Origin of the sequence: Streptomyces achromogenes, from assembly GCF_030816715.1 — a bacterium.
Taxonomy (GTDB): domain Bacteria; phylum Actinomycetota; class Actinomycetes; order Streptomycetales; family Streptomycetaceae; genus Streptomyces; species Streptomyces achromogenes_A.
In genome coordinates this window covers 5,949,147-6,179,832 of record NZ_JAUSYH010000001.1, presented here as the reverse complement: position 1 = coordinate 6,179,832, position 230,686 = coordinate 5,949,147, and the positions used below count along the sequence as shown (strand labels likewise).

193 protein-coding genes, 5 tRNA genes, 3 pseudogenes and 2 riboswitches (2 of these 203 only partly in view) are annotated in these 230,686 nt (G+C 71.7%); of the genes and pseudogenes, 63 read left to right on the top strand and 138 right to left on the bottom strand.

Features of this window, described 5'->3' with window-relative positions; all coding sequences use genetic code 11:
- The 19 genes and pseudogenes from QF032_RS27870 to proS form a co-directional block, all read right to left on the bottom strand.
- A protein-coding gene (locus tag QF032_RS27870; protein WP_307057893.1) for a hypothetical protein crosses the window boundary here: on the bottom strand, positions 1–2,112 show its 5' portion. The gene continues 414 nt to the left of window position 1, outside the view; the window shows 2,112 of its 2,526 coding nt (coding positions 1–2,112); the start codon lies at positions 2,110–2,112; its stop codon lies off the left edge, out of view.
- Positions 2,113–2,673: 561 nt separating this feature from the next.
- Positions 2,674–3,243 carry a DUF6262 family protein gene (locus QF032_RS27865; protein WP_307057892.1) on the bottom strand — a complete coding sequence of 190 codons (570 nt, stop codon included), beginning with the start codon at positions 3,241–3,243 and terminating at the stop codon, positions 2,674–2,676.
- Positions 3,240–5,858 carry a tyrosine-type recombinase/integrase gene (locus tag QF032_RS27860; protein WP_307057889.1) on the bottom strand — a complete coding sequence of 873 codons (2,619 nt, stop codon included), beginning with the start codon at positions 5,856–5,858 and terminating at the stop codon, positions 3,240–3,242. The genes QF032_RS27865 and QF032_RS27860 overlap by 4 nt, the downstream gene beginning before the upstream one ends.
- Entirely contained in the window at positions 5,855–7,048 is a 1,194-nt protein-coding gene (locus QF032_RS27855) for a tyrosine-type recombinase/integrase (RefSeq protein WP_307057887.1), read from the bottom strand. The genes QF032_RS27860 and QF032_RS27855 overlap by 4 nt, the downstream gene beginning before the upstream one ends.
- A gap of 124 nt (positions 7,049–7,172) precedes the next feature.
- Positions 7,173–8,150 (bottom strand): annotated as a pseudogene (locus QF032_RS27850) (YifB family Mg chelatase-like AAA ATPase); the annotation flags it as partial.
- Position 8,151: 1 nt separating this feature from the next.
- On the bottom strand, positions 8,152–8,523 hold the full coding sequence (locus QF032_RS27845; protein ID WP_307046228.1) for a YraN family protein: 372 nt from the start codon (positions 8,521–8,523) through the stop codon (positions 8,152–8,154).
- A 209-nt stretch (positions 8,524–8,732) separates the two neighbouring features.
- Positions 8,733–9,041: a DUF2469 domain-containing protein gene (locus QF032_RS27840; RefSeq protein WP_005311352.1), complete on the bottom strand. Its 309-nt coding sequence runs from the start codon at positions 9,039–9,041 to the stop codon at positions 8,733–8,735.
- 56 nt (positions 9,042–9,097) lie between these two features.
- Positions 9,098–9,634, bottom strand: coding sequence for an NUDIX hydrolase (locus QF032_RS27835; protein ID WP_307057885.1), 537 nt, complete (start codon positions 9,632–9,634; stop codon positions 9,098–9,100).
- Complete coding sequence (gene lepB, locus QF032_RS27830) at positions 9,624–10,400, bottom strand: signal peptidase I (RefSeq protein ID WP_306949081.1); 777 nt, start codon at positions 10,398–10,400, stop codon at positions 9,624–9,626. Before lepB (QF032_RS27830) ends, QF032_RS27835 begins: the two co-directional genes overlap by 11 nt.
- A gap of 151 nt (positions 10,401–10,551) precedes the next feature.
- Positions 10,552–11,532: a signal peptidase I gene (gene lepB, locus QF032_RS27825; protein ID WP_307046224.1), complete on the bottom strand. Its 981-nt coding sequence runs from the start codon at positions 11,530–11,532 to the stop codon at positions 10,552–10,554.
- Complete coding sequence (gene lepB / locus QF032_RS27820; protein WP_307057883.1) at positions 11,420–12,517, bottom strand: signal peptidase I; 1,098 nt, start codon at positions 12,515–12,517, stop codon at positions 11,420–11,422. The genes lepB (QF032_RS27825) and lepB (QF032_RS27820) overlap by 113 nt, the downstream gene beginning before the upstream one ends.
- Positions 12,510–13,241 carry a signal peptidase I gene (gene lepB / locus QF032_RS27815; RefSeq protein ID WP_307057880.1) on the bottom strand — a complete coding sequence of 244 codons (732 nt, stop codon included), beginning with the start codon at positions 13,239–13,241 and terminating at the stop codon, positions 12,510–12,512. Before lepB (QF032_RS27815) ends, lepB (QF032_RS27820) begins: the two co-directional genes overlap by 8 nt.
- 45 nt (positions 13,242–13,286) lie before the next feature.
- Positions 13,287–13,637: a 50S ribosomal protein L19 gene (gene rplS / locus QF032_RS27810; protein ID WP_020128707.1), complete on the bottom strand. Its 351-nt coding sequence runs from the start codon at positions 13,635–13,637 to the stop codon at positions 13,287–13,289.
- Between the two features lie 137 nt (positions 13,638–13,774).
- Positions 13,775–14,608 (bottom strand): tRNA (guanosine(37)-N1)-methyltransferase TrmD, encoded by an 834-nt coding sequence (gene trmD, locus QF032_RS27805; RefSeq protein ID WP_307046218.1) that lies wholly within the window; start codon positions 14,606–14,608, stop codon positions 13,775–13,777.
- Positions 14,608–15,162: a ribosome maturation factor RimM gene (rimM, locus tag QF032_RS27800; RefSeq protein WP_307057879.1), complete on the bottom strand. Its 555-nt coding sequence runs from the start codon at positions 15,160–15,162 to the stop codon at positions 14,608–14,610. The genes trmD and rimM overlap by 1 nt, the downstream gene beginning before the upstream one ends.
- 106 nt (positions 15,163–15,268) lie before the next feature.
- Entirely contained in the window at positions 15,269–15,508 is a 240-nt protein-coding gene (locus tag QF032_RS27795) for an RNA-binding protein (RefSeq protein WP_003973401.1), read from the bottom strand.
- A gap of 5 nt (positions 15,509–15,513) precedes the next feature.
- The gene (gene rpsP / locus QF032_RS27790; RefSeq protein WP_306949087.1) at positions 15,514–15,936 is read right to left on the bottom strand and encodes a 30S ribosomal protein S16; all 423 of its coding nucleotides are present in this window, start codon (positions 15,934–15,936) and stop codon (positions 15,514–15,516) included.
- A 394-nt stretch (positions 15,937–16,330) separates the two neighbouring features.
- Positions 16,331–16,927: a hypothetical protein gene (locus tag QF032_RS27785; RefSeq protein ID WP_307046216.1), complete on the bottom strand. Its 597-nt coding sequence runs from the start codon at positions 16,925–16,927 to the stop codon at positions 16,331–16,333.
- Positions 16,928–17,188: 261 nt separating this feature from the next.
- A pseudogene (gene proS / locus QF032_RS27780) lies at positions 17,189–18,603 on the bottom strand (proline--tRNA ligase).
- 201 nt (positions 18,604–18,804) lie between these two features.
- On the opposite strand from proS, the gene QF032_RS27775 reads away from it, so the two are divergent.
- The gene (locus QF032_RS27775) at positions 18,805–19,665 is read left to right on the top strand and encodes an SAM-dependent methyltransferase (protein ID WP_307057877.1); all 861 of its coding nucleotides are present in this window, start codon (positions 18,805–18,807) and stop codon (positions 19,663–19,665) included.
- A 171-nt stretch (positions 19,666–19,836) separates the two neighbouring features.
- On the opposite strand, the gene ftsH is transcribed toward QF032_RS27775, so the two are convergent.
- The 6 genes from ftsH to nsdA form a co-directional block, all read right to left on the bottom strand.
- A complete protein-coding gene (gene ftsH / locus QF032_RS27770) occupies positions 19,837–21,774 on the bottom strand; it encodes an ATP-dependent zinc metalloprotease FtsH (protein ID WP_307046212.1) in 1,938 nt (645 codons plus the stop codon).
- Between the two features lie 108 nt (positions 21,775–21,882).
- Complete coding sequence (ffh, locus tag QF032_RS27765) at positions 21,883–23,433, bottom strand: signal recognition particle protein (protein ID WP_057580515.1); 1,551 nt, start codon at positions 23,431–23,433, stop codon at positions 21,883–21,885.
- A 120-nt stretch (positions 23,434–23,553) separates the two neighbouring features.
- Complete coding sequence (locus QF032_RS27760; protein WP_307046209.1) at positions 23,554–26,010, bottom strand: [protein-PII] uridylyltransferase; 2,457 nt, start codon at positions 26,008–26,010, stop codon at positions 23,554–23,556.
- A 26-nt stretch (positions 26,011–26,036) separates the two neighbouring features.
- Positions 26,037–26,375 carry a P-II family nitrogen regulator gene (locus QF032_RS27755; RefSeq protein WP_003997576.1) on the bottom strand — a complete coding sequence of 113 codons (339 nt, stop codon included), beginning with the start codon at positions 26,373–26,375 and terminating at the stop codon, positions 26,037–26,039.
- Complete coding sequence (locus tag QF032_RS27750) at positions 26,372–27,715, bottom strand: ammonium transporter (protein WP_307057876.1); 1,344 nt, start codon at positions 27,713–27,715, stop codon at positions 26,372–26,374. The genes QF032_RS27755 and QF032_RS27750 overlap by 4 nt, the downstream gene beginning before the upstream one ends.
- A gap of 359 nt (positions 27,716–28,074) precedes the next feature.
- Positions 28,075–29,559 carry a transcriptional repressor NsdA gene (gene nsdA / locus QF032_RS27745; protein ID WP_307046207.1) on the bottom strand — a complete coding sequence of 495 codons (1,485 nt, stop codon included), beginning with the start codon at positions 29,557–29,559 and terminating at the stop codon, positions 28,075–28,077.
- Positions 29,560–30,006: 447 nt separating this feature from the next.
- On the opposite strand from nsdA, the gene QF032_RS27740 reads away from it, so the two are divergent.
- Positions 30,007–30,696 (top strand): bifunctional DNA primase/polymerase, encoded by a 690-nt coding sequence (locus QF032_RS27740; protein ID WP_307046205.1) that lies wholly within the window; start codon positions 30,007–30,009, stop codon positions 30,694–30,696.
- A 221-nt stretch (positions 30,697–30,917) separates the two neighbouring features.
- Here QF032_RS27740 and ftsY read toward each other — a convergent pair whose 3' ends face one another.
- Positions 30,918–32,132, bottom strand: a complete 1,215-nt coding sequence (gene ftsY, locus QF032_RS27735) for a signal recognition particle-docking protein FtsY (RefSeq protein ID WP_306955920.1) — start codon at positions 32,130–32,132, stop codon at positions 30,918–30,920.
- A gap of 209 nt (positions 32,133–32,341) precedes the next feature.
- Between ftsY and QF032_RS27730 the strand changes: the two genes are divergently transcribed.
- Positions 32,342–33,313, top strand: coding sequence for an LLM class flavin-dependent oxidoreductase (locus QF032_RS27730; protein WP_307046202.1), 972 nt, complete (start codon positions 32,342–32,344; stop codon positions 33,311–33,313).
- Positions 33,314–33,419: 106 nt separating this feature from the next.
- Here QF032_RS27730 and QF032_RS27725 read toward each other — a convergent pair whose 3' ends face one another.
- The 4 genes from QF032_RS27725 to QF032_RS27710 form a co-directional block, all read right to left on the bottom strand.
- A complete protein-coding gene (locus QF032_RS27725) occupies positions 33,420–34,838 on the bottom strand; it encodes a sugar porter family MFS transporter (protein ID WP_307046201.1) in 1,419 nt (472 codons plus the stop codon).
- Between the two features lie 218 nt (positions 34,839–35,056).
- The gene (locus tag QF032_RS27720) at positions 35,057–38,737 is read right to left on the bottom strand and encodes an AAA family ATPase (RefSeq protein ID WP_307057875.1); all 3,681 of its coding nucleotides are present in this window, start codon (positions 38,735–38,737) and stop codon (positions 35,057–35,059) included.
- A 275-nt stretch (positions 38,738–39,012) separates the two neighbouring features.
- Entirely contained in the window at positions 39,013–39,216 is a 204-nt protein-coding gene (locus QF032_RS27715) for a hypothetical protein (RefSeq protein ID WP_020128723.1), read from the bottom strand.
- A 379-nt stretch (positions 39,217–39,595) separates the two neighbouring features.
- Positions 39,596–39,877 carry an acylphosphatase gene (locus tag QF032_RS27710; RefSeq protein ID WP_306949099.1) on the bottom strand — a complete coding sequence of 94 codons (282 nt, stop codon included), beginning with the start codon at positions 39,875–39,877 and terminating at the stop codon, positions 39,596–39,598.
- Between the two features lie 199 nt (positions 39,878–40,076).
- On the opposite strand from QF032_RS27710, the gene QF032_RS27705 reads away from it, so the two are divergent.
- On the top strand, positions 40,077–41,234 hold the full coding sequence (locus QF032_RS27705) for a CAP domain-containing protein (RefSeq protein ID WP_307046197.1): 1,158 nt from the start codon (positions 40,077–40,079) through the stop codon (positions 41,232–41,234).
- 51 nt (positions 41,235–41,285) lie between these two features.
- Here QF032_RS27705 and QF032_RS27700 read toward each other — a convergent pair whose 3' ends face one another.
- Positions 41,286–41,873, bottom strand: coding sequence for a flavodoxin family protein (locus QF032_RS27700; RefSeq protein ID WP_307046195.1), 588 nt, complete (start codon positions 41,871–41,873; stop codon positions 41,286–41,288).
- Positions 41,874–41,979: 106 nt separating this feature from the next.
- Between QF032_RS27700 and QF032_RS27695 the strand changes: the two genes are divergently transcribed.
- The gene (locus tag QF032_RS27695; protein WP_306949102.1) at positions 41,980–42,381 is read left to right on the top strand and encodes a winged helix-turn-helix transcriptional regulator; all 402 of its coding nucleotides are present in this window, start codon (positions 41,980–41,982) and stop codon (positions 42,379–42,381) included.
- On the opposite strand, the gene mutM is transcribed toward QF032_RS27695, so the two are convergent.
- From mutM to QF032_RS27655, 8 genes are all read right to left on the bottom strand, one after another.
- Entirely contained in the window at positions 42,354–43,214 is an 861-nt protein-coding gene (mutM, locus tag QF032_RS27690) for a bifunctional DNA-formamidopyrimidine glycosylase/DNA-(apurinic or apyrimidinic site) lyase (protein ID WP_307057873.1), read from the bottom strand. The two genes, QF032_RS27695 and mutM, sit on opposite strands and share 28 nt — an antisense overlap.
- An 81-nt stretch (positions 43,215–43,295) precedes the next feature.
- A complete protein-coding gene (rnc, locus tag QF032_RS27685; protein WP_306949104.1) occupies positions 43,296–44,108 on the bottom strand; it encodes a ribonuclease III in 813 nt (270 codons plus the stop codon).
- Between the two features lie 19 nt (positions 44,109–44,127).
- Complete coding sequence (gene rpmF / locus QF032_RS27680) at positions 44,128–44,301, bottom strand: 50S ribosomal protein L32 (RefSeq protein WP_007493396.1); 174 nt, start codon at positions 44,299–44,301, stop codon at positions 44,128–44,130.
- A 2-nt stretch (positions 44,302–44,303) separates the two neighbouring features.
- Entirely contained in the window at positions 44,304–44,957 is a 654-nt protein-coding gene (locus QF032_RS27675) for a YceD family protein (protein WP_307057871.1), read from the bottom strand.
- 161 nt (positions 44,958–45,118) lie between these two features.
- Positions 45,119–46,219: a cell division initiation protein gene (locus QF032_RS27670; protein ID WP_307057869.1), complete on the bottom strand. Its 1,101-nt coding sequence runs from the start codon at positions 46,217–46,219 to the stop codon at positions 45,119–45,121.
- Positions 46,220–46,330: 111 nt separating this feature from the next.
- Complete coding sequence (coaD, locus tag QF032_RS27665; protein ID WP_216825681.1) at positions 46,331–46,810, bottom strand: pantetheine-phosphate adenylyltransferase; 480 nt, start codon at positions 46,808–46,810, stop codon at positions 46,331–46,333.
- Positions 46,811–46,836: 26 nt separating this feature from the next.
- A complete protein-coding gene (gene rsmD, locus QF032_RS27660; protein WP_307060395.1) occupies positions 46,837–47,478 on the bottom strand; it encodes a 16S rRNA (guanine(966)-N(2))-methyltransferase RsmD in 642 nt (213 codons plus the stop codon).
- A gap of 21 nt (positions 47,479–47,499) precedes the next feature.
- Positions 47,500–50,625, bottom strand: coding sequence for a helicase-related protein (locus QF032_RS27655; RefSeq protein WP_307057868.1), 3,126 nt, complete (start codon positions 50,623–50,625; stop codon positions 47,500–47,502).
- Positions 50,626–50,791: 166 nt separating this feature from the next.
- Here QF032_RS27655 and QF032_RS27650 point away from each other — a divergent pair, with 166 nt between their 5' ends.
- Positions 50,792–52,654, top strand: coding sequence for an HSP90 family protein (locus QF032_RS27650; protein ID WP_307057866.1), 1,863 nt, complete (start codon positions 50,792–50,794; stop codon positions 52,652–52,654).
- Positions 52,647–55,635 (top strand): annotated as a pseudogene (locus QF032_RS27645) (tetratricopeptide repeat protein). The gene QF032_RS27650 and the pseudogene QF032_RS27645 overlap by 8 nt, the downstream one beginning before the upstream one ends.
- Positions 55,636–55,769: 134 nt before the next feature.
- Here the strand turns inward: QF032_RS27645 and QF032_RS27640 are convergent.
- Positions 55,770–57,476, bottom strand: a complete 1,707-nt coding sequence (locus QF032_RS27640) for a DAK2 domain-containing protein (protein ID WP_307057864.1) — start codon at positions 57,474–57,476, stop codon at positions 55,770–55,772.
- A gap of 296 nt (positions 57,477–57,772) precedes the next feature.
- On the opposite strand from QF032_RS27640, the gene rpmB reads away from it, so the two are divergent.
- Positions 57,773–57,958 (top strand): 50S ribosomal protein L28, encoded by a 186-nt coding sequence (gene rpmB, locus QF032_RS27635; RefSeq protein WP_079041368.1) that lies wholly within the window; start codon positions 57,773–57,775, stop codon positions 57,956–57,958.
- A gap of 208 nt (positions 57,959–58,166) precedes the next feature.
- On the opposite strand, the gene thiD is transcribed toward rpmB, so the two are convergent.
- Positions 58,167–58,985, bottom strand: coding sequence for a bifunctional hydroxymethylpyrimidine kinase/phosphomethylpyrimidine kinase (gene thiD, locus QF032_RS27630; RefSeq protein ID WP_307057862.1), 819 nt, complete (start codon positions 58,983–58,985; stop codon positions 58,167–58,169).
- On the bottom strand, positions 58,982–59,950 hold the full coding sequence (locus tag QF032_RS27625; protein WP_057580490.1) for a thiamine-phosphate kinase: 969 nt from the start codon (positions 59,948–59,950) through the stop codon (positions 58,982–58,984). Before QF032_RS27625 ends, thiD begins: the two co-directional genes overlap by 4 nt.
- A gap of 206 nt (positions 59,951–60,156) precedes the next feature.
- Here QF032_RS27625 and QF032_RS27620 point away from each other — a divergent pair, with 206 nt between their 5' ends.
- Together QF032_RS27620 and QF032_RS27615 are read left to right on the top strand one after the other, a co-directional pair.
- Positions 60,157–60,390, top strand: a complete 234-nt coding sequence (locus QF032_RS27620; RefSeq protein ID WP_020128743.1) for an Lrp/AsnC family transcriptional regulator — start codon at positions 60,157–60,159, stop codon at positions 60,388–60,390.
- A 20-nt stretch (positions 60,391–60,410) separates the two neighbouring features.
- Positions 60,411–60,911, top strand: a complete 501-nt coding sequence (locus tag QF032_RS27615) for a DUF3515 domain-containing protein (protein ID WP_306949112.1) — start codon at positions 60,411–60,413, stop codon at positions 60,909–60,911.
- Positions 60,912–60,960: 49 nt separating this feature from the next.
- Here QF032_RS27615 and QF032_RS27610 read toward each other — a convergent pair whose 3' ends face one another.
- From QF032_RS27610 to QF032_RS27600, 3 genes are read right to left on the bottom strand one after another with little or no spacing between them, the layout of a single operon-like run.
- Entirely contained in the window at positions 60,961–62,118 is a 1,158-nt protein-coding gene (locus QF032_RS27610) for a D-alanine--D-alanine ligase family protein (RefSeq protein WP_307057859.1), read from the bottom strand.
- 59 nt (positions 62,119–62,177) lie between these two features.
- Positions 62,178–63,188: an NAD(P)H-dependent glycerol-3-phosphate dehydrogenase gene (locus tag QF032_RS27605; RefSeq protein WP_306949114.1), complete on the bottom strand. Its 1,011-nt coding sequence runs from the start codon at positions 63,186–63,188 to the stop codon at positions 62,178–62,180.
- Positions 63,185–64,108, bottom strand: a complete 924-nt coding sequence (locus QF032_RS27600; RefSeq protein WP_307057857.1) for a lysophospholipid acyltransferase family protein — start codon at positions 64,106–64,108, stop codon at positions 63,185–63,187. The genes QF032_RS27605 and QF032_RS27600 overlap by 4 nt, the downstream gene beginning before the upstream one ends.
- Before the next feature lie 163 nt (positions 64,109–64,271).
- Here QF032_RS27600 and cofC point away from each other — a divergent pair, with 163 nt between their 5' ends.
- Both cofC and QF032_RS27590 read left to right on the top strand, forming a co-directional pair.
- The gene (gene cofC / locus QF032_RS27595; protein ID WP_307046173.1) at positions 64,272–64,910 is read left to right on the top strand and encodes a 2-phospho-L-lactate guanylyltransferase; all 639 of its coding nucleotides are present in this window, start codon (positions 64,272–64,274) and stop codon (positions 64,908–64,910) included.
- A 9-nt stretch (positions 64,911–64,919) separates the two neighbouring features.
- Complete coding sequence (locus QF032_RS27590; RefSeq protein WP_107441747.1) at positions 64,920–65,123, top strand: hypothetical protein; 204 nt, start codon at positions 64,920–64,922, stop codon at positions 65,121–65,123.
- Between the two features lie 88 nt (positions 65,124–65,211).
- On the opposite strand, the gene QF032_RS27585 is transcribed toward QF032_RS27590, so the two are convergent.
- The 4 genes from QF032_RS27585 to leuC all read right to left on the bottom strand — a co-directional run bounded on the left by QF032_RS27585 (position 65,212) and on the right by leuC (position 68,564).
- Entirely contained in the window at positions 65,212–65,880 is a 669-nt protein-coding gene (locus QF032_RS27585; protein ID WP_307046171.1) for an HU family DNA-binding protein, read from the bottom strand.
- Positions 65,881–66,018: 138 nt separating this feature from the next.
- A complete protein-coding gene (locus QF032_RS27580) occupies positions 66,019–66,249 on the bottom strand; it encodes a hypothetical protein (RefSeq protein WP_307046169.1) in 231 nt (76 codons plus the stop codon).
- A 284-nt stretch (positions 66,250–66,533) separates the two neighbouring features.
- Positions 66,534–67,127, bottom strand: coding sequence for a 3-isopropylmalate dehydratase small subunit (gene leuD / locus QF032_RS27575; protein ID WP_306949118.1), 594 nt, complete (start codon positions 67,125–67,127; stop codon positions 66,534–66,536).
- A 6-nt stretch (positions 67,128–67,133) separates the two neighbouring features.
- Positions 67,134–68,564, bottom strand: coding sequence for a 3-isopropylmalate dehydratase large subunit (gene leuC, locus QF032_RS27570; protein WP_306949119.1), 1,431 nt, complete (start codon positions 68,562–68,564; stop codon positions 67,134–67,136).
- A 194-nt stretch (positions 68,565–68,758) separates the two neighbouring features.
- Here leuC and ndgR point away from each other — a divergent pair, with 194 nt between their 5' ends.
- On the top strand, positions 68,759–69,475 hold the full coding sequence (ndgR, locus tag QF032_RS27565) for an IclR family transcriptional regulator NdgR (RefSeq protein ID WP_007384919.1): 717 nt from the start codon (positions 68,759–68,761) through the stop codon (positions 69,473–69,475).
- A gap of 125 nt (positions 69,476–69,600) precedes the next feature.
- On the opposite strand, the gene QF032_RS27560 is transcribed toward ndgR, so the two are convergent.
- Positions 69,601–70,092 (bottom strand): DUF4188 domain-containing protein, encoded by a 492-nt coding sequence (locus QF032_RS27560; RefSeq protein WP_307057856.1) that lies wholly within the window; start codon positions 70,090–70,092, stop codon positions 69,601–69,603.
- A gap of 38 nt (positions 70,093–70,130) precedes the next feature.
- Between QF032_RS27560 and QF032_RS27555 the strand changes: the two genes are divergently transcribed.
- Entirely contained in the window at positions 70,131–70,775 is a 645-nt protein-coding gene (locus QF032_RS27555; protein WP_307057854.1) for a MerR family transcriptional regulator, read from the top strand.
- 58 nt (positions 70,776–70,833) lie between these two features.
- Here QF032_RS27555 and QF032_RS27550 read toward each other — a convergent pair.
- The 6 genes from QF032_RS27550 to QF032_RS27525 form a co-directional block, all read right to left on the bottom strand.
- Positions 70,834–70,909, bottom strand: a tRNA-Glu gene (locus QF032_RS27550).
- A gap of 28 nt (positions 70,910–70,937) precedes the next feature.
- Positions 70,938–71,009, bottom strand: a tRNA-Gln gene (locus tag QF032_RS27545).
- Positions 71,010–71,029: 20 nt separating this feature from the next.
- A tRNA-Glu gene (locus QF032_RS27540) sits at positions 71,030–71,102 on the bottom strand.
- A gap of 62 nt (positions 71,103–71,164) precedes the next feature.
- Positions 71,165–71,237 (bottom strand) — tRNA-Glu (locus tag QF032_RS27535).
- 21 nt (positions 71,238–71,258) lie between these two features.
- Positions 71,259–71,330, bottom strand: a tRNA-Gln gene (locus QF032_RS27530).
- A gap of 92 nt (positions 71,331–71,422) precedes the next feature.
- Positions 71,423–72,157, bottom strand: coding sequence for an HAD family hydrolase (locus tag QF032_RS27525; protein ID WP_307046163.1), 735 nt, complete (start codon positions 72,155–72,157; stop codon positions 71,423–71,425).
- Positions 72,158–72,193: 36 nt separating this feature from the next.
- Here QF032_RS27525 and QF032_RS27520 point away from each other — a divergent pair, with 36 nt between their 5' ends.
- Positions 72,194–72,478: a hypothetical protein gene (locus tag QF032_RS27520; protein ID WP_307046161.1), complete on the top strand. Its 285-nt coding sequence runs from the start codon at positions 72,194–72,196 to the stop codon at positions 72,476–72,478.
- 62 nt (positions 72,479–72,540) lie between these two features.
- On the opposite strand, the gene gltX is transcribed toward QF032_RS27520, so the two are convergent.
- The 3 genes from gltX to QF032_RS27505 all read right to left on the bottom strand — a co-directional run bounded on the left by gltX (position 72,541) and on the right by QF032_RS27505 (position 75,167).
- The gene (gene gltX, locus QF032_RS27515; RefSeq protein WP_307057852.1) at positions 72,541–74,025 is read right to left on the bottom strand and encodes a glutamate--tRNA ligase; all 1,485 of its coding nucleotides are present in this window, start codon (positions 74,023–74,025) and stop codon (positions 72,541–72,543) included.
- The gene (locus tag QF032_RS27510; protein ID WP_307046157.1) at positions 74,018–74,803 is read right to left on the bottom strand and encodes a fumarylacetoacetate hydrolase family protein; all 786 of its coding nucleotides are present in this window, start codon (positions 74,801–74,803) and stop codon (positions 74,018–74,020) included. Before QF032_RS27510 ends, gltX begins: the two co-directional genes overlap by 8 nt.
- A gap of 175 nt (positions 74,804–74,978) precedes the next feature.
- Positions 74,979–75,167, bottom strand: coding sequence for a hypothetical protein (locus QF032_RS27505; RefSeq protein ID WP_057580474.1), 189 nt, complete (start codon positions 75,165–75,167; stop codon positions 74,979–74,981).
- 601 nt (positions 75,168–75,768) lie between these two features.
- Here QF032_RS27505 and QF032_RS27500 point away from each other — a divergent pair.
- The 8 genes from QF032_RS27500 (at position 75,769) to QF032_RS27465 (ending at position 86,411) form a co-directional block, all read left to right on the top strand.
- Positions 75,769–79,512 carry a sensor histidine kinase gene (locus QF032_RS27500; RefSeq protein ID WP_307046155.1) on the top strand — a complete coding sequence of 1,248 codons (3,744 nt, stop codon included), beginning with the start codon at positions 75,769–75,771 and terminating at the stop codon, positions 79,510–79,512.
- A gap of 9 nt (positions 79,513–79,521) precedes the next feature.
- Positions 79,522–79,935: a roadblock/LC7 domain-containing protein gene (locus QF032_RS27495; RefSeq protein WP_003973453.1), complete on the top strand. Its 414-nt coding sequence runs from the start codon at positions 79,522–79,524 to the stop codon at positions 79,933–79,935.
- Positions 79,936–80,047: 112 nt separating this feature from the next.
- Positions 80,048–80,446 carry a DUF742 domain-containing protein gene (locus QF032_RS27490; protein WP_009190816.1) on the top strand — a complete coding sequence of 133 codons (399 nt, stop codon included), beginning with the start codon at positions 80,048–80,050 and terminating at the stop codon, positions 80,444–80,446.
- The gene (locus QF032_RS27485) at positions 80,427–81,002 is read left to right on the top strand and encodes a GTP-binding protein (RefSeq protein WP_030793795.1); all 576 of its coding nucleotides are present in this window, start codon (positions 80,427–80,429) and stop codon (positions 81,000–81,002) included. The genes QF032_RS27490 and QF032_RS27485 overlap by 20 nt, the downstream gene beginning before the upstream one ends.
- A gap of 376 nt (positions 81,003–81,378) precedes the next feature.
- Positions 81,379–84,741: a sensor histidine kinase gene (locus QF032_RS27480; protein ID WP_307046153.1), complete on the top strand. Its 3,363-nt coding sequence runs from the start codon at positions 81,379–81,381 to the stop codon at positions 84,739–84,741.
- A gap of 10 nt (positions 84,742–84,751) precedes the next feature.
- The gene (locus tag QF032_RS27475) at positions 84,752–85,165 is read left to right on the top strand and encodes a roadblock/LC7 domain-containing protein (protein WP_037781109.1); all 414 of its coding nucleotides are present in this window, start codon (positions 84,752–84,754) and stop codon (positions 85,163–85,165) included.
- A 96-nt stretch (positions 85,166–85,261) separates the two neighbouring features.
- Positions 85,262–85,849 carry a DUF742 domain-containing protein gene (locus tag QF032_RS27470; RefSeq protein WP_266725879.1) on the top strand — a complete coding sequence of 196 codons (588 nt, stop codon included), beginning with the start codon at positions 85,262–85,264 and terminating at the stop codon, positions 85,847–85,849.
- Positions 85,830–86,411 carry a GTP-binding protein gene (locus tag QF032_RS27465; protein WP_026248371.1) on the top strand — a complete coding sequence of 194 codons (582 nt, stop codon included), beginning with the start codon at positions 85,830–85,832 and terminating at the stop codon, positions 86,409–86,411. The genes QF032_RS27470 and QF032_RS27465 overlap by 20 nt, the downstream gene beginning before the upstream one ends.
- 163 nt (positions 86,412–86,574) lie before the next feature.
- On the opposite strand, the gene QF032_RS27460 is transcribed toward QF032_RS27465, so the two are convergent.
- On the bottom strand, positions 86,575–86,769 hold the full coding sequence (locus tag QF032_RS27460) for an acyl-CoA carboxylase subunit epsilon (protein ID WP_306949127.1): 195 nt from the start codon (positions 86,767–86,769) through the stop codon (positions 86,575–86,577).
- Between the two features lie 57 nt (positions 86,770–86,826).
- Entirely contained in the window at positions 86,827–88,431 is a 1,605-nt protein-coding gene (locus QF032_RS27455; protein ID WP_307046150.1) for an acyl-CoA carboxylase subunit beta, read from the bottom strand.
- 323 nt (positions 88,432–88,754) lie between these two features.
- Here QF032_RS27455 and QF032_RS27450 point away from each other — a divergent pair, with 323 nt between their 5' ends.
- Entirely contained in the window at positions 88,755–89,363 is a 609-nt protein-coding gene (locus QF032_RS27450) for a YceI family protein (protein ID WP_307057849.1), read from the top strand.
- Positions 89,364–89,456: 93 nt separating this feature from the next.
- Positions 89,457–90,095 carry a hypothetical protein gene (locus QF032_RS27445; RefSeq protein WP_306949130.1) on the top strand — a complete coding sequence of 213 codons (639 nt, stop codon included), beginning with the start codon at positions 89,457–89,459 and terminating at the stop codon, positions 90,093–90,095.
- Positions 90,096–90,197: 102 nt separating this feature from the next.
- On the opposite strand, the gene QF032_RS27440 is transcribed toward QF032_RS27445, so the two are convergent.
- From QF032_RS27440 to QF032_RS27405, 8 genes are all read right to left on the bottom strand, one after another.
- Complete coding sequence (locus QF032_RS27440; RefSeq protein ID WP_307057847.1) at positions 90,198–91,571, bottom strand: hypothetical protein; 1,374 nt, start codon at positions 91,569–91,571, stop codon at positions 90,198–90,200.
- Between the two features lie 202 nt (positions 91,572–91,773).
- The gene (gene cimA / locus QF032_RS27435) at positions 91,774–93,378 is read right to left on the bottom strand and encodes a citramalate synthase (RefSeq protein ID WP_307057845.1); all 1,605 of its coding nucleotides are present in this window, start codon (positions 93,376–93,378) and stop codon (positions 91,774–91,776) included.
- Between the two features lie 410 nt (positions 93,379–93,788).
- Positions 93,789–94,877 (bottom strand): branched-chain amino acid aminotransferase, encoded by a 1,089-nt coding sequence (locus tag QF032_RS27430; RefSeq protein WP_307046144.1) that lies wholly within the window; start codon positions 94,875–94,877, stop codon positions 93,789–93,791.
- 249 nt (positions 94,878–95,126) lie between these two features.
- Positions 95,127–96,170, bottom strand: coding sequence for a 3-isopropylmalate dehydrogenase (locus tag QF032_RS27425; protein WP_306949134.1), 1,044 nt, complete (start codon positions 96,168–96,170; stop codon positions 95,127–95,129).
- Between the two features lie 195 nt (positions 96,171–96,365).
- Positions 96,366–96,497 (bottom strand): hypothetical protein, encoded by a 132-nt coding sequence (locus QF032_RS27420; protein WP_103811235.1) that lies wholly within the window; start codon positions 96,495–96,497, stop codon positions 96,366–96,368.
- A gap of 198 nt (positions 96,498–96,695) precedes the next feature.
- Positions 96,696–97,541, bottom strand: coding sequence for an alpha/beta fold hydrolase (locus QF032_RS27415; protein ID WP_307057842.1), 846 nt, complete (start codon positions 97,539–97,541; stop codon positions 96,696–96,698).
- 81 nt (positions 97,542–97,622) lie between these two features.
- Positions 97,623–99,263, bottom strand: coding sequence for an L-glutamate gamma-semialdehyde dehydrogenase (pruA, locus tag QF032_RS27410; protein WP_307057840.1), 1,641 nt, complete (start codon positions 99,261–99,263; stop codon positions 97,623–97,625).
- Positions 99,264–99,308: 45 nt separating this feature from the next.
- Positions 99,309–100,235 carry a proline dehydrogenase family protein gene (locus QF032_RS27405; RefSeq protein ID WP_307046141.1) on the bottom strand — a complete coding sequence of 309 codons (927 nt, stop codon included), beginning with the start codon at positions 100,233–100,235 and terminating at the stop codon, positions 99,309–99,311.
- Positions 100,236–100,363: 128 nt separating this feature from the next.
- Between QF032_RS27405 and QF032_RS27400 the strand changes: the two genes are divergently transcribed.
- Entirely contained in the window at positions 100,364–101,557 is a 1,194-nt protein-coding gene (locus QF032_RS27400; RefSeq protein WP_307057838.1) for a PucR family transcriptional regulator, read from the top strand.
- 27 nt (positions 101,558–101,584) lie between these two features.
- Here QF032_RS27400 and QF032_RS27395 read toward each other — a convergent pair whose 3' ends face one another.
- The gene (locus QF032_RS27395; protein WP_307046136.1) at positions 101,585–102,175 is read right to left on the bottom strand and encodes a TetR/AcrR family transcriptional regulator; all 591 of its coding nucleotides are present in this window, start codon (positions 102,173–102,175) and stop codon (positions 101,585–101,587) included.
- Positions 102,176–102,271: 96 nt separating this feature from the next.
- Here QF032_RS27395 and QF032_RS27390 point away from each other — a divergent pair, with 96 nt between their 5' ends.
- On the top strand, positions 102,272–103,789 hold the full coding sequence (locus QF032_RS27390) for an MFS transporter (protein WP_307046135.1): 1,518 nt from the start codon (positions 102,272–102,274) through the stop codon (positions 103,787–103,789).
- Positions 103,790–103,952: 163 nt separating this feature from the next.
- On the opposite strand, the gene serA is transcribed toward QF032_RS27390, so the two are convergent.
- The 6 genes from serA to QF032_RS27360 all read right to left on the bottom strand — a co-directional run bounded on the left by serA (position 103,953) and on the right by QF032_RS27360 (position 113,862).
- Positions 103,953–105,542 carry a phosphoglycerate dehydrogenase gene (gene serA, locus QF032_RS27385; protein ID WP_307046133.1) on the bottom strand — a complete coding sequence of 530 codons (1,590 nt, stop codon included), beginning with the start codon at positions 105,540–105,542 and terminating at the stop codon, positions 103,953–103,955.
- Positions 105,543–105,775: 233 nt separating this feature from the next.
- Positions 105,776–106,774, bottom strand: a complete 999-nt coding sequence (ilvC, locus tag QF032_RS27380) for a ketol-acid reductoisomerase (protein ID WP_306949142.1) — start codon at positions 106,772–106,774, stop codon at positions 105,776–105,778.
- 117 nt (positions 106,775–106,891) lie between these two features.
- Positions 106,892–107,416: an acetolactate synthase small subunit gene (gene ilvN / locus QF032_RS27375; RefSeq protein WP_057584948.1), complete on the bottom strand. Its 525-nt coding sequence runs from the start codon at positions 107,414–107,416 to the stop codon at positions 106,892–106,894.
- A 22-nt stretch (positions 107,417–107,438) separates the two neighbouring features.
- On the bottom strand, positions 107,439–109,286 hold the full coding sequence (locus QF032_RS27370) for an acetolactate synthase large subunit (RefSeq protein ID WP_306949143.1): 1,848 nt from the start codon (positions 109,284–109,286) through the stop codon (positions 107,439–107,441).
- A gap of 256 nt (positions 109,287–109,542) precedes the next feature.
- Entirely contained in the window at positions 109,543–112,680 is a 3,138-nt protein-coding gene (locus tag QF032_RS27365) for a putative bifunctional diguanylate cyclase/phosphodiesterase (RefSeq protein ID WP_373430388.1), read from the bottom strand.
- 228 nt (positions 112,681–112,908) lie between these two features.
- A complete protein-coding gene (locus QF032_RS27360; RefSeq protein WP_306949144.1) occupies positions 112,909–113,862 on the bottom strand; it encodes a 2-hydroxyacid dehydrogenase in 954 nt (317 codons plus the stop codon).
- A 75-nt stretch (positions 113,863–113,937) separates the two neighbouring features.
- Here QF032_RS27360 and QF032_RS27355 point away from each other — a divergent pair, with 75 nt between their 5' ends.
- Positions 113,938–114,936 (top strand): aldo/keto reductase, encoded by a 999-nt coding sequence (locus QF032_RS27355; protein WP_307050339.1) that lies wholly within the window; start codon positions 113,938–113,940, stop codon positions 114,934–114,936.
- A gap of 137 nt (positions 114,937–115,073) precedes the next feature.
- Positions 115,074–116,234, top strand: a complete 1,161-nt coding sequence (locus tag QF032_RS27350) for a PQQ-dependent sugar dehydrogenase (protein WP_307057836.1) — start codon at positions 115,074–115,076, stop codon at positions 116,232–116,234.
- Between the two features lie 9 nt (positions 116,235–116,243).
- On the opposite strand, the gene QF032_RS27345 is transcribed toward QF032_RS27350, so the two are convergent.
- The 16 genes from QF032_RS27345 to QF032_RS27270 form a co-directional block, all read right to left on the bottom strand.
- Entirely contained in the window at positions 116,244–116,504 is a 261-nt protein-coding gene (locus QF032_RS27345; RefSeq protein ID WP_306949146.1) for a DUF6191 domain-containing protein, read from the bottom strand.
- A 36-nt stretch (positions 116,505–116,540) separates the two neighbouring features.
- Positions 116,541–119,666, bottom strand: a complete 3,126-nt coding sequence (locus QF032_RS27340) for a helix-turn-helix transcriptional regulator (RefSeq protein ID WP_307046127.1) — start codon at positions 119,664–119,666, stop codon at positions 116,541–116,543.
- 155 nt (positions 119,667–119,821) lie between these two features.
- A complete protein-coding gene (locus tag QF032_RS27335) occupies positions 119,822–120,016 on the bottom strand; it encodes a hypothetical protein (protein WP_307046125.1) in 195 nt (64 codons plus the stop codon).
- Positions 120,017–120,231: 215 nt separating this feature from the next.
- Positions 120,232–120,861: a hypothetical protein gene (locus tag QF032_RS27330; protein ID WP_307046123.1), complete on the bottom strand. Its 630-nt coding sequence runs from the start codon at positions 120,859–120,861 to the stop codon at positions 120,232–120,234.
- Positions 120,862–120,896: 35 nt separating this feature from the next.
- Positions 120,897–121,469, bottom strand: coding sequence for a GNAT family N-acetyltransferase (locus tag QF032_RS27325; protein WP_307046121.1), 573 nt, complete (start codon positions 121,467–121,469; stop codon positions 120,897–120,899).
- A complete protein-coding gene (locus tag QF032_RS27320; RefSeq protein WP_307057834.1) occupies positions 121,447–123,711 on the bottom strand; it encodes an MMPL family transporter in 2,265 nt (754 codons plus the stop codon). The genes QF032_RS27325 and QF032_RS27320 overlap by 23 nt, the downstream gene beginning before the upstream one ends.
- Positions 123,712–123,935: 224 nt before the next feature.
- Positions 123,936–124,247 (bottom strand): hypothetical protein, encoded by a 312-nt coding sequence (locus tag QF032_RS27315; RefSeq protein ID WP_307046116.1) that lies wholly within the window; start codon positions 124,245–124,247, stop codon positions 123,936–123,938.
- Positions 124,248–124,332: 85 nt separating this feature from the next.
- Complete coding sequence (gene gatB / locus QF032_RS27310) at positions 124,333–125,847, bottom strand: Asp-tRNA(Asn)/Glu-tRNA(Gln) amidotransferase subunit GatB (protein WP_307057832.1); 1,515 nt, start codon at positions 125,845–125,847, stop codon at positions 124,333–124,335.
- A 15-nt stretch (positions 125,848–125,862) separates the two neighbouring features.
- Positions 125,863–126,102, bottom strand: coding sequence for a hypothetical protein (locus QF032_RS27305; RefSeq protein ID WP_069770484.1), 240 nt, complete (start codon positions 126,100–126,102; stop codon positions 125,863–125,865).
- Positions 126,099–127,601: an Asp-tRNA(Asn)/Glu-tRNA(Gln) amidotransferase subunit GatA gene (gatA, locus tag QF032_RS27300; protein ID WP_306949154.1), complete on the bottom strand. Its 1,503-nt coding sequence runs from the start codon at positions 127,599–127,601 to the stop codon at positions 126,099–126,101. The genes QF032_RS27305 and gatA overlap by 4 nt, the downstream gene beginning before the upstream one ends.
- Positions 127,602–127,606: 5 nt before the next feature.
- The gene (gene gatC / locus QF032_RS27295; protein ID WP_007384860.1) at positions 127,607–127,903 is read right to left on the bottom strand and encodes an Asp-tRNA(Asn)/Glu-tRNA(Gln) amidotransferase subunit GatC; all 297 of its coding nucleotides are present in this window, start codon (positions 127,901–127,903) and stop codon (positions 127,607–127,609) included.
- 146 nt (positions 127,904–128,049) lie between these two features.
- Positions 128,050–130,290: a putative bifunctional diguanylate cyclase/phosphodiesterase gene (locus QF032_RS27290; RefSeq protein ID WP_307057829.1), complete on the bottom strand. Its 2,241-nt coding sequence runs from the start codon at positions 130,288–130,290 to the stop codon at positions 128,050–128,052.
- Positions 130,291–130,486: 196 nt separating this feature from the next.
- Positions 130,487–132,679, bottom strand: a complete 2,193-nt coding sequence (ligA, locus tag QF032_RS27285) for an NAD-dependent DNA ligase LigA (protein WP_307057827.1) — start codon at positions 132,677–132,679, stop codon at positions 130,487–130,489.
- Positions 132,680–132,693: 14 nt separating this feature from the next.
- Positions 132,694–133,695, bottom strand: a complete 1,002-nt coding sequence (locus QF032_RS27280) for a methionine synthase (RefSeq protein WP_306949157.1) — start codon at positions 133,693–133,695, stop codon at positions 132,694–132,696.
- Between the two features lie 29 nt (positions 133,696–133,724).
- Positions 133,725–134,423 carry an SDR family oxidoreductase gene (locus QF032_RS27275; protein ID WP_307046108.1) on the bottom strand — a complete coding sequence of 233 codons (699 nt, stop codon included), beginning with the start codon at positions 134,421–134,423 and terminating at the stop codon, positions 133,725–133,727.
- 18 nt (positions 134,424–134,441) lie between these two features.
- A complete protein-coding gene (locus tag QF032_RS27270; RefSeq protein WP_306949159.1) occupies positions 134,442–134,981 on the bottom strand; it encodes an LOG family protein in 540 nt (179 codons plus the stop codon).
- Positions 134,982–135,031: 50 nt separating this feature from the next.
- Between QF032_RS27270 and QF032_RS27265 the strand changes: the two genes are divergently transcribed.
- Positions 135,032–135,355 (top strand): DUF427 domain-containing protein, encoded by a 324-nt coding sequence (locus QF032_RS27265; RefSeq protein WP_307046106.1) that lies wholly within the window; start codon positions 135,032–135,034, stop codon positions 135,353–135,355.
- Positions 135,356–135,393: 38 nt separating this feature from the next.
- Complete coding sequence (locus QF032_RS27260; RefSeq protein WP_307046104.1) at positions 135,394–136,179, top strand: alpha/beta fold hydrolase; 786 nt, start codon at positions 135,394–135,396, stop codon at positions 136,177–136,179.
- Between the two features lie 63 nt (positions 136,180–136,242).
- Here QF032_RS27260 and mnmA read toward each other — a convergent pair whose 3' ends face one another.
- Complete coding sequence (gene mnmA, locus QF032_RS27255; RefSeq protein WP_307046102.1) at positions 136,243–137,373, bottom strand: tRNA 2-thiouridine(34) synthase MnmA; 1,131 nt, start codon at positions 137,371–137,373, stop codon at positions 136,243–136,245.
- Positions 137,374–137,480: 107 nt separating this feature from the next.
- Between mnmA and QF032_RS27250 the strand changes: the two genes are divergently transcribed.
- On the top strand, positions 137,481–138,140 hold the full coding sequence (locus tag QF032_RS27250) for an N-acetylmuramoyl-L-alanine amidase (RefSeq protein ID WP_307046100.1): 660 nt from the start codon (positions 137,481–137,483) through the stop codon (positions 138,138–138,140).
- Between the two features lie 219 nt (positions 138,141–138,359).
- On the opposite strand, the gene QF032_RS27245 is transcribed toward QF032_RS27250, so the two are convergent.
- The 3 genes from QF032_RS27245 to QF032_RS27235 form a co-directional block, all read right to left on the bottom strand.
- Positions 138,360–139,523 carry a cysteine desulfurase family protein gene (locus QF032_RS27245; RefSeq protein ID WP_306949163.1) on the bottom strand — a complete coding sequence of 388 codons (1,164 nt, stop codon included), beginning with the start codon at positions 139,521–139,523 and terminating at the stop codon, positions 138,360–138,362.
- A 60-nt stretch (positions 139,524–139,583) separates the two neighbouring features.
- Positions 139,584–139,850 carry a DUF4190 domain-containing protein gene (locus QF032_RS27240; RefSeq protein ID WP_266725844.1) on the bottom strand — a complete coding sequence of 89 codons (267 nt, stop codon included), beginning with the start codon at positions 139,848–139,850 and terminating at the stop codon, positions 139,584–139,586.
- A 120-nt stretch (positions 139,851–139,970) separates the two neighbouring features.
- Positions 139,971–140,135, bottom strand: a complete 165-nt coding sequence (locus QF032_RS27235; RefSeq protein ID WP_199864011.1) for a hypothetical protein — start codon at positions 140,133–140,135, stop codon at positions 139,971–139,973.
- A gap of 142 nt (positions 140,136–140,277) precedes the next feature.
- Between QF032_RS27235 and QF032_RS27230 the strand changes: the two genes are divergently transcribed.
- Both QF032_RS27230 and QF032_RS27225 read left to right on the top strand, forming a co-directional pair.
- A complete protein-coding gene (locus QF032_RS27230; RefSeq protein ID WP_307057825.1) occupies positions 140,278–140,904 on the top strand; it encodes a TetR family transcriptional regulator in 627 nt (208 codons plus the stop codon).
- A gap of 203 nt (positions 140,905–141,107) precedes the next feature.
- Positions 141,108–141,416 carry a hypothetical protein gene (locus tag QF032_RS27225; protein ID WP_307046096.1) on the top strand — a complete coding sequence of 103 codons (309 nt, stop codon included), beginning with the start codon at positions 141,108–141,110 and terminating at the stop codon, positions 141,414–141,416.
- 243 nt (positions 141,417–141,659) lie between these two features.
- On the opposite strand, the gene QF032_RS27220 is transcribed toward QF032_RS27225, so the two are convergent.
- On the bottom strand, positions 141,660–142,541 hold the full coding sequence (locus QF032_RS27220; protein WP_307057823.1) for a thioesterase family protein: 882 nt from the start codon (positions 142,539–142,541) through the stop codon (positions 141,660–141,662).
- Positions 142,542–142,683: 142 nt separating this feature from the next.
- Here QF032_RS27220 and QF032_RS27215 point away from each other — a divergent pair, with 142 nt between their 5' ends.
- Positions 142,684–143,922 (top strand): alpha/beta hydrolase, encoded by a 1,239-nt coding sequence (locus QF032_RS27215; protein WP_307057821.1) that lies wholly within the window; start codon positions 142,684–142,686, stop codon positions 143,920–143,922.
- On the opposite strand, the gene QF032_RS27210 is transcribed toward QF032_RS27215, so the two are convergent.
- From QF032_RS27210 to QF032_RS27170, 9 genes are all read right to left on the bottom strand, one after another.
- Positions 143,831–144,487 (bottom strand): trimeric intracellular cation channel family protein, encoded by a 657-nt coding sequence (locus QF032_RS27210; RefSeq protein WP_307057820.1) that lies wholly within the window; start codon positions 144,485–144,487, stop codon positions 143,831–143,833. The genes QF032_RS27215 and QF032_RS27210 overlap by 92 nt on opposite strands.
- Positions 144,488–144,556: 69 nt before the next feature.
- Entirely contained in the window at positions 144,557–145,957 is a 1,401-nt protein-coding gene (locus tag QF032_RS27205; RefSeq protein ID WP_307057818.1) for an ABC transporter ATP-binding protein, read from the bottom strand.
- A complete protein-coding gene (locus tag QF032_RS27200) occupies positions 145,954–147,051 on the bottom strand; it encodes an ABC transporter ATP-binding protein (protein WP_307057816.1) in 1,098 nt (365 codons plus the stop codon). The genes QF032_RS27205 and QF032_RS27200 overlap by 4 nt, the downstream gene beginning before the upstream one ends.
- Positions 147,048–148,055 carry an ABC transporter permease gene (locus tag QF032_RS27195; protein ID WP_306949171.1) on the bottom strand — a complete coding sequence of 336 codons (1,008 nt, stop codon included), beginning with the start codon at positions 148,053–148,055 and terminating at the stop codon, positions 147,048–147,050. The genes QF032_RS27200 and QF032_RS27195 overlap by 4 nt, the downstream gene beginning before the upstream one ends.
- 68 nt (positions 148,056–148,123) lie before the next feature.
- Positions 148,124–149,869, bottom strand: a complete 1,746-nt coding sequence (locus QF032_RS27190) for an ABC transporter substrate-binding protein (protein WP_306949172.1) — start codon at positions 149,867–149,869, stop codon at positions 148,124–148,126.
- A 58-nt stretch (positions 149,870–149,927) separates the two neighbouring features.
- Positions 149,928–150,926, bottom strand: a complete 999-nt coding sequence (locus QF032_RS27185) for an ABC transporter permease (protein ID WP_307057815.1) — start codon at positions 150,924–150,926, stop codon at positions 149,928–149,930.
- A gap of 527 nt (positions 150,927–151,453) precedes the next feature.
- On the bottom strand, positions 151,454–152,209 hold the full coding sequence (locus QF032_RS27180) for an enhanced serine sensitivity protein SseB C-terminal domain-containing protein (RefSeq protein WP_307060391.1): 756 nt from the start codon (positions 152,207–152,209) through the stop codon (positions 151,454–151,456).
- A gap of 172 nt (positions 152,210–152,381) precedes the next feature.
- Positions 152,382–153,176, bottom strand: a complete 795-nt coding sequence (locus QF032_RS27175) for an enhanced serine sensitivity protein SseB (RefSeq protein ID WP_307057814.1) — start codon at positions 153,174–153,176, stop codon at positions 152,382–152,384.
- Positions 153,177–153,270: 94 nt separating this feature from the next.
- The gene (locus QF032_RS27170; protein ID WP_307046080.1) at positions 153,271–153,990 is read right to left on the bottom strand and encodes an AAA family ATPase; all 720 of its coding nucleotides are present in this window, start codon (positions 153,988–153,990) and stop codon (positions 153,271–153,273) included.
- Between the two features lie 141 nt (positions 153,991–154,131).
- A riboswitch (glycine riboswitch) is annotated at positions 154,132–154,231 on the top strand.
- Positions 154,232–154,353, top strand: a riboswitch (glycine riboswitch).
- A 78-nt stretch (positions 154,354–154,431) separates the two neighbouring features.
- On the opposite strand from QF032_RS27170, the gene gcvT reads away from it, so the two are divergent.
- The 4 genes from gcvT (at position 154,432) to QF032_RS27150 (ending at position 158,740) form a co-directional block, all read left to right on the top strand.
- The gene (gene gcvT, locus QF032_RS27165) at positions 154,432–155,550 is read left to right on the top strand and encodes a glycine cleavage system aminomethyltransferase GcvT (protein WP_307046079.1); all 1,119 of its coding nucleotides are present in this window, start codon (positions 154,432–154,434) and stop codon (positions 155,548–155,550) included.
- Positions 155,551–155,661: 111 nt separating this feature from the next.
- A complete protein-coding gene (gene gcvH, locus QF032_RS27160) occupies positions 155,662–156,039 on the top strand; it encodes a glycine cleavage system protein GcvH (RefSeq protein ID WP_306949176.1) in 378 nt (125 codons plus the stop codon).
- 14 nt (positions 156,040–156,053) lie between these two features.
- Positions 156,054–157,316 (top strand): serine hydroxymethyltransferase, encoded by a 1,263-nt coding sequence (gene glyA, locus QF032_RS27155; protein WP_307057813.1) that lies wholly within the window; start codon positions 156,054–156,056, stop codon positions 157,314–157,316.
- Between the two features lie 56 nt (positions 157,317–157,372).
- A complete protein-coding gene (locus QF032_RS27150; RefSeq protein ID WP_307057811.1) occupies positions 157,373–158,740 on the top strand; it encodes an L-serine ammonia-lyase in 1,368 nt (455 codons plus the stop codon).
- A 198-nt stretch (positions 158,741–158,938) separates the two neighbouring features.
- On the opposite strand, the gene QF032_RS27145 is transcribed toward QF032_RS27150, so the two are convergent.
- From QF032_RS27145 to QF032_RS27110, 8 genes are all read right to left on the bottom strand, one after another.
- A complete protein-coding gene (locus QF032_RS27145) occupies positions 158,939–159,601 on the bottom strand; it encodes an NADPH-dependent F420 reductase (RefSeq protein ID WP_307057809.1) in 663 nt (220 codons plus the stop codon).
- A 197-nt stretch (positions 159,602–159,798) separates the two neighbouring features.
- Positions 159,799–160,011 (bottom strand): EF-hand domain-containing protein, encoded by a 213-nt coding sequence (locus tag QF032_RS27140; RefSeq protein ID WP_107448719.1) that lies wholly within the window; start codon positions 160,009–160,011, stop codon positions 159,799–159,801.
- 107 nt (positions 160,012–160,118) lie between these two features.
- Entirely contained in the window at positions 160,119–161,309 is a 1,191-nt protein-coding gene (locus QF032_RS27135; protein ID WP_307057807.1) for a YncE family protein, read from the bottom strand.
- The gene (locus QF032_RS27130) at positions 161,309–162,142 is read right to left on the bottom strand and encodes a polysaccharide deacetylase family protein (protein ID WP_307057806.1); all 834 of its coding nucleotides are present in this window, start codon (positions 162,140–162,142) and stop codon (positions 161,309–161,311) included. Before QF032_RS27130 ends, QF032_RS27135 begins: the two co-directional genes overlap by 1 nt.
- Before the next feature lie 74 nt (positions 162,143–162,216).
- A complete protein-coding gene (locus tag QF032_RS27125; RefSeq protein ID WP_307046067.1) occupies positions 162,217–162,720 on the bottom strand; it encodes an ATP-binding protein in 504 nt (167 codons plus the stop codon).
- 288 nt (positions 162,721–163,008) lie between these two features.
- A complete protein-coding gene (locus QF032_RS27120; protein ID WP_307046065.1) occupies positions 163,009–163,776 on the bottom strand; it encodes an enoyl-CoA hydratase/isomerase family protein in 768 nt (255 codons plus the stop codon).
- Between the two features lie 89 nt (positions 163,777–163,865).
- Entirely contained in the window at positions 163,866–165,116 is a 1,251-nt protein-coding gene (locus QF032_RS27115; protein ID WP_307046063.1) for a L,D-transpeptidase, read from the bottom strand.
- Between the two features lie 167 nt (positions 165,117–165,283).
- On the bottom strand, positions 165,284–166,546 hold the full coding sequence (locus QF032_RS27110) for a L,D-transpeptidase (RefSeq protein WP_307057805.1): 1,263 nt from the start codon (positions 166,544–166,546) through the stop codon (positions 165,284–165,286).
- 154 nt (positions 166,547–166,700) lie between these two features.
- Between QF032_RS27110 and glgX the strand changes: the two genes are divergently transcribed.
- A complete protein-coding gene (glgX, locus tag QF032_RS27105; protein ID WP_307046059.1) occupies positions 166,701–168,935 on the top strand; it encodes a glycogen debranching protein GlgX in 2,235 nt (744 codons plus the stop codon).
- Positions 168,936–169,059: 124 nt separating this feature from the next.
- Here glgX and QF032_RS27100 read toward each other — a convergent pair whose 3' ends face one another.
- Positions 169,060–169,704, bottom strand: a complete 645-nt coding sequence (locus tag QF032_RS27100) for a response regulator (protein ID WP_307057803.1) — start codon at positions 169,702–169,704, stop codon at positions 169,060–169,062.
- A 283-nt stretch (positions 169,705–169,987) separates the two neighbouring features.
- Here QF032_RS27100 and QF032_RS27095 point away from each other — a divergent pair, with 283 nt between their 5' ends.
- The 7 genes from QF032_RS27095 (at position 169,988) to QF032_RS27065 (ending at position 182,336) form a co-directional block, all read left to right on the top strand.
- Entirely contained in the window at positions 169,988–171,793 is a 1,806-nt protein-coding gene (locus tag QF032_RS27095; protein ID WP_307057801.1) for an ABC transporter ATP-binding protein, read from the top strand.
- A complete protein-coding gene (locus QF032_RS27090) occupies positions 171,790–173,652 on the top strand; it encodes an ABC transporter ATP-binding protein (protein WP_307046053.1) in 1,863 nt (620 codons plus the stop codon). The genes QF032_RS27095 and QF032_RS27090 overlap by 4 nt, the downstream gene beginning before the upstream one ends.
- Positions 173,653–173,752: 100 nt before the next feature.
- Positions 173,753–175,468 carry an ABC transporter ATP-binding protein gene (locus QF032_RS27085; protein ID WP_307057799.1) on the top strand — a complete coding sequence of 572 codons (1,716 nt, stop codon included), beginning with the start codon at positions 173,753–173,755 and terminating at the stop codon, positions 175,466–175,468.
- A 171-nt stretch (positions 175,469–175,639) separates the two neighbouring features.
- Positions 175,640–177,418, top strand: a complete 1,779-nt coding sequence (locus QF032_RS27080) for an ABC transporter ATP-binding protein (RefSeq protein ID WP_307057797.1) — start codon at positions 175,640–175,642, stop codon at positions 177,416–177,418.
- Between the two features lie 294 nt (positions 177,419–177,712).
- Positions 177,713–179,767, top strand: a complete 2,055-nt coding sequence (locus QF032_RS27075) for a M4 family metallopeptidase (protein WP_373430387.1) — start codon at positions 177,713–177,715, stop codon at positions 179,765–179,767.
- Positions 179,768–180,085: 318 nt separating this feature from the next.
- A complete protein-coding gene (locus tag QF032_RS27070) occupies positions 180,086–181,744 on the top strand; it encodes a M4 family metallopeptidase (RefSeq protein WP_307057794.1) in 1,659 nt (552 codons plus the stop codon).
- 70 nt (positions 181,745–181,814) lie between these two features.
- Positions 181,815–182,336: a DUF1990 domain-containing protein gene (locus QF032_RS27065; protein ID WP_307046043.1), complete on the top strand. Its 522-nt coding sequence runs from the start codon at positions 181,815–181,817 to the stop codon at positions 182,334–182,336.
- A 166-nt stretch (positions 182,337–182,502) separates the two neighbouring features.
- Here QF032_RS27065 and QF032_RS27060 read toward each other — a convergent pair whose 3' ends face one another.
- The 4 genes from QF032_RS27060 to QF032_RS27045 form a co-directional block, all read right to left on the bottom strand.
- On the bottom strand, positions 182,503–183,726 hold the full coding sequence (locus QF032_RS27060) for a vWA domain-containing protein (RefSeq protein ID WP_307060389.1): 1,224 nt from the start codon (positions 183,724–183,726) through the stop codon (positions 182,503–182,505).
- Between the two features lie 302 nt (positions 183,727–184,028).
- The gene (locus QF032_RS27055; protein WP_307057792.1) at positions 184,029–185,354 is read right to left on the bottom strand and encodes an AAA family ATPase; all 1,326 of its coding nucleotides are present in this window, start codon (positions 185,352–185,354) and stop codon (positions 184,029–184,031) included.
- 223 nt (positions 185,355–185,577) lie between these two features.
- Positions 185,578–187,017 (bottom strand): hypothetical protein, encoded by a 1,440-nt coding sequence (locus QF032_RS27050; protein ID WP_307057790.1) that lies wholly within the window; start codon positions 187,015–187,017, stop codon positions 185,578–185,580.
- A gap of 302 nt (positions 187,018–187,319) precedes the next feature.
- Positions 187,320–189,944: a glycosyltransferase family 1 protein gene (locus QF032_RS27045; protein ID WP_307046037.1), complete on the bottom strand. Its 2,625-nt coding sequence runs from the start codon at positions 189,942–189,944 to the stop codon at positions 187,320–187,322.
- A gap of 360 nt (positions 189,945–190,304) precedes the next feature.
- Here QF032_RS27045 and QF032_RS27040 point away from each other — a divergent pair, with 360 nt between their 5' ends.
- The 4 genes from QF032_RS27040 to glgB all read left to right on the top strand — a co-directional run bounded on the left by QF032_RS27040 (position 190,305) and on the right by glgB (position 198,262).
- Positions 190,305–192,602 carry an alpha-1,4-glucan--maltose-1-phosphate maltosyltransferase gene (locus QF032_RS27040; protein ID WP_307057788.1) on the top strand — a complete coding sequence of 766 codons (2,298 nt, stop codon included), beginning with the start codon at positions 190,305–190,307 and terminating at the stop codon, positions 192,600–192,602.
- Positions 192,599–194,299 carry a maltose alpha-D-glucosyltransferase gene (treS, locus tag QF032_RS27035; RefSeq protein WP_306949202.1) on the top strand — a complete coding sequence of 567 codons (1,701 nt, stop codon included), beginning with the start codon at positions 192,599–192,601 and terminating at the stop codon, positions 194,297–194,299. Before QF032_RS27040 ends, treS begins: the two co-directional genes overlap by 4 nt.
- Positions 194,300–194,385: 86 nt before the next feature.
- Complete coding sequence (locus QF032_RS27030; RefSeq protein WP_306949203.1) at positions 194,386–195,774, top strand: maltokinase N-terminal cap-like domain-containing protein; 1,389 nt, start codon at positions 194,386–194,388, stop codon at positions 195,772–195,774.
- A gap of 295 nt (positions 195,775–196,069) precedes the next feature.
- Positions 196,070–198,262 carry a 1,4-alpha-glucan branching enzyme gene (gene glgB, locus QF032_RS27025; RefSeq protein ID WP_307060387.1) on the top strand — a complete coding sequence of 731 codons (2,193 nt, stop codon included), beginning with the start codon at positions 196,070–196,072 and terminating at the stop codon, positions 198,260–198,262.
- A gap of 127 nt (positions 198,263–198,389) precedes the next feature.
- Here the strand turns inward: glgB and QF032_RS27020 are convergent, their stop codons facing one another.
- The 4 genes from QF032_RS27020 to QF032_RS27005 all read right to left on the bottom strand — a co-directional run bounded on the left by QF032_RS27020 (position 198,390) and on the right by QF032_RS27005 (position 203,236).
- Positions 198,390–200,633 (bottom strand): HelD family protein, encoded by a 2,244-nt coding sequence (locus tag QF032_RS27020; protein WP_307050331.1) that lies wholly within the window; start codon positions 200,631–200,633, stop codon positions 198,390–198,392.
- A 185-nt stretch (positions 200,634–200,818) separates the two neighbouring features.
- A complete protein-coding gene (locus QF032_RS27015) occupies positions 200,819–201,151 on the bottom strand; it encodes a thioredoxin family protein (protein WP_307057786.1) in 333 nt (110 codons plus the stop codon).
- The gene (locus QF032_RS27010) at positions 201,148–201,576 is read right to left on the bottom strand and encodes a MerR family transcriptional regulator (protein ID WP_306955929.1); all 429 of its coding nucleotides are present in this window, start codon (positions 201,574–201,576) and stop codon (positions 201,148–201,150) included. Before QF032_RS27010 ends, QF032_RS27015 begins: the two co-directional genes overlap by 4 nt.
- Positions 201,577–201,805: 229 nt before the next feature.
- On the bottom strand, positions 201,806–203,236 hold the full coding sequence (locus tag QF032_RS27005; RefSeq protein ID WP_307050329.1) for a cation:dicarboxylate symporter family transporter: 1,431 nt from the start codon (positions 203,234–203,236) through the stop codon (positions 201,806–201,808).
- Between the two features lie 123 nt (positions 203,237–203,359).
- Between QF032_RS27005 and QF032_RS27000 the strand changes: the two genes are divergently transcribed.
- Both QF032_RS27000 and QF032_RS26995 read left to right on the top strand, forming a co-directional pair.
- On the top strand, positions 203,360–205,009 hold the full coding sequence (locus QF032_RS27000) for an ATP-binding protein (protein WP_307046033.1): 1,650 nt from the start codon (positions 203,360–203,362) through the stop codon (positions 205,007–205,009).
- Positions 205,006–205,701, top strand: coding sequence for a response regulator (locus QF032_RS26995; RefSeq protein ID WP_306949206.1), 696 nt, complete (start codon positions 205,006–205,008; stop codon positions 205,699–205,701). The genes QF032_RS27000 and QF032_RS26995 overlap by 4 nt, the downstream gene beginning before the upstream one ends.
- 207 nt (positions 205,702–205,908) lie before the next feature.
- On the opposite strand, the gene QF032_RS26990 is transcribed toward QF032_RS26995, so the two are convergent.
- On the bottom strand, positions 205,909–206,934 hold the full coding sequence (locus QF032_RS26990; RefSeq protein ID WP_306949208.1) for an ATP-dependent 6-phosphofructokinase: 1,026 nt from the start codon (positions 206,932–206,934) through the stop codon (positions 205,909–205,911).
- Between the two features lie 174 nt (positions 206,935–207,108).
- Between QF032_RS26990 and pta the strand changes: the two genes are divergently transcribed.
- The 3 genes from pta to pyk all read left to right on the top strand — a co-directional run bounded on the left by pta (position 207,109) and on the right by pyk (position 211,960).
- Positions 207,109–209,232 carry a phosphate acetyltransferase gene (pta, locus tag QF032_RS26985; protein ID WP_307057784.1) on the top strand — a complete coding sequence of 708 codons (2,124 nt, stop codon included), beginning with the start codon at positions 207,109–207,111 and terminating at the stop codon, positions 209,230–209,232.
- Positions 209,229–210,440, top strand: a complete 1,212-nt coding sequence (locus tag QF032_RS26980) for an acetate kinase (protein ID WP_307046031.1) — start codon at positions 209,229–209,231, stop codon at positions 210,438–210,440. The genes pta and QF032_RS26980 overlap by 4 nt, the downstream gene beginning before the upstream one ends.
- Before the next feature lie 89 nt (positions 210,441–210,529).
- A complete protein-coding gene (pyk, locus tag QF032_RS26975) occupies positions 210,530–211,960 on the top strand; it encodes a pyruvate kinase (RefSeq protein ID WP_306949211.1) in 1,431 nt (476 codons plus the stop codon).
- Between the two features lie 105 nt (positions 211,961–212,065).
- On the opposite strand, the gene QF032_RS26970 is transcribed toward pyk, so the two are convergent.
- From QF032_RS26970 to QF032_RS26955, 4 genes are all read right to left on the bottom strand, one after another.
- Entirely contained in the window at positions 212,066–213,484 is a 1,419-nt protein-coding gene (locus tag QF032_RS26970) for a hypothetical protein (RefSeq protein WP_307046027.1), read from the bottom strand.
- Positions 213,474–214,118, bottom strand: coding sequence for a DUF6114 domain-containing protein (locus QF032_RS26965; protein ID WP_307046025.1), 645 nt, complete (start codon positions 214,116–214,118; stop codon positions 213,474–213,476). The genes QF032_RS26970 and QF032_RS26965 overlap by 11 nt, the downstream gene beginning before the upstream one ends.
- Positions 214,119–214,236: 118 nt before the next feature.
- Positions 214,237–214,866, bottom strand: a complete 630-nt coding sequence (locus QF032_RS26960) for a DUF6230 family protein (protein WP_107441853.1) — start codon at positions 214,864–214,866, stop codon at positions 214,237–214,239.
- Positions 214,867–215,511: 645 nt separating this feature from the next.
- Complete coding sequence (locus QF032_RS26955; protein ID WP_307046023.1) at positions 215,512–216,489, bottom strand: tetratricopeptide repeat protein; 978 nt, start codon at positions 216,487–216,489, stop codon at positions 215,512–215,514.
- 232 nt (positions 216,490–216,721) lie between these two features.
- Here QF032_RS26955 and QF032_RS26950 point away from each other — a divergent pair, with 232 nt between their 5' ends.
- Positions 216,722–217,354, top strand: coding sequence for a TetR/AcrR family transcriptional regulator (locus QF032_RS26950; protein WP_306949215.1), 633 nt, complete (start codon positions 216,722–216,724; stop codon positions 217,352–217,354).
- A 120-nt stretch (positions 217,355–217,474) separates the two neighbouring features.
- Here the strand turns inward: QF032_RS26950 and QF032_RS26945 are convergent, their stop codons facing one another.
- The 4 genes from QF032_RS26945 to QF032_RS26930 form a co-directional block, all read right to left on the bottom strand.
- On the bottom strand, positions 217,475–219,175 hold the full coding sequence (locus QF032_RS26945) for an acyl-CoA mutase large subunit family protein (protein ID WP_307057782.1): 1,701 nt from the start codon (positions 219,173–219,175) through the stop codon (positions 217,475–217,477).
- A gap of 176 nt (positions 219,176–219,351) precedes the next feature.
- Positions 219,352–219,690 carry a DUF3817 domain-containing protein gene (locus QF032_RS26940; RefSeq protein WP_307046019.1) on the bottom strand — a complete coding sequence of 113 codons (339 nt, stop codon included), beginning with the start codon at positions 219,688–219,690 and terminating at the stop codon, positions 219,352–219,354.
- A gap of 100 nt (positions 219,691–219,790) precedes the next feature.
- Entirely contained in the window at positions 219,791–220,300 is a 510-nt protein-coding gene (locus QF032_RS26935) for a MarR family winged helix-turn-helix transcriptional regulator (protein ID WP_306949218.1), read from the bottom strand.
- An 11-nt stretch (positions 220,301–220,311) separates the two neighbouring features.
- Positions 220,312–221,568: an MFS transporter gene (locus QF032_RS26930; RefSeq protein ID WP_307057778.1), complete on the bottom strand. Its 1,257-nt coding sequence runs from the start codon at positions 221,566–221,568 to the stop codon at positions 220,312–220,314.
- An 86-nt stretch (positions 221,569–221,654) separates the two neighbouring features.
- Here QF032_RS26930 and QF032_RS26925 point away from each other — a divergent pair, with 86 nt between their 5' ends.
- Positions 221,655–222,650: an ArsR/SmtB family transcription factor gene (locus tag QF032_RS26925; protein ID WP_306949220.1), complete on the top strand. Its 996-nt coding sequence runs from the start codon at positions 221,655–221,657 to the stop codon at positions 222,648–222,650.
- Here QF032_RS26925 and QF032_RS26920 read toward each other — a convergent pair.
- From QF032_RS26920 to QF032_RS26910, 3 genes are all read right to left on the bottom strand, one after another.
- Positions 222,644–223,618, bottom strand: coding sequence for a matrixin family metalloprotease (locus tag QF032_RS26920; RefSeq protein WP_307057777.1), 975 nt, complete (start codon positions 223,616–223,618; stop codon positions 222,644–222,646). The two genes, QF032_RS26925 and QF032_RS26920, sit on opposite strands and share 7 nt — an antisense overlap.
- Positions 223,619–223,751: 133 nt before the next feature.
- Positions 223,752–224,045 carry an MTH1187 family thiamine-binding protein gene (locus tag QF032_RS26915; protein ID WP_306949222.1) on the bottom strand — a complete coding sequence of 98 codons (294 nt, stop codon included), beginning with the start codon at positions 224,043–224,045 and terminating at the stop codon, positions 223,752–223,754.
- Complete coding sequence (locus QF032_RS26910; protein WP_307046015.1) at positions 224,042–224,386, bottom strand: DUF3817 domain-containing protein; 345 nt, start codon at positions 224,384–224,386, stop codon at positions 224,042–224,044. Before QF032_RS26910 ends, QF032_RS26915 begins: the two co-directional genes overlap by 4 nt.
- A 166-nt stretch (positions 224,387–224,552) precedes the next feature.
- Between QF032_RS26910 and QF032_RS26905 the strand changes: the two genes are divergently transcribed.
- From QF032_RS26905 to QF032_RS26890, 4 genes are all read left to right on the top strand, one after another.
- Positions 224,553–225,185 (top strand): AIM24 family protein, encoded by a 633-nt coding sequence (locus tag QF032_RS26905; RefSeq protein WP_057584720.1) that lies wholly within the window; start codon positions 224,553–224,555, stop codon positions 225,183–225,185.
- 1 nt (position 225,186) lies between these two features.
- Positions 225,187–225,837, top strand: a complete 651-nt coding sequence (locus QF032_RS26900; protein WP_307057775.1) for an AIM24 family protein — start codon at positions 225,187–225,189, stop codon at positions 225,835–225,837.
- A 2-nt stretch (positions 225,838–225,839) separates the two neighbouring features.
- A complete protein-coding gene (locus QF032_RS26895) occupies positions 225,840–226,646 on the top strand; it encodes an AIM24 family protein (protein ID WP_307060385.1) in 807 nt (268 codons plus the stop codon).
- A 92-nt stretch (positions 226,647–226,738) separates the two neighbouring features.
- Positions 226,739–227,215 (top strand): MarR family winged helix-turn-helix transcriptional regulator, encoded by a 477-nt coding sequence (locus QF032_RS26890; protein ID WP_307046012.1) that lies wholly within the window; start codon positions 226,739–226,741, stop codon positions 227,213–227,215.
- A gap of 6 nt (positions 227,216–227,221) precedes the next feature.
- On the opposite strand, the gene QF032_RS26885 is transcribed toward QF032_RS26890, so the two are convergent.
- Positions 227,222–228,607, bottom strand: coding sequence for a sensor histidine kinase (locus QF032_RS26885; protein ID WP_307046010.1), 1,386 nt, complete (start codon positions 228,605–228,607; stop codon positions 227,222–227,224).
- Positions 228,604–229,338 (bottom strand): response regulator transcription factor, encoded by a 735-nt coding sequence (locus tag QF032_RS26880; RefSeq protein ID WP_307046008.1) that lies wholly within the window; start codon positions 229,336–229,338, stop codon positions 228,604–228,606. Before QF032_RS26880 ends, QF032_RS26885 begins: the two co-directional genes overlap by 4 nt.
- Positions 229,339–229,459: 121 nt before the next feature.
- Here QF032_RS26880 and QF032_RS26875 point away from each other — a divergent pair, with 121 nt between their 5' ends.
- Positions 229,460–230,059, top strand: coding sequence for a PepSY domain-containing protein (locus tag QF032_RS26875; RefSeq protein ID WP_307046006.1), 600 nt, complete (start codon positions 229,460–229,462; stop codon positions 230,057–230,059).
- A 30-nt stretch (positions 230,060–230,089) separates the two neighbouring features.
- Here the strand turns inward: QF032_RS26875 and QF032_RS26870 are convergent, their stop codons facing one another.
- On the bottom strand, positions 230,090–230,686 hold the final stretch of the coding sequence (locus QF032_RS26870) for an MFS transporter (protein WP_307046005.1). It continues 747 nt past the right edge of the window; the window shows 597 of its 1,344 coding nt (coding positions 748–1,344); its start codon lies beyond the right edge, outside the window; its stop codon occupies positions 230,090–230,092.

Sequence of the window (230,686 nt, the reverse complement as noted above, 5' to 3'; positions counted from 1 at the left end):
GTCAGCGACGTACGCGGTCGGCCGGCCTCCGGTGTCCGGGACGATCACCATCCCGGCGGTGATCGCGGTCTGCTCCTCTTCGTCCCGGTGGCGCTCGCCGTAACAGGCCAGACGGCCGCCATCTTCTGCGACGGGGGGCTGTGTGGCGTCCGGGTGCTCCAAGACGGACTTTGCGAATGTGAGGAGGAGGGCCCGGCTGATAGCCGGGCTCTTCGAGCTGTACGCCAGCGTCAGGGAAGCCAGGGAGCTGCTGGGGGTCCGGCGTACCCCCTTGCGGCTCTCACCGGCTTCGCTTCCCTGGCCGGGCGTGATGAAAGGCTCCGGGGCGTGCATGAGCGCCGGCGCCATCCGCTGGACCAGAGCGGCCCATGCTGTCGTATCGCCGGCCTCCGCTCCCAGGAGCAGTTCCTTGAGAGACCTGGGGTCCTGTCCGGATCCCTCCTTGGTCTCCGCAACACCGAACAGGCCCAGCGCGGAAAGGATGTTGCCGCGGTGCAGGAACAGCTGGGCGACCGCTGCCGACCACAGACGCGTGCGGGCACCGGCAGTCTTCGCGGTGACCTGGCTCCACGCCGACTCCTGGAGCGTTCCCTTCACGACCGGCCAGAACCGCCCCGTGTCGCGAATGGTGCGCTTGCCCGTCCCTTGCCCGGCATCCGGGGGAATCTCCGGGAACACGAGCGCGGTGATGGCCCGCACGGCGATATCGCGCAGGACGACCGGAGAAGCCTCGTCACCCGCGGGGACGAGCGGCTCCAGCGGGTCGAGTGGGCCGTTGGCGGTCAGAGCATCGCGCACTCCCAGCAGATCAAGGAGATCCGCCCCCCGCGCACTGGGGAACGCCTCAGCGAGTGCGGCCGTGAGGAGTGACTGCTTGGCGTAGGAGTCGACAAGCGTCGCGAACAGGGCGACCAGGCGGGCATCCTCGTCGTAGGGCTGGATGCCGCGCAGGTGATCGTTGACGTTCAGCGCCCGCAGGACATGTTCCAGCTCCGCGGGCTTGTTGCAGCCGATGACGATCTCCGTGGACACCGTGGCGATCTTCCCTGCCCGGACCGAGGAGTCCTCCGGACTCGTCTCCGGCTTGGCGCCGGCCTCGTTGAGCCGGGTGGAGATCCGGTTCAGGACCTCCCGCAGACTGAGCAGCCGCAGCGCGGGGTCACTCTTCTCCTTCGGCAGAGACAGGAGGGACTGAGGCACCCCCGTGACCAGGTGCTCCGGGCGTACACCGAAGATGTCGAGGCGCGCGAGTGCCCTGTTGTTGCCGGTCACAGCGGCCATGCGCCAAATCCGGGACACCGTCCCGTCAGGATTGATGATCTGCCACTGCTGAAGGACGTTCATGCCCTTGGAGAGCTGGCCGGCATCCACGAGGGACTCGACCAGGTCGTAGCCGCGGGTCTTCCCGGCGCGCTGCAGGCTGTCGGCGGCGTACCGCTGCACGTGAACGGCCACCTCGTACGGCTGCTCGGCGAGCGTGAGCGCCGCCTTCGGCTCACCGCCCTCTTCCGCCGAACGGACCACCGGCCGCGGCCGCCGGTTGCCCAGAGCGGCAAGAAGGGCCTGCCGCTCCTTTGCGAGATCCTTGACGCGCCGGACGGCGTCCAGCTGCTTCTGCGTGGCTGCCGCGAGAGCTTCAGCAGAGTACGTCTCATCGCCGGGCGCGCGCCGACGGGCCTCCCGCTCCTTCTCGGCGCTCTTCGCAGCCTTCTCAGCTTCCCGCAGCGTGATCTCGGCGGCGACGAGTTCCTTGACGCGCTGAGTGGCCTCCGGGCTCGGCGGCGTCCAGCAGCCGACGGTACGGTCATTGAGATCCCACGGGGCCACCGCGGCGCCATGCACGTCGCACATCAGCAGGAGAACCTTGTCGGTGCCGGCCTGCACTACCCGGTAGGCGGTGGGCTTGAGCACCTTCCTGCCGCGCGGCGACGCCACGAGGTTCTTGATCTCGGTGTCCGGGAGAGCAGAGGCGAGACCCTCGACGATCGCCTGACGGGGAGGCGGTACGACGTCCTGGTCCTCGCACGTGTTCTCGATAGCGTCCGCCAGACGCTGAGCCCAGGTGTCGGTGCCGATGTACGGGTAGATGCCGTCAGGTCGTTTGGCGACCATGGTGTCTTCCTTCCACCCGGGCGTGCCGGGCGAATGCACACGTTCCCGCACCTCGGGAGCGTGACACGCGCCCGAGCGCCGAAGCCTCGTGCCAGCGAGGTGTAGGCCGACACCCGTGATGGGTCTCGGCGGTCCCCGCCCCGTACGGTCCAACTGCCAACGTCCGAAGAGGATCAGCCCGAACAGTGCTTCGTGTGGCACCCGGGCGTCTCGCGGCTTGCTCCTACTCCGCCGTCGGCGGCATGAGGCGGACGCCGGTGATGGGCCACCGACGTGCGCCACAGAATCTGCCACGGACGTTGATGCAGGAGCGATCCATCGCGACGGATTACGTCCAATCGGGTGGAGAACTCTCGAACAGGGCCGAAGAGCAGGGAAGTTGAGGTAAAGACCTCAGGCTGTCTGGAGCGCGACGGCCGCCGACACCGTCCCGCGATCCACACCCTGACCAATGCACCCGGGCGTCTCGCGTCTTGCTCCGGCGTCGGCGGCATGAAGCGGACGCCGGTGATGGGCCACCGATATGAGCTGACGCCTGGATGCTCTTGTGAATGCTGGTGTTCATGGCTGCTTCCTCTCGAGAAGTTGGGCTTCGAGAGCGGCGATGCGCTTGTCCGAGAATCGAAGGTTGGAGCGTGCTCCTTCGAGTCGTTCCTGGAGTTTGCGATGCTCTTGGGTCAGCTTCTGCACTAGGTGCTTGAGGGTCGTATTCTCGCTGATTAGGTGCTGGACTGACTCGCCGGGGACCATCCGGTCGAAGCCGCGGATCTGTCCCATGAGCTCGCCGATCCGTTGCCGCTGGACCAGGACTTCTTTCTGGGTTCTGGTGAGTTCGGCTTCAGCGTTCATGGCCCGCTCGCGCCACGTTGCTTCAATACGGTCGTGTTCGGCCTGGCCGGCGGCGTCGCGGCGGCTGCGGCTGTCGGTGACAGCGTTCTGGACGAGTGCGCGAGCGTCCGCGTTCTCGTAGAGGAACGTGGCGGACACGTCGGCGCGTTGAGCGATGCCGCGGACGGTCAGCCGACTGCGGTCGCGGCGGAGCTGGCCGATGGCCGTGGCGACACGGTCCAGCTTGTCCTTGGTCTGCGTGCGGCGAGCTGCGATGGCGGCCGCGGTGTTAGAGGGCCTCATGCAGCCTCTCCTCCGTCTTCATCAGCGTCTTCGTGGCGGGCGAGTTCCTGCGCACGGAACGCGGTGGCCCAGACTCGGCCGAAGTAGTCCTGGGGCCGTCGGAGGTCGAGTTCGAGAGCCTCGTCGAGAAGACCGACGGCGGCCAGGGCCTTCTCCAAACCATCGATCGCGCGGGCAGTTGGCTCGAAGAGCTCGTGGAAGTAGTCCGCGGTGGCCGGGGTGGGGGCCCGCTCGGCCAACATGCGCCACTGCTCGCGTTTTCGGTGCCAATAGACGAGGTCGGCTCCGGAGAGGACGAACTTGTCGCAGTTGTGACAGTCCATGTTCCACGGGCAGGCATTGCCGTCGACCACGGGCTGGAAGGTGCAGAAGCCGCCTTCGGCCGGGGTGGAGCGTCGGGTGAGGTCGATGGCCAGCGCTTGGGCCTGCTCGCGGGACATGGGTTCGCCGGACGAGAGGACGACACCAGGTTCTGCGGCGCCGGGCCCGGTCACCCAGAGTGTGTTGAGGGCCTCGTTCAGCTTGGGGTCAGTGTTGGCGATGTGGGCATAGTGCTCGGCCATGGCCTCGGAGACCTGGCCGAGGTAGCGCTTGACGTGGGAAAGGTTCGCGCCGGCCTTAAGCAGTTTGGTGGCCAGGGTGTGACGAGCTTGGTGGGGGACGCCTTTGATGTCGAGTTCGTTGACCCAGGTGGAGAAGCCCGTCTGGAAGAAGCCGTAGCTGACGCTCTGCAGGGCGGCCCGGTTGGTCGAGCGACGGGGGAAGAGGGCGATGAGGGTGCGTTCTTCCGGCGTGGGCTTGCGGCCGTGCCGCTCGACGAACCGGTCGATTGTTTTGGCTTGACGGACCGTGATCCGGTCGACGAGCCGTTCGGGGATGCGGATTCCCTCGTCGAGATTCCCGACTTTGGTCTGGTCGTGCCAGAGCACGGGCAGATTGTTGATCCGCCCGACGCACTCGAGCCGGAGTTTGATCACCTCGTTCGCGCGGCGTCCGGTGAAGACCAGGGTCTCCCAGATGTCCCGTAGGCCGCGGTCTTCGACGTCGTGCTGATCGAGAAGTTGGAGGTTGTCATCGGCGCCGAGTGCGCGAGCGACCTCATCGGAGAATGGCTGGCGCCTGCCGCCGCGCGAAGGCCCGCCGCCCGGGACCGCGATGACGAAGCGGCGGTCGACGCCGGCCGCGGTGGTGAGGCCCTCGTCCATGCCGAACCTGAGCAGCCGCCGGACACCCACGAAGGTCCGGGCGACCGCTTCCGGGGTCGCCCGGGCCTGCTTGCGGCCTCGGCCTCCGGGATCTCTGTGCAGCCCAAGGGGCGGCAGCCCGTTGCGGCCTCGGTGACGCTGGTCGGCGACGAAGTCCAGCATGTGTTGCTCCGTCAGCCGGTGCGGGTCGTTGCCGCCGGCCGGTGCCTGGGCAAGCAGGTAGGCGCTGAGCTCGGTGCAGGCTCGACGAACGGCCTTGAATGTGGTCTGAGAGCGAGGCGGCTTGTTCCGCAGCAGATCGTCGAAGAAGTCCCAGAGGATATCCCTGAGCCAGGTCTGAGAGATGCAGGTCAGGTCGAAATGGCTGCTGCAGTTGGGGAAGCGGATTCCGTAGTGGTCGGTTTCGAGGAATCCGGACTGTTTGGTGTCCTGGCGGGTGAAGTAGACGAGCCGCAGTTCGCAGAGCATCGCCTTGACGATCTTCTGGCAGTGATCCGTGAGGCCGGCGAGTTCGAGGTCGATGAGCGAACTCACATCGTGGTCGCGACAGTGCTGGGCGATGGTCTGAACGAACCGCAATGGCCAGTAGGCGCCTTCAAGCACGGTTTTGGAGTGGTGGGACAAGATCCACTGGAGCTCGGCCTTCACCAGCGGTCGCAGGCCGAGCAGTGAGAGAGTGCCCGTCATCCGCACGATGGCCGGAGCGGTGCGGCACCACTGTTTGAACGCTGCCTCGTCGCCGTAAATGACCTTCCCGTGGCCGTCTGGCCCGGCATGCGGGGACCCCTGCCGGCGGTCGGGGACCTGCGCGTCGCCCGGCCGACCCTGGCGGCCGTAGAGGGTGCGGTGGCGGGAACACAGGCGGAGCGGATGCGGGTCGGCCAGTTCGCTGCAGGCGAGTACCAGACAGCTGCCCATGCCCGGCAGCGGACCCTGCTGTGGCAGCCAATCCTCTAGGTGCGGGACCAGGTCCTTCTTGCGCATCCAGCGTTCCCAGCCGGTCCACCGCTTCGCGTGGACGATGCAAAGCCCCATGTGGCCGACGGCCGGCAGTTCCGGGCAGATCAGGCAGATCCTGGGGTCGGACCAGCTCCGCGTCTGGAGCGGTTCCGCGATGTCCAGGAACGAGGTGTAGGTGGCGCCGTCCGCGCGCAGGGCCGTCCACTGGTTCTGGTGGCGGTGGCAGAGGTCCCAGTTGCCCTCCTTACTCCTCTGGCAGTCCTCGACCTTGCACCGCCATCCGTAAGCGGGGTGCTCGGCGGGGATGCGGAGCACGTCACCCCGGAAGATCGGGTCGAAGGTGGGACCGTCGATGAGCGCCTGGAGGACCTCCAGGCGGTCGATGACCGTGCGGGAGACCGCGTGGCGGTTGACCAATAGCGAGAGGGCTGAGTGGGTGGTAGTCCTCACTTCGAGTCCCCCCAGACCTCGGTCAGGGCCGCGGAGAACTCCGGGGAGTGCAGGTCCGGGTGCCCGTACACCTCATCGACCATCGCGGCGGACGCCCAGTTTCCCGCAGCCTTGGCCACGAGCGGGTCGCCGTTCGCGGCGTCCAGGATTTTCGACGTGGTCGTGTGTCGGAACGCGTGCGGCTTGATACGGCCGGGCAGTTTGGCCCGTCGCCCTGCCCGCCGCAGCATTCCGCGGGCCGCGTCCGCGGTCCACGGCTCGCCGGTGGTCGGACCGGACAGTTGGATCAGGAACATGCCGTGCCCTGTGGCGTGCTTCGTGTACTCGGTCGTCATGTACTTGAAGTAGGAGCTGACCATTGCCGGGCTCACTCGGTAGATCTCTCCGCCGCAGATCACACCGTCCGTCAGGCTCCAGTCCTCCTTCTTCTTCGCCCTGGCCCGGTTCGGGTTGTTCTGCCGGTGGCAGACGTGGACGTGCGGACTCTTGCACTCGCCGCAGTCCGCGTTCTCCCGCATGTGCAGATCGACCAGGTGCAAGCCGGTCAGGCCGCCGATCCTCAACGTCGAGTCGGAGAGCCAAGTCACGACCATCTCGTCACGGGCGGTGTTCACCGAGCTCAGCAGTTCCGGCCGGGCCCCGTCCGGCAGCATTTTCGGGTGCCGTCGCCGCGGGCTATTCGGAGGAGCCAGCGGGTTGGACGGCATCGAGGTCTTCACATGCCCCAGGAAGGCCCTCCTGCGGTCCGCCGTGGTGGGAAGGCGGGACACGCCCAGCGCCTCGCGTAGTTCGTTGTTGATGCCGCGTTTGACGCACTGGTGCAGGTAGAAGCCCTTCAGGACGGTCGCCGAGATCGACAGGGCTGCCGTGCCGTACGGACGCTTCGGCGGCACCCGCCACGGCTGCCCGTACGGCATCGGCACCTGTGCCCCCACCGCCCCCTGGTAGCGCTTCAGATCCTGGAGTGTGGTCGTCTGCGTGGTCAGGCCCTCGCGGATGCGCCACCGAAGGTGATCGACGAGGTAGTAGGCGTACGGCTCCTGGGAGCCCGAACCCTCGTACTGGCGCAGATAGCTTTCGGCTTCTTCGTCGGCCGTGCAGTCCGGCCAGACGATCGAGAATGCCCAGCTTCCGTCGGAGTATCTGATCTTCTGGACGCGCAAATCTTCCAGCACCAACGTGCTTCTCACTAGGGTTCCTTCCGATCCGTCACATACGTGATGAACAGAAACAAACCGTTAGCTAAAGACCCACGCGACGCGCCCAAAGTCCACCTCGACGAGTGACACGGGCACGCAGTCGGTGGTCGCTAAAGTCGAGGAAGAGCACGCCCCGGTGGGCCAGGGAGACCGCGCCGGGGCGGGCGACGCCGGCGCCGCCGCCGACCAGGGACTGCATCGTGGCCGAGTGGTGCGGGGCGCAGTACGGGGGCACGTCGATCAGGGGCTTGCCCGGGGGCAGCAGGCCGGCCACCGAGTGCACCGCCGTGACCTCCAGCGACTCCTCCCTGCACAGCCTGGGCAGCACCGCCGGCAGGCGCTCCGCGAGCATCGTCTTGCCGGCGCCGGGCGGGCCTTCCAGGAACAGGTGGTGTCCGCCCGCGGCGGCCACCTCCACCGCGGTGCGCGCCGAACGCTGGCCGACCACGTCCGCCAGGTCGTGTTCCTGGTCCGGGTGGGCGGTGCCCATGCCGGTGGCCTCGCCCGTGCCCGGCATCCGCAGGCCGGCCAGCAGCGGATCCGGGCGGCCCGCCTCGTCCGGATCCTCCTCCGGCACGGGCTCGTCCGCGAGGACGGCGATCAGCTGCCGCAGGCTGCGCACTCCGAGCACGGAGACGCCCGGCACCAGCGCGGCCTCGGCGGCGGCGCTCTCGGGCACGACCACCTGTTCGTATCCGGCGGTGGCGGCGGCCAGCACCGCGGGGAGGACGCCCCGCACCGGCCGCACGCGTCCGTCCAGGCCCAGCTCGCCGATCATCACGATGTCGGCGAGCACCCTCGGGTCGATCCGTTCGGCCGCGCCGAGCACCGCACAAGCGACAGCGAGATCGAACCCCGATCCGCCTTTGGGCACGGAGGCCGGACTGAGGCCCACCGTGAGCTTCTTCTGCGGCCACTCGCCGCCCGAGTTCACCACCGCCGCCCTCACCCGGTCCCGGCTCTCGCTCAGGCTCTTGTCCGGCAGCCCCACCAGGGTGAACGCCGCCACTCCGGGTTCGAGGTCGGCCTGGACCTCGACGACGACGCCCTCGACGCCCACCAGCGCCACCGCACACGTACGCGCGAAGCCCATCTCAGGCCACCCCCCGCGCGTGCTGCACGACGGCGGCTCCGCGGCGCGGCAGAACCACGCCGACCAGGTCGATCCGGACGCCTCCCGGCGGGGCTCCGCCGTGTGCCTGGATCCAGCGCTCGGCCAGTCCGCGCAGGCGCTGCGCCTTCTCCGGCGTCACCGCCGCCATCGGATGCTGGAAGCCGCCGTCCCTGCGGGTCTTCACCTCGCAGACCACCAGCACCTCGCCGTCCCTCGCGACGATGTCGATCTCACCGGTCCTGCCGCAGCGCCAGTTGCGCTGCAGGACCGTCATCCCGGTCTCGGCCAGCCGCCGGGCGGCCAGCTCCTCGCCGTACCTGCCGAGTGCACCACGTGCCAGCTGTGCGTTCATGTCGGCACCACCTCCGGTGCCAACGCTCACGCATCCGCCTCCAACGAAAGGATCTTGGTGGACAGGCCGGCGACTGTGGAGAACTCCGTCACCTGTGCGAGGGAATCCGGCTCAGCCGGCCCGACCGGGGCACTCAGCGCGCACGCGGCGGCCACTCAGCAGACACACGACAGGCACTCGGCGGGCACTCGGCAAAAGCGCAGCGGGGCTCAGCTTCCCGGAAGCTCCAGGTCGCTCTTGTTCAGCTCCTCGATGTTCACGTCCTTGAACGTGAGGACCCGCACCTGCTTCACGAAGCGGGCCGGCCTGTACATGTCCCACACCCAGGCATCAGCCATCGATACCTCGAAGAACACCTCGCCCTGGACCGAGTGCACCTGCATCTCGTAGTCGTTGGTCAGATAGAAACGACGCTCGGTCTCGATCACGTATTTGAACAGACCGACGACATCGCGGTACTCCCGGTAGAGCTTCAGCTCCATCTCGGTCTCGTACTTCTCGAGGTCCTCGGCGCTCATGGCATGTTCCCCTTCAGCCGTGCGATCCCCCCATTGTGCGCCAGTCCCGAGCGCCCCTAGACGATTTCCGTGTCAAGGGTCACCGGTCCGGCCGGAGGACCTTCGTCGAGCAGCCTGCGCAGCAGCTCGGCGAGTCTGGTCGGATACACCGTCTCATGTGCCTGGGTCAGTTCCTGACACGTCCACCAGCGCGCTCCGGCGACACTGCGCCGTTCCAGCTCGGTCAGGGCCGTCGCCCGGGTCGCCGTCACCGTCGTCCGGGCGAGGTAGTACCACTCGTCCTGGTCCCAGCGGCGGCCCGCGAAGGGGAAGGAGCACATCCGCCGCCACAGCACGGGACCGAGGTCCACCTCGGTGATGCCGGTCTCCTCGACGAGTTCCCGCAGAGCGGCCTCCTCACGGGTCTCGTCGCCCTCCACACCACCGCCGGGCGTGAACCACCAGCGGTCGGCGGGGTCGTCCGGTTCATGACCGTGCAGCAGCAGGATGCGGTCCTGCGGGTCGAGCAGGACGACCCGCGCCACCTTGCGCAGGCCGCCCTCGTAGGAGTCGACGCCCCCGCCGGTCGGCTCCTCCGCCGGCTCAGCGGGCACCGGCGGACTCCGGCCGGGTGCGGCGGCGGCCCGTCCGCTTGGCGATCGGGCCGTACGCGCCGCCGCCGAGCACCAGCACGGCGCCGCCGACGATCAGCCAGCCGATCGTGCCCAGCGGGCCCGGCTCGGAGAGGGCGCCGAGGTCCGTGAAGCCCGTGGGCCGCTTCAGCATGCCTTTCATGGGCCAGACGACGGCGTCGACGCGGGCCTTGACGGCGCTGCGCGCCACCGTGCCCTGGGCCGCGTCGGTGAGGTGGGCGGTGGAGTCCAGGGAGCCCTGACGCTCGTCGCCGAGGAGGAAGAGCCTGCCGTCGGGGACCTTCACGGTCGGGAAGTTCTTGATCTCGGCCAGGGTGCCCGGCGGCAGATACGGTTCCTCGATCTGCTTGCCGTTGACGGTCAGCTTGCCGTCGGTGCAGCAGGAGACCGTGTCGCCGCCGACCGCGACGACGCGCTTGACCACGGGCGCGTTGCTCGCCCAGGTCTTGTCGGTGAAGACGACCACGTCCCCGCGGCGCACCTCGGCGCCGTCGACGCGCTGGGCGAGCACGCGGTCGCCGGCGGCGATCGTCGGGCTCATGGAGCTGGTGGGCACGGTGTAGGGCCGGTAGAGCAGGGCTCCCCAGGCGAACCCGCCGAGGAACAGCACGAGGCCCAGTGCGACGGCCAGCCCGGACAGTCGCTGTCCGGTCCGGCTGCCCACCGGGCCGCTGCTGGTGCCACCGCCGCTGCGCGGGGCCGTTCGTGTAGTGCTCTCGCCACCCATGGACCCGCACCCTACCCGGCGGTACCGAAACCGGGCAGCCCCTCTCTCCCGGCCTCGCCCGGTTCGGCCCGGTCTTCGCAGGCCGAGGTCACACGCTTGGGAAAGGGTTTGCCGAACGAGGGCCCGGGGGCCGGGGCACGGGCCCCCGCGGTCACCGGGTCCCGGAGTCCCCGCTCCGCCGGCGCCGCCACAGGACCACCGGTACGACGCCGGCGAGGGCGAGACCCTGCGGCGCGACGGTGAGGGCCGCGGACGCCGCGGACTGATCGCCCAGACCGGTCTGCTCGAAGGTGTCCGGCACCGGCAGCGTGCCCCAGTGGGTGAGCGGCCAGGCCTTGACGATGGCACGGCCGACGACCTGGTCGACGGGCACCATGCCGTGGTTCTTGTCCGACTGGTTGTAACGCGAGTCCCGCGAGTTCTGGCGGTGGTCGCCCATGACCCAGACGTAGCCCTTGGGGACCTTCACCGAGAACTGGCCGCCCTGGTCGTCCTGGCTGCACGGGGTGTTGCCGGGGTACACGTACGGCTCGTTCAGCGCCTTGCCGTTGACCGTGAGCGGGCCGGTGCCCTTGCAGGCGACGGTGTCGCCGCCGACGCCGATGACCCGCTTGATCAGGTCCTTCTCCTCCGCCGACGGCATCAGGCCGATCCAGCTGAGGACGGTCTGGAAGGCGTTCGGCTCGACGGTGTTCTCACCCGCGAGCCAGTTGTCGGGATCGTGGAAGACGATGACCTCGCCGCGTTCCGGCTCGGAGCCGAACCACGGGGTCAGTTTGTCGACGAGAACCCGGTCGCCGATCTTGAGGGTGTTCTCCATCGAGGCCGACGGGATGGAGAAGGCCTGCACCAGGAATGTCTTGATCAGCAGCGCGAGAACCAGCGCGATGCCGATCAGGATCGGCAGCTCCTTCCAGAAGGAGCGGGGTTTCTTCGCCTTCGGCGCCGGGCCGTCGGGACCGTCGCCGCCGGTGCGGGGCGGTTCGTCCGTCGGCGGACCGTCGCCGCCCGCCAAGGGTTCACTCCCGGAGGTCACGGCGCTGTCCGCGACCGGGTCGGCAGCGCCCACGGGGTGTCCGCGGTGCTCCTCGCCGTCGTGCCCGGACCGTGCGCCAACCGCCACATCCCCCACGCCAACTCCTCACCTTGTGCCGCTGCCTGCCCCACATTCGGCGCAGGCCCACCACTCCCATAACGAGCGGGAGTTCCGCAGGGGTCGGGAGTCTTCCGATCGATCCGTTCGGACCGTCGGAAGCAACCCTATGCGACGGCTGGGCGGAGGCGGTCGCCCCGACGGCCGAGCCGGTCACCGAGGAGAAAGTTTGCGGTTCCTTGAGACGGATCCAGTGCCCGAGGGGCCAGGCGATCACCATGGCCCGGCCGACCACCTCGTCCTCCGAGACGGTGCCGCCGTAGTCGGTGTGGCGATGCGCCCTGGAATCGGCGGAGTTGGCCCGGTGGTCGCCCATCACCCACAGCCGCCCCCGGGGGACGGTGATGTCGAACGGGTCGTCCGAGGGGGTGTTGCCGGGGTAGAGATAGCTTCCCTCTTCCAGGGGAACGCCGTTGACGGTGACCCGCCCCTGCGTGTCACAGCACTTGACGTGGTCGCCGCCCACCCCGACGACGCGCTTGATGAGGTCCTTCTCGTTGTCGGACGGCAGCAGGCCGATGAAGGTGAGTCCTTCCTTGACCTGCTTGACGACGACCGGATCCGCCTTCTTGGCGGTGGTCTGCTCGTCGTCGAGCCAGCCGCCGGGGTCCTTGAAGACGACGACGTCCCCGCGCTCCGGCTTGGATCCGAACCACGGGGTGAACTTGTCGACCAGGACGCGGTCGCCGATCCGGATGGTCTGCTCCATGGAGCCGGACGGGATCACGAAGGCCTGCACCAGGAAGGTCTTCAGCACCAGGGCTATCAGGACGGCGACGCCGACCAGCAGCGGTATCTCCCGCACGGCCGAGCGCCTGCGCTTGCGCTTGACCTTGCGCTGCAGCTTGCGCCGCTCCGCGCGGGAGCGGCCGGGGCCCGGGCCCGAGGTGCGCCGGACGCCGGTGGGCAGGAGGTTGTCCGCGGCGCTGTCCGGGAGGCCGCGCGGCTTGCCGCGGTTACCCACGGGCGCCCTCCGAGCCGGGCACGCGCGCGTAGGCGCTCGGACGCGAGAGGCGGGTGAGGTGGGCGAAGGGCCAGACGATCCAGTCGGCGCGGCCGATCACATGGTCGATCGGGATCATGCCGCCGCCCGGGGAGCCCAGGTGGTCCCGGGAGTCGCTGGAGCGGCTGCGGTGGTCGCCCAGGACGAACAGGGCGTCGTCGGGCACGACCACGTCGAAGGCGGCCGTGGACGGGCCGTCGCCGGGATACAGGAATGTCGACTCGTCGACCGACCGGCCGTTCACCTGGATCCTCCCCTCCTTGTCGCAGCAGACCACGTGATCTCCCCCCACACCCACGACGCGCTTGATGTAGTCGGAGTTCCCGAAGTACTCGGTGCCGTCGAACACGACGACGTCGCCGTGCCGCGGCTCGGCACCGAAACGGTACGCCAACTTATTTACGAGAACGCGGTCACCGATCCTCAACGCGTTTTCCATGGATCCGCTGGGAATCTGGAACGGTTGCACCACGAACGCGTTGAGGACGAGCAAAAACAGCAGGCAGACCAGCGCGGTCAGGCTGTAGCGGCCCCCGGGGACCCACGACGTGATCCGCTCCGCCCACGCAAAACGCGACCGTCCCTCCGGTCCCTCCGGGCCGCCGGTCTCCTGGGAGACGTCGGCGGCCACGGAAGGGCGGGAGGAGCGATCGCGCTCCGAGGTCGGCTGAGCTTCGGTGTCCATCGGGGCCAGATGTTATCCGGCCTGCCCATGAACTCCGGAAGGCGCTCAGTTGTCGCGCTTCTCCTTGATCTTCGCGGCCTTGCCGCGCAGCTCACGGAGGTAGTACAGCTTGGCGCGACGCACGTCACCGCGGGTGACGAGCTCGATCTTCTCGACGATCGGGGTGTGCACCGGGAAGGTGCGCTCGACGCCGACGGAGAAGGAGACCTTGCGGACCGTGAAGGTCTCGCGGACGCCGGCGCCCTGGCGGCGGATGACCACGCCCTTGAACTGCTGGACACGGGAGCGGTTGCCCTCGATGACGCGCACGTGGACGTTGACGGTGTCGCCCGGGCGGAAGGCCGGAACGTCGCTGCGCAGCGACGCGGCGTCGACGGAGTCGAGCAGGTGAGACATTTCGTCTGCTTTCTTCGCTGATGCCACAGGTCATCAACGGAACTAGAAGTTCGGGGATTGAGTGCCGTGTGCCCGTCGAGGCGGGCGTCGTGTCCCCCTGCGGCAGGGGCGCACACCGGACGGCGCACAACAGCGACCTATTCTTCCACGCCGTCGGTCCTGCGCCAAAATCGGCCGTAGGGGGCGCCCTCCGGGTCGGGCGTCCAGCCCAGGATGGAGAGCATCTCGCGGTCCTTCTTGTCGAAGGACCCGGGTGCGCAGCGCTCGATGAGGTCGGGCCGGTTGGCCGTCGTGCGTCGCAGGGCCTCGTCACGGCGCCATCGGGCGATCTTCCCGTGGTGGCCGCTGAGCAGCACCTCGGGGATCTCCCGGCCGCGCCAGGCGGGAGGCTTGGTGTAGACGGGGCCTTCGAGGAGGTTGGCCATGGGGCCGGGGGCGAAGGAGTCGTCGCGGTGGGACTCGGCATTGCCGAGCACGCCGGGCAGCAGCCGTGCCACGGCCTCGGTGACGACGAGGACGGCCGCCTCGCCGCCGGCCAGCACGTAGTCGCCGATGGAGACCTCGTAGACGGGGATCCGGGCGGCGTACTCGTCGACGACCCGCCGGTCGATGCCCTCGTAGCGGGCCGGCGTGAAGATCAGCCAGGGGCGCCCGGACAGCTCGACCGCCAGTTCCTGGGTGAAGGGCCGGCCGCTGGGGGTCGGGACGACGATCGCGGGGGCCTGCGAGCCCTTTTCGTAGCCGTCGGCGAGGACGGTGTCCAGGGCGTCGCCCCAGGGGTCGGTCTTCATGACCATGCCGGGGCCGCCGCCGTAGGGGGTGTCGTCGACCGTGTTGTGCCGGTCGTACGTCCACTCCCGCAGGTCGTGCACGTGCACGTCGAGCTGCCCGCGCGCGCGTGCCTTGCCGACGAGGGAGACGTTCAGCGGCTCCAGGTACTCGGGGAAGATCGTGACGACGTCGAGGCGCATCAGGACTCTTCCCCGGCCGGGTCCCGGGTGCCGGCGACCTCGGCGCGGTCGTCGATGAGACCGGGCGGCGGGTCGATGACCGCCCGCTGCTCCTCGAGGTCGATCTCGGTGACGATCGCCTCGACGAACGGGATCATCACCTCGCTGCCGTCGGGCCGCTCGACGATGAAGAGGTCCTGGGAGGGCAGGTGCGAGATCTCGGTGATCCGGCCGACCTCGGCGCCGTCGACGGTGACCACGTCCAGGTCCATCAGCTGGTGGTCGTAGTACTCGCCTTTCTCCTCGGGCAGCTCCTCGGGATCGACCTCGGCGATCAGGAGGGTGTTGCGCAGGGCTTCGGCGGCGGTACGGTCGCGCACCCCCTCGAAGCGCAGAAGGAGACGGCCGCTGTGGACGCGGCCGGTCTCGATGGTCAGCGGGCCGGTCGGGGCCGGGTCCGTGAACAGGACGGCGCCGGGTGCGAGCCGCAGCTCCGGCTCGTCGGTGCGTACCTCGACGGTGACCTCGCCCTTGATGCCGTGGGCGCGGCCGATCCGTGCGACTACGAGCTGCACTTCTGAAGATCTCCTGTCGTGCCTGTCGTCACGAGTGCCGTAACGACTGCGGGCCGGGGACGGCCCAGTGGCCTTCCCCGGCCCGAGCCGGTGGTGCGAAAACGCGTCAGCGAACGTGATCCACGTCGACGAGGTCGACGCGGACGCCCCGGCCGCCGATGGCGCCCACGACGGTGCGCAGAGCGCGTGCGGTGCGGCCGTTGCGACCGATCACCTTGCCGAGGTCGTCCGGGTGGACACGGACCTCGAGCACCCGCCCGCGGCGCAGGTTGCGCGAGGCGACCTGCACGTCGTCGGGGTTGTCGACAATGCCCTTCACGAGGTGCTCAAGCGCCTCTTCGAGCATGGTGCTCAGGCCTCGGTCGACTCAGAGGACTCGGCGGCAGCCTCGTCCTTCTTCTCGGCCTTCTTCTTCTGGGTGATGGCCTCACCCTTGCCCGAGTCCTCGCCGCCGAGGGCTTCGAACGTCGGGCGGGCCTTCTTCGGCTCGGCGACGAGCAGCGGCGCCGGGGCGGGCTCGCCCTTGAACTTCTGCCAGTCGCCGGTCTTCTTCAGGATGGCGAGGACGGGCTCGGTCGGCTGCGCGCCGACACCCAGCCAGTAGGCGACGCGGTCGGCGTCCACCTCCATGACGGACGGGTGGTACGTCGGCTGGTACTTGCCGATCTCCTCGATCGCACGGCCGTCACGACGGGTGCGGGAGTCGGCGACGACGATGCGGTAGTGAGGCGAACGGATCTTGCCCAGACGCTTCAGCTTGATCTTGACTGCCACGGAAGTGGTGTCTCCTGGTCTTGACGTGGTTGGGCACGGCGAGATGGCCGCGTGGGGTTGCGGTACCCGAGTGCCCGATGGACGCGTCAGCCGGAGGAGAGAGGGGTCCTGTGCGACTGTCGAGTACAGCTGACCATTGTGCCATACCCGGCGGGTCGCCTCGGCCGAGGGGCGGCGGCGCCCGGGCACGCCTGAGCGGCCGCCGGCGCCCCGTGCCGGCGGGCCTGATACGCGGCGCGCGCCGCGGGGTGGCCGCACCCGCGCCCGGCAGCGCCCCTGAAGACCCCCCGGGCCCGTGGGGCGCCGGGGGAGGCACTGCTGGACGCGGCGGGCGGACCCCCCGCCCTCGCCGTGGACCGGCAGCCACGAGATGCCGGTACGGACGGTCCTCGGGCTAGGCCGCGCCGGCGATCTCCGGGATCCGGAACGGCTTGCCGCAGCCGCCGCACACGATCGGCGCCTGCGCCAGGACCGACGGCACGACCCGGACGTTGCGTCCGCAGTCGCACACGGCCTTGACGCGGACGCCTCCGCCGGAGGAGCCGTGCCGGGCCGCCGGGCCGCGGAAGGTGCGGGCGGTGTCGGCGGAGGTGGCCGCCGTGTGGGCCTTGAGGGCCCGCTGCAGGCGCTCGATCGTCGTGCGGTAGCGGCGCTTGGCCTCGGGGTTGAGCGTGACCAGGGAGAAACCACTGCTGGGGTGCGGTTCCTCGGGGTGGTCCAGCCCCATCTCCTCGGCGATCGCGAGGAATCTGCGGTTGTGGTAGCGGCCGGCGCGGGAGGTGTCGCGGACGCCACGGGCGGCGGCGATGCCATGGACTGCCTCGTGAAGCAGTCGCTCGAAGGAGAGCTCGTGACCGCAGGCGGACGACGACTCCCCGATCAGGGACTCTGGCGCGGCGAGATCCGGCAGCTCGGGGTGGTACCGCTGAATGTCGGCCCACGCCTCTGCCAGCTCTGCGGCGAGAACTGGTGGTGTCTGTGTCGTGCTCACGTAATGACAACGAGCGGGGGTGCCCCGGTGTTCCTATTCCGGGGCATCCCAAATAATTTGCACGTACCCGTCAGTCGGCACTCATGCGTCCGGACGAGGGCGGGTGCGCTGATCTGCGGAGAAGCCTCACAGCTCGTATCAAGCTGGTGCGTAGTCCCCGGTACGACCCGGCGCGTAGACCATCTCCGCGCGCCGGGGTGCGGAGGTCTCCCGGGGGCGCAAGGGGCGTTTCGGCCGCTCTCACGTACGCGGGGCGCTGTCTCAGCAGGCGCGTGCGACGACCGCGACGTTACCGGGGGCGTCCTCGTCGTCCGGCACCGCCCCGTCCTCGGCGACGAGACACCGTACGGTCAGCGACTGCTCGGCCAGTGCGGCCTCGCCTTCTTCACCGAGGGCCGCCCACGGGACGCGCGCCCAGCCGTCGGCGCCGACCGCCTCGACGGCTTCCCCGACCGTCGACACGTCCGCCGTCCGCGACTCGCGGCGCTCGCGCGACTGCCGCAGCAGCAGCGCCTGGTCCTCCTCGAGGACGACGGGCAGCAGCCCCGCGAGCGCGTCGACCGCCACCGCCTCCTTGTATCCCGGGATGCGGCGGACCAGCATCGCCGTGCCGTCGGCCAGGTTGCGGGGCCCGATCTCGACGCGCACCGGCACGCCCTTGAGCTCCCAGTCGACCGCACGCCGGCCGAGCGGCACGTCGGTGCGGTCGTCGACCCGGACGCGCAGGCCCGCCGCCGCCAGCCGGCCGCCGAGCTCGCGGACCTTGGCCAGAACCGCCTCGTCGTCCGCGACCGCCAGGACGACGACCTGGATCTGCGCCAGCCGGGGCGGCACCCGCAGCCCGTCGTCGTCGCCGTGGGTCATCACCAGCGCGCCGATCATGCGGGTCGTCGAGCCCCGGGAGGTCTGCCAGACCAGTTCCCGGGTGCCGTCCTTGGACAGGTACCGGGTGTCGAAGGCCTTGGCGAAGTTCTGGCCCAGCTCATGGCTGGTGACCATCTGGAGGGCCTTGCCGTCGCCCGTCATGCTTTCCAGGGTGAGGGTGTTGACGGCGCCCGCGAAGCGCTCCCTGACCGTCTTGCGGCCGGCGACGAAGTCGATCGCGAAAACGTTCTCGAGGAAGTCGCCGTAGACCTCGCGCTGGACGCGGGCGGCGAAGTCGCGGGCCTCCTCGTAGGTGGCGTGCGCGGTGTGGCCCTCCTGCCAGAGGATTCGGACGTCCGCAGGAAGAGGCGGGGCCGCAGCTCCCAACGGACCACGTTCGCCCACTGGTTGATCAGCAGGGGCAGGTCGCGGTAGCTCTGCACCCACCTGGAGAAGTACTCGTTGACGATGGTCTCGGAGGTGGGCCGCACGACCGCCGGCTCCTCGAGCTCCTTGCCGCCGCCGTGCGTGACCACCGCCAACTCGGGCGCGAAGCACTCGACATGGTCCGCCTCGCGGGTGAGGTAGGACTGCGGGATCAGCAGCGGGAAGTACGCGTTCTCGGCGCCCGTCCGCTTGATCCGGGCGTCCGTCTCCGCCTGCATCCGCTCCCACAGCCCGTACCCGTACGGCCGGATCACCATCGTGCCCCGCACCGGACCGTTGTCGGCCAGTTCCGCCTTGCCGATCAGATCCTGGTACCAGCGAGGGAAGTCCTGGGCCCGCGGGGTGAGAACGGGCGCCTCTGCCATGGCGCGACGGTACGGGCCCACATTGCCGGAACGTGAATTCTCGCCACCGGCACATGCCGTCCTCAAGCAGGGCTCCGCAACCCCTGGACGCGGCCGCGGACGGGGAGTTACCTGGCATACGGGGGCGGTGCCGGAGCACTGCACGGGGGCCCACCTGATCGGGTACGGCAGCAGACTCTCGGCGGATTGGGGCGCTTTTCCATGACACCTGTGCTCGTGCGACAGCACCTGCCTCACGCGGGGCAGACGCCCCGCGCGGATCTGGGTGCACGCGCGCGTGACTGGTCCGAGATCCAGGAACGGATGCTGGTTCCGCTCTACGAGGCCGTCTACGAGCGGCTGGGCGTGGGGCCGGGCACCCGGCTCCTCTCCCTCGGCTCCGGCTCCGGGCTCGCCCTGGTGATGGCGGCCTCCAGAGGCGCGGCCCTCACCGGCGTCGAGTCCTCCTCCCCGGCACGGCTGGCCCTCGCGCGCGAGCGGCTGCCGCTGCGGGAGGACCGGGGGGCACACGCGCGTGCGGACATCCGGCTCACCGACCGGCTGCCCACGGACCGGCCGGGGGCGCGGACGCCCCCGTACACCCTGGTGACGGCCTTCGAGCCGATCGGACGCGTGGCGGGCGACACGGAGGAACTGGCCGCGCTGCTGGCGGCGGCGACGCCGCTCGCCCGGCGTGGCGCCCCCGTGGTGCTCGTCGGCTGGGGTCCGCCCGAGCGCTGTGCCACCACGGCGGTGCTGCGGGTCGCGGCCAAGGCGGCGGACCAGGACCGCGGCACGATCCGGCTGCGCCCCGCGCTCCGCGACGACCTCGAGGACGTCGCCCGACGGGCCGGGCTGCGGCCGGACGGATCGGGCCGGGTGGCCTGTCCGTTCGGGTACGCCGACGTGGACAGCGCCCTCAAGGGGCTGCTCTCCACGGGCCTGCTCGACACGGCGGTCGCGGCGACCGACCAGGCACAGGTCGAGAAGGAGACGGCGGAGGCGCTCCACCCGTACCTGCGGCCGGACGGCACGGTCTGGATGCCGAACGTGTTCCGGTACCTGATCGCCCGGATCCCGTGAGCGCACGCCCCCTTCACCGGAGGCCGTGCGGTTCCCGGTCCGGGTCCGCCGCCCGGTCCGGATCCACGTCCGGGCGCGGGGCCGTGGTCCGGGACCGTGGCCGGGGCCGTGGTCCGGGACTGACCGTGACCGGGGCCGTGGTCCGGGACCCGGCCCGTGCCGGGTCCGGGCCTACGCGTCCTCCTTGGTCAGCCGGGTGACGCCGGCGATGCGGTACGCGTCCGCCTCCTCCAGCGTCTCGTGCTCCAGCAGCGCCAGGGCGAGGGCGTCCAACTGCCCGCGGTGGTCACGGAGTTTGCGGCAGGCCTCCTCGTAGCACTCGTCGACGATGCGACGCATCTCGTGGTCGATGGCGTCGAGGGTCGCTGGGGCGGCGGCGAGGCCGTAGGCCTGCTGGGCGTCGTTGGGGAGGGCGGAGAGGCGGCCCACCCGCTCGCTCATGCCCCACCGCGCGACCATCCCGCGCGCGATGTTGGTGACCTGCTCCAGGTCGTTCTCGGCGCCGGTCGTGACGACGCCGTAGACGATCTGTTCGGCCGCCATGCCGCCGAGGGCGCCGATGATCCGACCGCGCAGATACTCCTCGGAGAGCGCGTACCGCTCCACCTCCGGGGTCGACAGGGTCACGCCGAGAGCGCGGCCGCGCGGCACGATGGTGACCTTGCGGACCGGGTCGGCGCCGGGCTGCAGCATGCCGAGGAGGGCGTGGCCGCTCTCGTGGAACGCGGTGCGCCTACGGTCCTCCTCAGGCATGATCAGCGTGCGCTCGGCCCCGAGCTGCACCTTCTCCAGCGCCTCGGACAGGTCGGCCTGCGTCACCTGTTCCTGGTCGCGCTTCACGGCGAGCAGCGCGGCCTCGTTGGCCAGATTGGCGAGATCCGCGCCCGTCATGCCCGGGGTGGTCCGCGCCATCCATGCCAGGTCCACGTCCGGTGCGAGGGGGATCTCGCGGGTGTGGATGGCGAGGATCGCCTCGCGTCCGGCGCGGTCCGGCGGGGAGACGCTGACCACCCGGTCGAAGCGGCCGGGCCGGGTCAGCGCCGGGTCCAGGATGTCGGCGCGGTTGGTCGCCGCGATGACGATGACGCCCTCGGCCCCCGAGAAGCCGTCCATCTCGGTGAGGATCTGGTTCAGGGTCTGCTCGCGCTCGTCGTGCCCGCCCACCGAGGCGCCGCCGCTGCGGATCCGCCCGATGGTGTCGATCTCGTCGATGAAGATGATCGACGGCGCCACCTTGCGGGCCTCGGCGAACAGTTCACGCACGCGCGACGCGCCGACGCCCACGATCATCTCGATGAACTCCGAGGCCGAGGCGGAGAAGAACGGCACGCCGGCCTCGCCCGCCACCGCGCGCGCCAGCAGGGTCTTGCCGGTGCCGGGCGACCCGGCGAGCAGCACGCCGCGGGGCATCTTCGCGCCCATCCGGCGGTAGACCTCGGGGTGCTCGAGGAAGTCGACGACGTCGTCCAGCTCGCCCTTGACCTCGTCGATGCCGGCCACGTCGGCGAACGTCGTGCGCCGGCCGTCGGGTCGCAGGCCCACCGGCCTGGGCGGCGTCTTGCGCCCGAGCATGCCGCCCGCGCCGCCCGGACCGCCGCCGAAACGCCGGGCGAAGAAGATCCACACGGCGACCAGGAGCACGATCGGCACCAGCGAGAGAAGCAGGTTGGCGAGCGGACTGCGCTGCTGCACGACCGGCCGGGCCGTCACCGTGACGTCCTGGCGGTCCAGGTTCTGCCAGAGGTCGTCGTCCGCGAAGGCCGGGCGCTGGGTCGTGAACTTGGTGTACTGGCCGCCGCCGTCGGGGTCGTCGCGGGCCTTCTTGAGCTGGCCCTGGATGGCGTCGCCCTTGGAGTAGATCTTGTCGACGTTGCCCGCGTCGACCTGTCTGCTGAACTCCGTGTAGGAGATCGTCGGCTCGTCGCCGCCGCCGAGGTAGTTCAGTCCGACGTACACCAGCAGGAAGACGATCACCGCGGTGACGGCCAGGCCCCACCAGCGGCCGCGCGCCCTCCTGCCGTCCGGGGGACGCCGTCCGTCGTCGTCCGGGGTCCCCTCGGTGCGCCAGGGCTGGTCGGGGGCCTTGCGCTCCGGAGCGGCATTGCTCATATCTGGACGCTACGACAGAGCGCCGGGCACGGCATGCGCTGCGGGGTGCGCCGGAACGCGCCGAGGGCGCCCTCCGGTACGGGAGGACGCCCTCGGCGGCTGACGGACTCAGCCCATGAACTTCTTGAACTCGTCCGGCAGCTCGAAGTCCTGGGCGCCCTGCTGCGGCAGCCCGAGCGCGTTGCCGCCCTGGGCCTGGGCCTCGCGGCGCTGGGCCGCCTCCAGCTCCTGCTGCTTGCGCTTCATCGGGTTGCCGGAGCGCTGCTTGCCCTTGGCCTGCTTGGGCTGCTTCTTCTGTCGGCCGGCGCCGCCGCCCATGCCCGGCATCCCCGGCATCCCCGGCATGCCGCCGCCCTGGGCCATCCGGGACATCATCTTGCGGGCCTCGAAGAACCGCTCGACCAGCCCCTTCACGGCACTGACCTCGACGCCGGAACCCTTGGCGATACGGGCGCGGCGCGAGCCGTTGATGATCGTCGGGTCCTGGCGCTCGCCCGGGGTCATGGACTTGATGATCGCGGCGGTGCGGTCGACGTCGCGTTCGTCGAGGTTGGCGATCTGGTCCTTGATCTGGCCCATGCCGGGCAGCATGCCGAGCAGCTTGGAGATGCTGCCCATCTTCCTGACCTGTTCCATCTGGGCCAGGAAGTCGTCCAGGGTGAAGTCCTGGCCCTTCTTGGACGCCAGCTTGGAGGCCATTTTCTCGGCCTCTTCCTGACTGAACGTCTTCTCCGCCTGCTCGATCAGGGTGAGCAGGTCACCCATGTCGAGGATGCGGGAGGCCATCCGGTCGGGGTGGAAGGCGTCGAACTCGTCGAGCTTCTCGCCGTTCGAGGCGAACATGATCGGCTTGCCGGTCACCGAGGCGATCGACAGGGCCGCGCCGCCGCGGGCGTCGCCGTCGAGCTTGGACAGCACGACGCCGTCGAAGCCGACGCCGTCGCGGAAGGCCTCGGCGGTGTTGACGGCGTCCTGGCCGATCATCGCGTCGACGACGAAGAGGATCTCGTCGGGCGAGACGGCGTCGCGGATGTCCGCGGCCTGCTGCATCAGCTCGGCGTCGATGCCGAGACGGCCGGCGGTGTCGACGACCACGATGTCGTGGACCTTGGCCTTCGCGAACTCGATGGAGTCCTTGGCGACCTGGACCGGGTCGCCCACCCCGTTGCCGGGCTGCGGGGCGTAGACGGCCACGCCGGCGCGCTCGGCGACGACGCTGAGCTGGTTGACGGCGTTGGGGCGCTGGAGATCGCAGGCGACGAGCAGCGGCGAGTGGCCCTGCTCCTTCAGCCAGCGGCCGAGCTTGCCCGCGAGGGTGGTCTTACCGGCGCCCTGGAGGCCGGCCAGCATGATCACCGTGGGCGGCTGCTTGGCGAAGCGCAGGCGGCGGGTCTCCCCGCCGAGGATCGTGACGAGTTCGTCGTTGACGATCTTCAGGACCTGCTGGGCGGGGTTGAGGGCCTTGGAGACCTCGGCGCCGAGGGCGCGCTCCTTGACGTTCTTGATGAACGTGCGGACGACCGGCAGGGCCACGTCCGCTTCGAGGAGGGCGATGCGGATCTCGCGCGCCGTGGCGTCGATGTCCGCTTCGCTCAGGCGCCCCTTGCCGCGCAAGTTCTTGAAGGTCGCTGAGAGGCGATCGGAGAGAGTATCGAACACGGCGGCGTCGGTCCTCGGTGTCGGGGGCGGTCTGAGCGTCTTCCAGGGTATCCGGCTGCGCAAGACATTCGTCCCCGCCTGCTGTATTCAGCGGACGGGGACGGGCCGCGCGGCGCTCGATCACGCCCGCAGCGTCTCCTCCAGCTTCCGGGCGACGGCGACGGCCTCGTCGCCCGGCAGGGGCGCGCCGTCCGTTCCGGTGACGTAGAAGGCGTCCACGGCGTTCGCGCCGAGGGTGGAGACGTGCATGCTGCGCACCCGCAGGCCCTCGTCCTCCAGCGCCCGGCCGATGCGGAACAGCAGCCCCGGCGCGTCCTGGGCGCGCACCTCGATGACGGTGGCGTGCCGGGAGGCCGCGGAGGCCACCGCCACGCGCGGCGGCGGGGCGACCACGCCCCGCCTGCGCGGGTAGGCGGCGTCGCGTTCCGCGAGCCGTCCGGCGATGTCCAGCGAGCCGTCGAGGGCCCGTACGAGGTCGGCGCGCAGCCGGGCCGCCTGGGGCAGCGAGCCGTACTCGGCGGCGACCCGCCAGTTCAGCAGCAGGACCGAGCCGTCGACGCCGTCCGGGAGGTCCTGGGAGCGCAGTTCGGCGGTGCGTACGGTCAGCCGGTGCACGGCGAGGACGCCGGCCACCGCGGGCAGCACGCCCGCCTGGTCGGGCACGGCGATGAGCAGCTCCACGCCGAGCGGCTCGGGGTCGCCGGCCGGCTGCTCCCCCGCGGTATCTGCGGGCGTCTCGGTCTGGGCCCGCAGGGAGAGCACCGGGCTGCCCGTGGCGATCGCCTCGATGGCGAGGCGTTCCTGCTCGGCGGTGGGCGCGGTGTCGTCGGGCTCCTCCGGTTCGTTGCCGGCGAGGACCGCCGCGACCCGTTTGACCAGGTCCGCCACGAGCGAACCCCGCCAGGACGACCAGGCGGCGGGCCCGGTGGCCAGCGCGTCCGCCTCGGTGAGGGCGTGCAGCAGTTCCAGCGTGCCCTGCGAGCCGACCGCGTCGGCGACCGCGCGCACGGTGGCCGGGTCCTCCAGGTCGCGCCGGGTGGCCGTGTCGACGAGCAGCAGATGGTGGCGGACGAGGGCGGCCAGCACGTTGACGTCGGCGCGGTCGAAGCCGATGCGGGCGGCCACGTCCTTGGCGATGATCTCGCCGGCCACCGAGTGGTCGCCGGGCCAGCCCTTGCCGATGTCGTGCAGCAGCGCGGCGACCAGCAGAAGGTCGGGCCGGTGGACGCGGCGGGTGAACTCGGAGGCGCGCACGGCGGTCTCGATGAGGTGCCGGTCGACGGTCCAGATGTGCACGGCGTTGCGCTGCGGCCGGCAGCGGACCCGCTCCCAGTCGGGCAGCAGCTGCGTGATCAGCCCCTCGGCCTCCAGCGCCTCCCAGACCTCGACGGTCGGCTGACCGGAGCCGAGCAGGGTCACCAGCTGCTCGCGGGCCTCGGCGGGCCACGGCGTGGGCAGCGGGCGCACGGTGGCGGCGAGGCGCCGCACGGCGTGCAGGGACAGCGGCAGGCCGGCCTGTGCGGCGGCGGCCGCGGCGCGCAGCGGGAGCACGGGGTCGCGTTCGGGGCGGGCGGCGCGGGCGAGCACCACCTCGCCGTCCTGCTCGACGACCCCTTCGGCCAGCGGAGACCGCTCGGGCGCGGGCTTCCCGCCCCCGAGCATGGCGCGCAGCCGGGGCCGCACGGCGCGCGAGCGCAGGACGCGTCCGACCTCGCGCCAGGTGACGTCGCTCGCGTACGAGATGACGCGCGCGGCCTCGTACACCTGCCGCAGGAGGGTGTCGGCGTCCAGCAGGTCCAGCTCGACGGCCACCTGGTCCTGCTCCTGGAGCGCGAGGCGGTCGGTGGCGCGGCCGGTGGCCAGGTGCAGGGCGTCGCGTACGTCGAGGAGCCGGCGGCGGGCGTCGGCGAGCCCCTCACGGGGCGCGTCGGCCAGCCAGGAGGCGGCGACGGCGCGCAGCGCGGTGGCGTCCCGCAGTCCGCCGCGCGCCTCCTTCAGGTCGGGTTCCAGGAGGTACTGCAGCTCGCCCTGGCGCTCGGCGCGCTCGGCGCACAGTTCCTGGAGTTCGGGCAGGCGCCTGGGCGCCTGGTTGCGCCAGTCGGCGAGGACGGACGTCCGCAGTCCCGCGGTGAGGCCGAGGTCGCCGGCGAGGTGGCGGGCGTCCAGCAGGCCGAGCTGGACCTTGAGGTCCTCGCCGGCGGTCTTGCGGGCCTCCGCCGGGGTGCGGACGGAGTGGTCGAGGGCGAGACCCAGGTCCCAGACGGGGTACCAGAGGCGGTCGGCGAGGGCGGCGACGGTCTTGGTGTCGGCGCCGTCGTGCAGCAGCAGCAGGTCGAGGTCGCTGCGCGGGGAGAGCTCGCCGCGGCCGTAGCCGCCGACGGCGACCAGGGAGACGCCCCTCAGTTCCTCGGCGCCGGCGGTGAAGAGTCCGGCCAGCCAGTCGTCGGTCAGTTCGGCGAGGGCCGCACGGCGCGGCGGCCCGGACTGCGCCTCCTCGGTGAGGAGGCGCAGCCGGGCCGCCGCGTAGCCGCTGGGTCCCGAGTCCTCTGCATCCTTGCGCACGTCCGTACTCGTCACCCAGCGACTCCTGTTCTCTTCTGCCGTCAGAGCGCGTCCGGGCCGCGCTCGCCGGTGCGGACCCGTACGGCGGTCTCGACCGGGAGGGACCAGACCTTGCCGTCACCGATCTTGCCGGTGCGGGCCGCCTTGACGATGACGTCGATCAGCTGCTCGGCGTCGTCGTCCTCGGCCAGCACCTCGATGCGGATCTTGGGGACCAGGTCGACCGTGTACTCGGCGCCGCGGTAGACCTCGGTGTGTCCCCGCTGACGACCGTAGCCGCTTGCCTCGGTGACCGTCAGTCCGTGCACGCCGAAGGCCTGCAGGGCTTCCTTGATCTCGTCGAGCCGGTGGGGCTTGACGACGGCGGTGATGAGCTTCATGCGTCCACCTTCTTGCTCGCCCCGGCGACGGCGGTCGGGAGGGCGGTCGTGCGGGCGGCGCCACCGCCGGCCCCGCTGAAGTCGTATGCGGTCTCGGCGTGCTCGGCCTGGTCGATGCCGGCGATCTCGTCGTCCTCGGAGACCCGCATGCCGATGGTCTTGTCGAGGAGGAAGGCGAGGACCGCGGAGACCACCAGCGAGTAGGCGAGCACCGCGAAGACACCGGCGCACTGCTTCCACAGCTGGTCCCACGAGTGGTCGCCGTAGAAGACGCCGGTCGCGGTGGACTGGCCCTTGCCGGTGGCGAAGAAGCCGATCAGGAGGGAGCCGATGACACCGCCGACGAGGTGGACGCCGACGACGTCGAGCGAGTCGTCGTAACCGAACTTGTACTTCAGGCCGACGGCCATGGCGCAGAGCAGACCGGCGATGGCGCCGACGGCGATCGCGCCGAGCGGGGAGACCGCTCCGCCCGAGGGGGTGATGGCGACCAGACCGGCGACCGCGCCGGAGGCGGCGCCCAGCGTGGTGAACGCGCCGTGGCGGATCTTCTCGTAGATGAGCCAGGCCAGCATGGCGGCGGCGGTGGCGACCTGCGTGTTGACGAACATCAGCGCGCCGACGCCGTCGTCGTTGCCGAGCCACGAGCCGGCGTTGAAGCCGAACCAGCCGAACCACAGCAGACCGGCGCCGAGCATGACCAGCGGCAGGCTGTGCGGGCGCATCGGGTCCTTCTTGAACCCGACGCGCTTGCCGATGACGAGGATCACGCCGAGGGCCGCGGCACCGGCGTTGATGTGCACGGCCGTACCGCCGGCGAAGTCGATGACGCCGAGCTCGAAGGCCCAGCCGCCGGCGCCCCAGACCCAGTGCGCGACCGGGAAGTAGACGACCGTGGCCCACAGGGCGACGAACAGCGCCCAGGCGGAGAACTTGACGCGGTCGGCGAGCGCACCGCTGATCAGGGCGGGCGTGATGATCGCGAACATCATCTGGAAGACCATGAACACGAAGATCGGGATGGTGTAACCGTCCCACAGCTCCGTCAGGCCGATGTTGCTGAGACCGAGCCAGTCGGAGTTCCAGCCGATGAGGCTTCCGGAGTCGGTCCCGAAGGCGAGCGAGAAGCCGTACAACACCCACAGGATGGTGACGATCCCGATGCTGATGAAGCTCATCATCAGCATGTTCAGCGTGCTTTTGACCCGGACCATGCCTCCGTAGAAGAAGGCGAGGCCCGGGGTCATGATCAGCACCAGGGCGGAACAGATGAGCATGAAGCCTGTGTTCGCGGAGGACAGCTTGGGTGCCTCCGCGGCAAGCGTGATGGCTGCTGCCATCGGCGTCTCCTCGTCGTAGGTACGGCCCCGTGCGGGCGAAACCAGATCGGGTTCGTGAGGGGTGGGCCGGTTATGCGCCATGAGATTCGCGCAGCGCCGTTTCGGTGGACGCCCCTCGTTGTTTCGCCGCCGTGACGAAGGTGCCGCGTGCGTTACGCCTCGGTGAACTGGCTGATGTTCGACGAGCGGATCGTTATGGTGGCGCAACCTTCACTGAAGGAAGGAAACCGGCCGCGGTCGGCCTTCCGATGACCTGGCATGGGGGAGCCGAGTCGGGCGGTTCGGGAGGACCGGCCGCGGCCGGGGTTCTGGGGTTTCGCCCGGTGGACCGCTGCCGGCGGCCGGTCGGGCGGGGTGGATCAGACCGCTTCGGCCGTCTCCGGCAGCTCGACGGTGAGCCGCTCGGTCAGGTCCACGACCTCGGAGAGATCCCCGAAATCGCGTACGGCGCTGTCGACCGTCTTTCGGATACGAGTGTTGACGCGCTCGGAGCGCACCTTCTTGGCCTCCTTCATGGCCTGCGTGGCGAGAACGGTGCTCTGCTCGGGCTCGCGCTGCAGCAGGTGCACCGTGGCCATGCCGATCAGGTTCAGCACAAACGAGCGCTGGTGGTCGCCGTCGCCGGCGAACAGTTCGACGGCCCGCCGCATCAGGGGCTCGGCCAGTGAGGCGTAGGCGGGGCTTCGGCCGGCGACGTAGGCGAGGTCGCGGAAGGAGTGGCTGTTCTCCCCGTACAGCTCTGCCTCGGAGAAGAAGCGGATCCAGTCCGGGTCCGGCTCGTCCCACTCGTCGGTCTCGGCGAAGGTGTCCTCGGCCATCCGGACGGCGCGCTTGCACCGGCCGGGCTGGCCCATGTTGGCGTAGGCGCGGGCCTCCATCGCATACAGCATGGACTGGGTGCGCGGGCCGGCGCAGTCCCGGCTGCCGTACTGGGCGAGGTGGATCAGCTCCAGCGCGTCCTCCGGCCGGCCGAGGTGGATCATCTGGCGGCTCATGCTCGACAGCACGTAGCTGCCGAGCGGCCGGTCGCCGGCCTCCTTGGCCGCGTGCAGGGCCAGGACGAAGTACTTCTGCGCGGTCGGCTGGAGCCCCACGTCGTAGCTCATCCAGCCGGCGAGCTCGGCCAGCTCGGCGGCGACCTTGAAGAGCCGGCGCGAGGTGGACTCGGGCTGGGGCTCCTGGAGCAGGTCGGTCACCTCGTGCAGCTGCCCGACGACCGCCTTGCGGCGCAGGCCGCCGCCGCACTGGGCGTCCCACTGCCGGAACATCACGGTGGTGGACTCCAGCAGGTCCAGCTCGGGCCGGGAGAGCCGGCCGCGGGCCCGGCTGGTCGGCACCGACTCCGGCTCCTCGATCGGGGCGGGCGGCGAGGGGACCAGCCAACGCTGCATCGGCTCGATGAGGGACGGCCCCGCGCACAGGGCCAGCGACGTCCCGAGGAAGCCGCGGCGCGCCAGCATCAGGTCGCTGCGCGAGAACTCGCTGAGCTGGGCCACCGTCTGCGGGGCCGTCCACGGCAGGTCGACGCCGGTCGCGGAGGGCACCTGCCGGGCCGCGCGCAGTCCGAGGTCCTCGACCGAGACGACGCAGCCGAACCGCTCGGAGAACAGCTCGGAGAGGATCCTGGGGATGGGCTCGCGGGGGTTCTCGCCGTCCAGCCAGCGGCGCACGCGCGAGGTGTCGGTGGAGATGTGGTTGGCACCCAACTGGCGTGCCCGGCGGTTGACTTGACGTGCGAGTTCGCCCTTCGACCAGCCGCTCCGCACGAACCACGAGGTGAGCAGCTCGTTCGGGCGCCTGTCCGCGCCCGCAGCGTTGTTCCCGCTTCCGCCGTTGCCGCTCACTGGAACGCCCCCATCCCTGAGACCACTTGTCACTGAGTGCGCCAAGCCTTATCAGAATGCCGGTAAATAGGGCCCGCCGTACGGCACTTGTCACCCTTCGAACGGAAACCCGACTTGCCCCCGGCATACCCACGAGCGCAAGCACCCACAGGACCCGCCTACTCAAAGTAATCCTACGATCACGGTCCCAGCCACGGCGATCCCGGAAACGCCACCATTCGCCACCCCTTCGGATGAACTCCCGGTGACCCGTACGCGATTCACTTGACAGAGAACAGCCAGGGGTGAGCGGAGCGAAGCACTCAGGGGCGCGCGGAGCCGAGCCCACCACCCGCGGCGCTCCCGGGAGCTGCCTGGATCGGGCGGTACCGGGGAAGCGGAAGCACACAGAGTCACGGTGCTCGACCGCTGCGTAACCAGCGGCGCGTAGGACCCGTTGGAGGGGGCATGGGCTTCACGATCGGCGGCATCCGCGAGATCCGCTCCGGCGCGCGCAGGCGCGGTCGCTCGTCCGAGTGCACCGCCGTCGCCGAGTTCACGGGACTGTGGGGCTGGGACGCGGTGCCCGGCGCGCGGGCCGCGGCCGGCGTCTGCTCCTGCGGGCGCTCCGGGTGCCGCGAACCGGGGGCGCACCCCCTGGAGTTCGCCCCGCGCGTGCCGGCCGGCGCCACGCTCGACGACGTGGGCCGGACGTGGGGCGGGTTCCCGGGCGCCGCGGTGATGCTGCCCGTCGGACGCGCGTTCGACGTGCTGGACGTCCCCGAGCCCGCCGGGCGGCGCGCCCTGGTCCGCCTCGAGCGCATGGGCCTGCCTCTCGGCCCGGTCATCGCCACACCCGAGGGCCGCACCCAGTTCTTCGTCGCTCCCGGCGCCGCCGCCGAGCTGACGGACCTGCTCTACCGGATGGGCTGGGACGATCCGGCCGCCCTCGACCTGCGCGGCCTCGGCCCCGGCGCGTTCATCACGGCCCCGCCCTCCGACCGCGGCGGCCTCGGCCCGGTGCGCTGGCTGCGCCCGCCCGCGCTGGACTCGGCGACCCGCCCGCCGGAGGCCCGGCTGCTGCTGGGGACACTGGCGTACCTGGCCCACCGGTCACGCGCCCAGGACCCGCGGGAGACGCTCGGGCGCACCGCCTGACGCCGCCCCTCCTGACGCCGCTTGACGGCCCCTGCCGAGGGGCCGCTCAGCACCTCGCGGGACCGCCGGGCGCCACGGGAGCGGCCCTCCCCGCACGGGTTCGGTGACGTACACGGCGAAGCGCCCGCTCCGACTGCACCTCGGAGCGGGCGCTTCTCCCGTGCCCCGGCGCGCCGTGCGGCACACCGTCTGCGGTACGCGACCCCTGCGGTACGGGCCGGTCAGTCCCCGATAAGGGCATCGACGAAGGCCTCCGGCTCAAACGGCGCGAGGTCGTCCGCCCCCTCGCCGAGTCCGACCAGCTTGACGGGGACGCCCAGCTCGCGCTGGACCGCGACCACGATGCCGCCCTTCGCCGTGCCGTCCAGCTTGGTCAGCACGATGCCGGTGATGTCGACGACCTCGGCGAAGACCCTGGCCTGGACGAGCCCGTTCTGCCCGGTGGTGGCGTCGAGCACGAGCAGCACCTCGTCCAGCGGGGCGTGCTTCTCGACGACCCGCTTGACCTTGCCGAGCTCGTCCATCAGGCCCGTCTTGGTGTGGAGGCGGCCGGCGGTGTCGATGAGGACGACGTCGACCCCCATCTCCTTGCCCTCCTTCACCGCGTCGAACGCGACGGAGGCGGGGTCGCCGGCCTCGGGACCGCGCACCGTGTGCGCGCCGACCCGCTCGCCCCAGGTCTGGAGCTGGTCGGCGGCGGCGGCGCGGAACGTGTCGGCGGCGCCCAGCACGACGGTGCGCCCGTCGGCCACGAGCACGCGCGCGAGCTTGCCGGTGGTGGTGGTCTTGCCGGTGCCGTTGACGCCGACGACCATCACGATGCCCGGCTTGCGGTCGTCGGGCTCGGTCTTCACGGTGCGGTCGACCTCGGTGCCGACCAGCTTGAGCAGCTCCTCGCGCAGCAGCGCGCGCAGCTCCTCGGGGGTGCGGGTGCCGAGCACCCTCACGCGCTCGCGCAGCCGCTCGACCAGTTCCTGGGTGGGAGCCACGCCGACGTCGGCGGTGAGCAGCGTGTCCTCGATCTCCTCCCAGGTGTCGTCGTCGAGGTGCTCACGCGAGAGCAGCGTGAGGAGCCCCTTGCCCAGGGCGTTCTGGGAGCGGGAGAGGCGGGCGCGCAGACGCACCAGCCGCCCCTCGGTGGGCTCCGGGACCTCGAGTTCGGGAACCTCGAGAGGGGGGACGACGGGGGGTTCCTCGACGGCGGTGCCGGTCGAGCCGCCGTCGGGAAGATCCACCTCCTCGATCGTGCGGCGCGGTTCGTCGCGCGGCGTCTCGGCCTCGTCGCCGACGTGCGGTTCGGCCGGAGGGGCGGTGATGTCGGGCGCTGCGGGGGGCGGCGGGGGCAGCGGCTTCTTCCGCCGGCTGCCGACGACCAGCCCGCCGAGCACTGCGAGCACGACCACGGCGATGACTACAGCAAGGATGACGGTTTCCATAACCATGCCAGTATGCGTGACCCCTCCCGACCGGGGCGGGCGGCGGCCCGGCCGCGCGTCGGGCCGCCCTCCTCCGGCCTCTCCCTGTGGGCCGATGGGCACGAGGGGGCGGCACCCGACCGGTGCTCGTGGGTCGGGCCGTCCCGGCCCATGGCCATCTGACACCCCGTCAGCTACGGTCCCTCACATCCGCCGAAGGGGGTCCCTCCATGCCCGTCACCGTCGTCCGATTCAACCTCGTCGCCCCCGGTGCGACCCCGGCCGAGCTGGGCGTCCGCTACCGGGCGGCGCTGGAGATGGCCGCGTACGCGGACCGGCACGGGGTCACCCTCGTACAGACCGAGGAGCATCACGGCGTCGAGAACAACTGGCTGCCGTCGCCCTTCGTCTTCGCGGGCGCGGTGCTCGGGGCGACGCGACGGCTGACGGTGACCGTCTCGGCCGTCATCGGGCCGCTGCACGACCCGCTGCGGCTGGCCGAGGACATCGCGGTGCTGGACCTGCTGAGCGGCGGCCGGCTGGTCACGGTCGCCGGCATCGGCTACCGGCCGGAGGAGTACGTCCGGGCCGGAGTGGACTGGAAGCGGCGGGGGCGGCTCCAGGACGAGCTGCTGGAGACCGTGCTGAAGGCCTGGACCGGCGAGGAGTTCGAGTACCGGGGCCGTACGGTACGGGTCACCCCCCGCCCGGCGACCGATCCGCACCCCCTGTTGCTGGTGGGCGGATCGTCGAAGGCCGCCGCCCGCCGGGCCGCGCGGCTCGGGCTGCCGTTCTTCCCCAGCGCCCATCTGCCGGAGCTGGAGGCGTACTACAAGGAGCGGCTGAACGAGTACGGGACCGAAGGCTGGACGATGATGCCGGGGGCCGAGACGCCTCTGCTGCATGTCGCCGAGGATCCGGACCGGGCGTGGGCCGAGTACGGCGAGCGGTTCCTGCACGAGGCGCGGATCTACGCCTCCTGGCAGTCGGGGGAGATCCGTTCGGCGGTGAAGTCGGGGGCGAAGACGGTGGCGGAGCTGCGGGAGGAGGGCGTGTACCGGATCCTCACGCCCGACGCGTGCGTGGCGCAGGGGCTCGACAACCTCGTCCTGCATCCGCTGGCGGGCGGGATGCCGGTGGAGGAGGGGTGGCGCAGCCTGCGGCTGTTCTGCGAAGGCGTACTGCCCCGGCTCGGCGGGTGAGCCGGGGCAGCACGTCCTACGGGTGTCGAGGAGCCGGCAGCGGGGACTCGGCCCGGCTCCTCGAGATCGGGGGGCCACTTGCGCAGCGGCCGCCTGTCAGCAAGCGTCAGCCCATCTCCTCCAGCGCCTTGCCCTTCGTCTCCTTGACGTACTTCAGGACGAACGGGATGGAGAGCGCGGCGAAGACCGTGTAGATCACGTAGGTGGCGGAGAGGTTCCAGTCGGCCAGCGACGGGAAGCTCGCCGTGATGGCCCAGTTGGCGATCCACTGCGCGGAGGCGGCTACGCCGAGGGCCGCGGCGCGGATGCGGTTGGGGAACATCTCGCCGAGGAAGACCCAGACGACGACGCCCCAGGACAGGGCGAAGAAGAGGACGAACACGTGGGCGGCGATCAGGGCGATCCAGCCCTGGGTGGCCGGCAGCTTGCCGTCGACGAGGTCGAAGGAGAACGCCCAGGCCTCCAGCGCGAGGCCGACGACCATGCCGACGGAGCCGATCAGGGCCAGCGGCCTGCGGCCGACGCGGTCCACGAAGATCATCGCGATGACGGTGCCGAGGATGTTGATGATCGACGTCGTGAACGAGTAGAAGAACGAGTCGGTCGGGTCGACGCCGACCGACTGCCACAGCGTCGAGGAGTAGTAGAACGCGACGTTGATGCCGACGAACTGCTGGAAGACGGACAGGCCGATGCCGATCCAGACGATCGGCTTGAAGAAGAAGGAACCGCCGAGCAGGTCCTTGAACGTCGACTTGTGCTCGCTCTTCATCGCGTGCTCGATCTCGGCGACGCGGGCGTCCAGGTCGACGCCCTCGCCCTCGACCTCCTCGAGGATCTCGCGGGCCCGCTCGCGCCTGCCGACGGAGATCAGGAAGCGGGGGGACTCGGGGATGGCGAAGGAGAGCAGGCCGTACAGGACGGCCGGGACCACCATGACGCCGAGCATGATCTGCCAGGCCTCCAGGCCCATGAGCTCGCCGCGCTGGTCGCCGCCGGCGGAGTTGAGCAGTCCCCAGTTGACCAGCTGCGAGATCGCGATGCCGATGACGATGGCGGCCTGTTGGAAGGAGCCGAGCCGGCCGCGGTAGGCGGGCGGGGCGACCTCCGCGATGTAGGCGGGGCCGATGACGGAGGCCATGCCGATGGCGAAGCCGCCGACGACCCGCCACAGGGCGAAGTCCCACAGGGAGAAGGGCAGCGCCGAGCCGACAGCGCTGACCGTGAACAGCACGGCGGCGATCTGCATGACCCGGATGCGCCCGATGCGGTCGGCGATGCGGCCGGCGGTCGCGGCTCCGACGGCGCAGCCGATCAGGGCGATCGCGATGACCTGGGCGAGGGCCGCGGAGCCGACGTCGTAGCGGTCCCGGATGGCCTCCACGGCGCCGTTGATCACGGAGCTGTCGTAGCCGAAGAGGAATCCGCCCATCGCGGCCGCCGCCGCGATGAAGACGACGTGCCCGAGATGATCGGGATGAGCCCTGCCGGCTCCTGACTTCTGTGCCTGCGTCGTGCTGGTCACGTTCAACTCCTCGAGCCGTCGGCAGCGCTGCCGACGGGATCAGCACCTCCAGATAGGTGGTACCTGAAGGTAAAAGCAACGGAGCCGAGACTATGTCTTCAAGTTTCGAAGTCAAGAGGGCCCGGCTGTAACTTTTCAGCACCCACGTGCAGGAGTTGCGTTCAACTCTTGAAGCGGAAGCGGTGGGAGCTGGATCACGGGTTACCCGCTCCGGCCGCTCAACGCAGGCGCTGGCTGATGACCTTCGACACACCGTCGCCCTGCATGGACACGCCGTACAGCGCGTCGGCGACCTCCATCGTGCGCTTCTGGTGCGTGATCACGATCAGCTGCGAGGACTCCTGCAGCTCCTGCATGATGCGGATGAGCCGCTGCAGGTTGGTGTCGTCGAGAGCGGCCTCGACCTCGTCCATGACGTAGAACGGGCTGGGCCGCGCCTTGAAGATCGACACCAGCATGGCGACCGCGGTCAGCGACCGCTCGCCGCCCGAGAGCAGGCTGAGCCGCTTGACCTTCTTGCCCGGGGGCCGGGCCTCCACGTCCACGCCCGTGGTGAGCATGTTGTCGGGGTCGGTCAGGATCAGCCGCCCCTCCCCGCCCGGGAACAGCCGGCTGAACACGCCCTCGAACTGCCGCGCGGTGTCCCGGAACGCCTCGGTGAAGACCTGCTCGACGCGCTCGTCGACCTCCTTCACTACCTGAAGCAGGTCGGTGCGGGTCTTCTTGAGGTCCTCCAGCTGCTCGCTGAGGAACTTGTGCCGCTCCTCCAGAGCGGAGAACTCCTCCAGCGCCAGCGGGTTCACCTTGCCGAGCTGCTGGTAGGCGCGCTCGGCCGACTTCAGCCGCTTCTCCTGCTCCGCGCGCCGGAAGGGCCTCGGCTGGTTGCGCGGGTCCTCCGGGTCCTCCGGCAGCACCTCGCCCTCGGCGGCCGGCGAGGGCGGCACGAGCTGGTGCGGCCCGTACTCGGAGACGAGCCCCGCGGGCTCCACGCCCAGCTCCTCCAGCGCCCTGGTCTCCAGTTGCTCGATGCGCATGCGCTTCTCGGCGCCGAGCACCTCGCCGCGGTGCACCGAGTCCGTCAGCTTGTCGAGCTCGCCCTTCAGGTCGCGCCCGGCGGTGCGGGCGGCGGCCAGCTCCTGCTCCCGCCGCGCCTTGGCCGCGTCGGCGGCGACCCGCTCCGCCTCGGCCCGGCCCACGGAGACCTCGACGTGGGCGAGCAGCTGCCGCGCGCCCGAGGCCACGGCGTCCGCGACGGCCGCCTCGTGCCGCAGCCGCGCCCGCCGCTGCTCGGCACGCGCGCGTGCCTCGCGTTCCGCCCGCGCGGCCCGGTCCAGCGAGTCGGCCCGCCCGGCCAGCCCCTTGACCCGCTCCTCGTGGGTGCGGACCTGAAGCCTGGCCTCCATCTCGGTCTGTCGCGCGTTGGCCCCGTCGGCGGCGAGCCGGTCCCGCACGGCGGAGTCGGGCTCCTCCTCGGCCGGCATCTCCTCGGCGACGGCCAGCCGTTCCGCCAGCTCCTCGGCCTCTTCCACGGCCCGGTCCAGCGCCTCCTGCGCCCGCGCCGCGGCCGCCGCGGACCGCTCGGCCTCACCGGCCGCGCCCCGGGCCTGTCCCGCGAGCCGCCCGAGCTGCTGCGCCACGGCCGACTTCTCCCGGTCGGCGGCCCGCCGCCGCTCCCCCACCTCCTCGACGAACGCGGCACATTCCTGGCGGCGCTCGCCGGCCGTACGCTGTGCCTCCGTCAGCTCCGCGCAGCGCACGGCCAGCTCGTCGAGCTCGGCGGCGGCCTCGTCGACGGAGGCCTGCACCTCCAGCAGGCTGGGCGCCCCGGCGGACCCGCCGTGCGCGAAGTGCGCGCCCAGCAGATCTCCCTCGGCGGTGACCGCGACGAGGTCCGGGCGGGCGTAGACCAGTTCCTCGGCGTCCTCCAGCGTGCCCACGACCACGATCCCCCGCAGGAGCCGGCGCACGGCGGGCATGAGCTCGCCGGGTCCCCGCACCAGGTCGGCGGCGTACGGCGGCGCGTCGGTGCGCTCCCCCACGGGGCGCGGAACGTCGGCGCGCGCAATGTCAGCGCGCTGGAGGTCGGCGCCTTGCCTGTCGACGGGCCGGCCGTCGCTCAGCCGGCCGTCGACGGGCCGCCCGTCGGCGCGTTCCTCGGGCACGTCGCCCATGTCACCCACGTCACCGCTGAGCAGCAGCGCGGCGCGCCCCGCGTCCTGCTTGCGCAGCAGCCGGATGGCTTCGGCAGCCGCGGCGGGGGTCGTCACCGCGATCGCGTCCGCGGCGGCGCCGAAGGCCGCCGCGAGCGCGACCTCGTGGCCCGGCGTCACCGTCAGCAGTCCGGCTGCCGGGCCGAGCAGACCGTTCAGGCGGTCGCGCGCGGCGAGCAGGGCGCCCGTGCCGTCCTTGCGGCGCAGGCCCAGGGCCAGGGCGTCGCGGCGGGCCCGGGTCGCGGCGCGGCTGCGTTCGGCGGCGGTGGCTGCCTCGCGGGCGTCGGTGAGGGCGGCCTCCGCCTCGGCGAGCTGCCGCTTGGCGCTCTCGTGCCGCTCGGCAAGCTCGTGGTCGTCCGCGTCGAGGCCGTCGACCTCCGCCTTGAGCGCCTCGTACTCCTCCTGTGCGGTGACGGCCCGCTCCTGGGCCTCGTCTCGGGCGGCGGCGAGGCGGTCGATCTCGGCCTGCGCGGAGGCGGCGCGCGAGCGGGCCGCGTTGACCTGGCCGTTCAGCCGGGCCAGGCCCTCGCGACGGTCGGCGATGGCCCGGGCGACGTCCTTCAGCCGCCGTTCCTCGACGGCGAGCTCCCGTTCCAGGTCCGCGCGGTGGGCGACGGTGTCGTCGAGTGCGTGCTGGGCCGCCTCGAGGGCGGCCTCCAGTTCGGCCTCCTGCTCGCGGATCCGGGCCGCCTCACGCTCCATGTCCTCGGGGTCGCGGCCGCGCCGCTCCTCAAGGGGCGCGGAGGTGGCGCTCTTCACCCGGGCGTCGGCGAGGGAGACGGTGCCCCGGACGCGTTCGGCGAGCTGGGACAGCTCGTACCAGGTCTGCTGGGCCCGCTGGAGACGCGGGGTGAGCTGCCGGACCTCGTCCTCCAGAAGGGCCTCGCGCTGGAGGGCCTTCCTCAGCTCCTGCTCGGCCGCCTCCTTGCGCTCCTTGAGAGCGGCCTCGTCGGCGACCTCCGTCCGCAGGGCCTCCCGCAGCGTGACGAGATCGTCGGCGAGCAGGCGCAGCCTGGCGTCACGCAGATCGGCCTGGATGACGGCGGCGCGGCGGGCCACGGCGGCCTGCCGGCCGAGGGGTTTGAGCTGACGCCGGAGTTCGTCGGTGAGGTCCTGCACGCGCGCGAGGTTGGCCTGCATCGCGTCCAGCTTGCGGAGCGCCTTCTCCTTGCGCTTGCGGTGCTTGAGGACGCCCGCGGCCTCCTCGATGAAGGCGCGGCGCCCCATCGGGTCGGCGTGCAGGACGGAGTCGAGCTGGCCCTGGCCGACGATGACGTGCATCTCGCGGCCGATGCCGGAGTCGGAGAGGAGGTCCTGGATGTCCAGCAGCCGGCAGGTGTCGCCGTTGATCTGGTACTCGCTGCCGCCGTTGCGGAACATGATCCGCGTGATGGTGACCTCGGCGTATTCGATGGGGAGGGCCCCGTCGGAGTTGTCGATGGTCAGGGACACCTCGGCGCGGCCCAGCGGGGGGCGGCCGGTGGTGCCGGCGAAGATGACGTCCTCCATCTTGCCGCCGCGCAGCGACTTGGCGCCCTGCTCGCCCATGACCCAGCTGAGCGCGTCGACGACGTTGGACTTGCCCGAACCGTTCGGTCCGACGACGCACGTGATCCCCGGTTCGAACCGGAGCGTGGTCGCGGAGGCGAACGACTTGAACCCCCGGAGGGTCAGGGCCTTGAGGTGCACGGCGCTGGACTCTACCTGCCGGGGGTGTCTCACTCCATGAACCCGCGGTTTCACCCATGAACGCGCAGGGCACACCAAACGTTAAGAGACTGAAAGGGTGCGCGGGGGAACCAGGGGCGGGCGCAGGCAGCGGGGCGGGAGCGGGGGCTCGGACGTAGGCCGGACAAGAAAGAAGGGACGCCGAAGCGTCCCTTGCAAACTCTGACAACCTAGCGGTCCGACGCGGTGAGAGTGAGCCGCCCGACCTCTGCGTGCCGTTGTGCGGCGTGCAGCGATCAGGTGAGCGCAGGCTCCGCCTGGCGTGCGTCGATGCTCTCCAGAAGCGATTCGTGAGAAGCGGCAGCCGTCAGCGCGTCGTTCTCGGCCTGGATCCGTCCGAGCTCGGATTCCAGATCCTGTACACGCTGCTGGAGCCGTCGCATCTCGGCGAGGAGTCGCGGGTCGGAGCCGCCGACGTAACCGAGAAGCGCCTTTGCCATGATGGATGGTCCTCCACAATGAGTGACCGACCGAAGCGGTGTGGGTCGTGAGGGATTTGCACCCGCGGTGCTTGGCAGGATCTTGTTCGTGCTGCCGTTCATCCATGCCGAACAGCTGGGGTGCGCGGGGTGCTTTCAGCGTCTCACCAAAAAGTTTGACGGTCAACACGATCACGCCCCGTATTGGCGGGCGACCCGGTGGCGCGCGGCCGGAACGGCGGCGCTGCGACTCCTGCGGGGCCCTGGGGGCGTGGCGATCATCCTTAAGTGCGGAGCCTGCCACGGCAAGCGGTTATTGGCAATCACCTGCCCCTTTCTGCTGGGGGCACGTGCCCGTGGCATTCCCCTCCGCTTCCCCCGGGGCGCCCGGCGGGAGTTCTCAGCGGATCGCGAAGCCGTCGTAACCTCCGCGCGGTGTGTCCCATATCTCGGTGACTCCGTCTACGCGTCCGGGCGTGTCGTCACCCAGAAGCCAGCCGAGCAGTTCCTCGCACCCCTCCTTGGCCCCCTCGGCGACCACCTGGACCCGACCGTCGGCCACATTGAGAGCAAAACCACTCAGGCCGCCGATCTCCAGCGCCTTGGCCCGCGTGAACCAGCGGAATCCCACGCCCTGGACGTGTCCGCGCACCCAGGCGACCAGCCGTACATCCTCGCTCATGGGTGCAACCTAACCGCGTGAAGTCTCTCGGGGCACTTCCTCCCCCAGCGCCATGGGGTACCGTCCCCACCCAACGATTCTCATATGAAACTCACCCGGTCGGGTGAGTCAGGTTGACCAGAGGGAGCAGGAGGCGCGCGTCGCCCCAGAGCTCCGGCCGACCGTTTGAGAACACCGCTCGGACGAGGAAGGCAAGGACATGGGACGCCACCGACGCTCCGCCGCCGGCCGCGCCGCCACGAGCCGCGCCACGGGGGTCACACAGACGCACGGCTCGCATGCGGACAGCCACAGGGCACAGGACGCGCACACGGAAACCCTCCCCGCCATCGGCATCGCGCCGTATCTGAACCCGGAGGCCTACGCGGACTCCGTCGCGAGGAGCCAGGAGTACCTGTACGCGGAGGGCGGCCACGCCCACGGCGACACCGCGGTGTTCGCTGCCGACGGGTTCACCCCCGACGGCGCCCACCGACCGGGTGCGAACCGGGCGGGAGCGGGCCGCCGCCGTAAGCGCAGGGTCGCCACGCCGGTGAAGTCCGGTCTGCTCGGCGTCTCGGCGGCGGTGGCCATCGGCACGGTCGCCGTGGCCACGGGCGTGGTGCCCGGCATCGACGGCTACCGCCTCGGGGGCGGCAGCACCGGCTCCGGCGACAAGGTGCAGGCCGCCGCGGGTTCGCCGACCAACTCGGCCTCCGAGCAGGGCGGCACGAACGGCTCCGCCGACGACGACCGCGGCTCCGCCCCGACCAGCCGCGACGCCGGCCGGCCCGCCTCGCCCGCCACCCCGGCCACGCCCTCCCCGTCCGTCTCCGCCTCCTCGGCCGCGCCGACCAGGACGGCTCCCGAGAAGCCCGCGTCCACGCCTTCCAAGACGCCTTCCAAGACGCCCTCGAAGAAGCCGGAGACCACGCCGTCCGAGTCGAGGGCCGCCACCAGGGCGCCGGCGAAGCCCGAGGCCCCGGTGACGGTCTCCGCCGAGACGCAGGCGGCGGCCGAGGTGCTGAAGCTGGTCAACGAGGAGCGGGCCAAGGTCGGCTGCAGTGCCGTCTCCGCGAACAGCGCCCTGTCGGACCTCGCCGAGAAGTTCAGCGACGACATGGCCGCGCGCGGGTTCTTCGACCACACCGACCCCGACGGGGCGACCCCGTGGGACCGGGCGGCCAAAGCCGGCATATCCGGCCTCGGCGGCGAGAACATAGCCCGCGGCCAGACCGACGCGGCTGCCGTCATGGAGGCCTGGATGAACAGCCCGGGCCACAAGGCGAACATCCTGAACTGCGACTTCAAGACACTGGGCGTCGGCGTCCACTTCGGCGCTGGCGGCCCCTGGTGGACGCAGGACTTCGGCTACTGAGAAAGCCGCAGGTCAGAGCCCGCAGTGCCCCCGTCATGGCGGCCGGCGGGATCAGGCGGCCTGGGCGCGGCCGGCCAGGAAGACCCGCGCGGTCTCGGCGACCCGACGGCCCAGGTGTTCGGCCGTCGCCAGGTCCGCCTTGTGGACGGCGTCCGGCCCCTCGTCGACGTTGGTCTGCGCGGCGGCGCCCAGGAACACGCCCAGCCGGTTGAGGTCGTGCTCGGAGCCGGCCGAGTTGTTCCAGCCGGGCAGCAGGCCCAGGCTGACCCAGTGCATGCCGAGCTGCGCGGCCAGGATCTGGAAGAACTGCAGCGTGTGCAGCTTGTCGCCGCTCTTGGAACCCGAGTTGGTGAACCCCGCGGCCAGCTTGTCCTTCCACACCTGGTCGGGCCAGCGCGCGGAGGTCGCCTCGGCGAAGGCGTGGAAGGCGGCGGACGCGGTCCCCATGTAGGTGGGCGATCCGAACACGACGGCGTCCGAGCGGTCGAGCAGCGTCCACTGCTCCTCGGTGATCTCGTCGACCTTGATCAGATGCACCTCGGCGCCGGCGTCGTCCGCGCCGGCGCGGACGGCCTCGGCGAGGACGGCGGTGTGGCCGTAGCCGGAGTGGTAGGCGACGGAGACGATGGGAGTGGACATGCAAACTCCTGGAGATGGGCAGCTCAAGAACGGTGACCACAGGAAAGCACTAACTTCTAGTTAGTGCAACCTGCCGGTTAGCGCTACCTTCGAGTAGGCTTGCCCCATGGACATCACCCGGGAGAGAGCCGCGGAGCAGGACCTTCCGTTCGACGTGTTCGCCAAGGCCTGTCCCTCGCGCGGCACACTGGAGCACATCACCGGCCGCTGGGGCGGACTGACCCTCGGGGCGCTGTACGAGGGCTCGCTGCGCTTCAACGAGCTGCGCCGCCGGGTCGACGGGGTGAGCGAGAAGATGCTCTCCCAGACGCTGCACGCGCTGGAGCGCGACGGGCTGGTGCACCGCGAGGCGCAGCCCACCAACCCGCCCCGCGTGGACTACGAACTGACCCCGCTCGGGCGGGAGGTGGCCGAGCGCCTGCTGGGCCTCATCCACCTCGTCGAGGGACGGATGACCGACGTCCTGGCCGCGCGCGAGCGCTACGACGGGACGCGCGGCGCCCTCTGACACTTCGGGCAGAAGTAGCTGGACCGGTTCATCCAGGGGCGCCGGCGCATCGGCGTGGCGCACCGCTTGCAGGGCAGACCCTCACGTCCGTAGGCGTCCAGGGACCGGTCGAAGTAGCCCGACTCCCCGTTGACGTTGACGTACAGGCTGTCGAAGCTGGTGCCGCCGACGGCGAGGGCCGCGTTCATCACGTCCCGGACATGGCCGAGCAGTTCGAACGTGCGGGGCCGGGTGAAGGCAGCCGTCGGACGCTCGTAGTGCAGCCGGGAGCGCCAGAGCGCCTCGTCCGCGTAGATGTTGCCGACGCCGCTGATCAGCGACTGGTCGAGCAGCGCCCGCTTGACGGTGGTGCGCCGCCTGCGCAGCGCCTGGTGGAACGCCTCGTCGTCGAACAGCGGGTCGAGGGGGTCGCGGGCGATGTGCGCGATGACGTCCGGAAGCCCGTCCGGGCCGGTCGGATGCAGCGACAGTCCGCCGAAGGTGCGCTGGTCGACGAAGCGCAGTTCGGTGTCCGTGGCGTCCGCGAAACGCACCCGGATGCGCAGGTGTTTCTCGTCGGGGGCCCGGTGCGGCTGCACCAGGAGCTGTCCGCTCATGCCGAGATGGGCCAGGACCGCCTGGTCGGTGTCCTCCAGCGGCAGCCAGAGGTACTTGCCGCGCCGGCTCGGAGCGCCGATGCGATGGCCCTCCAGGCGGTGCGCGAAGTCGTCGGCGCCGGCCAGGTGACGTCGTACGGCGCGGGGGTGCAGCACTTCGGTGCCGGCGACCGTGCGATGGGCGACCCACCGCTCGAGACCGCGCCGGACGACCTCGACCTCGGGCAACTCGGGCATGGCATCCCCCGTGACTTCTGGTTCCTGCACGGACCGAGCGCCCGTCCCCGTCGGGGGCGGGCGCTCGTCGCGTGGTGCTGCTCAGGCGGAGGCGGACTCCTGGTCCACGCTGCCGTCGGCTGCGACAGCCGCTTCGACCGTCGCCTCCTCGGCGCGCTCGTCCGCCGCGGCCCGGATGGACCGCCACGCGGACTCGGCGGCCTGTTGCTCCGCCTCCTTCTTGCTGCGGCCGGTGCCGGTGCCGTACGAGACGCCTCCGACGCGGGCGGCAGCAGTGAAGGTCTTCTCGTGGTCGGGGCCGGTCTCCGTGACCAGGTACTCGGGGACGCCGAGTCCTTCGGTCGCGGTGAGCTCCTGGAGGCTGGTCTTCCAGTCCAGGCCGGCACCGAGGTTCGAGGACTTCTCGATCAGCGGGTCGAACAGGCGGTGCACCAGTTCGGAGGCCGCGTCGAGGCCCTGATCGAGATAGACCGCACCGATCACCGCTTCGAGGGTGTCGGCGAGGATGGACGCCTTGTCCCGGCCGCCCGTGCCCTCTTCACCCCGGCCGAGCCGGATGAAGGAGCCCAGGTCGAGGCCACGACCGACCTCCGCCAGCGCACGCGAGTTGACCACCGCGGCCCGCAACTTGGCCAGTTGGCCTTCGGGCAGGTCGGGGTGGGTGCGGTACAGCGTGTCCGTGACGACGAGGCCGAGCACGGAGTCCCCGAGGAACTCCAGCCGCTCGTTCGTCGGCAGGCCGCCGTTCTCGTACGCGTAGGAACGGTGGGTCAGCGCACGCACCAGAAGGGCGGACTCGAGCCGATAGCCGAGCCGCCCTTCCAGAAGCGTGTGGGACGAGGCCGTGTCCGCCTTGTTCTTGGCGGTCGTGTTGTCCGCCTTGGGGTCAGACATGAAGCCTCTCACCAGCCGCTCAGACCTCGAGGACCTGGCGCTTGTTGTAGGTGCCGCAAGACGGGCACGCGATGTGCTGCAGCTTGGGCTCGTGGCAGCGCTCGCACGCAACCAGGGTGGGGACCGCAGCCTTCCACTGCGACCGGCGGTGGCGCGTGTTGCTGCGCGACATCTTCCGCTTCGGAACAGCCACGGCTACTTCTCCTGCTTCTCGTCGGCGGGCGCTGATCGAGGCACGCCGCCGCTCATCTCGTCCTTCTCGCCGTCTTCAGGTGAACCGGCGAGTCCCTGCAGTGCCGCCCAACGGATGTCGACGGCGTCGTGGTGGTGGCCCGGGTCGTCCGCCAGCCGGGCTCCGCACTCGGAGCACAGGCCGGGGCAGTCGTCCTGGCACACCGGCTGCATCGGCAGTGCGAGCACCACCGCATCGCGCAGCACGGGTTCGAGGTCGAACAGTCCGTCCTCGAGGAAGAGCCTGTCCTCGTCTTCCTCGGCGTCGTCGGCCGGATCCGCTTTCACACGGCCCCGGTCGTCGGCGTCAGGATACGAGAACATCTCCTGGAACTCCGCTGCGAGATCGAACCCGAGCGGCTCCAGACACCTTACGCACTCCCCCTCGGCCCGTGCACGGGCGGTGCCTGTGACGAGCACACCTTCCATGACCGACTCGAGTCGGAGCGTGAGCTCCACCGGAGCGCCTTCCGGCACTCCGACGACTCCCTGGATCCCGAGATCCCGGGGAGCGTCGATCTCGCGGGTCAGGCGCTGCTGCGCACCGGGCCGCCGCCCCAGCTCGTGCGTATCGAACACGAGAGGCTTGCGGTGGTCGAGGCGGGCGTTCAGAGCCATTCCTGCTTTCGATCTTCTGAGCTCGGGGGACGCTGCCCCTCGGTGTCGCGGGCAGCGGTGATCGCGGGCGCATGCGACATCAGCGAAGCGCACACGCGACCGATGAGCCAGGATACTGGAGCATTCGCCCACAGCCCAATCCGGCCTCTGGCCGCCCGGACCTACAGCCCGCGACCCTGCTCGTAGGCGCGCAACTGCTCGGCGCTGATCATGCCGGTGTCGAAGAGGCTGGTCTCGTCGAGGGCGTACGCCTGCTGGCCCTGCTGGTGTTGCTGCTGGGCCTGCTGGGCCTGCTGGGATGAGTGCGGCTGCTGCCCGGCCTGGTTCGGGTCGTAGGGGGCCTGCTGGGCGTCATAGCCCCCCTGGTACGCGTAGGGGTCGGCCTGCTGCTGGTAGCCGTACGCGTCCTGCCGGCCGTAACCCTGCTGCTGTTGCTGCGGATAGCCGCCGTACGGGTCCGGCTGCTGCTGGTAGCCGTACGCCGGCTGCGGCTCCTGCTGGTCGTACGTCTGCTGGACGGGCTGCGCGGGTGCCGCGTCCTGCTCCGCGAGGGCGGCCAGGTCGGCGAGGTAGTCGGCGTCCGAGGAGTGCTGGAACGTGGTGGTGTCGGCGGCGAGGGCTCCGAGGTCGTCCGTGGCGATGCGGCCGTGCAGCTTCTGCCGGCCCCGGCCGACCGCCTCCAGCGTCTTGGCGAGGACCGCCTCGAAGGCGCCCAGCTTGGTGTCGACGTACGCGTCGGCGTCACGGCGCAGGGTCTCGGGGTCGTGGCTGCGCTCGGGGGCGTCCTCGTCCTCGTACCCGTTCTCGTCGGTGCCGGGTCCGGTACCGAGGAGCTTCTCGCGGCCGCGGCCGACGGAGCCGAGGGTCTTGGTGAGGACGACCTCGAAGTTGGCGAGCTTGGAGTCGACGTAGTCGTCGGCGTCCGCGCGGACCTCCTCGGCCTCCTTGCGGGCCTCGGCCAGGATGCGGTCGGCCTCGGCCTGGGAGCGGCGGGCGATCTCGGTGCCGGAGACCAGTGAGCCGCGTTCGGCGTGGGCGGTCTCGATGATCCGCTCGGCCTCCTGGCGGGCCTGCTCGACGACCTGCTCACGGCCGCCGATGAGCTCCTCGGCCTGGGCCAGGGAGTCGGGCAGGGCCGCGCGTACCTCTTCCAGCAGGGCGAGCAGATCCGCGCGGTTGACCACGCACGAGGCCGACATCGGCATCGACCGGGCACTGGAGACCGCCGTGACGATCTCGTCGAGCTTCTTCTGCACGTCCACCGGTTGCTCGCCACTCTCTACAGCTGTGTTGGAGACGGACGGGACGACTGTACGGCCATGGGGTGTCCGCCGGACACCGGATGACGGCACGTCAGGAGGGCCGTCGGACGGTCAGTCCCGCCCGAGGCGCTCGGTCAGCGCTTCGAGGACCCTAGGCGGCACCAGGTGGGAGACGTCGCCACCCCACGTGGCGACCTCCTTGACCAGGGAGGAGGAGAGGAAACTGTAGGTGGGGTTGGTGGGCACGAACAGCGTCTCGACGCCGGAGAGGCCGTTGTTCATCTGGGCCATCTGCAGTTCGTAGTCGAAGTCGCTGACCGCGCGCAGGCCCTTGACGATGGCCGGGATCCCGCGCTCCTTGCAGAAGTCGACGAGGAGGCCGTGGAATGCCTCGACCCGGACGTTGCCGTACTCGGCGGTGACCTCCCGGATCAGGTCGATCCGCTCGTCGATCTCGAACAGGCCCTTCTTGGACTTGTTGATCATCACCGCGACATAGACCTCGTCGTACAGACGGGAGGCGCGGGAGATGATGTCGAGGTGTCCGTTGGTGATCGGGTCGAACGACCCGGGACAGACGGCACGGCGCACTTGTGTTCCCTCGCTCTCCGGTCCGGTCATCGCGCGTCTTCGCACGTAGAGGCGGCGCGACCGTACCAAAACGTTCCCTCGCCGTAGCGGCGGGCCCGGAGCGCTTCGAAACCGTCCGGCCAGCGGAACTCACCGCCTCTGGTGCTGCGCTCCACGGTGACGAGGGCTTCGGCCGCGAGCCAGCCCCCCGAGCGGAGTGTGAGCAGGATCTCCCGAAGATCGTTGTCCGAGACGGCGTACGGGGGGTCGAGGAAGACGAGGTCGTACGGCGCGGTCGGCGGCGCCTCGATGACCTGTCGGGCCTTGCCCGCGCGGACCTCGGCGCCGGGAAGGGCGAGGTTTCTCACGTTCTCCCGGATGACGCGGGCCGCTCGGCCGTCGGCCTCGACGAGGAGGGCGTGGCCAGCGCCGCGGGACAGGGCCTCCAGGCCGACGGCCCCTGATCCGGCGTACAGGTCGAGGACCCGTTCGCCGTCGAGGGGGCCGCCCAGCAGGGACTGCCAGGTGGAGAAGAGGCCTTCGCGTGCGCGGTCGGAGGTGGGGCGGGTACCGGTGCCTGGCGGCACCGCCAGGCGACGTCCGCCGGCTGCTCCGGCGATCACGCGGGTCATCTCTGGTCCTTGGTGGTGGGCGGCTGTGGGTTCAGTGTGGCGGGTCGCGCGGCTGATCGCGCCCCCGGGTGGTCCTCCTCATCCCTTCTCGAGGTACTGCTCCCGCTCCTCGTCCAGCAGGGCGTCCAGTGCCGTGCGCAGGCCCGGGTAGGCGGTCAGCTCCGGGTCCGCCTCGACGACGGCCACCGCTTCCTGTCGCGCCTCGGCGATGACCTCCTCGTCCTCGATGACCGTGAGGACGCGCAGGCTGGAGCGGACGCCGGACTGGGCCTGGCCGAGGACGTCGCCCTCGCGGCGCTGCTCGAGGTCGATGCGGGAGAGCTCGAAGCCGTCGAGGGTGGCGGCGACGGCGTTCAGCCGCTGCCGGGCCGGGGAGGCCTCCGGCATCTCGCTGACCAGGAGGCACAGGCCCGGCGCCGAGCCGCGGCCGACGCGGCCGCGCAGCTGGTGGAGCTGGGAGACGCCGAACCGGTCGGCGTCCATGATCACCATCGCGGTGGCGTTCGGGACGTTGACACCGACCTCGATGACGGTCGTGGCGACCAGGACGTCGACGTCACCCGCGGCGAAGCGGCGCATGACGGCGTCCTTGTCGTCGGGGGGCATCCGGCCGTACAGCACCTCGATGCGCAGTCCTTGGAGAGGTCCTCGGCCGAGCTGCTCGGCGACGTCGAGGACGGCGAGCGGGGGCCGCTTCTCGGCCTCGTCCTCGGCGGACTTCTTCTTGGCCTTGCCGGCCTTCTCCGGGTCGTCCTCGTCGTCGCCGATGCGGGGGCAGACGACGTACGCCTGGTGGCCGCCCGCCACCTCCTCGCGCACGCGCTCCCACGCGCGCGCCAGGAAGTGGGGTTTGTCCGCGGCGGGGACGACGTGGCTGGCGATGGGCGAGCGGCCGGCCGGGAGCTGGTCGAGGACGGAGGTCTCCAGGTCGCCGAAGACGGTCATGGCGACGGTGCGGGGGATGGGCGTGGCCGTCATGACGAGCAGGTGCGGGGGCTGCTTGCCCTTGCCGCGCAGGGCGTCGCGCTGTTCGACGCCGAAGCGGTGCTGTTCGTCGACCACGACCAGGCCGAGGTCGTGGAACTGGACCTTGTCCTCGATCAACGCGTGCGTGCCGATCACGATGCCGGCCTCACCGGTGACGAGGTCGAGCAGCGCCCGGCGGCGGGCCGCCGCGCCCATGGACCCGGTCAGCAGGACGACCTTGGTGGCCTGTTCGGATCCGCCGAGCATGCCGCCCTCGGCCAGATCACCCATCATCTCGACGACGGAACGGTGGTGCTGCTGGGCGAGGACCTCGGTGGGGGCGAGCATCGCGGCCTGTCCGCCCGCGTCCACGACGGCGAGCATGGCGCGCAGGGCGACCATGGTGTTGTGGGTGACCGTGAAGTGGTCGGTGACGTAGGCGTGGCTCGGGTGGGCGACGCTGATGCACTGGACGGGCTTGCGCCCCACGTACTCGACGGCGTGGACGGCGCGGCGGAACGCGTCGCCGTCGTCGTCCGGGCGGGGCCGGAGGCGGGCGGCCTTGTGGGGCAGCCGGAACGGCGGGTGCGCGTCGGGCAGGGCGAGGGAGACCTCGACGCCCTCCCCCGACGGGGAGACCCGCGCCCGGCCTCCCAGCGAGCGCACGATCCAGGAGACGTCGTCGGCGAGCGGGCGCGAGCGGGCGCGGAACGTGACGCTCAGGCCGTCCGCGCCGACCGTGCCGTCCGTGTCCAGGAGGCCCTGCAGGAGGGCGACCCGGTTCTTCACCGAGGTGTTCTTGAAGGCGGCGGGGATGCCCGCACCGGGCGAGGACGAACCGGCCGCGGGTGAGCCGAGCGAGGAGGAGCCGGACGCGGGCGAGCCTGGCACGGCCGGGTCGTGGGGGCTTTCGCCCTCGGCCAGCCGGGCGCCGCACAGGTAGGGGTCCAGCGGCAGCGCCGCGTCGCCTCCGAGGTCTACCGGGGTCGCGGCCGGGAGGTACCACTTCGGGGTGCCGTCCGCCGCGCGCGCGTCCTGCCGGATCTGGCGCGTGGTCATGACCCCGGGGGCCTGGCCGCGGCCCCATGCGGCAGCCGTGCCGACGATCCACAGATGCTCGTCGTCGCACTCCACGCGGGCGCCGTCGGACAGGACCAGACGCCACACCTCACGCTCGCCCTGCGGGAACACTCCGTCGACCGGCGCGATCTCCCCGTTCGGGACGACGACCTCGTCGCCCACGGCCATGTCCCCCATCCGCCGGAAACCGGCGGGCGTGAGCACCAGGGAGTCGAGGGGCTGGGCCTTGCCGGAGCCCACCTCCCCCTGTAGCAGCCGGTGCATCGGGTGCTCCGTCGCCAGGTCGTCGAAGATCTCCTTCGAGACCTTGCGCTGGCCCTCGGTGAGGGTGAAGGGGAGCCGGGCGTCGAAGGCGGTGAGCAGGCCCTCGGGCGCGGGTCTGCGGGCGACCGCCGGGAGTTGGGCGTCGGCGTGCCGGCGGCGGGCCAGGGCGACCTGGAGGACGAACGCCTCGTCCCACTTCAGACGGGCGCGGGCTTCGGCGATGTCGGCCTTGGTGTGCGGGCGGTGGATCTTCAGAAGGGCCTCGGGCAGGGACACCAGGCCGCGGCCTTCGCGCAGCGACTCCGGGAGGGGGTCGACCGCCTCCTGGGCGCTGGGCAGGACGGTCTGGACGGCCTTGCCGATCTTCCAGGACTCCAGTTTGGCGGTGGCCGGGTAGAGCGGGATGAGGGCGCCCGCCCAGGTCCCGACGGACTCCTCGGTGTCGGCGTGCAGCAGTTCGTAGGCCGGGTGGGCCAGTTGGAGGCGGCGGTTGAAGACCGAGACCTTGCCCGCGAACATCGCGCGGGTGCCCGGCAGCAGCTCCTTGTGCGGCTTGTGGACGCCGCTGCCGAAGAAGACCAGCTGGAGCCGGCCGCTGCCGTCGGTGATGGTCACCTCCAGGCGCTGGCCCTTGCCGCGGGGCGCCTTGGCGGAGGCGAAGCTGTGCAGACGGGCGTCGGCGACCTGGGCGACCACGGTGACGTGCTCGTCCATCGGGAGGTCGGCGAGGTGGGTGAGCTGACCGCGCTCCTCGTATCTGCGGGGGTAGTGGTGCAGAAGGTCGCCGACCGTGTGCAGGCCGAGGTGCTCGGCCATCACCTTCGCGGTGGCGGGGCCGAGCACTGACGTGAGCGGTTCTTCCAGTGGCTGTTTCAGTGCGGGCACGAGATCCATTGCACACCACGCCACTGACATTGCCGCATAGGTGTCCTGAAACCCCTGGTCAGACGGCTCGTTCGGGCTCTAGGATGGCGCGCTCCGGCCATCATCCGCGGTCACCGCCCCACCGGGACCGCCCGACCCCGCGCCGTGCTCCTCCCCAGCCCGCGGCGCTGCAGCGATGGACTCCCAGACCTCACAGTCATCCCAGGCATCCCCGTCACCCCACTCGTTCCAGGTCGACCTGCGCGGCCTGGTGGACCTGCTGTCCCATCACCTCTACTCCAGCCCCAAGGTCTACCTGCGCGAGCTCCTGCAGAACGCCGTGGACGCCATCACCGCCCGGCGGACCGACGAACCCGGCGCCCCGGCGCGGGTGCGGCTGTTCGCGGCGGACGGCAGGCTGCGGGTGGAGGACTCCGGCGTCGGACTCACCGAGGCCGACGTGCACGACCTGCTGGCGACGATCGGACGCAGTTCCAAGCGCGCCGAGGGGCTGCAGGACGTCCGGTCGGACTTCCTCGGCCAGTTCGGCATCGGTCTGCTGGCCTGCTTCGTGGTCGCCGAGCGGATCCGGGTGGTCAGCCGCAGCGCCCGTACGCCGGACGCGCCGCCGGTGGAGTGGACGGCACGCGACGACGGCTCGTACACCGTGCGCACGCTGCCCCACGAGGAGCGTCCGGAGCCGGGCACCACCGTGCATCTGGTGGCGCGGGCGGGCGCCGGCGAGTGGCTCGCGGAGCCGCGCGTGCTGGCGCTGGCCCGGGACTTCGGGTCGCTGCTGCCGTACGACGTCCGGGTCGGCGACGAGGCGGTCACCGATCTGCCCGCGCCCTGGGACCGGGCGTACGCCTCCCCCGCCGGCCGGCGGGTCGCGCTGGCCCGGCACTGCCACGAACTGTTCGGCTTCACGCCGTTGGACGCGATCGGGCTGGACGTGCCGCTGGCGGGGATCCGCGGGGTGGCGTACGTGCTGCCGTCGGCGGTGAGCCCGGCGCAGCGCGCCGGTCACCGGGTGCACCTCAAGGGCATGCTGCTGACCGACCGGGGCGAACAGCTGCTGCCCGACTGGGCGTTCTTCGTACGCTGCGTCCTGGACACCGACAGTCTGCGGCCGACCGCCTCCCGGGAGTCGCTGTACGAGGACGAGACGCTGGCCGCGGTGCGGGAGGCGCTGGGCGAGCGGATCAGGTCGTGGCTGACCGGGCTGGCGGCGGGTGACCCGGAGCGGCTCGCGGCGTTTCTGGCCGTGCACCATCTGGGCGTGAAGTCCCTGGCGCGGCACGACACGGACATGCTGCGCACGATGCTGCCGTGGCTGCCCTTCGAGACGACCGACGGCCGGCTGTCACTGGAGGAGTTCGCGCAGCGGCACCCGGTGGTGCACTTCACGCGGACCGTCGAGGAGTACCGGCAGGTCGCGCCGATCGCCTCCGCGCAGGGCGTCGGGGTGATCAACGGCGGTTACACGTACGACAGCGAGCTGGTGGAGGCGCTGCCGTCGGTGCGGCCGGGGACGGTGGTCGCCGAGCTGGACGCCGACACCGTGACCGCGCACCTGGACGCCGTCGCCCCCGCCGACGAGCTGGCGCTGGCCGGCTTCCTGGCGGCCGCGCGGGCGAAGCTCGACCCGCTGGGCTGCGACGTCGTCCTGCGGGCCTTCCACCCGCTGTCGGTGCCCGCGCTGCACCTCGACGACCGCGCGGCCCGGCACGAGCAGGCGCGCGCGGACGCCGAGGAGCGGGCCGACGACCTCTGGGCGGGCATCCTGGGCTCGCTGCGCGGGAGCGCCCCGCGCGCGCGTCTGGTGCTCAACCACCTCAACCCGTTGGTCCGGCGCATCAGTTCGCTGCACGATCCGGAGCTGATCGGCACCGCCACGGAGTCCCTGTACGGGCAGGCGCTGCTGATGGCGCAGCGTCCCCTGCGGCCGGCGGACTCGGCGCTGCTGAACCGGTCGTTCATCGGCCTCCTCGAGTGGGCCACCCACGGAGACACGGCGCACGGGCAGTCGTCGGACGGACAGGGGGCCACGGATGAGTGAGATCACGGACTTCGACTCCCTGCGCCGGGCGATGGCGGAGAACGGTGAGCAGCCGGAGGGGCCGGCCCGCAACGCGCGCGCGGAACAACTGCTCGCGGAGGCGGAGAAGCTGAAGATCCCGCTCGCCGTGATCGAGGCGCTCGGGCACCAGCTGAAGGTCTACAACTACAGCTCCGAGAAGGCGAAGATGTTCGTCCCGTTCGCGCGGCTGCTGCGCATGTGGGACGACCGGCCCGAGGACTTCGACGCGTACGAGACGCATTCGCTGCACTGGGTCTTCAAGTGGATGTCGGCCGGCATGCTCGACCAGCCGCACGTGCCGCTGGCGTCGGTGGAGAAGTGGCTGGGCGAGATGGAGCACCGCTACCGGCTCGCGGGTCACTCCGAACGGGCGGTGCGCAGCGCCGAGTTCAGCGTCGCCGCGCACGTGGGCGACGTGGCGCGGGCCGAGCGGGCGTTCGCCTCCTGGCTGGCCGCGGACCGGGACACGATGGCCGACTGCCACGCGTGCGAGCTGCACGGGCAGGGCTGGTGGCAGGCGCAGCGGGGGCGGGACACCGAGGCCCTGGAGCTGTGGGCGCCGGTCCTCGAGGGCGAGTACACGTGCGCGCACGAGCCGCACGGTGTGCTGGCGTCCTCGCTGCTGCCGCTGCTGCGGCTGGGCCGCCCGGACGAGGCCCGCGCCCACCATCTGCGCGGGTTCCGGCTGGTGCGGTCCATGGAGAGCATGCGGGGCGCGTACGCCGCCCACGTCGAGTTCTGCGCGCTGACCGGCAACGAGGCGCGGGGCCTGGAGCTGCTCGCGGAGCGGCCCGCGTACTTCACGGACGAGGGCCATCCACGCAGCAAGCTGGAGTTCCTGAGTGTCGTGGTGCTCCTGATGGGGCGCCTCGGTGAGCTCGGGCTCGGCGGCGAGCGGGTGCCCGGGGCGGCCGGGCGGGAGTGGACGGCCGACGAGCTCGCCGCGCACGCGCGCGCGGAGGCGCTCGCGCTGGCGGCGCGCTTCGACGAGCGCAACGGCACGGAGCACGTGAGCGAGCGGGCACGCGCGCGCATGGCGCAGCGGCCCTTGGTGGAGCGGCTGCCCCTGGGGGTGCGGGCGTCACGCCCGACGTCCGCCGCACCCGTGCTCGCCGCCGCGGCTTCGGCCGAGGCGGCCGGTGAGGTCGCGGATGCGGACCTGCCGGCGCTGATCGACGAGGCCCGGGCGGTTGTCGGACACGCTCCGGCCGCACGCCGTCGAGGCGTGGGCGCGGGTGGCCCGGGTGGCCGCGGCGACCGAGGACGTGGAGCTGGCGGTGCGGGACCGCGCGGAGATCGCCGACCACGAGGCGATCGGTCTCGGCCCGCGGGGCGCGGAGGCGTTCGAGCGGGCCGCCGGGCTGTACGCGCAGGCGGGCGACCTCGGGGAGGCTCTGGCCGCACGCGCGCGTGCCGCCTACGTCCGCGCGCTCGGCGGCGAGGTGGACGAGGCGCTCGCGGCGGTCGCCGAGCCGTACGACCGGATTCTCGCGCTGTACGCGGAGGGCGGCACCGAGGTGCCGCAGGCGGCGGGCGTTCTGATGGCGCGGGCGCGGATACTGATGCGTCGGGTTTACGAGGCCGAGGGGCCGGTGTCCGAATCGGTCGGTACTGCGGCGGAGTCGGCCGTGCGGGAGCTCCTGGCGCTCGTGGACGGGCGGGCCGGTGACGACGTCCGGCTCGCCGCCCGGGTGGCGGAGGGCCACGCGATGCTGGCGGAGCTCGCGACGCGCTCCGGCGAGGAGGGGACCGGCGCGGAGCTGTTCGCGCGGGCCGCCGCGGAGTTCGTCGAGGCGGGTGTGCCCTGGTTCGCCGTGGAGTACGAGGCCCGGCTGGCCGCTCTCGCCCACGAGCTGGGCGACATGGCGGAGGCGGAACGGGCGCTGCGGGCGGCCCTGGAGCACGGCGGGCCGTTCCTGGAGGCGATCGGACGGGCCCAGTTGCACCTCCAGCTGGCCGAGGTGGTCGGCGGCCGGGGAGAGGCCGAAGAGGCCGCGGAGCACGCCCTGGAGTCGGCGCACTGGGCCGACGAGGCGGGCGCGGGCCCGACGTTCGGCGCGTGGGCGCGGCACCAGCTCGGCGGGTATCTGGTACGCCTCGGCCGCTGGGCCGAGGCCGCGGAGGTGCTGGAGTCCGCGCTGACCGACCTGAGCGCCGAGACGCACGGGGACGGGGCGGTCGTCCAGACGCAGTGGTGGCTCGGCGACTGTCTGAGCGAGCTCGGCGAGCACCGGGACGCCGCCGAACGCCGGCTGCAGGCCGCCGAGATCGCCCGGCACTGGCCCGAGCAGCACGACCACGCCACCCTCGCCCACCTGGCCGCCGAGTCGCTCGGCCACGCCGGACTGCACACCGAGGCCGACCGGGCGTACGCGCGCGCGGGGGAGCTGTGGCGGGACCTCGGCAACGTGCGCGGGCTGATCCGCTCGTTGCGCGCCCGTGCCTGGCTGGCGTTGCGCACCGAGCGGGACACGGACGTGGCGCGCGCCCTGATGACGAGCGCCCTGGAGGAGTGCGCGGACGCGTTCGGCGCCGCGGGCGACGACGAGGAGGCGCGCCTGCGACTGATCGCCGAACTCGGCGACACCCACCGTCAGTTCGGGGACCTGCTCGCTCGTTCCGCCGCCGAGGACGCGGACGACGACGCGATCCGGGCCACGCTGGACGAGGCCCTTTCCCAGATGTCCGAGGCGGTCGCGGTGTTCGTCGCCCTGGGCGAGAGCGGCCTGCCCGCCCGGACCGGCGCCGAGCTGGCCGCCGGCTGGCTGGAGTGCGACCTGGGGCGCCCCGCGCAGGCGGCGGCCCGCGCGCGGGCGGTGCTGCGGTCCTGTGCGGACGCCGCCGTCGACGGCTTGGAAGGCGACGAGGGCGACGGTCGGGTGGACGGCGAGACGATGCGGGCGCGGCGGGCCGAGGCGGAGCAGTTGCTGCAGGCGGCGGAAGAACCGAGGGATCGTTGAACGATTCCCCTGAGATGTGAAGGATCGTTGAACGATTCTCTCGAGGCAGAGGGGATCGTTCAACGCGGACACGAGGGCCACGAGGATCGTTGAACGATCCCCTTCACCCCAGCCCTCGCTCCAGCCCCAACCCCCTACTCCACCCCGATCAACAACAACGCCCCCTGCCGCCCGCCCCGGTACACGACCGTGTCCACGGCGAGGTACGCCTCCCGCACCCGCGACTCCAGGCGCTCCGCGACGCCTTCGGGGGCCTCGTCGCCGAGCACCAGGGTGACCAGTTCGCCGCCCGCCGACAGCATGCGATCGAGGACGCCCTCCGCGGTGGCGGCGACATCGGAGCCGATGACGGCCACGTCGCCGTCGACGAGCCCGAGGACGTCGCCGGCCTGGCAGATGCCGGCCATGGTCCACGACTCGCGCACGGCCACGACGACCTCGGCGTAGCGGGTGGCGCCGGCGGCGGAGGTCATCGAGACGACGTCCTCGTCGAAGCGGCGGTCCGGCTCGTGGACGGCGAGCGCGGCGATCCCCTGGACCGCGGAACGGGTCGGGATCAGGGCCACCCGTATACCCTCCGTGCGCGCCTGTTCCGCCGCCGCGGCCGCGGTGTGCCGCAGGTCGGCGTCGTTGGGCAGCAGCACCACCTCACGCGCGTGGGCACGTCGCACCGCCTCCACGAGCTCCCCGCTCGCGGGGGGCTCCCCGGGGCGCGCGAGCACGGTGGTCGCGCCGGCCTCGGTGTACAGCCCGACCAGTCCCTCGCCGGGCACCACGGCGACGACCGCACGCTGCACGCGCTCGCGCGGCGGACGCTCACCTCCGCGCGTGTGCGCGTCGTCGGCGCCGAAGTGGGTGATGCGGATGCGGTACGGCCGGCCCGCCTCGACGCCCGCCTCCACGGCCGCGCCGGCGTCGTCCACATGCACATGGACGTTCCACAGACCGTCCCCGCCGACCACGACGAGCGAGTCGCCGAGGCCGTCGAGCCGCTGCCGCAGCCGCCCCACGGCCGCGTCGTCGGCCTCCAAGAGGTAGATCACCTCGAAGGCCGGGCCCTCCGCACTCTCCGCGCTCTCCGCGCCTTGCGAACGCTCCGCGTTTCCCGCCCGAACCGGCTCCCCGCGCCCAGGCGGCCCCGCGGGTCCTGAGAGCTCCGAAAGGCCCGGCATGCCGGGCGACTCCCCCGTGAACGTCTCCACCAGGGCCGCGAGGACCGCGACCAGCCCCCGGCCGCCCGCGTCGACCACTCCCGCCCGCTCCAGGACCGCGAGCTGCTCCGGAGTGGCGGCGAGCGCCGCACACGCCCCGCGGTGGGCGGCCCGGGCGATGGTGCCGCAGTCGCCCTCCGCGCCCCCCGCCGCGTCCGCGGCGGCGGAGGCGACCGTCAGGACGGTGCCCTCGACGGGGTGGGCCACGGCCTGCCGGGCCGCGTCCGCCGCCTGTCGCAGCGCCAGGCGCAGCCCGGCCCCGTCGGTGTGAGTCGCCTCACGCTCGGCGGCGAGCACCTGGGCCATGCCGCGCAGCAACTGCGCGAGGATCGTGCCCGAGTTCCCGCGGGCGCCTATGAGCGCGCCGTGCGCCATCGCGTGCGCGGCGTCGGCGAGGGACGGGGGCTGAACGGGCGCGGAACCGGCCTCGTGCCCGGCGAAGACCGCCTCGACGGCGGTCGCCGCGGACTCGACGGTCAGATACAGATTGGTGCCGGTGTCCCCGTCCGCGACCGGGTAGACGTTGATCGCGTCGATCTCCTCGCGGGCACGGCCCAGAGCCGAGAGCGCCAGGCCGCACCAGGTGCGCACCGCGAGAGCATCGAAGAACGTCTGCGGCACCTGCGCCACCTGCGCCTCCTTGAAGTGCTGGACTGGACGCAGCGTAGCCCCAGGCCCCGAGTCCGCCGGAAAGCGGCCCGGGCAGGGCGGGGGCAGGGCCGGCCGGGAGCGACGACGCCGGGGCCGGGGCCCTGAACAGCCATGGTAGTTTCGTTCTGCTGGCGCAGCCGTTGTATGCTGCTCCGGTTGCCCGATACACATCGGGCCATCCCCCTGGCACCGCCACTCAGATCTCTGATCCTGCGATCTCGATCCCGGCATGCCGGGATCCACCGTAAGTGCATCTGAAGTCTTTGGAGTGACCCGTGGCTGCCAACTGCGACGTCTGTGGCAAGGGGCCGAGCTTCGGCAACAACATCTCGTTTTCGCACCGCCGTACGTCCCGTCGCTGGAACCCGAACATCCAGCGCGTCCGTACCGTGGTCGGCGGGACGCCGAAGCGCGTGAACGCTTGCACCTCGTGCATCAAGGCCGGCAAGGTCTCGCGCTGACGCACGTCCCCCTGCCCTCGACTCCATTCGAGCTGGGGGGAACCCCATCGCGCGCGGCCACTGCTGGTTCGCTGCATCGAGCCGGTCCACCTCGGGTGGACCGGCTTTTTGCTGCCCTCACTCCGCTCTTCTCCACCCCCACCGCGCCTCACCGACAGTTCGACGGAAGATCGACGAGGGCGACAGGCGACGAGGGCGACGACGACCCTCAGACACCACCGCGCCTGCCCGGTGCGAGGTCCCAGCCGTGGTCCACGGGGCCGATCCCCGCGCCGAGCGCGAACCCCGCGGCGATCGCCCCCGTGACGTACCGCTTGGCGGCCGCGACCGCCTCCGGCACGGAGTGCCCCTTCGCCAGCTGCGCCGCGATCGCGGAGGCGAGCGTGCAGCCCGTCCCGTGCGTGTGCCGGTTGTCGTACCGCGGCGCGCGCAGCCAGTGCTCCTCGACGCCGTCCGTCAGCAGGTCCACGGCGTCGCCGGGGAGATGACCGCCCTTGATGAGCACCCACCGCGGCCCGTGGGCCAGCACGGCGGTGGCCGCGCCCCGCAGCTGACCCTCCGACTCGACCCGCACGCCCGTCAGTTGGGCCGTCTCGTCGAGGTTCGGGGTGGCGACGGTGGCGACCGGCAGCAGCTTCGTGCGGACGGAGTCCAGCGCGGAGGCGGCCAGCAGCGGATCGCCGTGCTTGGAGACACCGACCGGGTCGACGACGACGGGTACGCCGGCTCCGGCGAGCAACTCGGCCACCGCCTCGACGAGTTCGGCGGAGGCGAGCATGCCCGTCTTCACCGCCTGGACGCCGACGTCGTCGACGACGCTGCGGTACTGGGCCCGGACCGCCTCCACCGGTAGCTCCCAAGCACCCTGTACGCCAAGGGAGTTCTGCGCGGTGACCGCGGTGATCACGCTCATGCCGTGCACGCCGAGCGCGAGCATCGTCTTCAGGTCGGCCTGGATGCCGGCCCCGCCGCCCGAGTCGGAGCCGGCGACGGTCAGCACCCGGGGCGGCGCCGCGGGCGCGCTCACGACTCCTCCAGGTCCCCGAAGTGGTCCCAGCCGCCCTTACTGGTCCAGGGCGCCCCGTCGACGGTCACCTGGGGCAGGGCGGAGGGGTTGAGGACCTCGCCGATCACCTTCCAGCGGGCGGGCAGTTTCACGTCTGGCGGGAAGGTCGCCACGATCGCGTGGTCCTCTCCCCCGGCCAGCACCCACTGCATCGGGTCGACCCCGACGGCCTGCCCGATGTCGTTCATCTGGGTCGGGATGTCGATCGCGCCCGATCGGACGTCGATGCGGACCTTGCTCGCCTCCGCGATGTGCCCGAGGTCGGCGATGAGCCCGTCGCTGACGTCGCACATCGCCGTGGCGCCGAGTCCGGCGGCCGCCGGACCCGCGTGGTACGGCGGCTCGGGGCGGCGGTGGGCCTCCACGAAGGCGCGGGGCGAGCGGAAGCCGCGGGACAGCACCGCGTACCCGGCGGCGGACCAGCCCAGCCAGCCGGTCACCGCGACGAGGTCACCGGGCTGGGCGCCGCCCCGGGTGACCGGCTCCTGGTTGCGCAGATCGCCGAGCGCGGTGATCGACACCATGATCGTGTCGCCGCGTACGACGTCGCCGCCGACCACGGAGGCGCCGGCGACCTGGCACTCGTCGCGCAGACCGTCCATCAGCTCGCTCGCCCAGGTGACCGGCAGTTCGGCCGGCACGACGAGGCCGAGCAGCAGGGCCGTCGGCACCGCGCCCATGGCGGCGATGTCGGCGAGGTTCTGGGCGGCGGCCTTGCGGCCTACGTCGTACGCCGTGGACCAGTCGCGGCGGAAGTGCCGGCCCTCCAGCAGGATGTCGGTGCTGGCCACGACCCGGCGGTCGGGTGCCGCGACCACCGCGGCGTCGTCGCCGGGGCCGACCCGGACCGCGGGGGTGGTGGTGAGACGGGAGGTGAGCTCCCTGATGAGCCCGAACTCGCCGAGTTCACCAACAGTGCCCTTCATTGTCCTTTCGCCCCTTCTATACCTGTCTGTGCCCGGTCGCGCGTAACCAGTGTCCTCGATACGGTCGAGTCAGCCGTCAACTTCTGTCGGGCCCGTACCCCGGCGCGCGGGTCGTGGTTCCCGCAGGTCTCCCCGCGGCGAGCGGCGACGCGATACCGTGGCGTTCCTTTTCCCCACATGATCCTCGTGGCCGCTCTGGAGGTTCCGTGGTACAGGCGTACATCCTGATCCAGACGGAGGTCGGCAAAGCGTCGACCGTCGCCGAAGAGATCGGCAAAATCCCTGGCGTCGTCCAGGCCGAGGACGTGACGGGACCTTATGACGTGATCGTGCGGGCACAGGCCGACACGGTGGACGACCTCGGCCGCATGGTGGTCGCCAAGGTCCAGCAGGTGGACGGGATCACCCGAACCCTGACCTGCCCGGTCGTGCATCTGTAGCCCCCGTCTAACCTTGGCCGGTGAACCTTTTCCGTCACCGGCCCATCGGCCTGCCCGCGCTCGCCCTGCTGCTGCTCGCGGTGGGCTGCTCCTCAGCAGACGGTGACAGGTCGACGGCGGTTCCCCGTCCCGGCGCGAAAGCCACGACGCTGTGCCGGAACCTGGACAAGGTACTGCCGTCGAAGGTGGACGGTGAGAGCCGCCACGATCCCGAGCCCGCCTCCGCGCTGACCGCGGGCTGGGGAGGTCCGGCGATCATACTGCGCTGCGGTGTCGCACAGCCGCCGAAGATGATCGACCCGAAGGTCGTGCAGGGCGCCGACCCGGACGCGGTGGCCGGCGGGGTGAACGGCGTCAACTGGCTGATGGAGAAGCGGGACGGCGGCGGCTATCGCTTCACCACGGCCAATCTGAGCGCTTACGTCGAGGTGACGGTGCCGGCGGGGGCCGACAACTCCGGCGCGTTGATCGATCTGGCCCCGGCCATCAAGAAGGCGATCCCCGAAGGGATCGCCGACTAGCTCGTCCGATCGGACCGGCCGCGCCGGTCCCGCACCGGTCGGTCCCGGATCAGCGCAGTCCCGTGGACCTGCGCAGGGCCGCCTGCACCAGGCGGTCGACCAGCTCGGGATAGCCGATCCCGGTCTCCTCCCACATCTTGGGGTACATCGAGATCGGCGTGAAGCCGGGCATCGTGTTGATCTCGTTGATGACGAACTCGCCGTCGTCGGTGAGGAAGAAGTCCGCGCGGACCAGTCCCTCGCAGGACGCCGCCTCGAAGGCGTCCACCGCGAGGCGCCGCACCTCGGCCGTCTCCTCGGGCGTCAGCGGCGCCGGGACGATGCCGGGGGTCGAGTCGATGTACTTGGCGTCGAAGTCGTAGTACGCGTGCGCGTCCGGCGGCGGGATCTCGGCCGGGACGGAGGCGCGCGGGCCGTCCTCGAACTCCAGGACGCCGCACTCGATCTCGCGGCCCCGCAGCGCCGCCTCGACCAGGATCTTCGGGTCGTGGCGCTGGGCCTCGGCGATCGCCTCGTCCAGCCCCGACAGGTCGTCGACCTTGGTGATGCCGATGGACGAGCCCGCGCGCGCGGGCTTCACGAAGAGCGGCCAGCCGTGCTCGCCGGCGAAGTCGACGATCTTCTTGCGGGCGGCCGGCTCGTCCTGCGCCCACTCGCGCGGCCGGATCACCACGTACGGGCCGACCTTGAGCCCGAAGGAGGTGAACACCCGCTTCATGTACTCCTTGTCCTGGCCGACGGCCGAGGCGAGCACACCCGACCCCACGTACGGGACGCCGGAGAGCTCCAGCATGCCCTGCAGCGTGCCGTCCTCCCCGTAGGGGCCGTGCAGCACCGGGAAGACGACGTCGACCTCGCCGAGCGCCTTGGGCACCGAACCGGCCTCGTAGTACACGACTTCACGGTTCGCGGGGTCGACGGGGAGCACCACGCCGCCGTCCCGCGACTCGGCGAGCTCCTCGACGTCGGGCGTACGGCGGTCGGTGATCGCCATGCGCTCGGGCTCGTCGGCGGTGAGGAACCAGCCGCCCTCGCGCGTGATGCCGATGGGCAGCACCTCGTACCGCGTCCGGTCGATGGCCCGCAGGACCGCGCCGGCGGTGACCACGGAGATCCCGTGCTCGGAGCTGCGACCGCCGAAGACGACGGCGACCCGCGGCTTGCGAGAGGGCTGCTGAGGGCTCTGGGGGAGGTTCTCGGTGCTCATATCGGCTTGAGAGTACCCGGTGGTAGTGCCGGGAGTCAGCGTCCGCCCGCCGGGTTCGCTCAGCGTCGTTCGGGCTTCGCGCTGCGCGACATCAGCTCCTTGACCGCGACGACCGGAGGCTTGCCCTCGTGCACGATGGCGACGACCGTCTCGGTGATCGGCATGTCGACGCCGTGCCGCCGGGCCAGATCCAGCACCGACTCACAGGACTTGACGCCCTCGGCGGTCTGCCGGGTGACCGCGATGGTCTCCTGGAGGGTCATGCCCTTGCCGAGGTTGGTGCCGAAGGTGTGGTTGCGGGACAGCGGCGAGGAGCAGGTGGCCACCAGGTCGCCCAGCCCGGCGAGTCCGGCGAAGGTGAGCGGGTCCGCGCCCATCGCCAGGCCCAGCCGGGTGGTCTCGGCGAGGCCGCGCGTGATCAGCGAGCCCTTGGCGTTGTCGCCGAGTCCCATGCCGTCCGCGATGCCGACCGCGAGGCCGATGACGTTCTTGACCGCGCCGCCGAGTTCGCACCCCACCACGTCGGTGTTGGTGTACGGGCGGAAGTAGGGGGTGTGGCAGGCGGCCTGCAGGCGCTGGGCGACGCCCTCGTCGGTGCACGCGACGACGGCCGCGGCCGGCCTGCGGGAGGCGATCTCCTTGGCGAGGTTGGGCCCGGTCACGACGGCGATCCGGTCCCGGCCCACTTTGGCGACGTCCTCGACGACCTCGCTCATCCGCATGGTCGTACCGAGCTCGACGCCCTTCATCAGCGACACCAGCACGGTGTCCGGGGCGAGCAGCGCGGTCCAGTCGGCGAGATTGGCGCGCAGCGTCTGCGAGGGGATGGCGAGGACGGTGAAGTCGGCGTCCCGGGCCGCCTCGGCCGGGTCGGCGGTCGCGCGCAGGTTGCGCGGGAGTTCGACGCCGGGGAGGTAGTCGGGGTTGCTGCGGGTGGAGTTGACCGCGTCGGCGAGCTCGGCGCGGCGCGACCACAGCGTCACCTCGCAGCCCGCGTCGGCGAGGACGGCGCCGAAGGCGGTCCCCCATGATCCGGTGCCGAAGACGGCCGCCTTCACGGAGTTGCTCACTTGCTGTTCTCCCCCTCGTGACGGGCCTGCGCGTGCCCGGTATGCGCCCGGCCTGTGCGGTCGATGCGCTCGATGCGCGGGCCAACGACCCCCGCGCCGTTCGCCGCGGCGGTCTCCCCACCGTTGTCCGCCGCGGTCTCCCCACCGTTGTCCGCCGCGGTCTCCGCACCGTTGTCCGCCGCGGTCTCCGCCTGGGTGCGGCGGCGCTGCTCGATGCGCTCCCGGCGCGGGTCGTAGGGCGTCTCGGGGGCCTTCTCGCCGCGGATCTCCTCCAGCAGGCCGGTGACGGCCGCCATGATGACCTCCGTGGCCTCCTTCAGCAGCTCGGGGGTGGTCTCCCTGCCGTAGAACCGTGAGAGGTCCACGGGCGGGCCCGCGAGCACGTGGTGGGTCTTGCGCGGAAAGAGGTCGGGCTTCTTGGCGTACGGGGCCAGCAGTTCGTTGGCGCCCCACTGGGCGACGGGGATCACCGGGCACCTGGTCTGCAGGGCCACGCGCGCGGCGCCGGTCTTGGCGGTCATCGGCCAGCCGTCGGGGTCGCGGGTGAGGGTGCCCTCGGGGTAGAACGCGACGCACTCGCCGCGCTCCACCGCGTCGATGGCGGCCCGGAAGGCACTGAGCGCGTCCGTGCTCTCGCGGTAGACGGGGATCTGCCCGGTGCCGCGCATCGCGGCACCGACGAATCCCTCCCGGAAAAGCCCGCTCTTCGCCAGGAATCGCGGCACCCGTCCGGTGTTGTACTGAAAGTGCGCGTACGCGAAGGGGTCGACATGCGAATTATGGTTCACCGCGGTGATAAATCCACCCTCGGCCGGAATGTGCTCCATTCCGCGCCAGTCCCGCTTGATCAGAACCACCAGCCAGGGTTTGCACAGCACCGCGGCGAAGCGGTACCAGAAGCCGATTCTGCGGCGGGGCACGCGAACACCTTCCTCTAGGACTTCCCTGGGCCTGCACCGGAGCCCGGGGCCGCACAAGTGTCGCTCCGGACCGCGAGTCTGTCGAGAACACCGTACGCCCGCGCGTCCCGCGCACGGGCGGGCCGGGTGACAATGACCGCGACAAGAGAGGGGAGGCACGCCGGTGCGGTGGACCTTGGTCATACCCCTGAAGCCCTTGGCGCTGGCCAAGAGCAGGCTCGCGGACACGGCCGGCGACGGCCTGCGCCCGGGCGTCGCCCTGGCCTTCGCCGAGGACACCGTGGCAGCCGCGCTGGCCTCGCCCGCGGTGCGGGATGTGGCCGTGGTCACGGACGACGCCCTGGCCGGGCGCACGCTGGCGACCCTGGGCGCCCGGATCGTCCCGGACGAGCCGGGGGCGGGCCTGAACGCCGCGCTGGCCCACGGGGCCGCCGTCGTACGCGCATTTCGTCCCGACGCGCCCCTCGCGGCCCTCAACGCCGATCTGCCGTCGCTGCGCGCGCCGGAATTGGCCCGGGTACTGGAGGCGGCAGCGCAATTCCCCCGCGCATTCCTTCCGGACGCGGCCGCAATCGGCACCACGCTTCTCGCCGTCGCCCCCGGGCGCGCGTTGCGCCCCGCATTCGGCCCGGATTCCCGGGCCCGCCATCGAGCCTCCGGAGCCGTGGAACTACGTCTCGACGCGGTGGATTCGGTACGCCAGGACGTGGACACCGGCGAGGACCTGCGCGCCGCGCTGGCGCTGGGCGTGGGGCCCCGGACGGCCGCGGCGACCGCGCGTCTGCTGATCCCCGGGCAGTAGGCTGCCGCCATGCAGGCGACCGCATACACGTACGACCCCGACACCCGCAGCGGACAGGTGCTGCTCGACGACGGCACGCCCGTGCCCTTCGACGCACCGGCCTTCGACGCGGGCGGGCTGCGACTGCTGCGGCCCGGACAGCGGGTGCGGATCGAGACGGACGGCCCGAAGGAGCGTCCCAGGATCACCCTGGTGACGCTGCAGACGTTCTGAGGGGCTTCCCGCCGAAGGAACCGGCGCAGACGCCGCGGGCCGGGCTCCGAGAGGGAGTCCGGCCCGGCGCGTGAGTGCCCCAGTTGCCCTATGCGTTGCGGGCGGTGGCCTTCTTGGCGGTGGTCTTGCGAGCGGTGGACTTCCTGGCGGGGGCGTTCGTGGCCGTCGCCTTCTTCGCCGGGGCCTTCTTGGCCGTCGTCTTCTTGGCGGTGGCCGACTTCGCGGTGGTGGTCTTCTTCGCGGCCGCCGTCGTGCTCTTGGCGGCGGTCTTCTTCGCGGTGGTCTTCTTGGCGGTGGCCGTGGACTTCTTGGCGGCCGCCGTCGTCTTCTTCGCCGGGGTGGCCTTCTTCGCGGCGGCCGACGCCCTCTTCGCGGGGGCGGCCTTCTTCGCGGCGGCCTTCTTGACCGTCGCGGACGCGCCGCCGGTCAGGCTTCCCTTGGGGGCCTTCTTGACGGCGACCTCGCCGCCGCGCGGGAGCTTCTTCGAGCCGCTGACCAGGTCCTTGAAGCCCTGGCCTGCGCGGAAGCGCGGGACGGAGGTCTTCTTGACCCGAACCCGCTCGCCCGTCTGGGGGTTGCGGGCGTAGCGGGCCGGCCGGTCGACCTTCTCGAACGAACCGAAGCCGGTGACCGAGACCCGGTCGCCGGCGACCGTCGCGCGGACGATGGCGTCCAGGACCGCGTCGACCGCCTCGGCGGCCTGCTGGCGACCGCCCAGCTTGTCGGCAATCGCTTCTACGAGCTGCGCCTTGTTCACGTCTTCCCCTTCGGAGACATTCGCCAGAACGAAAGTGTTCAAGCTTTTTCGCACGTTAGGCAGATATATACCGCAAATCAAACACGAAACGGGCTAATCACCCTTGTGCCGCAACGAAATCGGCTGCTCCGGAAGCGATCAGCGCCCCTCTTCGGGCGTTCGCCCCTCGTCGAGGTCCGCCATGAACTGCTCCAGACGCCTTGTCGCATCGGCGAGATCGTGCTTGGCCGCGGCCGTGATGACCAGCAGCTTCCGGGTCAGCGCCATCCGTACGCCCTCCGGGACTTGCAGTGCGCGCACTCTTGTGTGCGCTTCCTTGAGCTGGTTCGCGACCGCCGTATAGAGCTCGAGTTGGCCGTCGTGTTCCATGCACAGATTGTGCCATCTGGGGCGAGTTGTCGCCCGCCCAGGGGGCAACTGCCGCCCCCGACGGCCGTTCGCGCCCTTCCGGCGGTCGGGTCCCCACAGAGCGGGTACCCCGGCAACAACCCCTCTAACGTGGGAAGTTGGCACGAGCGGCGAAGGGATCCGGGGCCGAAAGGGTCCGGACACGGCCGTACCCCCGATCGGACCGATCGGGGGTACGGAAGGGGTGTCGCGGTGGCCGAAACTCGACCTGACGGAGGCCGCCTCGGGGCCCTGGGGCTTCGGGGTCAGACCTCGAGCGTCCTCGGCTTGTACGAAGGGCGCTTGGCCTCGTAGGCGGCGATGTCACCCTCGTTCTGCAGGGTGATGGAGATGTCGTCCAGCCCGTTCAGCAGGCGCCAACGGGCGTTCTCGTCGAGCTCGAAGGCCGCGGTGATCCCCTCGGCGCGCACCTCGCGGGCCTCGAGGTCCACGGTGATCTCGGCCTGCGGGTCCTTCTCCGTGAGCTCCCACAGCGCGTCGACGATCCTCTGCTCGATCACCACCGTGAGCAGGCCGTTCTTCAGCGAGTTGCCACGGAAGATGTCGGCGAAGCGGGACGAGATCACGGTCTTGAAGCCGTAGTTCTGCAGCGCCCAGACGGCGTGCTCACGGGAGGAGCCGGTGCCGAAGTCGGGGCCGGCGACCAGCACGCTGGCGCCCTGCCGCTCGGGCCGGTTGAGGATGAACTCCGGGTCCTTGCGCCAGGCCTCGAACAGCCCGTCCTCGAACCCGTCCCGGGTGACCTTCTTGAGCCAGTGAGCAGGGATGATCTGGTCGGTGTCCACGTTGGAGCGGCGCAGCGGGACGGCCCGGCCGGTGTGCGAGATGAATGCTTCCATGACTGATCAGACTCCAGCGGGCGTACGGGTCTCGGCGTCGGACAGATCGGCCGGGGAGGCCAGGTGGCCCAGGACGGCCGTGGCGGCCGCGACCTGTGGCGACACCAGGTGCGTCCGACCGCCCTTGCCCTGACGGCCCTCGAAGTTGCGGTTGGAGGTGGACGCCGAGCGCTCCCCCGGGGCCAGCTGGTCGGGATTCATGCCGAGACACATCGAGCAGCCCGCGTGCCGCCACTCGGCGCCGGCCTCCTTGAAGACCACGTCCAGACCCTCGGAGACGGCCTGCAGACCGACGCGCGCGGAGCCCGGGACGACCAGCATCCGTACGCCGTCGGCGACTTTGCGGCCCTTGACGAGCTCGGCGGCGGCGCGCAGGTCCTCGATGCGGCCGTTGGTGCAGGAACCTACGAAGACGGTGTCCACCTTGATGGAGCGCAGCGGCTGTCCGGCCTCCAACCCCATGTACTCCAGGGCCTTTTCGGCGGCGAGGCGCTCCGAAGCGTCTTCGTACGAAGCAGGGTCGGGGACGTCGGCCGAAAGCGGCGCGCCCTGGCCGGGGTTGGTGCCCCAGGTGACGAACGGCGACAGCGCGGTGGCGTCGATGACCACCTCGGCGTCGAACTCGGCGTCGTCGTCCGTCCTCAGCGTCTTCCAGTACGCGACGGCCGCGTCCCAGTCCTCGCCCTTGGGGGCGTGCGGGCGGCCCTCGAGGTAGTCGAAGGTGGTCCGGTCGGGGGCGATCATGCCCGCGCGGGCGCCGGCCTCGATCGACATGTTGCAGATGGTCATGCGGGCCTCCATCGAGAGCTTCTCGATGGCGGAGCCGCGGTACTCCAGGACATAGCCCTGGCCGCCGCCGGTGCCGATGCGGGCGATGATCGCCAGGATCAGGTCCTTGGCGGTGACGCCGTCGGGCAGCTCGCCCTCGACGGTGATCGCCATGGTCTTCGGGCGGGCCATCGGCAGCGTCTGGGTGGCCAGCACGTGCTCGACCTGCGAGGTGCCGATGCCGAACGCCAGACCGCCGAAGGCGCCGTGCGTGGAGGTGTGGGAGTCGCCGCAGACGACCGTCATGCCGGGCTGGGTCAGACCCAGCTGCGGGCCGACGACGTGCACGACGCCCTGCTCGACGTCGCCCAGCGGGTGCAGCCGGACGCCGAAATCGGCGCAGTTCTTGCGCAGCGTCTCCAGCTGGGCCCGGGAGACCGGGTCCGCGATCGGCTTGTCGATGTCGAGGGTCGGGGTGTTGTGGTCCTCGGTCGCGATGGTGAGGTCGAGACGGCGCACCGGGCGGCCGTTCTGCCGCAGTCCGTCGAAGGCCTGCGGGCTGGTCACCTCGTGCAGGAGGTGCAGATCGATGAAGAGGAGGTCGGGCTCGCCCTCGGCGCGCCGGACGACGTGGTCGTCCCAGACCTTCTCCGCGAGTGTCCTACCCATCGCTTTCCCTCCGGCCGGCAATGACGCACCGGCCCAACTAGAGATCTTGTGGAGGCGACGCCCACCGGCCCCTGTTTTTCCCCGGGCACCCGCCGCCTGGCCCGTTGGTCCGCGGGCCACCATGCGTCCAAGGGTTGCGCGTCTCACGGAAAAATGAACTTGCGTTTCACAGAGTGAGACGGGAGTATCGTTTCATGGACAACAGTAGCGGCGTCGGCGTCCTGGACAAGGCAGCCCTTGTCCTGAGCGCCCTGGAGTCCGGTCCGGCCACCCTCGCAGGCTTGGTCGCTGCCACCGGACTCGCACGACCCACGGCCCATCGTCTGGCCGTGGCTTTGGAACACCACCGTATGGTCGCGCGCGACATGCAGGGCCGTTTCATTCTCGGTCCCCGACTCGCCGAGCTGGCCGCGGCCGCCGGCGAGGACCGCCTGCTGGCCACCGCCGGCCCGGTGCTCACGCACCTGCGGGACATCACGGGCGAGAGCGCGCAGCTCTACCGCCGCCAGGGCGACATGCGCATCTGCGTGGCCGCGGCGGAACGCCTGTCCGGCCTTCGGGACACCGTGCCGGTCGGCTCCACGCTCACGATGAAGGCGGGCTCCTCGGCCCAGATCCTGATGGCGTGGGAGGAGCCCGAGCGCCTGCACCGCGGCCTGCAGGGCGCCCGCTTCACGGCGACGGCCCTGTCGGGCGTGCGACGCCGCGGCTGGGCCCAGTCCATCGGCGAGCGCGAGCCGGGCGTCGCGTCCGTCTCCGCACCGGTCCGCGGCCCCTCCAACCGCGTGGTGGCCGCCGTCTCCGTCTCGGGTCCCATCGAGCGTCTGACGCGCCACCCGGGCCGTATGCACGCCCAGGCGGTCATCGACGCGGCGGCCCGCCTGTCCGAGGCCCTGCGCCGCACCGGCTGACTCCGCGAGGAGAAGGGCGGCCTCAACGCCGCGGCAGCCCTTTCCCGAACGGCAAGGCCCCCACCTCGCGGGCGTGGGCGTGGGACGGCGCCGGCGCGTGCGACTCCGCCGCGTGGGCACGCCTCCTAGGGCGCGGACCGGTACGCGTAACGGTCTTTCGCGTAGCGCCCCCGCCGCTCCAACGGGATCTGCCCGTGCGCGGCCGCGAGGCCGAAGGCCGGCATGTCGCCGTAGACCGCCTCGTACGACCCCTCCGGCACGACGTACGCCTCGTGCCAGATCCCCACGTGCCCGCGCACCTTCCCCTCCCGCTCCCTGCGGTTGAGCCGGGCCCACACGCGGTGGTGGAACGCGTCGGGCGCGCTCGCGTAGGCGTAGAGCTTCTCCTTGGACTCCCAGTACTGGACGACGTAGTACGTCCGCGGCGAGGCCGTCAGCAGGACCCGGGAGAGGAGCCCCCGGCTCGGGTCCTTCTTCAGCTCGGCGAGCATCCTGAGCATCGCCAGCATGACCGGCACCCACTGGTGCACGGCCCAGAACCGGTTGACACGCATCCCGATGAGCAGGACGACGACGTCGCCTCGCGCGTCGGCGGTGGTGCGGGTGGCTTCGGCCATGCTTGGATAGTGGCGCTGTCCATGGAGGTGCGCAAGGGATGAGACTGGCCGAGTTGAGCGAGCGCAGCGGAGTCTCGACGGCGACGATCAAGTACTACCTGCGTGAGGGCCTCTTGCAGCCCGGCCGCCGGCTCAACGCGACGACCGCCGCGTACGACGAGGAGCATCTGCGCCGTCTGCGGCTGGTGCGCGCCATGATCCAGGTGGGCCGGCTGCCGGTGGCCACGGTGCGGGAGGTGCTCGGGCATGTGGACGACGACTCCCTGGGCCGCACGATCCGCCTCGGCGCGGCCCTGTGGTCGCTGCCCCAGGTCCCCGAGCCGGACACCGAGGACGAGCACGTCCGCGCCGCCCACCAGGAGGCGGACGACCTGCTGCGCACGCTGGGCTGGGCCAACGCCCGTCTGCTGACGACGATCTCCCCCGCGTACCGGTCGCTGGTGGTCTCGGTGGCCGCGCTGCGTCGCCTCGGTTACGACTGGGACGCCGAACTGCTCTTCTCCTACGCCCGGTTGATGCACCAGGCCGCGATCCTGGACCTGGACTTCGTGGAGACGCGGGAGTCGGAGGCGGAGCGGATCGAGACGGCGGTGCTGGGGGCGATCCTCGTCGAGCCGATGCTGCAGGCGCTGCACCGGCTGGCGCAGGAGGAGGAGTCGGCGCGGCGGTACGGCTTCGAGTGAGGCCCTCGCGGCAGGCGCACGCGACAAGGCCCCCCGCCGAAGCGGAGGGCCTTTCGTGTGGTACCCCCGACCGGATTCGAACCGGCGCTACCGCCTTGAGAGGGCGGCGTGCTAGGCCGCTACACAACGGGGGCCTAGATCCTGCGTTTCCGCAGATCAGAGCTGGTCTACCAGGACTCGAACCTAGAATGACGGTACCAGAAACCGTAGTGTTGCCAATTACACCATAGACCAAGGTGATTCAAGGTGAATCGTACCCCCGACCGGATTCGAACCGGCGCTACCGCCTTGAGAGGGCGGCGTGCTAGGCCGCTACACAACGGGGGCCCTAGCGATCCTGCATGAGAGACAGCGGGTGCGACCCGGACTGCCTTCCTGGGAAGGATCTGTACCCCCGACCGGATTCGAACCGGCGCTACTGCCTTGAGAGGGCAGCGTGCTAGGCCGCTACACAACGGGGGCTTTGCAGATGAGCTCTGCGAGCTGGCCTACCAGGACTCGAACCTAGACTAACTGAACCAGAATCAGTCGTGCTGCCAATTACACCATAGGCCACTGTAACGCAACCCCCTGTGGGGATCTTGTTCTAGTTTGCGCCTTCGGTGCCCGGCCTTCACAGCCCGCTCTCCGGCGGCGCAGGAAGAACATTACCCGAAGGTGGACTGCGCTCCAAAACGGGTATCCGCGCCGAGGATCGCGGGGAGTTCGGCGAGGGAGGCGATCCGGTGCCGGCCGGCGGGAAGCTCGACGGTCGCCGTGCCGCCGTAACGGTCGATCCACACCGAGAGCAGTCCGGCGTCGGCCGCGCCCCGTCCGTCGATCTCCGGGTGGTCCCCGACGTAGGCGACCTCGTGCGGGGGCAGCGAGAGGGCCTCGCAGGCCGCGAGGAAGGCGCCGGCCTCGGGCTTGGAGACGCCGAGCTCCGCGGCGCACAGGACGGCCTCGAATCGGTCGTACACGCCGAGGGTGCGCAACTTGTGGTCCTGGACGTGGATGCTGGAGTTGGAGAGCACCGCGTGACGGTGGCTGGCGGCGAGCGCGTCGAGCACGGGCAGGACGTCCGGGAAGAGGGACCAGGCGGCCTCGTAGTGCGTGATGTACCGGCGGAACCAGGCGTCGGTCTCCACGTCGGTCAGCTCGGGCCGTTCCAGGAACGCCCGTACCCGGTCCCGGCGCTGGTCCTCGAAGGTGATGCCGCCCGCGGAGAACCGCGCCCACTGCTGGTCGGTCACCGCGCGCCAGCGCGCGAGGGCCTCCTCCGCCGTGCCGAAGCGGTCGAGCAGTCGCTCGGTGGTGAGATACGCCCGCATGCCCTCGCGGTCGGCGGTCGTGTAGTCGAAGAGAGTGTCGTCAACGTCCCAGACCACGGCGCGAATACTCATGTCCCCGACGGTATCGCGGGCTGGCACACTGAGGACATGAGCGAGTACCGAGTCCAGTTCACCCTTGAGGCGCGTGCGGCCTACGACACCTTGCCGGTCTCTCGCCAGGCCCAGCTCGACCGGGCCGTGCGGATACTGTCGCGGGATCCGTTCCGCAAGAACTCGACCGCGCCGCTGGGCCCGGACGAGAATCTCCGTAAGGCATATGTCGCCCCTGGTGTGATGCTGGAGTACGTCGTGGCGGGCGCGATCATGGTCGTGGTCGTGGTCTGGATCTTCGACGAGACCCACTACCTGATCGACGAGACCGACGCACTCTGAGGTGACCGCGTGAGGGGCGGCACCCGGTAATCCGGGGGCCGCCCCTCACGCGTGCCCGGGCGTTACGCCGCGAGCTTCGCCAGGGCCGCGTCGACGCGGGCCAGGGTCTTCTCCTTGCCGAGGACTTCCAGCGACTCGAAGAGGGGCAGGCCGACCGTGCGGCCGGTCACGGCGACGCGGACGGGCGCCTGGGCCTTGCCGAGCTTGAGGCCGTGGGCCTCGCCGGCGGCCAGGACGGCCTCCTTCAGGGACTCGGCGGAGGTCCAGTCGGCCGACTCCAGCTTCTCGCGGGCCGTCGTGAGCAACGCGTCGCTGCCCCCCTTCATCGCCTTCGCCCAGGACGCCTCGTCGGCGACCGGCTCGGGCAGGAAGAGGAAGTCGACGTTGTCGGTGATCTCCGAGAGGACCTTGAGCCGGGTCTGCGCGTGCGGGGCGATCGCCTGCCACTTCGCCTCGTCGAAGTCCTCCGGCGCCCAGGGGGCGGCCGGCGCCTTCAGCCAGGGGGCGCAGCGCTCGGTGAAGTCCTTCACGTCGAGCAGGCGGATGTGGTCGGCGTTGATCGCCTCGCACTTCTTGAGGTCGAAGCGCGCCGGGTTGGGGTTGACGTCCGTCACGTCGAAGGCGGCGACCATCTCGTCCATCGTGAAGATGTCCTGGTCGGCCGAGAGCGACCAGCCCAGCAGCGAGAGGTAGTTGAGCAGGCCCTCGGGGAGGAAGCCGCGCTCGCGGTAGAGGTTGAGGGACGACTCCGGGTCGCGCTTGGAGAGCTTCTTGTTGCCCTCGCCCATCACGTACGGCAGGTGACCGAAGGCGGGCACGGACTTCGCGATGCCCAGCTCGGCCAGCGCCTTGTAGAGGGCGACCTGGCGGGGCGTGGAGGAGAGCAGGTCCTCGCCGCGCAGGACGTGGGTGATCTCCATGAGGGCGTCGTCGACCGGGTTGACCAGCGTGTACAGCGGGGCGCCGTTCGCGCGGACGATGCCGTAGTCGGGCACGTTCTCCGGGGTGAACGTCAGCTCGCCGCGGACCAGGTCCGTGAAGGTGATCGTCTCGTCGGGCATGCGGAAGCGGACGATCGGCGCACGGCCCTGGGCCCGGTACTCCTCGACCTGCGCCTCGGCGAGGTCGCGGCAGTGGCCGTCGTAGCCGGACGGCCGGCCGGCGGCGCGGGCGGCCTCACGGCGGGTGTCCAGCTCCTCCTGGGAGCAGTAGCAGTGGTACGCGTGACCGGCGTCCAGGAGCTTGTGCGCGACGTCCTTGTACAGGTCCATGCGCTGGGACTGGCGGTACGGCGCGTGCGGGCCGCCGACCTCGGGGCCCTCGTCCCAGTCGAAGCCGAGCCAGCGCATCGAGTCCAGGAGCTGGCGGTAGGAGTCCTCGGAGTCGCGGGCCGCGTCGGTGTCCTCGATGCGGAAGACCAGGGTGCCCTGGTGGTGCTTGGCGAAGGCCCAGTTGAACAGGGCGGTGCGGACCAGGCCCACGTGCGGGTTACCGGTGGGCGAGGGACAGAAACGGACGCGTACGGGAGAGCCGGGTGCGCTAGCCACGCTTGACAACCTTGTTGGTGAGAGTGCCGATGCCTTCGATGGTGACGGCGACCTCGTCGCCGACAGCCAGGGGGCCTACCCCTGCCGGGGTGCCCGTGAGGATCACGTCGCCGGGGAGCAGCGTCATGGCCTCGGTGATGTTGACGATCAGATCCGCGATGGAGTGGGTCATCTCGCTGGTGCGGCCGAGCTGGCGTTGTCCGCCGTCCACGGTGAGCTGGATCGTGAGGTCGGACGCGGTCGCCAGGTCCAGGCCGGTCTCCACCCACGGGCCGAGCGGGCAGGAGGTGTCGAAGCCCTTGGCCCGCGCCCACTGCTTCTCGCGCCGCTGGACGTCCCGTGCGGTGACGTCGTTGGCGCAGGTGTAGCCGAAGATCACCTCCGCCACGCGCTCGCGCGGGACCTCGCGGCACATCCGGCCGATGACGACGGCCAGCTCGGCCTCGTGGTGCAGTTCCTCGGAGAACGACGGGTACTGGATGTCGTCGCCGTGGCCGATCACCGAGGTGGACGGCTTGAAGAAGGCGAACGGGGCGTCGGGGACCTCGTTGCCCAGTTCGCGCGCGTGCTCGGCGTAGTTGCGACCGAAGGCGACGATCTTGTTGGGCAGCACGGGCGGCAGGAGCCGGACCTTGCTCAGCGGCACCTTGGTGCCGGAGAGCTCGAAGTCCGCGAACGGGATGCCCTTGATGATGTCGAGGACGAGCTCGTCCGGCTCGGCCCCCTCGACCGCGCCGAAGGCGACGTTGCCGTCGATGGAGAACCTGGCGATGCGCACGGGTTGGTTGGCCCCTTGACTGAGCTGGCTGGAGTGTGACGCTCCAGGCTAACGCGGAAGGGCGTCCCCGGCCGGGGACGCCCTTGACATCCGTGGGCGGCCGGCTTGAGCATTCGGCGGCCGCCGCCCGTATGTGATCGCGGAGATCGGGGATGATCTCCTGGATCCCCTGGATCTACTCCGCGACGGAGGCGGCGAGCGGCGCCTCCATGAGGACGGTGCGCTTGGGGTTGGCAGTCTGGGCAGGGAGATCGACGGAGTGCTCCTGCTGCTCCGGGAGCTGCAGTTCGTCGGCGTCCTTGAGGTGCGCCAGCGTCGTGCGCCTCGGGTTGGCGATCTTGTGGAACATCGTCGTCGTCTTCACTGTTTTACGTGACCCTGTCGTCTCGGGGCGCCGGAGAGGCCGTCAGAGGCCCCCGCGCGGGCGCGGTTTGTCGGATGTGCCATCCCTGTAAAGCGTCAGGCTAAACACGCCCTTCCCGGCGAACCCGTGAAGGTCGCATGATCGGCGTGTGAGTTTGCTCACGGGTTCAGTGGTATTTCGGTCATTTCGGACTCTCGCCCGACCCCCACGAAAGGGGCATATGACACCTGAAGCGCCCATTCCGCTCCTGATCATGGCGACTGGGACACCCCTGTCATCCCCAGGGTTCGCACCCTTATGTCCGCCTTAGGGAGAAACACTTTCTACATCCCGTAACTTCACCCTCACGTCGTGTCACGGATGTCACAGCCTGGCCAACGGGCCTTGTTGGAGATCCTGCACTGTGCTGGAATTCCTCGGACCGCCGCGGGATCGAGCCGGCGCACAGGGGGCGCAGAACGCGCCCGGTGGCGGCGAGACAGGGGGAGCCAGCGCCGGTACTCACGACCATCAGGGTGGCGTAATTCAGGACGCCCCCGACACGCCGACACCGTCTTTCCGTTCACGCGGGGAGGCGCCTGGTCCAGAGGTTGCGACGCTAGTGCAGGGACGTTTCAAGAGGGATGGCAGTGCTTCGGCGGAGCCGGAGCCGCACGGCGGGACTGGCCCCAATGCCGGCAGTTCCTCGCCCCAGCACGCCCAGAACCCGGGCCCGGCCGCGTCCGGCGACGGCGGTGAGCGCCCCGGGCGCCCCGGCTCGTCCGCGTCGCCGAGTTCCTTCACCCCGACTCCGACGGCCAAGCCGCCGGCCGGCTCCCCCGGTCCCGGCCCGCGGGTGGCGCTGCGCAACTGGCGCATCTCCACGCGTCTGGTGGCGCTGCTGACCCTGCCGGTGGTCGCCGCGACCACGCTGGGCGCGCTGCGCATCGACCAGTCGATGGACGACATCAAGCAGCTCGACAACATGAAGCTGCTGACGGACATGACCAAGCAGGCCACCGAGCTGGCCGTCCAGCTGCAGAACGAGCGCGACCGCTCCGCCGGTCCGCTGACGCACGGCAGCAAGGCGACCGACTTCGGCGTCAAGGGCTACCGGGACAAGACCGACAAGGCCGTCACCGCCTTCCAGGACGCCTCGGAGGAGATCGACGCCGCCAGCACCGACGGCAACCTGCAGGGTGTCCGCGACAGCCTCGTGGGTCTCCTCAGCGACCTCGGCAACCTGGCCAAGATCCGGTCGACCGCTTACTCGGAGCCCAAGAACTCCACCCAGACGGTCGAGGCCTACCACCGCCTGATCACCAGCCTGCTGGACCTGTCGCAGGACATGGCGCAGGCCACCAGCAACCCGGAGATGATCCAGCGCACCCGCGCGCTGTCCGCGTTCTCCGCCGCCAAGGAGTACGCCTCCGTCCAGCGCGCCGTGCTCGCGGCGGCGCTGCCGGTGAGCAACACCGTCTACGGCGACCTCTCCGAGAACGACCGGCAGTACGCCGAGGCCGCTCTGGAGAACCAGGACTCCGAACTCGCGAGCTTCCGCAGCATCTACGGCGACGACGGCGCCGAGGAGCTGCTGCAGCCCATCGAGCGGGGCAACCCGGTCATCGAGGAAGCCGACACCTACGCCACCCGGGCGCTGAGCTCCACCACCGGTCTGCAGTCGCAGGACAAGCGGTCGTACCAGGACTGGATCGACGACAGCTCGACCAAGATCGCGCAGATGGCCAACATCGAGCACACGCTGCTCGAGGACATGGAGCAGAAGGCGCGTGAGCTGCGCGCCGAGTCGGAGCGCGAGGCGATCATCTCCGGTGCGCTCATCCTGCTCGTGCTCGGCGTCTCGCTGGTCGGCGCGTTCGTCGTCGCCCGTTCCATGATCCGCTCGCTGCGCCGCCTGCAGGAGACCGCCACCAAGGTCGCCCAGGACCGGCTGCCCGAACTGGTCAAGCAGCTGTCCGAGTCCGACCCGCAGGACGTCGACACGTCCGTGGAGTCGGTCGGTGTGCACTCCCGGGACGAGATCGGCCAGGTGGCCGCGGCCTTCGACGACGTGCACCGCGAGGCGGTCCGCCTGGCCGCCGAGCAGGCCCTGCTGCGGGGCAACGTCAACGCGATGTTCACCAACCTCTCGCGCCGCTCCCAGGGCCTCATCCAGCGTCAGCTCTCGCTCATCTCCGAACTGGAGTCCCGCGAGGCCGACCCGGACCAGCTGTCCTCGCTCTTCAAGCTCGACCACCTCGCGACCCGCATGCGCCGTAACGGCGAGAACCTCCTCGTCCTCGCGGGTGAGGAGCCCGGCCGCCGCTGGACCCGTCCGGTCCCGCTGGTCGACGTGCTGCGCGCCGCCGCCTCCGAGGTGGAGCAGTACGAGCGCATCGAGCTCTCCTCCGTGCCGACCACCGAAGTGGCCGGCCGGGTCGTCAACGACCTCGTGCACCTGCTCGCCGAGCTGCTCGAGAACGCCACCTCGTTCTCCTCTCCGCAGACCAAGGTCAAGGTCACCGGTCACGCGCTGCCCGACGGCCGCGTGCTCATCGAGATCCACGACACCGGCATCGGCCTCTCCCCCGAGGACCTCGCCGCGATCAACGAGCGGCTCGCCTCGCCGCCCACCGTGGACGTGTCGGTCTCCCGCCGCATGGGTCTGTTCGTGGTCGGCCGTCTGTCGCAGCGGCACGGCATCCGCATCCAGCTTCGCCCCTCCGACTCCGGCGGCACGACCGCGCTGGTCATGCTGCCCGTGGACGTCGCCCAGGGCGGCAAGAAGCCCCAGCCCAAGCCCGGTCAGGGCAGCGTCGCGGGCGGTCCCGCCGCCGCGCAGGCCGCGGCCGGCGTCGCCGCCGCGCGTCGCCAGAACGGCTCGCAGGGCGGCGCCCTCGGCGCCGGTCCCGGCGCGGGCGGCCGTCTCGCCGGCGGTCAGGGCCCCCGGGCCGCGCTGCCCGGCCGGGACGGCGGTGGCCGTCCCGGCGGCCAGCCGCCGCGCGGTCCCCAGCAGCCGCCGGCCGCGCCCCCGCAGGGTCGCCCGGCCGGCGCCGGCTTCGGCGGCCAGGCGCCGGGTGCGCCGCAGGGACTGCAGGCGGCCAACGGCAGCACGCAGGGCACGGACATGTTCGGCGGACGTCCGCCGCAGCAGCGCGCCAACAACGCCGAGCAGGGTGGCCGCGGCCGTCAGCCGCAGCTGCCGCCGCGCGGCGGTCCGCGCGCCGAGCTGCCGGGCGGCAACCCGCAGCCGCGCATGCCCAGCTGGGGCGACGAGAACGCCCGGCCGCCGGTGCCGCGCACCCCGCTGGACGCCCCGCGCGGCCACGAGGAGCCGGACGTCGCGCAGACCTCGCGCATGCCGCGGATCGACGACCGGCAGGGTCCCGGCGCCACCGCCGAGATACCCGCGGTGCCGCGCATCGACGAGCGTCAGGGCCAGGCCGGTCCCGCCGACTTCAGCCGGCCCGCCGACTTCGGTCGGCCCGCGGCGAACGGTCCGCAGAACACGGGCCAGTTCCCGGCCGTGGGCAACCCGCAGGACACCGGTCAGTTCCAGCGCCCGGGCACGGGCGGTCGGCAGGACGCCGGCCAGTTCGAGCGCCCCGGCACGAGCGGCCGGCCGGGCGACAACGGCTACACCCGCTCCGACGTCTTCGGCGCCCCCGGCGGGCAGAACGCTCCGGCGACGCCGGACCACTTCGCCCCGCAGGGCTACGACAACGGCTCCACGGGTCAGTTCGCCTCCTCCGGCTACGACGGCTCCGCCACCGGGCAGCACTCCCTGCCCGGCCGCCAGGACCCTTCGTCCACCGGCCAGTTCCCCGTTCCGCAGTCGAACGGGTACGGAGCCGCGCAGCAGCCGGTCCCGCACCGTCCGGCCGGACGTCCCGAGCCGGAGGCCCTGCCGCCGGCCTCGGGCCCCGGCGACGGCCGCACCCCGCTGTACGACACGCTGGAGACCAACTGGTTCCACGGTCAGCAGGCGGGGGGTGCGGCGCCGTCCCCGGCTCCGCAGCAGGAACAGCAGCCGCAGGCTCCGGCCGCTCCGCAACGTCCGGCCGCCGCTCCGGCGTCCTGGCGGACCTCGCCCAACGACGAACTCGTCCGCCAGGCCGAGCGCGTCCGGCAGCCTGCCGCGGGCGGCGTCACCACCTCCGGTCTGCCGCGCCGGGTGCCCCGGGCGAACCTCGTCCCGGGCACGGCTCAGCAGCAACAGCACCAGACCGGTCCGCAGGTCTCGCGTTCGCCTGACGACGTACGCGGCCGGCTGACCAATCTCCGTCGGGGCATCGCGCAGGGTCGTCAGGCCGGCAACGGCTCGACCGGCAGTTTCCCGAGCCCCACTCACCAGCAGGAGCGTTAGTTGAGCCAGATGAGCCAGGCAGCACAGAACCTGAACTGGTTGATCACCAACTTCGTGGACAACACCCCTGGGGTGTCCCACACCGTCGTGGTGTCCGCCGACGGGCTCCTGCTGGCCATGTCCGAGGGCTTCCCCCGCGACCGCGCCGATCAGCTGGCGGCCGTCGCTTCGGGGCTGACCTCACTGACCGCCGGGGCCTCCCGGATCTTCGAGGGCGGCAACGTCGCCCAGACGGTCGTCGAGATGGAGCGGGGCTTCCTCTTCCTCATGTCCGTCTCGGACGGCTCGTCCCTCGCCGTGCTCGCGCACCCCGAGTGCGACATCGGCCTCGTCGGCTACGAGATGGCACTGCTCGTCGACCGAGCGGGCGCGGTCCTCACGCCCGACCTTCGCGCCGAGCTCCAGGGCAGTCTGCTCCACTGACCCGCCCGAGTACCACCCGCCTCACGAAAACACCGTCCGGCCGACACAATCCCCCCACCGGCCTCGACGGACGGCACGACAAACCAAAAATGCTGTCCCGCCCGGAGGATCCATGACCCCGCCCACCGCCCATCATGATCCGTACGCGGAGCCGTACGGCGATGAGGGCGACCAGCCGCTGGTGCGTCCGTACGCGATGACCGGTGGCCGGACCCGGCCGCGCTATCAGCTCGCCATCGAGGCGCTGATCAGCACCACGGCCGACCCGGCAGCGCTCATGGGACTGCTCCCGGAGCACCAGCGCATCTGTCACCTGTGCCGCGAGGTGAAGTCGGTCGCCGAGGTCTCGGCGCTGCTGGCCATGCCGCTGGGTGTGGCGCGGATCCTCGTCGCGGACCTCGCCGAGGCCGGACTGGTGGCCATCCACCAGCCGGGCGGCGACGAGAACAACGGTGGCGCTCCGGACGTGACGCTGCTCGAAAGGGTGCTCAGTGGACTTCGCAAGCTCTGACGGAGGCCGGGCCACCACCTCCGCGAAGATCGTGGTGGCGGGTGGCTTCGGCGTGGGCAAGACCACGTTCGTGGGCGCCGTCTCCGAGATCAACCCGCTGCGCACGGAGGCCGTGATGACGTCCGCGTCGGCGGGCATCGACGACCTCACCCACACCGGCGACAAGACCACCACCACGGTGGCCATGGACTTCGGCCGCATCACGCTCGACCAGGACCTGATCCTCTACCTGTTCGGCACGCCGGGTCAGGACCGGTTCTGGTTCATGTGGGACGACCTGGTGCGCGGCGCCATCGGCGCGGTGGTGCTGGTGGACACGCGGCGTCTCGCCGACTGCTTCCCCGCGGTCGACTACTTCGAGAACAGCGGTCTGCCGTTCGTGGTCGCGCTCAACGGCTTCGACGGGCAGCAGCCCTACCAGCCCGAAGAGGTGCGCGAGGCGCTGCAGATCGGCCCGGACACCCCGATCATCACGACGGACGCCCGGCACCGCTCGGACGCCAAGAGCGCGCTGATCACCCTGGTCGAGCATGCACTGATGGCGCGACTGCGGTAACTTTCAAGCATCAGGTGACGTACAGCAGTTGCCGTAGGCGCTCTGGAGCCGACTGTGGGCTTTGACACGGTCGGCTCCGGTGTTCATAACGTTTCGGCAGAGGAATCGCCGAGTCCCACCACGCGTCGCGGTCACTCGGTCTCGCTGTGCGCACGAAGGCCCCGTCTTTTGGCGGGGCTCGTTCTTTTTGACCGTTTTATCTGGGGTTTACATCACGTCGAACCAACTCTTTCCCATGTTTGGAAGAGGGCTGGTCGTCATGCTGGAATGCCTGAACTGCCCAATAGTCAATGACGTACTCATGGTCGATGGCTGACCGGGCTCTGAGACACAGCGGCACGACGAAGGTGCCGACCGCCGAGAGGTTGTTGGTCGAGTGAGGCGAAGCAAGAAAAGTCCCGAGCCTGCGGCCCGGGGCAACTTCACGCCGCCGCCGCGCGGAGCGGCGCCCGCCCATGTGCCCGGCTCGGAGTCGACGGCAGCGCCCGCCAAGAGCGGCAGCCGTCTCTCCCCGCGCAACTGGCGGGTGCCGACCCGGCTGAACGCGATTCTGCTCATACCCGTGGTGGTCGGCCTGGTCATGGGCGGCTTCCAGGTGAAGAGCTCGATCGACACCTGGCAGGAGGCCGAGGACGCGGAGAACACCGCGCGTCTGGTGCGGGCCTCACTGAGCTACGGCGACGCCATCTACAAGGAGCGCGACATCTCGGCCGCGCCCCTGCTCGCCGGCAAGCGGGACGACGCGACGGTCACCGGGGCCCGCAAGCTCACCGACGCCGCCGCCGCCGCCTTCGACGAGGCCGCGAAGAACATGCCGGCGAAGGCCGGTCTGGAGCGCCGGCTGAAGCTGTTCCGGGACGCGGAGACCAAGCTGGCGCCGTTGCGTGCGGCCGCCTACACCTCCAAGCTGTCGGGCGTGCAGACCGAAGAGGGCTACACCGCGATCGCGCACCCCCTGATGGAGTTCTCCAACGAGCTCGGTCTGGGCACCGGAAACATCACCTCCTACGGCCGCACCGTCTACGCGATCTCGCTGACCAAGGCCGCGATGTCCCTGGAGCGCTCGATCGGCATGCACCTGCTGATCAAACCGGGCCCGCGGGCGGACGACTTCGCGAAGCAGAAGGTCTCCCTCTCCTCCTACGCCTACCTCGAGGGCATCGCCATCGAGGAGTACGTCGGCGGCGGCACCGAGGCCGATGCGCAGAAGCTGCAGGACGCCGAGGCGAAGATCAAGAGCGACGGCGCCGCGCAGGCCGCCGAGGCGAAGCAGAAGAACCCGGACTACGTTCCGCCGCCCGCCAACCCGACGACGATGGTCGTCGCCATCTCCACGATGCAGAGCAGGGACGGCGCCGAGCGTGCCGCCCTCGCCGAAAAGGGCATCAGCATGGAGAACTGGTGGGCGGTCACCACGCTGAAGTACGACGCCTACCGGCAGATCGAGTCGGATCTGACCGACAAGGCCGTGTCCGAGGCCTCGGACATCGCGGCCGACGCGAAGACCTCCGCGATCATCACCGGCGCCGCCGTGGTCGTCGCCCTGCTCCTGGCGTTCATCCTCGCCGGTGCGGTGGCCCGCCAGATGAGCCGCTCGATGCGCCAGCTGCGCAACGCCGCCTTCGGCATCGCCGAACAGCGCCTGCCGATGCTGGTCGACCAGCTCTCCCGCACCGACCCCGGCCGGGTCGACACCCGGGTCGCCCCGATCCCGATCACCACCACGGACGAGATCGGCGAGGTCGCCCGCGCCTTCGACCAGGTCCACCGCGAGGCCGTCCGGCTCGCCGCCGAGCAGGCCCTGCTGCGGGGCAACATCAACGCGATCTTCACCAACCTCTCGCGCCGCAACCAGTCCCTGATCGAGGGCCAGCTGACCCTGATCACCGACCTGGAGAACAACGAGGCCGACCCGGACCAGCTGGAGAACCTCTTCCGCCTGGACCACCTCGCGACCCGTATGCGCCGCAACGGCGAGAACCTCCTGGTCCTCGCCGGCGAGGAGCCCGGCCGTCGCTGGGACCAGCCGGTCCCGCTGGTCGACGTGCTGCGTGCCGCCTCCTCCGAGGTGGAGCAGTACGAGCGCATCGAACTGTCGGGCGTCCCGGAGGCCGAGATCCACGGCCGCGCCGTGACCGACCTCGTGCACCTGCTCGCCGAGCTGCTGGAGAACGCCACCACGTTCTCCTCCCCGCAGACCAAGGTCCGCGTCACGGCGACCCGTCTTCCCGACGGCCGCGTGATGATCGAGATCCACGACAAGGGCATCGGCCTGACCGCCGAGGACTTCGCGGACATCAACCACAAGCTGGCCAACCCGCCGACCGTGGACGCCGCGATCTCGCAGCGCATGGGTCTGTTCGTGGTCGGCCGGCTGTCCGACCGGCACGGCATCCGCGTCCAGCTGCGCCCCTCGGGCGAGCAGGCCGGCACCACCTCGCTGGTCATGCTGCCGGACGCCATCACCCACGGCGGCGGCGGCGAACAGCAGCAGCACCAGCCGGACCGCGACGAGTTCACGGTCTCGCAGATCATCCCGGAGCAGAACTACGGCGCCGGCGAGGACTTCAGCAACGGTCTGCCGATGCGCACCGCCGCCGAACTCGGCTTCGACGACAGCCGCTACGAGGTTCCCGACGACATCCGCGACCTGGACCCGGTGGGCCGGTCCCTGATGCGCGAGGAGCGCCGCGCGGCCCTGGAGTCCCAGACGGGCCAGCCGGACCAGCAGTCCGCGCAGCCGCACCAGTCCGCCGAGGCGGCCGCCTTCGGCGAGAACTACGAGGCCGGCAGTCAGCAGCAGGGTTACGACGCCGGACAGAACGGCTACGACCCCGCGCGCGGCGGCGCCCAAGGCCACTACGACAACGGCGCGACCGGCTACGCCGAGCAGCCCGCCTCGTTCGACCAGCAGACGGCCTACCAGGAGCCGCAGCGCCCGGCGTACGACGAGCAGTACTTCCCGCCGAACGGCGGTGTGCCGCAGGGCGAGTCCTTCGCCCCGCAGAACGGCCTGCCGCAGGGCGAAGGCTTCTCGTCGAACGGCGGTTACCCGGACCCCGCGTATGCGGAGCCCGCCCAGGAGGAGCGGACGGAGGCCGGGCCGGCCGCGTCCGAGGGCTTCCAGCCGTACGAGGAGCAGCAGTCCTACCAGGACGACTGGCCCCAGCAGAACGGTCAGGGCAACGGTTACCAGAACGGTTACCCGGACCAGTACGCTCCGGAAGCGGAATCCACGCAGGTCGCTGACGCGGATGAGCAGAACCGCGTAGGCTTCGATCGTCCGGGATCCAGCCCCGCCGCCTCCCACGCGCTGACCGAAGCCGGTCTGCCCCGCCGCGGATCCACCGCAAGCGGCGCGAACGGCGCACGGCCCGCCACGAAGCAGGAAGCGCCGGCCTCCTCTTCGGAGAGCAACGGCGGTGGCGACATCTGGCGGTCGGCGAACGACGAGCGCTGGCATCAGGCCTCCGCTCTGAAGAAGCCCAAGGCGGGCGGGGTCACCTCCTCCGGTCTGCCGCGGCGGGTGCCCAAGGCCAACCTCATCGAAGGCGCCGCCGAGAGCACCCCGCAGGGAGGCCCACAGGTCTCCCGCGCCCCGGAGGACGTCCGAGGCAGGTTGAGCAACCTGCGTCGCGGCGTCCAGCGCGGACGCAACGCAGGAAGCAGTGAAACGAACGGCCAGGCCACTGGGAATCATCACAGTGGGCCTGACAGCACCTACAACCAGGAGCGTTAGTGTGAGCCCGATGAGCCAGGCGGCACAGAACCTGAACTGGTTGATCACCAACTTCGTGGACAACACCCCGGGGGTGTCCCACACGGTGGTGGTCTCCGCCGACGGACTCCTTCTGGCGATGTCCGAAGGCTTCCCCCGCGACCGTGCCGACCAGCTCGCGGCCGTCGCCTCAGGTCTGACGTCCCTGACGGCAGGCGCTTCCCGGATCTTCGAGGGAGGCAGCGTGAACCAGACGGTTGTGGAGATGGAGCGGGGATTCCTGTTCATCATGTCCGTGTCCGACGGTTCCTCGCTCGCGGTGCTCGCACATCCCGAGGCGGACATCGGTCTCATCGGGTACGAGATGGCACTCCTGGTGGACCGAGCCGGTTCGGTCCTGACGCCCGACCTTCGAGCGGAGCTCCAAGGGAGCCTTCTCAACTAACAAACGGACGGTGCGTTTTGGCGTCCCGAGGCCGTAGTGTTTCGGGACGCGGCTCCACGTGATGGGTGCCAGGGCACAGTCGGAGGAGGAGAGAGAGTGGCAACACCCCCAGGCGGTTCGCATTCGGGCAACTGGTCGTACGGTCCTGCCCAGGGCCAGAACGACGGTACCCAGAACCCGAACCGTTACAACTTCCCCTCCGCGCCCAGCCAGCAGCGGCCGTACACGCCTCAGGGGCCGCAGGGCCCGGGGCCGTCCCCGTACGACCAGCCGCACGCCCCGCGCATCCAGCCGGTGCAGCCGCATCGCCGCTCCCCGGAGCCGGCGCCCGCCGGCTCGTCGAACAACCCGCTGGTACGTCCGTACGCCATGACCGGTGGCCGGACCCGCCCGCGGTACCAGCTCGCCATCGAGGCGCTGGTGCACACCACCGCGCAGCCGCATCAGATGCAGGGCCAGCTGCCCGAGCATCAGCGGATCTGCAACCTCTGCCGAGAGATCAAGTCGGTCGCCGAGATCTCGGCGCTGCTGACCATCCCCCTCGGTGTGGCCAGGATCCTCGTCGCCGACCTGGCGGAAGCGGGACTGGTCGCCATCCATCAGCCCGGCGGCGACGAGAGCGCCGGCGGCCAGCCAGACGTGACACTGCTCGAAAGGGTGCTCAGTGGACTTCGCAAGCTCTAGCGGGGGTCCCTCCCGCTCCACCACTTCCGCGAAGATCGTGGTGGCGGGCGGCTTCGGCGTGGGCAAGACCACGTTCGTCGGGGCTGTTTCGGAGATCAATCCGCTGCGCACCGAGGCCGTCATGACGTCCGCGTCGGCGGGCATCGACGACCTCACCCACACCGGGGACAAGACGACCACCACGGTCGCCATGGACTTCGGCCGCATCACCCTGGACCAGGACCTGATCCTGTACCTGTTCGGCACGCCCGGCCAGGACCGGTTCTGGTTCATGTGGGACGACCTGGTGCGCGGTGCCATCGGCGCGATCGTCCTGGTCGACACCCGCCGTCTCGCCGACTGCTTCCCCGCGGTCGACTACTTCGAGAACTCGGGTCTCCCCTTCGTGATCGCCCTCAACGGCTTCGACGGCAACCAGCCGTACAACCCGGACGAGGTACGCGAGGCGCTGCAGATCGGCCCCGACACCCCCATCATCACGACGGACGCCCGCCACCGCGCGGACGCGAAGTCCGCGCTCATCACGCTCGTCGAGCATGCGTTGATGGCACGGCTGCGGTAAGCGCCCGTGCGGCCACCGGGCTGCCCCGGACGGTTCTGAGCCGTCTGCCGGGCAGTCGGTGGCCGGTCGGTGTCGCGCGGTCTCCGCGCCCCCCCGGGTGTGCAGAAGGGCCCCTCTCGTGGAGAGGGGCCCTTCTTCGTCCCAGGAGGTCAGTGCCGGGAGGTCAGTGCCAGCTGTGCGGGGCGCGGAAGCCGCCCTCGCGCTCCAGGCGGCGCCAGCCCGCCTTGTGGCGGCCACGGCGGTCCTCGGTGGGCTCGGAGGTGCGGGCGGCCGCGCGGGCCAGGAGGATCGCCGTGATGGCGGCGACTTCCTCGGGCTCGGCGTGGCCCTTCTCGACGCGGATGTCGGGAGTGTTCATGGGTCTCAGTCTCCGTGGATGAGGTTTCCGCAGGGGTACCGCGAGGGGTCGGCCGGGTTACTGCGGAGGGTTGCCGTGCTTGCGGGAGGGCAGGTCGGCGTGCTTCGACTGGAGCATCGCCAGCGAGCGGATCAGGATTTCGCGGGTCTCCGCCGGGTCGATCACGTCGTCGACGAGGCCGCGCTCGGCCGCGTAGTACGGGTGCATCAGCTCGGACTTGTACTCCTTGACCATGCGGGCCCGCATCGCGTCCGGGTCCTCGGCGCCGGCGATCTGCCGCCGGAAGATCACGTTGGCCGCGCCTTCGGCGCCCATGACGGCGATCTCGTTGGTCGGCCACGCGTAGGTGAGGTCCGCGCCGATGGACTGGCTGTCCATGACGATGTAGGCGCCGCCGTAGGCCTTGCGCAGGATGAGCGAGATACGGGGGACGGTCGCGTTGCAGTAGGCGTACAGCAGCTTCGCGCCGTGGCGGATGATGCCGCCGTGCTCCTGGTCGACGCCGGGCAGGAAGCCGGGGACGTCCAGCAGGGTGACGATCGGGATGTTGAAGGCGTCGCACATCTGCACGAACCGCGCGGCCTTCTCGGAGGCCTCGATGTCCAGCACGCCGGCCAGGGACTGGGGCTGGTTGGCGACGATGCCGACGACCTGGCCGTCCAGACGGGCCAGCGCGCAGATGATGTTGCGCGCCCAGCGCTCGTGGACCTCGAGGTAGTCGCCGTCGTCGACGATCTCCTCGATGACCTTGGTCATGTCGTAGGGGCGGTTGCCGTCGGCCGGGACCAGGTCGAGCAGCACGTCGCCGCGGCGGTCGGCGGGGTCGCCGGCCTCGGCGCGCGGGGGGTTCTCGCGGTTGTTCTGCGGGAGCATCGACAGGAGGTAGCGCACCTCGGCGATGCACGTCTCCTCGTCGTCGTAGGCGAAGTGACAGACGCCCGAGGTCTCGGCGTGCACGTCGGCGCCGCCGAGGCCGTTCTGCGTGATCTCCTCGCCGGTGACCGCCTTGACGACGTCCGGGCCGGTGATGAACATCTGCGAGGTCTCGCGGACCATGAACACGAAGTCGGTCAGGGCGGGGCTGTAGGCCGCGCCGCCCGCGCACGGGCCGAGCATCACGGAGATCTGCGGGATGACGCCGGAGGCCTTGGTGTTGCGCTGGAAGATGCCGCCGTACCCGGCGAGCGCGGAGACGCCCTCCTGGATACGGGCGCCGGCGCCGTCGTTGAGCGAGACCAGCGGAGCCCCGGCCGCGATGGCCATGTCCATGATCTTGTGGATCTTCGTGGCGTGGGCCTCGCCCAGCGCGCCGCCGAAGATGCGGAAGTCGTGGGCGTAGACGAAGACCGTGCGGCCCTCCACCGTGCCCCAGCCGGTGATCACACCGTCGGTGAACGGCTTCTTCGCCTCGAGGCCGAATCCGCTCGCCCGGTGCCGGCGCAGCTGCTCGACCTCCTGGAAGGACCCCGGGTCCAGGAGCAGCTCGATGCGCTCCCGGGCGGTCAGCTTGCCCTTGGCGTGCTGCGCCTGGGTCGCCTTCTCGCTCGGACCGGCCAGAGCCTGAGCACGGATCTCGTGCAGCTCGGCCACCCGGCCGCGCGCGTCCGTGGGCTCCGAAGGCTCTGCGGTCTGTTCGCCCGTCGTCTCTTCCAAAACGGTCATGTAGCGACCTTACGAAGCCCGCCAAGGAAAGGGAGACGTCGACTCCGTACAGTCTCCGGAGCGTTTTCCTGGTACCACCGAACAGAACCCGGCGCGTGTGCAGCCGTTCCGACTGCTCAGAGGGCCTGGCGCTTGTAGGGGTCACACAAAGCCCGTGAGTGCGATCCGCCTCACATCCGGGGTGCGCGACGCGCTCCGGCTTCGGCCGGTCGAGTGATACGGCGAGTCCGGCCGCCCCTGCGGAATAGGTCCGCGACCACCCACGTTAAGAATCATTGAAGGTTAAACAAACTGGATCTTCCCCCGTCCCCAAGGAGCATCCCATGAGCATCTTCGGCCGCAAGAACGCCGACGGCTCCGCCGCCACCGCCGTCGCCACCGTGAGCCCGGAACTCACCGCGCTGACCGGGACGTACACGATCGACCCCGCGCACTCGACGATCGGCTTCGTGGCCCGGCACGCCATGGTCACGAACGTCAAGGGCAAGTTCGACGACTTCACCGGCTCGCTGCGGCTGGACGGCGCCGACCCGTCCCTGTCCACCGCCTCCATCGACGTCAGCATGGACAGCATCGACACCGGGTCCGCCGACCGCGACGGCCACCTCAAGAGCGCCGACTTCTTCAAGACCGACGAGTTCCCGGCGATGACCTTCCGCTCCACCTCCGTCGAGTCCGCAGGCGGCGACGACTACCGCGTCACCGGCGACCTGAGCATCCTCGGCGTCACCAGGCCGCTCACCATCGCCCTCGAGTTCAACGGCGCCGCGAAGGACCCGTTCGGCAACGAGCGCGTCGGCTTCGAGGGCAGGGCGGAGATCCTGCGCTCGGAGTGGGGTCTGACCTGGAACGCGGCGCTGGAGACGGGTGGCGTCCTGGTCTCGGACAAGATCAAGCTGAACTTCGACATCTCGGCGATCAAGAACGCGTAAGCGCTTGACCCGATACGGAGGATAACGGCAGAAAAGGGCCGGAAGCGAAGAGCTTCCGGCCCCTATTTGTGCCTTGTGTCACAGTCACGAGGTATGAGCACCAGGACCGGACCCCAGCACTACCCCGGCGCGAACCGCGACCACTGGTACCAGGACGACTTCGGCGGCGACCGCATGGAGGTCAACGTCGTCGTGCTGCACACCACCGAGGGGCGCTCGCTGCCCGACTACCAGGGCGGCTCCGTCGCGCCCAACCTGACGGCGGTACCGGACTTCGCCGCCAGGAAGCTGAAGTGGTACCAGCACTTCGACATCGACATCTCCTCGCGCGCCCTGGCCAACCTGCGCGGCGGCGTCGAGACGAACACCCTGAACGTCTGCCAGGTGGAACTCGTCGGCACCTGCGATCCGAGCCTGCACAGCAAGTGGACGGCCCGCGGCCAGGGACACCTCTACTGGCCGAAGGCCCCGGAGTGGGCGCTGCGCGCCGTCGCCCAGTACCTGGCGTGGATGAACATTCACCACCATGTGCCGCTGCGCGGGCCGGCACTGTGGCCCGCGTACCCGAAGTCGGCGGGGAACGGCGGCGGCCAGCGGATGAGCGGGGCGAGGTGGAGCGCGTTCAAGGGGGTGTGCGGACACATGCACGTGCCAGAGAACACGCACGGCGACCCCGGCGCGATCGACTTCGACGGTCTGCTGGGCTTCGCGAAGGCGGCGGTGCAGGACTAGACCGCTCACGGGGTCCCGGTGATCCACCCACGACAGGCGTCGGGCATCGGACGTCGGGCGTCGGCATCGGGCATCGGGCATCGGGATCGGGCATCGGGCGGGTCAGAATCCGCCACCGAAGTCGCCCCCGCCGCCCCCGCCGAAGTCCCCTCCCCCTCCGTCGCCGAAGCCGCCGAAGTCTCCGGAGTCGAAGTCGGCCCCGGAGACGTCGCCGCCGAAGTCGCCGTATCCCGCGCCGTAGTCGTCGGCGTAGGACGGGGTGGCCATCATGGAGCCGAGCATCGTTCCGACGAGGAGGCCGGGCAGGACGCCGCCGCCGAAGTAGCCGCCCGCCCAGGGGCCGTAGGCCGGGCCCGCCTCCCAGTACGGGCGGCGGCCGTAGTCGCTGTCGACCTCGCGGATCACCGGGTCGCGTCCGTCGGCCAGCCGGGTCGCGTCCGCCGCGCACACCGGGACCTCGCGCGTGGACCCGCCGAGCGGCGTCCATGTGGCGTCGCCGACCGAGGGGCCGTGGCGGGGGTCGAAGAAGCAGGGCGGACGGCGTGCGGGCAGCGGGCGTCCCTCGCGGCGGGCGGCGAGCAGGGCGAGGGAGAAGCGGCCGTCCTCCAGGGCCTCGGTGACACCGCGGACGTCCTCCGGCCGCACGGCCGCCGCCATGGCCGACTTCGCCTGTTCGTAGGCGTCCAGGGCGCGTTCGTAGTCGGCGCGCATGGCGTCGTCGGCACCCGGCTCGGCCGGGTGGAAGTCCAGCCGGTCGAGTTCCTCGCCGAACGCCGTGATGTCCTCGTCCACGACGACCCGCAGCCGGTCGAGGGCGGCCCGCTGTTCGGCCGCGCGCCGCCGGCGGTTGCGGCGCACCAGCGTGTACGCGCCGGCCCCGCCGGCCGCCAGCACCACGCCCGCCGTGATCAGCGCGGTCTGCGAGACCCCGCCGCCGTGGTCCGAGGTGCCCCAGCTCGCGGGGGCCGAACCGCCCATGTTCACCAGGGCGCGGTCCGTGAAGTCGGCCAGCTGGGTCCGGGCGTCGCTCTCCGCGCGGACGCTGGTGACCAGGTTGCGGACGGCCGTGCGGGAGAGCACCGAGGAGTCGGCCCGGGCGTCGAAGCGGTCGCCGAGGCGGATCGCGTACGCGCCGGTGACGCCGGTGGCGGTGCGCAGGTCCGTGAAGAGGTCCGCCGTGGGGTAGCCGGCCGGCAGGACGGCGATGAACAGCGGCTTGCCGGCGTGCTTGATCTGCTGCTGGAGGGCGTGCGCGTCCGCCCGGGACAGCTGACCGCTCGCCTCGGGGTCGACGTAGACCGGGCTCTCGCGGAGGGCTTCGGCGACGGCCGACACGCTGGTGGCCTCGGCTACGGCCGACACTCCGGTGGCCGCGTCGGCGCGCGGTGCGCCCGCCGTCGGCAGGGCCGCCAGCACGGCGAGCACGAGCGCGGCCACCCACAGGAGGGGGTTCCGGGCCGATGACACGACCTTCATATGTCGAAACTACCCGAAACCCACCAAACCAGTCGGCTGTGGGCGGGGCATCCGGGTAGGCGAAGGGCTTCACGACCCCGCCGTGAGGCTGCCGCCGGCCTTCAGTCGGACGATCAGCCATGCCCCGGGCGCCCCGGCGGGGCGGGACGGCAGGGGCGCCCCGGGCTCCCTGACCCGCCGGGGGCGCCCCCGCCGGTCCCGGTCACTCCGCCGGCGTCACGCTCGCCCTGAGCAGTCCGTACGTGTAGGCGTCCTCCAGGGCCTGCCAGGACGCGGCGATCACGTTCTCGGCGACGCCCACGGTGGACCACTCCCCCGTCCCGTCCGTCGTGGAGATCAGGACGCGGGTGGTGGACTGGGTGCCGTGGACGCCCTCGAGGATGCGGACCTTGTAGTCGACCAGCTCGAGCTTGGCCAGCTGCGGGTAGATCTTCTCCAGCGCCACCCGCAGCGCGCGGTCGAGGGCGTTGACCGGGCCGTTGCCCTCCGCCGTGGCGACGATCCGCTCGCCCTTGGCGTAGAGCTTGACGGTGGCCTCGTTGGCGTGGCTGCCGTCGGGGCGGTCCTCGACGATGGCCCGCCAGGACTCCACCTCGAAGTACTTCAGCGGCCGGCCCTCGACCTCCGCGCGCAGCAGCAGCTCGAAGGACGCGTCCGCCGCCTCGTAGGTGTAGCCCCTCAGTTCGCGCTCCTTGACCCGCTCGACGACCCGGCCGACCAGTTCGCGGTCGCCGCCCAGGTCGACTCCCAGCTCCTTGCCCTTGAGCTCGACCGAGGCGCGGCCCGCCATGTCGGACACCAGCATCCGCATGGTGTTGCCCACCTGCTCGGGGTCGATGTGCTGGTACAGGTCGGGGTCGACCTTGATGGCCGAGGCGTGCAGGCCGGCCTTGTGGGCGAAGGCCGAGACGCCGACGTACGGCTGGTGCGTGGACGGGGTGAGGTTGACGACCTCGGCGATCGCGTGCGAGATACGGGTCATCTCGCGCAGCCGCCCCTCGGGCAGCACCTTCTTGCCGTACTTCAGCTCCAGGGCCGCCACCACCGGGAAGAGGTTGGCGTTGCCGACCCGCTCGCCGTAGCCGTTCGCCGTGCACTGCACGTGCGTCGCGCCCGCGTCCACCGCGGCCAGGGTGTTCGCCACCGCGCAGCCGGTGTCGTCCTGGGCGTGGATGCCGAGCCGGGCGCCGGTGTCGGCGAGGACGGTGGAGACGACCGCCTGCACCTGCCCCGGGAGCATGCCGCCGTTGGTGTCGCACAGGACGACCACGTCGGCGCCGGCCTCGGCGGCGGCCCGCACGACCGCCTTGGCGTACTCGGGGTTCGCGCGGTAGCCGTCGAAGAAGTGCTCGCAGTCGACGAAGACCCGGCGGCCCTCGCCCTTCAGGAAGGACACGGTGTCGCTCACCATGGCCAGGTTCTCGTCCAGCGTGGTGCGCAGGGCCAGCTCCACGTGCCGGTCGTGGGACTTCGCGACCAGGGTGATCACTCCCGCGCCCGACTCCAGCAGCGCCCTGACCTGCGGGTCCTCCGCGGCTTTGGCACCGGCCCGGCGGGTCGCGCCGAAGGCGACCAGCTGGGCGTGCCTGAAGTCGATCTCCTCCTGCGCGCGGGCGAAGAACTCGGTGTCGCGCGGGTTGGCGCCGGGCCAGCCGCCCTCGATGAAGCCCACTCCGAAGTCGTCCAGGTGACGGGCGATGGCCAGCTTGTCGGCGACGGTGAGGTTGATGCCCTCACGCTGGGCGCCGTCCCGCAGGGTGGTGTCGAAGACGTGGAACGAATCGTCGAGTTCGCTGGTTGCGGTCATGGTCTGAAGACTCCTGTGTTGGACCTCGGTCGTTACCGGAATGACCGGCTCCACCATCCCCCCATGCTCCCTCGCGCTCTCGCTCCCGGCTGTGGGTGGTGCCAGAAATGCGAAAAACCCCTCGCGGGTGCGAGAGGTCTGCGCGCGGGTCGAGGACGACGAGGGCCGCCCGTACCTGGTCGTACGTGGCGGTCACTGCGGACCGGCGCGCCTGCTGCCAATAATCGTGGCGAACGAGAGCACGGGGGAAGTCTGGCACAGTCCGTCCGCGTGCTCACCCGGTGTCTCAGGATGCGAGCGGCGTGTACTCGGACGTCGGCCGGGAGACGCCCGCCGGCCCCCGGAAGCCGAAGGGGCCGCGCCGGACGTGACGTCCGGTGCGGCCCCGCACCGTGGGGTGTGCGGGCGGGTCAGCCCAGGCGGTGCATCCAGCCGTGCTTGTCCTCGGCCGTGCCGCGCTGGATGTCCAGCAGGGCCTGCCGCAGCCTGAGGGTGACCTCGCCGGGCTCGCCGCCCGACTGCTGCCATTCGCCGCCGGTGCGCTTGACCGTGCCGACCGGGGTGATCACGGCGGCGGTGCCGCAGGCGAAGACCTCCGTCAGGGTGCCGTCGGCGGAGTCCTGCTGCCACTGGTCGACGGAGACGCGGCCCTCCGCGGCCTCGTAGCCGAGGTCGCGGGCGACGGCGAGGAGGCTGTCACGGGTGACGCCCTCCAGGATGGAGCCGGTGAGGGACGGCGTGACGATCTTGTCGCCGTACACGAAGTACAGGTTCATGCCGCCGAGCTCCTCGACCCACTTGCGCTCGACCGCGTCGAGGTAGCAGACCTGGGCGCAGCCCTGCGCGGCGGCCTCGGCCTGGGCGAGCAGCGAGGCCGCGTAGTTGCCGCCCGTCTTGGCGTCGCCCATGCCGCCGGGGACGGCGCGCACGTGGTCCTCGGAGACCCAGATGGAGACCGGCTTGACGCCGCCGGGGAAGTAGGCGCCGGCCGGTGAGGCGATGACGAGGAAGAGGTACTCGTTGGCCGGCTTGACGCCCAGGCCGACCTCGGTCGCGATCATGAACGGCCGCAGGTAGAGGGACTCCTCGCCGCCGTGCGCGGGCACCCAGTCCTTGTCCTGGGCGACGAGCGCGTCGCACGCCGCGATGAACGTCTCGACCGGCAGCTCGGGCATGGCGAGCCGGCGGGCGGAGCGCTGGAAGCGCTTGGCGTTCTGGTCCGGCCGGAAGGTGGCGACGGAGCCGTCGGGGCGGCGGTACGCCTTCAGGCCCTCGAAGATCTCCTGCGCGTAGTGCAGGACGTTGGTGGCCGGGTCGAGGGGGATCGGCGCGTACGGAACGAGCTGGCCGTCGTGCCAGCCGCGGCCCTCGGTCCACTTGATCGTCACCATGTGGTCGGTGAAGTGGCGGCCGAAGCCGGGGTTCGCCAGGATCGCCTGCCGCTCGGCGGCGGAGGTGAGGCTGGCGGAGGGCTTGAGCTCGATCGTGGGCGTCGTCATGAGTGGTTGTCCTTCACCGGTTGTGTGTGACGGGCCGCGCTCACGTCCGTACGGCCGATGGCCGGTGGTAGGACGTCCGAGCATTCCCTCATACCGCGGCTCCGCGTTCGATTATCGCAAGAGCCGGGCGACGGCCGAAAAACGGCGTGAATGCGACCCAGGGTTGATGGTGACACCCGGCGGGGGGCATGCGGAAGCCGCCGGGCGCGCTTGCGACCCGGCGGCTTCGAGGTTCTCGAGCGGCGCGGGTCAGCCGGCTACTCGTACTGAGAGCGCGTCGCCGATCTCGGAGGTGCTGCGCGCGGGCAGCGAGCCGCGCTCCCCGAGGTCCGCGGAGACGGCGTCCTCGATGCGGACGGCTTCGGCCTCGTAGCCGAGGTGGCGCAGGAGCAGGGCGACGGACAGGACCGTGGCGGTGGGGTCGGCCTTGCCCTGGCCCGCGATGTCCGGGGCCGAGCCGTGCACGGGCTCGAACATGGACGGGAAGTCGCCGGACGGGTTGATGTTGCCGCTGGCGGCGACGCCGATGCCGCCGGAGACGGCCGCGGCGAGGTCGGTGATGATGTCGCCGAAGAGGTTGTCGGTGACGATGACGTCGAACCGCGCCGGGTCGGTGACCAGGTAGATGGTGGCCGCGTCGACGTGGATGTAGTCGGTGGTGACGTCGGGGAACTCCTCGGCCACCTGGTTGAAGACGTTCGTCCACAGGTGACCGGCGAAGGCCAGCACGTTGTTCTTGTGGACGAGCGTGAGCTTCTTGCGGGGCCGGGCCTGGGCGCGGGCGAAGGCGTCGCGGACCACGCGCTCGACGCCGAACGCCGTGTTCACGGAGACCTCGGTGGCGACCTCGTGCGGGGTGCCCTTGCGGATCGTGCCGCCGTTGCCGGTGTACGGGCCCTCGGTGCCCTCGCGGACGACGACGAAGTCGATCTCGGGCTGACCGGCCAGCGGGGTGGCCACGCCGGGCAGGAGCTTCGACGGACGCAGGTTCACGTGGTGGTCGAAGGCGAAGCGCAGCTTGAGCAGGAAGCCCCGCTCCAGGACGCCGGAGGGGACGCTCGGGTCGCCGATCGCGCCGAGCAGGATCGCGTCGTGCCGCTTGAGCGCGTCCACGTCCGCGTCGGTGAGGGTCTCACCGGTGGCGTGGTAGCGCCGGGCGCCGAAGTCGTACTCCTTGGTCTCCAGCTTCACATCCTGCGGGAGGACGGCGGAGAGGACCTTGAGACCTTCGGCCACGACCTCCTGGCCGATGCCGTCACCGGGGATCACTGCGAGATTGAGGCTGCGAGACATGCGGGAACCCTACTCCTCGTCCCAGGTGATGACACGGACCGTCCGTCATCCGGACAGCGGCGTGGCGGTACACCCGGCGGGGGCGAGGCGGCACGCGGTGGGAGGCGAGGTGCGGCGCGGGGTCCGAAGTCCCGTTCGTAACGCCCGCGCCGCGCCCCGTGCGGGTGCGGCTCCCGGACTGCGGGGCGGGCCGGCTCAGTGGCCGGTCTCGCCTCCGTTGTCGCGGCGGTCGAGGGCGCGCTGCAAGGCGGCGGCGGCGTTCCTGCGGTCGGACTCGCTCGTACGGGAGACGTGACGGACTCGGCGGCGGACGGTCGTCTCGGCCATGGGGAATCGACTCCTTCGAAATCCAGGGAGTGCCAAAGGGGGGTGCGAGACGCCGGAAGGGGCGGGGAGCGGACCGCAGGGGTTGCCTGCACGGGGCCCGGCTCACGACCGCCATTCGCTTGATCGAGCGAGACGTTCGGCTCCTACAAAGCTAAGCGAGGAGCCCGCGCCTGTCTCTACAATTACTCGGACTTCCTACTATCTGAGACGGCGCACCCTTCGGAGGATCGACGCCACCGCCCGTCGGAAGCCCTCGGGGTCCTCGGTCCACGGCAGGTGGCCCGCCCCCTCCAGGGTCACCCGCCGCACGTGGGGCAGGGCGCGATCCAGTGAGTCGACCGCCGAGCGGGGCCGGATGTCCCGGGCGCCGTCGACGATCAGCACCGGCGTCTCCAGCCGCCGGCAGGCCGGGTACAGCTCGGGGGCGCCCCAGTCCCGTGCGCGCTCGGCGTTGAGCGCCGCGTTGCACGCGGTGTTGACGCCGAACCAGGGGTCGGCCATGCGCTCGGCGTGCTCCGGGGCCCGCCGTCGGTCCTCGAACTCCACGGACCACTGGATCAGCGCCCGCTCACGGCTGCCGTTCGGCGCCGCCCGCCAACGGGCGAGCAGTGCGGGGGCCTCGCCGAGCCGGGCGAGGAAGTTCGCCTTGTAGGCGGGGTGCCAGTCGGCGTCGGGGCCGATGCCCGTACCGCTCACGTAGATCAGCGCGCGCACCCGCCCGGGGTGGGCCAGGGCGTAGCTCAACGCCAGTTGCGCGCCCCAGGAATGCCCGAGCAGGGTCATCCTCCCGAGGCCGAAGTGCCGCCGTACGGCCTCCAGGTCGGCGACGAACCGCTCGGTGGTCCACGGCCCGTCGCACCGCTGCGAGCGCCCGCATCCGCGCTGGTCCCAGCGGATCGCGTCGGACAGCGGGGCGGGCAGGGCCGTCATGTCCTCGAACATGTCCCACAGCCCGGGTCCGCCGTGGCACAGGACCAGCGGGTCGGCGGTGCCGCTGCGGGACGCCCACAGGCGGACTCCGTCGTCCGCGAGCACGCTCTCCATGCGGGCAGTGTGCCGAACGGGCCGGGTCTGCGGAAGACCGGCCCGTTCGGGTGCGCGGGTGCGCGGATGCGCTGCGCGCCGTCAGCCCATGTGCGGGTAGGTGTGGTCGGTCGGCGGGACCAGCGTCTCCTTGATGGCGCGGGTCAGCGTCCAGCGCATCAGGTTCTGCGGGGCGCCGGCCTTGTCGTCGGTGCCGGAGGCCCGGCCGCCCCCGAAGGGCTGCTGCCCGACGACGGCGCCGGTCGACTTGTCGTTGATGTAGAAGTTGCCGGCCGCGTAGCGCAGCTTCTCCATCGTGTACGCGGCGGCGGCGCGGTCGTTGGCGATGACCGAGCCGGTGAGCGCGTAGTCCGAGACCGACTCCATCTGGGTCAGCATGGCGTCGTACGCCTCGGCCGAACTGTCGTCGTAGACGTGCACGGCGAGGAACGGGCCGAAGTACTCGGTGGTGAAGACCTCGTTCTCCGGGTCGGTGCACTCGACGACGGTCGGGCGCACGAACCAGCCCACCGAGTCGTCGTAGGTACCGCCCGCGACGATCGTGCAGGCCGGGTCCGCCTCGGCGCGGTCGATGGCCGCCTTGTTCTTGGCGAAGGAACGCTCGTCGATGACCGCGCCGATGAAGTGGGACAGGTCGGTGACGTCGCCCATGGTGAGGCCGTCGACCTCGGCCGCGAACTCCTCCTTGAAGCCGGAGTTCCAGATCGACGCCGGGATGTAGGCCCGGGAGGTCGCGCTGCACTTCTGGCCCTGGTACTCGAAGGCGCCCCGGGTGAGGGCCGTCTTCAGCACGGCGCGGTCGGCGCTCGGGTGGGCGACGACGAAGTCCTTGCCGCCGGTCTCGCCGACCAGACGCGGGTAGGTGCGGTATTTCTCGATGTTGGCGCCGACCGTCTTCCACAGGTGCTGGAAGGTCTTGGTGGAGCCGGTGAAGTGGATGCCGGCGAGGTCGCGGTGGTTCAGGGCGACCTCGGAGACCTCCAGGCCGTCGCCGGTGACCAGGTTGATCACGCCCTTGGGCAGCCCGGCCTCCTCCAGCAGCCGCATCAGCAGCACGGCGGCGTGCGTCTGCGTCGGCGACGGCTTCCAGACGACCACGTTGCCCATCAGCGCGGGCGCGGTCGGCAGATTGCCCGCGATCGCCGTGAAGTTGAACGGCGTGATCGCGTAGACGAAGCCCTCGAGCGGGCGGTGGTCGAGACGGTTCCAGACGCCCGGGGAGTTGGCCGGGGGCTGCTCGGCCAGGATCTGGCGGGCGTAGGCCACGTTGAAGCGCCAGAAGTCGACGAGCTCGCAGGGGCAGTCGATCTCCGCCTGCTGGGCGGTCTTCGACTGGCCGAGCATGGTGGAGGCGGCCAGCGTCTCCCGCCAGGGGCCGGCCAGCAGTTCGGCGGCGCGCAGGATGATCGCGGCACGGTCGTCGAAGGACATCGCGCGCCAGGCGGGCGCGGCGGCGAGGGCCGCGTCGACGGCGTCCTGGGCGTCCTGCCGGGTGGCGTTGGCGTATGTGCCGAGGCGGGACTTGTGGTGGTGCGGCTGGACGACGTCGAAACGCTCCCCGCCGCCCATCCGGCGCTCGCCGCCGATGGTGCAGGGCAGGTCGATCGGGTTGTCGGCCAGTTCCTTGAGCCTGGCCTCCAGCCGGGCCCGCTCGGGCGAGCCGGGGGCATAGCCGTGCACCGGCTCGTTGACGGGGGTGGGGACCTGGGTCACAGCGTCCATGAGGTCGGTAACTCCTTACTGAGCGTGTTGCGAGCGGGGGTGGGCTCAGCCCTTGCTGACCATCGAGCGCGCGAAGAAGCGCAGGTTCGCCGGCTTCTCCGCGAGCCGGCGCATGAAGTAGCCGTACCAGTCGGTGCCGTAGGCGGTGTAGACGCGCATGCGGTGCCCCTCGGCGGCGAGCCGCAAGTGCTCGTCGCTCCTGATCCCGTACAGCATCTGGAACTCGTACTCGTCGGGCTTGCGGCCGGCCTTGCGCGCGAGCTCCTGCCCGATGGAGATGAGGCGCGGGTCGTGGGAGCCGATCATCGGGTACCCCTCGCCCTCCATCAGGGTCCGCAGGATCCGCACGTACGCCTTGTCGATCTCGTGCCGGTCCTGGTGGGCGACCTCGGCGGGCTCCTTGTAGGCGCCCTTCACCAGCCGCACCCGGCTGCCGCTCGCGGCGAGCCGGCGGGCGTCGGCCTCGGTGCGGAAGAGGTAGGCCTGGATGACGCAGCCGGTCTGCGGGAAGTCCTTCCGCAGTTCCTCGTGGACGGCGAACATCGAGTCGAGGGTGGTGTGGTCCTCGGCGTCGAGGGTGACGGTGGTGCCGATGGCGGCGGCGGCCTCGACGACCGGACGGACGTTGGCGACGGCCAGCTCGTGGCCCCCGTCCAGCGCCTGGCCGAACATCGACAGCTTCACGGACATCTCGACCCGCTCGCCGAGCTCGAGCTCCCCCAGCCGGCCGACCAGCGCCAGGTAGGCGTCCCGGGCTGCGAAGGCCTGCTCGGGCGTGGTGATGTCCTCGCCGACGACGTCCATCGTCAGCTCCAGCCCCCGCCCGGTGAGCTCTTCGATGATCGGGACGACGTCGTCGACCGTCTCGCCGGGGATGAAACGGTCGACGACCTGCTTCGTCACCGGAGCCGCCGAGATCAGGCGTCGCATCCGGTCGCTGCGCGACGCGGCGAGAATCACGGGACCCAGCACGGGGCACCTCCACAGACCAGCAGACAGAACCACCGTGAAACCTAAGGATCCCTCCGATCGTGGGCCATCGACAGCTGTCACGCATCCGTGCCGCAGATCTCAGACAGATGTATGAAGGGCGGTCGCGCATGGGGAAGAATGCCCCGGTGACGTCGGATTACCGGGACCATCGGGGCGACTACCAGGAACTCGTCGACGAGCTCTCCGAGCTGCTGGGCGCCCCCGCGACCCTGGAGAACCGGGACTTCGAGCTCCTCGCCTTCGGCGCGTACGCGAGCGAGGACGAGCTCGACGAGTCGGCGCTGGACCCGGTCCGCACCCGCTCGATCCTGACCAGGCGTTCCACGGCCGCCGTCCGCTCCTGGTTCGAGGGCTTCGGCATCACGCGCGCGACGGGCCCGGTGCGCATCCCGCCCACCCCGGAGGCCGGGGTGCACCGGGGCCGCGTCTGCCTTCCCGTACGGCATCGGGGCGTCGTCCTCGGCTACGTCTGGCTGCTGGACGACGATCCCGGGCCCTCGGACACGCAGCTCGCCTCGGCGATGGAGGTGACGGCCCGGATCGGCGCCCTGCTCGCCGACGACGCCCGGCACGGCGCCGATCTCACCCGGGAGCTGCGGGCGGTCCTCACGGCACAGCCGGGCTGGCCCCGGGAGATGGCGGTGGCGGAGCTGCGCACCGCACTCGGGACCCGCGCGGACGGTCCGCACACGGTGGTGTGCGTGACGCCCTGGCCCTCCGCCGATCCGGACGACGCCCCTTCGCTGCGCACCCTGCCCGGGGCGACGGCCTGGTGCACGGTGCCGTGGGGCGCGGCGTCGCGGTCGCTGGCGCTGCTGGTGCGGCTGCGCTCGGCGGACGCCCTCGCCCCCGCGGCGTCGGCGGCGGCCCGGCTGCGGGAGCGGGCGCCGGAGGCGGCCGCGGGCGTGGCCGCGGGGCGGGTCGGCCTGGCGGAGCTCGGGGCCGCGTGGGAGGAGGCCTCGGCGTCGGCGCGGGCCGCCCTCGCCGAGCCCCGCCTGGGGCCGGTCGCGCTGTGGGCGTCCATCGGCCCGTACCGTCTGCTCACCTCGCTGCCCCCGGCGAGCGCCCAGGACCCCGCCGTCCGGGCGCTGACCTCCCCCGCCCACCACGAACTGGCCCGCACGGCCGAGGTCTATCTCGACTGCGCGGGCCAGGCCGGCCGCACCGCCGCCGAACTGGGCATCCACCGGCAGACGCTGTACTACCGGCTGTCGCGGGTGGAGCAGCTGACGGGCCTGGACCTGGACGACGGCGAGGACCGGCTCCTGCTGCACATGACACTGAAGGCGTCCCGCCTCTAGCGGCCGGCCGTCCCTCCACTCCCCCGCTCAGTCCTTCGCCGCGCCCGCGATCACCCGCCGCAGCCCTTCGGTGAGCTGCGCCGCGTCGGTCGCCGTGGCCGGGTCGAACAGCCACTGGACCATCAGCCCGTTGAGGAGGGTCTGGTAGAAGCGGCCCTCCGTGTCGACGGTCTCCTTGTCGAGCTCGGCCTCCGGGACGCCGTTGAACATGGGCACGATCCCCGACCGGCCCTCCTCCTGCGCCTCGGCCAGCAGCTTGCGCAGCTCGGGGAGCCGGTCGCCCTGGACGACGAGCTCGAAGCTCAGCAGCCAGATCGCCCGCGTCCGCGGCACCGAGCCGATGATGCTCGCCCACACCTCCTGGAAGCGTTCCAGCGATCCGGCGGGCGCCGTCACCTCGCCGCCCGCGCCCCAACCCGGGTCGAAGTCGTCGCCGGCGCCCTCGATCAGCGAGACGTACGCCTGCGCCAGCAGCGCGTCCTTGGAGCCGTAGTGGTAACCGATCGACGCCAGGTTGGTCCCCGACTCCTTGACGACGTCCCGCGCGGTCGTCCGCAGGAACCCCTTCTCCAGCAGGCAGCGCTTGGCGCCTTCGAGCAGATCCTCACGATGTCCCATGCCGTCAGCCTATCCCCGATCCATACGGGCGTCCTATACGACTGACTTATACAAACGTTCTAGACAACCGTTTAATACGCCCGTACAGTCCCGGTCATGACGAACCCGACGAGCACTGTCACCACCCCGGCACCCCGCGCCGGCCGCCGCGAATGGACCGCCCTCGGCGTGCTGATGCTGCCGCTGCTCCTGGTCTCCATGGACGTCTCCGTCCTCTACTTCGCGATCCCGGCGATCAGCGCGGACCTCGAGCCGAGCGGCACCCAGCAGCTGTGGATCTTCGACATCTACGCCTTCGTCCTCGCGGGCCTGCTGATGACGATGGGGTCCCTGGGCGACCGCATAGGACGCCGCCGGCTGCTGCTGACCGGCGCGGCCGCCTTCGGCGCCGCCTCGTTGATCGCGGCCTACGCGGACAGCGCCGAGACCCTGATCGCGGCCCGCGCGGTCCTCGGCATCGGCGGCGCGACCCTGATGCCGTCGACGATGGCCCTGATCCGGACCATGTTCACCGACCCCGGCCAGCGCGCGAAGGCGATCGGCCTGTGGTCCGGGGTGATGACGGGCGGCATCGCGCTCGGCTCGGTGATGAGCGGCGTGCTGGTCGAGTACTTCTGGTGGGGCTCGGTCTTCCTGGTCAACCTGCCCGCGATGGCCCTGCTGCTCGTCCTCGGCCCGGTCCTGCTGCCGGAGTCCCGCGACCCCGCCCCGGGCCGCTTCGACCGGCCGAGCGTCCCCCTGTCGATGGCCGCCGTGCTCCCCGTGATCTACGGCCTGAAGGAGATGGCGACCGAGGGCTGGCACGCCGAGTACGTCCTCTCGGTCACCGTGGGCCTGCTCTTCGCGGCCCTCTTCGTCCACCGCCAGCGCACGGCGGCCGCACCGATGATCTCCCCGGCGCTGTTCCGCCGGCCCGGCTTCGCCCCCGCGGTCGTCCTGAACCTCGTCTCGTCGTTCGGGATGCTGGGTTCGGCCTTCTTCACCACGCAGTACCTGCAGTCGGTCCTCGGCAAGAGCGCGCTGGAGGCTGCCCTGTGGGCGCTGCTGCCCTCGGTGCCGATCGGCATGGCGGCCCCGTTGGCCACGTCCCTGGTCCACAAGGGCGTGGACCGGGCCCACGTCGTGACGGCGGGCTTCGCGACCGGCGCGGCCGGCTACGGCCTGCTGGCCCTCGCCGGCACCGACTCGATGTGGCTCGTGCTGAGCGCCTGCGGGGTCCTCGCCTCGGGCATCGTCATGGTCCTCTCCCAGATGACGGACCTGGCGATGAGCTCGGCCCCGGTCGAACGCGCGGGTTCGGCGTCCTCGCTGCTGGAGACGGGCACCGAGTTCGGGGGCGCGCTGGGGATGGCCGTCCTCGGCTCCATCGGCACGGCGCTCTACCGCCACGACATGCCGTCCTCGGCTCCGGCGGAGGCCCGCGAAACCCTCGGCGGCGCCCTGGCCGTCGCCGGCCACCTGCCCGGGCGCACGGGAGACGCCCTGGCCACAGCGGCCCGAGAGGCCTTCACCCACGGAATGCAGGGCGCGGCGATCGCGGGCGCGGTGGTCCTCGCGGGGGCCGCGGCCGCGGCGACGACGACGCTGCGAAGGACACGCGTCGGCGACAAGTAGCAGCACAGACGAAACGCCGGGCGGGCTGGATGATTCCAGCCCGCCCGGCGTCACTGTCCCGCCACGTTCGGCGAAACCAGCCCGTCCGGCGTAAGAGGACGAGGCCCTTTCAGGGCCGAAGCCGGGGGCCTGGGGGCGGCAGCCCCCCGTACGTGCGGCACCCTCAGACCAGGTTCACCGCACGGGCGGACGTCGCACCGATCTCCTCCGCGACCTCCGCCAGCACACCCGCGGGCACCGTGTCGTCCACGGTCAGGACGGCCAGCGCCTCGCCGCCCGCCGCGGCCCGGGCGACCTGCATGCCGGCGATGTTGATTCCCGCCTCGCCGAAGACCCGGCCCACGGTGCCGACGACGCCCGGCCGGTCCTCGTACTTGAGGACGACCATATGATCGGCGAGCGCGAGGTCGACGTCGTACTCGCCGACCGCGACGATCTTCTGCAGGTGCTTGGGGCCGGCCAGCGTGCCGGAGACCGACACCTCCTCGCCGTCCGAGAGCGTGCCGCGCACGGTGACGACGTTGCGGTGGTCGGCCGACTCCGAGCTGGTCGTCAGCCGCACCTCGACACCGCGCTCCTGCGCGAACAGCGGGGCGTTGACGTAGGACACCGTCTCGTCGACGACGTCCTCGAAGACGCCCTTGAGGGCCGACAGCTCCAGCACCTTCACGTCGTGCTGGGTGATCTCGCCGTACACCTCGACGTCGAGGCGGACCGCGACCTCGCCCGCCAGCGCGGTGAAGATCCGGCCGAGCCGCTCGGCGAGGGGCAGACCGGGCTTGACGTCCTCGGCGATGACCCCGCCCTGGACGTTCACCGCGTCGGGGACGAGCTCACCGGCGAGGGCGAGGCGCACCGACCGCGCGACCGCGATGCCGGCCTTCTCCTGCGCCTCGTCGGTCGACGCGCCGAGGTGCGGGGTGGCCACGACCTGGTCGAACTCGAACAGCGGGGAGTCCGTGCAGGGCTCCTTCGCGTACACGTCGAGGCCGGCGCCGGCGACCCGGCCCTCCTTCAGCGCCGAGTACAGCGCCTCCTCGTCGACGATGCCGCCGCGCGCGGCGTTGACGATGCGCACGCTCGGCTTGACCTTGCGCAGCGCCTCGTCGCCGATCAGACCGACCGTCTCGGGGGTCTTCGGCAGGTGGACGGTGATGAAGTCGGCGACCTCGAGCAGCTCGTCCAGCGTCAGGACCTTCACGCCCATCTGCGCGGCGCGCGCGGGCTGCACATAGGGGTCGTAGGCGACGACCTTCATGCCGAAGCCGGACATCCGCTGCGCGACGAGCGCGCCGATGCGGCCGAGGCCGACGACGCCGAGCGTCTTCTCGGCCAGCTCCACGCCGGTGTACTTGCTGCGCTTCCACTCGCCGTTCTTCAGCGCGGCGTTGGCCTGCGGAATGTGGCGGGCGGTGGCGAGCAGCAGACCGCAGGCCAGCTCGGCGGCGGTCACGATGTTCGAGGTGGGGGCGTTGACGACCATCACGCCGGCCTTGGTGGCGGCGGAGACGTCGACGTTGTCCAGGCCGACGCCGGCCCGTGCGACGACCTTCAGCTTGTGCGCGGCGGCGATCGCCTCGGCGTCGACCTTGGTGGCCGAGCGGATCAGGATCGCGTCGACGTCGGCGATGGCGGGGAGCAGTTCGGCTCGGTCCGCGCCGTTGCAGTGCCGGATCTCGAAGTCCGGGCCAAGCGCGTCCACGGTCGCGGGCGACAGCTCTTCAGCGATGAGTACGACAGGTTTCGAGCTCACGTGAGTCCTCACAAGTCCAGAGCGTGCGGACGGCCGTCCCGACGGCCGCAGGCGGAGGAGGGGCTTGCCGCGTGGAAGACGCACGACGCTGTGGGCCTGAACGCGTATACAGGCAGCAGTGTAGTGCTGCGGCGGAGGTCGCCTCGTGCCTCCGCGGAAGGATCACCCGTCCGTGGGTGGACGGGATGGACAACGGGGCCGGAGCAGTACGCTCCGGCCCCTGTCCTCGAGGCCTAGGCCTCTTCGTCGACCCAGCTCATCAGCTTGCGGAGCTGCTTGCCGGTGGTCTCCAGCAGGTGCTCGGAGTCCTGCTGCTTGTACTCGTTGTACTTCTTCAGACCGCCGTGGTACTCGGCCATCCACTCACGCGCGAAGGTGCCGTCCTGGATCTCGGCGAGGACCTTCTTCATCTCCGCCTTGGTGGCGTCCGTGATGATCCGCGGACCGGTGACGTAGTCGCCCCACTCGGCGGTCTCGGAGACCGACCAGCGCATCTTCTCCAGGCCGCCCTCGTACATGAGGTCGACGATCAGCTTCAGCTCGTGCAGGCACTCGAAGTAGGCGATCTCCGGCTGGTAGCCCGCCTCGGTCAGCGTCTCGAAACCGGCCTTCACCAGCGCGGCCGTGCCACCGCAGAGGACGGCCTGCTCACCGAACAGGTCGGTCTCGGTCTCCTCGGTGAAGGTCGTCTTGATGACGCCGGCGCGGGTGCCGCCGATGCCCTTGGCGTAGGACAGCGCCAGCGCGAAGGCGTTGCCGGTGGCGTCCTGCTCGACGGCGGCGATGCACGGAACGCCGCGGCCCTCCTCGTACTGACGGCGCACCAGGTGGCCCGGGCCCTTCGGGGCGACCATGCAGACGTCGATGCCGGCCGGGGGCTTGATGAAGTCGAAGCGGATGTTCAGGCCGTGGCCGAAGAACAGCGCGTCGCCGTCGTTGAGGTTGTCCTTGATGGACTCCTCGTAGACCTGGGCCTGGATCGGGTCCGGCACCAGGATCATGATGACGTCGGCCTCGGCGGCGGCCTCGGCCGGGGTCACCACGCGCAGGCCCTGCTCCTCGGCCTTGGCCTTGGACTTGGAGCCCTCGTGCAGACCGACGCGGACGTCGACACCGGAGTCACGGAGCGACAGGGCGTGGGCGTGGCCCTGGCTGCCGTAGCCGATGACCGCGACCTTGCGGCCCTGGATGATGGACAGGTCGGCGTCGGCGTCGTAGAACAGCTCGGCCACTTTGGGTTCTCTCCTTGAGTGCAGGTGGTGCGTCCCACCGTATGACGGAGGGCGGAAGGTAGGTCTCGGGGTCTCGGCATACGGGCGGCCGATGACGCCGGCCGCCCGTTCCCATACTTACGCCGACCGGTCGAGAGCGCGCAGCGAGCGGTCCGTGATCGAACGGGCGCCGCGGCCGATCGCGATCGTGCCGGACTGGACCAGCTCCTTGATGCCGTACGGCTCCAGCATCTTGAGCATGGCGGTGAGCTTGTCGTTGCTGCCGGTGGCCTCGATGGTCACGGCCTCCGGGGAGACGTCGACGGTCTTGGCGCGGAACAGCTGGACGATCTCGACGATCTGCGAGCGCGTCTCGTTGTCGGCGCGCACCTTCACCAGAACGAGTTCGCGGTGAACGGCCTGTCCCGGCTCCAGTTCGACGATCTTCAGCACCTCGACGAGCTTGTTGAGCTGCTTGGTGACCTGCTCCAGCGGCAGGGCGTCGACGCTCACCACGATCGTGATGCGGGAGATGTCGGCGTGCTCGGTGACGCCGACGGCGAGCGAGTCGATGTTGAAGCCCCGGCGGGAGAACAGCGCGGCGATCCGGGCCAGGATGCCCGGCTTGTTCTCCACCAGGACGGAGAGCGTGTGCTTGGACATGTCTTCTTTACGTCTCTCTCGCTCAGTCGTCTTCGTTGTCGCCGAAGTCGGGGCGGACGTCCCGGGCGGCCAGGATCTCGTCGTTGGAGGTGCCTGCGGCGACCATCGGCCACACCATCGCGTCCTCGTGGACGATGAAGTCGACGACGACCGGGCGGTCGTTGACCGAGTTCGCCTCCTCGATGACCTTGTCGAGGTCGTCCGGGGACTCGCAGCGGATCGCGTAACAGCCCATGGCCTCCGACAGCTTCACGAAGTCCGGGACGCGCGTGCCCCGGGCGTCCGGGTTGACGTCGTTCGGGCCGGAGTGCAGCACGGTGTTGGAGTAGCGCTGGTTGTAGAACAGGGTCTGCCACTGGCGGACCATTCCGAGGGCGCCGTTGTTGATGATGGCGACCTTGATCGGGATGTTGTTCAGGGCGCAGGTGGTGAGCTCCTGGTTGGTCATCTGGAAGCAGCCGTCGCCGTCGATCGCCCAGACCGTCTGGCCCGGGGCGCCGGCCTTGGCGCCCATCGCGGCCGGGACCGCGTAGCCCATCGTGCCCGCGCCGCCCGAGTTCAGCCAGGTGGCGGGCTTCTCGAACTGGACGAAGTGCGCGGACCACATCTGGTGCTGGCCGACGCCCGCCGCGAAGATCGTGCCCTCGGGGGCGAGCTGTCCGATGCGCTCGATGACGTGCTGCGGGGAGAGCGAGCCGTCGGCGGGCTGGTCGTAGCCCAGCGGATAGGTGTCGCGCCAGCGGTTCAGGTCCGTCCACCAGGCGCTGTAGTCGCCCTGCTGGCCCTCGCTGTGCTCCTTCTGGACGGCCTGGACCAGGTCGGCGATGACCTCGCGCGCGTCGCCGACGATCGGCACGTCGGCGGCGCGGTTCTTGCCGATCTCCGCCGGGTCGATGTCCGCGTGGACGATCTTGGCGTACGGCGCGAAGCTGTCCAGTTTGCCGGTGACTCGGTCATCGAAGCGGGCGCCGAGGGCGATGATCAGGTCGGCCTTCTGCAGGCCGGTGACGGCGGCCACCGAGCCGTGCATGCCCGGCATGCCGAGGTGCTGCGGGTGGCTGTCGGGGAACGCGCCCAGCGCCATGAGGGTGGTGGTGACGGGTGCGCCGGTCAGCTCGGCGAGGACCTTCAGCTCGGCCGTGGCGCCGGCCTTCAGGACGCCGCCGCCGACGTAGAGGATCGGCCGCTTGGCGGCGGTGATCAGCTTCGCGGCCTCACGGATCTGCTTGGCGTGCGGCTTGGTCACCGGCCGGTAGCCGGGCAGGTCCATGACGGGCGGCCAGGAGAACGTGGTCTTCGCCTGGAGGGCGTCCTTGGCGATGTCGACCAGCACCGGGCCGGGGCGGCCGGTGGAGGCGATGTGGAAGGCCTGCGCGATCACCCGCGGGATGTCCTCGGCCTTGGTGACCAGGAAGTTGTGCTTGGTGATCGGCATGGTGATGCCGACGATGTCCGCCTCCTGGAAGGCGTCCGTGCCGATCGCCTTGGACGCGACCTGCCCGGTGATCGCCACGAGCGGCACCGAGTCCATGTGCGCGTCGGCGATCGGGGTCACCAGGTTGGTGGCGCCGGGGCCGGAGGTCGCCATGCAGACGCCGACCCGGCCGGTGGCCTGCGCGTAGCCGGTGGCGGCGTGGCCCGCGCCCTGCTCGTGACGGACCAGGACGTGACGGACCCTCGTCGAGTCCATCAGCGGGTCGTAGGCGGGAAGGATCGCACCGCCGGGAATGCCGAATACCGTGTCGGCGCCGACCTCCTCGAGAGAGCGGATGAGGGACTGCGCACCCGTCACGTGCTCGACGGACGCGGAGTGCTGTCCTCCGGATCGGGGCCGCGGCTGCGGATGGGCCCCGGTGGCCTGCTCGGTCATCGGCATTCTCTTCTCGATGCTGAGGGTTTTACTGAAGGTTCTGCGGGTGTTGCCGGGGTGGTGCGGGGGCGTCGCCCCGGGTTTTGTGCAACAAAAAACCCCTCGTGCCATAAGGCAAGCGAGGGGAGCGCGCCGGGTGTGGGTCGCTGTGATTTCCGGGTTCGTCCGGACGCCACCAGCTTCAGCCGACGCGCTTGCCAAGTACGAGAATTCGGGTGCGCATGGCATTGACCCTCCCCCTGGCGCGCACCGACTGTCAAGTGGGTGGGACGGGAGTCTCATTATGTGAGCGTAGGGCACTTCCGCTCCCCAGGACGGCGGTCACCCCACTGGTGTACACCCCCGCGCCGCCGCCCGCGAACGCGGGCTCGGCCGGCCCGTCGTGCGGCACCGGATATCGGCCCGTCGCGAGCGCGCGGCGCAGCCGGTACTCGTCGAGCGGTCCGGAGAACGCCGTGCCCTGGCCGTGTGTGCAGCCCATCGCGTGCAGGGCGGCGACCTGCTCGGGCAGGTCCACGCCGTCGGCGACGGACTGCAGCCCCAGATCGGAGGCGATCCGCAGCAGCCCGCCGGTGATCTTGTTCAGCCTGGCGGACTCGACGACCCCCTCGACGAGCGTGCGGTCGAGCTTGAGGATGTCCACGGGGAGCCGGCGCAGCGCCGTGAGAGCTCCGTAGCCGCCGCCGAAGCCGTCCAGGGCGATCCGGACGCCCAGGCGGCGCAGGGCCCCCAGACGGCGCTCCAGCTCGTCCAGCGGCACCCTGGGGTCGGTGTCCGCGAGCTCGAGCACCAGCGAGCCCGACGGCAGGCCGTGCCGCGTCAGCAGCGCCTCCACCGAGCCCAGCGGCATCGAGCGGTCCAGCAGCCGCCGGGCGCCCACCCGGACGACCACGGGCAGCGTCAGTCCGCTCGCGGTCCGGTCGGCGGCCTGCGCGACGGCTTCCTCCAGCAGCCAGCGGCCCAGTTCGGCCGTCCTGTCGCTGTCCTCGGCGACCCGCAGGAACTCGGCGGGCGTGAAGAGCACGCCCTGCGAGGAACGCCAGCGGGCCTGTGCGGCGACCGACGAGATCCGGCCGTCCGAGAGCCGCACCACGGGCTGGTGCAGAAGCGCGAACTCGCCGTCGTGGAGCGCGGCACGCAGCCGCGTGGCCAGCTCCGCCTTGCGTACGACGTCCTGCTGCATCTGCGGTTTGTACAGCTCGACCCGGCCCTTGCCGCCGGCCTTGGCGCGGTACATGGCGAGGTCCGCGTTGCGCAGCAGCTCCCCCGCGCCCAGACCGGGTTCCGCGAAGGCGACGCCGATGGACGCGGCGACGCGGACCTCGTTGCCGTCGATGAGGTACGGCTGCGAGAGGGTGAGCCGCAGGCGGTCGGCGAGTTCCAGTATGTGACGCTCGCGGGCGGCCCGGTCACGGGTGCCGTCGCCGACGATCAGGGCCGCGAACTCGTCGCCGCCCAGCCGGGACGCGGTGTCGCCCTTGCGGACCGCGTCCTGCAGCCGGCGGGCGGCCTGCACCAGCAGGGCGTCTCCGGCGGCGTGGCCGATGGTGTCGTTGACGGCCTTGAAGCCGTCGAGGTCGATGAAGAGGACGGCCGTGCCCCGCAGGGCGGTGCCCCGGTCGGAGCTGCGGCGGCCGGACAGCGCCTGCTGGACGCGCCGGGTGAACAGCGCGCGGTTGGGCAGGTCGGTGAGCGGGTCGTGCTCGGCGTTGTGCTGGAGCTGCGCCTGCAGACGCACCCGCTCCGTCACGTCCCGGCTGTTGAAGATCAGGCCGCCGTGGTGCCGGTTGACGGTCGACTCGACGTTGAGCCAGCCTCCTGAGCCGGAGCGGAAACGGCACTCGATGCGCGTGGTGGGCTCGTCCTGCGGGCTGGCGGCGAGGAACCGGCGCACCTCGTGCACCACACAGCCCAGGTCCTCCGGGTGGATCAGGTGGGCCAGTTCGGTGCCCACCAGTTCCTCGGCGGACCGGCCGTAGACCCCGGCGGCGGCCGGGGAGACGTAGCGCAGCACCCCGCTGGGGGCAGCGATCATGATGACGTCGCTGGACCCCTGCACCAGGGAGCGGAAGTGGTTCTCCTTCTGCGCCAGTTCCTGGGTGAGGGCGATGTTGTCGAGCAGCATGATCCCCTGGCGGACCACGAGGGCGAGGACGACCGTGCCGCCGGTCAGCAGCACCACGCGGTCGACGCTGCGTCCGTTGAGGACGTTGTAGAGGATGCCCAGGGTGCAGACGGCGGCGGCCAGGTACGGCGTGAGCGCGGCCAGCGAGCCGGTGATGGGCCGGGTGGCCGGATAGCAGCCGTGATCACCGCCCTGCGGCGGCGTCGGGGTCTGCGGGGAGGTGACCGTCCGGGCTCCGGCGCGCTGTCCGGGCAGGTGCTCGTGCACCACGCGTGTGTACCCCTCGTCCACCACCCGCCCGTGCCGGCGGTAGGCCGCCCAGGGGGCGTACGCCAGGAGCAGCGAGCCGGCGAACCAGCCGGCGTCCAGGAGCCGGCCCGAGCGGTAGTCGTTGTGCAGCAGCGGCGAGGTGAACAGGGCGTCGCACAGGACGGTCAGCGCGAGGGCGCCGACGGCCGTGTTGACCCCCGTGCGGTTCACCGCGGTGCGCCGGAAGTGCAGCACCAGCACCATGCTCACCAGGGCGATGTCGAGCAGCGGGTACGCCAGCGACAGCGCCGCGTGCGCCACGCTCGGGCCGTCGAGTTTGGCGGCCTGGGCGAGCGCGAGGCTCCAGGAGAGCGTGAGCAGCGAGCCGGCGATCAGCCAGGCGTCCAGCCCCAGGCAGACCCAGCCCGCCTTGGTCACGGGGCGGGCGGCGAGCACCAGCAGCCCCACGATCGCGGGGGGCGCGAAGCACAGGAAGAACAGGTCGGCGAGGCTGGGGCTGGGCACGGGTCGCCCCAGGACCACCTCGTACCAGCCCCAGACCAGGTTGCCGAGGGCCGCCATCGCCGAGGAGAGCGAGAACAGCATCCAGGCGGGCCGAAAGCGGACGCGGCGGATGCGCGCGTAGCAGAAGCAGGACACGGCGGCCGTACCGGCGGCTGCGGTGAGCCCGAAGTCGCCCATGATCAACGCGAGTTCTTCCGCCCCCCAGCCGAACGCGGCGCCGACGGCGTATCCCGCGCACAGGAAGGCCAGCAGCAGTTGGTGGACCATGTTGGGTCCGGGGCCGCCCGCGGGCGGCGCGGCGAAGCGCGGCGTCCCCGCCGGGGGCCGCGTGCGCGGCGCTCCGTCGAGGAGGGGGGTGGAGGTCGACGGCGAGCTCACCGGGCCCTCCCGGTCCGTGCCGCCCCCGGGTCCCGGTGCGTGCTGCGACCGTGTCCGCGCGCGGCCGAGCGCCAGGGTCGCCGGCGGCGGCTCCGCCGCGTCGGATCGTTCGTCCATTGGCCGTGCATCGCCCGTCGCCCCCCTCACAAGTCTGAGATGTCCGTCCCTGCCGCCGGTCGTGCGCGGCGCAGCCCCTGTCGGGACGATACACCAGTCTCGTCACTCAGGGACATAGTTCCTCTACGCTGCGTGACGATCATCGGCATATGCGCCCGGATGAGGTACAGAACGCGTCCGGAGGACTGCGGAGGGTATCCGAACCGGACCGCGGGACTGCCGTCGCCGTCAGGTCCCCGTGGGCGCGCCCGTCGTGAGGATCACGTTGCGCAGCGGCTCGCGGTTCACGAAGCGGCGCAACTGGTCGGCCAGCAGGCGCTCGGCGCGGGGCCGGAAGGCGGAGGTGGGTCCGCCGACGTGCGGGCTCACGAGCACGCCCGGCGCGGTCCACAGGCGGTGCCCCGGGGGCAGCGGCTCGGGGTCGGTGACGTCCAGCGCCGCGGTCAGCCGGCCGCTCTCCAGTTCCGCGAGCAGCGCCCCGGTGTCCACGACCCCACCGCGGGCCACGTTGACGAGCAGCGCGCCGTCCTTCATCCGGGCCAGGAACCCGGCGTCGGCGAGGCCGAGGGTGGTCTCGTTCAGGGGTGTGCAGAGGATCACGACGTCCGCTTCGGGGAGCAGGGCGGGCAGTTCGGCGATCGGATGCACGGGGCCGCGCGCCGTCGTGCGCCAGGAGCGCGCGACGCGCGCCACCCGCGCCACCTCGAAGGGCACGAGCCGGTCCTCGATGGCGGAGCCGATGGAGCCGTATCCGACGATGAGCACGTTCTTGTCGGCGAGCGCCGGCCGGAACCCGCCGAGCCACTCCCCCCGGTCCTGGGCCCGGACGAAGTCGGGGACGCCGCGCAGCGAGGCGAGGACCAGGGTGAGGGTGAGCTCGGCCGTGCTCGCCTCGTGGACCCCGCGCGCGTTGCAGAGCCGTACTCCGGGAGGCAGCGACCCGAGGGCCGGCTCCACGTGGTCGATGCCGGCGGACAGGGTCTGCACGACCTCCAGCGAGCTCATCGCGGGCAGGGGCCGCTGCCCGACCTCGGGGGCCTTCATGTAGGGGACGACGTAGAAGGCGCAGTCGGCGGGATCCGCCGGGAAGTCCTGTTCGCCGTCCCAGAAGCGGTAGGCCGGGCCCTGCGGGAGGCCGTCGATCTCTTGTGGGGGGATGGGCAGCCATACGTCAGCACTCATGGCCGGGAGGCTATGTCAGGCCCATGTCGCGGCAGAGGTTAGGTTGGGGGCCGGGTGAGGGAGGGTTTCGAGCAGGTGGAGCGCAGGACGATCGGCGCGGGGGCGCTCGAGGTGGGTGCCGTGGGTCTCGGGTGCATGCCGATGAGCTGGGCGTACAGCGGGTCGCGGCAGAGGGGCGACGAGTCGCTCAGGGCGGTGCACCGGGCGCTGGACGAGGGCTCGTCCCTGCTGGACACCGCCGACATGTACGGCCCGTTCACCAACGAGCTGTTACTGGGGCGGGCGTTGAAGGAGCGGCGCGCGGACGCGTTCGTGTCGACGAAGGTCGGTCTGCTCGTCGGCGAGCAGCACATCGTGGCCAACGGCCGCCCGGGGTATGTGAAACGGGCCTGCGACGCCTCCCTGCGGCGGCTGCAGACGGATGTCATCGACCTCTACCAGCTGCACCGCGCCGACCCCGAGGTGCCGGTCGAGGAGACGTGGGGCGCGATGGCCGAGCTCGTCCGGGCCGGCAAGGTGCGGGCGTTGGGGCTGTGCGCGGTGGGCGCGCGGGGTGGCCGGCGATCGAGCGGACACCTGTACGACGGAACGATTCGGCAGCTGCGGCGCGTCCAGCAGGTCTTCCCGGTGAGCGCGGTCGAGGCGGAGCTGTCGGTGTGGTCGCCGGAGGCGCTGGACGGCCTGCTCCCGTGGTGCGAGGCGCACGGCGTCGGCTTCCTGGCCGCGATGCCGCTCGGCAACGGCTTCCTCACCGGCCGGCTGACCCCCGGGCAGGGATTCGAACCGGACGACATGCGTGCCCGGCATCCGCGTTTCACCGCCGAGATGATGGCCTCGAACCAGCCGATCGTCGTCGGCCTGCGCCGGGTCGCCGCCCGGCACGGCGACACCGTGACGGCCGCACAGGCCGCCCTGGCCTGGGTACTGGCGCAGGGCCGGCACGTGGTGCCGGTCCCGGGCGCCAAGCGGGAGCGGTGGGTGTCGGAGAACGCGCGCGCGTCCCGTCTGCGTCTGACGCCGCAGGACTTGGCCGAACTGGCGCAGCTTCCGGGGGCGCAGGGATCGTGGGAGTGAGCGCCCCACCCGGCGCGCCGGAGCCGGGGGAACGGACACCGCTTTCGGGTCGACCCCGCGCCGAACGGGAACCCGGGAGGCGCGAGCGGCGTAAGACAGGTGAAGGCCGCCGAAGGAAACCGCGTGTCGAAGGGACCATGATCGTGCGACGTCGAGCTGTGTCGGCCGTGTTGGTCACGGGTGCCCTGCTGGTGACGGCCGGCTGCTCGTCCGGCGCCGGGGGGTCGTCCGGCGCCTCCGCCAGCGCGTCCCCGGGGAGTACGGCCGCGCAGACCTCCCCGGCCGCCGAGAGCACTCCGCCCGCGAAGGGCACCGTCGACGTGGTGCGCACGGTCACCGAGGGACTGAACAGCCCCTGGGGCCTCGCCCCCCTCCCCGAGGGCGGCCTGCTGGTCGGCTCGCGCGACGAGGGCACGATCACGCGGGTGGACGAGAAGACGGGCGGGAAGACCGCGGTGGGCGAGGTGCCGGGCGTCTCCGCGAACGGCGAGGGCGGCCTGCTGGGCCTCGCCCTCTCTCCGGACTACGCCTCCGACCACATGGTCTACGCGTACTTCACCTCGGCCTCCGACAACCGCGTCGTCCGCATGCTCTACGACGCGAAGCGACCCGCCGGCGATCAGCTGGGGGCGCCCGACACGATCTTCAAGGGCATTCCCAAGGGCATGATCCACAACGGCGGCCGGATCGCCTTCGGACCCGACCGGCAGCTGTACGTCGGCACCGGCGAGAACGGCGACCGGGGGCTGGCGCAGGACAAGAAGTCCCTCGGCGGCAAGGTCCTGCGGCTCACCCCGGAGGGCGACCCGGCCCCGGGCAACCCGTTCCCGGACTCCCCGGTGTACTCGTACGGCCACCGCAACGTGCAGGGGCTGGCCTGGGACGCCAAGCAGCGTCTGTTCGCGTCTGAGTTCGGCCAGAACACCTGGGACGAGCTGAACGCGATCGAACCCGGCGCCGACTACGGCTGGCCGGCTGCCGAGGGCACGTCCAACGAGGGGAAGTACCGCGACCCGACGGCCCAGTGGCACACCGACGAGGCCTCTCCGAGCGGCATCGCCTACGCCGAGGGCTCGATCTGGATGGCGGGTCTGCGCGGGCAGCGGCTGTGGCGCGTCCCGCTGAAGGGCACGGCCGTCTCGGCGGATCCGCAGGCCTTCCTCAAGGGCGAGTACGGCCGGCTGCGCACGGTGGTGGCGGCAGGCGGCGACAGGCTGTGGATCACCACCAGCGCCACGGACGGCCGCGGCGCCCCGAAGAAGGGGGACGACCGGATCCTGGAGCTGCGGGTGACCTGACCGACGCCGTCACCCCTCCCCCGTCGCGGACCTCTCTCCGGTCGGCATCTCCCCCACCCGACCGTCCCGCGCCGGCTCCTCCCCCGGCGGACCGTTCTCCGTCGGCTCCGGTTCGGCCGCGCGGACCACGACCTTTCCGGAGGCGAGGTCTATCGGCCCGCGCCCGGGATCGGCGTCGCCGACGTCCTCCCGGGTGAGCTCCAGCCGGTTCTGCTCGTCCCGGGTGTGCTTGCGGCCCGGTGAGAAGAGTTCCTCGAAGGCGTTGAACATCGTTCTCCTCTGCCGGGTCGCGGTCGGCTTGCCCCATTATCGCGCGATCGGACCGTCGCGGGCCGTCGGCGGGAACAGTCCCAGGCGGTGGGCCACCGCCGCCGCCTCTCCCCGGCCGGAGACGTCGAGCTTCGACAAGATGTTCGAGACGTGCACGCTGGCCGTCTTCGGGGAGATGAACAGCTCCTCGGCGATCTGCCGGTTGGTCCGGCCGGCGGAGACCAGACGCAGCACGTCGCGTTCGCGGCTGGTGAGGCCGAGTGCGGCGATCGGGTCCCCGGGGCCGGCCGGGATGTCCGGCGGGCCCGCGGCGGTGGACCGGGACAGCCGGGCGCGCCGGCCGAGCAGGGCGACGGCGTCGGCGAGCGGGCGGGCCCCGAGGTGGGCGGCGACCGCGTGCGCGAGGCGCAGGAGTTCGGCGGCCCGGTCGCGTTCGGCGTCCCCGCCGGAGGCGAGCAGCGCCTCGGCCATGCGGTGCCGGGCGCGCGCGAGGTCGTAGGGGCGGTCCAGGCACTCGAAGGCGGCGACGACCTCGGCCCAGTCGTCCGGGTCGTTTCGGCCCTCGGCGCGGGCGAGTTCGGCGTGGAGCCAGAGTGCGTGCGCCCGCCACACGGGGGCGATGGCGACGAGCCTCTTCGCGGCCCGGCGGATCCGGGCCGGCAGCCCGGCGTCGGTCCCGGCCGCCGCCGTGACCGCCGGGACACCGTTGCCCGCCGCCGGGATCGCGTTGACCGCCGGGACCGCGATGACCGCCGACGCCGCGGTGAGCAGCAGGGGCCAGGCATAGCGCTGCGCGCCGGGCGGGAATCCGACGTCCAGGGCGTGTTCGAGATGGGCGCGGACGTCGGCGGGCCGGTCCTCGGCCACGGCGAGGGCGATGGCGAGGCGGGCGAGCGGAAGACGGTCCTGCGGCATGTGCTCACGGGAACCGACGTAGCCGTGCGCGGCGGCCAGCCGGCGGCCCGCCTCGGCGAGGTCGCCGCGGGCCAGGGCGAGTTCGGCACGGAGTGTGGCGTGGGCGCCCTTGGGGCCCACGCCCCGGGCGATGCGTCCCGCCTCGGCGCTCGCACGGTCCGCCTCGTCCCAACGCCCCAGCGACAGAAGGGACTCTGCCAGGTTGCCGTGGACCCACGCCTCGGTGTCGGGCAGTCCCTGCCGTTCGGCGTAGGCGAGTCCCTCCGCCATGATCGCGACGGCTTCCCGGGAGCGTCCGACCGCCTCCAGCTCGGAGGGGAGGTTCACATAGGCGTCGAGCGCGACGGTGGGGATGTCCTCGGCGAGCGCCCGGTCCTTGACCTCGGACAGCTCGGTGAGACCGGGCTCGATGTCCCCGGCGTCGACCATGAGGATGCCCAGGATCTGGCGGGCCTTGAGCTCGGTCTCACGGGCGCCGACCATCCGGGCGTACTCCACCGCCCGCTCGGCGGCCCGGTAGGCGTCCGGTCCCGGCACATGGAGCGCGGACCAGCCGGCGACATGGGCGAGCACCTCGGCGTGCACCTCGCTGGGCGGCAGACCGCGCAACAGCTCCTCCGCCCGGGCCAGTTCCTCGCGGCCGCCGCCCCGGCCCAGGGAGCGCACCAGACGGGAGCGCTGCACCCAGAACCAGGCGGCGCGCAGGGGGTCGCCGTCGCCGTCCGCCAGCAGCCGCAGCGCCCGCTTGGCGATCTTCAGGGCGCGTTCGCGTTCCCCGCAGTAACGACCCGCGACGGTGGCCTCGGCCATGAGGTCGAGGTAACGCAGCGCGATGGTGGCGGGGTCACGGCCGCCGGGAGTCCCCCCGTGCCGTTCGGGCGGGCCCGGCGGGTACGCCTCGGTGTGGCCGATGGGGCGCAGCGCGGCCCGCACCTCCTCGGGGGCGCCTTCCCACAGCTCCATCGCCCGTTCCAGGAACCGCAGTTGCTCGCTGTAGGCGCGTCGGGAGCGGGCCTCGACGGAGGCGTCGAGGACGGCGGGCAGGGCCTTGGCCGGATCGTGGGCGTGGTACCAGTAGCCGGCCAGCCGCATGACACGCTCGTCGGCGGGGACGAGCGTCGGGTCGGCCTGCAGGGCCTCGGCATAGCGGCGGTTGAGACGGGAGCGTTCCCCGGGCAGGAGGTCGTCGCTCACCGCCTCGCGGACCAGGGAGTGGCGGAAGCGGTAGCCGTCCCCGTCGGGCACCGCGAGCAGCAGATGGGCGTTGACGGCGGCGCGCAGGGCCTCGATCAGCTCGTCCTCGGCGAGCCGGGCGACGGCGTCCAGCAGCCGGTACTCGACGGTGGAGCCGCCCTCGGCGACGATCCGGGCGACGTTCTGGGCGGAGTCGGGCAGCGTCTCGACGCGGACGAGGAGCAGGTCGCGCAGGGAGTCGGTGAGGCCGGTGCGGCAGCCCTCGCCGGCGGCGACGGCGAGTTCCTCGACGAAGAAGGCGTTGCCGTCGGAGCGCTCGAAGATGGCGTCGACCTGCGCGGGGTCGGGTTCGCGGGCCAGGATGCCGGCGATCTGGCGGCCGACCTCGTCCCGGGTGAAGCGGGCGAGTTCGAGACGCCGTACGGTGCGCAGCCGGTCGAGTTCGGCGAGCAGGGGGCGCAGCGGGTGACGGCGGTGGATGTCGTCGGCGCGGTAGGTGGCGAGGACGACGAGGCGGCCGGTGCGCAGGGTGCGCAGCAGGTAGGACAGCAGATGGCGGGTGGAGGCGTCGGCCCAGTGCAGGTCCTCCAGGGCGAGGACGACCGTGCGGTCGGCGGCGAGGCGTTCCAGGAGGCGGGCGACGAGCTCGAAGAGCCGGGCCATGCCCTCCTCGTCGTGGCGTGCGGCCGTGCTCTTCCCGCACTCCGGCAGCAGCCGGGCGAGTTCGTCCTCCTGTCCGGCGGCGGCGGCGGCGAACGCGTCCGGCAGGGCCCGGCGCAGGGCGCGCAGCGCGGTGGAGAACGGGGCGAAGGGCAGTCCGTCCGCGCCGATCTCGACGCAGCCGCCGACCGCGACGACGGCGTCCCCGCGGCCGGCGGTCGCGGCGAACTCCTCGACGAGCCTGGTCTTGCCGACCCCGGCCTCGCCGCCGACGAGCAACGCCTGGGGCTCTCCCGCGGCGGCGCGGGAGAGCGCGCCGTGCAGGATGTCCAGCTCGTCGGAGCGACCGACGAAGACGGGGCTGACGGACCTGGTCTCCACGGGGGCGAGCATGGCACGCGGGCGTGAGGAGGGCCCAGCGGATATCGCCGGGCCCCCGATGGGCGGGCACCCGCCGGGTGTTCCCCCGGTGGCCGGGTCTCCGGCGGGTGTTCCCCCGGTGGGCGGGCGGCCGACCCCCGTGCGACCGCCCGCCACCGCCGGGGCGGTCACGCCGTCCGGGGGAACCGGAGCCGGCGCGGACGGTGGCTATGGGACTCGGACCCGGCGCCCCCGTTCGCGCGTTCGGCGGCGGCGCGGCGGGCGGCGCGAGCGCCTCGGACGGCGGTGCGGGCGAGCCGCTCGTCGGCGGCCCGCCGGCGCAGTTCGGCGGAACGGGCCTGCTGGAGCTCGTACTCGTACATGGTGTGCGTCCTCTGAGAGATCGGTTTCGGCTTCGCTTGCTGCGATGCCTCGACCTTCGTCTCCCAGGGGGGTCCGCCGCATCGGGAGAGTTCCGCATCTTCGGCGGGCGGCGGGGCCTTAGACGTGCCCGAGGGGCCTCAGAGCCGGCCGTAAGGTGCTTACGGCGGTCCTGAGACCCCTCGTGGTCTGCCGAAACTGCGAGAACTGCGGGAACTCAGCTCCCGGGCAGGCCGAGCAGCGCGTCGGTGTACTTGAGCACGGCCAGCAGCAGACCGATGACGCCGAGCGCCACGCCCGCCCAGGAGACCGACTTGATCCAGGCCGCCTGCGGCCGGTCCGGGCTGCCGAAGGCCGGGCGGGCCAGCACGACGACGCCGACGACCAGCGCGGTCAGCGCGAACAGGCCGGCCGTCAGGGCGGTGATCTGCCAGGGATCGCCGTAGCTCTCCTTGAGCTGAACGGCGATGCTCGGGGTGCCGTTCGCCGAGTTCTCCATCTGACCGAGAATGGATTCGCGTTGGGCGGCGATCGTGCCGACCCAGCTGCCGGTCAGCGACACGAAGCCGAGGACCGCGGAGACGACCGCGCCCGCGCCCTGCCCCACGCCGACGGAATCGTCCCCGAGCCCCTCCAGGTCGTCGGCGCCGTCCGTGTCGTCGACGCCCCGCGGGTCCTCCGCGGCGGTCTCCCCGGAGTCCGCGAGCTTCTCGGCGTCCTTCGGCTGCTCGGTCTCCGTCGTCGCCCGGTCGCCGGCGTCGGTCCTGGTGACGTCCACCGCCTCCTCGTCGCTCGTCGCCCCGGCACCGCTTTCGGCCCCGGGCTGGTCAGCAGTCTTGGTTCCCATACCTCGCACCGTACGGACGCTCTCTGAGAGGTCCCTTAGAGATCGTTGTGAGCGGCGCCCGCGCGGGCGTCGCGCCACTCCTGGGCCAGCACGGACCACACCTCGAGGTCGTGCCGCTCCCCACGATAGGGGTAGGCCCGGCGGCGGACGCCGTCGCGGGTCATCCCGAGCCGTCGTGCGACGTTCAGGCTGGCGGTGTTCCCGGCGGAGGCGATCCACTCGACCCGCTGGATCCCGCGCTGCTCCACCGCGTGGTCGATCAGGACCCGCACGGCCCGGGTGACCAGTCCGCGCCCGGTGGCGGCGGGCTCCAGCCAGCAGCCGACCTCGCAGTTCCCGCCGGCGGCGTCGAAGTTCAGCAGGAGCGCACCGCCCACCAGGCGGCCGTCCAGCCACAGGCCGTGCAGTGAGCCGGTGTCGGCGGCGCGCATGTCGGCGTACCTCTGCAGCACCTTCCGCGCGGTCGCCGCGTCGACGGCCTTCGCGCCGAAGGGGGCGTACCGGTTGATGAAGTCCCGGCCGCGCTGCAGGTGCGTCAGGAACTCCTCGGCGTGCCAGGGCTCCAGGGGGCGCAGCTCGGCTCCGTCACCCAGCGATATCGCGTACATCCGGCCGCGGCTCCCTCTCCAGTTCGTCCATTGCCCCGGCGAGCCTCTCATGGGCGGCCCGGCACTCGGGCGGTTCGATGCTGATCCGCGGCAGGCGCCGGTCGAGCGCCCGGGGCAGCCACCAGTTGGCGCCGCCGAGCAGGTGCATGAGGGCGGGGACGAGGAGGGTGCGCAGGACGAAGGCGTCGAGGGCGACGGCGGCGGCGAGCGCGATGCCGAACATGGCGATCACCCGGTCGCCGCTGAGCACGAAGGCGAGGAAGACCGAGATCATGATGACGGCGGCCGAGTTGATGACCCGGCTGGTCTCGGCGAGGCCGACGCGGACCGCGCGCCGGTTGTCGCCGGTCTCCAGCCACTCCTCGTACATCCGGCTGACCAGGAAGACCTGGTAGTCCATGGAGAGCCCGAACAGCACCGACACCATGATCACGGGGAGGAAGGGCTCGATGGGACCGGCGCGGCCGAGTCCCAGCAGTTCGCTGCCCCAGCCCCACTGGAAGACGGCCACCACGATCCCGAAGGCGGCGGCGACGGCGGCCACGTTCATGACGGCCGCCTTCAGCGGGATGCCCACGGACCGGAACGCGAGCAGGAGCAGCAGGCAGCCCAGGCCGATGACGACGCCCACGAAGAGCGGCAGCTTGTCGACGATGACGTCCGCGAAGTCGTCGTAGCCGGCCGTGACGCCGCCGACCTGCACGTCGAGCGAGGTGCCCGCCTCGGCGCGGGGCAGCACCTCGGTGCGCAGCCGGTCGACGAGTTCGCTGGTGCGCTGCGACTGCGGGGCGGAGTCCGGGACCACGGTCAGGTATGCGGTGCGGCCGCCGGAGCCGAAGGCCACCGGCGTCACGGAGGCGACGCCCTCGGTGGTGCGCAGGGCGGTGTCGAGGTTGTCCAGGGCGAGCCGGTCCTCGGCGCCGCCGACGCGGGTCACGAGGGTCAGCGGGCCGTTGACGCCGGGTCCGAAACCTCCCCCGCTCTCGGCTGCGCTCGGGCGGGAGGCGCCGTCGGCGAGGAGGTCGTAGGCCTGGCGGGTGGTGGCCGTTTCCGGGCCGTTGCCCTGGTCGGAGGTGCCGAGGCGGAGAGAGAAGGTGGGCAGGGCGAGGACGCCGATGACGACCAGGGCGAGCGCCCCGAGGAGCTTGGGGCGGCGCTCCACGAACGCCGACCAGCGGGCGGCGAGCCCGGTCGGCAGCTCCGGCTGGGGCCCGTGTTCGGTGAGGCGGCGGCGTTCGCGGCGGCTGAGGGCGCGCATGCCGATGAGGGACAGCAGGGCGGGCAGCAGCGTCACGGAGGCCGCGACCGTGAGGACGACGGTGAGGGAGGCGGCGATCGCCACCCCGTTGAGGAAGCTCAGGCGCAGGATCAGCATGCCGAGCAGGGCGATGCACACGGTGGCGCCCGCGAAGACGACCGCGCGCCCGGTGGTGGTGACGGCGTTCGCGGCGGCCTCGGCGACCGGCAGCCCGCGTTTCAGGCCGCGCCGGTGCCGGGTCACGATGAACAGCGCGTAGTCGATGCCGACGCCCAGCCCGATGAGCATGCCGAGCATGGGCGCGAAGTCGGCGACGGTCATGGCGTGCCCGAGCAGCACGATCCCGGCGTAGGCGGTGCCGACGCCCACCAGGGCGGTGGCGATGGGCAGCGCAGACGCGGCGAGCGAGCCGAAGGCCAGGAACAGCACGACGCCGGCCACGATCACGCCGACGATCTCGGCGAGGTGCCCGCCGGAGGACTCGGTGAGCGCGATGGCGCTGCCGCCCAGCTCGACCTGGAGCCCGTCGGTCTCGGCGGCCTTGGCGGCGTCGACGACGGCGCGGGCCTCGCCCTCGTCGATGTCCTCGGCGCGGTCCTCGAAGGTGACGGTCGCGTAGGCGGTGTGCCCGTCCCTGCTGATCTGCGCCGTGCCCCGGTCGCCGTAGGGGCCGGCGACGGAGGCCACGCCGGGCAGGCCGGCGATCTTCTCCAGCGTCCGGGTCATGGTCTGTTCGACGTCGGCGGCCTCCACGGAGCCGGTCGTGGTGTGCCAGACGACGGTGTCGCTGTCGCCGCCCAGGTCCGGGAAGGCCTCGGTGAGCAGCGAGGTGGCGCGACCGGACTCGGTGCCGGGGACCTCGTAGTCGTTGGAGTACGCGGAGCCGGCGACGGCGGCCGCGGTGGCCGTGCCTGTCAGGGCGAGGAGCCAGAGCAGCACCACCACCAGGCGGTTGCGGACACACCAACGCGCGAGGGCTGCCACAGCTGTGCTCCCGGAGGAAGAATTGTGGATCTTTGACCGGGAATCAGCCAGCAAAGAACGTATGAGCGATCTGGGATCACTCTCGCAGGTGAAAAAGATCGAATGACACGTTGGTGTGACTTTTCACAAGAGTGGGAGGCACGTCACAGGACAATAACGCCGTCCGTGTCGGGCCACGTCAGCCGGGCCACGCCGGTCGCCACGCGGGACCGCGCCGGAACACGTCAGTCGGACTGGTCCCCGATCGCCATGACCATCACGCCGGCGACGAGCAGCCACAGCGCGCGCCGGGTGCGGCCCCGGGAGCCGAGGAACGCGGCGAGTGCGCAGACGGCGGCGCCGAGCGCGTACGCCGACGGGACGAGGGCCGGGACGGAGCGGCCGAGGCGTATGAGGGACGCGGCGAGGCCGGCGAGGGTGAGCAGGGCTCCGGCGACGGTCGCCGTCCAGCGGGCCCGCCGGGCCTCCTCCGTGCCGTACTCCTCGTCCGGGTCCTCGGTGTCGCTGTGGGCGTCGGAGTCGGTTCGTGCACTCATGGCGGGCGAGCGTAGCGCGTCCGGCCCAGAACGCGGCCAGGGGTGCACCGGCTGACCGGTGCACCCCTGGTGGCTCGCGAAGGGGTCAGCCCTCGCTGACGCCCAGCTTCTCCAGGATCAGCTCCTTGACGCGGGCCGCGTCGGCCTGGCCGCGCGTGGCCTTCATCACGGCGCCGACCAGCGCGCCGACCGCTGCCACCTTGCCGCCGCGGATCTTGTCGGCGACGCCCGGGTTGCCGGCGATGGCCTCGTCGACGGCCGTGCCCAGCGCCGAGTCGTCGGAGACGACCTTCAGCCCACGCTTGTCGACGACCTCGTCCGGGCCGCCCTCGCCCGCGAGGACGCCCTCGATGACCTGGCGCGCCAGCTTGTCGTTCAGGTCACCCTTGAGTACCAGCTCGGCGACCCGGGCGACCTGCTGCGGCGTGATGGCCAGCTCGTCGATCGGGACGCCCGACTCGTTGGCGCTGCGGGCCAGTTCGCCCATCCACCACTTGCGGGCGGACGCCGCGTCGGCCCCGGCGTCGATGGTGGTGACGATCAGGTCCAGCGCGCCGGCGTTCAGGATCGACTGCATGTCGTTGGCGGAGATGCCCCACTCGGCGACCAGCCGGTTGCGGCGGGCCAGCGGCAGCTCCGGCAGCCCGGCGCGGATCTCCTCGACCCACTCGCGGGACGGGGCGACCGGGACCAGGTCGGGCTCCGGGAAGTACCGGTAGTCCTCGGCCTCCTCCTTCACGCGGCCCGAGGTCGTGGACCCGGTGTCCTCGTGGAAGTGGCGGGTCTCCTGGACGATCGTGCCGCCGCCGTTCAGGACGGCCGCGTGCCGCTGGATCTCGAAACGGGCCGCACGCTCCACGGACCGCAGCGAGTTCACGTTCTTCGTCTCGGAGCGCGTGCCGAACTTCTCCCGGCCGTGCGGGCGCAGCGACAGGTTCACGTCGCAGCGCATCTGGCCCATCTCCATGCGCGCCTCGGAGACGCCGAGCGCCTTGATGACCTCGCGCAGCTCACGCACGTACGCCCGGGCGACCTCGGGGGCACGCTCGCCCGCGCCCTCGATCGGCTTGGTGACGATCTCGATGAGCGGGATGCCGGCCCGGTTGTAGTCCAGCAGCGAGTGGGACGCGCCGTGGATGCGGCCGGTGGCGCCGCCGACGTGCGTCGACTTCCCGGTGTCCTCCTCCATGTGGGCGCGCTCGATCTGCACCCGGAAGGTCTCGCCGTCCTCCAGCTGTACGTCGAGGTAGCCGTCGAAGGCGATCGGCTCGTCGTACTGGGAGGTCTGGAAGTTCTTCGGCATGTCCGGATAGAAGTAGTTCTTCCGGGCGAAACGGCACCACTCGGCGATCTCGCAGTTCAGCGCGAGACCGATCTTGATGGCCGACTCGATGCCGATCGCGTTGACGACCGGGAGCGCGCCGGGCATGCCGAGGCAGGTGGGGCACGTCTGCGAGTTGGGCTCGGCGCCCAGCTCGGTCGAGCACCCGCAGAACATCTTCGTCTTGGTGCCGAGTTCGACATGGACCTCGAGGCCCATGACGGGGTCGTACGACGCCAGCGCGTCCTCGTACGACACCAGGTCGGTCGTGGTGGTCACGGTGTAACTTCCCTCTCAGCCCAGCAGGACGTCGTCGTCGCCCAGCCGCTTCAGCTCGCGGTAGAGGATGGCGAGGCCGGTGACGATGGCGACGGCGGACACGGTGGCGTCGATCAGGACCAGCGTGTCCTTCTCGGCGCGGGCCTTCTTCAGCCGCTTGGCGACGCCGATCGCGCCGAAGGCGGTGCCGGCGATGGACAGGTACGTGCCGGACTTGGACTTCTTGAAGCCCTTGGCCTTGTTCAGTGCACTCACAGCGACGGAGCCTCCTCGATGAGCGGGTGACCCCACCTTTCCACGAAGGCGGCCTCGACGGCGGCGCCGACCTTGTAGAGACGGTCGTCCTTCAGCGCCGGGGCGATGATCTGCAGACCGACCGGGAGGTTGTCCTCCGGGGCGAGACCGCAGGGCAGCGACATGGCGGCGTTGCCCGCGAGGTTGGTCGGGATGGTGCACAGGTCGGCCAGGTACATCGCCATCGGGTCGTCGGCGCGCTCGCCGATCGCGAAGGCGGTGGTCGGCGTCGTCGGCGAGACGATCACGTCGACCTGCTCGAAGGCCTTCTCGAAGTCCCGCGTGATGAGCGTGCGGACCTTCTGCGCGGAGCCGTAGTAGGCGTCGTAGTAGCCCGAGCTCAGGGCGTACGTGCCGAGCATGATGCGGCGCTTGACCTCGGGGCCGAAGCCCGCCTCACGGGTGAGGGAGGTGACCGCCTCCGCCGAGTTGCTGCCGTCGTCGCCGACCCGCAGGCCGTAGCGCAGGCCGTCGAAGCGGGCGAGGTTGGACGAGCACTCGGACGGCGCGATCAGGTAGTACGCCGACAGCGCGAGGTCGAAGGACGGGCAGTCCAGCTCGACGATCTCGGCGCCCAGCTCCTTCAGCAGCGCGACGGACTCGTCGAACCGCTGGATGACTCCGGCCTGGTAGCCCTCGCCGCGGAACTGCTTGACGACACCGACGCGCATGCCCTCGACGCTGCCGTTGCGGGCGGCCTCGACGACCGGCGGGACGGGCGCGTCGATGGACGTGGAGTCCAGCGGGTCGTGCCCGGCGATGACCTCGTGCAGCAGCGCCGCGTCCAGGACCGTGCGGGCGCAGGGGCCGCCCTGGTCGAGGGAGGACGAGAAGGCGACCATGCCGTAGCGGGAGACCGCGCCGTACGTCGGCTTCACGCCGACCGTGCCGGTGACGGCGGCCGGCTGGCGGATGGAGCCGCCGGTGTCGGTGCCGATGGCGAGCGGCGCCTGGAAGGAGGCGAGCGCGGCGGACGAACCGCCGCCGGAGCCGCCGGGGATCTTGGTGAGGTCCCAGGGGTTGCCGGTCGGGCCGTAGGCGCTGTTCTCGGTGGAGGACCCCATGGCGAACTCGTCCATGTTGGTCTTGCCGAGGATGACGACGTCGGCTGCCTTCAGCCGCTTGGTGAGCGTCGCGTCGTACGGCGGGATCCAGCCCTCGAGGATCTTCGAGCCGACGGTCGTCGGGATGCCCTCGGTGGTGAAGATGTCCTTGAGCGCGAGCGGCACGCCGGCCAGCGGGCCGAGCTTCTCGCCCCGCTCCCGCTTCTCGTCGACGGCGCGGGCCTGCGCGAGAGCGCCCTCGCGGTCGACGTGCAGGAAGGCGTGGACCTTCTCGTCGACGGCCTCGATACGGGCCAGGTGGGCCTCGGCGACCTGGACGGCCGTGAGCTCGCCGGAGGCGATCTTCTCGGCGGTCTCGGCGGCGGTGAGCCTGATGATGGTGACGTTGTCCGTCATGGCGGTTAGTCCTCCCCCAGGATCTGCGGCACCTTGAAACGCTGCTGCTCCTGGGCCGGGGCGCCGGAGAGCGCCTGCTCGGGGGTGAGCGACGGACGGACCTCGTCCGCCCGCATGACGTTGGTCAGCGGGAGCGGGTGCGAGGTCGGCGGTACGTCTTGGTCGGCGACCTCGCTGACGCGGGCGACCGCGCCGATGATGTCGTCCAGCTGTCCCGCGAAGTGCTCGAGCTCTTCGGGCTTCAGCTCCAGACGCGCCAGCCGGGCGAGGTGGGCGACCTCCTCGCGCGTGATGCCAGGCATGCAGCGTTCCTCTGGGGTGGAGTGAGTGTGTGGTCTGGGGCCAATCCTAGGGTGCTGGGCCCCGTGCCCGTGAAACGCTTCGGCACCGGCCTGCGAGAGCTGCTCGTCCGCGGCCGCGAGCGCTGTTCGTCCGCGGCCCGTGAGGGCTACTCCTCGGCGGCGGCCGCCGGCAATGCCGCCCGCGGGCGCTGCCAGCCGCGTGAGCCCCTGGCCCGCAGCCACGCCGTCGTCTCGTCCGCCGGCATGGCGGCCGCCACCAGCCAGCCCTGGACGGCGTCGCAGCCCAGGTCGCGCAGGCGTTCCCAGGTCTCGTCGTCCTCGACGCCCTCGGCGACGACCAGGAGTCCCAGGGAATGCGCGAGGTCGACCGTGCAGCGCACGATCTCCGCGTCCTCGGCGTCGACGGCCAGCCGCGCCACGAAGGAGCGGTCGATCTTCAGCTCGCTCACCGGCAGCCGGCGCAGGTGCACGAGGGAGGAGTAGCCGGTGCCGAAGTCGTCGAGGGACATCTTCACGCCGTGGCCGGTCAGTGCGTTGAGGGTGTCGGCGGCGCGCTGCGGGTCCTCCAGGAGGACGTGTTCGGTGATCTCCAGTTGGAGCGCTCCCGCGGGCACTCCGTGCCGGGCGAGGCGCGCCGCGACCGATCCCGCGAAGCCCGGCGTGTGGACGTCGCGCGGGGAGACGTTGACCGCGACCGGCACGAACAGCCCCTGGGCCCGCCACCGGGCGACCTGGCCGAGCGCCGTGTCCAGCACGTACTCGGTGAGGTGCGGCATCAGCCCGGACGACTCGGCGATGGCGATGAACTCGTCCGGCGGCACCTTTCCGCGTTCCGGGTGCACCCAGCGAACCAGGGCCTCCAGCCCGGCGACCTGTCCGTCGAAGCGGACCTTCGGCTGGTAGTGCAGCTGCACCTCGTGCGCGTCGAGGGCGCGCCGCAGGTCGCCCAGCAGGCCGAGCCGGTCGGGGGTGTTGGAGTCGCGCTTGGACTCGTACACCTCGACGCCCGTGCGGTCCCGCTTGGCCTGGTACATCGCCACGTCGGCCCGTCGCAGCATGCCCTCGGCGTCGAGCGCGTGGTCGGGGAAGACGGCGACGCCCGCGCTGGCCTCCAGGACGAGGGTGAGTCCGTCGAGATCGAGCGGCGAGCTGAGGTCGGCCACCAGGCCGCGGGCGACCCGGGTCGCCGAGGTCGTGGAGTCGGCGACGGGCAGTAAGACGGCGAACTCGTCCCCGCCGAGCCGGGCGACCTCCGCTCCGCGCGGGAGGGCGAGCTTCAGCCGCTCGGCTATCTGGAGCAGCAGCCGGTCGCCGGCGAGGTGTCCGAGGGTGTCGTTGACCGAGCGGAAGCGGTCGAGGTCGATCAGCATCAGGGCGGACCGGGCGCCGATGCGCTCGGCGTCGTCCAGGGCGGTCCAGATCCGCTCCAGGAGCCACTGGCGGTTGGGCAGGCCGGTGAGCGGGTCGCGCAGCTGCTCCTCGGCGCGGGCGCGGGCCATCCACAGGGTGGAGTCGAGGGCGATGAGCGGGATGGCGAACAGCGGCAGCAGGATCGGCTTGGCCACGGCCACCACGCAGATCAGCGGTGCGATGCCGAGCAGGGCGACGGCGACCAGGCCCTGTCTGACCAGGGCCGTCCGGGCGACGGTGGGCAGCCCGCCGAGGCGGGGGGCGTGCAGGTACCAGAGCAGGACCCGGGTGACGGCGAGGTAGGCGACGGCCACCAGGACCACCTGCGGGCCGGTGTAGACCGTCCAACTGCCGGGAGTCCAGGGGTGTTCCACGGACGGTATCCGTCCGCAGGCGGCCAGCAGCAGGGCGCCCGCGCCGATGCCGAGGACGTCCACCGCGCCGTGCAGGACGCCCTGCCGCCAGCGGTGGCGCCGGGCTATGCCGACCAGGACGACGACGGTGAGGCTGACCATGCCGGCCGGCACCCACCCGTACAGCAGCAGGACGGCGAGGGTGAGGGCGGCGCCGGAGCCGGTGCCGCCCCACCACCGGGCGCGGCCGAGGAGCACCAGGTGGCCGACGACGACGCCGACGAGGACGGCCAGCGCCCAGCCGGCGGTGCCGGACGGGAAGAGGGCGTGGTGTTCGGTGTAGGCGCGGGAGAAACCGGCGCCGAGGACCAGCGCGGCCGCCCCGGCGACCGACGCGGGCAGGGTGGGCCAGGAGAGCCGCCGGTCGGCTTCGGCGCCGGGCGCCCCGGGGGGCAGGGCGGGGAAGCCGCCCTCGAGAACGGGACGCGGTGCGGTGTGCGGCACGTACGTCTGCGCGGCCGGCCGCGGTTCGGAGCGCCCCGCCCACCGGTCTCCCCACCGGACGCCGGCGACCCGGCGCCGGCGCAGCCATGACTCCGGGGCGGCGCTCTCGGTCGGTTCCATTCCCGTCCCTCTCACAGCCGGCGGTGCCCACGCGGCCCGTCGCCCTGACAACCCCGGGCACGGCAGGCGCACGCCTCAACAGTAGGCCGCAGAAGGCTTCCACGGGCAGCGGTCGTCGACGGTTGCCCGAATGCGCCCCGGCCACCCGTATGCATCTGGTATGCGCCAATCGGGTGGCCTTCAACCGCCGCCGCGCCTACTCCTCGGCGGAAAGCGCCACTTCAGCCGCCGCTTCGGGCCCCTGTTCCAGCAGGACGGCGAAGCCGTCCTCGTTCAGAACAGGAACCTTCAGTTGCATTGCCTTGTCATATTTCGATCCAGGATTGTCACCCACGACGACGAAAGATGTCTTTTTCGAAACCGAACCGGTCACCTTCGCCCCACGGGTCTGCAGGGCGTCCTTGGCGCCGTCGCGGGTGAAGCGCTCCAGAGTGCCGGTGACGACGACCGTCAGGCCCTCCAGGGGACGCGGGCCCTCGTCCTCCCCGGAGCTCTCCTCCTCCATGCGGACGCCGGCGGCCTTCCACTTGCGAAGGATCTCCTGGTGCCATTCCTCGGCGAACCACTCCTTGAGCGAGGCCGCGATGATGGAGCCGACGCCGTCGGTGTTCGCCAGCTCCTCCTCGGTCGCCTGCTCGATGCGCTCGATCGAGCGGAACTCGCGCGCCAGCGCCTCGGCCGCGACCGGGCCGACATGCCGGATCGAGAGGCCGGTGAGGACACGCGCCAGCGGGCGCTCCTTGGCCGCCGCGATGTTCTCCAGCATGGCGATCGCGTTCTTCCGCGGCTCGCCCTGCTGGTTGGCGAAGACCGTGGCGATCTTCTCCTGTCCCGTTTTCGGGTCCCGCTTGGGCAGACCGCTGTCCTGGTCGAGGACGTAGGCCCGGATGGGCAGCAGCTGCTCGACGGTGAGGTCGAACAGGTCGCCCTCGTCGGCCAGCGGCGGCTGCGGGGGCTCGAGCGGGCGGGTGAGGGCGGCCGCGGCGACGTAACCGAACTGCTCGATGTCGAGCGCCTTGCGGCCCGCCAGATAGAACAGGCGCTCCCGGAGCTGGGCCGGGCAGCTGCGGGCGTTCGGGCAGCGCAGGTCGACGTCGCCCTCCTTCATCGGCCGCAGCGCTGTCCCGCACTCCGGGCACTCGGCGGGCATCACGAACTCGCGCTCGCTGCCGTCGCGCAGGTCGACGACCGGGCCGAGGATCTCCGGGATCACGTCACCGGCCTTGCGCAGCACCACGGTGTCGCCGATCAGCACGCCCTTGGCCCTGACCACGTCCTGGTTGTGCAGGGTGGCGAACTCGACCTCGGAGCCGGCCACTGTCACCGGCTCCACCTGGGCGTACGGCGTCACGCGGCCGGTGCGGCCGACGCCCACGCGGATGTTGACGAGGCGGGTGTTGACCTCCTCCGGCGCGTACTTGTAGGCGATCGCCCACCGCGGCGCGCGGGCCGTGGAGCCGAGCCGGCCCTGCAGACGGATCTCGTCGAGCTTGACCACCACCCCGTCGATCTCGTGCGCCACCGAGTGCCGGTTCTCGCCGTAGTACGCGATGAACGCCCGTACCGCGTCGAGGTCGCCGGCCACCTTGTTGTGCGGGGAGGTGGGCAGGCCCCAGGACTTGAGGAGGTCGTAGGCCTCGGAGAGGCGGTTCAGGCCCTCGTAGCCCTCCAGGGCGCCGATGCCGTGCACGACCATGTGCAGCGGGCGGGAGGCGGTGACGCGCGGGTCCTTCTGGCGCAGCGAACCGGCCGCCGCGTTGCGCGGGTTGGCGAACGGCTTGTCGCCGGCCTCGACCAGACGGGCGTTGAGCTCCTCGAACTTCTCCATCGGGAAGAACACCTCGCCGCGGATCTCCACGAGGGTGGGCACCCCGTAGCCCGTGAGACGCTCCGGGATGTCGGCGATGGTGCGTACGTTGGGCGTGATGTCCTCGCCCGTACGGCCGTCGCCGCGGGTCGCCGCGCGCGTGAGCCGGCCGTTCTCGTAGGTCAGGTTGACGGCCAGGCCGTCCACCTTGAGCTCGCACAGGAAGTGGTACGCGGAGGCCCCGACGTCCCGGTGGACGCGCTCGGCCCACGCGGCCAGCTCCAGGTCGTCGAAGGCGTTGTCGAGGGACAGCATCCGCTCGCGGTGCTGGACGGCCGTGAACTCCGTGGCGTACGCGCCCGCGACCTTCTGGGTCGGGGAGTCGGGCGTGCGCAGCTCGGGGTACTCCTCCTCCAGCGCCTCGAGGGCGCGCAGCAGCCGGTCGAACTCCGCGTCGCTGACGACGGGAGCGTCCTTCACGTAGTACCGGAAGCGGTGCTCCTCGATCTGCTCGGCGAGTTGCGCGTGCTGCTCCCGCGCCTCGCTGGGCACCGTCGTCTCCGCCTGCCTGTCGCCGGCCACCGTGTGTCCTCCCGTCACTCAGGGTCGTCCGCGAGGGATCTCGCCGCCCGGACGCAGTGGGCGAGGGCCCGGCGGGCGTATCCGGGGGAAGCGCCCGCGAGGCCGCACGACGGCGTGAGCGTGACCGCCTCCGCGAGAAGCCCGGGTCGCAGCCCCAGTCGGCGCCACAGCGTCCTGACACCCATGACGCTACCGGCAGGGTCTGACAATGGGGCGTCCACGCCCGGCACGACACCGGCGAAGAGCCGGGTGCCCGCCTCGACCGCCTCGCCGATCACGTCGTCGTCACGCTCGGTGAGAAGCGAGAAGTCGAAGGAGACCGCCGCGGCGCCGGACCGGCGCAGGAGGGCGAAGGGGACGTCCGGCGCACACGAGTGGACCACCACGGGCCCGTCGCCGTGCACCCCGACGACGTCCCGGAGCGTGCCCTCCACGACCTGCCGGTCGACCGCGCGGTGCGTGCGGTAGCCGCTGGCGCTCCGCACGTGACCGCGGAGCACGGCGGTGAGGGACGGCTCGTCGAGCTGGAGCACGACGTGCGCGCCGGGCACCCGCCGGCGCACCTCGGCGAGGTGGAGGCGCAGGCCCTCGGCGAGGGAGCCGGCGAGATCGCGGCAGGCCCCGGGGTCGGAGAGCGCCGCCTCGCCGCTCCTGAGCTCCAGTGCCGCGGCGAGGGTCCACGGCCCGACCGCCTGGACCTTCAGCTGCCCCTCGTAGCCCTGGGTGTGCTCCTCCAGCGCGTCGAGGTCCTCCCGCAGCCAGGACCGGGCCCGTTTGGTGTCCCGGCCCGGCCGGTCGCCGAGCCGCCAGCCGCTGGGCTCCACGCGCGCGTACAGCTCGACGAGCAGGCCCGCGCTGCGGCCGATCATGTCCGCGCCGGGTCCACGGGCCGGCAGCTCGGCGAGGAAGGGGAAATCCTCGAAGGACCCGGTGGCGGTCTTGGCGGCCTCGCGGGCGTCGCCGCCCGGCAGGGAGCCGACGCCGGTGGCCGGGGCGAAACTGAAGTCTGCGTTCACGGGTGAAGCGTACGTAGCGCGACGGACCGTCAGCGCCCCGGCCGTACCGTCAGGTCGTTGATCTCGGCGTCCCTCGGAAGGTCGAGCGCCGTCAGGATCGTCGTGGCCACCGACTCGGGGTCGATCCATTCGGCGGGGTCGTACTCCTTGCCCTCCTGTTGGTGCACCTTGGCCTGCATGGGGCTGGCCGTGCGGCCGGGGTAGACGGAGGTGACGCGGACGCCGTTGCCGTGCTCCTCGGCCCGCAGCGAGTCGGCGAGGGCCTTCAGGCCGTGCTTGGAGGCGGCGTACGCGGACCAGTCGGGGCTCGCCCTCAGGCCCGCGCCCGAGTTGACGAACAGCACCTGGCCGCGCGCGGTGCGCAGTTGCGGCAGGAAGTGCCGGGTCAGCTCCGCGGGGGCGATCAGGTTGACGTTGAGCTGGTGCCGCCAGGACTTCGGGGTGAGGTCGCCGACCGGGCCGAGGTCGACCACTCCGGCGATGTGCAGGAGGGAGTCCACCCGGTCGGGGAGGCTCTGGTGGGAGAAGGCCCAGCTCAGCTTGTCGGGGTCGGCGAGGTCGCCGACGAGCGTCCGCGCGCCGGGGAACTCGGCCGCGAGTTCCTTGCCGCGGCCGGCGTCGCGCGCGTGCAGCACGAGTTCGTCCCCGCGCGCGTGCAGACGGCGGGCGACGGCGGCGCCGATGCCGGACCCCGCTCCGGTGATCACATGGGTAGCCATGCCCGCCATGCTCGCATCATCGCCGGGTCACCCGATGCCCCGGCTCTCCTCGAGGTAGGCGAGGGCGCCCACCGCCTCCTCCGCGAAGAACACCAGGTCGGTGAGGGGCCGGGGCAGGAAACCCTCGGCCTCCATCCGCCGGAACTGCTCCTTCAGGCCGTCGTAGAAGCCCGCGGTGTTGAGCAGCACGACCGGCTTGTCGGTGTGGCCGTGCTTCTTCAGCTCCAGTATCTCGGTGGCCTCGTCCAGCGTCCCGGTCCCACCGACCATGATCACCACGGCGTCCGACTTCGCCAGGAGCAGCCGCTTCCTCTCGGCCAGGTCCTTCGCGATCACCATCTCGTCGGCTCCCGGCCGCGCCGACGCGGCGAGGAAGTCCACGGACACCCCGCAGAGCCGGCCGCCGGCCGACTGCACGCCGTCGGCGACGACCTTCATCAGGCCGACGTCCGAGCCGCCCCACACGAGGGTGTGCCCGCCCTTGCCGAGCAGTTCCGCGAACTCGCGCGCGGGGCGGGTGTAGCGGTCGTCGAGGTCGGCCGCGGACAGGAAGACGCAGATACGCATGGCGCCACGGTACGCGGGAAGAACCGCGGGCCCCCGAGCGCTGTGGTGGCATGACCCGAGGACACACGATCACGATCGAGCAGGGCGACCGGCACGTCAGGGTCGTCCATGACGGCCGGGTGCTGGCCGAGACCGACCGGGCGCTCGTCCTGCGCGAGACCGGCTGTCCGGCGCGGTACTACATCCCCGCCGAGGACGTCCGGCTCGACCTGCTGACCCTCTCCGAGACGCACACCTACTGCCCCTTCAAGGGAACGGCGTCCTACTGGTCGCTGCCGGGCGCGGCCGACCTCGTCTGGGCCTATCCGGATCCGAAGCCGGACGTCGCACAGATCAAGAACCACCTCTGCTTCTACGAAGCCGAGGTGTCGTAGGGCGATGAGGGCCGTGCCGTGCGGCAGTCTGCACAGGCATGGACAAGAAGACGATTTCCCGTGACGGCACCGAACTCGCGTACTCCCGCGCCGGACAGGGCCCCGCGGTCATCCTCGTGAGCGGGGCGATGTCCACCGGCGGCACCGTGGCGCCCCTGGCCGGGCTGCTCGCCGACCGCTTCACCGTCCTCTGGTACGACCGCCGGGGCCGCGGCGGGAGCGGCGACACGGCGCCGTACGCGGTGCGGCGCGAGGTCGAGGACCTGGGAGCCCTGGTGGACGCGGCGGGCGGCGAGGCGGCGCTGTACGGCGTCTCGTCCGGCGGGGCGCTGGTGCTGGAGGCGGCGGCGGCCGGGCTGCCGGTGCGTCGGGTGGCCGTCTACGAGACGCCGTTCGCCGTCGACGAGGAGGGGGCGCGGGAGCGCGCCGCGTACACGGCGGCCCTGACCGAGGCGCTCGCGCAGGGACGGCGTGGGGACGCCGTCGAGCTGTTCCTGCGGCTGACGGGGCTCGCCGAGGAGATGATCCAGGGCGCCCGCCGGTCGCCCATGTGGGAGGGGATGGAGGCCGTCGCGCCGACTCTCGCCTACGACGACGCCGTCATGGGCGGCGGACCGGTGCCGCGGGAGCGGCTGGCGTCGGTCGGCGTGCCGGTGCTGGCCGTGGCGGGCGAGGCGAGCCCGCCCTGGATGCGCGAGGCGGTGCGCACTGTCGCGGACGCCGTGCCCCGCGGAACGTACCGGACGCTGGAAGGCCAGTCCCACATGGTGGATCCGCACGTGCTGGCGCCGGTGCTGGCGGAGTTCTTCGCCGGGCAGGACTGACCGTCGGGCCGTCCCGCGCGGCGGTCAGGTCACCCGGCCACGGTCAGGGGGTCCAGGCGGCGGTCAGGCCACCCCGGCCGTCGTCCGCACGGTCGACGCGATGGTGGCCGAGCCGACCACGCGCGTGCCGTCGTACAGCACGATCGCCTGACCGGGGGCCACCCCCCGGACCGGCTCGGTGAACGTGACCTCGAGGCGGCCGTCGACGAGTTCGGCGGCCGCCTCGGTCTCGCCGCCGTGGGCGCGCAGCTGGGCCGTGTAGACGCCGGGGCCGGTGGGGGCGGCGCCGCACCAGCGGGGCTTGATCGCGGTCAGGGCGGTGACGTCGAGGGAGGCGGCCGGGCCGACCGTCACCGTGTTGTTCACCGGGGAGATGTCCAGGACGTAGCGGGGCTTGCCGTCGGGCGCCGGGGTGCCGATGCGCAGCCCCTTGCGCTGGCCGACGGTGAAGCCGTACGCGCCCTCGTGGGTGCCGATCTTCGCGCCGGACTCGTCGACGATGTCGCCCTCCGCCCGGCCCAGCCGCTGGGCGAGGAAGCCCTGGGTGTCGCCGTCGGCGATGAAGCAGATGTCGTGCGAGTCGGGCTTCTTGGCGACGGCGAGGCCCCGGCGCTCCGCCTCCGCGCGGATCTCGTCCTTGGTCGTCACCGTGTCGCCGAGGGGGAACAGCGCGTGGGCGAGCTGCCGGTCGTCGAGCACGCCGAGGACGTACGACTGGTCCTTCGCCATGTCGGAGGCGCGGTGCAGCTCGCGCGTGCCGTCCTCGCGGACCAGCACCTTCGCGTAGTGGCCGGTGCACACCGCGTCGAAACCGAGCGCGAGCGCCTTGTCGAGCAGCGCGGCGAACTTGATCTTCTCGTTGCAGCGCAGGCAGGGGTTGGGGGTACGGCCTGCCTCGTACTCGGCGACGAAGTCGTCGACGACGTCCTCGCGGAAGCGGTCGGCGAGGTCCCAGACGTAGAACGGGATGCCGATCACGTCGGCGGCGCGACGGGCGTCGCGGGAGTCCTCGATGGTGCAGCAGCCCCGTGCGCCGGTGCGGAACGACTGCGGGTTCGCGGAGAGCGCGAGGTGGACGCCGGTCACGTCGTGACCGGCTTCCGCGGCGCGGGCGGCGGCTACGGCGGAGTCGACGCCGCCGGACATGGCGGCGAGTACGCGAAGGGGGCGGGGGCGCTGCGAAATCTCAGTCATAACCCTTTCAGGGTACGGGTCGCCGGGAACCCGGGCCCGCGGGTATCCGTTGACGATCTCGAGGGGCCGGACCTGTCCGACGGATCGGGTCCGAGGAAGGACGGGCCATGGGGGCGACACGGGGTGACTCCGACCGGCGGATCGGGCGGCGCGCGCTGCTGATCGGCGGCGTCGCGGCGGCCGCCGGCACGGCCGTGCTGGCGCGTGAGGAACTGGCGCGGCTTTACTGGCGGCTGCCCGGCGTGCGCAGAGCGCGGGTGGAGGGCGCGGTGGACTTCGGGGGCGCGCGGTGGGTGCCGGCGTCGGAGGCGAACTTCCGCTGGGCGGACCGGCCGGACGACTACGGGGTCGACATGGTCGTCATCCACGTCACGCAGGGGGATCTGGGGAGCGCGGTGAAGGCGTTCGAGGACCCGGGGCACCGGGCGGCGGCGCACTACATCGTCGGCAAGGACGGCCGCGTCACGCAGATGGTCCGCGAGCTGGACGTGGCGTACCACGCAGGCAACCGCTCCTACAACGAGCGCAGCGTGGGCATCGAGCACGAGGGGTTCGTCGACCGGCCGCAGGACTTCACGGACGTGATGTACGCCGCGTCCGCCCGGCTGACCGCCGCGGTCTGCCGGCGCTATGACATACCCGTGGACCGGGAGCACATCGTCGGGCACGTGGAGGTGCCGGGCACGGACCACACCGACCCCGGGGAGCACTGGGACTGGAAGCGGTACATGCGGCTCGTCGCCGTCGCGCACGCGGCAGCCGCCTGACACTTCGCGCACGTCGCGCGACGCGGATCGCTTGGGTACGCGACTGCCGCCCCGTTCCGGAGCGCCACCGGTCACCCCGGCAGCAGGGCGGGTCAGGCGGGCAGCAGGGCGGGTCACCCGGGGCGGCGCAGGGCCGGGTCAGGCGGGCAGCAGGGCGGGTCACCCGGGGCGGCGCAGGGCCGGGTCAGGCGGGCGGTAGGGCGGGGCGGACTGCGGGCGTCACGTCAGCCCCGCCGCGCGGGCCCGCTCGACCGCCGGGCCGATGGCCTTGGCCACCGCTTCGACGTCGGCCTCGGTGGAGGTGTGGCCGAGGGAGAAGCGCAGGGTGCCGCGGGCCAGGTCGGGGTCGACGCCGGTGGCCAGCAGCACATGGCTGGGCTGGGCGACGCCGGCGGTGCAGGCGGAGCCGGTGGAGCACTCGATGCCCTGGGCGTCCAGGAGCAGCAGCAAGGAGTCGCCCTCGCAGCCGGGAAAGGTGAAGTGGGCGTTGGCCGGCAGCCGGTCCACGGGGTCGCCGCCGAGGATCGCGTCCGGGACGGCCGTGCGCACGGCGTCGATGAGGGCGTCGCGCAGCGCGCCGACCTCCCGGGCGAACCACTCGCGCCGCTCGGCGGCGAGGCGTCCGGCGACCGCGAAGGAGGCGATCGCGGGGACGTCGAGGGTGCCGGAACGGACGTGGCGTTCCTGCCCGCCGCCGTGCAGGACGGGGACGGGGGTGTGCTCGCGGCCCAGCAGCAGGGCGCCGATCCCGTACGGGCCGCCGATCTTGTGGCCGGAGACCGTCATGGCGGCGAGCCCGGAGGCGGCGAAGTCGACGGGGACCTGACCGAAGGCCTGCACCGCGTCGGCATGCAGCGGGACGTCGAACTCGGCTGCCGCGTCGGCCAGTTCACGGACCGGCAGGATCGTGCCGATCTCGTTGTTCGCCCACATCACGGTGGCCAGGGCGACGTCCTGGGGGTTGCGGGCGATCGCGTCGCGAAGGACGTCGGGATGGACCCGTCCCTCGGCGTCGACCGGCAGGTACTCGACCGTGGCGCCCTCGTGCTCGCCCAGCCAGTGCACGGCGTCGAGCACGGCGTGGTGCTCGACGGGGCTGGCCAGGACACGGGTGCGGGCCGGGTCGGCGTCACGGCGGGACCAGTACAGGCCTTTGACCGCGAGGTTGTCGGCCTCGGTGCCGCCGGAGGTGAGGACGACCTCGCTGGGGCGGGCGCCGAGCGCTTCCGCGAGGGTCTCACGGGCTTCCTCGACCGTGCGGCGGGCCTGCCGGCCGGCTGCGTGGAGGGAGGAGGCGTTACCGGTGATGCTCAGGTGCGCGGTGAGCGCCTCGACCGCCTCGGGGAGCATCGGCGTGGTCGCGGCGTGGTCGAGGTATGCCATGGTGGCCCGATTCTACGGGGACCGGGTGGCGCGCCTCGCTCGCAGGTACGGCCGCCGCGGTCAGAAGCTCCAGGAGACCGTCGAGTCCGCCTGCATGAACGCGACCAGCACGAGCAGGTCGGCGACGCCCAGCGCGAGGCCGAGGTAGGCGCGGCCGCGGCGGGCGGTGCCGCGCCAGAGGGCCGCCGCCGCGAGGATCACGGCGATCGGGCCGAGGAAGACGTTGAGGACGAGCAGGCCCAGCAGGCCCAGGATGAAGGACGCGACGGCCATGCCGTCGGCGTCCCGGACGCCGGTGCGACGTGTGGCCGGTGCGGTGAGATGCATGGTCGGTCAGCTCCTGTCGATCAGTGGTGCGGGCGGTTCAGGGACGGGCGGTCGGTTCGTGGCGCGGCGACGGCCTGCGGCCGGTGCAGGCGCCGGTGGCGCGGTGGTGTCCTCGGTCTGTCAGTGGGCCGAGGAGCGCCGGCGGCCGTGGCGCTCGCGGAGCGCGAAGATTCCGAGCCAGGCGGCGATCACCACGCCGGCGACGAGCGTGAAGGCGAACGGCGCGTGGGCGACGGTGCCCAGGACGACGCCGAACAGCAGCAGCGCGGCGACGAGGAACAGCATGGGACGAACCCCCTTCGAGGCGGCATCGTGCCGCCTGCGTGACGTTTCGGTGAACAGTTGTGGTTACAGTTGTTCACTGACTCCAAAGTCTAGCGCGTTTCCCGGCTTTCCAATTACGGAGAACAGTTGTTAACTGGATGACATGAGTCACACCCTCGGCGTCCGACAGGCACAGAAGCAGAAGACCCGGCAGTCGCTCCTGGACGCGGCCTTGCTCCTGCTCGAGGAGCAGAGCCTGAGCAGCCTGGGCCTGCGCGAGGTCACCAGGGCCGTCGGAGTGGCCCCGACGGCCTTCTACCGGCACTTCCGCTCCACGGCGGACTTGGGCGTGGCCCTGGTCGAGGAGGCGCTGGGCAGCCTGCACCCGATGATCCGCACCACCGTGACCACGGCCGACACCAGTGCCGAACGCATCACGCGCGCTGTCGAGTTGATAGCCGGTCATGTGACCGCGTACCCCGCTCACGTCCGTTTCATCGCCCGTGAGCGACATGGCGGGGTCCAGCCGGTGCGGGAGGCGATCCGGGAGCAACTGGGCCGGTTCGCCGAGGAGGTGAAGGCCGAGCTGGCCAAGGACGCCGAGGCCGAGGGCTGGAGCGACGACGACCTGCTGATGCTCTCGCACCTCTACGTCGACCAGATGCTCATCACGGCCTCCCTGTTCCTGGAGTCCCTGGAGGCCTCGCCGGAGGAGCGGGAACGGGTCACCAGGATGGCGACCCGTCAGATGCGGCTCATCAGCATCGGCCGCCACCACTGGCTGGACTGAGCGTCGGCGGCAACGCACAGGGGCGGCGAGTCCGTTCCCGGTCGCGCCGCCCCTGTGCACCGCCTGCCCGCGGTCAGCCCTGCTGCTGGGCCTGCTGCCCCTGGCCGCCGCCAGGGCCGCCACAGCCGCCGCCCTGACCACCGCCCTGTCCACCGCCGGGGCCGCCCTGACCACCGCCGCCCGCGCCACCGCCGGGAGCGCCAGTGGGAGCGCCGCTCGGGGCGCCCGACGGGACGCCGGTCGGGGCCCCCGTCGGCCGCCCCGAAGCCGCATCGGTCGGCGCACCCGACGGAGCACCGCTCGGTGCACCGCTCGGCATCCTGGAGGCGTTGCCGGACGGCGCCTGGCACGACTGCTGCCCGGAACTGCCGCTGTTCGAGCTCGAGGAGGAGGAGTCGCCCGAGCCGCAGGCCACCAGAGCGAGGGGCGAGAGCGCCAGCAGCGCCACCGCGGGGACGAGACGGACGGGCATCAGCGCACGCTTCATGAGAGACAGCTCCAGGGAGGACTAGGGGAACCTGAGGCGGGCACTCAACCAACGGCGCTCAGGGCTTTCTTGAGGCTCCTCTGTCCGCTGCCTGTCAGTGGGGTAAAGCGCCCCTCAAGAGAAGCCTCCGACCTGGGAGTCGACCGGCAGTCCGCCCGGTGGCCGCAGACCACGCTGGTACAGCCCCGTGACACGGACGGCCGATCCGGCACCGTCGGCGGCCCTTTCCCTGCCCGGCCCTTCCCCTGCCTGCCCCGCCCGGAGCCGCTCAGCCGAGCCTGGCCCTCGCCAGCTGCCGCGACTGCGCCACCAGCCGGTCCGCGCTGTCCCAGACCTCGGCGTCCTCCTCGAGGAAGCCGCCCGCGAGGTTGCGGGTGACGATGGAGACGCGCAGCGGTCCGGGAGCCGGACGGCAGCGGACGTGGACGGTCAGCTCCACCGTGGGGACCCAGCCGTGCAGACCGATCTCGAAGGCGGTCGGCGGCAGGGCGTCCACCGCGAGCAGGAGGGACAACGGGTCGGGGTCGCGGCCGTCCTTCAGGCCGAACCAGGCCCGCATCTCGCCCCTGCCGGACGGCTGCCCGAGCGCCCAGCCGAGGGTCGACGGGTCGAGCTTGAGCATCAGCCGGTCGGCGATGGCGGAGCTGCCGTCCACGGGGGCCGGCCCGTCCTCGGGGCCGAAGCACTGCTCGACGGGCGGGATCGCCGGGGGCTTCGCCGTCGTGCGGACGTCGTCCGGGAGCGCGTCCAGGTCGCCGTAGGAGGCGAGCACGCGGATCCGCTCGACCTCGGCGCCGTTCTCGTCGTACTGGAAGAGCGAGGCCTGGCCGGTCGACAGGGTGCGGCCGGAGCGGACGACGTCCGTGCGGACCGTCGCCGGGCCGGGCTGCGACGCGGTGAGGTAGTGCGCCGAGATCGTGAACGGGTCGTCGTGCGGCAGGGCGTCCGCGAGGGCACGGCCGAGGACGGCGAGGAGGTAGCCGCCGTTGACGGCGCTGATGATCGTCCAGCCGGCCGAGAGGTCGATGTCGTAGACACCGGGTGCGCGTCGGGTGAGCGCGGTGTCGCGGTCGAACTCGCTGTCGCCGATCGAGGCCGTGACGGGGTCGATGGAGGCCCGCTCGGCCGCCGCGATAGCTGCTTCTGGCATGCTCGAACGGTACAGCAAGACATTACTAAGCGGTAGCTTTTCCCGTCACGGAAGGTGAAGAAGGGGCATGAGACGGCAAATTTCTTGGTAAGTGTCCCGACTCGTCCGTAACCTTGCCGCCCCTATTCCCCTCTGCAAGGACATGAGCCTCACCGGGACTCCGTTCCTCTACACCCTGATCGCCGTGTCCGTGCTCGCCGTCGCGCTGCCGCTGCTGCTGTGGTCGCGGATGCGCGGACCGCGGCTGCTGCGCGTCATGGCCCGGATGCTGATGCTGCTGTTCGCCCAGGGCACCGCCGTGGCCCTGGTCTTCGTCCTCGTCAACAACGCCAACAGCCTGTACGACACCTGGGGCGACCTGCTGGGCACCGGCACACATGTGCAGCAGGCCGCCGACCTGGGCGCCGACGGCACCGGCGGCATCGCGCTGGACCGGCTGCCGAAGGTCAGGCAGCGGTTCGAGCAGGCCGACGGCGCGGGAATGCACGCGGCCGGCGGGGTGCGTGTCACCCAGCTCGAGGGCCAGGTCTCGGGCGTGAACGCCGAGGTCTACGTCTGGCTGCCCCCGCAGTACGACGATCCCGCCTACGCGCACCGCTCCTTCCCGGTGGTGGAGCTGCTGCCGGGCTACCCGGGCTCCCCCAAGTCCTGGTTCGGGTCGCTGCGGGTGCACGAGCAGCTGGCGCCGCTGATGCGCTCGGGCGAGGTCGCGCCGTTCATCCTGGTCGCGCCGCGCACCACGCTGCTGCCGGGCGTGGACACCGGCTGCGCCAACGTCCCGCACGTCGTCAACGCGGACAGCTGGCTCAGCGTCGACGTGCCGAAGATGGTCCGGGACAACTTCCGGGCCCAGCCCGCGCCCAAGGACTGGGCGGTCGCCGGATATTCGGCGGGGGCCCACTGCGCGGCCAAGCTCGCCGTCGCCCACCCCGACCGCTTCCGGGCGGCGGTGAGCCTGTCCGGCTACAGCGACCCGATCGGCGAGCGCAAGTCCCTCGCGGCCAGGAGCCCGTCCCTGCGCCGGGCCAACAACCCCTATGTGCTGCTGCGGAAGGCCGTCGTGCCGCCCGCCGTCGCCCTGTACCTCTCCGGTCAGCCGCAGGACGGCTACGAGGCGGCCCTGGCCCTGCGGAAGGAGGCGAAGGCGCCGACGACCGTGCACGTCGTGTACGTCCCGAAGAGCGCGGGCGGCCACTCCATGGCGCTGTGGCGGCCGCAGGTCGTGCCGGCGTTCCGCTGGCTGACGCTGCAGATGGAGCAGAGCCCCGTCGCCGGCGGCACGGGCCGGTCTACTCCTCGCGCACCGTCGAGCGACGATTCCAGGCACGAGGCGCTCGCCAGTGGAACCGCATCGCCAGAAGCCGCAGCGCGAAGGCGGTGACCGCGGCCACCCCGCTGGCCAGCGGGGTGAGCACGTCGTAGCGGATGCAGAGCGCCACCATGGCGGCGCCGACGATCGCTGGGACCGCGTACAGGTCGCGGTCCCAGCGCAGCAGCGAGGGCACCTCGTTGGCCAGCACGTCGCGCAGCACACCGCCGCCCACCGCGGTGGCGAGCCCCAGGGCGGCCGACGCGGTGAGGCCGAGCCCGTAGTCGTACGCTTTCGTCGTCCCGGTGACGCAGAAGAGGCCGAGACCGGCCGCGTCGAAGACGTTGACGCCGGCCTGGATCCGCTCCACCTGCGGATGCAGGAAGACGACGAGCAGGGCCGCGAACAGCGGTGTGAGGAAGTACCCGAGGTCGGTGAAGGCGGCCGGCGGCACGGCCCCGATGACCAGGTCCCGGAACAGCCCGCCGCCGAGCGCGGTGACCTCGGCGAGCGTGGCGATGCCGAACACGTCGAAGTTCTTGCGGACGGCGAGCAGCGCCCCCGAGATGGCGAACACGAAGATGCCGAACAGGTCGAGGGTGTGCTGGACCGAAGGACTGAAGATCTGCTGGAACACCCTTACATTGTCACCCAACACGCAGCCCCCGCCTTACATTGCAAGGCGGGGGCTGGTATCTGGTGATGCTTACTTCTCCTTGGCCGGCGTCTCACCCTCGGGGCCCTCGGCCGTCTCGGCGGTCTCGGCCACCTCCGGGGCCTCGGCGGTCTCGGCCACCTCGGGGGCCTCGGCCGTCTCCGGGGTCTCGGCCGCTTCGGGGGCCTCAGCCGCTTCGGTCACCTCGGGGGTCTCGGCCGTCTCCGGAGTCTCGGCGGACTCGGGAGCCACAGTGCCCTCGGGGGCCTCGGCCGCCGGGCCGTCGGCGATCTCCGCCGCCACCGCAGCCGAGGTCGCCGCCGACTCGGCGAGCACCTCGTCGGCCACCAGCTCCGCCGCCTCCTTCGCGGCGGTCAGCAGGACGACGTCCTGCGGGGCCTGGTCCGCGAAGTTCTCCGGGTGGTGGCAGGCGACCTGCTGACCCGTCCGCAGCTCGACGAGCACGGGCTCCTGGGTCGCGCACACCTGCGTCGCCTTCCAGCACCGGGTATGGAAGCGGCAGCCGCTCGGCGGCGAGATCGGCGAGGGCACGTCGCCCTTGAGCAGGATGCGCTCGCTCTTGGCGCCCCTGCGCTTGGGGTCCGGGACCGGCACGGCCGACATGAGCGCCTTGGTGTACGGGTGCATCGGCGCCTGGTACAGCGAGGTCCGGTCGGCGAGTTCGACGATCTTGCCGAGGTACATCACCGCGATGCGGTCCGAGACGTGCCGTACGACGGACAGGTCGTGCGCGATGATCACGTACGTCAGGCCGAGTTCCTGCTGGAGGTCGTCCATCAGGTTGACGACCTGCGCCTGGATCGACACGTCCAGCGCGGAGACCGGCTCGTCCGCCACGACGAGCTTCGGCTTCAGGGCGAGCGCACGGGCGATGCCGATGCGCTGACGCTGACCGCCGGAGAATTCGTGCGGGTAGCGGTTGTAGTGCTCGGGGCTCAGACCCACGAGCTCCAGCAGCCGCTGGACCTCCTTCTTCACGCCGCCCTCGGGCTCCACGCCCTGGAGCCGGAAGGGCGCCGAGACGATCCCTCCGATGGTGTGCCGGGGGTTCAGGGAGCCGTACGGGTCCTGGAAGATCATCTGGATGTCCCGCCGCAGCGGACGCATCGCGGACGGCTTCAGCCGGGTGATGTCCTGGCCCTCGAAGTGGATCGTGCCGCCGGTCGGCTCCTCGAGCCGGGTGATGACCCGCCCCATGGTCGACTTTCCGCAGCCCGACTCGCCGACGACGCCCAGGGTCTCGCCCTTGCGCACCTCGAAGTCGATGCCGTCGACCGCCTTGACCGCGCCGACCTGACGCTGCAGGACGCCCTTGCGGATGGGGAAGTGCTTCTGCAGGCCCTGGACCTTGAGCAGCACCTCGCGGTCCTCGGGGGAGGAGGCCTGCGGCGGAACCGAGGGGGCCGCGTCCGTCTTCTTCGTCTCACTCACAGCTTCGGCGCAATCTCTTCGGTCCAGATCCGCGTACGGTCCTCCGACGAGAGGTGGCAGGCGGACCAGTGCCCGCCGCCGACCTGCTGCAACTCGGGGCGCACGGTGCGGGTGACATCACCCTTGGGCACGTCCGCGTACGGGCAGCGGGGGTGGAAGGCGCAGCCCGAGGGGACGTTGATGAGGCTCGGCGGCTGGCCCTTGACCGGGATGAGCCGCTCGGAGGTCTCACGGTCGATGCGCGGCATCGAGCCGAGCAGGCCCCAGGTGTAGGGGTGCTGCGGCTTCTCGAAGATCTCGTCGACCGGACCACGCTCCACGCACCGGCCGCCGTACATCACCAGGACGTCGTCGGCGATCTCGGCGACCACGCCGAGGTCGTGGGTGATGATGACGACCGCGGAGCCGAACTCCTTCTGCAGATCCCGGATGAGGTCCAGGATCTGCGCCTGGACGGTCACGTCCAGGGCGGTGGTCGGCTCGTCCGCGATGAGCAGCTCGGGGTTGTTGACCAGTGCCATGGCGATCATCGCGCGCTGGCGCATACCGCCGGAGAACTCGTGCGGGTAGCCGTCCACACGCTTCGCCGGCTCCGGGATGCCGACCCGGTCGAGCATCTCGATCGCCCGCGCGCGGGCGGCCTTCTTGCTGACGTCGTGGTGGACGCGGTACGCCTCCACGATCTGGTTGCCGATCGTGTAGTACGGGTGCATCGCGGACAGCGGGTCCTGGAAGATCATCGCCATCTCGCGGCCGCGCAGCCGGCGCACCTCGTCCGGGTCGGCGGAGACCAGCTCCTTGCCGTCGAGCCAGATCTCGCCGGACATCCGCACGTTCTTGCCGCGCGCGCCGAGCCGGTGCAGACCCATGATCGCCAGCGAGGTGACGGACTTCCCGGAGCCGGACTCGCCCACGATGCTGAGGGTCTTGCCCTTCTCCACCTGGAAGCTGAGCCCGTCGACGGACTTGACCAGGCCGTCGTCGGTCGGGAAGTGCACCTTGAGGTCGCGTACGTCGAGGAACGCGCCGGGCTTGTTCGAGGACGGGCCGGTCGGCTCGCCCACGGCGGCGCCGGTCTTGGACAGTTCGGTCACGAGAGCCTCACCCGCGGGTCGGCGGCCGCGTAGAGCAGGTCCACCAGGAGATTTGCGATGACGACGAAGAAGGCGGCGAGCAGCGTGACGCCGAGGATCGGCGGCAGGTCGTTGTCCGTGATGGCCTTCACCGCGTACTCGCCGACGCCGTGCAGCGAGAAGACGGACTCGGTGATCAGGGCGCCGCCGAGCAGCAGACCGACGTCCATGCCGAACACCGTGATGATCGGCGTCAGCGCGGCCCGCAGACCGTGCCGGGCGACGACGTCGCGCTCGCGCAGGCCCTTGGCGCGGGCCGTGCGGATGAAGTCCTCGTTCATCGTCTCCAGCATGCCCGAGCGGGTGAGCCGCGCGTAGATGGCGGAGTAGAGGAGGGCGAGCGAACACCACGCCGGGAACAGCGTGTTGGCCCACTGCGCCGGGTTCTCCGAGAACGGCACGTAGGTGCGGCCGAAGATCGGGATCTGGTAGGTGAAGAGCAGGATCGCCAGGCTGCCCGTGAAGAACATGGGGAGCGACACACCGGCGAGCGCGATGCCCATGAAGGTGCGGTCGAAGATCGAGCGCGGCTTCAGCGCGGAGATCACGCCGATGACCACACCGCCGACCAGCCACATCACGGCGGCGCCGACCGCCAGCGAACCCGTCACCGGCAGGCGGGAGGTGAGCTGCGGCCAGACCGCCTCGTGGGTCTTGAAGGAGTACCCGAAGCACGGCGCGTCACAGTGCGCGGTGGTGGGCCCCAGGTCGTAGGTGGCACCGGTCACGACACCCTTGATGAAGTGCCAGTACTGGAGGTAGACCGGGTCGTCCAGACCGAGGTTGCGCTTGACCGCAGCGATGTCCGCCGCCGACGGGCTCTTCCCGATGTACTGCTGTGCCATCTGGTCGGCGGTCTGACCGGCGAGCCGTGGCAGCAGGAAGAAGATGGCGAAGGTCACCGCGGTGACGACCAGCAGCAGGATCACTGCCGCGAACGTCCGACGGAGGATGTACGAGATCACGGGGATCGGCCTGGTGCCCGCGGGCCGGGAAGCCCGCGGGCACCAATGCCTTCACCTGCCTTCCGGGGCTACTTCTTGGTCGTGCCGATGTTGAGGTAGTCGTACTGACCGCTGAAGGCCGCCGTCGACACCAGGTTGGTGTAGTTCGCCGGGCGGTACAGCAGGACCTTGAAGTAGGTCAGCGGCACGAGGGCCGCGTCGTCCATGACCTTCTTGTCGATCTGCGTGTAGATGGCGTTGCGCTGGGTCGCGTCCTGCGTGCCGATCGCCTTGGCGAGGTTCGCGTTGACCTCGGGGTCGTTCAGCTCCGACAGGTTGGTGTTGCCGGACGCGCCGATGGCGGCGCCGTTCAGGATCTGCTGCAGGAAGCCGTAGCCGCCCGGCCAGTCGGCACCCCACTGCATCATCATCAGGCCGACGTTGTTCTTCTTGTTGAACGCCGGGACGCCCGCGTAGTCGGTGAAGTACTTGCCCGAGGGGAACTGCTTCAGGCTGGCGTTGATGCCGACCTTCTTCAGCGAGGCGATGATCGCGGTGGCCGCGTCGATCTCCGGCTGGCGGTCGCTGCGCGCGGTGATGTTGGTGGTGATCGCCGTCTTGCCGCAGGCCTTCAGCTGCTCCTTGGCCTTGGCGACGTCGCCCTTGTTGCCGTCGGTGGCGTAGGCGTCCGCCTTCGCGTAGCCCGGGATGTCCGGCGGGAGGACGGTGGTGGCGATGTCACCGCGGATCGGGCCGCCCTCGGCGGTCTGCACCGAGACCTTGTCGACGGCGTACTGCACGGCCTTGCGGCAGGCGACGTTGTCGAACGGCGCGACCTTGGTGTTGATCGCCAGGTAGACGAGGCGGCCACCGTAGGTGTTGTCCGTGTTGGCCTTCAGCGCGGCGTCGTTGATGACCTTCGCCTGCGTCGCGGCCTGAACGCCGGTGCCGCCGAGGTCGATCGCGTCGCCGGCCTGGACGTCCTGGTCGATCGTCTCGGCGTTGACCTTCAGCTTGACGACGATCTTGTCCGGGTACTGCTTGCGCAGCGGGTCGGTCTTGGCGTCCCAGTTCTCGTTGCGGACGAGGACGGCCTGCTTGCCCTCGTCGTAGCTCTCGAACTTGTACGAGCCCGAGGACACGATGTTCTTGACGTAGTCGATGCCCTTGTCCTTGGCCTCGGGCACCGGCGCGGTCTGCGGCGTCGCGACCAGGTAGTCGAACTCCTGGAACGCCGACTTCAGCTTGAAGACGATCGTGGTGTCGTCCGGGGTCTCGATGGACGCGAGGCCCTTCTTGTCCTTGTACGGACCCTTGTACGCCTCGCCGCCCACGAGGAGCTGCTGGAAGTAGTTCGGGCCGAGGGACAGCACGTCACGCGCGAAGTTGGAGCGCTCGACGGCGTACTTGACGTCCTTGGACGTGATCGCCGTGCCGTCCTGGTACTTCAGGCCGGTCCGCAGCTTGTACGTCCAGGTCTTGCCGCCGTCGCTGGGCACGCCGGCGCTCGCCGCGAGGTCGGGGACCAGCTTGTTGCCCTCCTCGCCCGCGCCGGGCTGGAAGGTCATCAGCGGACGCGCGTAGACGCGGCTGAGGTTGTACATGTACGCGTAGTACGTGTTGCCCGGGTCGAAGGAGTCCGGCACGTCGGAGTACTCGTACGTGACCGTCCCACCCTTCTGGGTGGACGCGTTGACGACGCCCTTCGTGGCCGCGTCGGCCCCGGCGGACTTGCCGCCCTTGTCCGTGTTGTTGTCATCGGCCTTGCTGCAACCGGCGAGCAACAGGCTCACACTGCCGATGGCCGCAATCGCGGCCAGCCCTGACCTTCGCATGATGGTCTGCTTCCCCTTTGTTGATGGAAATCTGTCGGACTCTCGCTGCGGCTGCACGTCAGCGGCTGCGCGGGTCGAGAGCGTCACGGAGACCGTCGCCGAGCAGGTTGAACGCCAGCACGGTCACGAAGATGGCGAGACCGGGCACGATCATGAACTGCGGATCGACCTGGTAGTAGGTGACCGCCTCCTTGAGCATGCCGCCCCACGACGCCTGCGGGGGCTGGATGCCGACGCCCAGGAAGCTCAGGCTGGCCTCGAAGAGGATGTTGGTCGGGATGAGCAGCGTCGAGTAGACGATGATCGGGCCGACCAGGTTGGGCAGCAGCTCCCGGAACAGGATGTACGGCCCCCTTGCGCCCATCCCCCGCGACGCGTCCACGAACTCGCGTTCCCGCAGGGCCAGCGTCTGGCCCCGGACGATGCGTCCCAGATAAGGCCAGTTGAAGAAGCCGATGACGAAGATGAGCACGCTGATGTGGAGCGGCAGACCCTCCATGCCGAACGCGCCGCCCTGCAGCGTGGCGGAGATGGCGATGGCGAAGAGCAGGAGGGGGAAGGCGAGGAACGTGTCCATCAGCCGGCTGATGATCGAGTCGACCCGCCCGCCGTAGTAGCCGGCGACCACGCCGAGGACCGCGCCGATGGTGTTCGACAGGATCGTCGCCCCGAAGGCCACGACCAGCGACACCCAGGAGCCCTCGAGGATGCGGGTGGCGATGTCCCGCCCGAACTTGGGGTCCACGCCGAGCGGGTGCTCCCAGCTCATGCCGCCGAAGTCCCCTTGGGGGATCGACGTGTTGGGGTCGATCAGGTCCTGGTTGAAGGCGTTGGGGTCCAGGCCGAACAGGGCCTGGATCGGACGCGAGAGGAGCGCGAGCACGATCAGCAGGATCACGATGACCCCGCCGGCCACGGCGACCTTGTCCTTCTTGAAGCGGGACCAGGCGATCTGCCCCAGGGAACGGCCCTCGATCTGCCCCTTCTCGACACCCGCGAGTACAGCCTCGGGCTGCACCTCGGTTGCCGACCCGGTGGTCTCGATCGGTGCGGTCACGGTGACCCGACCCCTCTCGCCGGCGGTGACCGGCCTTTGTCCGCCGCTGTCGGCGGCTTGGTTCACTTACTGCCTGCTACGCGGCCGGCGCCGATGAGTGCGGCCCAACTGTCCAGTTGACCCCGGATTGCTGCCGATGGGCACTCGCTCACAGGATCGACGACCTCGCGTCTGAGAGGCGAGTCTTCAACGCATGCGCGATCACACGCCAGATCTGACGGAGAAAGTATGCGTAACCGTGATGCCGACCTGCACATTCCGTTACCCGAACGCCACGGTCCGACTTCCGGAGAGCGGCACCACGCGCTTCACGTGTGCCCGGCGTCACATCACGGAAGAACCGGAACACATCAGGCCCCGGCGCGAGGCCGCGTGCGCGTCTGACGGGCGATCAGCGGCCGGGCCGGCCGATCAGCGGCCGGGCCGGCCGATCAGCGGTCGGGCCGGCCTCGTGACCGCGCCGGCCTCGTGACCGGGCCGCACCCGTGACCGAGCGTGCCGTGCGTGCCGTCGGGCGGGCGTGCGGGTCAGTAGGGACGCGGGCCCGGGAAGCCGTAGCCGCTGCCCGGTCCCTGGGCCGGAGCGGGGGCGTGCGCCTCGCGGTCGTAGAACGGGCGGGCGTTGGCGCGCATCCACATCACGACGGGGTCGTAGTCGTCGGTCATCGCGACCGTGGAGACCGGCAGCCCGTCCGGCACCGCGCCGATGGACTGCTGCATCATCGTCCGCACGGCGTCCACGGCCGGCGGGGAGGAGTCGTACACGTCCAGCCCGATGGCCAGGTAGGGCGCGCCGAGCGCCGGCTGCACCCAGGCCCGGCGCAATGTGCGGACCGCCTGGGCGCGGTGGGCGTTCTGCGCGAGCAGCGCGTAGAACTGCGAGATCTCGATGGCGGGTTCGGACAGCCGGAGCGGCCCGGCGGGCTGGCGCTCCAGGCCGGTGGCGATCCGGCGCAGGTCCAGCCACGGGATGCCGACGCCGCCGCCGGGGGCGTGCGGGTTCAGCCAGAGGCCGTAGTGGTCGGGAAAGAGGGTCCGGGCCACGTCCAGCCCGTCGACCACCTCGTACGACCGGTTCCAGCCGCTGGCGCTGAGCTCCTGGGCGGACGTCACACAGGGCGCGTAGCCGTGCCCTTCGACCTCCATGTTGCCGTACTGGGCGTCCGGGGAGCCGGCCTGCCCGTGCCACAGCAGCATCCAGAGCCGGCCCGAGGAGGAAGTCGCGAGCGCGCGCAGGAGCGCCTCGTAGGTGTCGTAGCGCCCGGGCGTGACCTGGCGCAGCATGTGCTCGACCGAGCCGGTCGCGGCAGTGCCAGCGCTCACTTTTTATCGCCCCTTCGAGAAGTTGCCCCGCGTCGGAGTCCAGCTTAGGCGCTCCGCCCGGTCGAGCAGAGGAGAGCGCGGGCCCCGTGCCTCGCCGGACGGCCCGCTTCCCGGCCCCACGGCCAGGACCTGTCTAGTGAAGCCTGGAGTAGAAGGGGCGGACCCGCTCCTTCATCCAGTCGCCCACCGGATCCTGGGCGACGTCGAGGAGGACCAGGTTGACCGGCCAGGGCACGGCCGCCGTCGTCAGGGCCCTGCCGAGGGCTTCCAGGGGCAGCGCGCGCAGGTCGCCCTCCCACTGGGAGAGCTCGACGCCCACGAACATCACCGGGTCCGCCGTCTCGATCGCGGCCAGGCAGCGGCGGGCGGTGCGGACCACGCCGACGGCCTCGAACTCCGCGCAGGCCGCGGCCAGGAAGTCCATCGGGTCGTCCTGCCAGTCCGGCTCGTAGAGGCGGACCCGGCCGCCGGTGGCCGGGCCGTCCAGCGGGGTGCGGCCGGCCCGGCACAGCTCGGCCACGGCGGGCGGCGGCAGCGGGACGCCGACCATGCCGTCGGGGTTGACGAGGATGCCCGCCTGCGGCGGCAGCCCCCGCGCGAACTCCACGGCCGGCGCGACGGTGAACGACATGTGCGAGCCGACGACCTGGCGGAACTGCTCCTCGGAGCTGAAGACCGGCACGTACACCTGGCCGTCGAGTTCCATCGTGGGCAGGTCGAGGGGGCCGCTGTGCGGGCCGCCGCCGCCGGGGAGCGGCACCCAGACGAAGCTGCGGCCGAGCACCTCCACGATCCGGCCGCCGGCTCCCGGCATGCCGAGGGAGGCGGAGAGCACCTCCTCCAGCTCGTTGCCGGGCCATCCGCCGTGCGAATGGGGGTGCGCCTGCGCCGGGAAGTCCGCGGGGAAGTCCGCCGGGGGGAAGTCCATCTGCCTACCGCCTGCTAAGAACCGCTCACTCTGCTGTGACTGAAAGGCTAGCGGGTGCCGACGGCCCCGCCGCTGCCCGTGAGGCCGACGGACCTCAGCCCGTGAAGCCGATCCGCCGCAGGACGTCGGCGGCGGGCCGGTCGAGCAGGACCGCGGAGCCGCACCCCTCGGGCAGCCGGCCCTTCTCCACCGACCGCAGGAGCCGGGCGGCGGCCCGGCGGTGCCGCAGGAACGCGTACCGCGAGACGCCTCGGCCGCGCTCGCGCTGGCCCCGCAGGGCCGCGTCCGCGCCGACGTCGAGAACGATCAGGTGCAGGGCGCCGCCGCGGCGGCGGGCCGCGCGGGCCAGCCAGTCGCGGACCCAGGCCTGGGTGCCGCAGTCGTGCACCACGACGCCCCCGCCGCCGCGCAGGGCCCGGCGCAGTCCGGCGTAGTGGGCGAGGCGGACCAGCGGCCGGTAGAGGGCGTAGGGCAGGAGGCGGGGCATCCGGGCGTCCCAGCGGTCGCGGGTGTCCTGGGAGTCGATGCGCACGCCGGGCACCGCGCGCTTCATCAGGGTGGACTTGCCGCTGCCGGGCAGACCGGTGACCACGACCAGGTCACGCGGGCCGAAGAGCAGGCCGTGCGGACTGCGGCCGGCCCGCTCGCGCAGATCGCGGACGACGGGCGCGGGCTGCCGGGAGCACGCCTCCCGGGTACGGGCGCCGGGCTGCGCGGGCAGCGCGATCCCGGAGCCGGCCGCGAAGGCCGTGGTCCTCGCCGAGGTCGTCCTCTTCACCGTGATCGTCCTCCCCTGGGGCCAGATAGTGCTCATCCCCGTCGAGCGTAAAGAGAAGGTAATGCGCGGCGCCTCGCGTTTTCGTGCGCATAGCGACACAAGCCGGTTACAGATCCGGCCTGCCACGACGGGGGCGGGCCGTGCGATGATGGCCGCGCCAACTGCATACCGGCCGTTTGAATCCGCGCGGGAGAGTCCTCAGCAGCAGTTCCGCTGGGGCGCCGAAGGAGCAAGTCCCTCCCTTGAATCTCTCAGGCCCCGTTACCGCGCGGGCGAGGCACATCTGAAAAGCGGGCCGCCGTCGCCGGCGGTCCCACCCACGGTGCAAGCCATGTCCCGCCCCCGCTCGCAGCGGTGGTCATGGCGAACCTCTCAGGTTCCGATGACAGATGGGGAGGAACGACCTCGCCGTCCCCCCACGCGCCCGGCTCACGTTCGCGCGGGAGGGGCCCCGTCGCCTTGGGAGACGAACGACCGATGAGCAGTACCGCACCCCGTCACACCGCGCTCGACGCCCTGCATCGCTCGCTCGGCGCGACGATGACCGACTTCGCCGGCTGGGACATGCCCCTGCGCTACGGCTCCGAACGCGACGAGCATCTCGCCGTCCGCACCCGGGCCGGGCTCTTCGACCTCTCGCACATGGGCGAGATCACGGTGACCGGCCCGGAGGCGGCCGAGTTCCTGAACTTCGCCCTGGTGGGCGACCTCGCCGCGGTGGGCGTGGGCCGCGCCCGCTACACCATGATCTGCGCCGAGGACGGCGGCATCCTCGACGACCTCATCGTGTACCGGCTGGCCGAGGCCGAGTACATGATCGTCTCCAACGCCTCCAACGCTCAGAACGTCCTGAACGAGTTGGGCAACCTGGCCGAGGAGTTCGACGTCGAGGTCCGCGACGACCGTGACGCCTACGCCCTGATCGCCGTCCAGGGGCCTGAGTCCCCCGGCATCCTCACGGCCCTCACCGACGCCGACCTGGAAGGCCTGAAGTACTACGCGGGCCTGCCGGGCACCGTCGCCGGCGTCCCCGCGCTCATCGCGCGCACCGGCTACACCGGCGAGGACGGCTTCGAGCTGTTCGTGAAGCCGGAGCACGCCGTCGAGCTGTGGCAGGCGCTGACCAAGGCCGGCGAGGGCGTCGGGCTGGTCCCCTGCGGTCTGTCCTGCCGGGACACGCTGCGCCTGGAGGCGGGCATGCCGCTGTACGGGCACGAGCTGAGCCTCTCCCTCACCCCCTTCGACGCGGGCCTCGGGCGCGTGGTGAAGTTCGAGAAGGAGGGCGACTTCGTCGGGCGTGCGGCGCTCGCCGAGGCGGCGGCGCTGGCCGAGCGGCAGCCGCCGCGCGTCCTGGTCGGCCTGGTCGCCGAGGGCCGCCGCGTACCGCGCGCCGGGTACGCCGTCGTTTCGGGCGGCGAGGTGATCGGCGAGGTCACCTCCGGGGCGCCGTCCCCGACGCTGGGCAAGCCGATCGCGATGGCGTACGTCGACGCCGCGCACGCCGCGCCGGGCACCCCGGGCGTGGGCGTGGACATCCGGGGCAGTCACGAGCCGTACGAGGTCGTGGCGCTGCCCTTCTACAAGCGCCAGAAGTAGACACTGGGCCCCCGGGCCGCAGGTGACACCGCGCACCTTCGCGCTGCTCACCCGTGCCCGGGACCGTCCCCCCTTCATCAGCACTCCCCCGCGTACAGGAGAATTCAGGCCATGAGCAACCCCCAGCAGCTGCGTTACAGCAAGGAGCACGAGTGGCTGTCGGTCGCCGAGGACGGCGTCTCGACGGTCGGCATCACGGAGCACGCGGCCAACGCGCTCGGTGACGTGGTCTTCGTCCAGCTCCCGGAGGCCGGCGCCACGGTGGCCGCGGGCGAGTCCTGCGGCGAGCTGGAGTCGACCAAGTCGGTCAGCGAGCTGTACGCCCCGGTCTCCGGTGAGATCACCGAGGTCAACCAGGACGTCGTCGACGACCCGGCGCTGGTGAACTCCGCCCCCTTCGAGGGCGGGTGGCTGTTCAAGGTACGCGTCACGGGCGAGCCGGACGATCTGCTCTCCGCCGACGAGTACACCGCCTACACCGCCGGCTGAGGAGTCGTAGTCGCATGTCCGTCCTGAACACGTCCCTGCACGAGCTCGACCCGGAGATCGCGGCCGCGGTCGACGCCGAACTGCACCGCCAGCAGTCCACGCTCGAGATGATCGCCTCGGAGAACTTCGCGCCGCTCGCGGTCATGGAGGCCCAGGGCTCGGTCCTGACCAACAAGTACGCCGAGGGCTACCCCGGCCGCCGCTACTACGGCGGCTGCGAGCACGTCGACGTCACCGAGCAGATCGCCATCGACCGCCTCAAGGACCTCTTCGGCGCCGAGTACGCCAACGTCCAGCCGCATTCCGGCGCCTCGGCGAACCAGGCCGCGCTGTTCGCCCTCGCCCAGCCCGGCGACACCATCCTCGGTCTCGATCTTGCCCACGGCGGCCACCTCACCCACGGCATGCGGCTCAACTTCTCCGGCAAGCAGTTCGACGTGGTCGCCTACCACGTCGACGACGCCGGCCTGGTCGACATGGCGGAGGTCGAGCGCCTGGCCAAGGAGCACCGCCCGAAGGTCATCATCGCGGGCTGGTCCGCCTACCCCCGGCAGCTCGACTTCGCCGAGTTCCGCCGCATCGCCGACGCGGTCGAGGCGTTCCTGTGGGTCGACATGGCCCACTTCGCGGGCCTGGTCGCGGCCGGTCTCCACCCGAACCCGGTGGAGTACGCCGACGTCGTCACCTCCACCACCCACAAGACCCTCGGCGGCCCCCGCGGCGGCATCATCCTCGCGAAGAAGGAGTTCGCCAAGAAGCTGAACTCCTCCGTCTTCCCCGGCTTCCAGGGCGGCCCCCTGGAGCACGTCATCGCCGCCAAGGCCGTCTCCTTCAAGGTGGCCGCGAGCGAGGACTTCAAGGAGCGCCAGGCCCGCACGGTCGAGGGCGCGAAGATCCTCGCCGAACGCCTCACCGCGCCGGACGCCCGCGAGGCCGGCGTGAACGTCCTGTCCGGCGGCACCGACGTCCACCTCATCCTGGTCGACCTGCGCGCCTCGGCACTGGACGGACAGCAGGCCGAGGACCGCCTCCACGAGGTCGGCATCACCGTCAACCGCAACGCCGTCCCCGACGACCCGCGCCCGCCGATGGTCACCTCGGGTCTGCGCATCGGCACCCCCGCCCTGGCCACCCGCGGCTTCACCGCCGAGGACTTCGCCGAGGTCGCCGACGTCATCGCGCAGACCCTCAAGCCGTCGTACGACGCCGCCTCCCTCAAGGCCCGGGTCACCGCCCTCGCCCACAAGCACCCCCTGTACCCCGGCCTGAACAAGTAGTTCCCTGGTGGGGGCGCCCGACGACGTGCGCCCCCGCCCTTTCTCGAGGAGTTCCCGTGGCCATCTCGGTCTTCGACCTGTTCTCGATCGGCATCGGCCCGTCCAGCTCCCACACGGTCGGCCCGATGCGGGCGGCCCGCATGTTCGCACGGCGGCTGCGCAACGAGTCCCTGCTGGACTCCGCCGCCTCGGTCCGCTGTGAGCTGTACGGCTCGCTCGGCGCGACCGGGCACGGCCACGGCACGCCCAAGGCGGTCCTGCTGGGCCTGGAGGGCTCCTCGCCGCGCACGGTGGACGTGGAGAACGCCGACGAGCGGGTGGAGCAGATCAGGAACTCCGGGCGGCTGCGGCTGCTGGGCTCGCACGAGATCCCGTTCTCCTTCAACGACGATCTCGTCCTGCACCGCCGCAAGGCCCTCCCGTACCACGCCAACGGCATGACGATATGGGCCCATGACGCGCAGGGCGCCGAACTGCTGTCGAAGACGTACTACTCGGTCGGCGGCGGGTTCGTCGTGGACGAGGAGGCGGTCGGCGCGGACCGCATCAAACTCGACGACGCGGTACTGAAGTACCCCTTCCGCACGGGCGACGAACTGCTGCGCCTCACGAGGGAGACCGGTCTGTCGATCTCCGCGCTGATGCTGGAGAACGAGCGGGCCTGGCGCACGGAGGACGAGATCCGGGCCGGCCTGCTGGAGCTGTGGCGGGTGATGCAGGGCTGTGTCTCACGGGGCATGTCCCGGGAGGGCATCCTGCCGGGCGGCCTGCGCGTCCGCCGCCGCGCCGCCATGACAGCCCGTCAGCTCCGGGCGGAGGGCGACGCGTTGGCGCACTCCATGGAGTGGATCACGCTGTACGCGATGGCCGTGAACGAGGAGAACGCGGCCGGCGGAAGGGTGGTCACCGCTCCCACGAACGGCGCGGCCGGCATCATCCCGGCGGTGCTGCACTACTACATGAACTTCGTGCCCGGCGCCGACGAGGACGGCGTCGTCCGCTTCCTTCTCGCGGCCGGGGCGATCGGCATGCTCTTCAAGGAGAACGCCTCCATCTCCGGCGCCGAGGTCGGCTGCCAGGGCGAGGTCGGCTCGGCCTGCTCGATGGCGGCGGGTGCGCTCGCCGAGGTCCTCGGCGGATCCCCGGAACAGGTCGAGAACGCGGCCGAGATCGGCATGGAGCACAACCTCGGCCTCACCTGCGATCCGGTGGGCGGCCTGGTCCAGATCCCGTGCATCGAGCGCAACGGCATGGCCGCGGTCAAGGCGGTCACCGCGGCCCGTATGGCCATGCGCGGCGACGGCTCGCACAAGGTGTCCCTCGACAAGGTCATCAAGACCATGAAGGACACCGGCGCGGACATGAGCGTCAAGTACAAGGAGACCGCGCGGGGCGGTCTCGCGGTGAACATCATCGAGTGCTGAGCCGGCGGGAACCGGGGGGAAGAGGAATGAGGGATCCCAGGATGAGCGGGCCGGTCGGCGCCGCCGGCGGCAACGGCAGGTACTCCGGCGTCGTGCGGCCCGGCGACCCGATCGCGGTCGAGCTGCCGGACGGGCCGCACGTGCCCCTCACGATCGTGTGATCCGGGCCCGATCCGGCCCGGCCCCGAACGGCGGGCCCTAGCCGCGGAAGGCCGCAGGGCGTTCCGGGGTCGCCTCGGCCAGGGCCTTGGTGACGGCCTCGACGCCGGCCTGCAGACCGTAGACCGGGGTGTCGGGCTGCTGGCGCCAGGAGTCGGCGATGCCGCCCGCGTCGACGGTGTCGAAGCCGAGCTCGTCGATCAGGGCGCGCACCGTCGCCTTGGCCGCCTCGTCGTCGCCGGCGACCGGGAGCGCCATGCGGTCGGGGTGGCCGGCGGCCAGCGGGCGGTCCAGGATGTCCTGGGCGTAGGTGCCGTTGAAGGCCTTGACTACCGGGTGGCCGAGCTGGTGCTCGACCCAGCGGCTCTCGGTGATGCCCTCGTCCTCGATGGCTGCGATCCTCCCGTCGCGCTGCTGCGGGTAGTAGTTGTTGGTGTCGATGACGACCAGGCCGTCGGCCGCGCCGTCCAGGATGCCGGACGGCAGGTGCGGAACCGCCTTCAGCGGGATGGTGACCACGACGACCTCGGCGCCGCGCGCCGCCTCCTCGACGGCGACGGGGGTGGCCCCCGTGGCCTCGGCGAGCTCCGTCAGCGTGTGCGGGCCGCGGGAGTTCGCGACGGAGACGTCGTGGCCGAGGGCGGAGAGGCGCCGGGTGAGGTTGCCGCCGATGTTGCCCGCGCCGATGATGCCGATCTTCATGACAGGCCTTGCCTTCCAGGAGCCGTGCGTGGTCGATGAGCACCGGATAATCAATGCACATGCATGCTTCTGGAGGCGTCAACCTGGACCGGCGGGGATCTATTCCGGTCCCCCGCGACGGTCTTCGGCCCACGACGAAGGGGGCGCCCCCGTCGCGGCGCCCCCAGTCGGTTCACGTCAGCCCGTGCGGGCTCCCGTCACTTGTTCAGGTGAGCCCAGAACTCGTCGAACGAGAGGACCTTGTCGCCGTTCAGGTCGCGGGACTTGATGATGGCCTCGGCGACCGACTCGGTGACGTTCCAGTCGCCCTGCTGGGCCAGGGCGGTCTTGAACTCGGCTGCGGTGATGAAGCCGTCGCCGTCCGTGTCGATCCGCTGGAAATGGTTGCGCGCTTCTTCGATGTCGGCCACCGGTCCGCCCCTCTTCTTCATGCCCTGCGGCACATGTGCTGTTCTGCTGTCCAACTGACGCAGGCCAGATTAACGGCCCCGGCGCCCGCCGGACGCAGGACCTCCCGCTAGCGGAAGACCCCGGTGTGGCCGAGCGAGTAGCGGCCGGGCTGCGGATAGACGGCCAGGCCGTGCGGGCCGCCGCCGACCTTGATGCGGGCGAGCTGATGGCCGTCGGCGGTGTCGATCGCGTACACCTCGGCGTTGTACCGCCCGGACAGCCACAGGACCTTGCCGTCCGCCGAGACGCCGCCCATGTCGGGGCTGCCCCCGTCCGGGAGGCGCCACTTCTTGGTCAGCTCGCCCTTGGTGAAGTCGAAGACGGAGACGGTGCCCTCGCCGCGGTTGGTGACGTACATCTCGCGGGAGTCGCGGCTGACGTACAGCCCGTGGCAGCCCTTGCCGGTGTGCAGGAACCGCGGCTTGCCGAAGGTGCCGCCGTCGACGATCCACATGCCGTGGGCCATCATGTCGGCGACGTAGAACAGCTTGCCGTCCGGCGAGACCTTCACGTCCTGCGGCATGGCGCCCTTGAGCGGCAGCTTCTGCTGGGCGACCACCTTCATCCGCTCGGTGTCGACCTTGAGCAGTTCGCCGCTGAACTCGCAGGACACGATGAAGTACTTGCCGTCCAGGGAGAAGTCTGCGTGGTTGACGCCGTAGCAGGTGACCGGCTCGGTCTTGATCCGCTTCATCGTGTGCGGGTCCCGGAAGACGAGCTCTCGGTCGAGGGAGGCCATGACGACGGCGTACTTGCCGTTGGGCGTGAAGTAGAGGTTGTAGGGGTCGTGCACCTCGACCGGCTTGCCCGTCTTCCCGGTCGCGGGGTCGATCGGGGTGAGGGTGTTCCCGCGGTCGTTGTTGACCCAGAGGGTCTTGAGATCCCAGGAGGGGACGACGTGCTGCGGCTGGCGTCCGACGCGGATCGTCTCGATCACCCGGTAGGTCTTCGGGTCGATGACGGAGACGGTGTCGGACTCCGTGTTGGGCACGTAGACCCGGGACGGGAAGTCCTTGACCACCGGGGAGAGCCGGTTCGGGCGGTCGGCGGCGTAGACGTCCTTGGGGTCGAGCACGGGCGGCATGCCCGGCAGGCCGTCGACGACCGGTCTGGCGGCCTTCTTCACCGGCGCGGGCACGGCCCGCTCGGTGGTCCGACCCGTCCCGTCCGCGCCGCTTCGGGCATCGGTGCCGCAGGCGGCGAGGACGGCGAGGGCTGCGCCGGTGAGCAGGGCGCTTGTGACGAGGTTGCGGCGCATCAGCCGATCAGCTCCGTGGCAGTGACCGCACGCAGTCCGCGGCGGTCGAGTTCGTCCAGCAGGGCGGGGAGTGCGGCGACCGTGTCCGCGTACCCGAAGTGCAGGCTCACGACGGACCCGTCGCGGATCTTGTCGAGGACGTTGCGGGTGACGGCGGGGGCGCCGGGCGAGGTGAAGTCGAGGGAGTCGACGTCATAGGACAGGACGTGCGGGTAGCCGGCCCGCCGGGCCAGCGCCACGACGAGCGGGGAGGCGCGGGCGGCTCGGGAGGGCCGGAACCAGGTGCCCACGGATCCGGTGAGCCGGCGCAGCCGCTGTGCGCACCCGGTGATCTCGGCCGTCGCCTCGGCCTCGGACATGGCGTTGACGTCCAGGTGCCGCTGGGTGTGGTTGCCGAGGTCGTGGCCGCCGTCGAGGACCCGGCGGGCGAGGTCGGGGTGTTCGTCGAGCCAGGTCCCGACGGCCAGGACGGTGACCCGGGCGCCGTGCCGTTCGGCTTCGCCGAGCAGGGCGCGGGCCATGGCGGGCTCGCCCTGCCCGTGGAAGGTGAGCGCGACCCGGGGACGGTCGCGGGGGCCGTGCGTGATCTGGGCGGGCTGACCGGGGAAGGCGCGCGGAGCGGGGGCGGCGGCCGGGCCGGCGGGAGACCGGGAGTCGGGAGTCCGGCCGTCGGGAGACCGGGAGTCGGGAGACCGGGAGTCGGCGGCGGACCGGACGGCGACGCCGGAGGAGGACACGGCGGGCGAGCACCCGGCCGCGAACGCACCCCCGGCGACGAGCCCGGCGCCCGCCCGCAGCGCGGAACGGCGGTCGGATGGGGTCACCCGCACCATTTAAGGGGTGATATGCCGCAATTCCGGCCATTGACGCCTCGGCCGCGTCCGCCGGCCGGCACCGGACGGACCGGTCAGCGGTCGGCGGCCCGCATCTCGAACCAGGTCGTCTTCCCGCGGGGCAGCAGGTCGACCCCCCACCGGTCGGACAGCTTGTCGATGAGGAAGAGGCCCCGCCCGCTGACGTCCATCTCCTGAACCGGCATCAGACAGGGCAGCCCGCGGGAGGGGTCGCGGACCTCGACGCGGATCCAGCCGCGCCGGCGTCGCATCCGCAGGCCGAAGACGCGGGCGCCGGTGTGCCGCACGGCGTTGCCGACGAGCTCGGAGACGAGCAGGACCACGTCCTCGGCCATCTTGGGACCGAGCCCCCACTGGCGCAGGACCACGACCTGGGCCAGTCGGCGGGCCGCGGCGGCGGACTCGGGGCGGGACGGCAACGGAACCTCGCCCTCCGTCGGATTGCCGAACAACTCCAGCGCCTTGAGCGCCTGTTCGTCCTCCACCGCGGGCGACCAGCGCGCCGCGGCCGCACGGCTGTGTCCCCGCGGCTGTTCGATGCCCTCCAGCCCCGCCATGCCCCCATCATGGCCGCCACGGGCACCCTCCGGGGCCGTTCCTGTGGAATACGCCCCCCGGAATCACTCGTTCCGATTGGCTCGAACGGCATATGCCAACGGCAGTACAGATACCGACAAACCCACCCTGACCTGCCGCGAAGACCCGCTCCGCGGCAAGCGCCGGGTTCCCCCGACAAAGCAGGCTTAAGGTTGCCTTAAGGTTCCCCTAAACCGCCCCATCGAGGGACGCGGGTGAGACGTGCCGTCAAGAGCAACTGCCGACGCCGCCCGGGAAAGACAGGTCACTCACAGGAACTTGGCCTTGCCGGGCCCTTCCTCCACGAAGCTGCGCATGCCGGTCTCACGGTCGGCGGTGGCGAACAGACCGGCGAACCAGGTGCGTTCCACCGCCAGTCCCGTCTCGACGTCCGTCTCCAGACCGGTGTCGATCGCCTCCTTCGCGGCGCGCAGCGCCAGCGCCGGCCCCTGCGCCAGTTTCGCCGCCCAGGCGTGCGCCTCGGTGTACACCTCGGCGGCCGGCACCACCCGGTCCACCAGCCCGAGGGCCAGCGCCTCGTCCGCCTTGACCATCCGGCCCGTGAAGATCAGGTCCTTCGCCTTGGAGGGACCGATCAGCCGGGAGAGGCGCTGGGTGCCGCCGGCCCCGGGGATCAGTCCGAGCAGGATCTCCGGCTGGCCCAGCCTGGCGCCGTCCCCGGCGATGCGGAAGTCGGCGCAGAGCGCGAGTTCACAGCCGCCGCCCAGCGCGTACCCGGTCACCGCCGCCACGACCGGCTTGGGGATGCGGGCCACCGCCGTGAAGGACTCCTGCAGGGCACGGGAGCGCAGCACCATCGCGGTGTGGTCCATGTCCTGCATCTCCTTGATGTCCGCGCCCGCCGCGAACACCTTCTCGCCGCCGTACAGGACGACCGCGCGGACATCCTCCCGCCGGGTCGCCTCCTCGGCGAGCTCCTTGAGACGGTCCTGCGTGGCGACGTCCAGCGCGTTCATGGGCGGACGGTCGAGGCGGATCGTGCCGACGCCTTCGGCGACTTCGAGATTCACGGTCATGGCAGCAGGTTAACCACCACTAACGACGACGGGCCCGGTGCCGTGTGTCACAGCACCGGGCCCGCCCGCGAGAGCAGGAGGGGGGAACCCTACTTCTTCCAGTCCGCCCAGGAGATGTTCCAGCCGTTGAGGCCGTTGGACGGGTCGACCACCGGGTCGGTGGAGTTCTTCACGACGACCACGTCGCCGACCATCGACTGGTTGAAGAACCACGCGGCCGGCACGGAGCCGTCGTAGCCTCCGCGCACGTCCCGCAGGCCGATGCAGCCGTGGCTGGCGTTGTAGTTGCCGAAGGCGTCGCCGCCCCAGTAGTTGCCGTGCACGAAGGTTCCGGAGTTGGTCAGCCGCATGGCGTGCGGGACGTCCTTGATGTCGTACTCGCCGTCGTAGCCGACCGTGTCGCCGTTCATGCGGGTCACGGTGAACTTCTCGCTGATGACCATCTGGCCGTTCCAGGTGGCGTATCCCGGCTTGCCCGTGGTGACCGGGACGGTCTTGACGACCTTGCCCTCCCGCGTGACCTGCATCGTGTGCTTCTTGGCGTCCACGACGGTCACCTGGTCGCGGCCGATGGTGAAGGACAGCGTCTTGGACTGCTTGCCGTAGACGCCCTTGCGGCCCTCCACGCCGTCGAGGTTCAGCTCGACCTTCACCTTGGTGCCGGCCTTCCAGTACTTCTCCGGGCGGAAGTCCAGGCGGTCGTTGCCGAACCAGTGGCCCTCGACCTCGACCGCGGGCACGGTCGTGATCCTGATGGCCTTCTCGACGTCCGCCGGCTTGGTGATGCCGCGGGTGAACCGGACCGAGAACGGCATGCCGACGCCGACCGTGGAGCCGTCCTCGGGCGTGAAGTTGCCGATGAAGGTGTTCTGCGGGCTCAGCGTGGTGAAGGCGGAGTCCTCGGCGGCCGTGCGGCCGGCGGAGTCCTTGGCGACCGCGTGCACCTGGTACGCGGTGGACGCGGCCAGGTGGGTGGCGGGCGTCCAGCCGGCGCCGTCGGCCGAGATCGCCCCGTCGATCTTCCTGCCCTTGGCGTCCTTGACGGTGACCTCGGTCAGCTTGCCCTTGGCCGCGGTGACCTTGAGGGCGCCGCTGGTGTCCACGTCCTTCGCGCCGGTCTTCGGGGCGATGGTGACGACCGCCTCCGACTGCTTGCTCTCCGCCGCGGCCGTGGCTCCCTTGTCGCCCCCGGCCTTCGCGTCGGACCCGGAACCCGGGTTGTCGCCCCCGCCGCACGCCGTGACGGCGAGCAGCATCCCGCCGACGATCAGCGCCAGCCGTCTGTCGCGGCCCCGTGAGCGCCCGCCAACCGACGCCCCCGATATCGGTCGCACGTTCAAGTCGTTCTCCCCTCGAAAGGCCCTGGTCAGGCCCCCACCCCAGCGCTCCCGCGCGATCTCTGGCGCATATTAACCGTACGAATTCGAGCTTCGTGTCAGGCCAAGGTCACCGTTCCGTCCCAACTGGGACCGCGGAGCGGCGGGGATGGTTGCACCGGGAACGAGGGTCATTTCAGGGCACTGCCCGCGGTCCACTCCTTCCAGGTCATGTTCCAGCCGCCGAGGCCGTTGTCCGGGGCGACCTGCTTGTCCTTGCTGTGGACCACCTCGACGACGTCGCCGACGAGCGAGCGGTCGAAGAACCAGCCCGCGGGCGTGTCCGACCCGCCGCCCTTCACGTCCCGCAGACCCACGCAGCCGTGGCTGACGTTGGCCCTGCCGAAGACGTCCTGCGCCCAGTAGTTGCCGTGCAGGAAGGTGCCGGAACCGGTCAGCCGCATGGCGTGCGGTACATCCGGAATGTCGTACTCGCCCTTGCCGTTCGCCTTCTTGAAGCCGACCGTGGCGCCGTTCATCCGGGTCAGCTCCAGCATCTCGCTCACCACCATCTTGCCGTTGTAGGTGGTGTTCTCCGGCGATCCGGCCGTGATCGGCACGGTGGCCAGCAGTTCGCCGTCCCGCCGCACCTGCATGGTGTGCTCGGCCGCGTCCACCAGGGACACCTGGCTGCGGCCGACGGTGAAGGAGAACGACTTGTCCTGGAGGCCGTAGACGCCGGGCGCACCCTGGACGTCCCGCAGCGCGAGGTCGACCGTGACCTCGGTGCCCGGCCGCCAGTACGCCTCGGGGCGGAAGTCGAGCCGGGTGCCGCCGAACCAGTGCGCCCGGATCTCGGTGGCGGGCTCGGCCGTGACCCGGACGGCGCGTTCGACGGCGGCGCGGTCGCCGATCTCGCGGTTGAACTCCAGCGAGACGATCATCCCGGTGCCCACGGTGGCCCGGTTCTCGGGCGTGACGTACCCGATGAAGCGCTTCTCGGGGACGAAGGTGGTGAACGTGGTGTGGCGCGCGGAACGGTTCCCGTCGCCGTCCAGCGCCACCACGTCGACCGTGTAGCGGGCGGCGAGCCCGAGCCGGGCCTCCGCCGGCCGCCAGCTCAGACCGTCCGCGGCGATCCGCCCCTTCACCTCGCTCTCCCGCGCGTCCTGCGATCTGACGACCTTCACCGACTCCAGCCGGCCGTCCGGCACCCGCACCGACAGATCCGTCCCGGGCCGCACGCCCCGCGCGCCGTCCCGCGGGCTGACGCGGATGACGTCCTCGGGGGCCCGGGGTTTGCCGAGCATCCGGTCGAGTCCGCTGCGGCTGTCACCGCCGGCCCCGCCGATCCCGCCGGTACAGCCGGCGGCCCCGGCCAGCAGTCCTGCCCATGTCAGTACGGCGGCCAGTGCGACCCCCGCGCGCCGTGCGCGCCCATGTACGTGCCTCACGGGGTGCCCAACGACCGGGCACGCTCCGGGGAAACGTGAGTGCGAGGGCCGCTCTGGGCAGACATGGGGGGAGGACGACGCGAAAGGGAGCCGCGGACGGGACACCGCGCGCTCTTCTCCCCCGTCGTCCCACGAGCCGTGGGAGGGGCAGACGGTGTCCAGCGCAGCCGAGCAGGAGGCGGTGGCGGCCGAGCGCGCCACGCCGGAGGCCGTCGTGAACGGCGTCTCGCGCAAGGTGCCGGGCCCACCCGTGTGGCCGGGCGCGTCCACACCGCTGGGCGCCCGGTTCCGGGTCGGCCCGGACGGGGTCGCCGGCACCAACTTCGCGCTGTGGGCGGGCGGTGCGGAGGCGGTCGAGCTGTGCCTGTTCGACGAGGCCGGCCGGGAGACGCGGGCCCGGCTCACCGAGCTCACGCACGAGATCTGGCACGGCTTCGTGCCCGGGATCATGCCCGGCCAGCGCTACGGCTACCGGGTGCACGGCCGCTGGGACCCCTGGACCGGCGGCCGCTGGAACCCGGCGAAGCTGCTCCTCGACCCGTACGCCCGCGCGGTGGACGGCGAGTTCCTGCTGCCGCCGGAGGTGTACGGGCACGTCCGCGACTGGCCCCAGCAGCAGGTCGCCGACACCGTGCGCGACGAACGCGACTCCGCGCCGCACGTCCCGAAGGGCGTCGTCGTGCACGACGACGACGACTGGGCAGACGACCGCCGCCCGAAGACGCCGTGGGCCGACTCGGTGATCTACGAGCTGCATGTGCGGGGCTTCACCCGACGGCACCCCGGCGTCCCGGAGGAACTGCGCGGCACCTACGCCGGTCTGGCGCACCCGGCGGCCGTGGAGCACCTGGTGCGGCTGGGCGTCACGGCGGTGGAGCTGCTGCCGGTCCACCAGTTCGCGCACGAGGACCATCTGCTGCGTCGCGGTCTGAAGAACTACTGGGGCTACAACTCGATCGGCTACTTCGCCCCGCACGCCGCGTACGCCGCCTCGGGGACGACGGGTCAGCAGGTCGGCGAGTTCAAGCGGATGGTGCGCGCCCTGCACGCGGCCGGGATAGAGGTGATCCTCGACGTCGTCTACAACCACACGGCGGAGGCCGGCGAGCTGGGCCCCACCCTGTCGCTGAAGGGCATCGACAACCGCGGCTACTACCGCCTGCAGTCCGACGCCCGGCGCTACGCCGACTACACGGGCTGCGGGAACACCCTGCAGGTGGTCCAGCCGCATGTGCTGCGCCTGATCACCGACTCGCTGCGCTACTGGGTGACGGAGATGGGCGTCGACGGCTTCCGCTTCGACCTGGCGGCGGCGCTGGCCCGGTCCATGCACGACGTCGACATGCTCTCCCCGTTCCTCGCGGTGATCGCGCAGGACCCGGTGCTGCGCCGGGTGAAGCTCATCGCCGAACCCTGGGACGTGGGCTCGGGCGGCTACCAGGTGGGCGCCTTCCCGCCGCTGTGGACGGAGTGGAACGACCGCTACCGCGACGCCGCGCGGGACTTCTGGCGGCACGCCCTGCCGGACGTGCGGGAGATGGGCTACCGGCTGTCGGGCTCGAGCGACCTGTACGCGTGGGGCGGGCGGCGGCCGTACGCGTCGGTCAACTTCATCACCGCGCACGACGGCTTCACCCTGCGCGACCTGGTGTCGTACGAGCGCAAGCACAACGAGGCCAACGGCGAGGGCAACCGGGACGGCACGAACGACAACCGCTCCTGGAACGGCGGCGCCGAGGGCCCGACGGCCGACGAGGACGTGCAGGCGCTGCGGCGACGGCAGTTGCGCAACCTGCTGACGACGCTGTTGCTGTCGACGGGCGTGCCGATGCTGGTCGCGGGCGACGAGTTCGGACGCACCCAGCAGGGCAACAACAACGCCTACTGCCAGGACAACGAGATCAGCTGGGTGGACTGGGGGCTGCTGGAGGAACCGGGCTGGCGGGCCCTGTTCGATCTCACCGCCCGGCTGATCGCGCTGCGGCACCGCCACCCGGTGCTCCGCCGCCGCGCCTTCTTCTCCGGCCGGGCGCACTCGGCGGACGGCCTGCGGGACCTGGCCTGGTTCACGGAGCGGGGCACCGAGATGACGGAGGGGGACTGGTACGCGCCCGCGGCGACGCTGGGGATGTACCTCTCCGGGCGGGACATCCCCGGCCGCGACGAACGGGGGGCCCCGATCGCCGACGACAGCTTCCTCGCCGTCCTGCACGCGGGGCACCGCCCGGTGGACTTCGTCCTCCCGGGCCCGCCGTGGGCGCAGCGGTACGAGGTGGTCGTCGACACGTCCCGCGAGGAACAGGACGAGGCGCCCGGGGTCGCTCTCCCCGCGGGCACCACGGTGACGGTGCCGGGACGGGCGGTGCTGCTGCTGCGGGTGGCGGCGTGAGCCCGGCGCAGGTGAGCGGCTTCCGCGCGACGGGCGGACCGGTGGCCGCGACACGGCAGGCGGCAGCGAGCAGGGGACGGCGGGTCAGCGGGTCAGCGGGTCAGCGGGTCAGCGGGTCAGCGGGTCAGCCGAGGATTCCCCGCTCGTACGCTCTCGCCACCGCGGCCGCGCGGTCGTTGACGCCCAGCTTGGCGTACAGGTGGGTGAGATGGGTCTTGACCGTGGCCTCGCTGATGAACAGGTCAAGGGCGATCTCACGGTTGGAGGTGCCCCTGGCGACCAGGGCCAGTACCTCGCGCTCACGCGCGGAGAGCGGCTCCTCGCCGGGGCTCCGGGGCGCCCGGACCGCGGAGACCAGCCGGGTGGCCACGGCGGGCGACAGGACCGTACGGCCCTGCGCCGCAGCGCGGACGGCCGTGAACAGCTCGTCGCGCGGGGCGTCCTTGAGGAGGTAGCCCGTCGCGCCTGCCTCGATCGCGGGGAGCGTGTCGGAGTCGGTGTCGTACGTCGTGAGGACGAGGACCTTGGCGCGGGCGCCGCCGCGGGCCAGCTCCCGGATGGCGTCCACTCCCCCGCCACCGGGCATCCGCAGGTCCATCAGGATCACGTCCGGATCGAGTTCTCCCGCCTTCGCGACGGCCTCGACGCCGTTCGCCGCCTCGCCGAGGACCGTGAAGCCGGGGGCCGACTCGAACATGCCGCGCAGGCCGTCCCGCACGACGGGATGGTCGTCGACGATCAGCAAGGAGACGCGCGGGTCATCTGTCATGGCGGACCAACGGTACGCGAGCCGACGGCGAAGGAGACGCCGTCGACGACCGCACGGCCGTCATAGGTCTTGCGCAGTTCGGTGACTTCGATGACGGGCATGGCACCAGCGTCCCGGGCGGGGCCCGGCCGGCACATCGGCCGACTCGCTCGAACGGACATCAGCCGATCGGTCGACACAGCCGTACGACCCCTCGCGCGCGCAGGTCGTAGGACCAGCGACGGAGCCCGGACGGACCGAAACCCGGTGGGCTGTGTCAGTGCCGGTCCGTAGGCTCGCGGTGATGGCCGAGACACGTGCAACCGCCCCCGACCGCTCCGTCGTACGCTCCCTGCTGCGCCTGTGGCCGTACGTCAGACCCGTGCGGCTGCGGCTGTTCACGGCCGCCCTCGTCGCCGTGCTCGCCTCGTGTGCCGGGCTGGTGATCCCCCTCGTCCTCAAGTGGATGGTGGACGGCCCGGTGGCCGACGGGGACACGGCCGGGGTCTGGCTGGGCGCGCTCTGCCTGCTGCTCCTCGGGTTCACCGAGGCGCTGCTGTTCGGGATGCGGCGCTGGCTGGTGGCACGTCCGCTGGCGCACGTCGAGGCGGAGATGCGGGCGGATCTGTACGGGCGGCTCCAGCGGCTGCCGGTGGCGTTCCACGACCGGTGGGCGTCGGGCCAGCTGCTGTCCCGGGCGACGGCCGATCTGGGGCTGGTGCGGATGTTCCTCGCCTTCCCGCTGACGTTCCTGCTGGTCAACTCGGTCACGATCGTGTTCGGCGTCGTCATCATGCTGCTCCAGGACTGGCAGCTCGGGCTGGTCATCCTCGGGCCGGCCGTCCCCGTCGTCGTGATGTGCGTGCACTTCGAGCGCCGGTACGCGGTCGTGGCGCGGCGGGCGCAGGACCAGGTCGGGGACCTGACGACGGTCGTCGAGGAGAGCGTCCTCGGGATCCGGATCGTGAAGGGCTTCGGCCGGCACCGCAGCCAGGCGCGCGCCTTCCGCGAGCTGTCGTCGATGCTGCGCGGCACCGAACTGGCCAAGGCGCGGCTGCTGGCCACCATCTGGGCCGTCATCGTGACGCTGCCCGAACTGGCGATCGGGGCCGCGCTGGTGCTGGGGGCGGTGCGGGTGGCGGACGGCGAGCTGTCCGCGGGCACCCTGGTCGCCTTCCTGTCCACCGCGCTCGCGCTGCGCTGGCCGGTGGACTCCATCGGGTTCCTGCTGGCGATGAGCCAGGAGGCGGCGACGGCGACGCGACGGTACTTCGAGGTGATGGACGAGGAGCCGGAACAGGACACCGTCGTCCGGGCGGAACCCGGCCGGGCGGGCGCGGAGTCGGACACGACGTCCGACGGCGGACTCCGGTTCGACGCCGTCACCTTCCGCTACCCGGACGCCGCCCCCGGCTCCCGGCCCACCCTCGACGGCGTCGACCTGCACGTCAGGCCCGGCGAGTCCCTGGCCCTCGTCGGGGCGACCGGCAGCGGCAAGACCACCCTCACCGCCCTCGTCCCCCGGCTGCACGAGGTGACGGCCGGGCGCATCACCCTGGACGGCGAGGACGTCACGGCGATGCCCCGCGAGGAGCTGCGCGCGCGGGTCGCCGTCGCCTTCGAGGAGCCGACCCTGTTCTCGGCGAGCGTCGGGGAGAACGTCCTCATGGGCGCGGACGACGGGGCGGGCGCCGTCGAGCTGGAACGGGCGCTGGACGTGGCGCAGGCCGGCTTCGTGCGCACGCTGCCGCAGGGCGTCGACACCCAGGTCGGCGAGCAGGGGCTCAGCCTCTCCGGCGGGCAGCGGCAGCGGCTCGCGCTGGCCAGGGCCGTCGTCGGCCGGCCCCCCTTCCTCGTCCTGGACGACCCGCTGTCCGCGCTGGACGTGCACACCGAGGCCGCCGTGGAGGCCGCGCTGCGGCAGGTCCTCGCCGACACCACCGCGCTGATCGTCGCCCACCGTCCGTCCACCGTGCTCCTCGCCGACCGGGTGGCGCTGCTGTCCGACGGGCGGATCGCCGCGGTGGGCACCCACCAGGAACTGCTGCGCGACAACCCCGAGTACGCCCACCTCATGTCAGGAACCGGCCGCCAGGAGGACGACCGATGACCGCCCCCACGACGTCCTCCCCCACGACCGGCGACGACGGACCGCGGGACGCAAGCCCGCGGACCGCGCAGGACCCCTTCGACAAGGACGTCCTGCCCACCGCGCCCGGCGCCACCGGCGCGCTGCTGCGTTCCCTGCTGGCCCCGATGCGGGCGCGCGTCGCCCTCACCACGCTCCTGCTGCTGCTCCAGCAGGCGGCCGTGCAGGCGGGCCCGCTGCTGGTGGCGTACGCCATCGACCGCGCCGTGCCGGCGCTGCGCGCCGACGACCACGGGCCGCTGGTCGCGGTGGGCGTCGGCTACCTGCTGTGCGCGGTGGCGTCCGGCGGGCTGCAGTACGCGTTCCTGCTCGCCTCCGCCCGCGTCAGCCAGGACGTGCTGCTCGACCTGCGCGGCCGGATCTTCCGGCACGCGCAGGCGCTGAGCCTCGACTTCCACGAGCGCTACACCTCGGGCCGGCTCATCTCCCGCTCCACCAGCGACGTGGAGGCCCTGCGGGAGCTCCTCGAAGAGGGTCTGCAGGAACTCGTGACGGTCGCGCTGTCCTTCCTGTTCATCTCCGCGATGCTGCTCTGGCTGGATTTCGGCCTGGGCGCCGTCGCGGTCGCGTCCCTCGTGCCGCTGTACGGGCTCGTCCGGGTCTACCAGCGGCGCGCCGGCCGGGTGTTCACGGCCCGCTCGACGGCGATCGCGGCCGTGATCGTGAAGTTCGTGGAGACGATGAACGGCATCCGGCCGGTGCGCGCCTTCCGCCGCGAGGCCGTCAACGAGGCCGGCTTCCGGGTCCTGAACCGGCGGCACGAGCGCAGGAACGGCGACGCGCTGCTGGAGATGGCGCGCTACGTCGTCGGGTCGCGGCTGGTCGCGAACACCGCGGTCGCGGCGATCGTGCTGTGGGCCGCCATGCGGGTCGCGGACGGCTCGCTGGAGCTGGGTGTGCTGGCGGCGGCGGTGCTGTACCTGCGGCGGCTGTACGACCCGATCGACCGGCTCGGCATGTTCCTCAACTCCTACCAGTCGGCGGCCGCGTCGCTGGAGAAGATCGCGGGGCTGCTCGCGCAGAAGCCCTCCGTGCCGGAGCCGTCCGCGCCGCGGGAACTGCCCGCCCTGCGGGGCGAGCTCCCCGGCCGGGAGGTCGTCTTCGACGGGGTCTCCTTCGGCTACCGCACGGGCGGCGAGGTCCTCCCCCGCTTCGACCTCGCCCTTCCCGCCGGGCAGACGGTCGCCGTGGTCGGCTCGACCGGCGCCGGCAAGTCCACGCTGGCCAAGCTGCTCGCCCGCTTCTACGACCCCTCCGCGGGCCGGGTGCTGCTGGACGGCGTGGACCTGCGCGAGCTGGCGATGCCCGAACTGCGGCGCGGCGTGGTGATGGTGACGCAGGAGGCGTTCCTGTTCTCCGGCACGGTCGCCGAGAACATCGCCATCGGGCGGCCGGACGCGTCGCGGGAGGAGATCGAGCGGGCGGCGAAGGCGATCGGCGCGCACGAGTTCATCAGTGCCCTGCCCGACGGCTACGACACCGACGTACGCAAGCGCGGCGGCCGCATCTCCGCGGGCCAGCGTCAACTGGTCGCGTTCGCCAGGGCGTTGCTCGCCGATCCGGCGGTGCTGATCCTCGACGAGGCGACCAGTTCGCTGGACGTCCCGGGCGAGCGGGCCGTGCAGGCGGCGATGGCCACGGTGCTGAAGGGCCGTACGGCGGTGGTGATCGCGCACCGGCTGTCCACCGTGGAGATCGCCGACCGGGTGCTCGTCATGGAGCAGGGCCGGATCGTCGAGGACGGCGGACCGGCCGAACTCATCGCGGGCACCGGCCGGTTCGCGGATCTGCACCGGGCCTGGCGGGACAGTCTGGCGTGAGCGTTCAGCGGGCCATGGGAGCCGGTCGGCGGGCGACGGGGGCCGGTCGGCGGGCGAAGGGGGCCGGTCGGCGGGCCACGGGGGCCGGAAGGACGAGTGGATGATCGACGCGTACGAGGATCCCGGCACGCCCGACAGCCGCGGCGGCGGGGCGTATCTGGCGTGGCTGGTGCGCTGCCAGCCGGGGCGGTCGGCGGCCGGGGCGCTGCTGGCCAGCCTCTGGATGGTGCTGATGGCGGTCGCGCCGTACCTGCTGTCACGGGCGGTGGACGACGGGCTGGAGCCCGGTGACACGGCAGCGCTGGCGGGCTGGACGGCCGCGCTGCTCGCGGTGGGCGCGCTCAACGCGTGGGTGAGCATCATGCGGCACCGCACGATGACCAGGCTGCGCATGGACGCCTACTTCCGCACCACCAAGGTCGTCGTCGGGCACGCGGCCCGGCTGGGCGCCGCGCTGCAACGCCGGGTGGGGGCCGGGGAGGTCGTCACCATCGGGGTGGGCGACGTGCACACCATCGCGAATTCGCTGACGGTGGTCGGGCCCGGCGTCGGCTCGATCGTGGTGTACGTCTTCGTCGCCGGGCTCCTGCTGTCCGTGTCGCCGACGCTGGCGGCGGTCGTGCTGCTGGGGATGCCGGTGATCGCGGTGCTGGTCGGGCCGCTCATGGCGCGGCTGCAGGGCACGGAGGCGGAGTACCGGGAGCGGCAGGGCGTGCTGACCGCGCGGATCGGCGACCTCGCGGGCGGGCTGCGCGTGCTCAACGGGCTCGGCGGCAAGGGACTGTTCGCGGACTCCTTCGGCCGGGACTCGCAGCGGCTGCGGGCGCAGGGCTACCGGGTCGGCGCGGTCACCAGCTGGATGCAGGCGCTCGGGGTGGGCCTGCCGACCCTGTTCCTCGCCACCGTGACCTGGCTCGCGGCCCGGCTGGCCGCGCAGGGCGAACTGACCGTGGGCGAGTTGGTGTCGGTGTACGGCTATGTCGCCGTCCTGGTCGGCCCGGTGGCGTTCCTCGTCGACATGGGATACCAGCTCAGCCGGGGCGTGGTGGCCGCCCGGCGCGTCGTAGGGCTGCTGCGCACGGAGCCCGACCCCGACACCGGGACCGGCGACGCGCCCGCCGAGCCGGCGGTGCTGCACGACCCCGACTCGGGTGTGCGGGTGGCCCCGGGCGGGCTGACCGCGCTGGCCGGGGGACGCCACTCGGACGTGACGGCCGTCGTGGACCGGCTCGGCCGGTACGGCCCCTCGGACGTCACCTGGGGCGGACGGCGGCTGGACGCCCTGCCGTTGGAGCAGGTCAGGGCCCGCATCCTGGTCGCCGACCACGAGGCCGACCTGTTCGCCGGAAGCCTGCGCGAGGTGGTCTGCGGACGGGGTGCGCCCTCGGCGGCGGAGGTCGCGCGGGCGGTGCGGGCGGCGGCCGCCGACGACATCGTGCAGAGTCTGCCCGAGGGGCTCGACTCGCCCGTGACCGCGCAGGGCCGCAGCCTTTCCGGCGGCCAGCGGCAGCGGGTACGGCTGGTGCGGGCGCTGCTCGCCGACCCCGAGGTGCTGCTGGCCGTGGAGCCGACGTCGGCACTGGACGCGCACACGGAGGCAGCGGTCGCGGAGCGGCTGCACGCCTACCGGGCGGGCCGGACCACGCTCGTCACCAGCACCTCCCCGCTGGTCCTCGACCGCGCGGAGACGGTGCACTACCTGGTCGACGGGAAGGTCGCCGCGACCGGCCGCCACCGCGACCTGCTGCGACGAGAGCCGGGCTACCGCGCGCTGGTGACCCGCGACGCCGACGACGCTGAGGAGGCCGTCCGATGACGACCGTGACCGGGAACGACGAGACGGCCCCGTGACGACCGTGACCCAGAACCAGGAGACGGCCCCGTGACGACCGTGACCCAGAACCAGGAGACGGCCCCGTGACGACCCCGACCCAGAACGAGGAGACGGCCCCGTGACGACCGTGACCCAGAACCAGGAGACGGCCCCGTGACGACCCCGACCGACGACAGCACCTCCGCCGGCCGGCTGCCGGTCGCCGGGCGCGCCGAGGTGCGGCGGGCGGCGTGGCGGCTGGTGCGGGCCGACCGGCGGGCGTTCGCCGGCACGCTCGCCCTGAACGTGCTCGCCGCCGGGGCGGGCCTCGCCGGGCCGTGGCTGCTGGGGCGGATCATCGACGAGGTGCGGGCCGGGCACGGCGTCGGGCCCGTGGACCGGCTGGCGGCGGCGATCCTGGTGTGCGCGGCGGCGCAGCTGCTGCTGGCGCGCTGGGCGCGGTACGTGGGGCACCGGTTCGGCGAGCGCACCCTGGCGCGGGTCCGGGAGGATTTCGTGGGGCGGGCGCTCGCGCTGCCCGCGTCGGTCGTGGAGCGGGCCGGCGCCGGCGATCTGACCACCCGCGGCACCGCGGACGTCGCCGCGGTCGGCACGACCCTGCGGGACGCCGGACCCGAGCTGCTGGTCTGCACGGTCCAGGCCCTGTTCACGCTCGGCGCGGTGTTCGTGATCGACCCGCTGCTCGGCGTCGTCGGGGTGCTGGCGCTGACGCCGATCTGGTTCGCGCTGCGCTGGTATCTGCGGCGGGCCCGGGCCGGCTATCTGGCGCAGGGCGCGGCGGACTCCGAGGTCGCCGAGATCGTCGCGGCGACGGCGTCCGGGGCACGGACGGTGGAGGCGTTCCGGCTCGAGCGGCGGCGGACGGCGGCGAACCGGGACGCGCTGGAGGTCGCGCGTCGCGCCCGCTTCCACACGCTGTACCTGCGCACGGTGTTCTTCCCGGTGGTCGAGACGTCGTACTCGCTGCCGGTGGCGGGGGTGCTGCTGCTGGGGGGCGCGCTGCACGCGCGGGGGGCGATGAGTCTGGGCGCGGTGGTGGCGGCCACGCTGTATCTGCGCCAGTTCACCGAGCCGCTGGACCAGATCCTGGTGCGCGTCGAGCAACTGCAGAGCAGCGGGGCCTCGTTCGCCCGGGTGGAGGGTCTGGCGGGGGCGCCGCGCTCGGAGCGGGTCGGCGGGGCGGCGCCGGTTCCGGTGGACGACCGGATCGACGTGACGGGCGTGCGGTACGCCTACGAGCGCGGCGGCGAGGTGCTGCGCGGTGTCGACCTGACGGTGCGGCCCGGGGAGCGGCTCGCGGTCGTCGGCCCGTCCGGCGCGGGCAAGACCACGCTGAGCCGGCTGCTGGCGGGCGTGGACGCGCCGAGCGCGGGCACGGTGACGGTGGGCGGCGCGCCGGTCGCCGAGCTGGCGCCGGAGACGCTGCGCCGGCAGGTCGTCCTGGTCACGCAGGAGCATCACGTCTTCATCGGCACGGTCCGCGACAACCTGCTGATCGCCGAACCCACGGCGGACGACGCGCGGTTGTGGGAGGCGCTGGCGGCGGTCGGCGCCGCCGACTGGGTGCGGGAACTGCCGGGCGGTCTCGACGCCGAGCCGGGCCGCGGCGGTGGCCGCACGACGGACGGCTCGCAGGCGCAGCAGCTCGCCCTGGCCCGGGTGGTGCTGGCGGACCCGCACACGCTGATCCTGGACGAGGCGACCGCGCTGCTGGACCCGACGACGGCCCGGCACACCGAGCGGGCTCTGGCGGCGGTGCTCCGCGGCCGGACGGTCATCGCCATCGCCCACCGGCTGCACACGGCCCACGACGCGGACCGGGTCGCCGTGATGGAGGACGGCCGTCTCACCGAACTCGGCACGCACGAGGCGCTGGTGGCGGACGGCGGCGCGTACGCGGCACTGTGGCGGACCTGGCACGGGGGGCCGTGAGGTCGCACGGCTCCGGGAAACGGGTGGGGGCGGAGTGGCGGATGCGACCACTCCGCATATCGAACACCGACTACCGGACAACGGACTGTTTCCGGCCAACTTTCTGACGCGCTCCTGACAGACAGCGCAATCCACTGCCACTCTTCCCTCTGCTGGTTCACAGCAACCCCACAGTTACGCGCACGCTCCACGTTCCGCCTTTGTTCTGCGTACCGCCTTTGTCGTGCCCGTCCGGCCCACCCGCCTTTCGGGTCTCCCCTGGCCGCGTGATCCGCGGCCGCGCAGAAGGAGTCAGTGTTGAGCAGCAGTCCCTCTCGCAGACGCACCCCCCACAGCCCCTCCCGTCGTGCCGCGGCAGTCGCCCTCGTCGGCGTCTCCGCGCTCATAGCCGCCGCCGTGCAGTCCGGCGCCGCGACCGCCGCCCCGGAAAAGACACCGCAGGCGGCGGGCAAGGCCAACCCGGGCGCCGAGTCGGTGCGCCTCACCCCCGCCCAGCGCGCCGCGCTGATCCGCGAAGCGGAGGCGGGGAAGACGGCCACCGCCAAGGAGCTCGGCCTCGGCGCCAAGGAGGCGCTCGTCGTCCGTGACGTCGTCAAGGACGCCGACGGCACTCTGCACACGCGCTACGAGCGCACCTACAGCGGACTCCCGGTCCTCGGCGGCGACCTGGTCGTCGAGACCGCGAAGTCCGGCGCCACCGAGGGCGTCATCATGGCCACCCGGGCCGCCGTCCAGGTCGCCTCGCTGACGCCCACGATCGCGGCGGCGAAGGCGGAGAAGCAGGCGCTGAGCCTGGCGCAGGCCGACGGCACCGCGAAGGCGGACACCAACCGCGCGCCGCGCAAGGTGATCTGGGCGGCGAACGGTACCCCGGCCCTCGCCTACGAGACCGTCGTCGGCGGCCTCCAGGAGGACGGCACTCCGAACGAACTGCACGTCATCACCGACGCGACCACCGGCCAGAAGCTGTACGAGTACCAGGGCATCGAGACCGGCACCGGCAACACGATGTACAGCGGCCAGGTGACCCTCGGCACCACGCAGTCGGGGTCGACGTACAACCTGACCGACGCCGCGCGGGGCAACCACAAGACGTACAACCTCAACCGGGGCTCCTCCGGCACCGGAACGCTCTTCTCGGGCCCCGACGACGTCTGGGGCACCGGAGCCGCCTCCAACGCGGAGACCGCGGGCGCCGACGCGCACTACGGCGCGGCCCTCACCTGGGACTACTACAAGAACGTGCACGGCCGCAACGGCATCAAGGGCGACGGTGTGGGCGCGTACTCGCGCGTGCACTACGGCAACGCGTACGTCAACGCGTTCTGGGACGACAACTGCTTCTGCATGACCTACGGCGACGGCTCGGGCAACACCCACCCGCTGACGGCCATCGACGTGGCCGGGCACGAGATGACGCACGGCGTCACCTCCAACACCGCGGGCCTCAACTACAGCGGGGAGTCCGGCGGCCTCAACGAGGCCACCTCGGACATCTTCGGCACCGCGGTCGAGTTCTACGCCCAGAACTCCTCGGACGTCGGTGACTACCTCATCGGCGAGGAGATCGACATCAACGGCGACGGCACGCCGCTGCGGTACATGGACAAGCCGAGCAAGGACGGTGCGTCGAAGGACAGCTGGTACTCGGGGATCGGGTCGGTGGACGTCCACTACTCGTCCGGGCCGGCGAACCACTTCTTCTACCTCCTGAGCGAGGGCAGCGGCGCCAAGGTCATCAACGGCGTCAGCTACAACTCGCCCACCGCGGACGGCCTCGCCGTCACCGGCATCGGCCGCGACAAGGCGGAGAAGATCTGGTTCCGCGCGCTGACCACGAAGTTCACCAGGACCACCAACTACGCGGGGGCCCGCACCGGCACGCTGGCGGCGGCCGGTGAGCTGTACGGCACCACCTCCGCCGAGTACAAGGCGGTGCAGGACGCGTGGGCGGGCGTCGCGGTGGGCGCGCGTTCGGGCGGCGGCGGCGGAGGTGGCGGCACCTCCTTCGAGAACACGGCCGACGTATCGATTCCGGACAACGGGGCGGCGGTCAACTCGTCGATCACCGTCTCGGGCCGCACCGGCAACGCGCCGTCGAACCTCGCGGTGGCGGTCGACATCGTGCACACCTACATCGGCGACCTCCGGGTGCAGCTGATCGCCCCCGACGGCACGGCCTACACGCTGAAGGCGTACGGCACCGGCGGCAGCACGGACAACCTCAACACCACGTACACGGTGAACGCCTCCTCCGAGGTCGCCAACGGTGTCTGGCAGTTGAGGGTCCAGGACAACGCGGCCCAGGACACCGGCTACATCAACAGCTGGAAGCTGACCTTCCCGTAGGCCACAGGCCCCGCACGGGCCACGCACAACCGCCTGAAAGGCACCGCACAGGGCGCCGCCCCGGAGGCACCACCTCCCCGGGGCGGCGCCCCCTTTTTGCCCGCCCCTTACCCGCGTCCTGTTGCCGCTTTACCACGGCTCAACTCCGTTTACGTGCCTGCAATGTTCACCGGACAGTCGACTTTCGGCCAACATCACTTCGGGGTCCTGACATGTACGCGCCCGGATGTCAGTCTTCGTTTCACCCGCCGCACAACTTCACTACCGTCACGGGCGGCCGCCCCACGCCGCCCGGACCCCCCACATGAAGGAGCTTGTGTGACCTCCCTCTACGCGCGTCACAAGCGCACCACTCTGGCCATCGCCACCGCCGTCGCGGCCGGAGCCCTGGTCACCACCGGCCTGACCACCGGTAGCGCCGCCGCCCCGGCGGACTCCGGCGCGCGGGCCGCCCTGCAGGGCGCCCCGGTCCAGCTGACCTCCGCGGCCCGCACCACGCTGATCCAGCAGCAGCAGTCCGACGCGGCCGCGACCGCCAAGTCGATAGGCCTCGGCGCCCAGGAGAAGCTGGTCGTCAAGGACGTCGTCAAGGACGTCGACGGCACCGTCCACACCCGTTACGAGCGCACCTACGCGGGCCTGCCGGTCCTCGGCGGCGACCTGGTCGTGCACAAGGCCCCCTCCGGCGCCCAGAGCGTGACCAAGGCCGTCTCGGCCACCATCAAGGTGTCCACGCTCACCCCGCAGGTCGCCACCGCCAAGGTCCAGAAGCAGGCGCTCACCGCCGCCAAGGCCGCCGGCTCGGAGGCCACCGCCGCCGACCAGGCCCCCCGCAAGGTGATCTGGGCCGGCAACGGCACCCCGACGCTCGCCTACGAGACGGTCGTCGGCGGCCTCCAGGACGACGGCACCCCGAGCAGGCTGCACGTCATCACCGACGCCACCACCGGCAAGAAGCTCTACGAGCACCAGGCCATCGAGACCGGCACCGGCAAGAGCCTCTACTCGGGCACGGTCACCCTCAACACGACCAAGTCGGGATCGACGTACAACCTGACCGACGGCACGCGCGGCGGCCACAAGACCTACAACAAGGCGCGCAGCACGTCCTCCTCCACCGGCACCCTGTTCACCGACGCGGACGACGCGTGGGGCACCGGCACGGCCTCCAGCTCCTCCAGCGACCAGACCGCGGCCGTGGACGCCGCCTACGGCGCGCAGATGACCTGGGACTTCTACAAGAGCACCTTCAACCGCAGCGGCATCAGGAACGACGGCAAGGCCGCCTACTCCCGCGTCCACTACGGCAACGCCTACGTCAACGCCTTCTGGGACGACGACTGCTTCTGCATGACGTACGGCGACGGCGACGGCAACACCCACCCGCTGACTTCGCTGGACGTGGCCGGCCACGAGATGAGCCACGGTCTGACCTCGGTCACCGCGGGTCTGGAGTACTCGGGTGACGCCGGCGGTCTGAACGAGGCCACCTCCGACATCTTCGGCACCGGTGTGGAGTTCTTCGCCAACAACGCGTCCGACAAGGGCGACTACCTCATCGGCGAGAAGATCAACATCAACGGCGACGGCACCCCGCTGCGGTACATGGACAAGCCGAGCAAGGACGGCGGGTCCAAGGACTACTGGTCCTCCGCCGTGTCCGGCCTCGACCCGCACTACTCGTCGGGCCCCGCGAACCACTTCTTCTACCTGCTGTCCGAGGGCAGCGGCTCGAAGACGATCAACGGCGTGACCTACAACTCGCCGACGTCCAACGGCTCCACGGTCACCGGCATCGGCCGCGCCAAGGCGCTGCAGATCTGGTACAAGGCGCTGACGACGTACTTCACGTCGACGACCACCTACAAGGGCGCCCGCACCGGCACCCTCTCGGCGGCCTCGGCGCTGTACGGCGGCACCGGCAGCACCGAGTACAAGGCCGTGGCGGCGGCCTGGTCGGCGATCAACGTCAACTGACCCTGCCGTAGCGAGCTGGGCGGCACCCGGGACGAAGGCATTCCCGGGTGCCGCCCTACTCTTGGCTCCCATGTCTTCGAAGGACTTCACGTACGACGACGTCGGCGCGACGCGCGACCGCCCCGGCTCCTGCCCCGAGGGCTTCCGCCCCCTCCACGTCCGCGCACGCCTCGGCGAGGGCCACGACGTCTTCCGGCGCGCCGCGGACGCCGTCATGACCTGGCAGATGCACCGCGCCCTCGGTGTCGGCATCGACGCCACGGCGGACCGCGCGGCCCCCGACGTCGACGTCACCGTCACCCTGGGCGGCGTCATCAAGGCCCCCTGCCGCGTGGTCTGGACGGTGGACGAACCCCGGCGCGCCGGCTGGGCCTACGGCACCCTCCGCGGCCACCCCGAACGCGGCGAGGAGTCCTTCGTCGTCGACCGCACGGGAGACGGCACGGTCTGGCTGACGGTGTCGGCGTTCAGCCGCCCCGCGAAGTGGTACACCATTGCCGCCGGCCCGGCGACCAGAGGCCTCCAACACGCCTACGCCCGCCGCTGCGGCAAGGTCCTGCGTGAGCTGTGCGGGGGCGGGGACGACGCGTGAGAGCACGGGCGCCGGGACAGGTCGCGCTCCGGCGATCTCGCGAGCCGGCCCACCGCGCTCACGTCCCGCACCAGTTCACCAACAGCTTCCGGCTCTGCCGCCCGGCTCGTCCCGGCGGTCCGCGCTCCGCGCTCGCCGCCGCCGGCGAGTCCGAACGACCGCCCGCTCACCCCCCTCCCCCCGCCGTCCCGATCTCCACCACCCGGGCCCAGGCGGGCGGGGTGTCGGGGACGTAGTCGGGGTTCGTCTCGTTGTAGACGGCGCGGTCGCGGGGGAACAGGCCGATCACCGTGCGGCAGGACGGGCGGGTTTCGGGCCAGGGGGTCTGGCCGTCGGTGAGGACGACGATCGCGTCGGGGCGGGGATTCCCCCGCAGGGCCTTGGCGAAGCCGGTGCGCAGGTCCGTGCCGCCGCCGCCCACCAGGGGGATGCCCTCGGCGCGGCACAGGGTGTGCACCATCCCCGCCGACGCGTCGCACGGCACCACGGAGACCAGGTCACGCCGGCCGCCCACGGCACGGGAGATGGCCGCGACCTCCAGGAGCGCGCTGCCCAGTTCGGCGTCGCTGACCGAACCGGAGGTGTCGATGACGACGCAGACCCGGGGCGGCCGGCGTCGCAGGCTCGGCAGGACGACGCCGGGCAGGCAGGCCGAGCGGCGCGCGGGACGGCCGTAGGTGTAGTCCTCGCCCACGCCAGGACCGGAGGCCGCCGAGCGGACCGCCGCGCCCAGCAGTTCCCGCCAGGGCTGCGGCGGGTGGAAGGCCTCCTCCGCCCACCTCTTCCACTGTTTCGGCGCCGACCCCGGCCGCCCCTTGATGCCCTGCGCCACCCGGAACCGGACGGCGTCCCGCTGCTGCTCGCTGAGGCCGTCCGCGCCGTCGGGGCCCAGTTCCCACTCCCGTTCCCGCCCGTCCGCGCCGCTGCCGCAGTCCAGCCAGGACAGGCGCTGCGTGCTCGGCCCGAGCCGGAACTGACGCAGGTAGTCCTCCATGAGCTCGCCCGGATCCAGTCCCAGTGAGCCCGGTGTCACGGCGCCGGCGGGCTCGACCAGTCCGTCCCCGTACGCGTCGTCGTTGATCTCGCAGTCCGCGGCGATGTTCATCCGCAGCCGCTCCCCCGGCCCGGTCAGGCCGCGTTGCCTCGCGAGGCGGTCACTGCGGCCGTGATGGTCGCGCAGCAGGTGCGACACCTCGTGCACCCACACCCCCGCCAGATCCTCGACCGGCATCCGCTCGACGAACCCGGGCGAGACGTAGCACCGCCAGTACCGGTCCACGCCCATCGTCGGGACCTGCCGTGACTCCACGATGTGCAGGGCGAACAGGGCCGTCGCGAGGTAGGGGCGGACCCTGGCCGCGTACAACCGGGCCGCGAGCAGTTTGTCCATGTCCAACGGCGGGCCGGCCGCCGCGTCGGCCGCGCGCCGGGCGGACAACGGCACGCCGGCCGCCAGAGCCGCCGGACTCCGCGCCCCCACCGGCCCACCCGGTCCCGCACCGGCCGAGCCCCCGGCACCCACCGGCACACCGGACCTCCCGCCCGCCGGCCCCCCGGCATTCACCTGCGCACCGGACCCCCCACCCGCCGAACCCGGCCGCCCGGCCGCCGATACGCCCGGCACGGCGCCCGCCCACCCCGGCAGGCCGTCCGCCGGCAATCCGGACCCCGTGTCCGCCGAACCCTTCGTGCTCATCGGGTCGCCTTCGCCGTGCCGGCGTCCCGCTGCTTCGTGCGGGCCGCCGCCCGGTCCGCGCGGTGGGACAGGGCCACCGCGCCGGCGAGGCTCTCGATCGACGGGGGGACGTCCCAGTCGTCCTGGCGCAGCGCGGCGAGGGTGGTCGCGGGGACCACCACCAGGTCGGGGGCCCCGGTCTCGACCGCCCGCACCAGCAGCGCCCACGCCGCGTCCCAGCGGGACCGGTCCGGGCGGGAGCGGACCGCCGCCACCACCGCGTCCAACGCCGCCTGGCGCAGATCGCCCCGCTGGGGCAGCTCCGCGCCGGCCGGATCGGCGAGCAAGTCCTCGGGGTCCGGCAGGTCCATCCGGTCCAGGCCGGCCAGGAGTTCCAGCCCCGGCCCGTCCCCGACCGCGCCGCGCACCAGGAGGGAGAGCACGTCCCGGGAGGAGCCCGCCGCCGTCGCGAAGGCGATCAGGTGCAGGGTCATCTCCCAGCTGCGCGGCGACGGCCAGGCGCCGCCGCGGCGCGTCTCGCCGCTGGGCAGCCGGTGTACGAGCGTGGGGCGGGCGGCCAGCAGGCCGCACACCGCGCGGCGCGCGAAGTCGACGGCCTCCGGCAGCCTCGCCGGGTCGAGTCGGGGCAGGGTCGCCCGGGGCCAGGTCCCGCCGAGACCGCGGACGACGACGTCGTGGTCGTGGGCCCACTGCAGGTGGACGAAGCGGTTGGCCAGCGGCGGGCTCAGCTCCCAGCCGTCGGCCGCCGAGAACCGCGGGTTGGCGGCTGCCACGATCCGCACGCCCGGCGGCAGTCGCAGGGCGCCGATCCGCCGCTCGAGCACCAGCCGCAGCAGCGCGGCCTGTACAGCGGGCGGAGCGGTGGACAGCTCGTCGAGGAACAGCAGCCCGCGGCCGGCCCGCACCAGCCGTACGGCCCAGTCCGGCGGAGCCATCGGAACGCCCTGCGTCGCGGGGTCGTCGCCGAGGACCGGCAGCCCCGAGAAGTCGGACGGCTCGTGCACGCTGGCGATCACGGTGGTCAGCGGAAGGTCGAGAGCGGCCGCCAGCTGGGTCAGCGCGGCGGTCTTGCCGATGCCGGGCTCGCCCCACAGCAGCACGGGCAGGTCGGCCGCCACGGCGAGGGTCAGGGCCTCGAGCTGGGTGTCGGGCCGCGGTTCGGTGGTGACGTCGCGCAACAGGGCCAGGAGGTCTGCGGCCACGTCGAGTCGGGCGGCCGGGGCGTCGGGCGGGTTCGGAACGTCCGACGGCGAGGTGCTGTCCGGTCGGGACGGTGCGTCGGCCGGGGCGTCGACGAGGGCGAGCGGGGCGCATGTGGGCATGGGTGATCACCTTTGGGTTCGCGAGAGGTCATGGGGTGGCGGGGTCGGGCGGGGTCGTGTGAGGCGGTGTGCCAGGTCGTTCGCAGGTGTTGTGCAGTGGTGGGGCGTCGGAGCAGGCCGCGCCGTGCCGGATCCGTGCGCATCGGCGCGGATCGGTTGGATCCGTTGGATCCGTTGGATTGGTGTGGATCCGTTGGATCCGTTGGATCGGTGTGGATCCGGTTCAGCGGCCGGTCATGTGGCGGGGGCGCGAGCGCAGGCCGGCCGGACGGGGCTCGCGCGGTGGGAGGCGGCCCGGCGCGGGCCCGGTCAGGCCCGCCCGGAACAGCCCGTAGGTGATCCGCCGTCGGGCGGCCGCCTCGAGTTCGTCGCGCAGCGCGCCGTCGCGCAGCAACGCCTCGGGGCCGAGCAGCCCTTCGACGACGGCCAGCGCGCCGGCGATGTCGCCGTGGACCAGGCGTTCGCGGACGCCGGTGAGGCAGTCCGGGCGGCGGTGGGCCTCGTCGACGGCCCGCAGGCACGGCAACGGGGTTCCGCTGAGCGCGACCAGGAGTTCCTCCCGCCGGAGTTCGGCCGGGTCGTGGTCCAAGGGGACGAGCACCCCGTCGACCAGGCCGATCCGGTGACGGGCTCCCCGGCACTCCACGAAACGCGGCTGTCCCGGCCGGTCGGCGGCGTCGGCACGGTCCTTCGGCCGCCGGTCAGGCACCAGGGCCGCGGCGACCAGCGGGTGCAGCCGGCCGGCGTCGATCGCGCCGGCGCGCAGCATCTCCAGGTCGGGTGGCACCCAGGTGGCGGCATCGGGCAGCACGGGCAGCGCCGGACCGGTTCCCGGGGCGGCGCCGGCCCCTCCGCCGGCGGGCGCGACGCGCAGCGCGGGCGGTCCGGCGCGGTCGTCCCCGTCCGTCTCCAGGACCAGCCGGTGCCGTCCGCCGAGCCGCACCAGGACGGCGCCGCCGGACCGTCCCTCCGCGCGGAGCAGGATGTCCGCCTCGGCGGCCCACCGGTCGACGGCTCCGGTACGGCCGTCCGGCACCGCACCCGGCGGCAACGTGAGGCGCGGCGCCCCCTCGTCGTCCGCCGGCTCTCCCGGCGTCCGCGCCGCCGGCGCGCCGGACCGGGTCCGCAGCTCGTCCGTGCGGCGCGCGTCCCACAGATGCCGGTGCAGGTCGAGACGGAACCGCCGGCTGGGGTGGGGGTGGGGGTGCGGATGACCTGGGCCGGCGCCGTGGCCCGCGCGGAATCCCTTCCACACCGTCAGGCTGATCCGCTGGCCCGCATCCGCCCAGGAGGGCGGCGTCCGCACCACCAGATGCACCGGCCGCCCGCCGCGCCCCACGCCGTCGTAGCGCGCGAGGGCGACCGTCAGGCCGGGCCGCAGCAGCCCGTCGGGGGCGATTCTCGGCAGATGCCAGCGCAGCAGGTCGGGAGCCAGGTGCCGCAGGTCGGAACGGAGCAGGGAGGCGAACTCCCGGCCATGGCCGGTCGCCAGGGTGCGCAGGTCCAGATCGACGTCGACGCCCGCCGCGGCGCATGCGCCCGCCCAGTCGCCGGCCTGGCGGCGCGCGGTCGCGGTCTCGATCATGGAGGCCGGCACGGCGAACTCGCGCACGCGCGGCCAGAAGGAAAACGGGGAATCCTCGTTCGCGAGGTGAGTCGCCATCAGCACTCACCTTGCGCGGACGGGTCCCCCGATCTGTCGCCAGTAGGAGTAGTCATCGCGGGGAGCATAACGGCCGTGCCCGTGACCCTGCCAGAGATTTCCGCCGCCCCCGGAACGGCCGACGGACGGGTCGACGGGACGACGGGACGACGGACGGGTGGGCGACGGGCCGGCGGGCGGCGGACGACGAACCTCACTGGAGGGCCGGCAGCCGGCGGACGGCGGGCGGCGGACCTCATGGGAGAGCCGCCGCCCGCCGCCGCCTGCCACGCGCGACCTCCCGGTCGCGCGCGCCCGCCGGATCAGCGCAGCAGGACGCCCGCTCCTTCGACCGCCTCCTCGGACGGTGCCTCCAGCAGCCCCAGTTCGGCGCCGGACGCCAGCAGCCGGTGGGCCGGGAGGATGCGGACCGTGTATCCGAAGGGGCCCGTGCGGTCCAGCGACAGCGGTCCCTCGTAGACCCACCTGCCCTCCAGGTCCGGGCCGCCCGCCGGTTTCAGCGGGACCGTGGCCGCGTCCGTGATGCGGTCCTCCTCGTCGACGCGGCCCGAGACCGCCTGCACCTCGACGTCGTCGGGGGTGAGGTCGCCGAGGCGCACCCGCACCCGCAGGGCGAGGGTCGTGCCCAGCTCGGCCGAGACGGTGGCCGCCGACGTCTCCACGTGGTCGACCGCCACCGCGTGCCAGGCCGCACGCACCCGCTGCTTCCAGCCGGCGAGTTCACGCGCCGTGCCGGGGACCATCGTCCGGTGCGCGTGGGCGGCCGGGGTGTAGAGCCGCTCCACGTACTCGCGGACCATGCGCCCCGCCAGCACCTTCGGGCCGAGCAGGGTGAGGGTCTGGCGGACCATCTCGATCCAGCGGTCGGGCAGCCCCGCCCGGCCGCGCTCGTAGAAACGCGGTGTGATGCGCTGTTCCAGGAGGTCGTAGAGGGCCGTCGCCTCGATGTCGTCCCGGCGGTCCGGGTCGGTTCCGGCGCCGTCCGCGGTGGGGATGGCCCAGCCGAAGTCCGGCTGGAACCACTCGTCCCACCACCCGTCCAGGACGGACAGGTTGAGGCAGCCGTTGAGCGCGGCCTTCATGCCGGACGTGCCGCAGGCCTCCAGCGGACGGAGCGGGTTGTTGAGCCAGATGTCGCAGCCGGGGTACAGCTTCTGCGCCATGGCCATGCCGTAGTCGGGCAGGAAGACGATGCGGTGCCTCACCCGCGGGTCGTCGGTGAACCGGACGAGTTCCTGCACCAGGCGTTTGCCGCCGTCGTCCGCCGGATGCGCCTTGCCCGCGACGACGATCTGGATGGGCCGCTCCGGGTGCAGCAGCAGTTTCATGAGCCGGTCGCGGTCCCGCAGCATCAGCGTCAGCCGCTTGTACGACGGGACCCGGCGCGCGAAGCCGATGGTGAGGACGTCGGGGTCCAGGACGCCGTCGATCCATCCCAACTCGGCGCTCGCCGCTCCCCGTTGACGCCACGAGGCGCGCAGTCGCCGCCGCGCCTCCAGCACCAGCTGCTCGCGCAGCTCGCGGCGCAGCTCCCAGATGTCCTGGTCGGGGATGTCGGCGACGGAGTCCCAGCGGTCGGAGCCGCCGACGCTGAGGGCGTCCTCGGCGCGCTCGGCGCCGATCTGCCGGGCGCCGAGGCGCAGCACCTGCGGGGCCACCCAGGTCGGGGCGTGCACGCCGTTGGTGACGGAGGTGATCGGCACCTCCTCGGGGTCGAAGCCGGGCCACAGGCCGGAGAACATCCCGCGGCTGACCTGACCGTGCAGCAGCGACACCCCGTTCGCGCGCTGCGCCAGTCGCAGTCCCATGACGGCCATGTTGAAGAGGTTCGGCTCGCCGCCGGGGTAGGTCTCCCTGCCCAGCCGCAGGATGCGGTCGACGTCCATCCGGGGCAGCTCGGCGTCGGGGCCGAAGTGCCGGGCGACCAGCTCCCGGTCGAAGCGGTCGATGCCGGCCGGGACGGGCGTGTGCGTGGTGAACACCGTCCCGGCCCGGACGGCCTCCAGCGCCGCGTCGAAGTCCAGGCCCAGGTCACCGAGTTCGGCGATGCGCTCCAGGCCGAGGAAGCCGGCGTGGCCCTCGTTGGTGTGGAAGACCTCGGGCTCGGCATGGCCGGTCAGCCGGCAGTACGTGCGCACCGCCCGGACACCCCCTATGCCGAGCAGCATCTCCTGCAGCAGCCGGTGTTCGCTGCCGCCGCCGTAGAGCCGGTCGGTCACCCCGCGCTCGCCGAGGTCGTTCTCCTCGACGTCGGAGTCGAGCAGGAGCAGCGGCACCCGGCCGACCTGCGCCAGCCACACCCGGGCGTGCAGTCGCCTGCCCGCGGGAAGGGCGAGGGAGATCCGGGCCGCCGTGCCGTCCTCCTCCTTCAGGAGGGTCAACGGCAGCTCGTTGGGGTCGAGGACGGGGTAGTGCTCCTGCTGCCAGCCGTCCCGCGAGAGGGTCTGACGGAAGTAGCCGTGCCGGTAGAGCAGGCCCACGCCGATCAGCGGCACGCCCAGGTCGCTGGCCGCCTTCAGATGGTCGCCGGCGAGGATGCCCAGGCCGCCGGAGTACTGGGGAAGCGCGGCCGTGATGCCGAACTCGGGCGAGAAGTAGGCGACGGCGGCCGGGAGTCCGGCGGAGGAGGGCTGCGCCTGGTACCAGCGCTCGCCGCTGACGTAGTCGTGCAGGTCGCCGGCGGCCGTGGCGAGCCGGCGCAGGAAGCGGCGGTCCTCGGCGAGTTCGAGGAGGCGTGCCGGGGGCACGCCTCCGAGCAGTCTCACCGGGTCGCCGTCCGAGCGGGCCCAGCGCTCGGGGTCGACGGAACGGAAGAGGTCGCGGGTCTCCGCGTGCCAGGACCAGCGCAGGTTGCGGGCCAGGTCGCTGAGCGGCCTGAGAGGTTCGGGGAGGAGGGGTCGGACGGTGAATCGACGGATCGCCTTCACATTCCACCTCGGCGTTGCGCGTTCGCTTGATGGGCGCACGGCAGTGTGCGTCCACGTCTGCTACGACGGTACCGGCGTCCGCGCCGGCCTTGCCGGGGGCTGGCCGGAGCCCTACGGCGAAGGGCCGAAAATCCCGCTTTCACTCCCCTGGGCCACCTTGTGGGGCTTCGCCCCGCGCGAGAGGGTGCCAGTGGTGCGCCCGGCACGCCGGCGCACCGAGTCGGATATCGACGTGAGGAGTTAACAACGGGCCGGATTGCTCACCCGCACAGGGTGGAAGGCTCCTCCGGTACTCCCTCGCAGGACCCACCTCCCACCACATCCATCCGCCCACCCCCCTTGATGCGGACAGGAGCGGTCATGCCGGCCAGGCACCACCCCTCGACACCCCCCAAGAAGACCCCCAAGGACACCAGGGATGCCAAGGCCCCTGTGGACTCCAAGGGCCCTACGGACTCCGGGGACTCCAAGGACCGTACGGACTCCAGGGAACCGAAGAACGCGAAGAACGCGAAGGGCTCCAAGGGCTCCAAGGGCTCCAAGGGCCCGAGGAGCGCCAAGCCGCCGAAGAACGCCGGGCCCGCCGAACCCGCGATGCCCGCCGGGCGCACCCACGCCATCGGGCAGGGTGAGGCCGCCGAGGGCACCGCGGCCGTCGCGGCCACCGCCGTCGGGCGCATCCCCGTCCTCGACGTCCGTCCGCTGGTCCAGCAGGGACGCCGGCCCGCCAAGGCGGTCGTCGGCGAGACGTTCGAGGTCTCGGCGACCGTGTTCCGCGAAGGGCACGACGCCGTCGCGGCCAATGTCGTGCTGCGCGACCCGGACGGCGAGCCGGGGCCGTGGACGCCGATGCGCGAACTCGCCCCGGGCACCGACCGCTGGGGCGCGGACGTCACGCCGGACGCGACCGGCCGCTGGACGTACACCGTGGAGGCGTGGGGGGACCCCGTCTCCACCTGGCGGCACCACGCCGGCGTGAAGGTGCCCGCCGGGATGGACACGGAGTCGGTCCTCGAGGAGGGCGCCCGTCTGTACGAGCGGGCGGCGGACGGGGTGCCGAACGGCCCGGAGCGCAAGGCGGTGCTGATCGCCGTCGAGGCCCTGCGCGACGAGAGCCGTCCCCCCGTGTCCCGGCTGGCGGCGGCGTTGACGCCGGAGGTGGACGCCGTGCTGGCGCGGTTCCCGCTGCGGGAGCTGGTGACCGCGTCGGAGCCGCTGCCGCTGCTGGTGGAACGCGAACGCGCCCTGTACGGCTCCTGGTACGAGTTCTTCCCCCGTTCCGAGGGCACCCCCCAGCAGCCGCACGGCACGTTCCGCACCGCCGCCCGCCGACTCCCCGCGATCGCCGCGATGGGCTTCGACGTCGTCTACCTCCCCCCGATCCACCCCATCGGCACCACCTTCCGCAAAGGCCGCAACAACACCCTCGACCCACGGCCCGACGACGTCGGCGTGCCCTGGGCGATCGGCTCCCCCGAAGGCGGCCACGACGCCGTCCACCCCGCACTGGGCACCCTGGAGGACTTCACCTGGTTCGTCGGCCAGGCCCGCGAACTCGGCCTGGAGATCGCCCTCGACTTCGCCCTGCAGTGCTCCCCCGACCACCCCTGGGTCCACAAACACCCCGAGTGGTTCCACCACCGCCCCGACGGCACCATCGCCTACGCCGAGAACCCGCCCAAGAAGTACCAGGACATCTACCCCGTCGCCTTCGACGCCGACCTGAAGGGCCTGGTCGCCGAGACCGTGCGGGTGCTGCGGCACTGGATGGGCCACGGCGTGCGGATCTTCCGCGTCGACAACCCCCACACCAAACCCGTGGTGTTCTGGGAACGCGTCATCGCCGACCTCAACCGCACCGACCCCGACGTGATCTTCCTGGCCGAGGCGTTCACCCGGCCCGCGATGATGCACACCCTCGCCCAGATCGGCTTCCAGCAGTCCTACACCTACTTCACCTGGCGTACCACCAAGGACGAGCTGACCGACTACCTCACCGAGCTGTCGGGGCAGGCCGCCTCGTACATGCGGCCCAACTTCTTCGCCAACACCCCCGACATCCTGCCCGCCCACCTCCAGCACGGCGGCCGGCCCGCCTTCGAGGCCCGCGCCGTCCTGGCCGCCACCCTCTCCCCCACCTGGGGCCTCTACAGCGGCTACGAACTCTGCGAGAACACCCCCCTGCGCGAGGGCGGCGAGGAATACCTCGACTCCGAGAAATACCAGCTCACCCCCCGCGACTGGGACGCCGCCGAACGCGAGGGCCGCACCATCGCCCCCCTCATCACCCGCCTCAACGACATCCGACGCGCCAACCCCGCCCTGCACCGACTGCGCAACCTGCACTTCCACCACACCGACAAGGAAGCGGTGATCGCCTACTCGAAGACCAGCTCGGACAGCAGCGGATCGAACACGGTTCTGGTGGTCGTCAACCTCGACCCCCACCACACCCAGGAGGCGACGGTCTCGTTGGACATGCCGCAACTCGGCCTGGACTGGCACGAGTCGGTGCCGGTGCGCGACGAGCTCACCGGCGAGACCTACCACTGGGGCAGGGCCACCTACGTGCGCCTCGAACCGGGCATCCGGCCCGCGCACGTATGCACCGTCCTGCGACCGTCCTACCCGCAGAGCGGAGGGTCACCCACATCATGATCGTCAACGAGCCCGTTCCGGACACCTTCGAGGACACGCCCGCGAAGGACCGCGATCCCGAGTGGTTCAAACGCGCCGTGTTCTACGAGGTCCTCGTCCGCTCCTTCCAGGACAGCAACGGCGACGGCATCGGCGACCTCAAAGGCATCACCGCCAAACTCGACTACCTGCAATGGCTCGGAGTCGACTGTCTCTGGCTCCCCCCCTTCTTCAAATCACCGCTGCGCGACGGCGGCTACGACGTCTCCGACTACACCGCCGTCCTCCCGGAATTCGGCGACCTCGCCGACTTCGTCGAATTCGTCGACGCCGCCCACCAACGCGGCATGCGCGTCATCATCGACTTCGTCATGAACCACACCAGCGACCAGCACCCGTGGTTCCAGGAGTCCAGGAACAACCCCGACGGACCCTACGGCGACTACTACATGTGGGCCGACGACGACAAGCAATACCCCGACGCCCGCATCATCTTCGTCGACACCGAAGTCTCCAACTGGACCTTCGACCCCGTCCGCAAGCAGTACTTCTTCCACCGCTTCTTCTCCCACCAGCCCGACCTCAACTACGAGAACCCCGCCGTCCAGGAGGAGATGATCTCCGCGCTGCGGTTCTGGCTGGACCTGGGCATCGACGGGTTCCGCCTCGACGCCGTGCCGTACCTGTACGCCGAGGAGGGCACGAACTGCGAGAACCTCCCGGCCACGCACGAGTTCCTGAAGCGGGTCCGCAAAGAGGTCGACGCGCACTATCCGGACACGGTGATCCTGGCCGAGGCCAACCAGTGGCCCGAGGACGTCGTCGACTACTTCGGCGACTACACCTCCGGCGGCGACGAATGCCACATGGCATTCCACTTCCCCGTCATGCCCCGCATCTTCATGGCCGTCCGCCGCGAATCCCGCTACCCCGTCTCCGAGATCCTCGCCAAGACCCCCGCCATCCCCGCCAGCTGCCAATGGGGCATCTTCCTGCGCAACCACGACGAGCTCACCCTCGAAATGGTCACCGACGAAGAACGCGACTACATGTACGCCGAATACGCCAAAGACCCGCGTATGCGCGCCAACATCGGCATCCGCCGCCGCCTCGCACCCCTCCTCGACAACGACCGCAACCAGATCGAGCTCTTCACCGCACTCCTGCTCTCCCTGCCCGGCTCCCCGATCCTCTACTACGGCGACGAGATCGGCATGGGCGACAACATCTGGCTCGGCGACCGCGACGCCGTCCGCACCCCCATGCAATGGACGCCCGACCGCAACGCCGGATTCTCCTCCTGCGACCCCGGCCGGCTCTCCCTGCCCACCATCATGGACCCCGTCTACGGCTACCAGGTCACCAACGTCGAGGCGTCCATGTCGTCGCCCTCCTCGCTCCTGCACTGGACCCGCCGCATGATCGAGATCCGCAAACAGAACCCCGCCTTCGGCCTCGGCACCTACACCGAACTCCCCTCCTCCAACCCCGCCGTCCTCGCCTTCCTGCGCGAACACGAGGACGACCTCGTCCTGTGCGTCCACAACTTCTCCCGCTTCGCCCAGCCCACCGAACTCGACCTCAGCCGCTTCCACGGCCGCTACCCCGTCGAACTCTTCGGCACCGTCCGCTTCCCGCCCGTCGGCGAACTCCCCTACCTGCTCACCCTCGCCGGCCACGGCTTCTACTGGTTCCGGCTCCGCAGGGACGTGGTCTAGAACCCCACGGCGGGGCGGTTTCCCCTGCCCCGCCCGGGGCACGCATCAGTAACACCCCGACCCCCCGGGGAAAGGAATGTGACGCAATGGCGGAAACTGTCACACTCTCCGGCAAGACGAGCCCCGGCCTCCTCGCGTCCCTGGACCCCCTGCTGCGCGAGTGGCTGCCCCGGCAGCGCTGGTTCGCCGGCAAGGGGCGCCCGGTCACCGGGTTCTCGCTGGTGGCGGCCACCGAACTGCTGCCGGCCGGAGCGCGGCTGGGCCTGTACCACCTGCTGGTGCGCGCCCGGCAGGGCGCGGCCCCGGGCGACTGCTACCAGCTGCTGATCGGCGTCCGCGCGGCCCTGCCGCCCCGGCTCGCGCCCGCGCTGATCGGGCATGTGACCCAGGGGCCGCTGGCCGGGCGGACCGTCTTCGACGCGCTGTACGACACCCGGCCGGCCGAGCTGCTGCTGGAGGCGCTGCGCACCGGGACGCGGATCGGCGCGCTGCGCTGCGAGCGCGACCCGGAGCAGGAGATCCGGTCGGGACTGGTCCCGCGCCGGCTGACGGGCGAGCAGTCGAACTCGTCCGTGATCTATGGAGATACGTTCATCCTGAAGCTGTTGCGCCGGGTGGTGCCCGGCGTCAACCCGGACCTGGAGCTGCCGCTGGCGCTGGCCCGCGAGGGCTGCCCCCGGGTGCCCGCGCCGACCGCGTGGATGCACGCGGACCTCGGCGGCGACGGGCACGAGGACGAGTCGTACGTCCTGGCCGTGCTCCAGCCGTATGTGCAGGGCGCGGCGGACGGCTGGGAGCTGGCGCTGCGGGAACTGGCCAAGGGCGAGGACTTCACCGCCGAGGCGCGGGCCCTGGGCCGGGCCACGGCCGAGGTGCACGGGGCGCTGGCCCGGGCACTGCCCACGGCGACGCTGGGGCAGGCGCAGACGGGGCCGGCGGTGCACGGCATGATCGAGCGGCTCGACGCGGCCGCGCAGGCGGTGCCCGCACTGCGTCCGTACGCGCCCGCGCTGCGCACCGCCTTCACCGCGCTGGCCGATCTCGCGGCCGAGGGCCGCACCTGGACCGCCCAGCGCGTCCACGGCGACCTGCACCTCGGGCAGTGTCTGCGGGCCGCCTCGGGCGAGTGGTCGCTGATCGACTTCGAGGGCGAGCCGGCCAGACCGCTGGGCGAGCGCCGGATGCCGCAGCCGGCCGTGCGGGACGTGGCGGGCATGCTGCGCTCCTTCGACTACGCGGCCCACTCCGCCGACCCGCCTGCCCCGGGCTGGGCGCACGCCTGCCGGGCGGCCTACTGCTCCGGCTACGCCGAGGCGGCGGGCGTCGACCCGCGGACCGACCCCGTGCTGCTGCGGGCCTACGAGACGGACAAGGCGATCTACGAGGTCGTCTACGAGGCCCGGCACCGGCCGGACTGGCTTCCCGTACCCCTGTCCGCGATACGACGCCTCGCCGCACCCCCCGACCTGCCTTGAGGAGGCTCCGCACGTGACCCCGAAGAAGGTCGAGAAGGCCGCACCGCAGCACAGCAGGTCCCCCGCCGCACCACCGGCGGCCCCGTCCGTCCCGGAGGCGCACCGCCCCCCGACAGCGGACGGCGCACCGGAGACGGACATCTCACCGCAGGCGGATCCCCTGCCGAAGGCAGGCCCCTCCACGCAGGCAGTCCCCTCAGCGCAGGCGCACCCCCTGCCGGAGGCGGACCCCTCGCCCGGGGTGGTCGCGGAGTCCCGGAGCACCCCGGACGCCGCCCCCTCGCCGGAGGCGGTCGTGGAGTTCCGGAGTGCCCCGGACGCCGCCGACCGCGCGCGTCTGCTGGAGGGCACGCATCACGATCCGCACTCCGTGCTGGGCGCGCACCCCGCGCCGGGCGGGGTGGTCTTCCGAGCGCTGCGCCCGTACGCGCGGTCGGTGGAGGTGGTCGCCGGCGAGCTGCGCGCCGTGCTCCACGACGACGGTGACGGCTTCTTCTCCGGTCTGCTGCCGCTCAAGGGGCCGCCGGACTACCGGCTCCTCGTGACGTACGAGGACGCGACCGTGGAGACCGAGGACTCCTACCGCTTCCGGCCCACCCTGGGCGAGCTGGACCTGCATCTGATCGGCGAGGGCCGGCACGAGCAGCTGTGGACGGTGCTCGGCGCGCACCCGCGGACCCACCAGGGCGTGAGCGGCACGGGCTTCGCCGTGTGGGCCCCGAACGCGCGCGGCGTCCGGCTGGCGGGCACGTTCAACTACTGGGACTCCACCGGGTGTCCGATGCGGTCCCTCGGGTCGTCCGGGGTGTGGGAGCTGTTCCTGCCCGGGGTCGGCGAGGGCGCGCTGTACAAGTTCGACATCACCCGTCCCGACGGCTCGCACACCCTGCGCGCCGACCCGATGGCGCGGCGTACGGAGGTCCCGCCGGCCACGTCGTCGGTCGTGGACGCCTCGCGGTACGAGTGGGGTGACGCCGAGTGGCTGGCCCGGCGGGCCGAGATAGCCGTGCACGAGGCCCCGTTCTCGGTGTACGAGCTTCATCTGGCGTCCTGGCGACCGGGACTGACGTATCGTCAGCTCGCCGAGCAGCTGCCCGCCTATGTGAAGGACCTCGGCTTCACACACGTGGAGCTGATGCCGGTCGCCGAGCATCCCTTCGGCGGGTCCTGGGGCTACCAGGTCACCGGCTTCTACGCGCCCACCGCCCGCCTCGGCACGCCGGACGACTTCAGGTGCCTGGTGGACGCGCTGCACCGGGCCGGCATCGGCGTCCTGATGGACTGGGTGCCGGCGCACTTCCCGCGCGACGAGTGGGCGCTCGCCGAGTTCGACGGGCGGCCGCTGTACGAGCACGCGGACCCGTTGCGCGCCGCCCACCCCGACTGGGGGACGCTGGAGTTCGACTTCGGCCGGCGTGAGGTGCGCAACTTCCTGGTGGCGAACGCCACCTACTGGTGCGAGGAGTTCCACATCGACGGCCTGCGGGTGGACGCCGTGGCCTCCATGCTCTACCTGGACTACTCGCGCGAGGCGGGCCAGTGGACGCCGAACGAGCACGGCGGCCGGGAGAACCTGGACGCGGTGGCGTTCCTGCAGGAGATGAACGCGACGGTGTACCGCCGCAACCCGGGCGTCGTGACGATCGCCGAGGAGTCCACCGCCTGGGACGGGGTGACCCGCGCCACCCACCACTCGGGCCCCAGCGGCTTCGGCGGGCTCGGTTTCGGGCTGAAGTGGAACATGGGCTGGATGCACGACTCGCTGGCGTACATGAGCCACGAGCCGGTGCACCGCAGGTACCACCACCACGAGATGACGTTCTCGATGGTGTACGCGTACAGCGAGAACTACGTGCTGCCGATCTCCCACGACGAGGTCGTGCACGGCAAGCGGTCGCTGGTGTCGAAGATGCCGGGCGACTGGTGGCGGCAGCGCGCCGACCTGCGGGCGTACCTGGCGTACATGTGGGCCCACCCGGGCAAGCAACTTCTCTTCATGGGGCAGGAGTTCGCGCAGGGCGCGGAGTGGTCCGAGGCGCACGGCCCCGACTGGTGGCTGCTGGATCCGGCGTACGGGGCGGAGGCCGACCACCGGGGCGTGCGGGACCTGGTCCGCGACCTCAACGCCGTCTACCGGGCGGTGCCCGCCCTCTGGCAGCGGGACACCGACCCGGCGGGCTTCGAGTGGGTGGTCGGGGACGCCGCGGAGGACAACGTCTTCGCCTTCCTGCGGCGCGACGCCGAGGGCTCCTCGCTGCTGTCCGTCTCCAACCTGTCCCCCGTCGTCCGCCGGGACTACCGGCTGGGCGTCCCGGACGACGTCCCGGCCTGGCACGAGGCCCTCAACACCGACGCCGAACGGTACGGCGGCGGCGGCGTCGGCCACCCCGACCCGGTCAAGCCGGAGCCGCAGGGCGCGCACGGCCGGCCGGCGAGCATCCGGCTGACGCTGCCCCCGCTGGCGACCGTGTGGCTGCGGCCCGCCTGAGCCGGCACGCGCCCGCGCCGCCCCGCGGGCCGGTGCGGCGGTGTGCGGACGGGCTCTCCCGCCGCCCGCACACCACGCCGGCGCGGGCCCGGGCTCCGGGCCCGGGAGCGACGCTGGCCGGGGACCGTCACGCCGTGCCGGTCCCGGGCGACCGGAACGCCTCGGCCAGCGCCTTCGGCAGGGGGCGGCTGTGCACCACGCCGAGCCGTTGCGTCGCACGGGTCAGCGCCACGTACAGGTCGCTGGTGCCGTACCGGGACGGCTCCACCACGAGGACGGAGTCGAACTCGAGGCCCTTGGCCTGACGGGGGTCCAGCAGGACGACGGTCCGCGTGAGATCGGGCTCCGCGCCCGCCGTCACGCCGTCCAGCCGCGCCGCGAGCCGCCGGTGCAGACCGCGCGGGGCGATGACCGCGAGCCGCCCCTCGGCGGGCGTCAGCTCCTCGACCGCCTCGGCCACCGCGCCCGGCAGGTCGTCGGTCGCGCGCGCCCACGGCCGCACGCCGGTGGACCGGACCGAGCTCGGCGGTGCGAAGTCCGGGTCCTCGGCGCGCACGACGGCCGCCGCCACCTCCATGATCTCGGCCGGGGTGCGGTAGTTGACGCCCAGGCGGGTGTGCTCCCAGCGGTCCTGCACGTACGGCTCGAGAATGTCCGCCCACGCTCCGACGCCGGCCGCCTCGGCGGTCTGCGCGGGGTCGCCGACCAGCGTCATGGAGCGGGTCGGGCAGCGCCGCATGAGCAGCCGCCACGCCATCGGCGACAGCTCCTGCGCCTCGTCGACGATGATGTGGCCGAACGCCCAGGTGCGGTCGGCCGCCGCGCGTTCGGCGGCGCTGCGGTGGTCGTCCTCCTCGTGACGCTCGGCGAACCGCTCCGCGTCGATGATGTCGTGCGCGGACAGGACCTCGGAGTCCTCCTCGTCCTTGTCGTCGAACTCGTAGGTGCGGGAGGCGTACGAGACGTCCAGGACGCCCTGGGCGTAGGCGATCTGCGTCTCGCGTTCCCGTTCCGCCCGGGCCCGGGTCACCCGGTCGTCCTCGCCGAGGAGTTCGGCGGCCTCGTCGAGGAGCGGCACGTCGGCCACCGTCCAGGCGCGGGTCACCGGGCGGCGGATGACGGCCGCGTCGTCGTCGGAGACGTAGCCCACCGGGTCGGCGAGGAAGTCCGCGACCAGGCGCTGCGGGGTCAGCCGCGGCCACAGCTGGTCGACGGCGGCCCACACCTCGGGGTTCTCGGCGAGCTCGTCGCGGATCTGGGTGACGTCGCTCGGGTCGAGGAGGTTGGTGCCGTCGAAGGGGTCGGTGCCCAGGCGCTCGGCGACCATGTCGGTGAGGGTGTTGAGGATGTGGCCCTCGAAGTGCTCGCGGGCCGCGTTGTGCGGCAGCCCGGCGGCCCGGGTGCGTTCGCGGGCCACCCGCACGAGACCGTCGTCGAGCATCAGGATCTCGCGGTCGTGCTCGATCGCGATGACCGGGTCGGGCAGGGCCTGCCAGTCGCGTACGACGTCGGCGAGGACGTCCGCCATGTCGGCGCGGCCCTTGACCGCGGCCGCCTCGCGGGTGTCGGCGGCCGTCGCCCGCACGCCGGGGAACAGTTCGCCGACCGTCGCCAGGAGCACGCCGGTCTCACCGAGCGCGGGCAGCACCTCGCCGATGTAGCCGAGGAAGGCGGGGTTGGGGCCGACGATCAGGACGGCCCGTTTGGCGAGCAGTTGCCGGTGCTCGTAGAGGAGGTAGGCGGCGCGGTGCAGGGCGACGGCCGTCTTGCCGGTGCCGGGACCTCCCTCGACCACCAGCACCCCCCGGTGGGGGGCGCGGATGATGTCGTCCTGCTCGGCCTGGATGGTCTGCACGATGTCGTGCATACGGCCGGTGCGTGCCGAGTCGAGCGCGGCGAGCAGGACGGCGTCGCCGGTCGGGTCCTCGTGGCCGGTGCGGGTGGGGTCGCCGATGTCGAGGATCTCGTCGTGCAGGGCGGTGACCCGGCGGCCCTCGCTCGTGAGGTGCCGTCGCCTGCGCAGCCCCATCGGGGTGTGGCCGGTGGCGAGGTAGAACGGGCGGGCGACGCCGGCCCGCCAGTCGATCAGGACCGGTGTGCGTTCGGCGTCGCCGGCGCGCAGGCCGATGCGGCCGATGTGGTGGTGGACTCCGGAGGCGAGGTCGATGCGGCCGAAGCACAGGGAGCCGTCGACCGCGTTCAGCGCGGCGAGCAGCCCCGAGCGCTCGGCCACGAGGATGTCCCGCTCGAGCCGGGCCTGCATGGGGGTGTCGCCCTGGGCGAGCGCGTCCGTGACGGAGACCTCGGTGTCGCCGCGCAGGGCGTCCACGCGCGCGTACAGATCGTCGATGAATTCCTGCTCGCGCTGCAATTCGAAATCGGCGTTTGACAATTCAGCTCCCGCCCGGATATGATGCCTTCAGTGAACCGCATTACGACTTCATTGAAATGAAGTCGCGAATCACTCAATATACGCCGAGAAATCCCCCGAGCACAATTGCTCGGGGGATTTCTTCGTATCGGCCCGTATGCGGCGCGGTGTTCCCGTCGCCCGGGTCAGAGCACGTCGGCGATCTCCTCCAGCAGCCGGCGCCTGGGCCGCGCCCCCACCATCGACCGCACGGGCTCACCGCCCCGGAACACCATGAGGGTGGGCGTCGACAGCACGTGGTACGCGATCGCGGTCCGCGGATTGCGGTCCACGTCCAGCTGTACGACCTTCAGCCGCTCGCCCTCCTTCTCGGCGATGCTGCCCAGTACCGGGCCCAGCTGCCGGCAGGGGCCGCACCACTCGGCCGTGAACTGCACGAGCACCGGCAGTTCCGCCTCCAGCACCTGCGCCCCGAAGTCGTCGTCCGTCACCTCGGTCACGCCGTCCGCCTTGATCACAGTCCTCGCCCTCCCAGTTCGCACCCCGGCTCCGGACCCCCCGGAGCCAGCGCCTCGGCCGCCAGCTCGTCCCGCGCCCGCTCGGCCCGCACGAGCTGTCCGGCGACCGTCTCGCGGACCGCCCGCAGCTCGCCGATGAGCGCGTCCAGCTCGTCGAGCTTGCGGCGGTAGACCACGAGCGACGCCGGACACGAGTCGCCCTGCGGGTGCCCGGCCCGCAGACACTCCACGAAGGGCCGGGTCTCCTCCAGGTCGAACCCGAAGTCCTGGAGCGTCCTGATCTGCCGCAGCAGCCGCAGATCGCCCTCGTCGTACGTCCGGTACCCGTTGTCGCCGCGCCGCGCGGGCAACAGCCCCCGCGACTCGTAGTACCGCAGCGTCCGGGTCGTCGTCCCGGCCCGCGCGGCCAGCTCTCCGATGCGCATGTCCACGACCGTAATCCTTGACGCCGACGTCAGGGCAAGAGGTGCGCCCGAGGGCAGGGACGGGGGAAAGCAAAAAGACCGGGCGACCGAGCCACGGGGGAGTGCTCGGCCGCCCGGAGACGGTGGGGCCCGCCCGGAGACGGTGGGGCCCGGTAACGGTGGGGAGGAGGTCGGCCGGATGTCCGGCCCCGGTTCAGGCGGGGCCGGACATCCGGAGTCCGTGGGGCCGTCAGGCCTTGGCGAGTTCCTTCTCGCCCTCTTCGCGCTGCTCGGGCAGGTCCGCCGCGACGACGTCGTCCTCGTCGTCGTGGTCGAGCAGGGTCTTCTCGTCGAACGGCAGGCCGCCGGCCAGCACCAGCTGGACGCGCTCCTTGTCGATCTCCTTCGTCCAGGTGCCGATGAGGACCGTGGCGACGGCGTTGCCGGCGAAGTTGGTGAGGGCGCGTGCCTCGCTCATGAACCGGTCGATGCCGACGATGAGGCCCATGCCGTCCACCAGGGCGGGCTTGTGCGACTGCAGACCGCCGGCCAGGGTCGCCATGCCGGCGCCGGTGACGCCGGCCGCGCCCTTGGAGGCGACGAAGAGGAAGAGCAGCAGCGGGATCTGCTCGCCGATCGACATCGGCGTGCCCATGGCGTCGGCGATGAACAGGGACGCCATGGTCATGTAGATCATGGTGCCGTCGAGGTTGAAGGAGTAGCCGGTCGGGACGGTGATGCCGACGACGGGCTTGCTGACGCCCAGGTGCTCCATCTTCGCGATGAGGCGCGGCAGCGCGGACTCGGAGGAGGAGGTGGACAGGATCAGCAGGAACTCACGAGCGAGGTACTTGAAGAACGTCAGGATGTTCAGGCCCGTGAAGATCCTCAGCAGCGCGCCGAGCACGATGAAGACGAACAGGAAACACGTGGTGTAGAAGCCGAGCATCAGGACGGCGAGGCTCTTGAGCGCGTCCACGCCCGCCGAGCCGACGACCGCGGCCATCGCGCCGAACGCGCCGATCGGGGCGGCCCACATGACCATCGCGAGGATGCGGAAGACGAGCCGCTGGATGTGCTCGACGCCACGCAGGATCGGTCGGCCGGCCTTGCCCATGCCCTGAAGGGCGAAACCGCAGAGCAGCGCGATGAGCAGGGTCTGCAGGACGTCCGGCTGGGTGAACGCGGAGAGGATCGTGGTGGGGATGATGCCGAGCAGGAACTCGGTGGTGTCCTTGGCCTCGGCCGAGACCTGCGCCTGGCCGGTCTCCTTCACGGCGTCGGTGATGTGGAGGCCGCTGCCGGGCTCCAGGATGTTGCCGACGACCAGGCCGATGGTGAGCGCCACGAGCGACATGACCACGAAGTAGCCGAGCGCGATACCGCCGACCTTGCCGACCTTGGCGGCCTGCCGTACGGATCCGATGCCGAGAACGATCGTGCAGAAGATGATCGGCGAGATCATCATCTTGATCAGGTTCACGAAGCCGGTGCCGATGGGCTTCAGCTCGACGGCGAAGTCGGGGGCGGCGAGACCCACGGCGATGCCGATGGCGACCGCGACGATCACCGCGATGTACAGGTAGTGGGTGCGGTCCCGCTTCACGGCGGGTGCGGCAGGTGCCGTATCGGGGGTGCTGCTGGCGGCCACGGCTGCCCTCCTTGACGTCTTCGTCGGCATCACCGGCGTGCGGCTCACGTCCGGGGAGTTGTGGGGGATGCCGTGACTATCCCGTGCGGTTGTGAGGGCGGTCACCCTTCCGTTCATTTAGTTCACGATCGGCCTCGGGGGCACACTGACGACATGCGCCTCCCCGTCCTCCCCCGCCCCCGCAGCCTGGCCGGCCAGCTGTTCGCCATGCAGGCGGTGCTGATAGCGGTCGTCGTCGCGGGATACGCGCTGTTCACGTACGTCAGCGACGGCCGGCAGGCCGAGGAGGCGGCGGGCCGCCAGGCCACGGCAGTGGCCCGCTCGGTGGCCGACTCCCCCTCGGTCCGGGCGGCCATCCACACCGCGGACCCCACGGCCGAGCTCCAGCCGTACGCCCACCGCGTCATGCTCGACACGGACGTCGACTTCGTGACGATCATGAACACCGACGGCATCCGCTGGACCCACCCGGACGAGGACCAGATCGGCCAGCGCTTCCGCGGCAACACGGCGGAGGCGCTGGCGGGCCGCACGTTCACCGAGACCTACACCGGCACCCTCGGCGCGTCCGTCCGCGCGGTCACCCCCATAAGGGACGACGACAAGCGGATCATCGGCCTGGTCAGCGCCGGCATCCGGGTCGAGGCGATCAGCGAGCGGGTGCAGGACCAGGTGACGGCCCTGTTCGCCTGGGCGGTGGGCGCGCTCACGCTCGGCGCGATCGGCACGTACGTCATCAACGCGTCCCTGCGCCGCCACACCCACGGCATGAACGCGACCGAGCTGAGCCGGATGCACGACTACCACCAGGCCGCGCTGCACGCGGTCCGCGAGGGGCTGCTGATGCTGGACGGACAGTACAAGGTGGCCCTGATCAACGACGGGGGCCGGGAACTGCTGGGCGTCTCGGGGGACGTGGTCGGCGCTTCGGTGGCGCAGCTCGGTCTGCCGGCCCCGCTGACGGGCGCGCTGCTCGCCTCGGAGCCCCGGGTGGACGAGGTGCACCTGACGGCGGACCGGGTGCTGGTGGTGAACACCTCCCCGGTGTCCGGCGGGGAACGGCGCGGCACGGTGGCGACCCTGCGGGACGTCACCGAACTCCAGTCCCTGATGGGCGAGTTGGACTCCGAGCGCGGCTTCACCCAGGCTCTGCGCTCGCAGGCCCACGAGGCGGCCAACCGGCTCCACACGGTCGTCTCGCTGATCGAGCTGGGGCGCGCCGAGGAGGCCGTGGACTTCGCGACGGCGGAGCTGGAGCTGGCGCAGGCCCTGACGGACCAGGTGGTCGCGGCCGTCAGCGAGCCGGTCCTGGCGGCCCTGCTGCTGGGCAAGACGGCGCAGGCGAACGAGCGGGGCGTGGAGCTGGTGGTCTCGCAGGAGAGCACCCTGGACGACGGTCTGCTGCCGGAGACCTTGCCCGCCCGCGATCTGGTGACGATCCTGGGCAACCTCATCGACAACGCGGTGGACGCGGCCCAGGGCAGCGTCCGGGCGAAGGTGACGGTGACGGCGTCCACGGAGGGCCCCGAGCTGCTGCTGCGGGTCGCGGACACGGGGACGGGGGTGGATCCGGCGCACGCCTCCCAGGTCTTCGAGCGCGGCTTCTCCACGAAACCGGCCGGGCCGGGCGGGCGGGGCCTCGGGCTGGCGCTGGTCCGGCAGGCGGTGCAGCGGCACGAGGGAACGCTGTCGGTGACGGAGGCGGCGGGCGGCGGGGCCGAGTTCGCGGTGCGCCTGCCGTTGCGGACGAAGGCCGCGTCCGGTACCTCCGGATCCGTGTCGGGCTCGGGAGGCAGAGGATGAGCGAGGAACCGATCAGAGTGCTGGTCGTGGAGGACGACCCGGTCGCCGCGGACGCCCACGTCATGTACGTCGGACGGGTGCCGGGGTTCGTCGCCGTGGGCAAGGCGCACACCGGGGCGGAGGCCCGGCGACTGCTGGACCGCACGCCGGTGGACCTGCTCCTGCTGGACCTGCACCTCCCCGACGCGCACGGGCTGCAGCTGGCCCGTTCGCTGCGGGCGGCGGGCTACCACGCGGACGTGATCGCGGTGACGTCGGCGCGGGACCTCACCGTCGTGCGGGAGGGCGTCTCGCTGGGCGTCGTCCAGTACGTGCTGAAGCCGTTCACGTTCGCGACCCTGCGGGACCGGCTGGTCCGGTACGCAGAGTTCCGCGGCGCGGCGGGCGAGGCCAGCGGCCAGGACGAGGTCGACCGGGCGCTGGCCGCCCTGCGCGCCCCCGGCCCGGCCGCCCTGCCCAAGGGCCTGAGCGCCCCGACCCTGGAGCGCGTCACGTCGACGGTGCGGGAGACGCAGGAGGGGCTGACGGCGGCCGGCGTGGCCGAGGCGGTGGGCATCTCCCGGATCACCGCCCGGCGATATCTGGAGCATCTGGTGGAGTCGGGCCGCGCCGAACGCAAGCCGCTGTACGGGCAGGTGGGACGCCCCGAGCTGGTGTACCGGTGGGTGAGGGGGCCGGCGAAGGGCCGCTGACCGGCGAGGCCTGCCGGGGCCGGATGGCCGCCGCCCCGAGCCGGGGCGGCGCGGCCGGCGATTGCGGACGACGCCGGCCGGGACTTCCTCGAACCGGATCGTCGACCGCTTCTGGACGAGCGTCGCGCACCGGGCGGCCTGAGGAACGCAGGCAGGGGGCACGCCCCCGGGGCCGCCCGCGGGACGAGGGCGGCCCCGGGGCTCGGCCTAGAAGACCGACTCGGCCTCGGTGATCCGGTCCTTCGGGACCGTCTTCAGCTCGGTGACCGCCTCGGCCAGCGGCACCATCACCACGTCCGTGCCGCGCAGCGCCGTCATCCGCCCGAACTGGCCGCGGTGCGCCGCCTCCACCGCGTGCCAGCCGAAGCGGGTCGCGAGGACGCGGTCGTACGCCGTCGGGACGCCGCCGCGCTGGACGTGACCGAGGATCACCGGGCGGGCCTCCTTGCCGAGCCGCCGCTCGAGCTCGTAGGCCAGCGCCGTGCCGATGCCCTGGAAGCGCTCGTGGCCGAACTGGTCGATCGCGCCCTTGCTGTAGTCCATGGTGCCGTCGGCCGGGTGCGCGCCCTCGGCGACGCAGATCACCGCGAACTTCTTCCCGCGAGCGAACCGCTCCTCGACCATCTTCACCAGGTCGGCGGGGTCGAAGGGCCGTTCGGGCAGGCAGATGCCGTGCGCGCCCGCCGCCATCCCGGACTCCAGCGCGATCCAGCCCGCGTGGCGGCCCATGACCTCGACGACCATGACCCTCTGGTGGGACTCGGCGGTCGTCTTCAGGCGGTCCATCGCCTCGGTGGCGACCCCGACCGCCGTGTCGAAGCCGAAGGTGCGGTCGGTGGAGGAGATGTCGTTGTCGATCGTCTTGGGCACGCCCACCACCGGCAGTCCGGCGTCGGACAGCATCCGCGCCGCCGTCAGCGTGCCCTCGCCGCCGATCGGGACGAGCGCGTCGATGCCGAAGTCGTGGATCATGTCGGAGGCGCTCTCGCAGGCCTCGCGCAGCCGGTCGCGCTCCAGTCGGGAGGAGCCGAGGATGGTGCCGCCGCGGGCCAGGATTCCGCTCACCGCGTTGAGGTCGAGTGCCCGGTAACGGCCGTCGAGGAGCCCGGCGTAGCCGTCCTCGAAGCCGATGACCTCGTCGCCGTAATGGTCGACGGCGCGGTGCACGACCGACCGGATCACTGCGTTCAGGCCGGGGCAGTCGCCGCCTGCCGTGAGGACTCCGATGCGCATCGTGCTGTGTCTCCTGCTCGCTGTCGTTGCCGGTGAGCCGGGTCCGATTGTTTCACGCCGCCGAGCGCGCTGTCTCTTGACGGGCGTCTTAACCACGGCCAGGGGTATTGTCAAGAGGAATCTGCTCACCTAGGTGGGCGATTTTTGTGTCCCGGAACGAAACGGAGAGCCGGCGTGACCCGCAGCGTGTACGTGACCGGTATCGACCGCGGCGACGGCCGCCAGGTCGTCGAACTGGGGGTCATGGAGCTCCTCACCCGGCAGGTCGACCGGGTGGGCGTGTTCCGTCCCCTCGTCCACGACGGGCCCGACCGGCTCTTCGAACTGCTGCGTGCGCGCTACCGGCTGGCGCAGGATCCGGCCACGGTCTACGGCATGGACTACCACGAGGCGTCCGCCCTCCAGGCGGAGCAGGGCGCGGACGAACTGGTCTCCACGCTCGTGGAGCGCTTCCACCGCGTCGCCCGCGCCTTCGACGTCGTCCTCGTGCTGGGCACCGACTACGCCGACACCCAGTTCCCGGACGAGCTCGCCCTGAACGCGCGCCTCGCCAACGAGTTCGGCGCTTCCGTGATCCCGGTCGTCGGCGGTCGCAAGCAGACGGTGGAGTCGGTGCTCGCCGAGAGCCGCAACGCCTACCGGGCATACCGGGGTCTCGGCTGCGACGTCCTCGCCATGGTGACCAACCGGGTCGACCCGGAGGACCGGGAGGAGATCGCCTCCCGGCTCGCCACCCGGGTGCCCGTGCCGTGTTACGTGCTGCCCGACGAGCCCGCGCTCTCCGCGCCGACCGTCTCGCAGATCAGTCACGCCCTCGGCGCGACGGTGCTCCTCGGCGACGACTCCGGGCTGGCCCGCGACGCCCTCGACTTCGTCTTCGGCGGGGCGATGCTGCCGAACTTCCTCGAGGCGCTGACGCCGGGCTGTCTGGTCGTCACCCCGGGAGACCGGGCGGACCTGGTGATCGGCTCGCTGGCCGCGCACAGCGCCGGCACCCCGCCGATCGCCGGTCTGCTGCTCACCCTGGGCGAGGTCCCGACGGGGCAGATCCTGACGCTCGCCGCCCGCCTCGCCCCCGGCACCCCGGTCGTCTCGGTGCCGGGCAACAGCTTCCTCACCGCCGAGCAGCTGTTCTCCCTGGAGGGCAAGCTGAACGCGGCCACGCCGCGCAAGGCGGAGACCGCGCTCGGGCTGTTCGAACGGCACGTGGACACCGGGGATCTGCTCCGGCGCGTCTCCGCGCCCAGCACCGACCGCGTCACGCCGATGATGTTCGAGCACAAGCTTCTCGAACAGGCCCGTTCCGACAAGCGCCGGGTCGTGCTGCCGGAGGGGACCGAGGAGCGGGTGCTGCACGCGGCCGAGGTGCTGCTGCGCCGCGGCGTGTGCGACCTCACCCTGCTCGGGCCGGTGGACCAGATCCGCAAGAAGGCCGCCGACCTGGGCATCGACCTCGGCGACTGCCGGCTCATCGACCCGGCGACCAGCGAGCTGCGCGACGCCTTCGCCGAGAAGTACGCGGCGCTGCGCGCCCACCGGGGCGTCACCGTCGAACTGGCCTACGACGTCGTCTCGGACGTGAACTACTTCGGCACGCTCATGGTGCAGGAGGGCCTCGCCGACGGCATGGTCTCCGGGTCGGTGCACTCGACGGCGGCCACCATCCGGCCGGCGTTCGAGATCATCAAGACCAAGCCGGACGCCGACATCGTGTCGTCGGTGTTCTTCATGTGCCTCGCCGACAAGGTCCTGGTCTACGGCGACTGCGCGGTGAATCCCGACCCGGACGCCGAGCAGCTCGCCGACATCGCCGTCCAGGCGGCCGCCACCGCCGCGCAGTTCGGCGTGGAGCCGCGGATCGCGATGCTGTCGTACTCCACCGGCACCTCCGGCTCGGGCGCGGACGTCGACAAGGTGCGGGAGGCGACGGAGCTGGTGCGCGAGCGGCGTCCCGATCTGAAGATCGAGGGGCCGATCCAGTACGACGCCGCCGTCGAGCCGACCGTCGCCGCCACCAAGCTGCCGGGCTCCGAAGTCGCGGGCCAGGCCAGCGTGTTGATCTTCCCGGATCTCAACACCGGCAACAACACCTACAAGGCCGTGCAGCGTTCGGCCGGCGCGATCGCGGTGGGCCCGGTGCTGCAGGGGTTGCGCAAGCCGGTGAACGACCTGTCCCGGGGCGCTCTCGTCCAGGACATCGTCAACACCGTCGCCATCACGGCCATCCAGGCCCAGATCCCGTCCAGGGACGGCCGGACGGCCGGCCCGACCTCCAGCGAGAAGGCGACCGACCTGTGAGCGCGACCCGCGTCCTCGTCCTCAACTCCGGCTCCTCGTCGGTGAAGTACCAGCTGCTCGACATGCGGGACAGCAGCCGGCTGGCGAGCGGGCTCGTCGAGCGCATCGGCGAGCGGACCTCCCGGCTGAAGCACACCCCGCTCGCCGCCGGCGGCGGGTCCCGCGAGCGGAGCGGGCCGTTCGCCGACCACGACGCGGCGCTGAAGGCCGTCGCGCAGGAGCTGGCCGGGGACGGCCTCGGGCTGGACTCCCCCGAGCTCGCCGCCATCGGGCACCGGGTGGTGCACGGCGGCAGGCACTTCACCCGGCCGACCGTGGTCGACGACGCCGTGCTCGCCGAGATCGAGCGGCTGATCCCCGTCGCGCCGCTGCACAACCCGGCGAACCTGACCGGCATCCGCACGGCTATGGCGCTGCGGCCCGACCTGCCGCAGGTCGCCGTGTTCGACACGGCCTTCCACACGACGATGCCGGAGTCGGCGGCCCGCTACGCCATCGACGTCGAGACCGCGGACGCGCACCGGGTGCGGCGCTACGGCTTCCACGGGACGTCGCACGCGTACGTCTCCCGGGCGACGGCGAAGCTGCTGGGCAGGTCCCCCGAGGAGGTGAACGTCATCGTGCTGCACCTCGGCAACGGGGCGTCGGCGTCGGCGGTCGAGAGGGGCCGCTGTGTGGACACCTCGATGGGGCTGACGCCCCTGGAAGGTCTCGTCATGGGTACACGCTCGGGAGACGTCGACCCGGCCGTCATCTTCCATTTGGCTCGTGTCGGTGGAATGTCCATCGACGAAATCGATGCTCTTCTCAACAAGAAGAGCGGACTCGTCGGGCTGTGCGGGGACAACGACATGCGGGAGATCCGCCGGCGGGTCGACGAGGGCGACGAGCGGGCGAAGCTCGCGTTCGACGTCTACATTCACCGGCTGAAGAAGTACATCGGCGCCTATTACGCCGTGCTCGGGCACGTGGACGCGGTGGCGTTCACCGCCGGGGTCGGGGAGAACGCGGCGCCGGTGCGGGAGGCGGCCGTCGCGGGCCTGGATTCCCTGGGCCTGGCGGTGGACGAGGAGCTGAACGCGGTACGCGGTGACGAGCCGCGGCTGATCTCGCCCGCCGGCGCGCGGGTGGCGGTCGCCGTGGTGCCGACGGACGAGGAACTGGAGATCGCGACCCAGACCTACGCACTGGTCAAAAAGACAAACTGAGCAGGAAAGCAACTGAGCACGCTCCTTCTCATTTGTATCTTCCGCCAGACGGAATATTCCGTTGCGAAACAAACCGATAGGATCGCCTCATGCGCCGTTCGAAAATCGTCTGTACTCTCGGCCCCGCGGTCGACTCCCACGAAATGCTCGTGTCGCTGATCGAGGCCGGCATGAACGTGGCCCGTTTCAACTTCAGCCACGGCTCCCACGCCGAGCACCAGGGCCGGTACGACCGTGTCCGTGCCGCCGCCAAGGAGACCGGCCGGGCCATCGGCGTCCTCGCCGACCTCCAGGGCCCCAAGATCCGCCTCGAGACCTTCGCCGAGGGCCCCGTCGAACTGGTGCGGGGTGACGAGTTCACCATCACCACCGACGACGTCCCCGGCGACAAGACGATCTGCGGCACGACCTACAAGGGCCTGCCCGGCGACGTCTCGCGCGGCGACCAGGTCCTCATCAACGACGGCAACGTCGAGCTCAAGGTCCTCGACGTCGAGGGCCCGCGGGTGCGGACCATCGTCATCGAGGGCGGGGTCATCTCCGACCACAAGGGCATCAACCTGCCCGGCACGGCCGTCAACGTGCCCGCGCTGAGCGAGAAGGACATCGACGACCTGCGGTTCGCGCTGCGCATGGGCGCGGACCTGGTCGCGCTGTCCTTCGTCCGGGACGCCAAGGACGTCGCCGACGTCCACCGGGTCATGGACGAGGAGGGCCGCAGGGTCCCCGTCATCGCCAAGGTGGAGAAGCCGCAGGCGGTGGAGAACATGGAGGACGTCGTGATGGCGTTCGACGGTGTGATGGTCGCCCGTGGCGACCTCGCCGTCGAGTACCCGCTGGAGCGGGTCCCCATGGTGCAGAAGCGCCTGATCGAGCTGTGCCGCCGCAACGCCAAGCCGGTGATCGTCGCGACCCAGATGATGGAGTCGATGATCACCAACTCCCGTCCGACCCGCGCCGAGGCCTCCGACGTGGCCAACGCGATCCTGGACGGCGCGGACGCGGTCATGCTGTCGGCCGAGTCGAGCGTGGGCGCGTACCCGATCGAGACCGTGAAGACGATGTCGAAGATCGTCACGGCGGCCGAGCAGGAGCTGCTCAGCAAGGGCCTGCAGCCGCTCGTGCCGGGCAAGAAGCCGCGCACGCAGGGCGGTTCGATCGCGCGCGCCGCGTGCGAGATCTCCGACTTCCTCGGCGGCCGGGGCCTGGTGGCGTTCACCCAGTCCGGCGACACCGCCCGCCGGCTCTCGCGCTACCGCGCGACCCAGCCGATCATCGCCTTCACCACCGACGAGGACACCCGCAACCAGCTGACGCTCAGCTGGGGCGTCGAGTCGCACATCGTGCCGTTCGTGAACACCACGGACGAGATGGTGGACATGGTCGACCAGCAGATCGCCAAGATCAACCGCTTCAACCCGGGCGACGTCGTGATCATCACCGCCGGCTCGCCCCCCGGCGTTCCCGGCACCACCAACATGCTCCGCGTCCACCACCTCGGCGGCGGCTCCCGCGACTGAGCCAGGGCGTGAAAGGCCCTGAAACGCGCCGAGGGCGCCTCCTGTGACACAGGGGGCGCCCTCGGGCGTCGTGCGGCTCCCGGACAAGCTCGCGGGGCGCTCGGCTCAGCCGGCGGTGGTGAACTGGTGCAGCCCGGGCACGGTCAGCGTGCCGCCGAACTGGCCGGCCTGCTGGACCTTCGCGTTGGTGAAGTAGATCAGCGGGATGTTCAGCGGCGGCGGGCTCTTCGGGCTGAACGTCACCGGTATCAGGCCGAACAGGTTCCCGGAGATGCTCTCCGTGTACATGATCGTGTCGCCGTCGCGGATGGTGGACGTCGTGCCCTTGCCGGCCTGCACGTGGTACGTCCTGCCGGACTGCTTGTCCTTCACCGTCTGGTGCAGGTCGCCGATGTCGGTGCCGCCGGAGATGACGTACTTCAGCACTTCCTTGACCGTGCCGTTGGCCGTCTTCACCTTCACGACGCCCTGGTAGTCGGCCCCCTTGAGCAGCAGCGAACTCGCGTTCAGGTACCAGGGGTCGTCGGGCAGCGCGACCTTGCCGTTGTCGATGCCGCCCTCGTCGTCGGTGGCGGCGGGGCAGTCCTCGGCGTCCGTCGTGGCGTCCTTGGAGGCGCTCGGCGAGGCCGTGGCGTCGGCGGCGGTCTCCTTGGCGTCCTTCGCCGTCTTCCCGGCCTTGTCGGCGGTGTCCTCGGCGGTGTCCTTCGCCTTGTCGGTGACGGCGTCGGCGGTGTCCTTGGACGTGCCCGAGGCGGTCTTCCCGGAGGAGGTCCTGCCGGACGACGAGTCCTTGCCGGACGAGCCCGAGCCGGAGGTGTCCGAGGAGCCGGAGCCCGACGCGGAGTCACCGGCCGGGGCGGAGGCCGAGGGCGAGGGGCTCGCACCGGTCGTCGCGTCGGAGTCCTTGCCGTCCTTGCCGTCGAACAGGCCCGTGATGGCGTCGCCGATGGTCTCCAGGACGTTCTTGTCCGTCTCGGTGTCCGTCGGGGTCGTCGTCGTGGTGTCGGCGGACGTCGCGGACTTCTCCGGAGCGGAGGACGCCGACGGGGAGGGCTTCGGCGCGTCGTCGGAACCTGAATCCGACGAAGCCGAGCCGCCCTTGCCGGAGTCGCCCGCCGTGCCCTTCGCGTCGTCCGAGCCGCCCTTGGAGCCGCTCGAGGAGTCGTCCTTGGAGTCGTCCTTCGCGTCGTCCTCGGAGCCGTCGGCGGACTCGCTCGCGGAGGCGGACGGCGAGGGCGAGGCCGACGCGGAGGCGTCCGTCCCCTCCAGGGCCGCCACACAGTCCTTGTACTCGTCGATCGTGAGGCTCTTGGACGCCGGCTGGTCCTCGGCGTTGGCGAGGGTGGGCGTGAAGCCCATCCCCATCAGCACCGCCGTCGGCATGGCCGCCAGGGCTATCGCCTTGCCGGCCGGCATGTGGAACCTGGTGAACAGCGGCTTCTTGGGTGCCGCGTGCCGCGGCCCGGTGCTTCTCACGCGGGCAGCGTCCACATCGCTCCCGGTGGAAACCTCGTCAGCCGGCACTGTGCCTCCCGTTCGCCCCGTTCGCCGGGCTCGTTCCTGACAGATCGTGCAGGTCGTGCAGGTCGTTCGGCTCGCCCGGGGCGTCGGCGTCCTTCGTGAAGGACGGCCTTCCGGTCCGGTCCGGGCCCGTGCTGTACGGGTTCTCGCTGAGGTCGCCCGCCTTCGCGGGACCCTCGGGGAACGCGCCCTCGGGGGCTCCTCCGACGTCCGTGGACGCCTCCGGGCCCGCAGCCGCGGGCGGCGTGCCGGGCGCCCACGACACGGCCATCGCCCCGCCGATCAGCGCGAAGAAGAAGCCGATGAGGAAGCCGCCGAGGTTGGACACCGGGATGGACACCAGGCCGAGCAGGATCGCCGCGACGCCCGCGAAGACCTGTACGTGCTTCTGGAACCACAGACTGATGCCCAGCACGCCCAGCAGGACGCCGATGATCAGCGACCCCGCGCCCGCCGTGGTCGCCATCGCCAGAGTCAGATGGCCCACCTGGAGGTGGGCGTAGGGGAAGTAGGCGATGGGGAAGCCGGCGAGAAGGACGAACAGGCCCGCCCAGAACGGCCTGGTGCCCCGCCAGGCGCGGAACTGCTCCCTCCGGCGGGTGAACTGACCGGGGGCGTCAGGGGTCTCGGCGCTCATGGAAAACAGCTCCCTGGTGCGGCTTTGCTGTGGTGGTGAGTCGTACGGCTGGTGAAGCCCCGGGCTTCAGACTGGACGGGCGGGGGCGCCACCGGCTCCCCCGCCCGTCAGAGAGTGCTTAGTAGCACTCCTTGACGCCCGACGACAGCGACATCTTCAGGCCGCTGAGCTTGAAGGTTCCGGCGGTGGTGGCCCACGCCGTCTGCTTCACGTCGGTCAGGGTGGCCTTCTCGGCGTCCTGACCGAAGCCGAACGGGTTGGCGGCGTCACCGCTCTTGATGCCGGGACCCTTGAGGTCCTTGCCGGCGACGCCGATCCGGATGTTCTCGAACGTCGCGTCGGCGCTGAGGTCCTCGACGTCGATGTAGAGGTTGTCGGCCTCGACCGGCTTGCCGCCGCCGCCCGCCTTCAGCGTCAGGCTCACCGAGCCGAGCAGCGGGATGTTCGGCGTGACCACGGACTGGCACATGTTCGTGATCTCGGCCTTGCTGAAGGACGAGACCGCGACCGCGTGAGCAGTCTTGCTGCCGTCGAGGTTGTACCCCGAGTCGATGGCTCCGTACTGCGCGAAGCCGGTACCGACGAGCTTGTCGGCGGTGACCTTGAACGACTGCCCCGAAACACTGAACGACGCGGCCAGTGCACCCTGCGCGAGGGCGACACCTATACACGCCGTAGCGGCGACGCTGGGCACCATGACCACAGCGAAGCGCTTCCATCTGGTCCCGCCACGCACCTGGGACTCCATATTTCCTCCTTCTCGGACGTACATCTCCTGGCTCCGGCTCGCCTCCGATGAGGACGAGTCAGCCGGCCAGGGATGGGAGAAGTGCTACGTCCTCGGGAAGGGGAGCGCCTGTTCCGGAGGCGCGAACCGCGCACCGATCACCGGCGATCACCCCCGAGCGACAACCACTGGTCGCGCCTGACACGCATCACGCACAACCTTGCCGGACAGGCTCCGCCTCGGCGAAGACCCCCCTGCCCGAGGGCCGACGTCACTGTCGTCGACCCTGCTCGGTGGGGACCCAGGAGAACCCGTTCGCCCAACCGGCTGTCGGGGTACGGGATTGGACCGAGCGTGGCCGATCGTGGTGCATTCTCGCCGCCCGCACAAGGGGGTTCGTTACTGGCTAGTAACGGCCGGATAACCGAACAACGACCCGCAGGTCTCGACCGGCGACGCAGGGTGTCCTTCATGCCCAGGACAAAACTGTTGAGCCCTGGACAGAAACCGACAGACCGGCGGCCTGGTCTTACTCCTAGTAACAGCGACCGCGTTTACCAAGATTTGGTAAAGCGCGGTCGCTGGGGAACCACTTCGACGGAATTTTCACTCCGACACCACCGGCCCCGACGTTTAGCGACTGGTCAGAACCGGGGCCCGGCGGGGTCAGAACAGCGCGCGCGCCAGCGCCCGCCGCGCCGCCGCCACTCGCGGGTCCTCGGGGCCGACCACGTCGAACAGTTCGAGCAGCCGCACCCGCGCGGCGTCCCGGTCGTCGCCGGCCGTGCGGCGCACGGTGTCGATGAGCCTGCCGAAGGCGTCCTCGACATGACCGCCCACCAGATCCAGGTCGGCCGCGGCGATCTGGGCCGTCACGTCCGTGGGACGCTCGGCCGCGTCCTTGCGCACCCGCTGCGGATCCATGTCGCCGACCCGCTGGAGCAACTCGGCCTGAGCGAGCCCGAGTTGGGCCTCAGGGTTACCGGGGTCGTCGGCGAGCACGTTCTTGTAGGCCTGCACGGCGCCGCCGAAGTCGCCCGCGTCCAGCGCGTGCACGGCGGCTTCGAGGAGCGCGTCGTACGGACCGACGGGCTCGGCCGGCGCCGCCTGGGCGTCGCCCGGCCCGGCGTCGGGGTCGACGGTCAGGCCGGTCAGCCCGAACCGCTGCTCGGCGACCTGCACCAACTGGTCGAGGGTCTGGCGGATCTGCGCCTCGCCGGCCGCGCCCTGGAAGAGCGGCAGCGCCTGCCCGGCGACGACGGCGAACACGGCCGGAATGCCCTGCACCCCGAACTGCTGCATCAGCATCTGGTTGGCGTCGACGTCGATCTTGGCGAGCAGGAAGCGGCCGTCGTACTCGAGGGCGAGTCGCTCCAGGACCGGGCTCAGCTGTTTGCAGGGCTGGCACCACTCGGCCCAGAAGTCGATGACGACGGGCACCTCGGCGGACCGCTGCAGGACCTCCTGCTCGAACCCCGCCTCGTCGACGTCGATCACGAGGTCGGCCGGGGAGACGGCTCCGGCGCCACCCCCCTGCCGGGCCGCTTCGGCGCGTGTCTGCTCCGCCTTGGCTTTGGCCTCTTGGGCCGCCTTCACCGCGGCGAGGTCGACGACTCCGCTCATGGACATGTTCCGTGGCTGCATGCGTCTATCCTCCCCCGTCCGCGCGCCTGCGTGAAAAGCGATCCGAATACTCCCGAACATCCCGGGCACAGGCGCTCGGGTCCCCACCCCGCGCCGTGTCCGGCTCGCGTACGTCCGTCGCGAGCTTTCGCTACGAGTCGTAGCGTAATGGCACCGGGTGCCCTCGCACCAAGTGCCTCCCAGTGATCTGCCTCACGGACGCAGCGGAAAAACCTGCGGTTATGGTCGGAGAATGCAGAGCCGCACGCCCGCCGTCCGCACGGGTCGTCCGCGCAGCGCCGCCGCGGACGCCGCGATCCTGGCCGCGACGCGTGCGGCGCTGGTCGAGCTGGGCTGGTCGAAGCTGACCCTGGGCGACGTGGCGACGCGCGCCGGCGTCGCCAAGACGACGCTCTACCGCCGCTGGGCCGGCAAGAACGAACTGGTCGTCGACGCGGTCGCGGAACTGTTCGCCGCGCTCGAACTCCCCGACCGCGGCAGCCTCGCCGCCGACATCGAGGGCGTGGTCCTGCGGTTCGCGGCGATCCTGGCGCAACCGGCGGCCAAGAGCGGCCTGATGGCGGTCGTCGCCGAGTCCACCCGCGACGACGCCCTGCGCGAGCGCATCCGTGCGTCCATCGTCGAGCCGCAGAAGGACCTGGTCCTGGAGGGCCGCGCCCGGGCCCAGGCGCGCGGCGAACTCCCCCCGGAGTCCGACCCGGCCGAGGCCGCGCGCACCGTCGACCTCATCTTCGACGTGGTGGCGGGCGCGGTGGTGCACCGCACCCTGGTCAGCGCGGAACCGGCGGACGAGGAGTGGGTGCACGGCTTCACCCGGGTCCTGCTGCTGGGCCTGTCGTCGGCCTCCGAGCAGCCCGGGACCTGACCGGAGCGCCCGCGCCTGCGCCTGGACACGGCCGGCGCACTCCGTCGTGCACCGGGGACGTGAAAAAGGGCGGGGGCCGGACCGTCAGCCGGTCCGGCCCCCGCCCCGGTGTCGCGGGGCTCAGAAGCCGGGCGGCTCCGTGTACACGCCCCACTCGTCCCGCAGCACGTCGCAGATCTCGCCCAGCGTGGCCTCGGCCCGCACGGCGTCCAGCATGGGACCGATCATGTTGGCCCCGTCACGCGCGGCCGTCAGCATCGCCGTGAGGGCGCTCCGCACGGCCTGGTCGTCCCGGGCCGCCCTGCGCGTCCCCAGGACGCGCACCTGCTCCCGCTCCACCTCGTGGCTGACCCGCAGGATCTCCAGGTCCCCGGTCACCGACCCGGTGTGCGCGTTGACGCCGACGACCCGCTTGTCCCCCTTCTCCAGGGCCTGCTGGTACCGGAACGCCGACTCCGCGATCTCCCCGGTGAACCAGCCGTCCTCGATCCCCCGCAGGATGCCGGAGGTGATGGGGCCGATCGGGTGCCGCCCGTCGGGGTGCGCCCGCAGCCCGCGCTCCCTGATCTGCTCGAAGATCTTCTCGGCGTCGGCCTCGATCCGGTCCGTCAGCTGCTCGACGAACCACGAACCGCCCAGCGGGTCGGCCACGTTGGCGACGCCGGTCTCCTCCATGAGCACCTGCTGGGTGCGCAGCGCGATCTCGGCCGCCTGCTCGCTCGGCAGCGCGAGAGTCTCGTCGAGGGCGTTGGTGTGCAGCGAGTTGGTGCCGCCGAGCACCGCCGCGAGCGCCTCGACGGCCGTGCGCACCACGTTGTTGTACGGCTGCTGGGCGGTCAGCGAGACCCCTGCGGTCTGGGTGTGGAAGCGCAGCCACTGGGCCTTGTCGGTCCTGGCCCCGTAGACGTCCCGCATCCAGCGCGCCCAGATCCTGCGCGCCGCGCGGAACTTGGCGATCTCCTCGAAGAAGTCGAGGTGCGCGTCGAAGAAGAAGGACAGCCCGGGCGCGAACACGTCGACGTCCAACCCGCGGCTGAGACCGAGCTCCACGTACCCGAAGCCGTCCGCCAGCGTGTAGGCGAGCTCCTGCGCGGCCGTCGCGCCGGCCTCGCGGATGTGGTAGCCGGAGACGGACAGCGGCTTGTAGGCGGGGATGCCGGCCGCGCAGTACTCCATCAGGTCGCCGATGAGGCGCAGGTGCGGCTCGGGCGGGAAGAGCCACTCCTTCTGGGCGATGTACTCCTTGAAGATGTCCGTCTGGAGCGTGCCGTTGAGGACGCCGGGGTCGACGCCCTGGCGCTCGGCGGCGACCAGGTACATGCAGAAGACGGGCACGGCGGGCCCGCTGATCGTCATGGACGTGGTGACCTCGCCCAGCGGGATGTCCTTGAACAGGACCTCCATGTCGGCGGCCGAGTCGATGGCGACGCCGCAGTGGCCGACCTCGCCCAGCGAGCGCCGGTCGTCGGAGTCGCGGCCCATGAGGGTCGGCATGTCGAAGGCTACGGAGAGACCGCCTCCGCCGTTGGCCAGGATCATCTTGTAGCGCTCGTTGGTCTGCTCGGCGTTGCCGAACCCGGCGAACTGCCGGATGGTCCACGTGCGCCCGCGGTAGCCCGTCGGATACAGACCGCGGGTGAAGGGGTACTCCCCCGGCCAGCCGATCCGCTCGAAGCCGTCGTAGGTGTCACCGGCCCGCGGCCCGTACACCGGCTCCACGGGGTCTCCCGAGAGCGTGGTGAAGTCGGCCTCACGCTTGCGCGAAGCGTCGTACCGGGCCTGCCAGCGACGGCGGCCCTCCTCGATGACGTCAGCGTCCATGCTCCGAATTTACTAGGACGTCCAAGTAAATGTCGACAGCTGCAGGCGGGGACGTCCGGGCGACGGATGATCCCGGGCGGCTCGGCCTGCCGCGCACGCCTCGCCGTGCCCGCGCGCACGGCGGAGAGCCGCACGACGGGAGAGCCGTGCGACGGCGGGGCCGCACGGCGGGAGAGCTAAGCCTTGATGACCGCCGCGTCCTCGACCGCGGCCGTCGGGACCAGCTCGCGGCTGATCCTGCGCTCCACGAAGAAGGCGGCCGTCGGGACGGTCCCGGCCAGCAGCACCCACAGCAGCTTGCCGACCGGCCACTTGGCCTTGGAGCCCAGATCGAAGGCGAAGACGAGGTAGAGGACGTAGAGCCAGCCGTGCGCGAATCCGACGACGCGGGTGAAGTCCGCGGCCCCCTCGACGTCCAGGATGTACTTGGCGATGACGCCCAGGCACAGCAGGACCAGCAGCACACCGGTGACATAGGCCAGGACGCGGTAGCGGGTCAGCACGCTCTTCTTCATGCCGACGAGCGTAACGACCCGTTCCGGGAGATCTTGCCCCGGGTCGGCGCTCCGGGCGCGTCCGGTCCGCTCCCGGCCGCAGGCGTCGCCGGGGGCCGGTTCAGTCCTCCGTGAAGTCGTGCGCGGCGACCCGCAGGGGCCGCAGCATCGCGAAGATCTCCCCGCACTCCTCCGCGTCGTACACCCCGAGCCCGAAGTCCATGGCCATCAGGTCGCGGGTGGCCGCCTCGACGACCTCGCGGCCCTTGTCGGTGATCACGGCGAGCGTGCCGCGGCCGTCGTTGGGGTTGGGGCGCTTGTCCACCAGACCCGACCTCACCAGCCGGTCCACGGTGTTCGTCACCGAGGTGGGGTGCACCTGGAGCCGCTCGCCGATCTTCGACATGGTCAGCTCGCCCTCCTTGGAGAAGGTGAGCAGCACCAGCGCCTCGTACCGCGCGAACGTCAGGCCGTAGGGCTTGACCACGGCGTCCACCTCGGCGAGCAGGATCTGGTGCGCGCGCATGATCGAGGTGATGGCGGCCATGGACGGCACGTTCCCCCAGCGCTGCTTCCAGAGCTCGTCGGCGCGGGCGATGGGATCGAAGGCGAGACTGAGCGGTTTCGGCACGCTTCCAGACCTTACCGGCCGGTCACATCGTGGTCAGCCCCGTCTCGCGTTTCGGTCGCGCGGACCTCCCGGGCCGTGAGGACGCACGCCAGCGCCCCCAGCGCGCCCGCCCCCGTGACGGTCCACGCGACCCCCGCCGCCTCGGCGGCGACCCCCGCCAGCGCCATGCCGACGCCCTGACCGGTCATCAGCCCGGCGGTGAGCAGCGTCATGGCCCGCCCGCGCAGCTCCTGCGGCACGTCCCGGACGATCCACTGGTCGAGTCCGAGGGTGTACGCCGACCCGGCCCCGGCGACGACCAGCAGGAGCAGCGAGACGACGAGGCCGGGGTGGAAGGCGTAGCCGAGGTAGGGCAGCAGGGTGACGCAGACGAGCGGGAGGGCGATCCGTTCGCGGGCGGCGGGGCGCAGCCGGGCCCCGGCGTACAGCTCGCCGGCGACCGTGCCTACCGGCAGCGCGCACATCAGCAGGCCGAGGCCCACGGAGCCGGCGCCGAGGTCGGCGGCGTACGGCGCGGACAGCGCCTCGGGGGCGACGGCGAAGGTCGGCGGCACCCAGAAGAGCAGCAGCAGCGCCCGGGTGCGCCGGTCGGCGAGGACCTGCCCGGCGCCTTTGAGGGAGTCGGCGACCAGCGCCCCGCCGGTCCGCGCCCGGGCCGGACGGCTGCGGGTGCCCAGGCGCAGCAGCGCGGCGGAGGCGAGGAAGGTGGCGACGGTGAGGAGGAGGGCCTGGCGCGGGGAGGCGACCGTGAGCAGCACGCCGCCGAGCCCGAAGCCGGCGAGCAGGGCGCTCTGCGCGGTGATGCGCAGCAGGGAGCGGCCGAGGACGAACAGGTCGCCGTCGCCGAGGATGTCCGCGAGGGTCGCCATGCGGGTGCCGGCGAAGACCGGCGAGACCACGGCGAGGCAGCAGCGCAGGGCGAGCAGGACGGCGAGGTGCGCGCCCGGCGCCGTCATGGGGATCACGCAGACCGCGCACGCCAGGTCGCAGCCGACGAGGACGCGCCGGGCCGGGAAGCGGTCGGCGACGCCGGCGAGCAGGGTGCCGCCGACGACGTAGGGCAGGAAGCCGAGGGCCCAGGCCAGGGCGCTCAGCAGAGGTGAACCCGTCAGGTCGTAGACCAGGACGGAGAGTGCGATCTCGGCGACGATGACGCCGAGCATGGACAGCAGGTGGGCGGCGAAGACGGCCCGGAACTCGCGGACGGCGAAGACCCGGAGGTATCCGTTGGGCGGGGCCTCGGCGGCGGCCGTCGTGACGTCTGACATGCGGGGCAGCGTGCTGGGGTGCGGGCGCCCGTCCTAGAGTTTCGGCCTGGGCCGAATGTTCGCCGGGCGGGTGGAAGGAGGGGCGCGTGTCCTCGCGTCTGCACTTCGGGGAGGAGGACTTCCTGCGCTGCCGGTTCGCGGTGTCCCCGCTGTGGGAGACGCAGGAGGCCGCGCGCACGCTGAAGCGGCCCGACCGGCACGGCTACCACACGCCCTGGCTGCGCCGGATCCGTACGGCCGCCGGATCCCTCGACCTGACCGGTCTGTGGCTGGTCATGCCGCGCCGGGGCCACTCCCCCGACTGGCTGTGCCCGCCGCCGCTGGGGCCCGCGGCCGGGTTCGAGGAGGAGATCGCGGCCGTCCGGGCCGCGGACCCGCGAGCCGCCCGCGAGGACACCGCCCGCTCGCTGGCGGACACCCCCGGCGCACTGGACTCGCCGCGGGGGCGGGCCTGGCTGGCGGATCCGGAACGGATGATCCGGGAGCTCGCCGACGTGCTGGAGGAGATCTGGCGCACCCTGCTCGCGCCGGACTGGCCCCGGCTGCGCGCCCTGCTGGAGGCGGACGTCGTCTTCCACTCGCGCCGGCTGGCCGAGGTGGGCCTGGGCGGGCTGCTGCCGGAGATCAACCGGCGGTGCGGCTGGCGGGCCGGCACGCTGACGGTCGCCTCGAACGGCGAACACGAGCGGCATCTCGGCGGCCAGGGGCTGGTGCTGATGCCGAGCGTGTTCTCGTGGCCGGACGTGGTGAGCGGCTTCGACCCGCCCTGGCAGCCCACGCTGGTCTACCCGGCGCGGGGCATCGCGGGGCTGTGGAGCGACCCCGCCGACCGCGCGCAGCGCCTCCCCGACGCGCTCGTACGGCTGCTCGGCCGGGGGCGGGCCGCCGTGCTCGGCGCGCTCGACGAACCGGCGAGCACGTCGGCCCTGGCGCACCGCCTCGGTCTGGCCCCGTCGTCGGTCTCCGCGCACCTGGGGGTGTTGCGCGAGGCCGGGCTGCTGGTGTCCCGCCGCTACGGCCACCAGGTGCTCTACGAGCGGACGCCACTGGGCATCGCGCTGGTGTCGGGCGACGCTCAGTAGAGGGTGCGCAGGCCGAGGACGTCTCCCTTGCCCAGGGTGCGGGCGCTCGTGGAGCAGGCGAACGAGCTCGCGAACATGGTGAGGTTCTCGTGTCCGGCGCCGGAGTGGGCGAGGCCGAAGACGTGCCCGGCCTCGTGCGTGGCGACGCTGCGCAGGTCGTACGCGGCGGTGCAGGCGCCGGACGGGTCGTCGGTGAACGCGTGGTCGTGGGTGTTGAAGCGGACGTCGGCCTCGAGCAGTTCCTCGGGTCCCCCGCCGGGCGCCGGGCGGCTCCAGGAGCAGGTGGTGGCGACGGCGTCGCCGCCGAGGTCGCCCGCGTCCCAGACGCTCAGGCCGTCGGGGCGCATGCAGCGGGTCTCCCGGTCGATGTCGGCCTTGCCGGAGGTGGTCGACAGATAGCGGGCCTTCGCGGCGACCCGGTCGTCGAGACCGCAGTCGTTGCGGCTGGCGGTGATGGTGGCGACGGCCTCCTCGAAGGCCCGGCGGGCCCCGGCGCGGGAGATCCCGCCCGGCCAGTGGCCGTCGCCGAGGAACCACTCGTACGTGCCGTACGCCTTGCGGCCCGCGGTGGCGTAGGCGGAGTCGGCGCAGGGGGCGGGGGCGTCGGCGCGGCTGCCCCGGACGGCCTCGGTGTGGGCCTCGTAGGCGTAGGAGACCGTGCCGTCGGCGGCGACCGTCAGGGTGAAGCCGTGCGCCGACCCGTCCGCGGTGAGGGAGTCGACGCTGACCGTCGTGCCGGGCTCCGGCACGGCCAGGCCCGCGCCGTCGTGGGTGACCACGCGCCCGACCACGGGGCAGTCGCGCACGGAGGAGCCGGTGGGCAGGTCCTCGACGGTGAGCTCGCCCCGGGCGAGCGAACAGGCGGGCGTCCGGGGCGCCTGGCCCACGCAGACCGCCGCCAGCGTCGCCGCCAGGAGGAACGCCGTGATCGCCCTGCCGGAACGGTCCGGCCCGCGCCGCCCTGCCACCGCACACTCCCCTCGGCGCCGCGCCGACGCGCGGAACATGATCGACCCGGGAGACATTAGTCATGCGGCGCGGGCCGGACCCCCGTCGATCCGCACCCGTTCGGGGGACTGACCGGACGGGCGTCCGGGACGGTCACGGCGCGAGGTGCCGCTCCACGGTCGCCACCTTCGAGGTGAGGCCGTCCGTCACACCGGGGCGGATGTCCGCCTTCAGGACGAGGGAGACGCGCGGGGCGCGGGCCTCGACGGCGGCGACGGCCCGCCGGACGACGTCCATCACCTCGTCCCACTCGCCCTCGACCGAGGTGAACATGGCGTCGGTGCGGTTCGGCAGGCCGGAGTCGCGGACCACCCGAACGGCGTCGGCGACGTACTCGCCGACGTCCTCGCCGACACCCAGGGGAGTGACGGAGAAGGCGACGATCACGCGTTCACCACGCCTTCCTTGCGGGCGCGGGAGGCGATGACCGCGTCCTGCGACTCTCGGCGCAGCCGGCGCTCGGCGAAGAAACCGCCGGTCGGCAGGACCGCGAGGACGAAGTACAGGGCCGCGGTCTTCAGGGGCCACTTCGTGCGGTTCCAGGCGTCCGCCCAGAAGAGCAGGTACAGGAGGAAGAACCCGGCGTGGACCCAGCCCATCACGGGCACGGCGTCGAAGTCGGTGGTCCGCTTCAGCACCGAGCAGACCAGCAGCAGGAGGAACGACACGGCCTCCGGGGCGGAGACCAGGCGCAGGCGGCGGAGGGCGGAGGCGGTCTTCAGGTCCACGGGTCACCTTCGGGTGGGGTACGGCGAGGGGCAGGAGATTGTGAATGCACGCACAAGCGTTCGTCCATTGTGGCAAACGCTCCCCCTAAGGGTGCGTTCAGGGTCTTGCTCCACCTCCGGGTGCTGTTCGGCGCACCCGTCCGGCCGATACCTTCGCCCCGTGGCGATGTTTCGACTCCAAGGCAGCAAGGTGCTCGCCGTCGACATGACCGGGGACGCCGTGAAGGCGAAGAACGGCTCGATGGTCGCGTACGACGGGCAGATGGCCTTCAAGAAGCTCAGCGGCGGCGGTGAGGGCATCCGGGGCATGGTGACCCGGCGGCTCACCGGCGAGCAGATGACCGTGATGGAGGTGAGGGGGCAGGGCACCTGCTGGTTCGCCGACCGGGCCAGTGAGATCAACCTCGTGCAGCTCCGGGGCGACAAGCTGTTCGTCGAGTCGAGCAACCTGCTCGCGACCGACGCCGGCCTGCGCACGGGCACCAGCTTCACGGGGGTGCGCGGCGCGACCCAGGGCAACGGGCTGTTCACGACGACCGTCGAGGGCACCGGCCAGGCGGCGATCACCTCGGACGGGCCGGCCGTGGTGCTGCGCGTCAGCCCGCAGTACCCGCTCACCGTCGACCCCGGCGCCTATGTCGCGCACCAGGGCAACGTCCGGCAGTCCTTCCAGTCGGGGGTGACGTTCCGCACGTTCCTGGGCGAGGGCGGCGGCGAGGCCTTCCAGATCCGCTTCGAGGGGGACGGCCTGGTGTACGTCCAGCCGAGCGAGCGCAACACGATCGCGGGGGACGTGTGAGATGACCTTCCGTGAGATCAACTCCAAGATGATCGAGGCGACCGTCGTCCCCGGCGCCCGGCTGTTCAGCCAGCGCGGGGCCATGCTGGCCTACCGCGGCGAGGTGTCCTTCACCCCCAACGTCCAGGGCGGGCAGGGCGGGGTGATGTCCATGATCGGGCGGCGGCTCGCCAATGAGGACACGCCGCTGATGACCGTCGAGGGCAGCGGCACGGTCCTCTTCGGGCACGGCGGGCACCATGTCCAGGTCATCCGGCTCAGCGGCGACACGCTGTGCGTCGAGGCGGACCGCCTGCTCGCCTTCGAGGGCACCCTCCAGCAGGGCACGATGTTCCTCGGCTCGCAGGGCGGCGTCATGGGCATGGTCCGCGGCCAGATCAGCGGACAGGGGCTGTTCACCACCACCCTCAAGGGCCACGGGGCGGTCGCCGTGATGGCCCACGGCGGGGTGTTCGAGGTCCCGATCACCCCGCAGCGCCCGGTGCACGTCGACCCCCAGGCCTACGTCGCCCACCACGGCGACGTCCGCAACAAGTTGTCGACGGCGCTCGGCTGGCGGGACATGGTGGGCCGCGGTTCCGGCGAGGGCTTCCAGCTCGAGCTGAGCGGCAGCGGTGCGGTGTTCGTCCAGGCGTCGGAGGAGAGGCTGTGAGCATGTACGGGGCTCCGGGCGGCGGCCCGACGGTGCACGACCCCATGACCCTGCCGGTCGACGACAACGTGAACAGCTACACCTTCTGCGTGGAGCTCAAGGGGAGCCAGTGGTTCCTGCAGAAGGGGAAGATGATCGCCTACTACGGGTCGATCGACTTCAACGGCGTCGGACACGGCCGGCTGGACCGCCTGGTGCGCACTTCCTTCCATTCGCCTCTGCACGCGAGCGACTGGGTCGTGGCGGAGGGCTCGGGCAAGATGCTCCTCGCCGACCGGGCCTTCGATGTGAACTCGTACGACCTCGAAGAGGGCAACCTGACCATTCGCTCGAGCAATCTGCTCGCTTTTCAGCCAAGTCTGTCGCTCAAGCAGTCGATCGTGCCGGGATTTCTCACCCTCATCGGAACGGGAAAGTTCGTGGCCGCATCCAACGGTCCGGTGGTGTTCATGGAACCTCCGCTCCGGGTGGACCCCCAGGCCCTCGTCGGCTGGGCCGACTGCCCCTCCCCGTGCCATCACTACGACCACGGGTACATGACCGGCGTCATGGGCGGTCTACGTGCGCTGACGGGCCTGGGCGGCGCCTCCGGGGAGGAGCACCAGTTCGAGTTCGTGGGCGCCGGGACGGTGCTGCTTCAATCGACCGAGACCCTGATGGCCGAGCAGGCCACGGGGGCGGTTCCGCACGAGCCCGGAGTGCCCGGCGCGGGCGGCGTCCCAGGTGGACACGGGGGCCACGGCGCGCCGTCAGGCGCACCGCGCCTTCCCGGACAGCTGGGGGACCTCCAGCGTCGCTTCGGGCTGTGAGCGGTAGTCTGCGGAGTGTGACATCGAACGCGTGCGCACCGTCACGCCGCCCGTACTAGTTCGCCTTTCAACATTTTAGGTAGACTTCATCTATGGAGACCGAAACGGCCACGCGCTGGCTGGCCCAAGCGGAGCAGTGCGCCTGGCGCACCCATCTGGAGGTCAACAGGCTGTTGACGTACCAGCTCGAGAAGGATCTCCAGCCGTTCGGACTGACCATGAACGACTACGAGATCCTGGTGAACCTCTCCGAGTCGGAGGGCGTCCGGATGCGCATGAGCGACCTCGCCTCCGCCACCCTCCAGTCCAAGAGCCGGCTCTCGCACCAGATCACCCGGATGGAGAACGCCGATCTGGTGCGCCGGGAGAACTGCGAGTCCGACCGCCGCGGTCTGTACGCGGTCCTGACCGACCACGGCATGGAGACCATGCAGAAGGTCGCGCCGCACCATGTGGACTCCGTGCGGCGACACTTCATCGACCTCCTGTCCCCCGAGGCCCTGGCGGAACTCTCCAAGGCCCTGAAGCCCGTCGCGGAACACCTCCGCGGGTGCCGGGGGCGGCCGTAGCACCCCCTACGCCCGGAGCACCCCCTCCGCGGTGACGGCCGGCAGGCGGAGCTCGAACCGGGCTCCGCCTGCCGGCGTCTCACCGACCGTGAGCGTGCCGCCGTGCCGCGCCGCCACGTCCCTGGCGATCGCGAGACCGAGGCCCGCTCCGCCGTCGTCACGGCCGCGCGCGTCGTCCAGCCGGACGAAGCGCTCGAAGATCCGCTCCCGGTCGGCTTCCGGCACTCCGTCCCCGTCGTCGGCGACCTCGACGACGACCCGGTCGCCCGACCGCCGCACGCTCACCGCGACCTCCGTCCGGGCGTGCCGCTGCGCGTTGTCGAGCAGGTTGGCCAGCACCCTCCGCAACTGCCCCCGCGATCCGGCCACCGCGGCGGCCGCTCCGCCCGCCGCCTCCACCGTCACCGCCGGCCGCCCGGCGGCCTCCTCGCACGCCAGCGCCGCCAGGTCGACCCGCCCGCCCGCGGGCTCCTCCCCCGCGTCCAGCCGGGCGAGCAGCAGCAGGTCGGCGGCCAGCCGTTGCAGCCGGACGGTGTCCTCGACCGCGCCCGCCACGTCCAGCAGCCCGGGGTGCGCGGCGCCCACCTCCAGCTGGGTGCGCAGCGAGGCGATCGGGCTGCGCAGCTCGTGGGAGGCGTCGGCGACGAACCGGCGCTGCCGCTCCACCGAGGTCTCCAGCGCGGCGAGCGTCTCGTTGGTCGTCCTGGCCAGCCGGGCGACCTCGTCGTGGGTGTCCGGCTCGGGCACCCGGCGGCCCAGGTCGGCGGAGGCGGTGATCGCCGCCATCTCGCGCCGGATTCCCTCGACCGGCCGCAGCGCCCTCCGGGTGACCAGCCAGGTCACCGCCGCGACGACGGCCAGCAGCAGCGGGAAGCCGATCAGCATGACCGTCAGGGCGGTGCGCACGGCGCCGCGTTCGACGGACAGCGGGGCGCCGGCGTACACGGTCAGCGGGCCCTCGACCGGGTCCTGGACCCGCAGGGCGGCGAACCGGTAGCCGGCCGTGTCGCCGTCGACGGTCGCGGAGCCGTCGTCGAAGCGGGCCTCCTCCTCGATCTCGCCGGGGTCGAGGTCGTCGTCGGCCTCCGCGGCCGGCGTCCCGCTGATCCGCTCCAGATCCTCGGACGCGGCGACCTGCCGGCCTGCCGCGTCGACGACCCGGACCGGGCGGTCGTCGTCGTCCAGGGAGGACAGCCGGTCGTACGCCGTCCCGACGGACAGCTGGGCGGCGACGGCCCGCGCGGCGCGCTCCGCCTGCGCGTCGGCCTGGTCGAGCAGCTGGGAGCGCAGGGACAGCAGCACGGCGGCGCCGGCCGCGAGCAGGGCGACGGCGACCACGAGGACCGCGCCGAGGGTCGCGCGCGCCCGCACCGAGCCGAACCTGCGGCTCATCGCGCCGTCTCCGGCCGCTCCAGCCGGTACCCGGCGCCGCGCACGGTCCGGATGAGCCCCGCGCCCAGCTTGCGGCGCAGCGCGCTGACGTACACCTCGACGATGTTGGGGTCGCCGTCGTAGGCGAAGTCCCAGACGTGCTCGAGGACGTCGGCCTTGGACACCACCTCGCCGGCCCGGGTCGCGAGGTGCTCCAGCACGGCGAACTCCTTGGCGGTGAGGACGGTCTCCTCCCCGCCGACGAAGACCCGCCGGGCGGCGGTGTCCACGGTCAGCCCGCCCAGTTCCAGCACCGGCGAGGCCCCGCCGTCCCGGCCGCGCCGGCGCAGCAGCGCCTTCACCCGGGCGACGAGGACGACGTACGAGAACGGCTTGGTCAGATAGTCGTCCGCGCCCGTGTCCAGGCCCTCCGCCTCGTCGTACTCGCCGTCCTTGGCGGTGAGCATGAGGATCGGCAGGTCGTGGCCGGCGGCGCGCAGCGCGGAGCAGACCCGGTAGCCGTTCATGCCGGGCAGCATGATGTCGAGGAGGAGCAGGTCGTACGGCGACTCACCGGCCTGGTGCAGCCCCTCCAGGCCGTTGTGGACGACGTCCACGGCGTAGCCCTCGGCGGCGAGGCCCCCGGCCAGCGACAGCGCCAGCCGGCGTTCGTCCTCGACGATCAGGATCCGGAAGGGGTGGCGCGCGGCGGCGCCTGGGGCGGGGCGGTGGCGGATGACGGGCGGGCGCATGCGCTCAGGATGCCAAACCGAAGCTGAAGCGCCCTTCAGGTGTCTTCAGCGGGGCTTCAGCTCCGGTCGGGCAGCGTGGTCCTCGTCGAAAGCGAACGACCCCGAAACCGGAGGAACCCCCATGAAGCGCAAGCTCGTCACCGCCGTCGCCGCCGCGTCCGTCCTGCTCGGCGGGGGTGCCGCGGTCGCCTTCGCGGACGGCGCCTCGTCCACCGGCGCGGCGCAGGCCCCGGCCGCCGAGGCGCGGACGGCGGCACGGGCCGGCGACGCGGACAAGGCGACCACCGCCTCGAAGACCGGCGCGAAGGCCGGCGTCACGGAGGCGATCGCGGCCGCGCTGGCCCACACCCCCGGCACCGCGGTATCCGCCGACCGCGAGGACGACGGCCAGGGCGCCGGGACCTGGCAGGTGGACGTCGTGAAGGCGGACGGCGCCGAGTACGCCGTCACCGTCTCCCCGGACACCGGCAAGGTGCTCGGGGCCCACCGTGACACGGACGACGACGGTGACGACGACGGCCGTGCGGACCTCGCCGCACTGAAGGGCACGACGGTGGACGCCCGGGAGGCCGTCCGGGCCGTCGCCGCGAAGGGCACGGTGAGCGACGTCGACCTGGACGACGACGCGGGCGCCGGCGTCTGGAGCGTGGACACCGCCGGGGGCGGCGAGTGGCTGGTGGACGCGCGTACCGGCAAGGTCACGCAGGACCTCGACGACTGACCCGCCCGGGACCGATCCCGCCCGCCGGTGTCACGGGCGGTCTGAGACGAGGGGCACGAGTTCGCTCGTGTCCCTCTCCGGCGTGCCCTTCCCGGGCGTGTCCTTCCGCCCCGTGCCCTGCCCCGGCTTGTCTTTCCTCGGCCGGCCTTTCCTCGGCGGGCCCTGCCTCGGCCTGTCCCGCCGCGACGCGCCCGCGACGAGTGCCGACGTCGCGAGCACCGCCGCCCCGGTCAGCGCGAAGCACGCCCCCACCGGCAGCCGCACGGCCAGCGCCCCGGCGACCGCCGTGCCGGCTGTGCAGCCCGCGTTGACGGCGGTGTTGATCCACGCCCCCGCGCGCACCCGGGCCTGCGGGCCGGCGACCTCGTCGGCGATGAGGTAGGCCGTGGTGAGCGCCGGCGACACGAAGAACCCGGCGACCGCGACGGCCGCGGCCAGGGTGCCGAGGCCCGGTGCCAGGGCCGCGCCGCACAGGGTCAGACCGAGGCCCGCCGTGAGCACCGGCAGCCGGGCCGGGGCCGGCGTCCGCCAGGAGACGGCGCCGTTGAGCAGCCCGCCGACGGCGCTGCCGGCCGACAACGCCGCCAGCACCCAGGCCACGCCCGCCCCACCGGTGCCGTGTCCGTG

Bases quoted from the DNA above. Each gene is read 5' to 3' on its own strand.
- QF032_RS27865 (WP_307057892.1), bottom strand. From the start codon at position 3,243: ATGAGGCCCTCTAACACCGCGGCCGCCATCGCAGCTCGCCGCACGCAG.
- QF032_RS27845 (WP_307046228.1), bottom strand. From the start codon at position 8,523: ATGAACGCACAGCTGGCACGTGGTGCACTCGGCAGGTACGGCGAGGAG.
- QF032_RS27840 (WP_005311352.1), bottom strand. From the start codon at position 9,041: ATGAGCGCCGAGGACCTCGAGAAGTACGAGACCGAGATGGAGCTGAAG.
- lepB (WP_306949081.1), bottom strand. From the start codon at position 10,400: ATGGGTGGCGAGAGCACTACACGAACGGCCCCGCGCAGCGGCGGTGGC.
- lepB (WP_307057880.1), bottom strand. From the start codon at position 13,241: ATGGACACCGAAGCTCAGCCGACCTCGGAGCGCGATCGCTCCTCCCGC.
- rplS (WP_020128707.1), bottom strand. From the start codon at position 13,637: ATGTCTCACCTGCTCGACTCCGTCGACGCCGCGTCGCTGCGCAGCGAC.
- trmD (WP_307046218.1), bottom strand. From the start codon at position 14,608: ATGCGCCTCGACGTCGTCACGATCTTCCCCGAGTACCTGGAGCCGCTG.
- QF032_RS27795 (WP_003973401.1), bottom strand. From the start codon at position 15,508: ATGCTCGAAGAGGCGCTTGAGCACCTCGTGAAGGGCATTGTCGACAAC.
- QF032_RS27775 (WP_307057877.1), top strand. From the start codon at position 18,805: ATGACACCTGTGCTCGTGCGACAGCACCTGCCTCACGCGGGGCAGACG.
- ftsH (WP_307046212.1), bottom strand. From the start codon at position 21,774: ATGAGCAATGCCGCTCCGGAGCGCAAGGCCCCCGACCAGCCCTGGCGC.
- QF032_RS27755 (WP_003997576.1), bottom strand. From the start codon at position 26,375: ATGAAGCTCATCACCGCCGTCGTCAAGCCCCACCGGCTCGACGAGATC.
- QF032_RS27750 (WP_307057876.1), bottom strand. From the start codon at position 27,715: ATGGCAGCAGCCATCACGCTTGCCGCGGAGGCACCCAAGCTGTCCTCC.
- QF032_RS27740 (WP_307046205.1), top strand. From the start codon at position 30,007: ATGGGCTTCACGATCGGCGGCATCCGCGAGATCCGCTCCGGCGCGCGC.
- ftsY (WP_306955920.1), bottom strand. From the start codon at position 32,132: ATGGAAACCGTCATCCTTGCTGTAGTCATCGCCGTGGTCGTGCTCGCA.
- QF032_RS27730 (WP_307046202.1), top strand. From the start codon at position 32,342: ATGCCCGTCACCGTCGTCCGATTCAACCTCGTCGCCCCCGGTGCGACC.
- QF032_RS27715 (WP_020128723.1), bottom strand. From the start codon at position 39,216: ATGGCAAAGGCGCTTCTCGGTTACGTCGGCGGCTCCGACCCGCGACTC.
- QF032_RS27710 (WP_306949099.1), bottom strand. From the start codon at position 39,877: ATGAGCGAGGATGTACGGCTGGTCGCCTGGGTGCGCGGACACGTCCAG.
- QF032_RS27705 (WP_307046197.1), top strand. From the start codon at position 40,077: ATGGGACGCCACCGACGCTCCGCCGCCGGCCGCGCCGCCACGAGCCGC.
- QF032_RS27700 (WP_307046195.1), bottom strand. From the start codon at position 41,873: ATGTCCACTCCCATCGTCTCCGTCGCCTACCACTCCGGCTACGGCCAC.
- QF032_RS27695 (WP_306949102.1), top strand. From the start codon at position 41,980: ATGGACATCACCCGGGAGAGAGCCGCGGAGCAGGACCTTCCGTTCGAC.
- mutM (WP_307057873.1), bottom strand. From the start codon at position 43,214: ATGCCCGAGTTGCCCGAGGTCGAGGTCGTCCGGCGCGGTCTCGAGCGG.
- rnc (WP_306949104.1), bottom strand. From the start codon at position 44,108: ATGTCTGACCCCAAGGCGGACAACACGACCGCCAAGAACAAGGCGGAC.
- QF032_RS27675 (WP_307057871.1), bottom strand. From the start codon at position 44,957: ATGGCTCTGAACGCCCGCCTCGACCACCGCAAGCCTCTCGTGTTCGAT.
- QF032_RS27655 (WP_307057868.1), bottom strand. From the start codon at position 50,625: ATGGATCTCGTGCCCGCACTGAAACAGCCACTGGAAGAACCGCTCACG.
- QF032_RS27650 (WP_307057866.1), top strand. From the start codon at position 50,792: ATGGACTCCCAGACCTCACAGTCATCCCAGGCATCCCCGTCACCCCAC.
- QF032_RS27625 (WP_057580490.1), bottom strand. From the start codon at position 59,950: ATGAAGGGCACTGTTGGTGAACTCGGCGAGTTCGGGCTCATCAGGGAG.
- QF032_RS27610 (WP_307057859.1), bottom strand. From the start codon at position 62,118: ATGAGCACCGAGAACCTCCCCCAGAGCCCTCAGCAGCCCTCTCGCAAG.
- QF032_RS27590 (WP_107441747.1), top strand. From the start codon at position 64,920: ATGCAGGCGACCGCATACACGTACGACCCCGACACCCGCAGCGGACAG.
- QF032_RS27580 (WP_307046169.1), bottom strand. From the start codon at position 66,249: ATGGAACACGACGGCCAACTCGAGCTCTATACGGCGGTCGCGAACCAG.
- leuD (WP_306949118.1), bottom strand. From the start codon at position 67,127: ATGGAAGCATTCATCTCGCACACCGGCCGGGCCGTCCCGCTGCGCCGC.
- leuC (WP_306949119.1), bottom strand. From the start codon at position 68,564: ATGGGTAGGACACTCGCGGAGAAGGTCTGGGACGACCACGTCGTCCGG.
- ndgR (WP_007384919.1), top strand. From the start codon at position 68,759: ATGGACAACAGTAGCGGCGTCGGCGTCCTGGACAAGGCAGCCCTTGTC.
- QF032_RS27560 (WP_307057856.1), bottom strand. From the start codon at position 70,092: ATGGCCGAAGCCACCCGCACCACCGCCGACGCGCGAGGCGACGTCGTC.
- QF032_RS27555 (WP_307057854.1), top strand. From the start codon at position 70,131: ATGAGACTGGCCGAGTTGAGCGAGCGCAGCGGAGTCTCGACGGCGACG.
- QF032_RS27525 (WP_307046163.1), bottom strand. From the start codon at position 72,157: ATGAGTATTCGCGCCGTGGTCTGGGACGTTGACGACACTCTCTTCGAC.
- QF032_RS27520 (WP_307046161.1), top strand. From the start codon at position 72,194: ATGAGCGAGTACCGAGTCCAGTTCACCCTTGAGGCGCGTGCGGCCTAC.
- QF032_RS27495 (WP_003973453.1), top strand. From the start codon at position 79,522: ATGAGCCAGGCAGCACAGAACCTGAACTGGTTGATCACCAACTTCGTG.
- QF032_RS27490 (WP_009190816.1), top strand. From the start codon at position 80,048: ATGACCCCGCCCACCGCCCATCATGATCCGTACGCGGAGCCGTACGGC.
- QF032_RS27475 (WP_037781109.1), top strand. From the start codon at position 84,752: ATGAGCCAGGCGGCACAGAACCTGAACTGGTTGATCACCAACTTCGTG.
- QF032_RS27460 (WP_306949127.1), bottom strand. From the start codon at position 86,769: ATGAACACTCCCGACATCCGCGTCGAGAAGGGCCACGCCGAGCCCGAG.
- QF032_RS27455 (WP_307046150.1), bottom strand. From the start codon at position 88,431: ATGACCGTTTTGGAAGAGACGACGGGCGAACAGACCGCAGAGCCTTCG.
- QF032_RS27450 (WP_307057849.1), top strand. From the start codon at position 88,755: ATGAGCATCTTCGGCCGCAAGAACGCCGACGGCTCCGCCGCCACCGCC.
- QF032_RS27445 (WP_306949130.1), top strand. From the start codon at position 89,457: ATGAGCACCAGGACCGGACCCCAGCACTACCCCGGCGCGAACCGCGAC.
- QF032_RS27440 (WP_307057847.1), bottom strand. From the start codon at position 91,571: ATGAAGGTCGTGTCATCGGCCCGGAACCCCCTCCTGTGGGTGGCCGCG.
- cimA (WP_307057845.1), bottom strand. From the start codon at position 93,378: ATGACCGCAACCAGCGAACTCGACGATTCGTTCCACGTCTTCGACACC.
- QF032_RS27430 (WP_307046144.1), bottom strand. From the start codon at position 94,877: ATGACGACGCCCACGATCGAGCTCAAGCCCTCCGCCAGCCTCACCTCC.
- QF032_RS27425 (WP_306949134.1), bottom strand. From the start codon at position 96,170: ATGTCTCGCAGCCTCAATCTCGCAGTGATCCCCGGTGACGGCATCGGC.
- QF032_RS27420 (WP_103811235.1), bottom strand. From the start codon at position 96,497: ATGGCCGAGACGACCGTCCGCCGCCGAGTCCGTCACGTCTCCCGTACG.
- QF032_RS27415 (WP_307057842.1), bottom strand. From the start codon at position 97,541: ATGGAGAGCGTGCTCGCGGACGACGGAGTCCGCCTGTGGGCGTCCCGC.
- pruA (WP_307057840.1), bottom strand. From the start codon at position 99,263: ATGGACGCTGTGACCCAGGTCCCCACCCCCGTCAACGAGCCGGTGCAC.
- QF032_RS27400 (WP_307057838.1), top strand. From the start codon at position 100,364: ATGGGGAAGAATGCCCCGGTGACGTCGGATTACCGGGACCATCGGGGC.
- QF032_RS27395 (WP_307046136.1), bottom strand. From the start codon at position 102,175: ATGGGACATCGTGAGGATCTGCTCGAAGGCGCCAAGCGCTGCCTGCTG.
- QF032_RS27390 (WP_307046135.1), top strand. From the start codon at position 102,272: ATGACGAACCCGACGAGCACTGTCACCACCCCGGCACCCCGCGCCGGC.
- ilvN (WP_057584948.1), bottom strand. From the start codon at position 107,416: ATGTCCAAGCACACGCTCTCCGTCCTGGTGGAGAACAAGCCGGGCATC.
- QF032_RS27370 (WP_306949143.1), bottom strand. From the start codon at position 109,286: ATGACCGAGCAGGCCACCGGGGCCCATCCGCAGCCGCGGCCCCGATCC.
- QF032_RS27365 (WP_373430388.1), bottom strand. From the start codon at position 112,680: ATGGACGAACGATCCGACGCGGCGGAGCCGCCGCCGGCGACCCTGGCG.
- QF032_RS27360 (WP_306949144.1), bottom strand. From the start codon at position 113,862: ATGAGTGCTGACGTATGGCTGCCCATCCCCCCACAAGAGATCGACGGC.
- QF032_RS27350 (WP_307057836.1), top strand. From the start codon at position 115,074: ATGATCGTGCGACGTCGAGCTGTGTCGGCCGTGTTGGTCACGGGTGCC.
- QF032_RS27345 (WP_306949146.1), bottom strand. From the start codon at position 116,504: ATGTTCAACGCCTTCGAGGAACTCTTCTCACCGGGCCGCAAGCACACC.
- QF032_RS27340 (WP_307046127.1), bottom strand. From the start codon at position 119,666: ATGCTCGCCCCCGTGGAGACCAGGTCCGTCAGCCCCGTCTTCGTCGGT.
- QF032_RS27335 (WP_307046125.1), bottom strand. From the start codon at position 120,016: ATGTACGAGTACGAGCTCCAGCAGGCCCGTTCCGCCGAACTGCGCCGG.
- QF032_RS27330 (WP_307046123.1), bottom strand. From the start codon at position 120,861: ATGGGAACCAAGACTGCTGACCAGCCCGGGGCCGAAAGCGGTGCCGGG.
- QF032_RS27325 (WP_307046121.1), bottom strand. From the start codon at position 121,469: ATGTACGCGATATCGCTGGGTGACGGAGCCGAGCTGCGCCCCCTGGAG.
- QF032_RS27315 (WP_307046116.1), bottom strand. From the start codon at position 124,247: ATGAGTGCACGAACCGACTCCGACGCCCACAGCGACACCGAGGACCCG.
- gatA (WP_306949154.1), bottom strand. From the start codon at position 127,601: ATGACGGACAACGTCACCATCATCAGGCTCACCGCCGCCGAGACCGCC.
- gatC (WP_007384860.1), bottom strand. From the start codon at position 127,903: ATGCCTGGCATCACGCGCGAGGAGGTCGCCCACCTCGCCCGGCTGGCG.
- QF032_RS27290 (WP_307057829.1), bottom strand. From the start codon at position 130,290: ATGGAACCGACCGAGAGCGCCGCCCCGGAGTCATGGCTGCGCCGGCGC.
- QF032_RS27275 (WP_307046108.1), bottom strand. From the start codon at position 134,423: ATGGCGGGCATGGCTACCCATGTGATCACCGGAGCGGGGTCCGGCATC.
- QF032_RS27270 (WP_306949159.1), bottom strand. From the start codon at position 134,981: ATGCGTATCTGCGTCTTCCTGTCCGCGGCCGACCTCGACGACCGCTAC.
- QF032_RS27265 (WP_307046106.1), top strand. From the start codon at position 135,032: ATGACCCGAGGACACACGATCACGATCGAGCAGGGCGACCGGCACGTC.
- QF032_RS27260 (WP_307046104.1), top strand. From the start codon at position 135,394: ATGGACAAGAAGACGATTTCCCGTGACGGCACCGAACTCGCGTACTCC.
- mnmA (WP_307046102.1), bottom strand. From the start codon at position 137,373: ATGACTGAGATTTCGCAGCGCCCCCGCCCCCTTCGCGTACTCGCCGCC.
- QF032_RS27250 (WP_307046100.1), top strand. From the start codon at position 137,481: ATGGGGGCGACACGGGGTGACTCCGACCGGCGGATCGGGCGGCGCGCG.
- QF032_RS27245 (WP_306949163.1), bottom strand. From the start codon at position 139,523: ATGGCATACCTCGACCACGCCGCGACCACGCCGATGCTCCCCGAGGCG.
- QF032_RS27240 (WP_266725844.1), bottom strand. From the start codon at position 139,850: ATGCATCTCACCGCACCGGCCACACGTCGCACCGGCGTCCGGGACGCC.
- QF032_RS27235 (WP_199864011.1), bottom strand. From the start codon at position 140,135: ATGCTGTTCCTCGTCGCCGCGCTGCTGCTGTTCGGCGTCGTCCTGGGC.
- QF032_RS27230 (WP_307057825.1), top strand. From the start codon at position 140,278: ATGAGTCACACCCTCGGCGTCCGACAGGCACAGAAGCAGAAGACCCGG.
- QF032_RS27220 (WP_307057823.1), bottom strand. From the start codon at position 142,541: ATGCCAGAAGCAGCTATCGCGGCGGCCGAGCGGGCCTCCATCGACCCC.
- QF032_RS27215 (WP_307057821.1), top strand. From the start codon at position 142,684: ATGAGCCTCACCGGGACTCCGTTCCTCTACACCCTGATCGCCGTGTCC.
- QF032_RS27190 (WP_306949172.1), bottom strand. From the start codon at position 149,869: ATGCGAAGGTCAGGGCTGGCCGCGATTGCGGCCATCGGCAGTGTGAGC.
- QF032_RS27180 (WP_307060391.1), bottom strand. From the start codon at position 152,209: ATGCTGCGCCAGGTCACGCCCGGGCGCTACGACACCTACGAGGCGCTC.
- QF032_RS27175 (WP_307057814.1), bottom strand. From the start codon at position 153,176: ATGGACTTCCCCCCGGCGGACTTCCCCGCGGACTTCCCGGCGCAGGCG.
- QF032_RS27170 (WP_307046080.1), bottom strand. From the start codon at position 153,990: ATGAGCACTATCTGGCCCCAGGGGAGGACGATCACGGTGAAGAGGACG.
- gcvT (WP_307046079.1), top strand. From the start codon at position 154,432: ATGAGCAGTACCGCACCCCGTCACACCGCGCTCGACGCCCTGCATCGC.
- gcvH (WP_306949176.1), top strand. From the start codon at position 155,662: ATGAGCAACCCCCAGCAGCTGCGTTACAGCAAGGAGCACGAGTGGCTG.
- glyA (WP_307057813.1), top strand. From the start codon at position 156,054: ATGTCCGTCCTGAACACGTCCCTGCACGAGCTCGACCCGGAGATCGCG.
- QF032_RS27145 (WP_307057809.1), bottom strand. From the start codon at position 159,601: ATGAAGATCGGCATCATCGGCGCGGGCAACATCGGCGGCAACCTCACC.
- QF032_RS27135 (WP_307057807.1), bottom strand. From the start codon at position 161,309: ATGCGCCGCAACCTCGTCACAAGCGCCCTGCTCACCGGCGCAGCCCTC.
- QF032_RS27130 (WP_307057806.1), bottom strand. From the start codon at position 162,142: ATGGTGCGGGTGACCCCATCCGACCGCCGTTCCGCGCTGCGGGCGGGC.
- QF032_RS27125 (WP_307046067.1), bottom strand. From the start codon at position 162,720: ATGGCGGGGCTGGAGGGCATCGAACAGCCGCGGGGACACAGCCGTGCG.
- QF032_RS27120 (WP_307046065.1), bottom strand. From the start codon at position 163,776: ATGACCGTGAATCTCGAAGTCGCCGAAGGCGTCGGCACGATCCGCCTC.
- QF032_RS27100 (WP_307057803.1), bottom strand. From the start codon at position 169,704: ATGACAGATGACCCGCGCGTCTCCTTGCTGATCGTCGACGACCATCCC.
- QF032_RS27095 (WP_307057801.1), top strand. From the start codon at position 169,988: ATGGCCGAGACACGTGCAACCGCCCCCGACCGCTCCGTCGTACGCTCC.
- QF032_RS27090 (WP_307046053.1), top strand. From the start codon at position 171,790: ATGACCGCCCCCACGACGTCCTCCCCCACGACCGGCGACGACGGACCG.
- QF032_RS27085 (WP_307057799.1), top strand. From the start codon at position 173,753: ATGATCGACGCGTACGAGGATCCCGGCACGCCCGACAGCCGCGGCGGC.
- QF032_RS27065 (WP_307046043.1), top strand. From the start codon at position 181,815: ATGTCTTCGAAGGACTTCACGTACGACGACGTCGGCGCGACGCGCGAC.
- QF032_RS27060 (WP_307060389.1), bottom strand. From the start codon at position 183,726: ATGGACAAACTGCTCGCGGCCCGGTTGTACGCGGCCAGGGTCCGCCCC.
- QF032_RS27055 (WP_307057792.1), bottom strand. From the start codon at position 185,354: ATGCCCACATGCGCCCCGCTCGCCCTCGTCGACGCCCCGGCCGACGCA.
- QF032_RS27050 (WP_307057790.1), bottom strand. From the start codon at position 187,017: ATGGCGACTCACCTCGCGAACGAGGATTCCCCGTTTTCCTTCTGGCCG.
- QF032_RS27040 (WP_307057788.1), top strand. From the start codon at position 190,305: ATGCCGGCCAGGCACCACCCCTCGACACCCCCCAAGAAGACCCCCAAG.
- treS (WP_306949202.1), top strand. From the start codon at position 192,599: ATGATCGTCAACGAGCCCGTTCCGGACACCTTCGAGGACACGCCCGCG.
- QF032_RS27030 (WP_306949203.1), top strand. From the start codon at position 194,386: ATGGCGGAAACTGTCACACTCTCCGGCAAGACGAGCCCCGGCCTCCTC.
- QF032_RS27010 (WP_306955929.1), bottom strand. From the start codon at position 201,576: ATGCGCATCGGAGAGCTGGCCGCGCGGGCCGGGACGACGACCCGGACG.
- QF032_RS27005 (WP_307050329.1), bottom strand. From the start codon at position 203,236: ATGCCGACGAAGACGTCAAGGAGGGCAGCCGTGGCCGCCAGCAGCACC.
- QF032_RS27000 (WP_307046033.1), top strand. From the start codon at position 203,360: ATGCGCCTCCCCGTCCTCCCCCGCCCCCGCAGCCTGGCCGGCCAGCTG.
- QF032_RS26995 (WP_306949206.1), top strand. From the start codon at position 205,006: ATGAGCGAGGAACCGATCAGAGTGCTGGTCGTGGAGGACGACCCGGTC.
- QF032_RS26990 (WP_306949208.1), bottom strand. From the start codon at position 206,934: ATGCGCATCGGAGTCCTCACGGCAGGCGGCGACTGCCCCGGCCTGAAC.
- pyk (WP_306949211.1), top strand. From the start codon at position 210,530: ATGCGCCGTTCGAAAATCGTCTGTACTCTCGGCCCCGCGGTCGACTCC.
- QF032_RS26965 (WP_307046025.1), bottom strand. From the start codon at position 214,118: ATGAGCGCCGAGACCCCTGACGCCCCCGGTCAGTTCACCCGCCGGAGG.
- QF032_RS26960 (WP_107441853.1), bottom strand. From the start codon at position 214,866: ATGGAGTCCCAGGTGCGTGGCGGGACCAGATGGAAGCGCTTCGCTGTG.
- QF032_RS26955 (WP_307046023.1), bottom strand. From the start codon at position 216,489: ATGCAGCCACGGAACATGTCCATGAGCGGAGTCGTCGACCTCGCCGCG.
- QF032_RS26950 (WP_306949215.1), top strand. From the start codon at position 216,722: ATGCAGAGCCGCACGCCCGCCGTCCGCACGGGTCGTCCGCGCAGCGCC.
- QF032_RS26945 (WP_307057782.1), bottom strand. From the start codon at position 219,175: ATGGACGCTGACGTCATCGAGGAGGGCCGCCGTCGCTGGCAGGCCCGG.
- QF032_RS26940 (WP_307046019.1), bottom strand. From the start codon at position 219,690: ATGAAGAAGAGCGTGCTGACCCGCTACCGCGTCCTGGCCTATGTCACC.
- QF032_RS26930 (WP_307057778.1), bottom strand. From the start codon at position 221,568: ATGTCAGACGTCACGACGGCCGCCGCCGAGGCCCCGCCCAACGGATAC.
- QF032_RS26905 (WP_057584720.1), top strand. From the start codon at position 224,553: ATGTTTCGACTCCAAGGCAGCAAGGTGCTCGCCGTCGACATGACCGGG.
- QF032_RS26900 (WP_307057775.1), top strand. From the start codon at position 225,187: ATGACCTTCCGTGAGATCAACTCCAAGATGATCGAGGCGACCGTCGTC.
- QF032_RS26895 (WP_307060385.1), top strand. From the start codon at position 225,840: ATGTACGGGGCTCCGGGCGGCGGCCCGACGGTGCACGACCCCATGACC.
- QF032_RS26890 (WP_307046012.1), top strand. From the start codon at position 226,739: ATGGAGACCGAAACGGCCACGCGCTGGCTGGCCCAAGCGGAGCAGTGC.
- QF032_RS26885 (WP_307046010.1), bottom strand. From the start codon at position 228,607: ATGAGCCGCAGGTTCGGCTCGGTGCGGGCGCGCGCGACCCTCGGCGCG.
- QF032_RS26880 (WP_307046008.1), bottom strand. From the start codon at position 229,338: ATGCGCCCGCCCGTCATCCGCCACCGCCCCGCCCCAGGCGCCGCCGCG.
- QF032_RS26875 (WP_307046006.1), top strand. From the start codon at position 229,460: ATGAAGCGCAAGCTCGTCACCGCCGTCGCCGCCGCGTCCGTCCTGCTC.